General features: G+C 73.8%; 190 protein-coding genes and 1 pseudogene (1 of these 191 cut by a window edge). 85 read left to right on the top strand and 106 right to left on the bottom strand.

Going from position 1 to position 205,024, the window contains the following annotated elements; all coding sequences use genetic code 11:
• Positions 1 to 127: 127 nt before the first annotated feature.
• The 4 genes from ACIQOE_RS22080 to ACIQOE_RS22065 all read right to left on the bottom strand — a co-directional run bounded on the left by ACIQOE_RS22080 (position 128) and on the right by ACIQOE_RS22065 (position 7,191).
• Positions 128 to 1,429, bottom strand: coding sequence for a helix-turn-helix domain-containing protein (locus tag ACIQOE_RS22080; protein ID WP_401413132.1), 1,302 nt, complete (start codon positions 1,427 to 1,429; stop codon positions 128 to 130).
• A gap of 210 nt (positions 1,430 to 1,639) precedes the next feature.
• Positions 1,640 to 1,816: a hypothetical protein gene (locus ACIQOE_RS22075; protein WP_401413130.1), complete on the bottom strand. Its 177-nt coding sequence runs from the start codon at positions 1,814 to 1,816 to the stop codon at positions 1,640 to 1,642.
• 135 nt (positions 1,817 to 1,951) lie between these two features.
• Positions 1,952 to 4,063: an AAA family ATPase gene (locus tag ACIQOE_RS22070; RefSeq protein ID WP_401413128.1), complete on the bottom strand. Its 2,112-nt coding sequence runs from the start codon at positions 4,061 to 4,063 to the stop codon at positions 1,952 to 1,954.
• A gap of 62 nt (positions 4,064 to 4,125) precedes the next feature.
• Entirely contained in the window at positions 4,126 to 7,191 is a 3,066-nt protein-coding gene (locus ACIQOE_RS22065) for a BTAD domain-containing putative transcriptional regulator (protein WP_401413126.1), read from the bottom strand.
• Positions 7,192 to 7,548: 357 nt separating this feature from the next.
• On the opposite strand from ACIQOE_RS22065, the gene ACIQOE_RS22060 reads away from it, so the two are divergent.
• The 3 genes from ACIQOE_RS22060 to ACIQOE_RS22050 all read left to right on the top strand — a co-directional run bounded on the left by ACIQOE_RS22060 (position 7,549) and on the right by ACIQOE_RS22050 (position 11,227).
• The gene (locus ACIQOE_RS22060) at positions 7,549 to 7,995 is read left to right on the top strand and encodes a nuclear transport factor 2 family protein (protein WP_399010899.1); all 447 of its coding nucleotides are present in this window, start codon (positions 7,549 to 7,551) and stop codon (positions 7,993 to 7,995) included.
• A 1,303-nt stretch (positions 7,996 to 9,298) separates the two neighbouring features.
• Positions 9,299 to 10,330, top strand: a complete 1,032-nt coding sequence (locus ACIQOE_RS22055; protein WP_362642385.1) for a helix-turn-helix transcriptional regulator — start codon at positions 9,299 to 9,301, stop codon at positions 10,328 to 10,330.
• A gap of 375 nt (positions 10,331 to 10,705) precedes the next feature.
• On the top strand, positions 10,706 to 11,227 hold the full coding sequence (locus ACIQOE_RS22050) for a hypothetical protein (protein ID WP_351322823.1): 522 nt from the start codon (positions 10,706 to 10,708) through the stop codon (positions 11,225 to 11,227).
• On the opposite strand, the gene ACIQOE_RS22045 is transcribed toward ACIQOE_RS22050, so the two are convergent.
• The 5 genes from ACIQOE_RS22045 to ACIQOE_RS22025 form a co-directional block, all read right to left on the bottom strand.
• Positions 11,149 to 14,187 (bottom strand): lantibiotic dehydratase, encoded by a 3,039-nt coding sequence (locus tag ACIQOE_RS22045; RefSeq protein WP_401413123.1) that lies wholly within the window; start codon positions 14,185 to 14,187, stop codon positions 11,149 to 11,151. The genes ACIQOE_RS22050 and ACIQOE_RS22045 overlap by 79 nt on opposite strands.
• A 125-nt stretch (positions 14,188 to 14,312) precedes the next feature.
• Positions 14,313 to 17,552 (bottom strand): amino acid adenylation domain-containing protein, encoded by a 3,240-nt coding sequence (locus ACIQOE_RS22040; RefSeq protein ID WP_401413121.1) that lies wholly within the window; start codon positions 17,550 to 17,552, stop codon positions 14,313 to 14,315.
• A complete protein-coding gene (locus ACIQOE_RS22035) occupies positions 17,549 to 20,809 on the bottom strand; it encodes an AMP-binding protein (RefSeq protein WP_401413119.1) in 3,261 nt (1,086 codons plus the stop codon). The genes ACIQOE_RS22040 and ACIQOE_RS22035 overlap by 4 nt, the downstream gene beginning before the upstream one ends.
• 13 nt (positions 20,810 to 20,822) lie before the next feature.
• Positions 20,823 to 22,094: an MFS transporter gene (locus tag ACIQOE_RS22030; RefSeq protein ID WP_365554438.1), complete on the bottom strand. Its 1,272-nt coding sequence runs from the start codon at positions 22,092 to 22,094 to the stop codon at positions 20,823 to 20,825.
• 81 nt (positions 22,095 to 22,175) lie between these two features.
• The gene (locus tag ACIQOE_RS22025; protein ID WP_401413117.1) at positions 22,176 to 23,885 is read right to left on the bottom strand and encodes a carbamoyltransferase; all 1,710 of its coding nucleotides are present in this window, start codon (positions 23,883 to 23,885) and stop codon (positions 22,176 to 22,178) included.
• 267 nt (positions 23,886 to 24,152) lie between these two features.
• Here ACIQOE_RS22025 and ACIQOE_RS22020 point away from each other — a divergent pair, with 267 nt between their 5' ends.
• Entirely contained in the window at positions 24,153 to 25,028 is an 876-nt protein-coding gene (locus tag ACIQOE_RS22020; RefSeq protein ID WP_401413115.1) for a GNAT family N-acetyltransferase, read from the top strand.
• Between the two features lie 12 nt (positions 25,029 to 25,040).
• Positions 25,041 to 26,747, top strand: a complete 1,707-nt coding sequence (locus ACIQOE_RS22015; RefSeq protein WP_365554429.1) for a CocE/NonD family hydrolase — start codon at positions 25,041 to 25,043, stop codon at positions 26,745 to 26,747.
• On the opposite strand, the gene ACIQOE_RS22010 is transcribed toward ACIQOE_RS22015, so the two are convergent.
• From ACIQOE_RS22010 to ACIQOE_RS21995, 4 genes are read right to left on the bottom strand one after another with little or no spacing between them, the layout of a single operon-like run.
• Positions 26,732 to 27,802, bottom strand: a complete 1,071-nt coding sequence (locus ACIQOE_RS22010) for a glycosyltransferase family A protein (RefSeq protein WP_365554426.1) — start codon at positions 27,800 to 27,802, stop codon at positions 26,732 to 26,734. The genes ACIQOE_RS22015 and ACIQOE_RS22010 overlap by 16 nt on opposite strands.
• Entirely contained in the window at positions 27,799 to 28,563 is a 765-nt protein-coding gene (locus ACIQOE_RS22005; RefSeq protein WP_401413112.1) for a class I SAM-dependent DNA methyltransferase, read from the bottom strand. The genes ACIQOE_RS22010 and ACIQOE_RS22005 overlap by 4 nt, the downstream gene beginning before the upstream one ends.
• A 31-nt stretch (positions 28,564 to 28,594) precedes the next feature.
• A complete protein-coding gene (locus ACIQOE_RS22000) occupies positions 28,595 to 29,845 on the bottom strand; it encodes an ATP-grasp domain-containing protein (RefSeq protein ID WP_401413110.1) in 1,251 nt (416 codons plus the stop codon).
• A complete protein-coding gene (locus ACIQOE_RS21995) occupies positions 29,842 to 30,519 on the bottom strand; it encodes a class I SAM-dependent methyltransferase (protein ID WP_365571718.1) in 678 nt (225 codons plus the stop codon). The genes ACIQOE_RS22000 and ACIQOE_RS21995 overlap by 4 nt, the downstream gene beginning before the upstream one ends.
• A 172-nt stretch (positions 30,520 to 30,691) precedes the next feature.
• Between ACIQOE_RS21995 and ACIQOE_RS21990 the strand changes: the two genes are divergently transcribed.
• Complete coding sequence (locus tag ACIQOE_RS21990; RefSeq protein ID WP_401413108.1) at positions 30,692 to 32,068, top strand: condensation domain-containing protein; 1,377 nt, start codon at positions 30,692 to 30,694, stop codon at positions 32,066 to 32,068.
• Between the two features lie 55 nt (positions 32,069 to 32,123).
• Here the strand turns inward: ACIQOE_RS21990 and ACIQOE_RS21985 are convergent, their stop codons facing one another.
• The 7 genes from ACIQOE_RS21985 to vioD are packed head-to-tail and all read right to left on the bottom strand — an operon-like array spanning position 32,124 to position 39,812.
• Positions 32,124 to 32,789 (bottom strand): PIG-L deacetylase family protein, encoded by a 666-nt coding sequence (locus ACIQOE_RS21985; RefSeq protein WP_189701420.1) that lies wholly within the window; start codon positions 32,787 to 32,789, stop codon positions 32,124 to 32,126.
• A complete protein-coding gene (locus tag ACIQOE_RS21980) occupies positions 32,786 to 33,760 on the bottom strand; it encodes an NAD-dependent epimerase/dehydratase family protein (RefSeq protein ID WP_362642401.1) in 975 nt (324 codons plus the stop codon). Before ACIQOE_RS21980 ends, ACIQOE_RS21985 begins: the two co-directional genes overlap by 4 nt.
• Complete coding sequence (locus tag ACIQOE_RS21975) at positions 33,757 to 34,815, bottom strand: Gfo/Idh/MocA family oxidoreductase (protein WP_351322809.1); 1,059 nt, start codon at positions 34,813 to 34,815, stop codon at positions 33,757 to 33,759. The genes ACIQOE_RS21980 and ACIQOE_RS21975 overlap by 4 nt, the downstream gene beginning before the upstream one ends.
• 56 nt (positions 34,816 to 34,871) lie before the next feature.
• Positions 34,872 to 35,618: a GNAT family N-acetyltransferase gene (locus ACIQOE_RS21970; protein ID WP_362642403.1), complete on the bottom strand. Its 747-nt coding sequence runs from the start codon at positions 35,616 to 35,618 to the stop codon at positions 34,872 to 34,874.
• 7 nt (positions 35,619 to 35,625) lie between these two features.
• Complete coding sequence (gene vioC / locus ACIQOE_RS21965; protein ID WP_351322806.1) at positions 35,626 to 36,654, bottom strand: arginine beta-hydroxylase, Fe(II)/alpha-ketoglutarate-dependent; 1,029 nt, start codon at positions 36,652 to 36,654, stop codon at positions 35,626 to 35,628.
• Between the two features lie 6 nt (positions 36,655 to 36,660).
• The gene (locus ACIQOE_RS21960) at positions 36,661 to 38,661 is read right to left on the bottom strand and encodes an amino acid adenylation domain-containing protein (protein ID WP_401413104.1); all 2,001 of its coding nucleotides are present in this window, start codon (positions 38,659 to 38,661) and stop codon (positions 36,661 to 36,663) included.
• The gene (vioD, locus tag ACIQOE_RS21955; protein ID WP_401413102.1) at positions 38,661 to 39,812 is read right to left on the bottom strand and encodes a capreomycidine synthase; all 1,152 of its coding nucleotides are present in this window, start codon (positions 39,810 to 39,812) and stop codon (positions 38,661 to 38,663) included. Before vioD ends, ACIQOE_RS21960 begins: the two co-directional genes overlap by 1 nt.
• 355 nt (positions 39,813 to 40,167) lie before the next feature.
• Between vioD and ACIQOE_RS21950 the strand changes: the two genes are divergently transcribed.
• From ACIQOE_RS21950 to ACIQOE_RS21940, 3 genes are read left to right on the top strand one after another with little or no spacing between them, the layout of a single operon-like run.
• Positions 40,168 to 41,529: an MFS transporter gene (locus tag ACIQOE_RS21950; RefSeq protein WP_365554406.1), complete on the top strand. Its 1,362-nt coding sequence runs from the start codon at positions 40,168 to 40,170 to the stop codon at positions 41,527 to 41,529.
• A complete protein-coding gene (locus ACIQOE_RS21945; RefSeq protein WP_362642407.1) occupies positions 41,526 to 42,515 on the top strand; it encodes a phosphotransferase in 990 nt (329 codons plus the stop codon). The genes ACIQOE_RS21950 and ACIQOE_RS21945 overlap by 4 nt, the downstream gene beginning before the upstream one ends.
• Before the next feature lie 46 nt (positions 42,516 to 42,561).
• On the top strand, positions 42,562 to 42,966 hold the full coding sequence (locus tag ACIQOE_RS21940) for an acyl carrier protein (RefSeq protein ID WP_365554403.1): 405 nt from the start codon (positions 42,562 to 42,564) through the stop codon (positions 42,964 to 42,966).
• 15 nt (positions 42,967 to 42,981) lie between these two features.
• On the opposite strand, the gene ACIQOE_RS21935 is transcribed toward ACIQOE_RS21940, so the two are convergent.
• Positions 42,982 to 43,779 (bottom strand): alpha/beta hydrolase, encoded by a 798-nt coding sequence (locus ACIQOE_RS21935; RefSeq protein ID WP_365554400.1) that lies wholly within the window; start codon positions 43,777 to 43,779, stop codon positions 42,982 to 42,984.
• A 372-nt stretch (positions 43,780 to 44,151) separates the two neighbouring features.
• On the opposite strand from ACIQOE_RS21935, the gene ACIQOE_RS21930 reads away from it, so the two are divergent.
• The 6 genes from ACIQOE_RS21930 to ACIQOE_RS21905 all read left to right on the top strand — a co-directional run bounded on the left by ACIQOE_RS21930 (position 44,152) and on the right by ACIQOE_RS21905 (position 48,725).
• Complete coding sequence (locus ACIQOE_RS21930; protein ID WP_351939507.1) at positions 44,152 to 44,406, top strand: helix-turn-helix transcriptional regulator; 255 nt, start codon at positions 44,152 to 44,154, stop codon at positions 44,404 to 44,406.
• A gap of 56 nt (positions 44,407 to 44,462) precedes the next feature.
• On the top strand, positions 44,463 to 44,636 hold the full coding sequence (locus tag ACIQOE_RS21925) for a hypothetical protein (protein WP_351322796.1): 174 nt from the start codon (positions 44,463 to 44,465) through the stop codon (positions 44,634 to 44,636).
• 394 nt (positions 44,637 to 45,030) lie between these two features.
• Positions 45,031 to 46,023: a dihydroxyacetone kinase subunit DhaK gene (gene dhaK, locus ACIQOE_RS21920; protein WP_351322795.1), complete on the top strand. Its 993-nt coding sequence runs from the start codon at positions 45,031 to 45,033 to the stop codon at positions 46,021 to 46,023.
• A 47-nt stretch (positions 46,024 to 46,070) separates the two neighbouring features.
• Positions 46,071 to 46,670 (top strand): dihydroxyacetone kinase subunit DhaL, encoded by a 600-nt coding sequence (gene dhaL / locus ACIQOE_RS21915; RefSeq protein WP_351939512.1) that lies wholly within the window; start codon positions 46,071 to 46,073, stop codon positions 46,668 to 46,670.
• Positions 46,663 to 47,073: a PTS fructose transporter subunit IIA gene (locus tag ACIQOE_RS21910; protein ID WP_362642413.1), complete on the top strand. Its 411-nt coding sequence runs from the start codon at positions 46,663 to 46,665 to the stop codon at positions 47,071 to 47,073. The genes dhaL and ACIQOE_RS21910 overlap by 8 nt, the downstream gene beginning before the upstream one ends.
• 740 nt (positions 47,074 to 47,813) lie before the next feature.
• Positions 47,814 to 48,725 (top strand): YceI family protein, encoded by a 912-nt coding sequence (locus ACIQOE_RS21905; protein ID WP_365554392.1) that lies wholly within the window; start codon positions 47,814 to 47,816, stop codon positions 48,723 to 48,725.
• Here ACIQOE_RS21905 and ACIQOE_RS21900 read toward each other — a convergent pair.
• Positions 48,722 to 49,369 (bottom strand): TetR family transcriptional regulator, encoded by a 648-nt coding sequence (locus ACIQOE_RS21900; RefSeq protein WP_351322791.1) that lies wholly within the window; start codon positions 49,367 to 49,369, stop codon positions 48,722 to 48,724. The two genes, ACIQOE_RS21905 and ACIQOE_RS21900, sit on opposite strands and share 4 nt — an antisense overlap.
• A 283-nt stretch (positions 49,370 to 49,652) precedes the next feature.
• Positions 49,653 to 50,339: a glycoside hydrolase family 75 protein gene (locus ACIQOE_RS21895; protein WP_351322789.1), complete on the bottom strand. Its 687-nt coding sequence runs from the start codon at positions 50,337 to 50,339 to the stop codon at positions 49,653 to 49,655.
• A 381-nt stretch (positions 50,340 to 50,720) separates the two neighbouring features.
• Between ACIQOE_RS21895 and ACIQOE_RS21890 the strand changes: the two genes are divergently transcribed.
• Complete coding sequence (locus ACIQOE_RS21890) at positions 50,721 to 51,683, top strand: fibronectin type III domain-containing protein (RefSeq protein ID WP_399009988.1); 963 nt, start codon at positions 50,721 to 50,723, stop codon at positions 51,681 to 51,683.
• Positions 51,684 to 51,852: 169 nt separating this feature from the next.
• Positions 51,853 to 52,425, top strand: coding sequence for a hypothetical protein (locus ACIQOE_RS21885; protein ID WP_365571699.1), 573 nt, complete (start codon positions 51,853 to 51,855; stop codon positions 52,423 to 52,425).
• Positions 52,426 to 52,432: 7 nt separating this feature from the next.
• Here the strand turns inward: ACIQOE_RS21885 and ACIQOE_RS21880 are convergent, their stop codons facing one another.
• The 4 genes from ACIQOE_RS21880 to ACIQOE_RS21865 form a co-directional block, all read right to left on the bottom strand.
• Positions 52,433 to 52,975, bottom strand: a complete 543-nt coding sequence (locus ACIQOE_RS21880; RefSeq protein WP_351322783.1) for a PadR family transcriptional regulator — start codon at positions 52,973 to 52,975, stop codon at positions 52,433 to 52,435.
• A 21-nt stretch (positions 52,976 to 52,996) separates the two neighbouring features.
• Positions 52,997 to 55,012, bottom strand: coding sequence for an FAD-dependent oxidoreductase (locus tag ACIQOE_RS21875; protein WP_401413095.1), 2,016 nt, complete (start codon positions 55,010 to 55,012; stop codon positions 52,997 to 52,999).
• A gap of 105 nt (positions 55,013 to 55,117) precedes the next feature.
• Positions 55,118 to 55,486 carry a hypothetical protein gene (locus ACIQOE_RS21870; RefSeq protein ID WP_351942256.1) on the bottom strand — a complete coding sequence of 123 codons (369 nt, stop codon included), beginning with the start codon at positions 55,484 to 55,486 and terminating at the stop codon, positions 55,118 to 55,120.
• Positions 55,487 to 55,621: 135 nt separating this feature from the next.
• The gene (locus tag ACIQOE_RS21865; protein WP_401413093.1) at positions 55,622 to 56,491 is read right to left on the bottom strand and encodes a hypothetical protein; all 870 of its coding nucleotides are present in this window, start codon (positions 56,489 to 56,491) and stop codon (positions 55,622 to 55,624) included.
• 271 nt (positions 56,492 to 56,762) lie between these two features.
• Between ACIQOE_RS21865 and ACIQOE_RS21860 the strand changes: the two genes are divergently transcribed.
• Positions 56,763 to 58,841, top strand: coding sequence for a SpoIIE family protein phosphatase (locus ACIQOE_RS21860; RefSeq protein WP_399009982.1), 2,079 nt, complete (start codon positions 56,763 to 56,765; stop codon positions 58,839 to 58,841).
• A 112-nt stretch (positions 58,842 to 58,953) separates the two neighbouring features.
• The gene (locus ACIQOE_RS21855; RefSeq protein WP_401413091.1) at positions 58,954 to 59,679 is read left to right on the top strand and encodes a hypothetical protein; all 726 of its coding nucleotides are present in this window, start codon (positions 58,954 to 58,956) and stop codon (positions 59,677 to 59,679) included.
• Between the two features lie 49 nt (positions 59,680 to 59,728).
• On the opposite strand, the gene ACIQOE_RS21850 is transcribed toward ACIQOE_RS21855, so the two are convergent.
• From ACIQOE_RS21850 to ACIQOE_RS21835, 4 genes are all read right to left on the bottom strand, one after another.
• Positions 59,729 to 60,016 carry a hypothetical protein gene (locus ACIQOE_RS21850; RefSeq protein WP_401413089.1) on the bottom strand — a complete coding sequence of 96 codons (288 nt, stop codon included), beginning with the start codon at positions 60,014 to 60,016 and terminating at the stop codon, positions 59,729 to 59,731.
• A 104-nt stretch (positions 60,017 to 60,120) separates the two neighbouring features.
• Complete coding sequence (locus ACIQOE_RS21845; protein WP_365554367.1) at positions 60,121 to 60,576, bottom strand: hypothetical protein; 456 nt, start codon at positions 60,574 to 60,576, stop codon at positions 60,121 to 60,123.
• A complete protein-coding gene (locus ACIQOE_RS21840) occupies positions 60,573 to 61,601 on the bottom strand; it encodes a metallophosphoesterase (RefSeq protein ID WP_351322767.1) in 1,029 nt (342 codons plus the stop codon). Before ACIQOE_RS21840 ends, ACIQOE_RS21845 begins: the two co-directional genes overlap by 4 nt.
• Positions 61,598 to 62,149 (bottom strand): cupredoxin family copper-binding protein, encoded by a 552-nt coding sequence (locus ACIQOE_RS21835; protein ID WP_401413086.1) that lies wholly within the window; start codon positions 62,147 to 62,149, stop codon positions 61,598 to 61,600. The genes ACIQOE_RS21840 and ACIQOE_RS21835 overlap by 4 nt, the downstream gene beginning before the upstream one ends.
• A 365-nt stretch (positions 62,150 to 62,514) precedes the next feature.
• Between ACIQOE_RS21835 and ACIQOE_RS21830 the strand changes: the two genes are divergently transcribed.
• The 5 genes from ACIQOE_RS21830 (at position 62,515) to ACIQOE_RS21810 (ending at position 65,272) form a co-directional block, all read left to right on the top strand.
• Complete coding sequence (locus tag ACIQOE_RS21830; RefSeq protein ID WP_401413083.1) at positions 62,515 to 63,117, top strand: sigma-70 family RNA polymerase sigma factor; 603 nt, start codon at positions 62,515 to 62,517, stop codon at positions 63,115 to 63,117.
• Positions 63,118 to 63,142: 25 nt separating this feature from the next.
• A complete protein-coding gene (locus ACIQOE_RS21825) occupies positions 63,143 to 63,931 on the top strand; it encodes an anti-sigma factor family protein (RefSeq protein WP_401413080.1) in 789 nt (262 codons plus the stop codon).
• A gap of 266 nt (positions 63,932 to 64,197) precedes the next feature.
• Entirely contained in the window at positions 64,198 to 64,626 is a 429-nt protein-coding gene (locus ACIQOE_RS21820; RefSeq protein ID WP_351322759.1) for an ATP-binding protein, read from the top strand.
• On the top strand, positions 64,623 to 64,853 hold the full coding sequence (locus ACIQOE_RS21815; protein WP_401413078.1) for a hypothetical protein: 231 nt from the start codon (positions 64,623 to 64,625) through the stop codon (positions 64,851 to 64,853). Before ACIQOE_RS21820 ends, ACIQOE_RS21815 begins: the two co-directional genes overlap by 4 nt.
• Positions 64,850 to 65,272 (top strand): hypothetical protein, encoded by a 423-nt coding sequence (locus tag ACIQOE_RS21810; RefSeq protein ID WP_399009970.1) that lies wholly within the window; start codon positions 64,850 to 64,852, stop codon positions 65,270 to 65,272. The genes ACIQOE_RS21815 and ACIQOE_RS21810 overlap by 4 nt, the downstream gene beginning before the upstream one ends.
• Before the next feature lie 43 nt (positions 65,273 to 65,315).
• Here ACIQOE_RS21810 and ACIQOE_RS21805 read toward each other — a convergent pair whose 3' ends face one another.
• Both ACIQOE_RS21805 and ACIQOE_RS21800 read right to left on the bottom strand, forming a co-directional pair.
• On the bottom strand, positions 65,316 to 66,122 hold the full coding sequence (locus tag ACIQOE_RS21805) for a putative protein N(5)-glutamine methyltransferase (RefSeq protein ID WP_365554347.1): 807 nt from the start codon (positions 66,120 to 66,122) through the stop codon (positions 65,316 to 65,318).
• A 33-nt stretch (positions 66,123 to 66,155) separates the two neighbouring features.
• The gene (locus ACIQOE_RS21800) at positions 66,156 to 67,220 is read right to left on the bottom strand and encodes a hypothetical protein (RefSeq protein ID WP_401413076.1); all 1,065 of its coding nucleotides are present in this window, start codon (positions 67,218 to 67,220) and stop codon (positions 66,156 to 66,158) included.
• A 138-nt stretch (positions 67,221 to 67,358) separates the two neighbouring features.
• Here ACIQOE_RS21800 and ACIQOE_RS21795 point away from each other — a divergent pair, with 138 nt between their 5' ends.
• Positions 67,359 to 67,802, top strand: a complete 444-nt coding sequence (locus ACIQOE_RS21795) for a MarR family winged helix-turn-helix transcriptional regulator (protein ID WP_362642433.1) — start codon at positions 67,359 to 67,361, stop codon at positions 67,800 to 67,802.
• Here ACIQOE_RS21795 and ACIQOE_RS21790 read toward each other — a convergent pair.
• Together ACIQOE_RS21790 and ACIQOE_RS21785 are read right to left on the bottom strand one after the other, a co-directional pair.
• Positions 67,763 to 68,512 (bottom strand): GNAT family N-acetyltransferase, encoded by a 750-nt coding sequence (locus ACIQOE_RS21790; RefSeq protein WP_351322747.1) that lies wholly within the window; start codon positions 68,510 to 68,512, stop codon positions 67,763 to 67,765. The two genes, ACIQOE_RS21795 and ACIQOE_RS21790, sit on opposite strands and share 40 nt — an antisense overlap.
• A complete protein-coding gene (locus tag ACIQOE_RS21785; RefSeq protein ID WP_365554340.1) occupies positions 68,509 to 69,432 on the bottom strand; it encodes an NADP-dependent oxidoreductase in 924 nt (307 codons plus the stop codon). Before ACIQOE_RS21785 ends, ACIQOE_RS21790 begins: the two co-directional genes overlap by 4 nt.
• A 474-nt stretch (positions 69,433 to 69,906) precedes the next feature.
• Between ACIQOE_RS21785 and ACIQOE_RS21780 the strand changes: the two genes are divergently transcribed.
• Positions 69,907 to 70,494, top strand: a complete 588-nt coding sequence (locus tag ACIQOE_RS21780) for a hypothetical protein (RefSeq protein ID WP_401413073.1) — start codon at positions 69,907 to 69,909, stop codon at positions 70,492 to 70,494.
• A 128-nt stretch (positions 70,495 to 70,622) separates the two neighbouring features.
• Positions 70,623 to 71,591 carry an acetylxylan esterase gene (locus ACIQOE_RS21775; RefSeq protein WP_401413071.1) on the top strand — a complete coding sequence of 323 codons (969 nt, stop codon included), beginning with the start codon at positions 70,623 to 70,625 and terminating at the stop codon, positions 71,589 to 71,591.
• A gap of 117 nt (positions 71,592 to 71,708) precedes the next feature.
• Here ACIQOE_RS21775 and ACIQOE_RS21770 read toward each other — a convergent pair whose 3' ends face one another.
• The 5 genes from ACIQOE_RS21770 to ACIQOE_RS21750 form a co-directional block, all read right to left on the bottom strand.
• Entirely contained in the window at positions 71,709 to 72,845 is a 1,137-nt protein-coding gene (locus ACIQOE_RS21770) for a peptidase C39 family protein (protein WP_401413069.1), read from the bottom strand.
• 26 nt (positions 72,846 to 72,871) lie between these two features.
• Positions 72,872 to 75,016, bottom strand: coding sequence for an iron ABC transporter permease (locus tag ACIQOE_RS21765; protein WP_401413067.1), 2,145 nt, complete (start codon positions 75,014 to 75,016; stop codon positions 72,872 to 72,874).
• Positions 75,013 to 76,077, bottom strand: a complete 1,065-nt coding sequence (locus ACIQOE_RS21760) for an ABC transporter substrate-binding protein (protein WP_401413065.1) — start codon at positions 76,075 to 76,077, stop codon at positions 75,013 to 75,015. Before ACIQOE_RS21760 ends, ACIQOE_RS21765 begins: the two co-directional genes overlap by 4 nt.
• Before the next feature lie 47 nt (positions 76,078 to 76,124).
• Positions 76,125 to 76,994 (bottom strand): ABC transporter ATP-binding protein, encoded by an 870-nt coding sequence (locus tag ACIQOE_RS21755; protein WP_401413063.1) that lies wholly within the window; start codon positions 76,992 to 76,994, stop codon positions 76,125 to 76,127.
• A gap of 218 nt (positions 76,995 to 77,212) precedes the next feature.
• Entirely contained in the window at positions 77,213 to 78,055 is an 843-nt protein-coding gene (locus ACIQOE_RS21750; protein ID WP_399009961.1) for an AraC family transcriptional regulator, read from the bottom strand.
• 235 nt (positions 78,056 to 78,290) lie between these two features.
• On the opposite strand from ACIQOE_RS21750, the gene ACIQOE_RS21745 reads away from it, so the two are divergent.
• Together ACIQOE_RS21745 and ACIQOE_RS21740 are read left to right on the top strand one after the other, a co-directional pair.
• Entirely contained in the window at positions 78,291 to 79,211 is a 921-nt protein-coding gene (locus tag ACIQOE_RS21745) for a CDP-diacylglycerol diphosphatase (protein ID WP_401413060.1), read from the top strand.
• Positions 79,212 to 79,419: 208 nt separating this feature from the next.
• A complete protein-coding gene (locus tag ACIQOE_RS21740) occupies positions 79,420 to 80,856 on the top strand; it encodes an aldehyde dehydrogenase (RefSeq protein WP_401413058.1) in 1,437 nt (478 codons plus the stop codon).
• A gap of 92 nt (positions 80,857 to 80,948) precedes the next feature.
• Here ACIQOE_RS21740 and ACIQOE_RS21735 read toward each other — a convergent pair whose 3' ends face one another.
• Both ACIQOE_RS21735 and ACIQOE_RS21730 read right to left on the bottom strand, forming a co-directional pair.
• Positions 80,949 to 82,505: a GMC family oxidoreductase gene (locus tag ACIQOE_RS21735; protein WP_401413056.1), complete on the bottom strand. Its 1,557-nt coding sequence runs from the start codon at positions 82,503 to 82,505 to the stop codon at positions 80,949 to 80,951.
• 22 nt (positions 82,506 to 82,527) lie between these two features.
• Complete coding sequence (locus tag ACIQOE_RS21730; protein ID WP_365554316.1) at positions 82,528 to 83,151, bottom strand: TetR/AcrR family transcriptional regulator; 624 nt, start codon at positions 83,149 to 83,151, stop codon at positions 82,528 to 82,530.
• A gap of 226 nt (positions 83,152 to 83,377) precedes the next feature.
• On the opposite strand from ACIQOE_RS21730, the gene ACIQOE_RS21725 reads away from it, so the two are divergent.
• Entirely contained in the window at positions 83,378 to 84,544 is a 1,167-nt protein-coding gene (locus ACIQOE_RS21725; protein WP_365554313.1) for a serine hydrolase domain-containing protein, read from the top strand.
• Positions 84,545 to 84,664: 120 nt separating this feature from the next.
• Complete coding sequence (locus ACIQOE_RS21720) at positions 84,665 to 85,408, top strand: GntR family transcriptional regulator (RefSeq protein ID WP_351322719.1); 744 nt, start codon at positions 84,665 to 84,667, stop codon at positions 85,406 to 85,408.
• Here ACIQOE_RS21720 and ACIQOE_RS21715 read toward each other — a convergent pair.
• The 3 genes from ACIQOE_RS21715 to ACIQOE_RS21705 all read right to left on the bottom strand — a co-directional run bounded on the left by ACIQOE_RS21715 (position 85,378) and on the right by ACIQOE_RS21705 (position 88,463).
• Complete coding sequence (locus ACIQOE_RS21715; protein ID WP_351322717.1) at positions 85,378 to 86,136, bottom strand: class I SAM-dependent methyltransferase; 759 nt, start codon at positions 86,134 to 86,136, stop codon at positions 85,378 to 85,380. The genes ACIQOE_RS21720 and ACIQOE_RS21715 overlap by 31 nt on opposite strands.
• A 56-nt stretch (positions 86,137 to 86,192) precedes the next feature.
• A complete protein-coding gene (locus tag ACIQOE_RS21710) occupies positions 86,193 to 87,098 on the bottom strand; it encodes a hypothetical protein (protein WP_401413053.1) in 906 nt (301 codons plus the stop codon).
• A 117-nt stretch (positions 87,099 to 87,215) separates the two neighbouring features.
• Positions 87,216 to 88,463, bottom strand: coding sequence for a cytochrome P450 (locus ACIQOE_RS21705; RefSeq protein WP_401413051.1), 1,248 nt, complete (start codon positions 88,461 to 88,463; stop codon positions 87,216 to 87,218).
• A gap of 395 nt (positions 88,464 to 88,858) precedes the next feature.
• On the opposite strand from ACIQOE_RS21705, the gene rho reads away from it, so the two are divergent.
• Together rho and ACIQOE_RS21695 are read left to right on the top strand one after the other, a co-directional pair.
• Complete coding sequence (gene rho / locus ACIQOE_RS21700) at positions 88,859 to 90,007, top strand: transcription termination factor Rho (protein ID WP_362642443.1); 1,149 nt, start codon at positions 88,859 to 88,861, stop codon at positions 90,005 to 90,007.
• 94 nt (positions 90,008 to 90,101) lie between these two features.
• Positions 90,102 to 90,998: pseudogene (locus ACIQOE_RS21695) on the top strand (D-alanyl-D-alanine carboxypeptidase family protein); the annotation flags it as partial.
• 41 nt (positions 90,999 to 91,039) lie between these two features.
• Here ACIQOE_RS21695 and ACIQOE_RS21690 read toward each other — a convergent pair.
• The 12 genes from ACIQOE_RS21690 to ACIQOE_RS21635 form a co-directional block, all read right to left on the bottom strand.
• Positions 91,040 to 92,383 (bottom strand): glycosyltransferase 87 family protein, encoded by a 1,344-nt coding sequence (locus ACIQOE_RS21690; protein WP_401413049.1) that lies wholly within the window; start codon positions 92,381 to 92,383, stop codon positions 91,040 to 91,042.
• A complete protein-coding gene (gene mptB, locus ACIQOE_RS21685) occupies positions 92,380 to 93,774 on the bottom strand; it encodes a polyprenol phosphomannose-dependent alpha 1,6 mannosyltransferase MptB (RefSeq protein WP_351322706.1) in 1,395 nt (464 codons plus the stop codon). Before mptB ends, ACIQOE_RS21690 begins: the two co-directional genes overlap by 4 nt.
• Positions 93,775 to 93,876: 102 nt before the next feature.
• Positions 93,877 to 94,815 carry a glutaminase gene (locus ACIQOE_RS21680; RefSeq protein WP_351322703.1) on the bottom strand — a complete coding sequence of 313 codons (939 nt, stop codon included), beginning with the start codon at positions 94,813 to 94,815 and terminating at the stop codon, positions 93,877 to 93,879.
• Positions 94,816 to 94,851: 36 nt separating this feature from the next.
• Positions 94,852 to 96,255: an aspartate ammonia-lyase gene (gene aspA, locus ACIQOE_RS21675; protein ID WP_351322701.1), complete on the bottom strand. Its 1,404-nt coding sequence runs from the start codon at positions 96,253 to 96,255 to the stop codon at positions 94,852 to 94,854.
• A gap of 56 nt (positions 96,256 to 96,311) precedes the next feature.
• A complete protein-coding gene (locus tag ACIQOE_RS21670; protein WP_365571631.1) occupies positions 96,312 to 97,328 on the bottom strand; it encodes an asparaginase in 1,017 nt (338 codons plus the stop codon).
• Positions 97,329 to 97,371: 43 nt separating this feature from the next.
• Complete coding sequence (locus ACIQOE_RS21665; protein WP_351322852.1) at positions 97,372 to 98,037, bottom strand: FadR/GntR family transcriptional regulator; 666 nt, start codon at positions 98,035 to 98,037, stop codon at positions 97,372 to 97,374.
• Between the two features lie 170 nt (positions 98,038 to 98,207).
• Complete coding sequence (locus tag ACIQOE_RS21660; protein WP_362174022.1) at positions 98,208 to 99,044, bottom strand: undecaprenyl-diphosphate phosphatase; 837 nt, start codon at positions 99,042 to 99,044, stop codon at positions 98,208 to 98,210.
• Between the two features lie 72 nt (positions 99,045 to 99,116).
• On the bottom strand, positions 99,117 to 99,491 hold the full coding sequence (gene crcB, locus ACIQOE_RS21655; protein WP_401413045.1) for a fluoride efflux transporter CrcB: 375 nt from the start codon (positions 99,489 to 99,491) through the stop codon (positions 99,117 to 99,119).
• Positions 99,488 to 99,868: a DUF190 domain-containing protein gene (locus tag ACIQOE_RS21650; protein WP_351322693.1), complete on the bottom strand. Its 381-nt coding sequence runs from the start codon at positions 99,866 to 99,868 to the stop codon at positions 99,488 to 99,490. The genes crcB (ACIQOE_RS21655) and ACIQOE_RS21650 overlap by 4 nt, the downstream gene beginning before the upstream one ends.
• Entirely contained in the window at positions 99,865 to 100,326 is a 462-nt protein-coding gene (gene crcB / locus ACIQOE_RS21645; protein ID WP_351322691.1) for a fluoride efflux transporter CrcB, read from the bottom strand. Before crcB (ACIQOE_RS21645) ends, ACIQOE_RS21650 begins: the two co-directional genes overlap by 4 nt.
• 67 nt (positions 100,327 to 100,393) lie before the next feature.
• The gene (locus ACIQOE_RS21640) at positions 100,394 to 101,347 is read right to left on the bottom strand and encodes an SMP-30/gluconolactonase/LRE family protein (protein WP_365554293.1); all 954 of its coding nucleotides are present in this window, start codon (positions 101,345 to 101,347) and stop codon (positions 100,394 to 100,396) included.
• A 29-nt stretch (positions 101,348 to 101,376) separates the two neighbouring features.
• Positions 101,377 to 101,664, bottom strand: a complete 288-nt coding sequence (locus ACIQOE_RS21635) for a helix-turn-helix domain-containing protein (RefSeq protein ID WP_365554291.1) — start codon at positions 101,662 to 101,664, stop codon at positions 101,377 to 101,379.
• Positions 101,665 to 101,923: 259 nt separating this feature from the next.
• On the opposite strand from ACIQOE_RS21635, the gene ACIQOE_RS21630 reads away from it, so the two are divergent.
• Complete coding sequence (locus ACIQOE_RS21630) at positions 101,924 to 102,274, top strand: VOC family protein (RefSeq protein ID WP_351322685.1); 351 nt, start codon at positions 101,924 to 101,926, stop codon at positions 102,272 to 102,274.
• 96 nt (positions 102,275 to 102,370) lie between these two features.
• Positions 102,371 to 102,769 (top strand): MarR family transcriptional regulator, encoded by a 399-nt coding sequence (locus tag ACIQOE_RS21625; protein WP_351322683.1) that lies wholly within the window; start codon positions 102,371 to 102,373, stop codon positions 102,767 to 102,769.
• Here ACIQOE_RS21625 and pqqB read toward each other — a convergent pair.
• The 4 genes from pqqB to ACIQOE_RS21605 all read right to left on the bottom strand — a co-directional run bounded on the left by pqqB (position 102,766) and on the right by ACIQOE_RS21605 (position 106,496).
• A complete protein-coding gene (gene pqqB, locus ACIQOE_RS21620) occupies positions 102,766 to 103,650 on the bottom strand; it encodes a pyrroloquinoline quinone biosynthesis protein PqqB (protein ID WP_401413041.1) in 885 nt (294 codons plus the stop codon). The two genes, ACIQOE_RS21625 and pqqB, sit on opposite strands and share 4 nt — an antisense overlap.
• A gap of 62 nt (positions 103,651 to 103,712) precedes the next feature.
• Positions 103,713 to 104,825 carry a hypothetical protein gene (locus ACIQOE_RS21615; protein ID WP_401413039.1) on the bottom strand — a complete coding sequence of 371 codons (1,113 nt, stop codon included), beginning with the start codon at positions 104,823 to 104,825 and terminating at the stop codon, positions 103,713 to 103,715.
• 51 nt (positions 104,826 to 104,876) lie between these two features.
• Positions 104,877 to 105,278: an SseB family protein gene (locus tag ACIQOE_RS21610; RefSeq protein WP_351322677.1), complete on the bottom strand. Its 402-nt coding sequence runs from the start codon at positions 105,276 to 105,278 to the stop codon at positions 104,877 to 104,879.
• A gap of 249 nt (positions 105,279 to 105,527) precedes the next feature.
• Positions 105,528 to 106,496: a threo-3-hydroxy-L-aspartate ammonia-lyase gene (locus ACIQOE_RS21605; RefSeq protein ID WP_351322675.1), complete on the bottom strand. Its 969-nt coding sequence runs from the start codon at positions 106,494 to 106,496 to the stop codon at positions 105,528 to 105,530.
• A gap of 147 nt (positions 106,497 to 106,643) precedes the next feature.
• On the opposite strand from ACIQOE_RS21605, the gene ACIQOE_RS21600 reads away from it, so the two are divergent.
• Complete coding sequence (locus ACIQOE_RS21600) at positions 106,644 to 107,324, top strand: PAS domain-containing protein (protein ID WP_365571619.1); 681 nt, start codon at positions 106,644 to 106,646, stop codon at positions 107,322 to 107,324.
• Between the two features lie 15 nt (positions 107,325 to 107,339).
• Here ACIQOE_RS21600 and ACIQOE_RS21595 read toward each other — a convergent pair whose 3' ends face one another.
• The 3 genes from ACIQOE_RS21595 to ACIQOE_RS21585 form a co-directional block, all read right to left on the bottom strand.
• Positions 107,340 to 108,581, bottom strand: coding sequence for a DUF2201 family putative metallopeptidase (locus ACIQOE_RS21595; RefSeq protein WP_365571616.1), 1,242 nt, complete (start codon positions 108,579 to 108,581; stop codon positions 107,340 to 107,342).
• Positions 108,578 to 109,795: an AAA family ATPase gene (locus ACIQOE_RS21590; RefSeq protein WP_401413036.1), complete on the bottom strand. Its 1,218-nt coding sequence runs from the start codon at positions 109,793 to 109,795 to the stop codon at positions 108,578 to 108,580. Before ACIQOE_RS21590 ends, ACIQOE_RS21595 begins: the two co-directional genes overlap by 4 nt.
• 69 nt (positions 109,796 to 109,864) lie before the next feature.
• Entirely contained in the window at positions 109,865 to 111,250 is a 1,386-nt protein-coding gene (locus ACIQOE_RS21585; RefSeq protein ID WP_401413034.1) for a hypothetical protein, read from the bottom strand.
• 203 nt (positions 111,251 to 111,453) lie between these two features.
• Here ACIQOE_RS21585 and ACIQOE_RS21580 point away from each other — a divergent pair, with 203 nt between their 5' ends.
• From ACIQOE_RS21580 to ACIQOE_RS21565, 4 genes are all read left to right on the top strand, one after another.
• The gene (locus ACIQOE_RS21580; protein WP_351322665.1) at positions 111,454 to 111,975 is read left to right on the top strand and encodes a SigE family RNA polymerase sigma factor; all 522 of its coding nucleotides are present in this window, start codon (positions 111,454 to 111,456) and stop codon (positions 111,973 to 111,975) included.
• A 10-nt stretch (positions 111,976 to 111,985) separates the two neighbouring features.
• Positions 111,986 to 112,492, top strand: a complete 507-nt coding sequence (locus tag ACIQOE_RS21575; protein WP_399009938.1) for a hypothetical protein — start codon at positions 111,986 to 111,988, stop codon at positions 112,490 to 112,492.
• Between the two features lie 87 nt (positions 112,493 to 112,579).
• Positions 112,580 to 113,713: a dolichyl-phosphate beta-glucosyltransferase gene (locus ACIQOE_RS21570; RefSeq protein ID WP_401413031.1), complete on the top strand. Its 1,134-nt coding sequence runs from the start codon at positions 112,580 to 112,582 to the stop codon at positions 113,711 to 113,713.
• On the top strand, positions 113,710 to 114,963 hold the full coding sequence (locus tag ACIQOE_RS21565; protein WP_401413029.1) for a hypothetical protein: 1,254 nt from the start codon (positions 113,710 to 113,712) through the stop codon (positions 114,961 to 114,963). The genes ACIQOE_RS21570 and ACIQOE_RS21565 overlap by 4 nt, the downstream gene beginning before the upstream one ends.
• A 37-nt stretch (positions 114,964 to 115,000) precedes the next feature.
• Here ACIQOE_RS21565 and ACIQOE_RS21560 read toward each other — a convergent pair whose 3' ends face one another.
• The gene (locus ACIQOE_RS21560) at positions 115,001 to 115,798 is read right to left on the bottom strand and encodes an SAM-dependent methyltransferase (protein ID WP_401413027.1); all 798 of its coding nucleotides are present in this window, start codon (positions 115,796 to 115,798) and stop codon (positions 115,001 to 115,003) included.
• A gap of 206 nt (positions 115,799 to 116,004) precedes the next feature.
• Between ACIQOE_RS21560 and ACIQOE_RS21555 the strand changes: the two genes are divergently transcribed.
• From ACIQOE_RS21555 to ACIQOE_RS21535, 5 genes are all read left to right on the top strand, one after another.
• Entirely contained in the window at positions 116,005 to 116,394 is a 390-nt protein-coding gene (locus ACIQOE_RS21555) for a cold shock domain-containing protein (RefSeq protein ID WP_351932477.1), read from the top strand.
• Positions 116,395 to 116,631: 237 nt separating this feature from the next.
• The gene (locus tag ACIQOE_RS21550) at positions 116,632 to 117,219 is read left to right on the top strand and encodes a hypothetical protein (RefSeq protein ID WP_401413025.1); all 588 of its coding nucleotides are present in this window, start codon (positions 116,632 to 116,634) and stop codon (positions 117,217 to 117,219) included.
• A gap of 121 nt (positions 117,220 to 117,340) precedes the next feature.
• Positions 117,341 to 118,702 (top strand): carotenoid oxygenase family protein, encoded by a 1,362-nt coding sequence (locus ACIQOE_RS21545; protein WP_401413023.1) that lies wholly within the window; start codon positions 117,341 to 117,343, stop codon positions 118,700 to 118,702.
• A 100-nt stretch (positions 118,703 to 118,802) separates the two neighbouring features.
• Positions 118,803 to 119,744 carry an RNA polymerase sigma factor gene (locus tag ACIQOE_RS21540; protein ID WP_401413021.1) on the top strand — a complete coding sequence of 314 codons (942 nt, stop codon included), beginning with the start codon at positions 118,803 to 118,805 and terminating at the stop codon, positions 119,742 to 119,744.
• On the top strand, positions 119,741 to 120,712 hold the full coding sequence (locus ACIQOE_RS21535; RefSeq protein ID WP_401413019.1) for an RNA polymerase sigma factor: 972 nt from the start codon (positions 119,741 to 119,743) through the stop codon (positions 120,710 to 120,712). The genes ACIQOE_RS21540 and ACIQOE_RS21535 overlap by 4 nt, the downstream gene beginning before the upstream one ends.
• 138 nt (positions 120,713 to 120,850) lie before the next feature.
• Here the strand turns inward: ACIQOE_RS21535 and ACIQOE_RS21530 are convergent, their stop codons facing one another.
• From ACIQOE_RS21530 to ACIQOE_RS21510, 5 genes are all read right to left on the bottom strand, one after another.
• Complete coding sequence (locus ACIQOE_RS21530) at positions 120,851 to 121,993, bottom strand: LLM class flavin-dependent oxidoreductase (RefSeq protein WP_401413017.1); 1,143 nt, start codon at positions 121,991 to 121,993, stop codon at positions 120,851 to 120,853.
• A 32-nt stretch (positions 121,994 to 122,025) separates the two neighbouring features.
• A complete protein-coding gene (locus tag ACIQOE_RS21525; RefSeq protein WP_401413015.1) occupies positions 122,026 to 123,210 on the bottom strand; it encodes an SfnB family sulfur acquisition oxidoreductase in 1,185 nt (394 codons plus the stop codon).
• Positions 123,211 to 123,214: 4 nt separating this feature from the next.
• Positions 123,215 to 123,769 (bottom strand): NADPH-dependent FMN reductase, encoded by a 555-nt coding sequence (ssuE, locus tag ACIQOE_RS21520; RefSeq protein ID WP_351322651.1) that lies wholly within the window; start codon positions 123,767 to 123,769, stop codon positions 123,215 to 123,217.
• 59 nt (positions 123,770 to 123,828) lie between these two features.
• The gene (gene sfnG, locus ACIQOE_RS21515; protein ID WP_365554244.1) at positions 123,829 to 124,950 is read right to left on the bottom strand and encodes a dimethylsulfone monooxygenase SfnG; all 1,122 of its coding nucleotides are present in this window, start codon (positions 124,948 to 124,950) and stop codon (positions 123,829 to 123,831) included.
• A gap of 117 nt (positions 124,951 to 125,067) precedes the next feature.
• On the bottom strand, positions 125,068 to 125,145 hold the full coding sequence (locus tag ACIQOE_RS21510; RefSeq protein ID WP_351322850.1) for a putative leader peptide: 78 nt from the start codon (positions 125,143 to 125,145) through the stop codon (positions 125,068 to 125,070).
• Between the two features lie 143 nt (positions 125,146 to 125,288).
• Here ACIQOE_RS21510 and ACIQOE_RS21505 point away from each other — a divergent pair, with 143 nt between their 5' ends.
• A complete protein-coding gene (locus tag ACIQOE_RS21505; protein WP_365554508.1) occupies positions 125,289 to 126,209 on the top strand; it encodes a LysR family transcriptional regulator in 921 nt (306 codons plus the stop codon).
• Positions 126,210 to 126,243: 34 nt separating this feature from the next.
• Here ACIQOE_RS21505 and ACIQOE_RS21500 read toward each other — a convergent pair whose 3' ends face one another.
• Positions 126,244 to 127,455 (bottom strand): acyl-CoA dehydrogenase family protein, encoded by a 1,212-nt coding sequence (locus tag ACIQOE_RS21500; RefSeq protein WP_365571582.1) that lies wholly within the window; start codon positions 127,453 to 127,455, stop codon positions 126,244 to 126,246.
• Positions 127,456 to 127,715: 260 nt separating this feature from the next.
• Between ACIQOE_RS21500 and ACIQOE_RS21495 the strand changes: the two genes are divergently transcribed.
• From ACIQOE_RS21495 to ACIQOE_RS21480, 4 genes are all read left to right on the top strand, one after another.
• Entirely contained in the window at positions 127,716 to 127,892 is a 177-nt protein-coding gene (locus tag ACIQOE_RS21495; protein ID WP_362174262.1) for a CsbD family protein, read from the top strand.
• A 186-nt stretch (positions 127,893 to 128,078) separates the two neighbouring features.
• Entirely contained in the window at positions 128,079 to 129,797 is a 1,719-nt protein-coding gene (locus ACIQOE_RS21490; protein ID WP_401413011.1) for a diacylglycerol kinase family protein, read from the top strand.
• 1 nt (position 129,798) lies between these two features.
• Positions 129,799 to 130,752: a YihY/virulence factor BrkB family protein gene (locus ACIQOE_RS21485; RefSeq protein WP_401413009.1), complete on the top strand. Its 954-nt coding sequence runs from the start codon at positions 129,799 to 129,801 to the stop codon at positions 130,750 to 130,752.
• Complete coding sequence (locus ACIQOE_RS21480; protein ID WP_401413007.1) at positions 130,752 to 131,534, top strand: phosphatase PAP2 family protein; 783 nt, start codon at positions 130,752 to 130,754, stop codon at positions 131,532 to 131,534. Before ACIQOE_RS21485 ends, ACIQOE_RS21480 begins: the two co-directional genes overlap by 1 nt.
• 13 nt (positions 131,535 to 131,547) lie before the next feature.
• Here ACIQOE_RS21480 and ACIQOE_RS21475 read toward each other — a convergent pair whose 3' ends face one another.
• The 6 genes from ACIQOE_RS21475 to lnt form a co-directional block, all read right to left on the bottom strand.
• Positions 131,548 to 131,973, bottom strand: coding sequence for a DUF6003 family protein (locus ACIQOE_RS21475; protein ID WP_362173955.1), 426 nt, complete (start codon positions 131,971 to 131,973; stop codon positions 131,548 to 131,550).
• Between the two features lie 156 nt (positions 131,974 to 132,129).
• Positions 132,130 to 134,169, bottom strand: a complete 2,040-nt coding sequence (locus ACIQOE_RS21470; RefSeq protein WP_401413005.1) for a PQQ-binding-like beta-propeller repeat protein — start codon at positions 134,167 to 134,169, stop codon at positions 132,130 to 132,132.
• A gap of 199 nt (positions 134,170 to 134,368) precedes the next feature.
• Complete coding sequence (locus ACIQOE_RS21465; RefSeq protein WP_401413003.1) at positions 134,369 to 136,342, bottom strand: WD40 repeat domain-containing protein; 1,974 nt, start codon at positions 136,340 to 136,342, stop codon at positions 134,369 to 134,371.
• Between the two features lie 386 nt (positions 136,343 to 136,728).
• Positions 136,729 to 137,541, bottom strand: a complete 813-nt coding sequence (locus ACIQOE_RS21460) for a 3-hydroxybutyrate dehydrogenase (protein WP_401413001.1) — start codon at positions 137,539 to 137,541, stop codon at positions 136,729 to 136,731.
• A 52-nt stretch (positions 137,542 to 137,593) separates the two neighbouring features.
• Positions 137,594 to 138,073 carry an NUDIX domain-containing protein gene (locus ACIQOE_RS21455; protein WP_351322627.1) on the bottom strand — a complete coding sequence of 160 codons (480 nt, stop codon included), beginning with the start codon at positions 138,071 to 138,073 and terminating at the stop codon, positions 137,594 to 137,596.
• 67 nt (positions 138,074 to 138,140) lie between these two features.
• Positions 138,141 to 139,754 carry an apolipoprotein N-acyltransferase gene (lnt, locus tag ACIQOE_RS21450; RefSeq protein WP_365571568.1) on the bottom strand — a complete coding sequence of 538 codons (1,614 nt, stop codon included), beginning with the start codon at positions 139,752 to 139,754 and terminating at the stop codon, positions 138,141 to 138,143.
• 183 nt (positions 139,755 to 139,937) lie between these two features.
• On the opposite strand from lnt, the gene ACIQOE_RS21445 reads away from it, so the two are divergent.
• Positions 139,938 to 140,966, top strand: a complete 1,029-nt coding sequence (locus ACIQOE_RS21445) for an O-antigen ligase family protein (protein ID WP_401412999.1) — start codon at positions 139,938 to 139,940, stop codon at positions 140,964 to 140,966.
• 89 nt (positions 140,967 to 141,055) lie between these two features.
• Here ACIQOE_RS21445 and ACIQOE_RS21440 read toward each other — a convergent pair whose 3' ends face one another.
• Together ACIQOE_RS21440 and ACIQOE_RS21435 are read right to left on the bottom strand one after the other, a co-directional pair.
• Positions 141,056 to 141,613 carry a hypothetical protein gene (locus tag ACIQOE_RS21440; protein WP_351322621.1) on the bottom strand — a complete coding sequence of 186 codons (558 nt, stop codon included), beginning with the start codon at positions 141,611 to 141,613 and terminating at the stop codon, positions 141,056 to 141,058.
• An 89-nt stretch (positions 141,614 to 141,702) separates the two neighbouring features.
• Entirely contained in the window at positions 141,703 to 142,494 is a 792-nt protein-coding gene (locus ACIQOE_RS21435) for an aspartate/glutamate racemase family protein (protein WP_351322619.1), read from the bottom strand.
• A 39-nt stretch (positions 142,495 to 142,533) separates the two neighbouring features.
• Here ACIQOE_RS21435 and ACIQOE_RS21430 point away from each other — a divergent pair, with 39 nt between their 5' ends.
• Complete coding sequence (locus tag ACIQOE_RS21430; RefSeq protein ID WP_401412996.1) at positions 142,534 to 143,727, top strand: glycosyltransferase; 1,194 nt, start codon at positions 142,534 to 142,536, stop codon at positions 143,725 to 143,727.
• A gap of 15 nt (positions 143,728 to 143,742) precedes the next feature.
• Here the strand turns inward: ACIQOE_RS21430 and ACIQOE_RS21425 are convergent, their stop codons facing one another.
• Positions 143,743 to 145,095, bottom strand: coding sequence for a TerD family protein (locus tag ACIQOE_RS21425; RefSeq protein WP_401413405.1), 1,353 nt, complete (start codon positions 145,093 to 145,095; stop codon positions 143,743 to 143,745).
• Between the two features lie 296 nt (positions 145,096 to 145,391).
• Between ACIQOE_RS21425 and ACIQOE_RS21420 the strand changes: the two genes are divergently transcribed.
• From ACIQOE_RS21420 to ACIQOE_RS21405, 4 genes are all read left to right on the top strand, one after another.
• Positions 145,392 to 145,847 (top strand): DUF6643 family protein, encoded by a 456-nt coding sequence (locus tag ACIQOE_RS21420; RefSeq protein ID WP_351322615.1) that lies wholly within the window; start codon positions 145,392 to 145,394, stop codon positions 145,845 to 145,847.
• 54 nt (positions 145,848 to 145,901) lie between these two features.
• A complete protein-coding gene (locus tag ACIQOE_RS21415; RefSeq protein ID WP_401412994.1) occupies positions 145,902 to 146,543 on the top strand; it encodes an MOSC N-terminal beta barrel domain-containing protein in 642 nt (213 codons plus the stop codon).
• Between the two features lie 47 nt (positions 146,544 to 146,590).
• On the top strand, positions 146,591 to 147,196 hold the full coding sequence (locus ACIQOE_RS21410) for a hypothetical protein (RefSeq protein WP_365554210.1): 606 nt from the start codon (positions 146,591 to 146,593) through the stop codon (positions 147,194 to 147,196).
• 175 nt (positions 147,197 to 147,371) lie between these two features.
• On the top strand, positions 147,372 to 149,810 hold the full coding sequence (locus ACIQOE_RS21405; RefSeq protein WP_351322609.1) for a right-handed parallel beta-helix repeat-containing protein: 2,439 nt from the start codon (positions 147,372 to 147,374) through the stop codon (positions 149,808 to 149,810).
• On the opposite strand, the gene ACIQOE_RS21400 is transcribed toward ACIQOE_RS21405, so the two are convergent.
• The gene (locus ACIQOE_RS21400; RefSeq protein WP_401412991.1) at positions 149,811 to 152,213 is read right to left on the bottom strand and encodes a hypothetical protein; all 2,403 of its coding nucleotides are present in this window, start codon (positions 152,211 to 152,213) and stop codon (positions 149,811 to 149,813) included.
• Between the two features lie 293 nt (positions 152,214 to 152,506).
• Here ACIQOE_RS21400 and ACIQOE_RS21395 point away from each other — a divergent pair, with 293 nt between their 5' ends.
• Positions 152,507 to 153,322, top strand: a complete 816-nt coding sequence (locus ACIQOE_RS21395) for a DeoR/GlpR family DNA-binding transcription regulator (protein WP_351322607.1) — start codon at positions 152,507 to 152,509, stop codon at positions 153,320 to 153,322.
• A gap of 67 nt (positions 153,323 to 153,389) precedes the next feature.
• Positions 153,390 to 153,848: an SRPBCC family protein gene (locus tag ACIQOE_RS21390; protein ID WP_351322605.1), complete on the top strand. Its 459-nt coding sequence runs from the start codon at positions 153,390 to 153,392 to the stop codon at positions 153,846 to 153,848.
• A 76-nt stretch (positions 153,849 to 153,924) separates the two neighbouring features.
• Here the strand turns inward: ACIQOE_RS21390 and ACIQOE_RS21385 are convergent, their stop codons facing one another.
• Positions 153,925 to 155,049 (bottom strand): PLP-dependent cysteine synthase family protein, encoded by a 1,125-nt coding sequence (locus ACIQOE_RS21385; protein WP_399009901.1) that lies wholly within the window; start codon positions 155,047 to 155,049, stop codon positions 153,925 to 153,927.
• Positions 155,050 to 155,406: 357 nt separating this feature from the next.
• Between ACIQOE_RS21385 and ACIQOE_RS21380 the strand changes: the two genes are divergently transcribed.
• Both ACIQOE_RS21380 and ACIQOE_RS21375 read left to right on the top strand, forming a co-directional pair.
• The gene (locus ACIQOE_RS21380; protein WP_351322601.1) at positions 155,407 to 155,730 is read left to right on the top strand and encodes a hypothetical protein; all 324 of its coding nucleotides are present in this window, start codon (positions 155,407 to 155,409) and stop codon (positions 155,728 to 155,730) included.
• Between the two features lie 183 nt (positions 155,731 to 155,913).
• On the top strand, positions 155,914 to 156,579 hold the full coding sequence (locus tag ACIQOE_RS21375; protein WP_401412988.1) for an ATP-binding protein: 666 nt from the start codon (positions 155,914 to 155,916) through the stop codon (positions 156,577 to 156,579).
• Positions 156,580 to 156,712: 133 nt separating this feature from the next.
• On the opposite strand, the gene ACIQOE_RS21370 is transcribed toward ACIQOE_RS21375, so the two are convergent.
• A complete protein-coding gene (locus ACIQOE_RS21370) occupies positions 156,713 to 157,003 on the bottom strand; it encodes an SHOCT domain-containing protein (protein ID WP_365554199.1) in 291 nt (96 codons plus the stop codon).
• Between the two features lie 165 nt (positions 157,004 to 157,168).
• Here ACIQOE_RS21370 and ACIQOE_RS21365 point away from each other — a divergent pair, with 165 nt between their 5' ends.
• The 3 genes from ACIQOE_RS21365 to ACIQOE_RS21355 all read left to right on the top strand — a co-directional run bounded on the left by ACIQOE_RS21365 (position 157,169) and on the right by ACIQOE_RS21355 (position 159,302).
• Positions 157,169 to 157,738, top strand: a complete 570-nt coding sequence (locus ACIQOE_RS21365) for a TetR/AcrR family transcriptional regulator (protein ID WP_363016608.1) — start codon at positions 157,169 to 157,171, stop codon at positions 157,736 to 157,738.
• A 62-nt stretch (positions 157,739 to 157,800) separates the two neighbouring features.
• Positions 157,801 to 158,385 carry a DUF4865 family protein gene (locus ACIQOE_RS21360; protein WP_362642488.1) on the top strand — a complete coding sequence of 195 codons (585 nt, stop codon included), beginning with the start codon at positions 157,801 to 157,803 and terminating at the stop codon, positions 158,383 to 158,385.
• Positions 158,379 to 159,302 carry a phosphotriesterase gene (locus tag ACIQOE_RS21355; RefSeq protein WP_401412985.1) on the top strand — a complete coding sequence of 308 codons (924 nt, stop codon included), beginning with the start codon at positions 158,379 to 158,381 and terminating at the stop codon, positions 159,300 to 159,302. The genes ACIQOE_RS21360 and ACIQOE_RS21355 overlap by 7 nt, the downstream gene beginning before the upstream one ends.
• Before the next feature lie 18 nt (positions 159,303 to 159,320).
• Here the strand turns inward: ACIQOE_RS21355 and ACIQOE_RS21350 are convergent, their stop codons facing one another.
• Together ACIQOE_RS21350 and ACIQOE_RS21345 are read right to left on the bottom strand one after the other, a co-directional pair.
• Positions 159,321 to 160,556, bottom strand: a complete 1,236-nt coding sequence (locus ACIQOE_RS21350; RefSeq protein ID WP_401412983.1) for an ROK family protein — start codon at positions 160,554 to 160,556, stop codon at positions 159,321 to 159,323.
• Positions 160,557 to 160,686: 130 nt separating this feature from the next.
• On the bottom strand, positions 160,687 to 161,337 hold the full coding sequence (locus ACIQOE_RS21345) for an alpha-ketoglutarate-dependent dioxygenase AlkB family protein (protein WP_401412981.1): 651 nt from the start codon (positions 161,335 to 161,337) through the stop codon (positions 160,687 to 160,689).
• A 67-nt stretch (positions 161,338 to 161,404) separates the two neighbouring features.
• Here ACIQOE_RS21345 and ACIQOE_RS21340 point away from each other — a divergent pair, with 67 nt between their 5' ends.
• Together ACIQOE_RS21340 and ACIQOE_RS21335 are read left to right on the top strand one after the other, a co-directional pair.
• Positions 161,405 to 162,535: a methyltransferase gene (locus tag ACIQOE_RS21340; protein ID WP_351322585.1), complete on the top strand. Its 1,131-nt coding sequence runs from the start codon at positions 161,405 to 161,407 to the stop codon at positions 162,533 to 162,535.
• A 183-nt stretch (positions 162,536 to 162,718) separates the two neighbouring features.
• Positions 162,719 to 163,498: a DeoR/GlpR family DNA-binding transcription regulator gene (locus ACIQOE_RS21335; protein WP_351322583.1), complete on the top strand. Its 780-nt coding sequence runs from the start codon at positions 162,719 to 162,721 to the stop codon at positions 163,496 to 163,498.
• A 45-nt stretch (positions 163,499 to 163,543) separates the two neighbouring features.
• Here ACIQOE_RS21335 and ACIQOE_RS21330 read toward each other — a convergent pair whose 3' ends face one another.
• Positions 163,544 to 163,939, bottom strand: a complete 396-nt coding sequence (locus ACIQOE_RS21330; protein ID WP_351322581.1) for a luciferase family protein — start codon at positions 163,937 to 163,939, stop codon at positions 163,544 to 163,546.
• An 820-nt stretch (positions 163,940 to 164,759) separates the two neighbouring features.
• Between ACIQOE_RS21330 and ACIQOE_RS21325 the strand changes: the two genes are divergently transcribed.
• Positions 164,760 to 165,911 carry an MFS transporter gene (locus ACIQOE_RS21325; protein WP_365554180.1) on the top strand — a complete coding sequence of 384 codons (1,152 nt, stop codon included), beginning with the start codon at positions 164,760 to 164,762 and terminating at the stop codon, positions 165,909 to 165,911.
• Between the two features lie 63 nt (positions 165,912 to 165,974).
• On the opposite strand, the gene ACIQOE_RS21320 is transcribed toward ACIQOE_RS21325, so the two are convergent.
• Positions 165,975 to 167,672, bottom strand: coding sequence for an alpha/beta hydrolase (locus ACIQOE_RS21320; RefSeq protein WP_401412978.1), 1,698 nt, complete (start codon positions 167,670 to 167,672; stop codon positions 165,975 to 165,977).
• Positions 167,673 to 167,843: 171 nt separating this feature from the next.
• Here ACIQOE_RS21320 and ACIQOE_RS21315 point away from each other — a divergent pair, with 171 nt between their 5' ends.
• The 4 genes from ACIQOE_RS21315 to ACIQOE_RS21300 all read left to right on the top strand — a co-directional run bounded on the left by ACIQOE_RS21315 (position 167,844) and on the right by ACIQOE_RS21300 (position 172,229).
• Positions 167,844 to 169,274 (top strand): basic amino acid/polyamine antiporter, encoded by a 1,431-nt coding sequence (locus ACIQOE_RS21315; RefSeq protein WP_351322575.1) that lies wholly within the window; start codon positions 167,844 to 167,846, stop codon positions 169,272 to 169,274.
• 19 nt (positions 169,275 to 169,293) lie between these two features.
• On the top strand, positions 169,294 to 170,556 hold the full coding sequence (locus ACIQOE_RS21310) for an arginine deiminase (protein ID WP_351322573.1): 1,263 nt from the start codon (positions 169,294 to 169,296) through the stop codon (positions 170,554 to 170,556).
• Between the two features lie 53 nt (positions 170,557 to 170,609).
• Entirely contained in the window at positions 170,610 to 171,278 is a 669-nt protein-coding gene (locus ACIQOE_RS21305; RefSeq protein WP_401412975.1) for a lysostaphin resistance A-like protein, read from the top strand.
• A gap of 216 nt (positions 171,279 to 171,494) precedes the next feature.
• Positions 171,495 to 172,229: a maleylpyruvate isomerase family mycothiol-dependent enzyme gene (locus ACIQOE_RS21300; RefSeq protein ID WP_365554172.1), complete on the top strand. Its 735-nt coding sequence runs from the start codon at positions 171,495 to 171,497 to the stop codon at positions 172,227 to 172,229.
• 15 nt (positions 172,230 to 172,244) lie between these two features.
• Here the strand turns inward: ACIQOE_RS21300 and ACIQOE_RS21295 are convergent, their stop codons facing one another.
• Positions 172,245 to 172,637: a MarR family transcriptional regulator gene (locus ACIQOE_RS21295; RefSeq protein WP_351322567.1), complete on the bottom strand. Its 393-nt coding sequence runs from the start codon at positions 172,635 to 172,637 to the stop codon at positions 172,245 to 172,247.
• An 86-nt stretch (positions 172,638 to 172,723) separates the two neighbouring features.
• Here ACIQOE_RS21295 and ACIQOE_RS21290 point away from each other — a divergent pair, with 86 nt between their 5' ends.
• Both ACIQOE_RS21290 and ACIQOE_RS21285 read left to right on the top strand, forming a co-directional pair.
• Positions 172,724 to 174,199 (top strand): MFS transporter, encoded by a 1,476-nt coding sequence (locus ACIQOE_RS21290; protein WP_351322565.1) that lies wholly within the window; start codon positions 172,724 to 172,726, stop codon positions 174,197 to 174,199.
• Positions 174,200 to 174,278: 79 nt separating this feature from the next.
• On the top strand, positions 174,279 to 174,560 hold the full coding sequence (locus tag ACIQOE_RS21285; RefSeq protein WP_365554168.1) for a DUF6332 family protein: 282 nt from the start codon (positions 174,279 to 174,281) through the stop codon (positions 174,558 to 174,560).
• Here ACIQOE_RS21285 and ACIQOE_RS21280 read toward each other — a convergent pair.
• The 3 genes from ACIQOE_RS21280 to ACIQOE_RS21270 form a co-directional block, all read right to left on the bottom strand.
• A complete protein-coding gene (locus ACIQOE_RS21280; protein ID WP_365554165.1) occupies positions 174,521 to 175,186 on the bottom strand; it encodes a response regulator transcription factor in 666 nt (221 codons plus the stop codon). The two genes, ACIQOE_RS21285 and ACIQOE_RS21280, sit on opposite strands and share 40 nt — an antisense overlap.
• Positions 175,183 to 176,478 carry a sensor histidine kinase gene (locus ACIQOE_RS21275; protein WP_401412971.1) on the bottom strand — a complete coding sequence of 432 codons (1,296 nt, stop codon included), beginning with the start codon at positions 176,476 to 176,478 and terminating at the stop codon, positions 175,183 to 175,185. Before ACIQOE_RS21275 ends, ACIQOE_RS21280 begins: the two co-directional genes overlap by 4 nt.
• A 230-nt stretch (positions 176,479 to 176,708) precedes the next feature.
• Positions 176,709 to 177,359, bottom strand: coding sequence for a TetR/AcrR family transcriptional regulator (locus tag ACIQOE_RS21270; protein WP_401412969.1), 651 nt, complete (start codon positions 177,357 to 177,359; stop codon positions 176,709 to 176,711).
• A 267-nt stretch (positions 177,360 to 177,626) separates the two neighbouring features.
• Here ACIQOE_RS21270 and ACIQOE_RS21265 point away from each other — a divergent pair, with 267 nt between their 5' ends.
• Positions 177,627 to 178,742, top strand: a complete 1,116-nt coding sequence (locus ACIQOE_RS21265) for a medium chain dehydrogenase/reductase family protein (RefSeq protein ID WP_401412967.1) — start codon at positions 177,627 to 177,629, stop codon at positions 178,740 to 178,742.
• Between the two features lie 8 nt (positions 178,743 to 178,750).
• Here the strand turns inward: ACIQOE_RS21265 and ACIQOE_RS21260 are convergent, their stop codons facing one another.
• Positions 178,751 to 179,443, bottom strand: a complete 693-nt coding sequence (locus ACIQOE_RS21260) for a TetR/AcrR family transcriptional regulator (protein ID WP_401412965.1) — start codon at positions 179,441 to 179,443, stop codon at positions 178,751 to 178,753.
• A gap of 266 nt (positions 179,444 to 179,709) precedes the next feature.
• Between ACIQOE_RS21260 and ACIQOE_RS21255 the strand changes: the two genes are divergently transcribed.
• Positions 179,710 to 180,159, top strand: a complete 450-nt coding sequence (locus ACIQOE_RS21255; protein ID WP_351322551.1) for a nitroreductase family deazaflavin-dependent oxidoreductase — start codon at positions 179,710 to 179,712, stop codon at positions 180,157 to 180,159.
• Here the strand turns inward: ACIQOE_RS21255 and ACIQOE_RS21250 are convergent.
• Positions 180,149 to 181,453, bottom strand: a complete 1,305-nt coding sequence (locus ACIQOE_RS21250; protein ID WP_351322549.1) for a geranylgeranyl reductase family protein — start codon at positions 181,451 to 181,453, stop codon at positions 180,149 to 180,151. The genes ACIQOE_RS21255 and ACIQOE_RS21250 overlap by 11 nt on opposite strands.
• Before the next feature lie 222 nt (positions 181,454 to 181,675).
• On the opposite strand from ACIQOE_RS21250, the gene ACIQOE_RS21245 reads away from it, so the two are divergent.
• The 4 genes from ACIQOE_RS21245 to ACIQOE_RS21230 all read left to right on the top strand — a co-directional run bounded on the left by ACIQOE_RS21245 (position 181,676) and on the right by ACIQOE_RS21230 (position 185,662).
• Positions 181,676 to 183,031 carry a dipeptidase gene (locus tag ACIQOE_RS21245; protein ID WP_399009879.1) on the top strand — a complete coding sequence of 452 codons (1,356 nt, stop codon included), beginning with the start codon at positions 181,676 to 181,678 and terminating at the stop codon, positions 183,029 to 183,031.
• 180 nt (positions 183,032 to 183,211) lie between these two features.
• Positions 183,212 to 183,784, top strand: a complete 573-nt coding sequence (locus ACIQOE_RS21240) for a TetR/AcrR family transcriptional regulator (RefSeq protein ID WP_351322545.1) — start codon at positions 183,212 to 183,214, stop codon at positions 183,782 to 183,784.
• Between the two features lie 82 nt (positions 183,785 to 183,866).
• Positions 183,867 to 184,850 carry a zinc-dependent alcohol dehydrogenase family protein gene (locus tag ACIQOE_RS21235; RefSeq protein ID WP_401412962.1) on the top strand — a complete coding sequence of 328 codons (984 nt, stop codon included), beginning with the start codon at positions 183,867 to 183,869 and terminating at the stop codon, positions 184,848 to 184,850.
• A gap of 89 nt (positions 184,851 to 184,939) precedes the next feature.
• Positions 184,940 to 185,662 (top strand): MBL fold metallo-hydrolase, encoded by a 723-nt coding sequence (locus tag ACIQOE_RS21230; protein ID WP_401412960.1) that lies wholly within the window; start codon positions 184,940 to 184,942, stop codon positions 185,660 to 185,662.
• A 130-nt stretch (positions 185,663 to 185,792) separates the two neighbouring features.
• Here ACIQOE_RS21230 and ACIQOE_RS21225 read toward each other — a convergent pair whose 3' ends face one another.
• Together ACIQOE_RS21225 and ACIQOE_RS21220 are read right to left on the bottom strand one after the other, a co-directional pair.
• Positions 185,793 to 186,833, bottom strand: coding sequence for an NUDIX domain-containing protein (locus ACIQOE_RS21225; protein ID WP_351322538.1), 1,041 nt, complete (start codon positions 186,831 to 186,833; stop codon positions 185,793 to 185,795).
• A 145-nt stretch (positions 186,834 to 186,978) separates the two neighbouring features.
• Complete coding sequence (locus tag ACIQOE_RS21220) at positions 186,979 to 187,170, bottom strand: hypothetical protein (protein ID WP_351322536.1); 192 nt, start codon at positions 187,168 to 187,170, stop codon at positions 186,979 to 186,981.
• Positions 187,171 to 187,618: 448 nt separating this feature from the next.
• Between ACIQOE_RS21220 and ACIQOE_RS21215 the strand changes: the two genes are divergently transcribed.
• Entirely contained in the window at positions 187,619 to 189,634 is a 2,016-nt protein-coding gene (locus tag ACIQOE_RS21215; protein ID WP_401412957.1) for an NPCBM/NEW2 domain-containing protein, read from the top strand.
• Between the two features lie 107 nt (positions 189,635 to 189,741).
• On the opposite strand, the gene ACIQOE_RS21210 is transcribed toward ACIQOE_RS21215, so the two are convergent.
• Positions 189,742 to 190,698, bottom strand: coding sequence for an ROK family protein (locus ACIQOE_RS21210; RefSeq protein WP_362642518.1), 957 nt, complete (start codon positions 190,696 to 190,698; stop codon positions 189,742 to 189,744).
• Between the two features lie 222 nt (positions 190,699 to 190,920).
• Between ACIQOE_RS21210 and ACIQOE_RS21205 the strand changes: the two genes are divergently transcribed.
• Both ACIQOE_RS21205 and ACIQOE_RS21200 read left to right on the top strand, forming a co-directional pair.
• Positions 190,921 to 191,970: a LacI family DNA-binding transcriptional regulator gene (locus ACIQOE_RS21205; RefSeq protein WP_362642655.1), complete on the top strand. Its 1,050-nt coding sequence runs from the start codon at positions 190,921 to 190,923 to the stop codon at positions 191,968 to 191,970.
• 7 nt (positions 191,971 to 191,977) lie between these two features.
• On the top strand, positions 191,978 to 192,721 hold the full coding sequence (locus ACIQOE_RS21200; protein WP_401412955.1) for a hypothetical protein: 744 nt from the start codon (positions 191,978 to 191,980) through the stop codon (positions 192,719 to 192,721).
• 111 nt (positions 192,722 to 192,832) lie between these two features.
• Here ACIQOE_RS21200 and ACIQOE_RS21195 read toward each other — a convergent pair whose 3' ends face one another.
• A complete protein-coding gene (locus tag ACIQOE_RS21195; RefSeq protein WP_401412953.1) occupies positions 192,833 to 194,137 on the bottom strand; it encodes a DUF6986 family protein in 1,305 nt (434 codons plus the stop codon).
• 210 nt (positions 194,138 to 194,347) lie between these two features.
• On the opposite strand from ACIQOE_RS21195, the gene ACIQOE_RS21190 reads away from it, so the two are divergent.
• On the top strand, positions 194,348 to 195,292 hold the full coding sequence (locus ACIQOE_RS21190) for an endonuclease/exonuclease/phosphatase family protein (RefSeq protein ID WP_401412951.1): 945 nt from the start codon (positions 194,348 to 194,350) through the stop codon (positions 195,290 to 195,292).
• A gap of 59 nt (positions 195,293 to 195,351) precedes the next feature.
• On the opposite strand, the gene ACIQOE_RS21185 is transcribed toward ACIQOE_RS21190, so the two are convergent.
• The 4 genes from ACIQOE_RS21185 to ACIQOE_RS21170 all read right to left on the bottom strand — a co-directional run bounded on the left by ACIQOE_RS21185 (position 195,352) and on the right by ACIQOE_RS21170 (position 198,520).
• On the bottom strand, positions 195,352 to 196,314 hold the full coding sequence (locus tag ACIQOE_RS21185; protein WP_351322523.1) for an electron transfer flavoprotein subunit alpha/FixB family protein: 963 nt from the start codon (positions 196,312 to 196,314) through the stop codon (positions 195,352 to 195,354).
• Positions 196,315 to 196,367: 53 nt separating this feature from the next.
• Entirely contained in the window at positions 196,368 to 197,156 is a 789-nt protein-coding gene (locus ACIQOE_RS21180) for an electron transfer flavoprotein subunit beta/FixA family protein (protein ID WP_362642528.1), read from the bottom strand.
• Positions 197,157 to 197,373: 217 nt separating this feature from the next.
• Positions 197,374 to 197,883 carry a flavin reductase family protein gene (locus tag ACIQOE_RS21175; RefSeq protein WP_351322519.1) on the bottom strand — a complete coding sequence of 170 codons (510 nt, stop codon included), beginning with the start codon at positions 197,881 to 197,883 and terminating at the stop codon, positions 197,374 to 197,376.
• 199 nt (positions 197,884 to 198,082) lie between these two features.
• On the bottom strand, positions 198,083 to 198,520 hold the full coding sequence (locus ACIQOE_RS21170; RefSeq protein ID WP_351322846.1) for a thioredoxin family protein: 438 nt from the start codon (positions 198,518 to 198,520) through the stop codon (positions 198,083 to 198,085).
• A 91-nt stretch (positions 198,521 to 198,611) separates the two neighbouring features.
• Between ACIQOE_RS21170 and ACIQOE_RS21165 the strand changes: the two genes are divergently transcribed.
• Both ACIQOE_RS21165 and ACIQOE_RS21160 read left to right on the top strand, forming a co-directional pair.
• Positions 198,612 to 199,028 carry a DUF4395 domain-containing protein gene (locus ACIQOE_RS21165; protein WP_351322517.1) on the top strand — a complete coding sequence of 139 codons (417 nt, stop codon included), beginning with the start codon at positions 198,612 to 198,614 and terminating at the stop codon, positions 199,026 to 199,028.
• 186 nt (positions 199,029 to 199,214) lie between these two features.
• Positions 199,215 to 199,943 (top strand): lysophospholipid acyltransferase family protein, encoded by a 729-nt coding sequence (locus ACIQOE_RS21160; protein WP_365554128.1) that lies wholly within the window; start codon positions 199,215 to 199,217, stop codon positions 199,941 to 199,943.
• 3 nt (positions 199,944 to 199,946) lie between these two features.
• Here the strand turns inward: ACIQOE_RS21160 and ACIQOE_RS21155 are convergent, their stop codons facing one another.
• The 5 genes from ACIQOE_RS21155 to ACIQOE_RS21135 form a co-directional block, all read right to left on the bottom strand.
• Positions 199,947 to 200,648, bottom strand: coding sequence for a phenylalanine--tRNA ligase beta subunit-related protein (locus tag ACIQOE_RS21155; protein ID WP_365571502.1), 702 nt, complete (start codon positions 200,646 to 200,648; stop codon positions 199,947 to 199,949).
• A gap of 10 nt (positions 200,649 to 200,658) precedes the next feature.
• Positions 200,659 to 201,252: a transglutaminase domain-containing protein gene (locus ACIQOE_RS21150; RefSeq protein WP_365554122.1), complete on the bottom strand. Its 594-nt coding sequence runs from the start codon at positions 201,250 to 201,252 to the stop codon at positions 200,659 to 200,661.
• 83 nt (positions 201,253 to 201,335) lie between these two features.
• A complete protein-coding gene (locus ACIQOE_RS21145) occupies positions 201,336 to 202,406 on the bottom strand; it encodes a low specificity L-threonine aldolase (protein ID WP_351322509.1) in 1,071 nt (356 codons plus the stop codon).
• Positions 202,403 to 203,152 (bottom strand): SDR family oxidoreductase, encoded by a 750-nt coding sequence (locus ACIQOE_RS21140; RefSeq protein WP_365554119.1) that lies wholly within the window; start codon positions 203,150 to 203,152, stop codon positions 202,403 to 202,405. Before ACIQOE_RS21140 ends, ACIQOE_RS21145 begins: the two co-directional genes overlap by 4 nt.
• A 38-nt stretch (positions 203,153 to 203,190) precedes the next feature.
• Entirely contained in the window at positions 203,191 to 204,588 is a 1,398-nt protein-coding gene (locus ACIQOE_RS21135) for a DUF6421 family protein (protein WP_365554116.1), read from the bottom strand.
• Between the two features lie 413 nt (positions 204,589 to 205,001).
• Here ACIQOE_RS21135 and ACIQOE_RS21130 point away from each other — a divergent pair, with 413 nt between their 5' ends.
• On the top strand, positions 205,002 to 205,024 hold the beginning of the coding sequence (locus tag ACIQOE_RS21130) for a glycerophosphodiester phosphodiesterase family protein (protein WP_351322503.1). Its footprint extends 661 nt past the window's final position; only the first 23 of its 684 coding nucleotides appear in the window; it begins with the start codon at positions 205,002 to 205,004; its stop codon lies beyond the right edge, outside the window.

Here is a 205,024-nt window from a genome sequence, read left to right as displayed (position 1 = left end):
GCCGAGGCGCACCGGCCCGGCCCGTCCTCGGGTTCGGGCCTCCCCCGGGCCTCCCGCGGTGCCGTGCCGGGGCCCGGGCCCGCCCCCCGCGGGGGGCCGCCGGCGGGTCGCGGTCCGTGGCCGCTGGTCAGCTCTCGCCCACCGCCACCTTGCGGCCGCGGTCCTCGGGCCCGGTGCGGTGCATCACCGTCGTACCCCAGCGGCGGGGTTCGCGGCGCGCGTCGGCGTACAGATGGCGGACGTGGTTGAGCACCGAGAAGCGCGGTTCGTCACCGCCGAGGCCTTCCGGCCGTACCAGGCCGTAGGTCACCAGGGTGAAGACGATGACGGCGGCGTCGGCGCCGGAGGTCCCGACGACGGTCGCCGCCTCGGCCACCGACCAGCTGCGGTGGTCGCGGGCGACGGCGGCGATGAAGGACACCCCGGCCGGGCTGAGCCGGCCCAGGGTGCGGCGCAGCCGGACCATCAGGTCGCGCGAGGAGTCGGCGGTCATGGGCGGCGCGGTCAGGCCGAACGGGCTGCGTTCCACCTCGGACAGCAGCTCGGGCAGGGCGCGGACGAGGGTCCAGCGGCCGGCGAACTCCAGCGCCCGGGGCAGTCCGTCGAGGCGCCGGCAGAGTTCGGCGACGACCGCGGCGTCGGTGTCGTCCAGCCGGAACAGGGGGTTGCCGGCGCGGATGTGCGCGCACAGCAGCCGCACGGACGGCACCTGGGCCAGCAGCTCCGGGTCCGACTCGGTGCCGGGGGCGGGCACCGGCAGCGGTGCGAGGCGCAGGATCTGCTCACCCGGCACGCCGCACGGCGCGCAGGCGGTGACCAGGACGCGCAGCCGCGGATGGGCGCGCATCAGCGCGACGAGCCGGCCGGCGCCGTCCGCGGTCTCGGCGTCGTCCAGCACCAGGACGGTCGTCTCCCCCGGTGCGCGGTCGGAGAGTTCGGCGACGGGGATCTCCTCGCCGCGGGCCCGCCACAGCACCCGGGTGCCGTCGGCCGCGACCCGTCGCACGGCCTCGGCGGCCAGGTGCGACTTGCCGACCCCTCCTATGCCGACGACCGACACCAGCCGCCCGTTCGGCTGCGCCAACAGGGCGGTGAGGGCGGCGACTTCGGTGTCCCGGCCGATCAGCGGGCTCCGGACGAGCCACGGCGTGGGGCCGCAGCCGCCTTCCCCGGAGTGGTCGGCGCTGCCGGGCCGGTGCCGGGCCGCCTCCAGCAGCGTCTCGCGCTGGGCGGAGCCGAGCCGCAGTCCGTCCGCGAGCAGCCGGATCGTGTCCAGCCGGGGGGAGTGGACCTTGCCCTGCTCCAGGTTGCGTATGGCGCGCACGCTCACGGTGGTGAGGTCCGCGAGGTGCCGCTGGGTGAGTCCGGCGCGCCGGCGGTGGTCTCTCAGCAGGACGCCGAGGTCCTGCCGGTTGCGGATGTCGTTCATGACTTGCTCCGGTGGGCCGTTCCGAGGTGCTGGTGGAACCGGTGGGCGGGACGCCTCCGAGGGGGTCCGCCCGCTGCCGCTGCGCGGTGCTGTCGCGGGACATCGCCGGTGGCTGCCGGGTGCCCGCCGAACGCCGACGCGGCGGGGCCGGGCACCTGCGGCGGCCTCCCGGCCCTGCCGCGTCGGAGCCCGGCCCCCGCCGGCGCGTCGTCAGCTCCAGGGATTGGTGTTGTCCGTGGAGGGGCCGTCGTCGGCCTGTACGGTCGCCGTCCGCTGCGGGTGCGGCGCGGTCTCGGCCGCCACCGCGCCCAGGAGGGCGGCGGCCGCGGTGATGGCGACGACGGCGGCCCTCATGGGCTTCAGGACCGCTGCGAGGTTGCTGTTCATGGTGGCTTCCTTCCTGTCCCTCGGCCCGCTGCCGGGCCTCTGGAAAGAAAGCTAGGAGTCGCTGCAATCACGTCACTTTGACGCCGCTATCCCTCCCGGATAGCCGTCGTGGCCTGCGGATTCTCCCGTGCGCGGCTACCCGGCGGAGGCTCCTCGCGAGGCCGTGAAAGAGGGGAGGGCGGCCTGCGCGGCGTAGGTCACCTCCTGCTCCCACAGGTGCCAGCAGACGTGCTCGAGACCGCGTTTGAGATAGCGCCGGTAGGTGCTGAAGGACAGCGCGAGTTCCCGTGCCACCGCCTGCTGGGTGCTGCCTCCCTTGACGTAGGTCGCCCACACCGCCGCGCGCTGTCCCTTCGCCCGGGGGTCCTGGTCGATGGACTCGATGGCCCGTACGACGAGCCGGCGCAGGTTCTCCTCCGGGTCCCCGGAGCGCCGGGCGACGGACGCGGCGTGCAGGAGCGGGTTGCCGGCCAGCCGCTCGCGCTGGTGCCAGTCGCGCAGCACGTCGTGGACGGCCCGGTCGAAGGCCGCCCGGGACAGGACGGCCGTGCGCGGCGGCCCGGTGATGCCCGGTGCGCGCAGTCCGAACAGCACACGGTCGTCGAGCAGATCGCACCATTCGCTCATTCCAGTGGTCCCCCAGTCGTGTCCGAAGAGCGTGACTCTCTGTGCGGCGAGTTGCGGCTCGCTGGGCAGTCGACGGAAGTCGGCGTACTCCAGCAGGTGGTCGGGGCCGTCGCCGCCGCGGGCGTGGAAGGTCCAGGCCAGCCGGTCCTGTACGTGCAGCTCGCGGGTGACGCGGGCGAGCATGCCGGCGGAGGCGGCCACGAGGTCGTGCGGGCGGCGGCGCAGCAGGGTGAACCGCACCAGGTTGACCCGTTCCCCGGGGCGCAGTTCGCGGTGCGACTCGACGTGCTCGCGGACGACGGCGACCACCGGGTCGATGGCGGTCTCCACCGCGTCCCACCGGTCGAAGTTCAGCAGGCCCAGTACGCCGACGAGTTCGCCGGTGCGGGCGCTGCGGTAGAGCCGGAAGCCGCGTGGCCTGCGGTGCAGCCAGAAGTCGACGGCGGCCACGCCCTGCGGGCCGAGGCGTTCGTGGGCGAGGTCGCGGACGGCGGGCAGGTCCTCGGCGTCGCAGGTGGTCTCGTACACCGGCTCGGCCCCGGACCCGGTCCGCTCGTCGCGGCCGGGCCCGGTCAGGCGCCGGCCGCGGGCCTGGATGTGGTTGAAGGCCCGCGCTCCGCAGAGCGAGACGGGCTCGGGGCGGGTGCGGATCAGTGTCTGGAGGTGGGCGCGCAGCGCCTTGTGCAGGGAGAGGTAGGCGTCGGGTGCGCGCCAGCCGAGGTCGCGGTCCAGGGCCTCGGCGACCACGGGCAGCAGCCGCAGTCCGGAGCGGGCGGTGGTGACGTAGGGCCGGCGGCGCAGCCAGTCGAAGACCTCGTGGGCCTGTTCCGGCAGGAAGGCCCGCAGCAGGTCCTCGGTGGTCTCGGGGACGTGCGCGCAGATCTCCAGGGCCTGGCGGTGCGGGGCGGAGGGGACGGGGCCGACCACCCGGTCCAGCAGTTCGGCGACGGCCTCGGGCGCGGGCTGCCAGTCGTCCCCGTGCGGCGTGTCCGGGTCCAGGGCGGCGAGCCGCAGGGCGAGGGGGTGGCCGGCGGCGAAGGCCAGCCGGGCGGTGCGGGCGGTGACGCGGCCGGGCACGGCGTCCTGGAGCAGGCGCCCCGACTCGGCGCGGGACAGGCGGTCCAGGCGTCCGACGCTCAGGGTGTCGGCCCAGGCCGGGTCGGTGCGCCAGCGCAGTCCGGGCGGCTCGCGGCCGGCGAGCACGATCAGCGAGCCGGGCGGCAGGCCGATGAGATAGCGGTCCCGGAACCAGTCCTCCAGCGGGCCGAGCCGGTCGGCGCCGTCCACGAGGAGTACCGGCCGTCCGGTGCGCGGGACGTCCGCGGCGGCGGTGAACGCCTCCTCGGTGGGGTCGGTGCGTGCCGCGTCCACCTCGACGACGTGCCGTCCCCGCCGCCGGGCCTCGACGGCGAACCGGCGCAGCAGCTGGGTCTTGCCGATGCCGCCGGGGCCGTGCAGGGCCAGTACGGGGACGGTGCCGGGGGGCCGGTCCAGCGCGGCGCGGAACCGGGCCAGTTCGCTCTCCCGGCCGACGAAGCGGCGCAGAAACGTCTCTTCTCTGTCCCGTGCGGGGGCGTCGGGGGCCTGCCGCCGGGGCGCCGGAGCGCTGTGCGGGTTCATGTGGGGACTGCTACCTCTGGTCGGGTGCGCTCCTCGGCACGTGCACGGTCGCGGTGTCGGCGTCACCGGCCCTCGGCGGCGTCACCGGCGGCCACCCGGGCGAGCAGTCCGGTGGCCCGCTCCTCCTCCTCGGCCATGCCGAGCCGGCCGAAGACCTCCAGGGCGTCGGTGAGCAGCCCGCCGGCCTTCGCGGTGTCCTCGCCGCGCAGGCTCAGGTCGGCGAGGTCGACGCGGACCGAGGCGGCGCCGGCCTGGTCGAGGATGCCCTCGCGGACGGCCAGCGCGCGGTTGAAGTACGAGACGGCCTGGGTGAGTTCGCCGAGACGGGCGTGGACCCGGCCGAGGTCGTGCAGGAGGTATCCCTCACCGATGACGTCGCCGTCGTCACGGACCATGCTGAGGCTCTCGGTGAACACCTTGCGGGCGTCGCCGGGCTGCCCGCGGTGCAGGTGCAGCTGGCCCGCGCGCTGGAGCACCCGGGCCTGCCCGCCGAGATAGCCGAGGTCGCGCCAGATCTCCAGCGCCTCGTCGAGTTCGGCCTCCACCCGGCCCACGTCGCCCCGCCTCAGCAGGATGACCGCGCGCTGGACTAGGACGGAGGCGCGGGCCCAGGGGTCGTCGTCGCCGAAGTGCCGCTCGGCCTGCTCGAACAGGTCCATCGCGGCGGTGTCGTGGCCGGCCAGCCGTTCCAGCAGGCCGAGATCGCGGCGGCACAGCCCGAGCCCCTTGGTGTGGCCGAGCTCCTCGAAGAGGCCGACGGCGGTGGTCAGCGACAGCCGGGCCTCGGGCAGGTTGCGGCGGTTGAGGTGCAGCGAACCCAGCGAGGCCTGCAGGGCGGCCTGGCCGAGCAGGTTGCCGCTGCGGCGTACCGCGGTCAGCGCCTTGCGGTGGGTGCGGGCCCAGTGGTCGAGATAGCCTCGGGTCTCGAAGAACGGGGCGAGGTTGACGGCCAGTTCCCAGGCGTAGCCGTCCTCGCCCTCCTGGGCGAGGCTCTCCACGGTCAGGCTGAGGTTCTCGCGTTCGGTGTCGAGCCATTCCAGGGGGCGGCCGAGGACGGTGCCGACGTGGTCGGCGGGCGGGCTCCAGCGGACGGCGGGCCCGTCGAAGTAGCGGGTGCCGAGGACCCGCAGCTGCGCCTCGCAGACCAGCGCGAGCCAGGCACCGCCCACCCGGCGGATCGCGGCCCGCCGTTCGGTCTCGTCCGACTCGGCGGCCAGCCGGTCCCGGGCGAACAGCCGGATGATGTCGTGGAAGCCGTAGCGCAGCTCCCCGGTGGCGTCGACGCCGGCGACGTCCAGCATCTGCACGTCGACGAGGGGTTCCATGAGGTCGGACGGGTACGGGTAGGCGTCCGGGGCGTCGAGCAGGGGGCCGCCGATCCAGCTGGGGAAGGTGGAGCCCTTGGTGAGGCTGAGCAGGCGCAGCAGGGTGCGGTCCCTCTCGGCCAGTCCGTCGTAGGTGAGGGCCAGGCTGGCCCGGACGGTCATCTCGCCGTGGGTCAGTTCGTCCAGGCGGCGGCGTTCGTCGGCGAGCCGCTGCACCATCGAGGCGAGCGGCCAGTGCGGGCGGGCGGCCAGCCGGGCGGCGATGATGCGCAGGGCGAGCGGCAGTCCGCCGACGGCGGCGGCCAGCGCCCTGGCGGCTTCGGGTTCGCCGCCGACGCGGTCGGCGCCGACGACGTTGCCGATGAGTTCCAGCGAACCCCGCTCGTCCAGGATGTCGAGCGTGACCCGGTGGGCGCCGGGGAGCGCGGTGAGCCGGGCCCTGCTGGTGACGAGCACCCCGCAGGAGCGGCCGCCGGGCAGCAGCGGGAAGATCTGCTCCTCGCCGACGGCGTCGTCGAGGACGACCAGGATGCGGCGGGCGGCGAGCATGCTGCGGTAGATCTCGCCCCGCTCCTCCAGGGAGTCCGGGATGGCGGGACCGGGCAGCCCGAGGGCGCGCAGGAACCGGCCGAGGACCTCGCGGGGGTCGACGGGATCGGCCCGGCCGCCGCGCAGCTGGCAGTAGAGCTGGCCGTCGGGGAAGTGGGACTCGGCGAGCCGGTGCGCGACCCGGGCCGCGAAGGTGCTCTTGCCGATGCCGGAGCGGCCGGTGACGACGACGATGCCCGGCGCCCGGTCCGGCGAGGTGTTCGTGAGGACGCCCTCGGCCTCGGCGACGAGCTGCCCGTGACCGACGAAGTCTGCTGTGTCGACGGGGAGTTGGCGGGGGACGGCGGCGCGGGCCAGGGTGTGGCCGTCCTCGTCGGGGACCGCGTCGGGCCCGAGGTCCGGTGCGGGCGCGCCGAGCGGCTGCCCGGTGCCGCGCAGGTCGGCGGCGGGCGTGCGCTCCAGCCGCAGGGAGGGGTCCTCGGTCAGGACGGCCTGCTCCAGCCGGCGCAGGTCCTCGCCGGGCTGGAGGCCCAGTTCGTCCATGAGCAGGGCGCGGCCCTCCCGGTAGGACTCCAGGGCCTCGGCCTGCCGGCCGGAGCGGTACAGGGCGAGCATCAGCTGTCCGCGGAACCGTTCCCGTAAGGGGTTGTCGCCCACCAGCCGGGCTATCTCGGCGGTCAGCTGATGATGGCGGCCGAGCGAGAGTTCCAGCTCGATGAACGACTCGGTGGCCGCGAGGCGTTCCTCGTCGATGTGCTCGGCGACCCGGGCGAGCGCGTCGCTGGGGATGCCGTTCAGGCAGGGGCCGCGCCACATGCCGACGGCCGCGCGCAGCAGGGCGGCGGCCTCGGCGGTGCGGCCCCCGCCGCCGAGCGCGGCCGCCTCGGCCACGGTGCGCCGGAAGACGTTCAGGTCGAGCGCCTCGTCGTCGATCTGGAGGACGTAGCCGGGCGGCCGGGTCTCGATGGCGGCCTCGACGGCGGCGGCCGCCAGGGTCTTGCGCATCCGGGACACGCAGATCTGCACCTGGGTGCGGGCGGTCTCCGGGGGGTCCTCGGCCCAGAGCAGCCGGATGAGGTGGTCGCAGTTCTGGAGCCGTCCGCTCTCCAGGAGCAGGGCGGCGAGGACGACCTGCTGCCTGCCCGCCGTGACCGGCACCGTGCCCTGGCCGCGGTCGAACACCTTCAGCTCGCCCAGCACTTGAAAGGTGAATCCCACTGCCCGGTCACGCGACTCGAGGTGCACTCCGGCCATGAATCCTCCCCATCACACACAGCAGGCCACAGCGCGCCTGGCCGCAAAGTCTACGGCCCAAACCCGGCTGCCCATCGGCCTGAGCAGTAGCTGAACAGCGCTGACCAGGAGGTGGATCAGGGCTCCCGTCAGGGCGGTGACGTGACCGGCCCGCCGCACCCCGGGCCGCCGCCGGGGTGCTCCCCCCTCCCCCGGGTGGCCAGTGGTGACCAGCATCCGAGCAGCGGGTGACCAGGCCACCGGGACGGGAAACCGCGGTGATAGCGGAAGGACAGCGGACGGCCGGACGATCGCCCGGTGGGAGCCGTCGGCGCCGCCACGCCCGTCCACCGAGAGCGAGAGGTCGGTCATCCAGTCATGAACAGCGACAACTTCCCTGTACCCGCAGCCGGTTCGAAGGTGACGGCAGCCGGGGTGAAGCATGTGATGCTCACCTACCACTACCTGGACATCGGGGACATCGACGGGTACGCCTCCCTGACGGAGCAGGACGTCACGCTGGACCACCCCGGCGCGCCGCCGCACCGGGGCCGGGACGCGGTGCTCAGCGCGCACGCCGCGCAGGCGACGCTGCTGCGGCGGCACGAGCTGGACACGGTCGTGGCCGACGAGGGCCGGGTGGTGGTGCTCGGCCGGGTGGTGGACCAGGAACCGGGCGCGGCCCGGCGGGCGGCGTACGGCCTGGACTTCGCGGACGTGTTCACCCTCTCCGGGCAGACCCTGATCCGGGCGTGCAGGCGCTACTACTACGCGCCCCCGCCGGGCGCCCTGCCGGCGCACCCGCAGGACCCCGAGGCACGGTGATCCACCGACCGGCGCTCCTCGGCCGGTGGATCCGGCGACCGCCGCCGCGCACGGGCGTGAAGAGGTACGGGGCGCGGCGGCCGGTTTGCTGATGGCGTTACGGTACGAGCGGTGCCGTTCCCGAGTCGGGTCCGCCCGCAGGGCGGCAGGGAAGAAGAAGTCGTTTTCCCCTTCGGGCGGGAAATGGGTGCCCTTTCGGGGGACTTCACCGCCGTTTTCCTGAATCGTCATCGGAGACCGGTGCCCCGGCGGGGAACCGCTCCCCCGCCCGGTCGGCCGGAGAGCCGCGGGAGCGTACGGGGAAGCCGGCGGAACGCCGCCGCGGGGGCGCGTGCGCCGGGTTGGCCGGGCGCCCGGGACCGGGCCGTGCAGGAGTCCGCCGTCCGCGCCGTACGGCGGAGGACTCCCCATGCCGCGCCCCTCCGTGAGTCCTGTTTTCCGCTCCGGCCGCGAGTGTTCGCCGCCCGCGGCCTTCTGTATTTCTCAGTATGGGGTCGAATCCGGCCAGATGACAGTCACGCGATCGCGTTACACGCGGGCAATGGAGGAGGCCCGCGGGGACCGGACCCGCGCGCGGCGCGACGAGGTGAATCGGCAGGTGGGAGCAGTCGCGGAGAGAAGAGCCGGGCGGCGCGCGGGCGGTGCCGGAGCGCGGTGCGGCGGAATTCCGTCCGGCGAAAGCGATTTCGGCCGGGGGCGGTGTCCGGCACGGCCCGCACCGGGCCCTTCAGGGGGAAAATGAATTCCCCCGGTGCCGGACCCGGCGAGCGCGGAGCAGAGGATCACCGTAGGGAAAAACCCGGACCGCGCCCGGCGGAACGACACCCTCCGGATCCATTGACCCGGCCCGGTGCCGCCGCCGCTTTTTCGGCCGACCCCTCCGGCCGCGGTCCCGTTCACCGCGGATCTTCCGATTTCATGCCCCATGCGCCCCGTACGCGCCTCGGGAGGGCGCGCGGGAAGCCCCGGCCGCATGCCGGGGCGGAGGCATTCAAGAACTCGCGCGAGGGACATCGGCACCGCGCAGGGCGACCGCCGGCGGCCGTCGAGGCTGCATTCGACCAATTCTTTTCCAGGCCGACATGACCGTTGGCCGATTCGCGATCGGCAACGCTCGGACCGGCCGCCCGGGGAACGCCTCCGGCCGGACGATCCACGCCGGGAGGGCACGGTCGCGGGAGACCTTCTCACGACAACGATGCCACTACGCGCATAGAGCCGTGTGCGGAAGGTCACGTGACGTTGGAGAAAACCATGCCCGATCTACTCCGGATTCTTCATCAACTGTGCAAATACTGAACGAATGAACGAGCAGATGCCGTCACCGGGCTCACCTTTCATCGACGAGGACGACATCCTCGTCTACGGATGGATCGTCGACGGGGGCAGCGGGCGGGCCGACCAGGCGGCCGCAGAGCTCGGACTCCCGCAGGAGAGAGCCGCCGCCGCGCTGAAGCGGCTGGCCTCCCTCGGTCTCGTGCGATCCGTGCGGGACGCTCCGGACGAGGTCGTGGTCGTGGACCCCGACGCCGTGACCGCCGCACTGACCGCGCCGCTGCGGGCCTCCATCCGCCACCAGGAAGAGCAACTCGACCTCGTCCACGGGAAGATAGACCGCCTGCGGGACCACTTCTTCGCCGGCCGCACCGGCAACCGCGACTTCACCGTCGAGGTGATCCCCACGATGGAGGAGGTCAGGGCCGCCCTGAACCGGGCGTCGGCCGAGTGCCAGGAGGAAGTGGTCAGCAGCCAGCCCGGCGGCAGCGGGCGGGTCCCGGAGGCGATGGAGGAGGCCCTGGGCCGCGACCACGCCCTGCTCTCCCGGAACGTGCGCATGCGCACCCTCTACCACCACACGGCCCGCTTCAACGGCCCCAGCCAGGCGTACGTGGCGGCGGCGACGGCGCTCGGCGCCGAGTACCGGACCTCGCACGAACTCTTCGGGCGCGTCATCATCTACGACAAGAGCCTCGCCTTCCTGCCCGAACGGACCGGAAGCTGGGGCGGGGTCGCGGTGCGCGAACCCACCATCGTGGGCTATCTCCACGACATCTTCGAGCAGTACTGGATCCGGGCCACCCCGTTCTCCGACGCCGCCCAGGACGGCCTGGAACAGGTGGCCAAGGAGATCCACCAGACCATCGTGGCCCTGCTCGCCGCGGGGCTGAAGGACGAGTCGATAGCCCGCCGTCTCGGCATGTCGCTGCGCACCGCCCGCCGGCACATCGCCGACATCATGGAGGCGCTCGGCGCGGACAGCCGCTTCCAGGCCGGCGTGCTCGCCGCCCGCGCCCGGCTGACGGACCCTCAGCAGGCCGGGAACGGCAAGGAATAAGTGACTTGCGCGGGCCGACCCGGTAGTCCATAGTCACGATCATCGCGGGTGTCGGCGCCGACTCGACGGCACCTGCAGGACGGTCGCCGCCGGATCCCGCGTCGCGTGCCGCCGGTCCGTCCACGCCCTCCACCGCTCGTGCCCAGGGACCGCCGGGGCCGAGCGTCGGCCTCCCGTCCACGCAGTCGTCGCCCGCGCGTCCCCGGCGGTGGCGACAGGGCGGTGCGGTCCCGTAGTTCCTCCGCGTCACGGCCGCGGACACACCACGGATCACGAGCGCTCACCGGATCCGGCCCCCACCGCGTCGGCGGAGCGCTGCCCCCCGCCGGGGGATCCCCCGCAGTGCCTCCGCGCGCCCCGGATCAGGAGATGTGCATGGACGCAGCAGCGGCCTTCCGGGCCGACCTGGAGACCTTCGTCGCCGACATGGCGTTGACGTTCACCACCCACGGCGGCCGCAGCGCGGCGGTGGTCTGGCCGCGCGGCGAGGACACCGTCGTCCTCGCCCTGGCCGCGGCCCACGGGCGGCCCGGCGCGGCCGGGCGGCACCCGGCGCTCGACTTCGCCGAACGCCTCGGCACGCTCGTCGGCCGCGGGACCCGCGCCGCCTACACCACGGTCGCGGCCGGGGACGGCGTCGAGGAGACCCCGGTCGCCGCCGACACCTTCCTTCTTCAGCTGCGCGGGGCGGTCGAGGCGCGCCTCACCCCGCTCGGGACGGACTGGCCCGCCGGGGTCGGCCCGCTGCGGCACCGGCTCCGGGCGGGCGAGGTCCTCTACCTCCCGGCCGGGTTCAACCGGGCGCTGTCCGCGCGGAGTCAGGCGCTCGTGCTGGAGCTGACCCTCTCGCCGCGGGAGCCGGACCGGGTGGCGACGAACCGCAGTTCGCTGGTGTAGCGGGCGCCGGAGGCGTCCGGCAGCCACAGCCGGTCCGGTCCGGGATGCATCTCCGTCAGGGTGACGGCGGCGCCCGGTCCCTCCGGCACCGCGCGGAGCGTCCTGGCCATCAGGTCGACCAGCGCGAGACTGCCGAAGTCCCCTGCCATCGGCTTGAGTTCCTGCGGCACCCGGTAGAACACCCGCTCCGGCAGTCCCCGTTCAGACCGCCACCGGCGGGCGGCGGCGAACCGGGCGGCCTCGTCGGTCTCGTGGACCCATTCCAGCCCGGCCATCGGCACCGACCAGGACTCCCGGGCCACCACCAGCCGGCCGACGGTCACCCGGGGCCGGTGCGGTGCCGGCGCGAACGGGCTGAACGCGCCGGCCACCGCCGCGCTCAGGAACTCGCCGAGCGCCTCCGCCAGCGCGATGCGCGTGCCGTCGCCGACGCGTACCACCAGCCCCTCGCCCTCCCGGTGGACCAGCAGCCCGCCCGCGGGCAGCGGTGTCCCCGGCACCTCGGCCGAGTCCTGCCCCTCCGCCCACGACCAGTAGCGGTACTCCGGCGACAGCAGCGCTGACGGCGGCGCCAGCCGGGAGCTGACGAACAGCGAGTCCTTCGGCGGCACGGCGTACACCCGGCGGCCCGCGTGATCGGCCTCCGCCGCCCGCAGCAGCCGCTCCGGTTCGGGGTGCCGGTCGACGAAGGCGCGGCCCTCCACGGTGTTGGTGGCCACGTGCAGTTCGCCGAGGACGCCCTCCCAGTCGCCGGCCGCGACCGCCTCGGGTCCCGTCGCCGCGATCATCAGGTCGGGGCAGTGGTGCGTCGCGGCCGCCCAGGGCAGCGGTCCGGCCGGGAACTCCCGCGCCACGGCCGCGGCGAGCGAGGCGGCGTCCACCGTGCAGCGGGGAGCGTCGGGCAGCGGCAGCACCCGGCGCCACCGCTCCTGGAACTCCGCCACGGCCCGCTCGACGGGCGGGGGCACGCTGCGGTGGCCGGTGGACAGCCGGTCGGCCGCCAGCGCCACCAGCCAGGCCAGCGGGACGCCCGTCCTGCCGGTGCGCCGGGTCTCGCGGTCGTACAGCGCCTCGAACAGCTGCCGGTAGCCGTCGGCGACCCGTCGTACGAGCCAGTCGGCGCTGTCCAGGAGCAGGCCGAGCGGTGCGGCCAGCTCCGACAGCAGCGAGGGGCCGAGGCCGACCTCGACGTCGCGGGCGGTGTCCTCGTAGACCAGGGTGCGGCCGGCGTAGTCGGCGCCCGCGCGGCGGGTCGCGTCCCGGGTGGTGATCTCCTCGAACGCACCGCGCAGCGCGGTCAGCGCCGAGTCCAGCCGGTCCGGGTCGCCGGCCGCCGCGGCGACGTCCTCCCGGAGCCGCTCCAGCCGGTCCACCGGTGCGAGGACGCGGGCCCGCACCTCCGGGTCGCCGATCCGGGCCAGCGTGCGGCGCAGGGTGCGCTCCGGGCGGGCCTCGACGGGGCCGGTGAGGTCGAGGCGGAGGACGCCCTCGTCGTGCAGTCGTACCAGGACCGGAAGGGCGGCCCGGGGTCCGCCGGGGGCGGCGGCGGAGACCTCGGCGGTGGTGCGCCGGCCGTCGCACAGGTCCAGCAGGGCCAGTTCGGCGTCGGTGAGTTCGCGCGGCGGGCGGCGCGGGCGCAGCAGGGTGCGTCCCTGCCGGGCGTGCGAGGTGACCGGGCGCGGCACCAGCCAGGGCAGCACGCCGGGCGTGCGGGCCACGGCGGCGGCCAGGGCGTCCACGGCCCAGTTCTCGAAGAAGGTGTGCCGCTCGGAGGTGAGCGCCGGGCCCGGACGGACCGTCAGCGGTTCGCCGCCTTCGGTGCAGCGGGCCCAGCCGACGGGCCCGAACCAGCCGATGGTGTCGTTCTTCAGGGTGTAGCGCTGGAGGTAGGAGGCGACCACACGTTCGTCGCGGCGGCCCCGCGCGTTGCGCGGCCCGCCCTTGGCCGCCCTGTCCAGATGGTGGTGGACCACGGCCTGGTTCTGCCAGAGCACGGCCTCCCGGAAGCCGGGCGACCCGGCCGTGCGGGCCACCCCGGCGCGCAGGTCGTCGACGGCCAGGTCGTAGGCGTGCCGGTAGCCGGCCGCGGCCGTGGGGTCGCCGCCGGCCGCGAGATCGGCCGCGGCGGCGAGGGCGGGACTGGCGAGGGCCGCGAGATCGGAGGCGGGGAAACCGGCGCCGCGCAGCATCACGTCGCGCCACACGGACCAGCCGGTCGAGCCCAGCGGGGCGAGGTGCCCGGGGTGCGCGGGCGGGGGTTCCCCGGCCCGGGAGGCCAGCTCGGTGCGTTCCCGTCCGGTGGCGGCCGACCGCAGCCGGGCCTCGAACACCCAGTCCGTGACGGGGTTGCCGCGGCTCCACAGCAGCCGCCCGCCGGCCAGGGCGTCGCCGCGCCCGGCCAGTCCGGCGTGCCAGGCGCGGAACTCCGGGGACCGCCACAGGGCGAGCGGGACGTGCCGGTCGGCGCCCTCGCGGCGGTCGCCGGGGCCGGCCAGGTCCAGGGCCGCCGCGACGGCGCCGGGCAGGTCGTGGGCGACCGGGACGGAGAGCAGCTCCGCGAAGTGCAGCAGGTACTCGTTGCGCTGGGCGTCGGGCGGCGAGCCGAGCACCGCCCGCCCGCGGTCGTGCCAGGCACCCCACTTCACGTTGGTGACCAGGCCGGGCAGGGTGGCCAGGTCGCGGGGGACGTAGAAGAGGATGGCGTCGGCCGCGTGCATCGCCGCCTCCTCCCAGGCGACCTGCTGCGGATACGGCGGTTCGGACCCGCCCTCGGGAGCCTCGGGCAGGAAGACGGCGAGCCGGCCGTCGCCGGTCCAGTGCTCGTGCAGCAGGCGTTCGGCGCGGGGTCGCCAGGACTCCAGGGCGGGGTCCCGGGGCGTGGGCCCGCACAGGTAGAGGGACACGGACCAGTGCTCGGGCCAGGGCTCGCCTACGTGGACCACGGTGACGTCGCCGGACACGGGGGCTCCTCTCGGAAGAGCGGAAGACGGGAAGCGGGACGGGGGCGGGGCGGAACGGGGAGGAAGCGGGGAGGTGATCGAGCCGGGGTCCCGGGCGGCGCGGTGCGGGCGCCGCCCGGGACCGCTCAGTCCCGGCCGCCCGCGGCGGGGGTGGCCTGGTCGGCGAGGGCCCGCATGTCGGGCAGGTCGAAGACGTCCTCCACCTCCAGATGAAAGCCCTCGGCACGCACGAGTGCGGTCAGCCGGAGCGCGGTGAGGGAGTTGCCGCCCAGGTCGAAGAAGTTCTCCTGGCCGCCGACCGCCCGGTGGAAGATCTTCTCGGCCGCGGCGAGCACCGCGCCCAGCGCCGGGTCGGGCGCCCCGCCCGTGGCCCCGGCGCCGCGCACGTCCGCCGTGCCGGGGTCGTCGTCGGAGGCGGTGGCGGTGGCGGCACCCGGACCGGGGTCGGGCACCGGCCCGCCGGCCGGTCCGTGCGTCCCGGCGGCCGCGGCCTCGCAGGCGGTCCGCACGGCGAGCCGGTCGGTCTTGCCGTTGGTCAGCCGCGGCAGGGCGTCCAGGACGACGAGTTCGGCGGGCAGCATCGCCTCCGGGACCTCGGCCTCCAGTCCGCGCCGGGCGTCCGCCGGGTCGAAGGAGGCGGACCCGGCCACCGTGACGGCGGCGGCCAGCCGTACCCGCTCGGGATCGTCGGCGTCCAGCACCACGGCGACGGCCTCGCGGACGCCGGGCAGGGCCAGCAGCCGCTGCTCCAGTTCGCCGGGTTCCACGCGGTGGCCGCGGATCTTCACCTGGTCGTCGTCGCGTCCCCGGAAGTACAGGCGCCCGTCCGGGCCCGAGCACACCAGGTCACCGGTGCGGTAGGCGCGCGCCCCGCCGGCCGTGGCCGCGGGGACGAACCGCCGCCGGGTCGCCTCGGGGCGGTTCAGGTAGCCGGCCGCCACCGAGTCGCCGATGACGAGCAGTTCGCCGACGACGCCCTCGGGGACGTCGTTCCCGTGCGGGTCGGTCACCAGCACCCCGCTGTTGGGCAGCGGCCGGCCCAGGGGCACGTCCTCGCCCTCGTCGCCGCGGACCACGTGGTAGGTGGCCCACACGGTCGCCTCGGTGGGGCCGTACATGTTGACGAAGACGGTGTCCGGGTAGGCCGCGCGCAGCCGTCGCAGGAGCAGGCCGGGCAGCCGTTCGCCGCCGAGCAGCCAGTAGCGCGGCGCGACGTCCCAGCGGCCCAGCGAGTGGCCCAGCTCCCGCGCGGTCAGCAGTTGGCCGGCGCGGGCGGGCGTGCACTGGCGGTGCTCGAACGGGCGCCGGTCGGCGGGGTTCTCGCGCGCGTCGGGCGAGCGGAGCTGGACGTGCCGGCCGTGCGTCAGCGGCCAGAACATCTCGACGTAGGAGATGTCGAACGACGGCGAGGTCTCGGCCAGCCAGTCCCCCTGCGCCGCGCCGGGCAGGGCCAGTGTCATCGCCCGCAGGAACCCGGCCAGGTTGTGGTGGGTGACGGTCACGCCCTTGGGGCGGCCCGTGGTGCCCGAGGTGTACATCAGATAGGCGGGCTCGTCCGGTCCGGGACGGCCGCCGGGGGTCGCGGTACCGCCGTCCGGCCGCGGGGGCAGCGCGTCGGTGGTGAGGACGTCCCGTTCGGGCGTCCCGGCCAGGAAGGGGGCGCCGGCCGTGCCGGGGCCGCACACCACCAGCGCGGACGCCGAGTCGGCGAGCACGAACCGGTTGCGTTCGGCGGGGCCCCGTGGGTCCACCGGCACGTAGCACAGGCCTTCCTGCCAGAGCGCCAGCGCGGTCGCCACCTGCCAGACGTCGTGGCCGCAGGCGGCGGCGACCCGGGCGCCACGGGGCAGCTCCCGGGACCGCAGCGCGGCCCGCACCCGGACCACGGCGTCCGTCAACTCGTCGTAGCTCCAGGCGTGTTCGCCGTCGCTGACGGCCGGGGCGCCGGGTGCGAGGGCGGCGGCGCGCTCGACGAGTTCGACGACGGAGGGCGCCGGTGCGCCGGCCGTCGGCGGGTGGCCGCCGAGGCGCCGCCGCACCTCGGCGGTGGTCGCGGTGTCCAGCAGCGCGAAGTCCCCCACCCGCAGCTCGGGCCGCGCGGGCAGCTCGGTCAGGGCCTGCACGACGGCCGAGGCGAGCTGCGGGGCGGGCGGCCAGGGGACGAGCCCGCTGCGCCAGTCGAAGAGGATCAGTCCGTCCTCGGGGCCGAGCACCACCTCGACGTTGAGCGGGGCGCCGGGCTCCGCGGACCGCCGGGCGGCCGTCGCGCGCTCGTCGGTGCCGGGCGGCAGGGACCCGTCCCGGAAGGCGAGCACCAGGTCGGCGTAGGCACGGTTGCCGGGCCGTCCGGGGCGGGCGACGCCGTCCGCCGCCGCGAGGTCGCCGACGGACGCGAACTTCCGGCCGTGCAGGGCCAGCGACTCGGCGCGGACCCGTTCGACGAGGTCGCCGAAGGTGTCGGCGGCCGAGCAGGGGACCGTGGTGGGCACGACGTTGAGGTAGAGGCCGACGGCGTCGAAGCCGACCGCCCGCAGATCGCGCAGGGTCATCGGCACGCCGACGACGGGGGTGCGGTCCGGCGCCAGCCGGTGCAGCGCGGCCAGGACGGCCGCGTGCGCCACCGAGACCGCGGAGGCGCGGGCCCGCCGGGCGGTCCGCCGCAGCGCGGCGACCGTCCCGGGTGCCAGCCGCACCGCGTGGTGCGCGCGCTGACGGGGGTCCCCGCCGGGACGGCTCAGCAGGGGCGCGTCCGCCGCGTCGGAGCCGGCCGGCCGGGGCGGCTCCGGGTCGTGCGGGCGCGGCGGCAGTTCCCTGCGGGACGCGTCCAGCAGCGCCTCCTGGGCGCGCCGGTAGTGGTCCTGGTCGTCCTCGGGGACGGCGTCGGGGTGGGCGAGGAAGCGGCGCAGCGCCCGGCCGACGAGCAGCACGGAGTGCTCGTCGACGAGGGCGTGGTGAACGCGCAGGGCCAGCACCGGGACGCTGCCGCGCAGGTCCAGACGGGCCGTCAGCAGGACGGGACCGAACGGTTCGAGGCCGTCGGCGTCCGCGTCCTCGTCGCCGAGGGTGACCCGGACGGTCTCCTCGGGCAGGTCGTCGTAGCCGCGCAGCTCCTGCACCAGCCGCTCGGGGGTGTCGTGGAAGCGGACGCGCAGGGCCGCGGCCGAGCGCAGCAGGGCGGTCCAGGCCCGCTGGACCTCGGCGAGGCCGGCCACGGCCGCCGCTGCGTCGGTCCCCTCGCCGTCCAGCGGGATGCGGACGGGCAGGGTGCCGACGCGGTGCCGGTCGGAGAGCAGCGAGGCGATCAGCTGGGCCGCCTGGTGCGGGGTCGCCTCCAGCGTGGGTGCCGGCCGCGGGGCGGAGTTCATCGGGTCTCCTCGCCGGCCGCCGTGCCGCCGAGCACGGAGCCGATCAGTCGGTGGGCCAGGTCCAGCCGCTCTCCGCGGGACAGCGGCGCGAGCGCGGGCCACAGCAGGTCCAGGGCACCGCTCCGGCCGGGGCCGCCGGAGAAGGGCTCGGTGGCGGCGGGCGCGGGCTCGGTGGCGGCGGGCGCGGCGGCCGGGTCCGCGGTCGCGGTGGACTCCGGCGCGGGTGCCGTGCCCCGTCCCCGCTCGGCCAGTTCCGTCAGGCGGCGCTGGTCGACCTTGCCGCTGGCGTTGTACGGGAGAGCGTCCAGGTGGTGGATCGTCAGGTGCCGCAGCTGTGCCGGCAGGGCCGCGCGGATCGCGTCGCCGGTCGGGTCCGGTGCCGTGCCCGGGGCGAGGGTGACGAACAGGTGCAGCCGGGGCCCGGCGGCCGAGCCGGCCGTGAGCGCCACCGCCTGCTCGACGCCGGGCCTGCGCAGGGCGACCGCCTCGGCCTCGCCGAGTTCGAAGCGCACCCCGGCCAGCTTGAACTGCCGGTCCCGGCGCCCCGAGTAGTGCAGCCGGCCGGCGCTGTCGAGATGGACGACGTCCCCGGTGCGGTACACGACCGCGCCGTCCTCGGCGTGCGGGTCGGCGACGAAGCGGGCGGCGGTCTGCCGGGGCGCGTGCGCGTAGCCGGCGGCCACACCGTCCCCGCCGACCCACAGTTCGCCCTGCTCGCCCGGTGCGGCGAGGGCGCCGTCGAGGGTGACCACACGGGTGTAGCCGTACGGCAGGGCGCGGCCGATCGGGGGCAGCCCGGTGCCGCCGGGGTCGACCCAGCCGGCCGTGGCCACCACCGTCGTCTCGGTCGGCCCGTACATGTTGAGCACCTCGAACGGCACGTCCTCGGGGAGCGCGTGCAGCCGGTCACCGCCGGTGGAGATGCGGTCGAGCCGGCTGCCGGCCGGCTTCGGCACCCGGGCGAGGAGTTCGGCGATGGGGGTGGAGACGAAGGCGTACTCGACTCCGGTCTCGGCGAACCAGCCCGCGAGGCGCTGCGGGTCGGCGCGGATCCCGGCGGGCGCGAACCGGAGGCGCGCGCCGGCGTACAGCCCGGACCACACCTCGAACGCGGAGGCGTCGAAGGCCGCGTTGGCGAGCTGGCCGACCACCGTGTCGGGGCCGAGCCGCAGTTCGCGCACGGCCCAGTCGGCGAGCCGGTCCAGGGCGGGCCGTGGCACCATCACGCCCTTGGGCTCGCCGGTGCTTCCGGAGGTGAACATGACGTAGGCGGGGGCCGCGCTGCCGGTGTCCGGCGGGGTGTCCGGTTCGGCGGGGGCCGCGGGCCACTCGTCGACGAGGCCGGCCCAGTCCACCAGGCGGGGCGCGGTGTCGGACCCGTCGAGGGCGGCGGCGCGCTCGGCGGGGACGCCGGGCAGCCGGACGACGGTGGTGCAACGGGCCTGGGCGACCATGGAGGCGAGGCGTTCGTCGGGCTGTCCCGCCTCCAGGGGGACGTAGGTGCCGCCGGCGTGCAGGACGGCATAGGCGCAGGCGAAGAAGTCCGGGGAGGCCGTCCCGAGGAGGCCGACGACCTCGCCGGGCCGTTCCAGGAGCCTGCGGGCGGCCTCGCCCCAGGCCGCGAGGAGGCCGTAGGTGATCCGGCGTTCGCCGTCGTCGAGGGCGACCGCGTCCGGGTCGGCGGCGGCACGCGCGGTCACCCGGGCGACGAGCGCCGGGGCCGGCTCGGTCCGCCGTTCGGGCAGCAACTGCACCCAGGTGCGCAGCCATTCCAGGGTCCCGGTCCACAGCGCCCACAGGTCGTCGCGGCCGACCGCGCCGTCCTGGGCCTCCATCAGCAGTTCGACGCGGGTGTCGTCGCCGGTGCCGGAGGTCACGGCCACCACGTTGACGGGGAACTTGGCGGCGCCGTTGAAGACGCCGAGCTGGACGCGGGCGGTGGCGCCGGCCAGTTCGACCTCGCGCTCGACCTGCTGGTGCATGCTGAACGCGGCCCGCACCACGGCTCCGTCGCCGCGGCCGTCGGTGCCGCCGACGGCCTGGACGACGTCGGCGAGGGGCACGGCGGAGCGGTCCATCGCCTCGCGCAGGGCGCCGCGGGTGCGGCGCAGGGTGGCCTCGGGCAGCTCGCCGGGGCGCCGTTCGACGACCACGGGGACCGTGGACACGAACATGCCGACGGTGTCCTCGTGGCCGGGCGGGCGGTTCTCGACGGCGCTGCCGAGGACGGCGGCGCCGACCCCCTCGTACTGGGTGAGTGCCTGGGAGAACGCCGTGAACAGGGCGGTGAACAGGGAGACCGACGCCTTGCGGGCGCCCTCCCTGACCTCGCGCAGCAGGGCGGGCGGCACCGGCAGCCGCAGGAAGGTGTCCCGGCCGGTGGTGGGGTGGCCGCCGTCCAGGATGCGGCCGGCGGCCTTCGCGGCGCGCTCGGCGACCTGGCGGACGTCGGCGGGGTCGGCGGGGGTCTGGGCCGCGGCGTAGCCGAAGTAGCGGGTGTCGGGTGTCCCGGTGTCCTCGTGGAGGCCGGTGATGAGGGCGACGAAGGACTTGCCGTCGTGGATCAGGTGGTGCTCGGTGTGCACCAGCACCGCGCGGCCGTCGGGGAAACGGGCCAGCACCCAGCGCAGCAGCGGGCCGGTCCGCAGGTCGAAGGGGCGGTCGGCGCCGCTGAGGCGGACGAGTTCCTCCGGGGAGATGTCCGCGTCCGGGAGGTCCACGACGGTGAGGTCGGTCTCGGCGTCGGTGACGTCGGCGGCGGGCACCACCTGCCAGGGTTCGCCGTCGTCGAAGACCAGCCGGGTGCGCAGCACCGGGTGGCGGCGCAGCAGGCCGCGCAGCAGCCCGCGCAGGGCGGCGGGGCGGGGCACCTCGGTGAAGTGGAACAGGGCGTGGAAGACGTAGCGGGAGGAGTCCGGGTCGAGCAGCGACTGGTACCAGATCACCCGCTGCTGCCAGGTGAGCGGTGCCCGGTCGGCGGGGGCGGCCTCGGCGGGGCCCGCGGCCGGGTCGGTGCGGGGGCGGTCGGCGAGGTCGTCCAGGAGGTGCCGCACGCTGGAGGCGTTGAGCAGTTCGTGGGCCCCGACGTCCAGGCCGTGGGCGCGGCGCATCCGCACGGTGAGCTGGGCGGCGTCCAGGGAGCTGCCGCCCATGGCCGCGAACGAGGTGTCGAGCGGTTCCCCGGGGGCGAGGCCGAGGGCCTGCCGTACGTCGTCGGCCAGGCTCTCCACGACGGCGTCGGCCGTGTTCGTTGTCATGCGTCGCTCTCCTTCATGAGTGTCGTTCGACGGCGCCGGTCCGTGCCGGAGGCGGGGGCTCGTCGGGCTGCGGTGGTGGGACGTGGTGCGCGGGGTCCGGTCGCAGGGCCAGCCGGACGGCCAGCAGCAGCACCGGTACGGCGGTGAGGGCGACCAGCACGGCCGCGGAGGCCCAGCGGGCCGCGAGGCCGAGGGTCAGGAAGACGGCGAGGGCGACGGCCTGGGCGCCGAGTCCGGCGACCGAGGTGACCGTGGCCCGCGCGGGTCCGGAGATGGCGTGCTGGAGCCGGGTGTCGGCGACGATCTGGGCGAGCCGGAGCACCCAGTAGAAGGCTGCAATGCCGAGGAACCCGGCCGGGCGGCCGGTGAGCGCTCCGGCGGCGAGGGCCGCGCCGCCCGCGCCGAGCAGCACCGCCAGCAGCCGGTCGCCGGCGCCGGCCATGCGTCCGCCGGCGAAGCCGCCCGCCGCCATCGCCGCCCAGGGCAGCAGCAGGAGCAGCGGTACGGCCGCGGCGGGCGTGCCGGCCTCGCGGGCGAGCACCGGAAGGTACTCGTCCACCACGCCGAGGCCGGTGAGGGCCGCGGCCAGCAGGACGGCGGAGCGCACCCGCGGGGTGCCGCGGGCCTCGGCGAGTCCGGCGCGCAGCACGGCGGCGTAGCCCTGCGGTACCGGCTCCGGCTCCGGTTCCGGCACGGGGGCCGGTACCGGGCCGGGGGCCCGGCGGCCCAGGCCCAGGGCGGTGGGGACGGCGAGCAGGGTGAGCAGGACGGACACCCAGCCGGTGGCGGGGTAGCCGCCGAGCAGGACCAGCGGGGTGGCGGCCAGGGAGCTGGCCGCCACCGAGCACGCCTGGACGGCGGCCACCCGGCTGCTGACCCGGGCGTACTGCCCGGCCCGGCCCTCGGCGGCGAGGCCGTCGTAGAGCAGCGACTGGAGCGTCCCGGAGGTGAGGGCGGTGCCCGCGCCCCACAGGACGAATCCGGCCGCGAACGCGCCGAGCGAGGGCAGCGCGGTCCACAGGGCGAACCCGGTGCACTGCGCGAGCGCCGCGGCGGCCAGCACGCGGTGGCGGGGGAAGCGGTCGGCCAGGGCCCCGGAGGGCACCTCGCAGACGAAGGTGGTCACCGTCCACACCGCGAAGAGAACCGACAGTTCTCCCGTGGAGACCCCGTGCGAGGTCATCAGCAGGGCGTAGACGGCGTGCAGCGGGAGGAGTTCGGTCAGGCCGGTGTACAGGTACACGAGGCCGACGCGGAAGGGGCCAAAGGACGGCGGCTGGGGCATGCGGACCTAATAAGGCATGGAAGGACGCTAGCACGAAGGCGTCCGGCGGACAGGGCGGTCGGGTGCGGGCGGCGCCGGGGTTCAGTCGGTGCGGCGGATCAGGAACGGGCCGAGGGCCAGCGCGTCCAGCGGGCTGCGGGCGAAGGTGGCGAGGGCGTCGGAGGGGGTCCACACGACCGGCTCGTCGCGGCCGTTGAACGAGGTGTTGAGCACGACGGCGTGTCCGGTGTGCTCGGCGACCCGGCCCAGCAGCCGGTGGTAGAGCGGGTCGTCCTCGGCGGTGACGGTCTGCGGGCGGGTGGTGCCGTCGACGTGGATGACGGCGGGCATCGCGTCCCGTCCGGCGTCGGGCACCGGGGTGGTGACGATCATGTAGGGCAGCGGTGTGCCGTCGCCGAGCAGCGTGGGGGCCTCCTCCAGCCGCATGCTGGGCGCGAACGGCCGCCACCACTCGCGGTCCTTGACCGTGAGGTTGATGCGGTCGCGTTTGGCCACCGGGAACGGCGCGGTCACGATGGAGCGGTGGCCCAGGGCCCGGGGGCCGCCCTCGCCGCGTCCCTGGTGCCAGCCGACGATCTGGCCCCGGCCGAGCAGTCCGGCCACCGCGTCGGCTACGTCCTCGTGCTCGGTGTGGCGGACGCCCTGCTTGTGCAGCACCCGGCGGACGGCGTCGGCGTCCCACTGCTCGCCCCAGGCGAGGGTGCCGGTCATCGGCGTGATGGTCTCGCCGTGCTGGGCGGCCACCCAGCCGGCCGCGCCGAGGCTGACGCCCTGGTCGCCGGCGAGCGGCTGCACGAACAGGTCGCGCACCTCGGGCAGCCGGGCGAGCTTGCCGTTGAGGGTGGCGTTGAAGCCGACGCCGCCGGCCACCAGCAGGGTGTCCTGGCCGGTCTCGCGCAGCAGCCGGCGGGCCATGGCGACGACCGAGCGCTCCAGGGCCTCCTGGGCGGTGGCCGCGAGGTCCCGGTAGTCGTAGGGGTCGCGTTCGGTGCGCCGGACGTAGCGGCCGCGCTCCCGGTCGTAGGAGCGGCTGGTGCGGTTGGGCGGCAGCGCGCTGGTCTTCTCCAGGTGGGCGAGCCACAGCCGCAGGGTGTCCGACTCCTCGTCGGTGCTGCCGGTGGACAGCAGGGTGCGGGGCACCGGTCCGACGGCGTAGCCGTCGTCGAGGAAGCTGAGGCCGCCGCCGAAGGTCAGGTCGCCGGGGGTGCCGTAGGGGGCGAGGCCCATGGCCTTGCCGGCGGCGTCGGCGCCGAGGCCCGCGTACGCGCAGACGGCGGCGTAGAAGTAGCCGAGGGACCAGCCGGGCGGGACGGACTCCAGGACCTTCAGTTCGCCGCCGACGGCCGAGGCGAGCGTGGCGCTCTCGCACTCGCCCTGGCCGTCGAGGACCAGGACGGCGCCCTGGTCGCGGCCGGAGAAATAGTAGGCGCTGGCCGCGTGGGCGGTGTGGTGCGGGACGAAGACCAGCTCGGGGTCGCGGCCGCGGGGGAAGTACTCGCGGGGGAAGAGGAAGTCCAGGGCCCGCGCGCTGTCGGGGAACCAGTCCAGGCCGCGCCGGGTGAGCAGCGAGGGCATGTCCCAGCCGTGGGCGACGACGTCGATGTCCTCCAGGGCGAGGCCGCCCTCCTGGAGGCAGAAGGCGGCGGCGTGCAGCGGGGCCTCGCCGTAGCCGTGCTTGTGCCGGGTGAAGCGTTCCTCCTCGGCGAACGCCACCACCTTCCCGTCGACCAGGAGGCAGGCGGACCCGTCGTGGCTCGCGCCCGGCCAGCCATTCACACCGAGAATTCGCATGGCAAGTCATTCCCTTCGAACGGGCCGTGGGCCCGGTAATTGACGGACGACGACCGGTGCGCTAGAAATTAGCAGCGATACCGCGCCGAAGAAATAGGCGCCGGACTCTTTCCTTCGCCGAGACCGCACCGGGCGTAAAACCGCCGGTCAGCCCGGTCGACTCTTCACAGTCTCCCGTTTTTCTGCATGCCTCGAAAACCGCTGGACACATTCCGATCTCCACGCGCGAGAAACCAGAAGAAAGGGCACGCCGTGCTTCGTCTGATCATGCATCCGGAAAGCACCGCCGACGTTCCCGACGAGCCGGACGTCCCGGCCGAGGACTTCCACCAGAGCGCCGGCCGGTTCCGGCTGCTGTCGGGGCGCGGCGATCCCGTACGCCTGCTGCGCGCGGGCCGTCCCGGCGGCCGGTGGGCCGCGGCGCTGCTGGAGGACGGCGGTCAGGACGGCTGGTTCATGTGGAAGGGACCGGCCGGACACCCGGACCCCGAAGTGCTGTCCGCCCTGCTCACGGGGGTTTCCCGGCTGGGCCCCGCCACCTTGGTGCTGCTTCCGGAGTGGGACTTCCCCGAGGTGCTTGCGGCAGCCGGGTACCGGCCCGCCCCGCGCTACGCCACCGGACTCGTGCCCACCGGCGGCGGGGACGAGGCGATCCTCGCCCGGATGCGCCCGAGCACCCGCAGCCGGGTGCGCCGGGCGCTGCGCAGCGGTCTGGAATTCGCCGACGACCCCGGCCGGATCGACGAGTTCTACGATTTCTACGTACCGGCGATGATGCGCGCGGACTCACCCGACCTCGCCCCCCTCGATCTGCTGCACGATCTGCTGGAACATCCGTCGGTCCACCTTTTCACCGCGCTGCACGAGGGCCGGGTGGCGGCCGGTTCCATATGCTTCCGGAACCGGAATTCGCTGGAGGCGCGTTTCGTGGCCACGCATCCGGAACACCGCGTCGACGGCTCGATGAACTTCGTGCATTTCGAGACCATCAGGCGGGCGGCGGCCGAGGGTCTTGAGTATTTCGACCTGAGCGGCATATCCACCGGCGAGGTGGACGGGAAGACGGCCGGGATCAACCGGTTCAAGCTCGGGTTCGGCGGCGAGGTCCTGCACTACCCCACCTACGCCCGGTCCGCGGACTGAGAGGAGACGCCCGTGCGACTCGTGATCGACCGGGACGTGCCGGTGCCCATGAGCGACGGCGTGGTGCTGCGGGCGGACGTGTACCGCCCGGACACCTCCCGCCCGCTGCCGGCCCTCCTCCAGCGGACCCCGTACGGCAAGGGGTCCTCGGCGGGGGGCCGCTCCCTGGACTGGCTGCGGCTGGTGGAGGCCGGGTACGGCCTCGTGGTGCAGGACGTGCGCGGCCGGTACGCGTCCGGCGGTGTCTTCCGGCCGTTCGCCGACGACGCCGCGGACGGCCGGGACACCGTCGAGTGGGCCGCGGGCCGGGAGTGGTGCGACGGGACCGTCGGCATGATCGGCCGGTCCTACGAGGGTGCCGCGCAGTGGCACGCGGCGGCCGCCGCGCCGCCCGCGCTGCGGGCCCTCGCCCCGCACGTCGCCGCCGCCGACCCCTACGAGGGCTGGACGTACCTGGGCGGCGCCTTCCAGCTCGGGTTCTGTCTGCACTGGGTGCTCGGCGACCTGCTGCACGGGCAGGTCGAGCGGGCCGGCGGCACCGCCGCGGACGTCCGCGCCGTGGCCGAGGCGCTGGACGGCATCGACGAGCTCTACCGGGCGCCCTGGCGGGCGCTGCCCCTGCTGGACCGGCTCGCTCCCTACTACCGCGAGTGGCTGGAGCACCCCGGCCCCGACGCCCACTGGCGCGGGCTGGCCGCCGCCCCGGACGGGCGACGGCCCCCGGCGCTGGTGGTCGGCGGCTGGTACGACATCTTCCTGCCGGGCACCCTGCGGACGCCGTCGCCCCGGCCGGGCGACCGCCTGCTGATCGGCCCCTGGTCGCACTGCGTGACCGGCGGTGTCTTCCCCGAGCGGCGCTACGGACTCGCCGCCGACGAGGCGGAGTTCGACATGACGGCCGCCCATCTCGCCTTCTTCGACCGGCACCTGAAGGGCGGGACGGAGCAAGCGGGGCCGCCGGTAGAGGTGTTCGCGAGCGGGACGGACCGCTGGACCGCCCCCGCCGGTCCGCCAGGCGCGGACAGCGTCCCGCTCGCGCTGCACCTGGACAGCGACGGCGACGCCCGTACCCGGCACGGCTCCGGCGTCCTGCACCACGCCCCGCCCCGCCGGGAGGTCACGGACGTCTACCGCTACGACCCCCGCGACCCCGTCCCGACCGCCGGCGGAGCCACCTGCATGACCGGCATGCTCGTCGGCGCCGACTGCGGCCCCCTGGACCAGCGCGCGGTGGAGGACCGCCCCGACGTGCTCTGCTACACCGGCCCCCGGCTGGAGGCGCCCCTGACGGTGTCCGGGCAGGTGGTCGCCGAGCTGTACGTCTCCTCGTCCGCGCCGGACACCGACTTCACCGCCAAGCTGGTCGACGTGCATCCGGACGGCCGCGCGGAGATCCTCTGCGACGGCGTCGTCAGGACCGGGCACCGGGCCCGGCTGGACGGGGTGCGTCCGCCGGTCCCGGACACGGTCCACGCGCTGCCGGTGGCGGCGGGGACCGTCGTGCACGTCTTCCGGCCCGGCCACCGGGTCCGGCTGGAGGTCTCCAGCAGCAACTTCCCGCGCTTCGACCCCAATCCGAACACCGGCGGCACCCCGCTGACGCTGGCGGACGCCCCGGTGGCCACGGCCGTCAACCGGGTCCACCACGGGCCGGGCCGGCCGTCGCGGCTGCTGCTCCCGGTCCGTCCCGGCCCGCCGGAGGCTCACGACGCGGCCTGAGGCGAGGGCTCGGGCCTCGGATCGCCGTCGCGCCGGAACACGGTGAGGTCGGCGAGCGGGACGATCCGCCGGCCGGCCCGCAGATGCGCCCGGCGCAGCCGCTCGCGCTGGGCGGCCGTCAGCTCGGTGCAGTGCTGCGGGATCGCGCGCAGCATCCGGGCGCGGGCGGCGGTCGCCGGGTAGCGGTGCCGCACGCCGTAGGGGTCGCGCACCAGGTGGTAGAGGGTGCCGGTGTGGAAGGCCGCCTTCAGCAGGGCGTAGTAGGCGGCGGCCCCGATCCCCTTGTGGCGGGCGCACCCGGCGAGCGTCCGGGACGCCTCGTACAGCCGCCACAGCACGGGCACGGCGGGGGTGGTGAAGACTCCGGTCTCCTGGGCGATGCCCTCGCCGACGCCGTAGCGGAAGTAGCTGCGCATGTTCTGGAGGCCGACCTGGGCGTCGTGGAAGATGCGGGCCTCGGGGACGTGCCGGACGGGGATGCCGGCCAGCTGGAGACGGAAGTCGAACTCCCGGTCCTCGCACCAGTGGATCAGGCCGTCGAAGTGGTAGCCGCCGATGTGCTCGACGATCGCCCGGTCGTAGACGAGCGGCGGGGACAGGGCGCTGACGTACTCGCCCTCGTCGTACTCGCGGACCCGGGCGGTGAGCCGGCTCATCAGGCTGCCGGACTCGCCGTACACCACCTGGCCCTTGACCACCGGGTCGGTGGCGACGGCCGCGGCCATCATGCGGACCACGCCGGGGGCGAAGGTGCAGTCGGAGTCCATCAGCAGCAGATAGCGCCCGCTCGCCGCCTCGGCGCCCGCGTTGTAGGCGGCGCCGAGGTTGCCCGCGTCGGGTATCTCGGTGACGGTCAGCGGCCTCGGGTGCTCGCGCAGCACCCGGCGGATCTCGTCGGTGGCGCCGTTGAGCGCCAGCACGATCTCCACGTCCTCGTCGACCGAGTCGATGCAGTCCAGGATGCGCAGGTCGTCGCGGAGCGCGATGACCACGCTGGTGCTCGCCAGCACCCGTTCGGTGCGCTCCTCGTCCGGGGCGGCCCCGGCGGCGGTCACGCCTGCTCCCCGGTGTTCGCGGCGGCGCCCTGCTCGTCCTTGCGCAGCACGTAGACGTGCGTGGTGTGACCGGGGGCGAAGCCGTCGCCGTCGATGTCGCGGACCCGGACCGTGCGCAGTCCGGCCGTCCGGCCGAGTTCCTCCATGGTGAACGGGTCGACGACGTACTGCACATGGGTCTCGCGCCAGAGCAGGCCGTCCGCCCCGTACAGGGAGAGCACCGACCGGCTGCGGGCGAGCACGGGGTCCCAGCGGTGGGTGCGGTGCAGCCGGACGCCGTCGCGGGTCTCCTCGTGCTCCAGGTTCCGCCAGTCCTCCTGGAGGACCTTGCGGGAGGAGTAGTCGAAGACGAGGTGGCCGCCGGGGCGCAGGGCGGCGGCCGCGTTGCCCAGGCACTCGGCGAGGTCGGCGGCGGTCAGGTAGTTGAGGGCGTCGAAGCCGGAGACCACGAAGTCGTAGGCGTCGGGCTCGGCGGTGAAGCGGGCCATGTCGCCGACGATGCGCAGCTCGGGCGGTATGCCGCCGTGCTCCAGCATGGCCGCCGAGCGGTCAAGCGAGGTGACCTCGCCCTGCGGGACCAGGTCGGCCAGCACCCGGCTGCCCATGCCGGTGCCGGCGCCGAGGTCGAGGATGCGGACGGGGCCGGGGGCGGCCAGCTTGGCCAGTTCGGCCCCGATGCCCAGGCGCCAGGTGTCCTCGGCCATGGCGCCCTCGAACAGTTCGTAGGTGTCGGACCAGTGGTCGTACGCGGTGGTGGTCATCGGCGTTCCCTTGTCGGAGGGTGGAGCGCGGTCAGGGCGTGGGGGCGGGTGCGGCGGGGCGGCCGGTGAGGCGCAGCGGGAGGCGGGACAGCACCCGGGTGGCGAGGGCTTCGGCGGCGGCGGTGTCCGGGCCGCTGGTGATCGCTCCGGCCAGCACGTCGTCACCGCCGCGGTAGGGCGGCAGGACGGTGCCGGGGGCGAGGTCCAGGCCCCAGAAGACGTCGTGGACGCCGGGGGTGCGGGCGAGTTCGGCCAGGTCGCCGACCCATTCGACGGTGCCGCCGTCCGCGGGCAGATAGCGCTGGACGACCGCGCGGTCGCGGGTGGGGCGCAGTTCCTCCTCGGCGAGCGGGCGGCCCAGGGCGAGGCGGACGGCGTTGGGCAGCGGGTCGACGCCGGTGGCCAGCGGCATGATCTCGGTGGCGATGCGGGCGCCGGTCAGCCGGCAGGTGATCTCCAGGAGGTACACCCGCCCGTCGGGGGTGCGCAGGATGTCGGTGTTGACGACGGCGGTGGTCAGCCCGAGCGCGTCGACGCCCCGCTGGACGGTGCGCACCACCTCGGCGCGCTGTGCCTCGTCCAGGACGGAGGGCAGGGTGTCGCCGCCCTCGAAGAAGTGCGGGAAGAAGCGCTCCTTCTCGCCGTACTCGCGGTCGGCGAACCCGGTGACGCGGAGCCTGCCGTCGACGGCGAACCCGGCCACGGTGTGCTCGGTGCCGGTCAGGTACTCCTCCACGACGACCTGTCCGCTCGGGCTCAGGGCGAGGGCCCGCTCGACGGGTTCCCGCGCGGTGCCGAGGGCGTCCAGCTTGGCGACGCCCAGGGAGCCGGTGCGGTCACTGGGCTTGACGACGGCGGGCAGCCCGATCCGGTCCAGCGCGGCGAGGGCGGCGTCGGCGGTGGCGGCGACGGCGAACCGGGGCACGGGCAGCCCGGCCCGGTCCAGGGCGGCGATCCGGCGGTCCTTCAGGGTGCACAGGTCGGCCACCTCGACGGGCACGCCGGGGCAGCCCAGCTCGGCGGCCAGCCGGGCCACGACCGGTGGATTGTCGTGTCCGAGGGTCATGACGCCGGATATTCTCCCCGGCCGCTCCGCGCGAATTACCGACAGGACACCCGAGAAATCGTCGGGGTCCGCCTCCAGATATATGTCGGCGCTTTTCCCGATGCGTTCGGTGATGCGGTCCGAGACGACCAGGACGCGCACTCCCATTTCTTTCACACGGGCGAGCGACCTGTCCATTCCGGAGCCGATCCCGCATATCAGGAGGGTGTCGGTCACCTGGCCACGTACCAGACGCGCCGGGTGTCCTCGCGCACCGGCTCGCGGTCGAGCCCGGCGTACGTGTCCACGCTGGTGAAACCGGCCGCGAGCAGGGCGCCGGTGATCGCGGCCGGGTCGTGGCCGCGCTGCGGATGGGTCTCGTGGACGCGGTGCCAGCCGCCCTCGGGCGTCCGGCGCACGACGGTGACCGTGGTGTCCACCCGGCCGGTCGCGGCGTCGTAGGGGTTCTCCCAGACCTCCAGGATGTCCTCGGTGTTCTGCTCCACGAACACCTGTCCTGCCCAGGCCCGTTCGACGAACCAGACGGGGTGCGCGTCGAGCACGGCGAGGCCGCCGTCCTCGGTGGCGGCCCGCAGGGTGCGGGCGGCGAGCTCCAGGTCGCCCGCGCCGGCCAGGTAGTTGACGGTGTTGTAGGTGCAGGTGACCACGGAGTGGCGCCGGTCGCCGCGGTAGTCGCGCAGGTCGCCGCGGACCAGGTCGACGTCCACCCCGGCCCGGCGGGCGGCCTCGGCGGCGTGCCGCAGCATGTCGGCCGACTGGTCGACGCCGGTGAGCCGGCCGAAGGAGTCGGCCAGCGCGATCAGCAGCGTGCCGGTGCCGCAGCCCAGGTCGAGCAGCGAGCCGCCGCCCGCACGGTAATGGGAAATCAGGTCGGGGAGTTTCTTCGACACTTCCTCCGTGAAATCACTGTACGGTGCCCCGGCATAAATATCGGCATACTCACCGAAGAAATCTTCGCGCGATTCATATTGCGTCACGACCGCCCCATTCAGTAGTCTCGATTTCCGTGCCGGGCGCTTCCAGGCCCGCCATTTCCTTTTCGTTTCCGGAGGGAGAATTCGCATGCGCACCGCGAACGAGGGAAGCCGTCCCGAAGGGCTTCCGCTGCTGTCCGACCAGATAGACCGCCTGGCGATCCAGGAGTGGGTCGAGAAGCATGACCTCGGGGTGGAGGTCCGCATGTTCGGCCGGGGCTTCCGGCTGACCGGCCCCCTCGACACGGACGCCCTGGACTCGGCGCTGACCGCGCTCGTCGCCCGTCACGAGGCACTGCGCGCGGCCTTCCCCGACCGGGGCAGGACCGGGCGGCAGGAGATCCGCGCGGCCCGCCCCTTCACGCCCGAGCGCGTGGACCTGACCGCGCTGCCCGAGGACGAGCGCGCGGACGAGGCGCTGCGCCTGGCCGGTGCCTTCCTGAGCCGGAACCTGGACCTGGACGGCGGCCTGCTCATGAGCGGCGTCGTCTACCGCCTGGGCGAGCGGGACCACCTGCTGGGCCTCGCCGTCGACCATCTGGTGGTGGACGGGCAGTCGTTCGAGATCCTGGTGAACGAGCTGTGGGAGCTGTACGCCGCGGCCGTCGAGGGCCGCGAGGCCAAGCTGCCCGAACAGCGCTTCACCTACGCGGACTTCGTCCGCTGGGAGGCGGAGTGGCTGGGCCGCGACCCGAGCCCCCGGCAGAAGATCGCCCGCTTCGCGGAGCTGCTGGACGGCATCGGCACCAACGCGCCGGTGTACCTGCCCGGGATGCTGCGCGAGACCAACGACCGTTACGCGGTCGGCACGTTCGACGGCTCGCTGCCGCCTCAGACCTGCGCGCTGCTCACCGAGTACTGCCGGTCGGCCCGCACCACCCCGTTCGTGGTGCTGTTCACCGCCTACCTCTGCGCGCTGCACGCCCGCGGCGGGCGCAGCGACCTCGCGGCGCTGATCCCGGTGACCCGGCGCACCGAGGAGCACCTGCTGGACCTGGTGGCCTTCCTCTCCACCTACGCGACGGTCCGGGTGCGGATCAACCCGTCCCTGACCTTCAAGGAGCTGAGCCGCACGGTCCGTTCGGCGGTACTGGAGACGCAGCGGCTGGGCCAGGTGCCGGCCCCCGAGGTGACCTCCTCCCTCGCCCCCAACCACCTGGGCCGGCTGCTGGAACGGCCGTGCACCTTCTTCGACGTGGCCCCCGGCGGCTGGAGCGGCGGGGACCGAGAGGCCGCCGGCCTCTCGGTGGCGCCGACCGAGGTGCCCGGCGACCAGCACCAGATCGAGAGCCTGGAGGTGTTCGCCTCGGTCGACGACAGCGGGGTCGACTTCACGGTGCTCTTCCCGGCGGACGTCTTCGGCGAGGAGAGCGTTCGGGAGCTCGCTCATGAGTTCACCTCCTTGGTGCACAGGTTCCTGACTGCTCCGGACACGGCGATCGGGGACGTGCTGCGGGCGGACTGAGCCGCCCGGCGGGAAGGGACCGGGGGCCGCACGGCCGGCCCCCGGTCCGGCTCGTTCAGGGCCGGGCGCCGGCCATCCGGATCACCTCGAAGGCCTCGCTGTGGCCATGGCCCGCGCTCGTGACGGCCCGGTAGGACGCGAGCCCGCGCACCGCCTCGTCCCAGGCGGCGTGCCGCAGCTGGGAGCGGTAGCAGCGCATGGCCTCGACCTTCAGCTCGATCTGGTCGGTGACGTCCTCGGTGTACTGGGCCTCGCCGAGCGGGGCCCACACCTCGTAGCCGAGGACCAGGGACGGCGGCGGCGCGGGCGGCCCGGCCTCCTCGAAGAAGTCGGACTCCGCCATCCACAGCGACTCCAGGCCGAGCCGGTGCACGGCCCGGTGCTCCACGTCCCCGTCGTCGCGGTGCGGCAGGTACACCCGGTCCGGGCGGACCTCGCGCAGCACCTTGACGACGGCGAGGTGCAGCCGCCGGTCGGCGGCGAAGTCACGGGACGGCTCGTCCAGCGTGATGCACCGCTTGACGCCGAGCACCCGGCAGGCGTCGGTGGTCTCCGCCGCGAACTCCTCGTCCCCGACCTCCCGGTCGGCGAGCCCGCGTTCGCGGCGGATGACGATGACCACCGTGACCTCGGCGCCGGACTGGGCCAGCTTGGCGATGGAGCCGCCGCAGCCGATGACCTCGTCGTCGGGGTGCGGGGCGATCACCAGGACCCGGGTCACCGGCCGGTCCCGCCCGGTGCCCCGTACCCGGCCCAGCGCGCCCACTCCGCCGTGCGCGTCATGCCCTCGTCCAGGGTGGTCCGGGGCGCGGCCAGCAGGCGTGCGGCGAGCGCGGCGTCCACGCGGGCGGGGCTGGCGTACAGCGCCTGCTCCCAGTCGGGCACGGCCCCGCCTGCCGGGGCGCCGGCCGGGGCGGGCAGGCCGCGGATGCCGCGCAGCCGGTCGAAGAACTCGCCCCAGCCGGGCTCGTCGGGCCCGCCCACGAGGAACTTCCGCCCGGCCGCGGCGGGTTCGGCGAGCGCGGCCAGCACGGCGTCCACGACGTCGTCCACGTACACCGCGTTGCAGGCGCCGCCCGCACCGGTCACCGGCAGCTCCTCGAACTCCTCGGCCGGGCGGGTCAGCTGGGCGACGGTCCACTGTCCGCCCCAGGGGCCGTAGACCACGCCGGGCTGGAGCACGACGGTCTCGGGGCCGTCGCCGTGCGCGGCGAGCACCAGCCGCTCGGCGGCGGCCTTCTGCTGCTCGTACTCGCGGTCCTCGGCGTCCTCGCCGAGCGCCGGGGCGCTCTCGTCGAAGCGCGTCAGGCCGGAGGTGTCGTACACGTCGACGGTGCTGAGGTGCACCAGCCGCCCGACGCCGGCGAGTTTGGCCGCGTCGAGCAGGTTCGCGGTCCCCTCGACGGTGGTGCGCCAGCGGTCGTCGACCTCGCCCTGCGACCCGAACGCGCAGTGCACGACCAGGTCGCAGCCCTCCAGGGCCCTGCGCAGGCTCTGCGGGGCGTCCAGGTCGACGGTCCGGAAGGCCAGCCGCTCCTGCGGCAGCACGGAGAGCCGGGCGGCCCGGCCGTAGCCGCGCACCAGGGCACGGACCTCGGCCCCGGTGCCCAGCACCAGCCGCTCCACCACCCGGCCGCCGATGAACCCGCTGGCGCCGGTGACCGCGACGCGCCTGCCCGCGAAGTCGTTCATGCCACGCTCCTCGACGTCGTCCCGGTCAGCCAGGGCTGGGCCAGCGGGCGTCGCGCCGGCCCCGTGTAGCACTGCTCGATCAGCCGGGCGACCCGCAGGCCGTCCTCGGCGGTGGCGTGCGGCGGCACGTCCGCGCCGGAGCACACGTCGGCGAAGTTGCGCAGCTGCTCGACGAAGAGGTCGTCCCATTCGTCCTGGGCCGGCGGCACGGCGCTCACGTCGCCCCGGTGCAGTTCCTCGCCCGAGGCGGTGATCAGGGTGCACTCGCCGGCCGGGAAGTCGGTGCCGACGCTCACCTCGGCGGCGGTACCGGTGACGACGCAGCTGATGCCGAGGGCGCGGACCCGGCTGAACTCCAGCACGGTCTCCACTCCCCCGATGCGCAGGGTGGCGACGGCGTCGGCCTCGACCCCGCCGAGGCTGTCGTCGACGTAGTCGACCACCTCGACGTCCGGGCCGAGCCACCACAGCAGGATGTCGAAGACGTGGGAGGCCGTGTCGGTGAGGACGCCGCCGCCTGCGAGGGTCCGGTCGAACATCGACCAGGAGACCGGCTCCCAGCTGTAGGGGTGGCCCTCGGTCCAGCGGACCCGGGTGACGGTGCCCAGGTCGCCGTTCCTGATCAGCTCCCGCACCCAGGCGTTGGCGGGGAACAGCCGCCGGGGGTGGGCCATCAGCAGGCGGGTGTCCGGGGCGGCGGCCGCGGCGGCGGCGAGGGCCTCGGCGTCCGCTGCGGAGGTCGCCATCGGCTTCTCCAGCAGCACGTGCCTGCCCCGGGCCAGCAGGTCGCCGGCGACGGCGGCGTGCGCGGTGTGCGGTACGGCGACCACGGCGGCGTCGAAGGCGTCGGCGGCCTCCTCCACCGTGCGGGCGATCAGCACGTCCTCGGCGGTGCCGCCCTGGTCCGTGTACCACTTGAGGGCGGCACGGGCCTGCTCGGGGTCCGGGTCGATCAGGGCGGTGAGCCGGATCTGCGGGACGTGCGGCAGCGCGGTCAGGTGACAGGACCGGGCGGCGGCTCCGCAGCCGACGACGGCCAGTCGCAGCGGTGGCATGGGCGACTCCTCGGGTGTGGTCGTTCCTCGGGTGTGCTCGGGGGTGGTGCGGCGGGTCAGGTGGCCGGGTGGAACACCCAGTGGTTGGGCTCCGCGTAGACGCCCTCGCCGTCCGCGGAGACCTCCAGCGGGGCGAGGGCACCCGGTACGAGGTGGCGGGCGGGGCCGGGCAGCGGGTGTCCGGCGATCTCCTCCCAGCGGGCGGCGGGCTGGCTGATCACCAGCGAGCGGTCGCAGGGGGCGAGCAGTTCGGCGCCCAGCGCGGCGTGGGTGGCCAGCCAGGGATCGAACGGTGTGCCGTCCGGCCGCCGCCAGCGGGCGTAGTCGGCCATCGGGACGAGGGGGTACCGGGCCTTGCGGGTGGGGCGGACCGGGATGACGACGCCGCGCAGGCCCGCGGCCCCGGCCTCGTCCCTGGCCCGGGTCAGCAGCCGCTCGGCGAGGCCGCTGCCGCGCAGCCGGGCGCAGACGCTCACCGAGAGCATGCACAGCGCGTCCGGGCGGGCGGCGGGTCCGTCGAAGGCGGAGACCAGCACGTCGTCGGAGCCTCCCGGGAGCCCGTCGACCGTGCCGTCCCAGGGGACCGGCAGGCCGTTGGCGGCGGCCACCAGCCGGCCTTCCTCGTCCAGGACGCAGAGCTGGTGGGCGGGGTAGGTGTCGTAGAGCCGGTGCCAGCGCCAGTTGCCGGGCGACTCCCAGCTCATGAACGCGGGCAGGTTGCCGGTGATCAGCCGGTCGACGGCCGGTTCCAGCTCCGGTGCCCGCTCCAGGCTGGTGACCGTGAGGGCCGGCAGGTCCGCCACGGCCGCCTCAGCCGATCAGGCGGTTGCCGGCGCTCGCCCGCATGGTGCGGGAGCGGCGCAGGTCATGGGTGACGTTGATGCGCTTGAGCCAGCGGTCGGTGCCGTCGTAGCGAGCGGTGAAGGGCACCCGGCCGTGGACCACGCGGTGGTTGTTGACGACCAGGCAGTCGCCCTGCTCCAGAGCGACCTCGCGCAACCCGGAGTCGACGACCTCGATCAGCCTGTCGAGGGCGCGGCGGGCCTCCGGGTCGTCCTCGGGGACCTCCATGAAGTACGGGTCGAGGCGCAGGTACGGCTCCTGGCGCGGGCCGAACAGGGCGGCCACCGGGCGGCGTTCGTGGATCAGCTGCTCGATGGTGGCGAACCGCTCGGCGTCGCCGTCGGAGCGGGCGGAGTTGTTCTTGGGCAGGTGCGACTCGTCGGGGGCGATGTGGAAGCGCTCCTCGAACAGCACCTCCAGGTCGTCGTCGGACAGCGCTCCGCCGGCGTACGAGCCCACGGTGGTGGCGACCTTGTCGGGGTTGCGCAGGGAGGCCAGCACCAGGTAGTCGCCGCGGTGCGGGTGGAAGGCGTCCTCGGTGTGCCAGGTCAGCAGCTCCTTGCTGCCGAGGCCGAGCTGGTCGTTCTCGTGGCTGCGGACGGGGAAGATGTCGTGCACCAGCCGGCCGTCCTGCTGGGTGGTCCAGCCGAACGGCTCGCCGAGCAGCGCCGCGTACAGCAGGACGAGCACCTCTTCGGGGAACTCCCGGTTGCGGCGCGGGCGGCCCCGCCAGTGCTCCGGGGTGGGGCCGATGCGGTCCTGGTCGAAGAGGTGCCCGCTGACCACGCAGTAGCCGGTGGGCTCGTCGATGGCGAAGGTGCGCAGGAAGCGCTGGGTGCGCACCGGGAGGTCCGCGGCGATCCGGGGCAGGTCGAGCAGGAGGGCCGGGTCGTCGTCGCCGGTGTAGCGCTCCGCGGCGCGGATCGTGAGCTCGGCCGTCCGCCGGGCCTCGTCCGGGGTCAGCAGCAGGACGTGATCCTCGGAAGGTGTGTCCATGACAGTTCAGTCCTTACGTACGGCCGGTGGAAACGGTGCCGGCACCGCACGGGGGCGGGTGGGTGCCGAGGAGAGCCACTCGGCGAGCCGGCGGGGTGTCGGATGGTCGAAGACGGTCGTGGCCCGCAGTCCGACGGTCCCGGGGAAGTCGGCGCGGAGTTCGGTGACCAGGCGCATGGCGAGGATCGACTGGCCGCCACTGGCGAAGAAGTCGGCGTCGGGCTCCAGGCCGGGGTCGGCCAGCAGCGCCCGGAAGTGCCGCAGTACGGCGTCGAGCGTCTCCGGCCCGCCGGGGTCCGTGCCGGGGACGCCGGCGCCACCGTCCGGCAGGCCGGCCGTGAGGTCCGGGTCGGCGGTCGCGACCGCCCCGGCCGTGGCGGTCCCCTCGGCGGCAGTCGTCGCCTGCGCGGTCAGGAGGGTCGCGGCGAGCGCGCGGCGGTCCACCTTGCCGTGGTCGTTCTTCGGCAGGGCCCCGGTCCAGAACAGCTGCTGGGGCGCGGCCCAGCCGGGCAGTTCGGCGGTGACCCTGGCGAGCAGCCGGGCGCGCTGCCCGGCGGTGACCGGCAGCACGCCGTCCGCCGGTGCGGCCGGGGCCGCCGGGACCAGACAGGCCAGCAGGGAACTGCGGGTCCGGGCGTCCAGCAGGACGACGGCCTGGGCGACCGCGGGGTCGGCGGTCAGCAGCCGTTCCACCGAGGCGGGTTCGAGCCGGTGACCACGGATCTTGAGCTGGTCGTCCGCCCGGCCGTGGAACTCCACGGCGCCGTCGGGCAGGATCCGCCCGAGGTCGCCGGTGGCGTACAGCCGCCCGCCGCCCGGCTCCGGGCCGGTCACGAACCGCCGGGCGGTCTGCTCCGGATCGCCGAGGTAGCCGGGGGCCAGTGACGGCCCGCCGATGTGGATCTCCCCGACGGTGCCGGGCGGTACCGGCCGCCGGGCGGGGTCGCGCACGGTGACCTCGGCGTTGGCGAGGGGGGTGCCGATCGGCACCTCGGGGGCGTCGTCCGGCAGCGGCCCCTCGTACATGGTGGAGGTGACCGTGCACTCCGTCAGCCCGTAGACGTGCACGAGCCGGGCGCGCCCGGCGCGCTCCCAGCGCCGCCAGTCGTCGGGGTCCATGCGTTCGCCGCCGACCAGCACCCTGCGCAGCGGGGCGGGGGTGTTCTCGCCCCGGACGTCGAGCCAGTGCGCGTACTCGCGCCAGTACTGGGTGGACAGTTCCACGGTGGTCACGCCGAGGGCGTCGAGCATGCCGTGCAGTTCCTCCGGGTCCGGTACGCCGGTGCCGGGCCGGCAGACGACGGTCCCGCCGCGCGCGAGGACGGGGAACACCTCCTCCACGACCACGTCGAAGCCGAGGGAGGCCAGTTGGAGCCACCGGTCCTCTGGGCCGAGTCCCAGCCGGGCGGCGGCGGCCAGCGCGAAGCCGTGCAGCGCCTCCCGCCCGATGCCGACGGCCTTCGGCTCACCGGTGGACCCGGAGGTGAACATGGCGTACGCGGGCCGGTCGGACATCACTCCGCCGCCCCGGACCGTGGAGGGCGGGCCGGCGGCCGGAGCGCCGTCTTCGTCGGGGGTGGACGCCGACTCGGGTGCCGTGCCGTCCAGTTGTGGGCCCAGATCGACCCAGGGCGGGGTGGCACTCCCGTGGGGCGCGGAGCCGCGGCCGGCGAGCAGGACCGCGTCGACGCGGGCGCAGCGGGCGGCGCGGGCGGCGTCGGGAAGGCCCTCCTCCAGGACGGCGAAGGCGGCGCCCGCGGCCAGCGTCCCCAGCATGGCCACGACGGCGTCCATCGGGGCCAGCCCGTGGAGCACCACGTACCGGCCGGGTCCGGCCCCGGCGGCGGTCAGCCGGCCGGCCACGGCTCGTGCGGCCGCGTCGACCTGACGGTACGTCAGGGTGCGTTGTCCGTCGGTCAGCGCGGGGCGGCCGCCGTGCGCGGCCCGCACCTCGCGCCAGAGCCGGGACAGGGCGTCGGCCCCGCCCGCCGTGCCGGAGGCCGCCATCACCGGCCGCCCCGGGCGTGCAGGAACGCGGAGAGCGTGTCCAGGCCGTCGGTGAACTCGCCTTGGTCACCGCCGAATCCCAGCCGTACGGCGCCCTCGCGGCCGAAGGCGGTGCCCGGGACCAGCAAGGTGCCGTACTCCTCCAGGAGTTCGACGCAGAACCGCTCGGAGTCGGTGACACCGGGCAGCTCCAGCAGACAGCAGACCCCTCCGCCCGGCGGCGTCCAGGCGACCAGGCCCTGGTGGTCGGCGACCCACTTCTCCAGCACGGCCAGATTGGCGCGGGCCTCGGCCCGGCGGGGGGCGATCAGCGCGTCCGCGGAGCGCATCGCGGCGGTGGCCACCGCCTCCACCAGCGGCGAGAGGAAGAGGGTGGTGCGGTCGCGCACGGTGAAGCTGCGTTCGATCAGCTCCTCGGGCGCCGCGCACCACCCGACGCGCAGACCGGGCAGGCCGAACGCCTTGGAGAAGGTGCCGTAGCTGACGGTCAGCGGATGGCGGGTGCCGGGGTCGGGCAGCGGCGGCCCGTCCCAGCTCATCTCGGCCGTCGCCGCGTCCCAGACCAGGACCGCGCCGATCTGCTCGACCCGGTCGAGCAGCCTGCGGTACGCGGTGTCGGTGAGGGTGACGCCCGTCGGGTTGTGCGGGAAGTTGACGATCACGGCCCGGGTGTCCGCGGGGATCGCCCGCTCCAGGGCCCGCGGGTCGGTGTCGGCGGCGGTGAACGCGTCCAGCGGCACGGGGTGCAGGACACAGCCGGCCGCCCGCGGGTAGTGGGCGAGCGAGTGGTAGAGCATGTCCGGCAGCACCACCCGGTCACCGGGCCCGAGCAGCGACTCCAGCGTCAGGGCGATCGCCTCGCTGGAGCCGTGGGTGACCATGACGCGGTCGGCTCCGCCGGGCAGGTAGCGGTCGGCGATGGCCCGGCGCAGCTCGGGCGAGCCCTGCGAGGTGCTGTCGTCGACGAGGACGCCGTCGAGGTCGGTCGCCTGGAGTCCGGTCAGCCGACGCAGTTCGGCGTAGGTGTAGGGGTGCACTCCGCTGGAGCTGATGTCCCGCTCGGCCCGGTCGAGCCTGCGCCGGTACCACTCCTCCAGTACCGGAGGCTCCGCAGGGCGCGATGCGTTGAATTCAATTCGAGTCCGTGACACGAAGAAAACCTCATGGGATAAGGGCTCGTGGAAATCGGTGAACGGCGAGTCCGGGCAGCTGCAATGCGCCTCGGATCGGCGGGGGGTAAATCGGTGGCGACTGCCCCAATTACATCAACAAGTACGTGGCAGTCACAAGTAACGCGAGTACGTGACAGGGCCGCCCCCTGCCCCCGGCCATCGGCACCCACCGGCCAAGGCACCCGTTCCAGCACGTGGTTGCGGTGTTCTCGGCAGTCCGGCGGGCCTCCCGGACCGGCGGCGGCCGCCCGGCCCGCCCGGGGCCGGCCGCTTTCGCGCTCCTCGCACCGACGCACTAGTGACCTGTCGAGTTTCCCATGGCACTATTACCGCCATGCGCCCAAAAATTCCGGCCGACAGCATTCTGCGGCTGGGCGATTTCCGTCAGATCTTTCTCGCGGACAGCATCAGTCAATTCGGCACGCAGATCCTGACGCTGGCCCTGCCGCTGGTGGCGGTGGTCAGTCTGGACGCCTCCCCGCTGGAGGTGGGGGCCCTGTCGGCCGCCGAGTCGCTGCCCTACCTGCTGGCGAGCGTCCCGGCCGGCGTGTGGGCGGACCGGGTGCGCAAGCGCCCGCTGCTGCTGGCCACGGACGTCGCCCGTGCCGCACTGCTGCTGTGGATCCCGATCGCCTGGTGGACCGGCCTGCTCACGGCCGCCCAACTGATAGGCGTGGCCTTCGTGTTCGGCCTGCTCACCGTCTTCTTCGAGGTGGGGTACGCGAGTTACGTACCCTCGCTGGTGCCCCGGGAGCGGCTGATCGACGCGAACACCCGGCTCCAGGTGGTCCAGTCGGTGGCGCAGGCCGCCGGGCCGGGGCTCGGCGGCGCCCTGGTGCAGGCGCTGGCGGCGCCGGTGGCCGTCCTGGTGTCGGTCGGCGGCTATCTGTGGTCGGCGGTCTGCGTGCTGCTGGTACGGGGGCGGGAGCCGCTGCCCGGTCGCGCCGACGGGGAGCCCGTCTCGTGGCGGAAGGACGCCGCCGAGGGACTGCGCGCGGTCCTGGGCGACGTCCTGTTGCGGCGCACCTCCCTCAGCACCGCCTGCTTCAACCTCTTCTGGGCCGTGGGCACTCCGATGATCCCGGTCCTGCTCGCCCGTGACCTGGGCCTGAGCGCGGGCGCCATCGGCCTGCTGCTGACCTTCGAGGGCATCGGCGGCCTGCTCGGCGGGGTGCTGGCGGCCAGGGCGGCGCGCCGGCTGGGACACGGGCCGGCGATCTGGACGGCCACCCTGGTGGCGGGCGCGGGCTTCACGATGGTGCCGCTGGTGGACACCGGGTGGCGGCTCTCCCTGGTCAGCGTGGGCCTGTTCGTCTCCTCGGCGGGCATGGTCGTCTACAACGTCATCGTCGTCACCTTCCGCCAGTCCATCACCCCGGACCGGCTGCTCGGCAGGGTCAGCGCCTTCAACCGGCTGCTGGTGTGGAGCACCCTGCCGCTGGGCGCGGTCCTCGGCGGACTCCTCGGCCAGCTCCTGGGCGCCCGGACCACCTTGTGGATCGCGGGCCTCGCGACGACCCTGTCGTTCCTGTGGATCTACTGCTCGCCGCTGCGCACCCTGCGCGACATCCCCGAGGACTACGTCCTGGGCGGCTCGCTGACCGGCACCGCGCCGCGGGACGCGGACGGCTCCGGCGCGAGCACGTCCGTCCCGGTCTCCGGTGGCGCGGGCGACGACCGGACGGCCTCCGCGTGACGGCCGCCGACCCGCGCGAGGTGCTCGCCGCCGCCCTGGAGTCGGCCGCCTCCCGCGGACTGTCGCTGCGCCCGGGAACGGCGGTCCTCAACGACGCGGGCTGGGACTTCCGGGTGGTCGAGGTCGAGGACACCGAGGGCGCGGACTGGATCCTGCGGCTGCCCCGCCGCAGCCGCAGCGCCGACCGGATCGCCGTGGAGGCGGCCGTCCTCGCGGCGGTCGGGCCCGCGCTGCCGGTGGCCGTGCCGCGCTGGGAGCACGCCGACCGCGCGTTCATCGCCTACCGCCGGCTCGCGGGTGCCCCCGCCGGGTTCGAGGACCCGGCCGCCCTGCGCTACGAGTGGCACCCCGCGGCGGGCGGCGGGCGGCCCGGCACCGGGTACGTGACCTCGCTCGCGGCGACCCTCGCCGCCCTGCACCGGGTGCCCGTGGAGGAGGCCGTGGACGCGGGCGTCCCGCCGCGCGAACCGGGCCTGGTGCGGGAGGACCTGGCCCGGACGCTCACGGACGCCCGGACCGCGGTGCCGCTTCCCGAACGCTGGTACGCGCACTGGCGGTCCTGGCTGGACGACGACCGGCACTGGACCCACCGGGCCCGGCTCACGCACGGCGACATGCATCCGGGGCACACCCTCGTCGGCCCCGGCTCGGACGCGGTGACCGGGGTCCTGGACTGGACGAACGCCGCCTTCGACGATCCGGCGGCGGACTTCGTCGACCCGTACCTGGCGGGCGGCCGCCCGTTGCTCGACCGGCTGCTGTCGGCGTACCGGCGCGGCGGCGGCACCGTCCAGCCGGGCCTGCGCGAACGTGTCCTGCTGCGGGCGTCGTTCCGCTGGGCCCACGTGGGGCTGCTGGGCGTGCGGACCGGCCGTCCGGCGTTCACCGCCGTGGCCGGGGAACGGCTCGCCGCGCCGCCCCCGGACTCCGGCACCCCGCCGGACCCGGCGATCCACCCCGCCCCGGACACCCCCGCCCTGCCCTGACCGCCCTGTACCCCGGTTCCACCCGACCGAGAAGGAGAACGACGCGATGACCCCGACGGACGACGTGCACGCCCAGGCCCTGAAGCTGGCCCGCACCTACCTTGGCCAGGAGGACCTGGACGGCGGCTGGTTCGAACTCGGCGGATCCTCACTGGACGCGGCCCGCCTGGTCAGCTCCCTGGAGCACGACCACGGCTGGGAGATCGCCCTCCAGGACCTGCTGACCGCCCCGTCGGTCGCCGGCCTGCTCACCGCCCCGGCCGCGGCCGGCGCCCCCGAGGCCCCCGCCGCCCCGTCGCCCGCGCCGGTCGCCGCGGCGACCGGCGGCGCGTCCACGGGCGGCGCGGACGTCCTGTGGCCGGCGCTGGCGCGGCTGTCCGCGAGCGAGCGGCTGGCGCTGGCCCACCGGCTGCTCGGGGACGTGCTGCGCGAGTCCGGCGAGCCGCGCTGAGCGGTACGGCCCCGGTCAGGGCGCGCCGGTGAGGAACTCCAGCAGCGCGCCGTTCACCTCCGCGGGCCGTTCCAGGTACCCGTAGTGCCCGCAGTCCGCGATCTCGGCGTAGCGCGCCGAGGGCAGGGCCGCGGCGACCTCGCGGCACAGCCACGGGGGCACGATCAGGTCGTGCTCGAAGCCGAGCACGAGGACCGGGACGGCCACCCGGCCGAGCGCGGCGAGCCGGTCCGCCGGCTCGCCGTCGGCCGGGACCGGCACCGGAGCCGTCCCGGCGCGCTCGGCCGCCTCGAACAGGTCGAGCCAGTCGAGCAGTTCGTCCTCGCGCCGCCAGGTGGCGGGCGACAGGTTGAGTACCGCGCGCTGCCATGCCGCGTAGCGCGGCGGCAGCCGTACCCCGGCGGCCGCCAGCTCCCGTTCGGCGTCGGCCATCGCCCTGCCGGACGGGTCGCCGCGGCCACGCGTGGCCATCAGCACCGCCCCGGTCACCAGGCCGGGGCGGGCGAGCAGCAGCTCCTGCACCACCTCGGCCCCGGACGAGACACCGACGGCCCGGCATCGGTCGAGGTCCAACTCCGCGAGGACATCGAGCAGTTCGACGGCGACCGCGCGCGGATCCGGCGCCGCCCGCGCACTCGGGAGCGGCCTCCGGTCGAAGGTGAGCACCCGGAATCCGGCCGCGCGCAGCGCGGGCACCTGGTGCAGGTCCCAGACCCGCCCGGAGGCCCCGCCGCCCGCCACGAGCAGCACGGCGTCCCCCTCGCCCTCGTCCCGTACGTCGAACTCGGCGCCCGCCACCCGCACTGTGCGCACGTGCCCTCCTCGCAGTCGCTCCCGGCGCGGGACGCCCGGAGCGGCCCGCCGCACGGCGGCCATGCTAGGGCCGCCCAGGTCAGCGGTCGGGTGACGAGGTCCGCATGGATCACCGCTTCGCACGTTTGTCCCATTTTGCTCAGTCCTCCTCTTCTTGCACGACAGCTTGATGACCCGCCCGCACACCCCGCTGGACCCCGCTCCCGGGCAAGGATTTCCTCCCGGAGGGCCTGGCCCGGCGGGTACGGCTCTCCGGGCATCGCTCGGGATCCCCTCTCCCGACCCGCCCGCACCGGACCGTGCACCACCCCTGCGCGGTCCGGGGATTTCGGAGTCGGCTACCCGCCTCACGACCAGGAGGGCTGCAAGCGAATGGACCACGCTGTCACCGCCCCGGCCGCGCCACTGAGCCGACGGGAGCGACAGGTGCTGGTGCACATGGCGGACGGGCTGACGTACGACGCGATAGCCCAGCGCATGGCACTGAGCCGCCACACCGTGGACACCTACATCCGCCGCATCCGGGCGAAGACCGGCGCGCGCAACCGCATGCAGTTGCTGCTGTGTGCCCTGCCCCTGATGGCAGGCTCGCTCACCGCGGAATCCGAGCCGGCCCGCCGCGACTGAACAGCGCACGAAGCACGACGAACGGGCAACGAAGCACAAGTACAGGAGATTTGCTGATGAAGCGTCTGATCTGCGCACGGCGCGTCCGGTTCTGTGCGGCGGTCACCGCCCTGGTGGCATTCGGATTCGTGGGGGTCGCCCAGCACACGACGCCCGCGCGGGCGTCGTCCGTGACGACGGCCGACTGCCTGCCGCAGTTCCGCTGCGACGACACGTCCTGGGGCGGCTGAGCCCCGCAGGAACAGCACACCGGCCCGGTCACGCCGCGGACTCCCCCGCCGCGGCGCGACCGGGCCTTCGCCGTTTCCGGACCGGCCACGGACGGACCGGCCGCGGACACCGCGGACGGCCGTGTCCGCCACCGCCCGCATCCGGGGCCGCTCGCCACATGACCTTCGCTGCCACAAGGTCGATACTGAGGGACGGAACGCCCGCCCCGTCGTCAGAGAGCCGGTCACGAGGACTGATGGATCATCAGCCAGGTCAGCAATGGGTCAGCGTCAAGGCCGCCCAAGCCCGCCTTCCAGCGCCCGCGACCGTCAGGGTCAGCAACCTGCCGTATCCGGCTTGAGCGGGAAAAATGCCAGTCAGGGACCTAACTGTTAGCCTGTGAGGGAGAGAGCCGTGAAGATGTTGATCAACGTTCCGGAAACCGTGGTGGCGGATGCGCTGCGGGGCATGGCGGCCGCCCATCCGGAGCTCACCGTCGACGTCGAGAACCGGGTGATCGTACGGCGGGACGCGCCCGTGGCCGGGCAGGTCGCACTCGTTTCGGGCGGCGGTTCCGGGCACGAGCCGCTGCACGGCGGATTCGTGGGCCCCGGCATGCTGTCGGCGGCGTGCCCCGGTGAGGTGTTCACCTCTCCCGTCCCGGACCAGATGGCCCGTGCCGCCGCGGCCGTGGACAGCGGCGCCGGCGTCCTGTTCATCGTGAAGAACTACACGGGCGACGTGCTGAACTTCGACATGGCCGCCGAACTCGCCGAGGACGAGGGCATCCAGGTCGGCAAGGTGCTGGTCAACGACGACGTGGCCGTCACCGACAGCCTGTACACCGCCGGCCGACGTGGCACCGGTGCCACCCTGTTCGTGGAGAAGATCGCCGGCGCGGCCGCGGCGGAGGGCCGGCCGCTGGAGCGGGTGGAGGCCATCGGCCGCCAGGTGAACGAGAACTCCCGCAGCTTCGGCGTGGCGCTCAGCGCCTGCACCACCCCGGCCAAGGGCACCCCGACCTTCGATCTCCCGCCGGGCGAGCTGGAGTTGGGCATCGGCATCCACGGCGAGCCGGGCCGGGAACGACGGCCCATGATGACGTCCGGCGAGATCGCCGAGTTCGCGGTCGACGCCGTCCTTGAGGACATGCCGCCGCGCAACCCGGTGCTCGTCCTGGTCAACGGCATGGGCGCGACCCCGCTCCTGGAGCTGTACGGCTTCAACGCCGAGGTCCAGCGCGTGCTCGCCGAGCGCGGCGTCACCGTCGCCCGCACCCTGGTCGGCAACTACGTCACCTCCCTGGACATGGCCGGCGCCTCGGTCACCCTCTGCCAGGTCGACGAGGAACTGCTGCGGCTGTGGGACGCCCCGGTCAAGACGCCGGCCCTGCGCTGGGGCATGTGAGCGAGACCGCAGCCACCCGCGCCCGTACCGCACAGCAAGGAGACCCCGTGCTAGACGCCGACTTCTTCCGCCGCTGGATGGCGGCGACCGCTTCCTCCGTGGACCGCGAGGCGGAGCGGCTCACCGCCCTCGACTCCCCCATCGGGGACGCCGACCACGGCAGCAACCTCCAGCGCGGTTTCAAGGCGGTGGTGGCCACGCTGGAGAAGGACGCCCCCGACACTCCGGGCGCCGTACTGAGACTCGCCGGGAGCCGGCTGATATCCACGGTCGGCGGCGCGTCGGGGCCGCTGTACGGCACGCTGCTGCGCAGCACCGGCAAGGCGCTCGGCGACGCGGCCGAGGTCAGCGAGGCCGAGTTCGCCCAGGCGCTGCGGGCCGGCGTGGACAAGGTCATGGCGCTCGGCGGAGCGGCGCCCGGCGACAAGACCATGATCGACGCCCTGGTTCCCGCGGTGGACGCGCTCGGCGACGGTTTCGCCGCGGCGCGGGCCGCCGCCGAGGAGGGCGCCCTGGCGACCACCCCGCTGCAGGCCCGCAAGGGCCGGGCCAGCTACCTCGGGGAGCGCAGCATCGGTCACCAGGATCCCGGCGCCACCTCGTCGGCGCTGCTCGTCGCGGGACTGGAGGAGGCAGCCGGTGAGTGACGACAAGCTGGTCGGAATCGTGCTGGTGTCGCACAGCGCGGAGGTCGCGGCCTCCGTCGCGGACCTGGCCAGGGGCCTGGCGGGCGGCGGCACGGCGGTACCGCTCGCCGCGGCCGGCGGCACCGAGGGCGGCGGGCTCGGCACCAGCGCCGAACTGATCGCGGGGGCCGCCGCGTCCGTGGACCGCGGCGCGGGCGTCGCCGTTCTCACCGACCTCGGCAGCGCGGTGCTCACGGTGAAGGCGCTGCTCGCCGAGGGCGACGAACTCCCCGAGGGTACGCGCCTGGTGGACGCCCCGTTCGTCGAGGGCGCGGTCGCCGCGGTCGTGACGGCGGCCACCGGAGCGGACCTGGACGCGGTGACGGCGGCGGCCGCGGACGCGTACTCCTACCGGAAGGTCTGAACATCCCGGCGCCGGCCGGGCGGTGCGACCGACTCCCGACCGCACCGCCGGGCCGGCCCACCACCGCTGCCGCCGGGCGTCAGTACGCGTTTCGCGCCGGGAATTCGCCTTCCTCCACCGGGAGTCGGCGGCCACCGAACCCAGGGACCGCGTCCCAGGCCGAACCCAGCTCCATGCCCCGAGCGAAGCTCCGCACGGCATCGCGCAGCGCCAGCGCGGTCCTCCCGGCAGCGGCCCCGCGGACGTGTGCGGCCGGGTCCGGCCTTCCGCTGTGATCGCTGTCCATTCTCATACCTCGTCCTCACACAGACCGGGCCGGGCGCAGAACCGCATGACCGTTCGCCAGTCTGGACGTGATATCGGCCGGGTTGCGTCACTCGTCACCCGAGTCTGTGCCTGCCGGGCATGAATCACGGTCGAAGAGGCAGCCGTCGGCGCCGTCCGCATCGGAGTCCCGACGCACCCGGTCCGCTGATGTGCCGGTCGCCGACAACCCCTGTGGGCAGGGAGAACTGCCCGAAAGGACAGTGAAAACCCGCATTCATGGGACACACGCCCCCACATGCCTCGCCCCGCGTACACGCGGTGAACGCCGTCCGTGAAAGGCGGACGCGGAGGCGTGAGAGTCTTGGCGGGCCCCGCTCGACCTGGAGACCCGACACGCATTCCCTGGCCTTCCGCGCAGGGATGCCCCCGGGTGCAGGAGAGTTGACGGCATCCCCCCACGAAAGGCGATTTCCATGGCACTTGCGTTGCTGCAACGATGGCGCCCGAGGAACGGCGGTGGAGCAGCGGAGAGTTTCTCGTTGCCCCTTCCGCCCGGCGCGGGCGGCATTCTGCGTGAGGTGCTCGATCCGGCCGGTTCGCCCGTCGCGGCGGCGGACGTCACCGTCACCGCCCTCGACACCCATCGTGTGGCGGCCCGTGGAACGACCGACCCGTTCGGCTTCTTCCTCGCGACCCTGCCTCCAGGCCGGTACAGCCTGCAGATCTCCGCGGACGGCCTGCGGCACCACGCCGAGACCCTCGACGTACAGGCGGGAGCGGCGGCCGGTGAGCGCGTCTGGCTGCACACGGCCGAGGCCCGCCAACTGCCCACTCCCGGAACCTGGCTGTTCGATCCGCCGCACACGGCGATACGTTTCATCGCCAAGCATGTCGGCATGGGTCACGTCCACGGCCGCTTCGAACGCTTCGAGGGCGGCATCCGGATCGCCGACGACATGACCCGGTCCAGTGTCCACGTCCGTATCGACGCGGCGAGCATCAACACCGGCAACAACACGAGGGACGACCATCTGCGGTCGTCGGACTTCCTGTGGGTCGACGAATTCCCGTACATCGACTTCACCAGCAGCCGTTTCGCGTTCCGCGGCGGAAGCAAATGGGTTGTCCAGGGTTCCCTGACGATGCACGGGGTGAGCCGCTCGATGTCCTTGGACACCACCTATCTGGGAACCGTCAACGGCGGCTACGCGCAGGAACTGCGGTGCGCCGCGCTGGCGAAGGGGGAACTGCACCGCGAGGACTACACCCTGAACTGGCGGTCGATGCTCGCCCGCGGAATCGCGGTGGTGGGTCCCACCGTGCAGCTGGAACTCGACGTCCAGGCCATGCACCGCACCGACGGCACGCCCACTCCGCCCGACTAGGGGCTGTCCCGCAGCCCCTCCGCCACGACCGTGAGGGCCGCGCGCAAGGTCGCCGCGAGTTCGGCCTCCGCCGTGGCCGGGTCCGTCGTCTCCTCGGTGACGCGCCAGGCGTAGTGCTCCACGGCCGCGCGCAGCGCCGCGTTGAACATGGCGGCCTGGATGGTGGGCCGCAGGTCCTCGGCGGGCAGTCCGGCGCGCTCGGCGAGGGCGCGGGCGAAGGCGGGTTCGGCCTCGTCGTAGGTCTGCAGCCATTCCGCGCGCAGGCCCGGTTCGGTGCGGGTCAGCCGCACCAGGGCGCCGATGGTGGTGCGGTCGGGGCCCCGGACCAGCCGGCTGTCGGTCGGCACGGCGGCCTCGAAGGCCTCCTCCAGCGGGCGGCCCGGCCGCCAGGCCCGCAGGCAGTCGGCGACGACCTCGATGCCGGCCGCGAACAGCGGCCGTACGCAGGCCTCCTTGCCAGGGAAGTAGCGCCACACCGTGCGCGCCGACACCCCGACGGCCCGGCCGATCTGCTCGCCCGTGGTCGCCGCCACCCCTTGCGCGACGAACAGGTCCACCGCGGCACGGGCGATCTCCAGTCTGGTCTCGGCCTTGCGCTGCTCCGTCAGGGGCGGCCGTCCCGTGCGTGAGGCTGCTGCGGTCATCTGGTCCTCCCGTGCCGCTGAGTGCTGCACGGAATTCTCCTGGAAGCCCGGGGCACTTCCCGCCACGACTCCATGCCGCTCGAAGACGTCGAGTCGCGGGGTGTGACCGCGCCCGGACACCGGACGCCTCGGCCCCACCTGACGGGAGCCCGCATGGCCGGCCGCGATCGTCTTCCCGGCCTCGGACACGGCCCGCGCCGTGAGCGGCGCGGTCCTGCCGGCGGACAACGGCTGGGCGGCCGTCCGACCCCGGCGAGGCCCGCGCCCCCGACGGCGCGGCCGGTCAGCCGCCCGCGGTGAACAGCGCGGCCAGGCGCTCCCCCTCCGACTCCGCCGCGTCCTGGTCCTCGATGGGCTTGACCACGGTGTCCTTGAAGACGATGTAGGTGACGCCGGACGGCACCCCGCCGACGCGCGGGTCGGGGTTCACGCCCAGCCCCTTCGCCGTGGCGTACGAGGCCTCGCCGATGATGTCGGCCGGTCCGGTGTCGCCGACGACGGCGTACTGCACCCGGTCCTTGTAGATCACCGCGGCGACCGCGCCGCCCCGGATGCCGGACGCCCGGTAGTCCCAGCGGCTGCTGGGCCCCGGCACGACGACGTAGGGCAGCTTCTCGGCATTGAGGTGGCGGCCGTCGGACTGCTGGAAGGCGGTGGCGGCGGAGAACGCCGGGTCGGCGGCGCGGTTGCAGTGGGCGGTGACCTGGCCGTCGCAGTCGATGTCGAGGTCGGCCTCCCAGAAGACGGCCTGGTCGGTGCCGCACACGGGGACGGTGGCGGCGGTTCCGGCGTCGCTGCGGTAGCGGCCCTTGGAGATCTGTGCACAGTCCCGTACCCGGGCCAGCAGGTCGGTGGCGGCGATCCGGTGCCGTGCTCCGGGGGCGGTGAGCGAGGCGGCGGGGGTGGGCAGGGTGGTCGGGGCGAGCAGGGCGGCGCCGGCGGTGGCCAGCGTCAGCGTCTGGAGACGCACGATGAGGGACCCTCTCCGTGGGGGACATGGAGTCAACCGGTCCAATGTGGTGGGGGCGGGGCGGCCGGGCCAGGAAGAGGGGGCCCTACAGGGCCGATCGGAGCAACGAACTGACACCCCGTGAGATTCCGTCAGGGGCCGGGGCGGCGGGCCGGTGCCGGCCGGCCGCCCCGGCCGCCCGCGTCGGCGCGGGATCAGCGACGACAGCGTTCCGCGCCACGGGCGCGAACTGCCCCTGTGACTCGGGCAGTTCGGCCGTAGAGCCCTCAGCATACGTAACTCTCCCCCGCTGTCGGCAATACGGCCCTCTTGATGTCCGCATCCAGGCGGGTCATATTGGTCCGGACCTTTGTCGTGCTGCCGTCACCGGGAGGCGGAACCGTGCGCCGAGTTGTCGTCCTGGTCTGCGCACTGCTGTTCCTCACGTCCTGCGGCTGGGGCGGGACCGCCGACGGCGACAGCGGCCGGCTGCCCGGCGCCCCGACCGGGGTCACCGCGGCGGCGGGGAGCGCGACGAGCGTGCACGTGATGTGGAACGCGTTGCCGGCCGGCTCCGGGATCCGCGGCTACGAGGTGTACCGCGGCACCACGAAGGTCGCCGACGTGCCGGACTCGGAGCACATGGTGGACGTCACCAGGCTCAGGCCGTCCACCGGGTACGCGTTCACGGTCCGGGCGCGGGGCGAGGACGGCAGCCTCGGCCCGCGCAGCCGTGCGGTGCGGGCGACGACGCCGGCGATGACCGCGGCGGACCGCTCGGCCCCGACCCGGCCGGGGCACCCGCGCGGCCGGGCGGTGGGCAGCCGTGCGGTGCAGCTGTCCTGGGACGCGGCGAAGGACGACCGGGCGGTGGTGTCGTACGACGTCTTCCAGGGCGGTGCGAAGATCCACAGTGTGGGCGGCAACCAGACCGCGACGGTCGTCACGGGGCTGCGGCCCGGCACGCGCTACGTGTTCACCGTCCGCGCCCGGGACGCGGCCGACAACCTCTCGCCGGCCGCCGCGGCGGTGCGCCTGACCACTCCGGGCAGCGACGACGGCCGCGACACCGCGCCGACCGGCTTCACGGCCGGGTGCCACGAGGAGGGCGGGGCGTACTACCTCGACCTGGCCTGGGATCCGCCGCGCGCGGACGGGGTGATCACGGAGTACCAGATCCGGCTCGACGGCGGTACGACGACCTCTCTGGTCTGGGGCGGCACCCCGCCGACGGGCCACTCGACCTACAGCTTCTACGTGGGGCGGGACCGTGGTGTGAGGCACCAGGTGCGGCTGCGGGCGCGGCTGCCGGACGGGACGTGGGGCGGCTGGTCGGCCGAGCGGGCCATGACGACCGGTGGGTGAACCGCATTCCGGGCTGGGCCGGTAGCGGGATTCCGTCACCTGGACAGCCGCCCCCGGGTGCGGCGCGGCCCGCCGCCGCTTTGGCTGAACTCCGAGGCAGCACGGGAGTCTCCCGATCCTCGGCGGCGCAAGGGACGTTCCGCCTACCGTGCCGCCGGAGGGCAGCCACATGCGCAACTCACGACTTCTCCTCCGCTCCGGCCTGACCCTGGCGGCCGCCGCCGCGCTCCCGACCTGGCTCGCCGGCCCGTCCGCGGCGGTCACGGGCATCTCGGTGAGCACCACCGGCACCACGGTCTCGGTGGTCACCAGCGCCTGCACGCAGAGCGGCGGCAGCTGGGGCAACGCCTCGCTGCTCAACAGCGGCCAGACCGCCTTCGCGCAGGGGCGGCAGGCGGCTCTCGCGGGCACCACGGTGAGCCAGTCCGCCGCCTGGTCGGGCGTGTCGCCGGGCACCTACACGGTGGTCGTCGTCTGCTCCAACGGCGGTACGGCGGGCACCCAGTCGGTGATCGTCTCGTCCGCCCCTTCCGTGCCCGCGCCGCCGACGACCTCGAACACGAACACGAACCCGAACACGACCAGGACGGCGGCGCCCGCGCGGGGCGTGGCGGGCGGTCTGGGCGGTGCCGCCCGCGACTACGGCCCGCTCACGCTGGGCGTCGGCGCGGCCCTGGTCGGCACGGGCGTCATCGCCACCGGCTGGTACCTGCGCAAGCGGTCCAAGCCGCACCGGCTCTGAACATCCTTCAGCGCTCGGGCAGTTCGCCGAGCTCCCGCACGGCCTGGTCGAGCCACCGCGTCCAGAAGGACTCCAGGTCGATGCCGGCCCGCAGCACCAGGTGCCGCAGCCGGTCCTCGGGCGCGTCCTTGCCGGGCGGGAAGTCGCGCCGCTCGATCTCCTCGTACTCGGCCAACTGTGCTCGGTGCAGCTCCAGATGGCGGCGCAGATCGGTTTCGAGTCCGTCGGTGCCGACCACCGCGGCCGCCCGCAGCCGCAGCAGCATAGTGTCCCGCTGCGGCTTGGGGTCCTGGGCGGCGGCCGTCCAGCGGGCCAGTTCGGCGCGGCCCGCGGGCAACACCTCGTAGCTCTTGCGCTGCCCGCGGGCCGGCTGCTCGGCCGGCAGGGTGCGGATGTGGCCCTCCGCCTCCAGCCTGCCCAGTTCGCGGTAGATCTGCTGGTGCGTGGCCGACCAGAAGTAGCCGATCGACCGGTCGAACCTGCGGGTCAGCTCCAGCCCCGACGACGGCTTTTCCAGCAGGGCGGTGAGGATCGCGTGCGGGAGTGACATGCGCTCATCCTAGGGACGGCCCTACAGGGCGGCCGCCAGCTCGGTGCCCTGCTTGATGGCCCGCTTGGCGTCCAGTTCGGCGGCGACGTCGGCTCCCCCGATGACGTGCGCGCTGCGTCCGGCGGCGACCAGCTCCTCGTACAGGCCGCGGCGCGGCTCCTGTCCGGTGCACAGCACGACGGTGTCGACCTCCAGGACCGTGCTCTGCCCGTCGACGGTGACGTGCAGTCCGGCGTCGTCGATCAGGTCGTAGCGCACGCCCGGGACCATGGTGACGCCCCGGTGCTTGAGTTCGGCGCGGTGGATCCAGCCGGTGGTCTTGCCGAGGCCCGCGCCGACCTTGCCGGTCCGGCGCTGGAGCAGGTGCACGGTGCGCGGGGGCGCGGGGCGCTCGGGGGCGGCGAGGCCGCCGGGGGTCCGGTACTCCGTGTCGACGCCCCAGTGCCTGAAGTACGTCGCCGGGTCCTCGCTCGCCTTGTCGCCGCCGTCGGTGAGGAACTCGGCGACGTCGAAGCCGATGCCGCCGGCACCGAGGATGGCGACGCGGTCGCCGACGGGGGCGTCGTCGCGCAGCACGTCGAGGTAGCCGAGGACGCGCGGGTGGTCGACGCCGGGGATGTCGGGGGTGCGCGGGGTGACGCCGGTGGCGACCACGACCTCGTCGTAGCCGGTGACGTCCTCGGGTCCGACCGTCGTGTTCAGGCGTACGTCCACGCCGTGGGCGTCGAGCTGGTGGCGGAAGTAGCGCAGGGTCTCGTCGAACTCCTGCTTGCCGGGGACCTTGCGGGCCACGTTGAGCTGGCCGCCGATCTCCGCCGCGGCGTCGAACAGGGTGACCTGGTGGCCGCGTTCGGCGGCGGAGACCGCGCAGGCGAGGCCGGCCGGACCCGCGCCGACGACCGCGACCCGCTTGCGCCGCCGGGTCGGGGCGAGGACCAGTTCGGTCTCGTGGCAGGCGCGCGGGTTGACCAGGCAGGAGGTGATCTTGCCGCCGAAGGTGTGGTCGAGGCAGGCCTGGTTGCAGCCGATGCAGGTGTTGATGGCCTCCGGCGTGCCGGCCGCGGCCTTCGCGACGAAGTCGGGGTCGGCGAGCATCGGGCGGGCCACGGAGACCATGTCGGCGGTGCCGTCGGCGAGCAGTTCCTCGGCGAGTTCCGGGGTGTTGATGCGGTTGGTGGTGACCAGCGGGACGGAGACCTCGCCCATCAGCCGCTTGGTGACCCAGGTGTAGGCGCCGCGCGGCACCGAGGTGGCGATGGTGGGGATGCGGGCCTCGTGCCAGCCGATGCCGGTGTTGATGAGGGTCGCACCGGCGGCCTCGACGGCCTTGGCGAGGGTGATCACCTCGTCCAGGGAGGAACCGCCCGGGACCAGGTCCAGCATGGAGAGCCGGTAGACGATGATGAAGTCCGCGCCGACGGCCTCGCGCACCCGCCGGACGATCTCGACGGGGAACCGCATGCGGTTCTCGTACGGCCCTCCCCAGCGGTCGGTGCGGTGGTTGGTCCGGGCCGCGACGAACTCGTTGACGAGGTAGCCCTCGGAGCCCATGATCTCGACGCCGTCGTAGCCCGCCAGGCGGGCCAGGCGGGCGGTGCGGACGTAGTCGTCGATGGTCCGCTCGACGTCCTCGTCGGTGAGTTCGCGGGGCGCGTAGGGGCTGATCGGGGCCTGGAGCGGGCTGGGCGCGACGAGGTCCTGGTGGTAGGCGTAGCGGCCGAAGTGCAGGATCTGCAGCGCGATCCGGCCGCCCTCGCGGTGCACGGCGTCGGTGACGGTCCGGTGCTGCGCGGCCTCGTCCTCGGTGGTGAGCCTGGCGCCGCCCTCGTAGGGCCGGCCCTCGTCGTTGGGCGCGATGCCGCCGGTCACGATGAGGCCCACTCCGCCGCGGGCCCGGGCCGCGTAGAACTCCGCCATCCGCTCGAAGCCGCGCTCGGCCTCCTCCAGGCCCACGTGCATGGAGCCCATGAGCACGCGGTTGGGCAGGGTGGTGAAGCCCAGGTCGAGGGGTTTCAGCAGATGCGGGTAACGGCTCATCGGAACCTCCGTGCGCGGTGTCTTCACAGCAGTTCTAGAGGACCGCGCACGGATTATGCAACTAGTTGCACAAAGGCTCCGGGGGGACGTGTCTCAGATCACCGGTCACCGGCTTTCGAGCAGGACGTGCAGCTCCCTCTCCTGGTCGCCCGAGGCGGAGGAGAGGTTGCGCACCGTGAACAGGGAGTCGAGGGTCGTACGGAGCCGGTCGATGGCCCAGTAGCCGCCCTGCGCGTCGGCCTCCACGGAGGCCGCGAGCCGGGGCGGCGGCGTGCACTCGCGGGCGTCGGTGACCTCGAACGTGCCGAGCCACACCATGGGGCGGCTCTCGTGGAGCTGCTGGGGCACGTCCTCGGCCTCGCGGTCGGACTCGAAGCACTGGCACAGCGCGTCGAACACGATCCGGGCGTCTTCCTTGCTGCATCCGCTGATCTCAAGCGAGACGGGTTCCTCGTGCAGTCGCTCAGGACCCATGGCGATCGCTCCTCTCATGGCGACGGCGCGGTCACCCGGGTTCCCCCGCGAACCGCGCCATGCCAACAGAAAAGCACCGATTTCCGGGCGGTGCATCACCCGGCGCACCGCCCGGCGCGCCGGGCGGCCGGGAGGTCAGCCGCGCGTGAACTTGTACGTCTTGCTGTCCGTGAGGACGCAGAACCCGGGCGACATCACGATGACGCGCAGGGTGCCGGTGCGCCGGTCGTAGTCGATGCCCTCGGCCTCGAAGGTGCCCGAGCAGGAGCTGCGCAGCGGCAGTTGGCGCAGCGCGGTGACATGACCGGTGACGTCGGCGGTGCCGGGCCGGGCGGCCAGGTCGATCTGCAGGAGCGGCTTGGTGAGGCCGAAGAGGCTGCCGTCCGGGTCGTCCGAGGAGCACAGCAGCGTGGTCGGGCCAAAGAAGTCGCAGCCCTGGACGTCGCGCACGGCGTGGTCGAGGGTGACGACGGAGGCCAGCGGGAGGTTCGCGGACGGCGAGGTGCTCTTGTTGACGCCCGGCGTGGGGAGGACCAGGAACCGGGTCATCGTGCCGTACTCGCCGGAGAGCATGTACTGGCCGTCGGGCGAGATCGCGTCCCAGGAGTTGTTGAGTGCCTCGCCCGCGGCGAGCGTGTGCACGTACTCGGACCAGGCACCGCCGGGGGCCTGCACCCGGTACATCTTGGCGGTGCCGGAGTCGGCCTGGTACGGCTCGACGTAGTAGCCGTCGTAGGACTCGTCGGGGTCGCCGACATGGTTCCAGCCGCGGCTGGAGACGCCGAGCGGGATGGTGCCGATGCCGGTGTAGCGGTTGGCGCTGCCCGCGGGAACCTCGACGGAGGTCAGGCCCTGGCTCTCGGTGAGCGGGTCGGCGCGGTCGGAGCCGGTCTCGGTCCAGGTGTCGGCCGCGGAGGCCGGGCCGGCCGAGAGGGCGAGGGCCGCGGCGAGGGCGGTCAGGACGGTCAGGCCTGCGTGACAACGTTGCCGGGGGGACGCGGGCATGGGTGCCTACTCCTCGGTCGGTGGGCGGGTGGCCGGTACGGCGGCCAGTCTGGCGTGCACCACCTGACAGGCCCGTACAGACCGGCTGCGGAACGCGAAGGTGAACTCACGCCCGGCCGCTCCGGCGGACCCTTCGCCGTACGGATACCGCCGTGGTGCGAGATGGTGGAGGAGTCGGCGGCGTCGGAGAGTCGGGTGTGAGCGCGCGAGAGCAGGGAGAGTCGGCACAGGGGCCGGCGTACCGTGCGCGGGTTCGGAGGCGGTGCGTGGGATGAGTCCAGCCGAGTCGTCGCAGGCCGGCGGCGTGGAGCCGGTGCGCGGGCCGGTGCGCCCGGGCGGCCTGCTCGACGTGCTCGGCATGGCCTCGGTCGTCCTGGACGCCAAGGGACGCATCGTGCTGTGGAGCCCGCAGGCCGAGGAGCTGTTCGGCTACTCGGCCCGTGAGGCGCTCGGGCAGTACGCGGCGCGGCTGATGGTGGACGAACGCCACATCGAACTGGTCGGCAAGCTGTTCGCCGACGTCATGCGGACCGGGCGGAGCTGGGCGGGCGGTTTCCCGATCCTCCACAAGGACGGCACCACCCATGTGGTGGAGTTCCGCAACATGCGGCTCACGGACGACAACGGCGACGTGTTCGCGCTCGGCCTGGCCGCCGACCAGTCGACGGTGCGCCGGCTGGAGCAGGACGTGGCGCTGTCCGAACGGATCGTGAAGCAGTCGCCGATCGGGCTGGCCGTCCTCGACACGCGGCTGCGGTTCGTCTCGGTCAACCCGGCGCTGGAGCGGCTCAACGGGGTTCCGGCCGAGGAGCACCTGGGGCGGACACTGCGCGAGGTCCTGCCGCACCTGGACGCGGACGCCCTGGAGTCGGCGTACCTGCGGGTGCTGCGGACCGGTGAGCCGGTGATCGACCGGTCCGTGGTGGGCAGGACACCGGCCGCCCCCGACGAGGAGCACATCTGGTCGCTGTCGGTCTACCGGCTGGAGGACGCGCTGGACAACGTCCTGGGCGTGGCGACCTCGGTCGTGGACATCACCGAGCCCTACCGGGCCGGCGTCGAGGCCGAGAACGCGCGCCGCCGCCTGGCCGTGATCGCGGACGCCTCGGCCCGGATCGGCACCACCCTCGACCTGGAGCGCACCGCGGCGGAGCTGGCCGACGTCGCCGTGCCGGAGCTGGCCGACGTGGCGGCCGTGGACCTGCTGGACAGGGTGGTCGAGGGCCGGCGCAGCACGCTCGGTCCGGCCGAACCCGCCGTGCTGCGCGCGCTGGCGGTGCGCGCGGAGCGGGAGGCGTACGCGGTGCAGGCGGCCGACACGCCGGGCACGGTCGCCCGGTACGCCCCGGACCGGCTGGTCACCGAGTGCGTACGGACCGGTGAGGCGGTGCTGGTGCGGCAGGTCGGGGACGCGGACCTGCCGCGGATCGCCCGCTCCCCCGAGGCCGCCGCGCTGCTGCGGCGGGCCGGGCTGCACTCGTACCTGGCCGTGCCGCTGATCGCGCGCGGCGAGGTGCTGGGCGCCCTCGACCTCAAGCGGACCCGCAATCCGGCGCCCTTCGACGACGACGATCTGCTGCTGGCCCGGGAACTGGCCTCCCGCGCCGCCGTGCAGATCGACAACGCCCGCTGGTACCAGAACGCCCGCACCAACGCGCTGACCCTGCAGCGCAGCATGCTGCCCGCGCACGACCGGGTCACCAACGGCCTGGAGGTGGCCTCCCGCTATCAGCCGGCCGGTGCCACCGTCGAGGTGGGCGGCGACTGGTTCGACGTCATCCCGCTGGACGGCGACCGCACCGCCCTGGTGGTCGGCGACGTGATGGGCAGCGGGATCAACGCGGCGGCGACGATGGGCCGGCTGCGCACCGCGACCAACACGCTGGCCTCCCTCGGCCTGGACCCGGCCGTCCTCCTCGACCACCTGGAGAAGACCACCTCGGGCCTCGACCAGTCCATCGCGACCTGCGTGTACGCCGTGCACGACCCGCTGCTGCGGCAGTTCCGGATCGCCAACGCCGGCCATCTGCCGCCGGTCCGGGTCCGCCCCGGCCGGCCGCCCGAACTGCTCGACCTGCCCACCGGGGTCCCGCTGGGCGTGGGCGGGATCCCGTTCTCCACCACCACCGTGGACTTCGAGCCCGGTGACGAGCTGGTGCTGTACACCGACGGCCTGGTGGAGACCCGCAGCCACTCGCTGGACGAGCGGCTGGACGCGCTGCTGGCCCTCCTGGACGGCCCCGCCCGCCCGCTGGAGGAGGTCTGCGACCTGCTGCTGCGGGAGCTGCACCACCCCGACAACCACGACGACGTGGCCGTGCTCATCGCCCGCGCCCGGGAACAGTCGTAGCGCGCACCGGCTCACAGGAACCGATTACCGGCTCCTTATCACCCAACTCGGACAATTCACTCAAAGAGGCATGCAGACAAGGCCGCGTGCCGTCCGCCGATGGGAGCGAGCCGTGACGCACGAACCCGAGCAGGAACACCGCCGTGACCGCGACGGCACCGAGCCGTCGATCCCGCCGATGCCGGACCGTCCCCCGCACGCCGGCGCGGCGCCGGAGGCATGGGCCGGGCCGGACCGTGGCCGGGAGAGGCCGGCGCGCGTCCCGTGGCGCCGGCGGCCGGCCCGCGCGCGTGCCGTGACCGTGGCCCTCCTGGCGGGCGCGCTGGCCCTGGGCGGCACGGTGGCGTTCGCCGCCGGGTCCGGCCAGAACGGCTCCGGCACGCCTTCCGGCTCCGGCACGCCGTCGGCCTCCTCGGGCCCGGACGGGCACGGCCCCGGGCGGGGCTGGTTCGGCAGGGGCGGCCTCGGGGTGCACGGCGAGGCGACCGTCAAGGACCCGGACACCGGCAAGTACGTGGTCCGGGTCTGGCAGCGGGGCACGGTCGACAAGACGGACGGCGACCGGGTGACGGTGAAGAGCGACGACGGTACGTCGTGGACGTGGACCGTGGGCTCGAACGTCACCGTGCGCGGCGACTCCGGATCGCTCAAGAAGGACGCGAAGGCGTTCCTGGTCGGCACCCGCGCCGACGACGGCAAGCTGACCGCCGCGGCCGCCTTCTCGGGCGACCTCAAGGGCATGGGCCGGGGCGGCGGGCACGACCACGGCGGCCCGTGGCGCCACCACGGCGACCGTTCGCCGTCCCCGAGCCCGTCGGGCAGCGGGGCGACCACCTAGGGCGGGTCGCGGACGTCCCGGCCGCCACGCGACGCCCCGGCCGTACCGGTCACGCCGGATCCCGGCCCGGCCCGCGGCGCGGGAGTACGGCCCGCAGGTCGTCGTCGGTGATCCGGTCCGTGGGGCCGCGCAGCGTCCAGCGTTCGGTGCCGCCGTCCATGGACAGCACCGCGACGACGGTCTCCAGCCGGGGACGGCCGGCCACGGTGCGGAGCAGCTGGCGGATGACGACGGCCGTGTCCTCGTCGAGGCCCAGCAGGGTGCGTACGGCGTCCCGCAGTGCGGGCAGGTGCCGCGGGCTCGGTCCGGCGAGCTCGGGGCGCGGTGTCCGGTGCATGGTGGGGCTCCTTGTGCTCGGAGGTGAGAGGTGGGGGGAAGGTCGGGGCGGGAGGCCGCCGGCGGCGCGTGCGCCCGCGCCGCCGGCGGCTCGGCGCCGGTGGTTCAGCGCGGCGGGATGCGGGTGCCGGCCCGGTCCCGGACGGGTGCCGCGCGCGGCGACGGGACCGTACGGGGGCGGGACGGCACGGTGATCTGCCAGAGCGCGAGCAGCACCAGCGTGCCGGTTTCCGCGACGAGGCTGAGCGCGGCCTGCGGCGCGGGCTGCAGGCCGTGCTCGGTGAACCCGAAGACGCCGACCGTGCGCGAGGCCGCGAAGCCGCCGAGGGCGCCGGCCGCGGCCCCGGCGACGGCGACCCTCAGCAGGAGCGGCGGCGTGCCGACCAGCAGCAGGGCGGCGAGGGCGAAGGAGGCGCTCGCCTGGAGCAGGAACAGCGGGCCGACGACGTGGACGAAGCGGTACTCGTCGACGTAGAGCACGGCGTGGATGTAGCCGGCGGCGGCGAGGGTGACGGCGGTCGCCGACCGCAGGACGAGGGACAGGAGTCGTCGGTTGCTCATGCCAGCCTCTCGTCCTTGACGGCCAGTTCGCGGTCGCCCTGACGGAAGCCGACGGTGCGGATGCCCAGTGCGTCCTTGAGCTGCCGGGCGGGGACCACCTGCGGGGTGGGGGCCGGGGCGCGGCCCGGTCGGGGCAGCGGGTAGGCGGTGGTGGTCGCGGAGTGGAAGGTGATGTTGCCCTCCCGCTTGCTGAACAGCTGATGGACGTGTCCGTTGAGACAGGTCACGGAGGAGAAGCGGCGCAGCAGGGCGATGACCTTCAGCGCGTCGTCCGTGCTCCAGCCCCACTGCGGGTACATGGCGAACAGCGGGATGTGGCTGAAGACCACGACGGGGGTGTCCGACGGCAGTCCCGCGAGGTCCTTGCGGACGAAGTCGATCTGCTCGTTGCCCAGGTGGCCGAGTTTCTCCAGGCTCAGGGTGTTGACCAGGGCGATGAAGTGCACGCCGTGGGTGTCGAAGCTGTACCAGCCGTCACCGAGCGTGCCCCGGCCGAAGGTCTTCCGGTAGGTGCGGCCCGCGTCGCCTATGGAGTCGTGCTCGCCGGGCACGGTGAAGACGCGGTCCGTCCGCATCCCGGTCATCATCTGCTTGACCTGGTCGAACTGCCCGGCCGTCGACAGGTGGGTCAGGTCGCCGCTGTGCATCACGAAGTCGGGCCGGAACCCCAGCGAGTTGACCTGGCCGATGGCTTCGGTGAAGGAGCCGACGACGTCCGTGTTGGCCGGGCCCTGGAACCCGATGTGGCTGTCGGAGACCTGCACGAACCGCAGGGCGCCGCGTTCCGTGGCGGCGGCGTCCACGGCCCCGGCGGCGGTCCCGGCCGAGGCTCCGGCGGAGGTGTCCCGGGAGTCGGCGACATGGCTGACCACCTCTCCCGCGGCCACGGTGAGCACCACGGCCCCTCCGAACCACCCCGCGTGACGCAGGAGTTGGCGTCGGCTCATGCCGTGCTCCGGGTCGGGGCCCGACGGTACGGCGTCGTCGGCCGGTACACCGCCGGGACGGTCGCTGTATTCGGTCATGGGGTCACCTCCACGGTGGCGGTCATGAACGGGTGGATGGTGCAGAGGTAGGCGTAGGTGCCGGGCTTGGTGAACGTGTAGCGGTAGGTGGCGCGGGTGTTGAGGGCGGCCGAGCGCAACGGGCCGCCCGATCCGGAGCTGGTGACGGTGTGGGCGTCGGTGTCCTGGTTGGTCCAGGTCACCGTCGTGCCCGCTTTGACCTTGAGGGCGGCCGGGGCGAACGCGAAGTTCTTGATCGCCACGGCGGTCCCGGCCACCGGCGCCTTCGGCGCGGCCGGGGCATCCTTGGGCATGCTCATGTTCGGCATGCTCATGCTGGGCATGGGCGAGGCGCCGTGAGCCGGGTCCGCCGGCGCCGGCCCGGTGCCGCCGGGCATCCCGGCCAGCCGGTGCTCGCCCGGTCCGGGCGCGAGGGCCCCGACGACGGCGGACGAGGCGTGCGGCGCGTGACCGCACGCGCCGAGCAGGCCCAGCGCTCCGGCGGCGGCAACGGCCAGTCCGGCCGTGGCGCGTGCTCGCCGTGACGGCCCGCGAAGATTCAGGTACATGGTGTCCGTTCCTCACGATCAGGTGGAGACGGGGGCGGCGGAGCCCGTGCTCACGTCCGGGCGCGTTCGGGAATCCGAACCCGGCGGGGCCGGAGAGGGCCGCCCGCCCGGCGTGGCCCGCGCCGCGCATCCGCGCCCGGGCCGCGAAGCGGCGGACCGCACAGGGCAGTTCCGCCTCGCAGGGGTTCTTGCCGGGCTTCACGGACGGCGGGGGTTCCACGGTTCGGCGTACGAGGAACTTTTGTCAGTTTTCTCTTCAGAGAGCAGCGATCCACCCGATAAGGCGCGATGCTTCTCACAGCACGCCACTCGCATCGGACTCTGCGTTACAGGACAAAGCGGTCTGTCTGCGCAATGATCGGCTCATGCCCTGGAGTTCCCGAAAACGTGGCACCCGGACCGATCCGGATCGGTCCGCGCACCGTGTCTCTGGTAAAGGGACCCTTTCGACCGCGGACGAGGAACTGCTGCGCACCCTGTACGCGGAGCACGCGAAGCCCCTGTTCCACTACGTGCTGCGACTGACCTCAGGAGACTGGCAATGGGCGGAGGACGTCGTACAGGAGACCCTGCTGCGGGCATGGCAGCACCCCGAAGCGTTCGAGCCGTCCCGCGGCCCGGCCCGGGCCTGGCTGTGCACGGTCGCCCGGCGCCTGGTCATCGATGCCCACCGGGCCCGGCAGGCCAGGCCGGCCGAGGCGGGCGGCGAGGCGCTGGAGCGGGCCGCCGAGCGGACGCCGGGCGGGGACGAGATCGAGCAGGCGCTGCAGAGCTGGGCGGTCGCCGACGCCATCCGGATGCTCTCCCCGGACCACCGCGCGGTCCTGCTGGAGACCTACTACCGGGGCCGGACCATGACGGAGGCCGCCCAGGTGCTGGGCATTCCGGTGGGCACGGTGAAGTCCCGGACGTACTACGCGCTGCACGCCCTGCGGCTCGCACTGCAGGAACGGGGAATCGAGCCATGACCGCGGCACGCAGGAGGTGGCGACCATGACCACGGAGCACGATCCGCTCCGGACGGCCCTGGGAGGGTACGTCCTCGGCACGCTGCCCGAGGCCGAGCGGGAACAGGTCCGCGCGCATCTCGCGGAGTGCGCCGAGTGCCGGGCCGAACACGCCCGGCTGGCGGGACTGCCCGCCCTGATGGCGACGGTCACCGCGGCCGAGGCCGCCGGCGAGACGGTCCCGGCGTCCGACGCCGAACTGGCCGACCGCCTGGTGGCACGCGCGGCCGGGAGCGCGCCGGCCGCCGTGCCCGCCCGCGCGCCCGAGCCAGAGCCGCGGCAGGCGCCGCGGACGGGCGTGCTGGACCGGCTGCTGCAGCAGGCCGCGGCCCGGCGCCGCAGGACCTGGCGGCTCCAGCTGGCCGGCGCCGCCGCCTCCCTGATGTTCCTCGCGGCGGCGGTCGGCGGCACCTGGCTGGCGGCCGTGGGCACGGTGGGCGGCACCGTGGCACAGCCCGCGCCGACCGTGCCCGCCGCTTCGCGCACCTTCGCCGGAAGCGACGCGGCCACCGGCGTGACCGCCTCGGTGAAGGTCTCCCCCTCCGACTGGGGCAGCGTGCTGCAGGTCTCCGCCCGGGGCGCGCCCGCCGGCATCACCTGTCGGCTGCAGGCGGTCGGGCCGAACGGGACCAGGGTGGACGGCGCCAGCTGGCGGGCGGGCAGCTACCCGGCGGGGAGCACGATCCAGGGGACGGTCGCGATGTCCCCGGAGGCCATCGACCACTTCGAGATCCTCGCGGGCAGCGGGCAGAAGCTGGTCTCGATCCGAGCCTGAGACGTACCGAGGCCGCCCGGCACCGCGCCGGGCGGCTTCGGCATGCGCGGTCACCGGCAGGAGCCTTCTCCGAAAGGAAGCAGAGGCCCTTCCGGGAAAAGAAGTTGGGCAAAAGGTGCGAACAGCTCGAACCTTTCGGCATGCGCCGTCCGTATAACTGAGTGAGCGCGTCCACGCGGAGGATCCGGCCAGGCGCCCGGCCCTCGAAACCCTGGACGGCGCCCCTTCTTCCAGCTTCCGCACCTCCACAGAAGAGCCAGAAGACCATGTCTGTGACCGATTCTTCCCAGCCGAGGGCACTCCTGCGCGGGCCGTACCGCCACGAGGCACTGCTCACCCTGCCCGCGCAGGAGGCGCACGTCTCCGCCGCCCGGCACTTCGCGGCCGATCTGCTGGAGACCTGGAGCGTGCCCGCGAGCGAGCGGGACTCCGCCGTCCTCATCGTGGACGAACTCGCCTCCAACGCCGCCCAGTACGGCCGTGAGCGCATGAGCGTGCTGCTCGTCCTCGACCACGGCACCCTGCACATCGTGGTCAGCGACTCCGGCATGGCGGTGGACCGCCGCCGCCCCGACATCGCTCCCGACGAGCACGGCCGCGGCACCGGCATCGTCCAGTGCCTGGCCCAGTCGACCGAGGTCCGGCAGTCGCACGGCGGCCGCGAGGTCCGTGCCTGTCTGAGGTGTTCGGCATGACCGGCCCGGGCGTCTGGCGGCGCCGGCCGTCCCGGCGCGCCCTCCTGGAGGGGGCCGTGGCCTCGCACAAGCCGTGTCCCGTCGACGACTGCCCCGGCAGGCCCCGGCCGCCCGAGCGGTCCGCGGCGGCCCCGGCGGCCTTCGGCCACGGCGGCACCGGACCCGGCCGCGACACCGCGCCGTGCGCCCGCTGCGGCGCCGGCCCCTGCGCACCGGCGGAGGCATGACCGTGGACACCAGCCCCTGCGGCGTCGAGGACATCGGCGCCCCGACCCCGCACGAGGCGTACCTGCACGCCCCCGACCTGCACCGCGAGATGCACCGGGTCCTCGCGCTCGGGGCCGAGCGCGACGGCCGCCAGGCCGGTCCCGCCGCCCCGCCGCCGGCCGACCCGGTGGCCGCCGAGCGCGCCTGGCTGCTGCGGCGCGCCGCGCTCATGGACCGGATGGCCCTGGACGAATCGGACCCCGGCCCGGTCGGTGCCGCCGCGCGGACCGCCGGACAGCTCCTGCGGTACGACCGCCGCCACCCGGGCCTCGCGGCAGGCCCGCACCACCCGGGCGCGGACCCGCCCGCCGCGACCCGCCGCCGCTACGTCCGCCAGGAGTACGCCGCCTGGACGGCCGCCGGACGCCCCGGCGCCTGAGCCGCGGGCAGGCGGACGGGAGGAAGGACCGGGCCGGGGCCGGCTATGCGCGCGGGCCGCCGGCCGGCTCGCGGCCGAGCACGCCGATCACGACGTTGGCGTACAGCTCCTCCGAGACGGCGAGCCGGACGGTCAGGCCGGCGGCGGCGAAGGCCCGCACGGCCGCGTCGGCCTGGCGTTCGCTGGTCTCGACGAGGACGCAGCCGCCGGGCGCGAGCCACTCGGGCGCACCGGCGGCGACCCTGCGCAGCACGTCCAGGCCGTCGCCGCCGCCGTCCAGGGCGGCCAGCGGCTCGTGGTCGCGGGCCTCGGCGGGCAGCAGGGCCACCTCGCCGCTGGGGACGTAGGGCACGTTGGCCGCGAGGATGCCGACCCGGCCGCGCAGCGCGGCGGGCAGGGCGTCGAAGAGGTCGCCGAGGTGGGCGCTGCCGCCGTAGGGGGCGAGGTTGCGCCGGGCGCAGTCGACCGCGGCCGGTTCGATGTCGGCCGCGTGCAGTTCGGGGTCGGCGAGGGCGGCGGCGAGGGCCGCGCCCACCGCGCCGGAGCCGCAGCACAGGTCCACGACGACGGTCGCGTCCGGAGCCTGGGCCAGGGCCTGGTCGACGAGGAACTCGGTACGGCGGCGGGGCACGAACACGCCCGGTTCCACGAGGACCCGCAGCCCGTGGAAGCCGGCCCAGCCGAGGACGTGTTCGAGGGGGTGGCCGGCGGACCGCCGGTCCACCATCCCGGCCAGTTCGCCCGGGGTTTGGGCGGTGGCGAGGATCAGGTCCGCCTCGTCCTCGGCGAAGACGCAGCCCGCGGCGCGCAGTGCGGAGACGACGGCGGCGGTGTCGGGGAGTGGGAGCATCCCGGAGAGCCTATCCGGCCGCGGATGACGCGGTCACACGCCGACCGTCTCCTCGGCCTCCGTCTCGGCCTCGGCCTCGGCCGCCGTCTCGGCGGCCGGTGCCTGCGCGGTGCGAGCGGCGGACGGGCCCGGTACGGCCGTCCGGCCGACCCGCTCGTACACCGCGGCCAGCGCGGTGAGCGCGAGACCGGCCAGCAGCCACGCCGCGAGGGTCCACACGTCGCGGTGCAGTCCGTCGCCGCCGAAGTACAGCAGGCTGCGCACGCCCTCGACGAAGCCGGCGCCGTTCCAGAAGGCGTGCAGGGTGCCGAAGAAGCCGTTCTGCAGGTCGGGGCGGAACAGCCCGCCGGAGCTGGTGAAGTTGAGCATCACGAACAGCACCATCATGGCGAGGGTGGTCCACCGCTTCAGGAAGGGGTGCAGGCCGACGCCGACGAACAGGATGCCCGCCGAGTAGAGCCAGGCCATGCCCCAGACGCCGGCCAGGTCGTGCCGGGCCAGGTGGAACACCGGCCCGGCGAGGAAGGCGCCGATGCCGCTGACGACGGCACCGACGCCGACCGCGAGCAGGGCACGGATCCGCAGGGGCAGCGCGGCGCCCGCCGCTCCGAGGGCGGCGACGGACGCGTAGGAGCCGATGCTCACGGCGATGAGCAGGAAGAACAGCCCCTGGCCCGTGGGGTCGTCGCTGACCGGCCTGGCCACGTCGGTGACCTTGAGCGGGGCGCCCTCGTCGGCGGCGACCGGCGTGAAGACCTTCTCGACGACGGTGGCGTCCGTGTCGGAGGCGGCACTCGCGACGATCAGCTCGGGCGCCTCGGTGCTCGGCACGTAGACGCCGGTGACCCTGCGGGACGTCAGCAGGTGGACGCCGGCGCCGCGGGTCGGGACGGTACGGACGTCGAGCCGGTCACCCGCGGTGTCCTTGACGGTCTGCGCGAACACCTTCGCCTTCGGGCCTGCGCCGACCACCGCGACGGGCATGTGACGGGGTTCGGGGTGGACGAACGCGCCCATGTACGCCAGCCCCATGCCCAGGCACATCAACAGCGGGGTGATCAGGTGCGTGAGCAGGTGGCGCAGCGCCGGTGACCTCATCGGGGACGACCTCCAGACCTTCCGGCCAAACTGGTTGGCTTATACAACTCATGATGAAGTTGTACTCTACAACTAGAACGTCGGAGGAGGAATTCGCGTGAGGATGTCGCTGGCGCAGAGGGCGCCGAGGGTCCGGCCGTGACGGCGGCCGAGGTGGCCGTGGAGACGATCCAGCGCGAGATGACGGCCTTCGCGCGCCGGGCCCGCGCGTCCGCCGGGCGCATGCATCCCGAGCTGTCGCTGGTGTCGTACACGCTCCTCGGGCACCTGGAGGAGCGCGGCGGCTGCCGGTCGACCGACCTGGCCGCGCACTACGCGCTGGACAAGTCGACGGTCAGCCGGCAGGTCGCGACGCTGGAGCGGGCGGGGCTGATCGAGCGGTGCCTGGACCCGGAGGACCACCGGGTCCAGGTACTGGGTCTCACGGCGGCCGGGCGGGAGATCCTGGCCCAGGTCACGCGCAGCCGCCGCGCCGCGTTCCGGGAACGGCTGGCCGACTGGCCGGAGCAGGACCTGGTCCGGTTCGCCGCGTACCTGGAGCGCTACAACGCGGGCACGTCCGCGGGGACCGGCGAGGACTGACCGAGCGGCTGCGGCACCCGGGCGGCGAGGAAGGCGGTACGGCGGCGCAGCCGGAAGCCCAGGGACTCGTACAGCCGGATCGCGCCGGTGTTCCCGGCGCCGGTGTGCAGGAACGGAGTCTCGCCGCGGGCCCGGATGCCGTGTCCGACCGCCCGGATCAGCCGGGTCGCCAGGCCCTCGCCCCGGTGGGCGGGGTCGGTGCAGACCGCGCTGATCTCGGTCCAGCCCGGCGGGTGCAGCCGCTCCCCCGCCATCGCGATCAGCCTGCCGTCCCGGCGGATGCCGAGGTAGGTGCCGAGTTCGACGGTGCGGGGCAGGAAGGGGCCCGGCCGGGTCCGCTCGACGAGGTCGAGGATGTCGGGCACGTCGGCGGGCCCGAGCCGGACCGCCTGCGGTTCCGGGGCGACGTCCATGCCGTCGTCGACCAGCTGCACGCCCGGGATGTTCATGGTGAGTTCCCAGCCGTCCGGGACGTCGCCGCGGTAGCCGGGCAGCCCGACCTCCGTGCCGGGCCCGGACAGGGCGGCGAGGTCGGCCCAGTCGTCCGCGCCGATGTCGTCGGGCAGGGCCAGCCACGGGGAGACGTCGACCGGGTAGCGCAGGATGCGGCCGCGCCGTTCGGCGAAGCGGGCGTGCGGGCCGGTGAGCGAGGCGCGGGCGGGGTTGTCCAGGACGTGCGGCGCGTCCTCGCGGGGACCGGGGACGCTCATGCGGAGACCTCGATCACGATCTTGCCGCGGGCGTGCCCGTCCTCGACGGCGCGCAGCGCCTGGCCCGCCTCGTCGAGCGGGAAGGTGCGCGAGACGAACGGGTCCAGCTCACCGCCCACCACCAGTTCGGCCACCTCGTCGAGGACGGCCGCGGTACGGGCCCGTTCGACCCGGCTGCCGCCCAGCGCGGCCACGGTGTCCGGCGCCGCCCCCGCGGTGATCAGTCTGGTGCGGTCCGCGAGCAGGCCGGCGGCCTCGGCGAGCACCTCGCCGCCGACCAGGTCGTACACCGCGTCCACGCCCTCGGGCGCGGCGGCCCGTACCCGCTCCGCGAGGCCGGGCCCCGACGGCACGTGCACGGCGCCGAGCGACTCCACGAAGTCCTTCTTCGCCTCGCTCGCCACGCCGACCACCCGCAGTCCCCAGGCGCGGGCGATCTGCAGGGCGGCCGCGCCGACCCCGCCGCCCGCGCCGGTCACCAGCAGGGTCGCGCCCTCGGGCAGGTCGAGCTGGCGCACCCCGTCGTAGGCGGTGGCCGCGGCGACCGGCAGGGTGGCCGCGTCGGTGAAGGACAGCGCGGCGGGCTTGTGCGCCGTCACGGACGCCGTGAGCAGGGCGTACTGCGCGAACGCGCCGCCGGAGGTGTTGCCGAAGACCGCGTCGCCGGGTGCGAACCCGCTGACGCCCTCGCCGACCTCCTCGACCACTCCGGCGGCCTCGCTGCCGAGCACCTCGGGGAAACGTGCCTCGCCCTCGCCGGGGCGGCGGAAACCGCCGCGCAGCTTCCAGTCGACGGGGTTGACCCCCGCCGCGCGCACCGCGACCAGCAGCTCACCAGGGCCGGGAACGGGCCGGTCCACGTCGGCGAAGGCCTCGGTCTCCGGTCCGCCGTGCCTGGTGTAGACGTACGCCTTGGGCATCGTTCTTCCTCGCTCTCGGATGCTGTCTCCGGTCTCCCGGAACCGGCACTCTGGGCCAAGGACGATCGCCCGGACGCTATTCCCCCACCCCTGAATCGTTCATACGGCCGCAATGATCGACGGCCTGACCAAGGCCTGACCTGGGCCGAAGCACCGCGCACCGGCACCGGCCCGCCGCCCCGGGGCCCGTAGGCCGGTTCCGGTGCCGTCGGGCCCAGTCCTTCCCCGGCCCGTCCCGGCGAGGATCACAGCCGCGGCCCTCGGACCCGCGCACCCGGTTCGCCCGCTTCCATGATGAGCAGGGCCGTCCCGGCTCGCCTCCGGGCCGGGACCCGGGCGGACGCTCCCGGTCGCACCGCCGTGGACCGGACGGGGTGAAGGACCTGTGTGGACGCCCGCGTGCGAGGGGGGCACGCTGGGAGCTGCGGACCGGCTGTCCGGCCCTACGGCTCCCGTGGCGGCGAGGAGGTCGACATGCGTACCCGAGTACGTGGCTGGCGCTGGCGGCACAACTCGCTGCGGCGCAGGTCCGACCTGGTGGAGGCGTGGACCGCGCTGGCCGTCGCGATCCTGCTGTGCCTGGGCGCGCCCCTGGCGGGAGCGGTGGCGGGACTGTGGGCCCACGAGCGGGCGCGGGCGGTGGCGACCGTCCAGCGGGCCGAGCGGCACATGGTGCGGGCGGTGGTCCTCGGGGACGCGCCGGAGCAGCTGCCGTCGGTGGAGGGCACCGACCAGGAACACGCCTACCGGACGGACGTCCGCTGGACCGAACCCGGCAAGGGGACGCGGACGGCCCTGGCCCGGGTGCCGGCCGGCACCCGGGCCGGCGACCGGGTCGACGTCTGGTTCGACCGGCACGGGCGCGGCGTGCCTCCGCCGCCCGACGAGGTCGACGTCTGGCAGCACACCGTCACCGTGGGGCTGTGCGGGGCGGCCGGTGCGGCGGGGGCCGTGCTGCTCTGCCACGGCGTCGTGCGCCGGGTCGCGCTGCGGCACCGGCTGGCCGAGTGGGAACAGGAGTGGGCCCGCACCGGACCGGACTGGACCCGGGGCCGCGCCTGAGGTCCCGCGGCTCCCCCGGCCCTGGTGACGGGGCCCGCGGTGCCGCCGCCCGCGGGCCTGGCGACGCGTCGGCCCGTCCGCGTACGGTGTGATCATCCGCAGGTTCCCTTCGTCAAAGGCGGTTGCCGATGGCTTTGTTCGACCTTCCCGTCGACGAACTCCGTGAGCACCGCAGCGCGTCGGTGGAACCCGAGGACTTCGACGCCTTCTGGTCCAAGACGCTCCAGGAGGCCCGCGGACACGATCTCGACGCCCGCTTCGAGCCGGTCGACACCGGGCTGTCCACGGTCGACGTGTACGACGTGACGTTCGCCGGGTTCGGCGGCCACCCGGTGAAGGGCTGGCTGCGGCTGCCGGCCGGGGCCGCCGAACCGCTGCCGCTGATCGTGGAGTTCATCGGCTACGGCGGCGGGCGCGGACTGGCGCACGAGAACCTGCTGTGGGCGTCGACCGGGCGGGCGCACTTCGTGATGGACACCCGCGGCCAGGGCAGCGCCTGGGGCGGCGGGGGCGGCACCGCCGACCCGGTGGGCGGCGCGCCGGCCTTCCCCGGGTTCATGACGCGGGGCGTGGACGCGCCCGAGAACTACTACTACCGCCGGGTCTTTACGGACGCGGTCCGGGCGGTCGAGGCGGCGCGCTCGCATCCGCTGACCGACGCAGCGCGGACCGTGGCGCTGGGCGCCAGCCAGGGCGGCGGGATCACGATCGCGGTCGGCGGCCTGGTCCCCGACCTGGCCGCGGTGGCGCCCGACGTGCCGTTCCTGTGCGACTTCCCACGCGCCGTCACCCTGACCGACCGCCACCCCTACCGTGAGATCGCCCTGTTCCTGAAGACGCACCGCGGCCGCTCGGCGGACGTCCAGCGCACCCTGTCCTATTTCGACGGCGTGCACTTCGCGGCGCGCGGCCGGGCCCCGGCGCTGTTCTCGGCGGCGCTGGAGGACCAGACCTGCCCGCCGTCCACGGTGTTCTCGGCCTTCAACGCCTGGGCCCACGCGGACAAGGAGATCGAGGTGTACGACTTCAACGACCACGAGGGCGGCGGCCCGTACCACGAGGCGGCGAAGCTCGGCTGGCTGCGCGACCGCGCATGAGCCGTGCTCGGCGCCCGCGTCGGCGGTGACCGGCGGCCGGCGCGGAGTCACCGGGCGTGAGCGGGCCGGTCCTCCAGGTCGCTTGCGCCGTGCCCGTGGCCGCCGCCGGCCGGTCCCTCAGAGGGTCCCGCCGTGGTGACGGGTGGCGGAAGCCGCCGTCTCCGCGTCCGTGAGGGCTCCCTCCGGGCGGCCGATCGTCACCGCGCCGCGGAAGCCGTCCGGCGCGAGGACGGACATGGTGTCCAGGGCCGCGTCGGGCACCGGCAGCAGGTGGGCGTCGACCCAGGTGTCACCGGCGGCCGCGTCGGTCCACGGATCCTCGATGACGACGCCGCCGGGGACCGCCGCGTGGCACAGCACCCAGTGCGGGACGTCGTACCCGTGCATGGCGTCGAGCGAGACGAGGAGGAGCACCTGGTCCCGCCGGTCGAGCGCGGTCCGGATCCGTGCCAGGGAGAGACGGTCCGGGTCGACCGGGACGCCGGTGCGCCGGGCGTCCGTCCGCGACGCGCGCTGCAGCACGGCGCGCCACTCCTGTTCGGGCTCCGGGTGGTGGCCGAGCAGGACGGGCCGGTCCGTGTCCAGGTGGACCGCCACCTGGCAGGAGGGCCAGGTCCGGCGTACGGCGACGCCGAGCCCGACGGGTTCGCACGCGGGGAAGTTGGTCGCGCCGCGCCACAGCGTCAGCTCGGTGCTCCGGTCCAGTTCCTGCCGCGCCAGGGCGCCCGCATGGGCCTGGGCGACCAGGGCGGTGACCGCGCCGCAGGTGAAGTGGGTGGTCTGGCCGTAGTACGGCGGTTCGGCGGCCGGCGCCGCGCACAGCCAGCGCACATGGCCGCCACCGGGCCCGCCGGCCGCCTCCGCGGGAGTGAGCGGAGGGCGCAGCGGGGCGAAGCCCTCGGCGGCGGCCACCTCGGGATCCGCCGTCCACCCTTCCCACTTGACCTGTGCGAGTCCCCGGCCGTGTGCGTGGGCGAGGACCGCGCGGACGGCCGCCGGCACGTCGCCGACGGCGTCGACGATCTTCAGGTAGGAGGTGTGCGGGCGGGCCGTGACCAGGGCGGCTCCGGTCCATCGGGGGTCGTCGCCGTCCGTGACGGCCACGATGTGCGGGGCGTAGCGGGAGCGGTCGGGCGTCCGCCAGCGTTCCGTCACCGGCGCGGGTGCGAGCCCCCGCAGTCCGGGCGGCGGCCGGCCGGGATCGTACGGGAGGACGACGGTGCGGTGCGCGGCGGTCCGCTGGCGCGGGGGCATGCCGGGTCTCCTTGAGATGGTGGGCGTCAGGCGCGGGAACGGCGGAGCACCCAGAGGAAGTACGGGGCTCCGACCAGGGCGATCACGAGGCCGGCGGGCAGCTGGAACGGGGCGATGAGGGTGCGGCCGAGCGCGTCGGCGACACACACCAGCAGCGCGCCGAGCAGCATCGACACCGGGATCGCGCGGCCGTGCCGGGCACCCACCAGCGACCGGGCGAGGTGCGGGGCGACGAGCCCCACGAAACCGACGACACCGACGGCGATCACGCTGAGCGCGGCGAGGACCGCGGCGATCGTCAGCGCGGCGAACCTGGTGCGTGCCGGGCGGACGCCGACGACGCGCGGGGTGTCCTCGTCGACGGCGAGCAGGTCCAGCCGGTCCCGCAGGACGAGCAGGACGGGCAGTGCGGCCGCCAGGGCGACCGCGACCGGTACGGCGTCGGAGAACGTCCGCCCGTAGGTCGTACCGGAGAGCCAGGTGAAGATCCGGGGCGTGTCCCACGGATCGGCGCGCAGCAGGAGGAAGGTGGTGACGGAGTTCAGCCCGTACCCGAAGCCGATGCCGACCAGGACGAACCGGTCGGGCAGGAAGCCGCCGCGCCAGGACAGCAGGGCGATCAGCGCGAACGTGACGAGTCCCGTCGCCACCGCGGCCGCGACGAGGAGCGGCCGGCTGCCGGACAGGCCGGACGTGGCGACGCTCGCGGCGCCGAGCCCCGCGCCCGCCGTGATGCCGAGCACGCCCGGTTCCGCGAGCGGGTTGCGCACCGCGCCCTGCACGACGCAGCCGGCGAGACCGAGCGCCGCGCCGGCGAGGACCGCGGCCGTCGTCCGCGGCACCCGGTCGTCGAGCGCCTGGCCGATCAGGTCCGGGGCGGCGCCCCGCAGCCACAGCGCGAGGTCGCCGGTGCGCAGCCAGAGGCTGCCCGCGAGGACCGACACGAGAACGGCGACGGCCAGCAGCGCGGTCACCGCGCAGACGACGAGGACGAACGCGCGCCGCGACCGGACGGCGACCCGCGCGTGCGGGGGGCGGTGGAGCTGCCCGGTGTCGCGCAGGCGGAGCGCGAGGACCACGATCACGACGGAGCCGAGCAGCGCGGTGGGCACGCCGGTGGGGATGGCGGCGGCGCCGTCCGCGCCCTGCACGGCGCGCAGCGACGCGTCCGCGAGCAGGACGAGCAGCGCGCCGAGCAGTCCGGCGGCGGGCACCAGGAGCAGGTGGCGGTGCAGGGCCGGTACGCGTCCCGCGAGCAGCCGGGCCAGCACGGGGGCACCGAGGCCGACGAAGCCGATCGGACCCGCGAGGGTCACGGCCGTGCCGGTCAGGAGCACCGCGCAGACCACGGCGGCGACCCGGGTGGAGCGGACCGGCACGCCGAGGGTCGCCGCGGTGTCGTCGCCGAGGCCCAGCACGTCCAGGCGCCGGGAGAGCGCGAGGGCGGCGCACAGCACGACGGCGATGAGGGGCAGGGCGCGCTCGGAGGCGTCGATGTTCAGCTGGGCCAGCGAGCCGCTCCCCCACGCGTAGAGGCCGGTCGTGTTCTGGCTGAACAGGATGAGGAGCATCGAGGTGCCCGCGTCGAGGGCCATCGCCGTCGCCGATCCGGCGAGGATCAGGCGGGTGCCGGTGGTGCCGGCGGCGCGGCCCGCGAGCAGCAGGACGAGGGCGGCGGCCGTCAGACCGCCCGCGAACGCCACGGCGCCCGACGCCCACAGCGGGACGGTGAGGCCGGTGGCCGCCACGAGGGACAGCGTGAAGTAGGAACCGGCCGTGACGGCGAGGGTGTCCGGGGAGGCGAGCGCGTTGCGCGTGACGGACTGCAGGAGCGCTCCGGCGGCGCCGAGGGCGAAGCCCACCGCCACGCCCGCGAGCAGGCGTGGCAGCCGGGAGCCGGTGAGGATCTCGCCGACCGGGGCGCCGTTCTCGTCCCGGTGCCCGCTGAGGTGCCGCAGCAGGTCGCCGACGCCGACGCCCGACGTCCCCTGGGTCAGGTGCCACAGCCCGACCGCCACGGTGGCGGCGAGCAGGGCCGCGAGGACGGCCGCGCCGGCCGGGCCGCCGCCGGGCCCGCGCGACGGCGTACCCGGTGGCGTGTCCGGTGGTGTGGTCGTCGGCGTGTCCGGCGGTGTGCTCGCCGGGGACGCCGTCGGGTGCCGGGTGCTCACTTCGTGTCGAGCACGTCGACGTACGCGTCGATGGCCTGCTCGCAGGAGCGCGGGCCGCCGGCGCCCCACACCCGGGCCGGGAAGGCGTGCGCGCGGCCTTCCTTCACGGCCGGGATCGTCTTCCAGATCGGGTTCTTCTCCAGCGCCGCCACGTAGCCGCCGGCGCCGTCGTCGTTGGCGTAGAAGAGGTTGGCGTCGCCGACCGCGGTGAGTCCTTCGACGTCGGTCTGCGCGAGGCCGTAGGCGGGGTCGACACCGCCGTCGCCGTGGGCCTTGTTGACGGCGTCGGTCCAGGCGGGCCGCATGCCGAGCCGCTCGCCTATCGCGGTGAACAGGGCGCCCTTGCCGTAGGGCCGGACGGTGAGGTTGCCGCCCTCCAGCCAGCCGTCGAAGAACAGGAAGTCCTTGGTGGGCAGACCGGCGTCGGCGACCTTCCGCTCGGCCTCGGCGAGGTGGCCGTCGAACTCCTTGAGCACCTGGCCGGCCCGCTCGGTGCGGCCGGTGGCCTTGCCGATCATGCTGAACACGTTCCGCATGTTGCCGATGGGGTCCTTGGGGTCCGCGCCCTTGGTGGCCATGACGGGGACGCCCCGCTTCTCCAGCTTCTTGATCATCTCGTCGTCGGCCTTGAACGCCTCCACGACGACGAGGTCCGGCTTCGCGGCGTACAGGGTGTCGAGGTCGGGTTCCTCGCGGGTGCCGATGTCGGTCACCCCGGCGGGCAGCTTCTCGGCGCTGGTCCAGGTGCGGTACCCCTTCGCGTCGGAGACGGCGGCGGGGGTGACGCACAGCGTCAGCGCGTCCTCGACCTGCTGCCACTCCAGGACGGCGATCCGGCGGGCGGGCTGGTCGAGCCGCACGGTGCGGCCGACGCCGTCCTTGAGGGTGACCGGCCCGGTGGAGGTGGTCGTGGTGTCCTGGGCGCAGCTCCTGGACGCGGGGGCCGCGGCTGCGGTGCCGTCGGCGGCGGCCTCGTCGACGTCGGTCGTGCCGCAGGCCGTCGCGGCGAGGGCGAAGAGCCCCGCGGTGGCCGTCGCCGCCAGGCGATGGGCGCGGTTCATGGAAGTTCCTCTTTCCTGTGGTGCGGTGCGGCGGTGGTGGTGCCGCGTCAGGGGCGGTGGCGCCCGAGGGGGTCGATGTGGAGGCGGCCGGTGCGCGGGTCGACGGCGACCTCGACCCGGATGTCGTAGACCTCGCCGATGTTCCGCGCGGTGAGGACGTCGGCGGGTGCGCCCGCCGCGTGGACGCGGCCGGAGCGCATGAGGACCAGGGTGTCCGCGACGCGGGACGCGTGGTCGAGGTCGTGCAGCACGATGCCGACCGCGATGCCGTGCCGCTCCACGAGGTCGCGCACCAGGTCGAGGGTCTCGAACTGGTACCGCAGGTCCAGGTGGTTGGTCGGTTCGTCCAGCAGGACGACACGGGTGTCCTGGGCCAGGCAGGCGGCGAGCCACACGCGCTGCATCTCGCCGCCGGAGAGTTCCCCGACCGGCCGGGCCGCCATGTCCCCTACGCCGGTGAGGCCCATGGCGTGCTCGACGGCGGCGCGGTCCTCGGCGGTCGGTCCGGCGAGGCCGCGCCGGTACGGGTGGCGGCCGAAGGCCACGACCTCCGCCACCGTCAGTCCCTGCGGCGCGGGCCTGGACTGGGAGAACAGCGTGACCTCGCGGGCGAACCGGCGGGCGCTGAGCAGGGCCGCGTCGCGCTCCGGACCGCCGTCCGCGGCCCCGAGCGTCACCCGGCCGCCGTCCAGGCGGTGGAGCCGGCACAGCGCGCGCAGGACCGTGGACTTGCCGCTGCCGTTCGGTCCCACCAGGGCGGTGGCACGGCCGGGTTCCAGGGCCAGCGAGACGCCGTGGACGACCGGGACGGCGCCGTAACGGAGCACGAGGTCGTGTCCGTTGAGGGCGGCGGCCGGGGTGGCCGGATCGGGGCCGGCCACGGGGCGGCCGGCGTGCGGGGAGTGGTCGGTGAACATCGGCGGGTCCGGACGGTCGGAGGGGCAGGGGCTGCGGCACCCTCCGTCCGGCCGTCTCCGGCCGGGCAGCGCAATGTCCCCCGCACGGGCCGAGCCGTGCGCGGCGAGCAACAACTAAGGGTTACCTAACTCCGTGCAGGCTATAGCCCGCCCGCCATGTCGACAATCAGGAGTTCGGGACACCCGGTACGGGATTCCGGACACGCACGCAGGCCGTTTCAGGCCGTGCCGGCCTCGGCGCCTGCGTCGAAGAACGCCCCCGGCGTGGTGCCCATGACCCGCCGGAACGCGGCGATGAAGGTGCTGGGCTGCGCGTAGCCGAGGGTCTCGGAGACGGTGGTCACGTCGTGCCCCTCGGACAGCAGCGTCAACGCGCGGTGCACGCGCAGCACCTGCCGCCACCGCGCGAAGGAGAGGCCGGTCACCTGGCGGAACGCGCGCGTGACGGTGCGGTCGCTGACGCCGAGGCAGCGCGCCCAGTCCTCCAGCGAGCGGCCGTCGGCCGGGTCGTCGAGCAGCGCCTTCGCGATCGTGTCGATCCGGGGGTCGCCGGGCACCCGCAACGCGAACTCCCGCTCGGAGGGCCGCAGGACGTCGAACACGACCGATTCGGCCCGCGTCCTGGCTCCCGCGTCGAGATCCGTGCGGGAAAGGTGGGCGAGCAGCGACTCCAGCAGGGGTGTCATCGTGATGGCCCGCGGCTCGTCGAACGCGATCGGCGTGCGGTCGGGGGCGAAGAGGGCGTCGTGGAACTCGGCGCCGGCCGTCGCCCGGCCCGCGTGCACGGTTCCGGCGGGCATCCACAGTCCGTGCCCCTCGCACACGGTGAAGATGCGGTCCGCCACCCGGGACGTCAGCGTTCCGCCGCGCACCCAGACGAGTTCGTGCTGGAGGTGCGCGTGCGGCGGCCATTCGGTGGGAACGGCGGGCACGTGCAGCCCGGCCCTGATGGCGAAGGGTGCGGACGCCTGCGCCGGAAGCTCGACGGCCCGGCGCACGACGGTGCCCTTCTCGCGCCGCCACATTCCGGGGCTCGTTTCACCACCGGACGAACGGACCATGCGCGGAAGTCTATCGGGGCGCGCGGACACGGCCGCGTGACGTCCGTCCACGGCGGTCGCACGGAGAATTGCGGACGCCTTCGCCGGTCGAATGACAACCACCCTTTCGGTTGAGCGGAAAAGGGGTCACGACTGCTTACTGTGGGGAGGAATCAGCGGCCGGCCGGAACGGGTCGAATTCCCGTGTTCACGCGTCGGCGAATCCAGGCTGCGGCCGTCACTCTCGGAGCCATCCATGAATGAGGAAAAGAAGCCGGCCGAGATGCCCCGGCGTCGATTCGTCACATTCTCGGGCGCCATGGGCGCCGCCGCGTTCCTGGCCGGTACGGCGGCGGCCGGCAGCGCCGCCGCGGCGGCGGGCCCGGTGCCCACCGACCCCGATTACGGTTCGTGCTCCACGCCGCCGCCGGGAGGTGCCGCCCCCTGCCCGCCCGCGCAGATGCAGTCGCTGTGCGGCAGTCCCGCCGACAAGGACCCGCTGTGGCAGGACGTCCAGTACTGCGCGAACGGCACGGTCCCGCCGCCGCCGCAGCCCAAGCCCGAGTGCCTCAGGACGACCGCGAACTACGTCGTGCTGCACGGGAAGCCGGAGAACCACCACAACTATCTGCTGCTTCCGACCTGCCGGATCACGGGTATCGAGTGTCCGTTCATCGAGACTTCCGCGGCGCCGAACTACTGGAACGAGGCGTGGCAGACGGCGAGAAGCGGCGGCAGCGTCCCGGTGCAGTACGGCGATATCGGCCTGGGCATCAATGCGCAGGGCGCCCGGCGTTACAACCAGCTCCATATTCACATGGCCGGTATCAGGCCGAGTACCCAGCGGCGGCTGCAGGAGCTCGAATCCATGGGCCGCATGGCCACCCAGCCCTCGCACTGGGCGGATCCGGCCAACCAGGCGGCCGTCTCGGGTCCTTCCGGTGCCGGTGACCGCACGTACCGCATCCTCAGGCTGCCGAATCTCACGCAGAACCTCTTCACCCTGCTGTACCAGAACGTGGTGCGGCCGCAGGGGCTGAACATGGCCAACCAGACGCTGATCGTCGTTCCGAAGATGACCGCCGCCGGTTTCGCCCAGGAGTTCTACGTCCTCAACAGCGACACGTCACTGCACGACGGGACGAGCACCTGCGACTACCTGCTCGTCTACACCTGATCCGCCAGGGCTACGCCCCGGGAATCACATATGCCCCTCTTACGCCATCTGATGACAATTGCCCTCAGATGGCGTAATCTGGTCCTCGATCAAGTCCTTGATCCGTGACGCACCCGGATCGAGCCGGGTCGGCCGCCGCGCGCCACAGCGGCGCGCGCACTGACCGGCGGCCGCTCGCCGAGACCCGGACGAGAGATGTGGACCTGCCATGGACGTGCATCATCTGTTCATCGGGGGCACGTGGACACCGCCGGCCGGTACCGGCACCCTCACGGCGACGTCCGCCAGCACCGGGGACCGGCTGGGGACGGTGCCGGAGGCGGTCGACGCGGACGTCGACGCCGCCGTCCGCGCGGCCCGTACCGCGTTCGACGCACCCGGCGGCTGGCCGGAGTGGGAGCCCGGGCGCCGCGCCGCGGCCATGACCCGGCTCGCCGACGAACTCGACTCCCTCAGCGGCAAGATCGCGGCTCTCTCCAGCGCGCAGAGCGGCTGCCCGATCTCCGTCAACCAGTTCTTCGACGGCATGGCACCGGCCGCGCTGCTGCGCTACTACGCCGCCCAGGCGGGCGCCGTCGCGGCGGAGGAGCGCCGCGCGGGAGTCCCCGGCGGCAGCACGCTGGTGAGGCGGGTGCCCCGCGGCGTCGTCGCGGCCGTCGTGCCCTGGAACTTCCCGCAGACCATCGCCTTCTTCAAGATCGCCCCGGCCCTGGCGGCCGGTTGCACGATCGTCCTGAAACCCGCCCCGCAGACCGTGCTGGACTCGGCCCTTCTCGCCGAGGCTCTGCAGACGGCGGACTTCCCGCCCGGGGTGATCAACATCGTGCCCGGCGGATCCGGGCCGGGGGCCCGCCTGGTCGCCCACCCGGGCGTGGACATGGTGTCCTTCACCGGGTCGACCGCCGCGGGCCGGACCGTCGCCGAGGTCTGCGCGGGGCTGATGCGGCCCGTGACGCTGGAGCTGGGCGGCAAGTCGGCGGCGGTCGTCCTCGACGACGCCGACCTCGCCGCCCACGCCGAACAGCTCTTCCTGTCCTGCCTGGTGAACAACGGGCAGGCCTGCTACGCGAGCACCCGGATCCTGGCCCCGGCCCGCAGGTACGCCGAAGTGGTCGAGTTCTTCTCGGAGATGGCGAGGACCGCCGTGATCGGTGACGCCCTGTGCGCCGCCACCCGGATCGGGCCGCTGGTCAGCGCCGGGCAACGGGACCGGGTCGAGGGGTTCATCGGCAGGGCGTCCGCCGAGGGGGCCCGGCTCACCGCCGGCGGCGGACGGCCGCCGGGGTTCGACCGGGGCTGGTTCGTCGAGCCGACAGTCTTCGCGGACGTGGAGCCGTCGCACACCATCTGGCGGGAGGAGATCTTCGGGCCGGTGCTGTCCGTGACGCCCTACGACGGCGAGAACGAGGCGGTGGCCCTCGCCAACGACTCCCCGTACGGACTGGCCGGCACCGTGTGGACCGCGGACACGGACCGCGGCGACCGGATCGCGCGCCGGATGCGGACCGGAACGGTGGGCGTCAACGGCTACCAGCCGGACGTGGCCTCCCCGTTCGGAGGCTGGAAGGCGAGCGGCCTCGGCACCGAACTGGGCCCCGAGGCGATCGGGCACCACCAGCGGCTCCAGTCGGTCTACCACCCCTGAGCCCTGCCCTGGGGTTCCGAACAGCAGCCGCCCCGCGCACACCGGCTCCCCGGCCCGCCGCGCCCCGCGCCGGCCCCCGTCGACGACAGCGGTCAGCGCGGTCCGGCCTTGAGCAGGTCGGCCGCCCGCTCCGCGATCATGATGGTGGCCGCGTTGATGTTCCCGCTGGGGATCGCGGGCATCACCGAGGCGTCCACGACCCGGAGTCCGGCCACACCGTGCACGCGAAGGCAAGGGTCGACCACCGCACCGATCGCACAGGTGCCGACCCCGTGGTACGACGACTGCCCCCGCCGCCGGGCGTGCGCGCGCAGCGCCTCGGTGTCGGTGGCACCGGCGGGCAGGGCGAGGCCCTTCACGTACCGGGCGAACGGCTCCCGCGCGGCGATCTCCAGGGACGCCCGCAGCCCGGCCACGGTCATGTCCAGGTCCGACCGCTCCGTGAAGTAGCCGGGATCGAGGTGCGGCGGGGCCGACGGGTCGGCCGAACGCAGCCGCAGCCGGCCACGGGCGGCCGGGCGGGTGACGACGGTCTGCATGCTGAAGTTCGGCAACGGCAGGGAGAACCGGCCGTGGTCGACGAAGGCCGTGGGGCCGCCCATGAACTGCACGTCCGCCGTCCCGCCGCCGGTGACGGAGAGGAACCCGCCGACCTCGGCGCCGTTGGAGGCGAACGGTCCGCCCAGACCCCGGCGCCACCGCTCCATGTTGTGCGGACTCGCCAGCTCCAGAAGGTCGGTGGAACCGCGCGTGGCCCACACCAGCGGCACCATCACGTGGTCGTGCAGGTTCTCGCCGACACCCGGCAGGTCGGCGACGACACCGATGCCGAGGTCACGCAGGTGCCCGCCCGGTCCTACGCCGGAGAGCATCAGCAGCTTCGGCGAGTTGACCACGCCGCCGCTGAGCAGGACCTCCCGTTCGGCGCGGACCGTGTGCACAGCTCCGTCGGCGCGGAACTCGACGCCGACGGCGCGTCCGCCCTCGACGAGAACGCGGGTGGCCTCGGCGTCCGTCCTGACGGTGAGCCCCGGACGGTCCAGGGCGGGCCGCAGGTAGGCGTCGGCCGCGGACCGGCGCACGCCGCGGCAGCAGGTCACCTGGTACCTGCCCGACCCGAGCTGGGAGGCGCCGTTGAAGTCTTCGGTGGGATCCAGGCCCCAGTCCGCCGCGGCCTCGGTCCAGGCCTTCGACAGCTCATGGGTGAACATCCGGTCCTCGACGTGCAGCGGGCCGGCCGTCCCGTGCGGCGGACCGGTGAACCGGCTGTTGCGCTCGGCCCTGACGAAGTACGGGAGCACGGAGGCGAAATCCCATCCGGTGGCCCCGCCCGCCGCCCAGCCGTCGAAGTCCTCGCGGCTCCCCCGGATGTAGATCATGAGGTTGATGGCCGAGGACCCGCCGAGGGTGCGCCCGCGGGGGAAGTACGCCGAACCCTGGTAAGAAGGCTGCGGATCCAGCTCGTACCCCCAGTCCACGTCCGACCCGAACAGCGTGCCGAAGAGGGCAGGCACCCGGATGGCGTCCGCGTCGTCGGCCGGGCCCGCCTCCAGGAGGAGCACCCGCGCCTCGGGATCCTCGGTCAGCCGGTGGGCGAGCGTACAGCCGGCACTTCCCGCACCGACGATCACATAGTGGAACGACATCATGTGACGGTCCTTTCGGCGACGGTCACGCCCGGCTTCCGGCCCCCGGGCCGATGTGGTTCGCGACCGCCTCGAAGAGGAAGGCGCCCTCGTCGACCAGGGCCTCCTGGGGCAGGTCGAGCGTGCCGTCGATGGTGTTGCGCAGCAGCTGGCTCACGCCGCCCACCACGGCGACGGACTTCGCCCGGATGTCGGTCCGCGGGTCGACCGGGCCCTCGTGCAGCAGCGAGCGCACGATCTCGTCCATCCGTCTCAGGCCCCGCTGCCGGGCGCGGGCGGTGGCGGGGCCCGCGACCAGTGCCTCGATCAGCTGGAGCCTGCCCTTGCGCGGGTCCGACATCATGTTGTCGACGAGGACCCGCAGCACGTCCCTGGCCTGCTCGTCGCGCGGACGGCCGGTGCCGACGCAGGCCGCGATCCTGGGCAGCTGCTCGTCCCACATGGCCTCGACGACGGCCGCCATCAGCTCGTCCAGCGAGGCGAAACTCTCGGCGAAGTACCGGTCCTGGAGCCCGGAACGGCGCAGCACCGCCCTGATGCTCGTGCGGGCGAAGCCCTGGGTGGAGAACAGCTCGAAGGCACTGTCCATCAGGCGCCGGCGCCGCAGCGCGACCCGCTCCTCCGCGGTCAGACCGCCGTAGGTCCTCATGACAGGCACCCTCCCGGGCCGGAACTCCAGCGGCGGCAGGCACGCCGGCCGCTTCGCTCCCACTGCACACATTTTACTCATTTGATGACATATGCCTCCACATGCGGCGCGACGTCCGCGGGCCCGTCGCCGCGCCGGACTTCCCTCCAGTCCGACCAGTCGGTATGTTCTGGATGCCCGGACCGCAGTGCCGCGGTCCGGGATTCCGGCGTACGACGGAGGGCGCATGTCCGAGCACGAGCCGCGGGTCCACGGTCACTGCGAGCCGCGTTTCGCGGCGGTACGGGAAGCCTTCGAGGAGAACTTCCGGGACCGGGGAGAGCTGGGCGCCGCCGTGGCGGTGACGGTCGGCGGCGAGACGGTCGTGGACCTGTGGGGCGGCTGGGCGGACCCGGATCACAGCCGGCCCTGGGAGCGGGACACCCTGGTGAACGTCTGGTCCACGACCAAGGGCCCGGTCGCCCTGTGCGCGCACATCCTGGCCGACCGGCGGCTGCTGGACCTCGACGCGCCGGTGGCCGACTACTGGCCGGAGTTCGCGGCGGCCGGCAAGGAGCGGGTCCTGGTCCGCCATCTGCTGTCGCACCGCGCCGGACTGTCGGGACTGCGCGAGCCGCACTCCCTCCGGCAGCTGTACGACTGGGAGTTGACGACGGCGCGGCTGGCGGCGACGGAGCCGTGGTGGGAGCCGGGCACCCGGTCCGGGTACCACGCCCTCACCTACGGGTTCCTGGTCGGCGAGGTGGTACGCCGGGTGTCGGGGCTGCTGCCGGGGGCTTTTTTGGAGCGGGAGGTGACCGGTCCGCTCGGCATCGACTTCACCGTCGGACTGCCCGAGAAGGAGGCCGGCCGGGCGGCCGTGCTGGATCATCCGCGGGTCACCTCCGCCAGCGAACAGGCCGCGATCTTCAGCCAGTTGGCACCGGCGGCGGTGGCGGCCCTGGCCAACCCCGGAGTGGGCGCCGCCGCGGCCAACACGGCGGAGTGGCGGGCGGCGGAGATCCCGGCGGCCAACGGTCACGGCACGGCCAGGGCGGTCGCGGCGCTGTACGGCGTGTTCGCGGGCCGGGGCGAGTTCGGCGGCCTGCGGCTGCTGTCGCCGGAGGCCGCCGAGCGGGTGCGCGAGGGCCAGGGCAGCTGCCGTGACCTGGTGCTGGGGGCCGGTTTCGCGCACGAGACCGAGGTGGCGCTCGGCCTGTGGCTCAGCGGGCGGAACGGCTCCTACGGGCCGAACCCGCGCGCGTTCGGGCACGACGGGTTCGGCGGTTCGTGCGGGCTGGCCGACCCGGAGGCGGGGGTTTCGCTGGGTTACGTGATGAACCGGATGGGGCCGGCGATCGCGGACGATCCGCGGAAGACGGCCCTGGTGACCGCCCTCTACGCGTGCCTGTGAGGCCGGTCCGGTTTCGGCCGAACCTGCCGGCCGCCCTTCCCTGATGGTTTAGACCAATGCTAGATGTGGTCGCGCAATGAGCCCGCACGGCTACGTCTTGTCACCAACAGGAGGCGCGGCATGGCCCGCACCACCCACCACGACCACTCCGAGAACGAAGGGCAGCCCCTGTACGGGCAGATCGCGACACAGCTGCTCGGCGAGCTGCGCGCCGGCACCATCCCGCCCGGCGAACGGCTGCCCGGGGAGAGACAGCTGGCCCAGCACTTCGGGGTCAGCCGGGAGACCGTCCGGCAGGCGCTGGACGTGCTGCGGCACAGCGGCCTGGTCGCCACCGACCGGCGGGGCAGCCACGCCACCCTGCACGGCCGGCCGGTGGAGAGCCCGGTCTCCCTGGCGTTCCCGGTGGGCGCCGGCACCACGGAGCACGGCGCCGTCGACCGCGCCACGGTGACCTGGGAGGAGCCGCCGCCGGAACACGCGGCGGCCCTTGGGCTCGCGCCGCACCGGCCGACCCTGGTCCACCGCTACGAGTCCGCCGCTCCCGACGGCCGCGCCCTGCGCACGGCGGTGACCTCCTTCTCGACCGTCGCCCTGGCCGAGGTGGAGGAGCTGGGCCGCTACCGGGACCGCGCCGACGGCGCGGCCGCCGCCCAGCTGCGCCGGGCCTACGACTGGATGCGCAAGGCCGGCCTCACCCTGCACCACCGGGACTCGATCAGCCACGTCGCGGACGCGGCCTCGGTCCTGGTGACACGCCGGGTGCACGACCAGTACGCCCGCCCGCTGGAGATCACCGACCTCGTGGTCGACGCCGAGCAGGACACCCTGGTCTACGAGTTCACGGTGCCGGCGGCGGGCTGACCCGTACCGGCCGTCCTGGCCACGACGAGCCGGGCGCGCGGGCTGCCGTCGGCCCGCCGCCCGAACCCGGGCAGCGCGCGCAGCTCCACCGCGAACCCGGCCCGCTCCAGCTCCCGCAGCACGGTGGAGAGCCTGAAGGCCCGGTAGTACATGACGAACGGCGGCCGCCACAGGGCGTTGCGCACCCGCATCACGGCGTCGAAGCCGAGCAGGGCCCAGAACCCGGGCCCTGAGGGGCGGGGCGGTGCCGGCACCGGGAAGGCGAAGGCGCCGTCCGGCCGCAGGACCGAGTGGACCTGCCGGAAGAGGCCGGGCAGTTCACCGGGCAGGAAGTGCCCGAACGCCCCGAAGCTGACGACCAGGTCGAAGGCGGGCCCGAACGGCAGGGCCCGGGCGTCCGCACGCACCCAGCGGACGTCCGGCCCGTCGGGCGGGGGCAGCCGCCGGGCGACGTCGAGCATGCCCGCGCTGAAGTCGACGCCGGTGACGCTGTTCCCGCACACCTGGGCCAGTACGTCCAGTCCCGCGCCGGTGCCGCAGCACAGGTCCAGGCCGTCCGTGAACGGACCGAGCGGGGCGAGCGCCTTGGCGACGGACTCCAGGATCGGGTCCGGGGTCCGGAAGGGCGTGTGGTCGAACTTCGGGGCCAGCAGGTCGTAGCCGCGCTCGACCGAGGACAGGGCCTGGACGGTGAGCTCGCGAAGACTCGGGCCATCGGGGCTGAACATCCGGCCAGCCTACGGGAGCCGCCCGCGCCCGGCACCGCGAAGGCGCGGGCTGGGCGTCAGTTCCTGAGCTGCTCCAGGGTGGACTTGGTGTCCGTCTTCAGCCAGCCGGTCACCTCGTCGAGGGTGGGCGGGTCGGTGTCGCTGCCGTACGACGAGAAGTAGGCGCTGTAGCTCATCGTGTACGTCATCCAGCCGTCCCGTACCGCGAGGGTGGCGTACCGCGAACCGCTGGTGGTGGAGCCGCTGCTGGTGTCCTCGGTGACCAGGTAGGCCTCGTCGCCGATGCCCTGCACCGGGCTCACGTCGTAGTCGGTGTGGCTGTCGCCGTAGTTCTTCCAGGCGGCCGTGAACTCCGGTCCCGGATCGGTCTTCTTGTGCAGGTCCACCTGGAGGGCGAGGTAGGCGTCCGTGTAGCTGGATCCGGTCTTCTTGAGGCTGACGCTGCAGGAACTCTCGTCCAGGGCCGGGTCCTTCAGCGCGTTCTTCGTCGGCGCCGAGTCGTCGTCGGGATACTCGTCCTTGAACGAGGAGTAGTCGGCGCCGGAGCAGAGGTTCGCGGGCGCGCGGTAGCCGCGCAGGTCCGCGCCGTCGCCGAGACCGCCGGTGAGGAAGAGGGCGGCCGCCCAGCCCGCGGAGGCCACCACCGCGCCGACGACCGCCCACAGCACCGCTCTGCCGGCCGCGTTCCCGCCGGCCGGCGGAGGTGCGACCGGCGGCGGATAGCCGTAACCGGGCGGCACGGCATAGGGGTTGTCCTGCTGCGGGGGCGGCGCGGGCTGGTTGACCACGGTCGGCTGGGCGTAGGGGTTCTGCGGCGGCGACTGCGGGTTCGGGTACGGGTAGGCGGTCGGCCGGGGCGGGTTCGCCGGCGGCTGCTCCGGCGGCTGTGGAGGCGGCGAGGGCTGCTCGGGGATCGGCGGCGGCTGCTGCGGGGAGGACGGCGGCTGCGGTGGCGTGGACATGTCGTGAAGATAAGGCATTACCCGACATCGCGTCCCCGTCCCGGCCGCGACCGTTATCGATTGCGGACATCCGTCGCCGCGCCATGACCTGTCTGCCGTAAGGAAGTTGATGGCACATCAGGCGGACAGGGAGGTCCCCAGGCGCACCGGAAGGGTGTGGACGCTGTTGCCGACGAAGCTGGCTTCGCGGGCGAGGTCCTCCTCGGGTACGGCCAGGTCGAGGTCGGGGAAGCGGTCGAAGAGCCGCTCCAGGGCCACGGTGGCCTCCAGCCGGGCCAGCGGGGCACCCAGGCAGTAGTGGGCGCCGTGTCCGAGGGAGAGGCTGCGCACGGCGTCGGGGCGGGCGGGCCGGGTGACGTCGAACCGGTCGGCGTCCGGGCCGTGCGCGGCCGGGTCGCGGCCGGCGGCGGAGTAGCCGGCCAGGACCGGAGTGCCGGCCGGGATGACGGTGCCGCCGAGGTCCAGGTCCCGCACGGGGTAGCGGAACGGGAAGTAGCTGACCGGCGCGTCCCAGCGCAGCGTCTCCTCCACCACGTCCGCCCAGCTCGCCGCGGAGCCGCGGACCAGGTCGAGCTGGTCGCGGTGGCCGCACAGGGCGCGCACGGCGTTGGTGATCAGGTTGAGGGTGGTCTCGTGCCCGGCGATGATCATGAGCACCAGGGTGCCGATCAGCTCCTCCTGGCCGAGCCGGTCGCCCTCCTCGTCGCGGGCGGCGATCAGGGCGCTGGTGAGGTCGTCGCCGGGCCGTTCGGCACGGGACGCGGCGACGGCGGCGAGGACGGCGACCAGTTCCCGGTTGGCGGCGACGGCCTGGGCCGGTTCGATGCCGGTGGCCACGACCTGGCTGGTCAGCTGGTGCAGCCGGAGCTGGAACTCCTCGTCCACGCCCAGGAGTTCACTGATCACGCCCATCGGCAGCGGCAGCGCGAAGTGCCGGCGCAGGTCGGCCACGCCGTCCACCGCGGCCCGCTCCAGGCCGTCGAGCAGGGTCGCGGTCAACTCCTCCACCCGGGGCCGCAGTTCCTCGACCCGGCGGGGTGTGAAGGCCCGGGAGACCAGTCCGCGCAGCCTGCGGTGGTCCTCGCCGTCCGCGGTGGTCATGCCCCGTACGGTGGCGAAGGTCAGCAGCGGCCAGCCGGCCGGGATGCGGCCCTCCCGCAGCTCGGTGAAGTGCCGGGCGTCCTTGGCGACTTCGGGATGCTGAAGGAACTCCCTGAGCTCGTCGTGGCCGAGGACGGCCATGCCCTCGACCCCGCCGGGCAGGACGACGGGCGTCACGGCTCCGCGCGCCAGCAGCCTGGCGTTGTCGGCGTGCGGGCAGCCGCCCGCGGGGTCCGGACGGTGCGGCTCGGGCGAGGTCTCCACCGGGACTCCTGACGGGGCACGGGACGCGGGCACCGCCGATCGTAGGCGCACCGGGGCCGCCGTGACCCGGGGTTCCCGGCCACTCGGGTCCGGGATCCGGCCCGGGAATACCGGCGGCCGGTGCCATGTTGACCGGCATGGAACTCCGGGTATAGTGCGAACAGCACCTGTGATCGCCCCGTTGCCGGGCGCCGGTGCCGGATTCCTCTCCTCCAGCCGCTTCGGCCCGCTCTCGATCGGCCCGTCGGCTTCTTCGCACCACCTCGCGACCAGGGCTTTCCCTGCCGTTCCCGAGGTGCCGTTCCCGCCGCACGGAGGCCTGTGCGCACGCCTCTCCCCCGCGGCCCCTCCCCCTCTCTCTCGCTCGTCTCCCGTCCTCGAAAGGACCACCTCCCATGACCACCACACTCGAACCTCCCGTACGGCAGCAGGCCGGCGACGCCGTCCGGCCCGTCACCGGCGTCCTCGACATCGACGCGGCAGGGAAGGGGCACCTGCGGGCCCCGACCTGCCTGCCCTCCCCGGCCGACCCGCAGGTCCCCGCCGCGCTGATCCGCCGTCACGGCCTGCGCCGGGGCGATCTCGTCGACGGCGTCCGGGGCGGCCGGGCCGCCCTGACCGAGGTCACGCGCGTCAACGGCCGTGCGCCCGAGGCGCTGCGCGGCCGCCGTCACTTCCGCGACCTGACCCCGCTGCACCCGCACGAGCGGATCCGTCTCGAACACCCCGCCGCCGGGCTCGCCGGACGGCTCACCGACCTGTTCGCCCCCGTCGGCAAGGGCCAGCGCGGGCTGATCGTGGCCCCGCCGAAGACCGGCAAGACCGTGCTGCTCCAGCAGTACGCGGCCGCCGTCGCCGGCAACCACCCGGAGTGCCACCTCATGGTGCTGCTGCTCGACGAGCGCCCCGAGGAAGTAACCGACATGCGACGCTCGGTCCGCGGCGAGGTGTACGCCTCCACCTTCGACCGGCCCGCCAAGGAACACATCGCCCTCGCCGAACTCGTCGTCGAGCGGGCCAAGCGGCTCGTCGAGGACGGCCGGGACGTCGTCATCCTGCTCGACTCGCTGACCCGGCTGTGCCGGGCCCACAACAACGCGGCCGCCTCGAACGGCCGTACCCTCAGCGGCGGCGTCGACGCCGGCGCGCTGATCGGACCCAAGCGGTTCTTCGGGGCCGCCCGCAAGGCCGAGGAGGGCGGCTCGCTCACCATCCTCGCCACCGCCTTGGTGGACACCGGCTCCCGCGCCGACGGCTACTTCTTCGAGGAGCTGAAGAGCACCGGCAACATGGAGCTGCGGCTGGACCGCGACGTGGCCTCCCGCCGGGTCTTCCCGGCCGTGGACCTCGGCCCCTCCGGCACCCGCCGCGAGGAACTCCTGCTCACCCCTGCCGAGTTGACCGCCGTACACGGACTGCGCCGGGCCCTGCGGAGCCGGGAGGGCGGCCCCCTCGGCCTGGAGACCCTTCTGGAGCGGCTGCGCGAGACGCCGGACAACGCCGCCTTCCTGCGCCGCGTCCGGCCGACCCTGCCGGCGGGCTGACACCGGAGCCGGACGTCAGTCGTCCGGGTTGCTCGACGCGTCCGTCCGGCCCAGGCTGCGCGCCGGACACGCACTCCCTTCCTACGTTGACCGTATGACGATCGGATTCTCTGCCCGTGGTGCCCGCCGCCGAGCCGCGGTGTCGACCTGCGCCCTGTGTGTGACGGGTGTGCTGGCACTGGCGTCCGGCACGGCCGCAGCCGGCCCCGCGGCACTCGACCCGGCGCCGCCCCGGAGTGCGGCGGTGCCCGGCCCGTCCCTGCTCTTCCACTCCGGCGTCCAGGTCCGGCCGCACTCCGGGGTGCCCGAGGTCCCGGACGTCTCCGCGCTCTCCTGGGTGATCGCCGACGCGGCCAGCGGCCAGGTCCTGGCGGCGAACGAGGCCCATCGCGCGCTGCCCCCGGCCAGCACGCTCAAGACGCTGTTCGCGCTGACCGTGCTGCCGGTGCTGCCGGCCGGTCTGCAGCACCGGGTGACACCGCAGGAACTGGCGGACGTCGAGGAGGGCAGCAGCCTGGTCGGCGTCCAGGAGGGCCACACCTACCGGGTGGCCGACCTGTGGCGCGGGGTCTTCCTCAGCTCAGGAAACGACGCCGTGCACGTCCTGGCCGCGCTCGACGGGGGCTGGGACCGCACCGTCTCCCTGATGCAGGCCAAGGCACGCACCCTCGGCGCCCTCGACACCCACGTCGAGTCCCCCGACGGCTACGACGCGCCGGGACAGGTCTCCTCCGCGTTCGACCTGGCGGTGTTCGGCCGGGCCGGGCTGCGCAATGCGGACTTCGCACGGTACTGCTCGACCGCCTCGGCCCAGTTCCCGACCGGCGACGGCTGGACGTTCGGCATCCAGAACACCAACCGGCTGCTGACCGGCGAGGACGGAACGCCGCGCTACCCCGGCATGATCGGGATCAAGAACGGCTACACCACCAACGCCGGCAACACCCTGGTCGCCGCCGCCCGGCGGGACGGGCGCACCTTGATCGTGACGCTGATGAACCCCCAGGACGGCGGCGTGTACGACGAGGCCCGTCAACTGCTCGACTGGGGTTTCGAGGCGGCCGGGCGGGTCGACCCGGTGGGTTCGCTGGACGCCCTGCGGGCCAAGCCCCGGCCCCGGCCGGGACCGAGCACCGTACCGGTGGCGGCAGCCGCCACGCCGGACGACGGCTCCGACTGGTCCGGCACCGCCATCGCGGCGGGCGTCGCGGTGCTCGGCGCGGGCGCGGTGAGCCTCGCGATCCGGCTCAGGGGCGCGCGCTCCGGGCGGGCCTGACCGGTCGGCAGGCCGAGCAGCAGCCCCAGCGTGATCCAGGTGTAGAGGTTGCTGCCGAGGAAGCCGTCGACGCCCGAGGCGTCGTCGAACCACAGCCACACCACGCTGGTGCACATCACCGCGTAGAGGGCGCCCGCGATCCGCGGGTGTCCCGCCCGCGCCAGCAGCACGAACGCGGGCAGCGTCCACACCAGGTGGTGCACCCAGGTGATCGGGCTGACCAGGCAGGCGGCGAGCCCGGTGAGCGCGAAGGCGGCCGTCCAGTCCTCGGCCGCCACCGCCCTGCGGGTCCGCCACGCCCACACGGCGAGGGTGATCAGCACGGCGGACGCCCACAGCGGCTTGTCGGGGTGGCCGAGCCGGGCCAGGACGCCCTGCAGCGACTGGTTGGACACGTAGTCGAGCCGTCCGACCCGGCTGGTGTCCCACAGCGCCCGCGTCCAGTAGAAGCGGGAGGCGCGCGGGTCGGCCCAGGCGGCGAGTCCGGTGGCGGCGAGCGCCACCGCCGTGGCGGTCGCCGCCGCCCGCCACCGGCGGGCGAGCAGCAGCATGCCGATGAAGAGCGCCGGGGTGAGCTTGACGGCGGCGGCGAGTCCGATCCCGGCGCCCGCCCAGCGCCCGCGTCCGCTGCGCAGCAGACAGCAGTCGCCGAGGACCAGGGCGAGCAGCACGAGGTTCACCTGGCCGAAGCTGAAGGTGTCCCGCAGTGGCTCGAACAGCGCCAGCCCGCACAGGGCCAGCGCCCACCGGTACCAGCCCCAGCGCCGCCAGCCGGGCCCGGCCATGATGCGCAGCACGAAGGCCAGCGCCGCCAGGTTGACCAGCAGCGAGGCCGCGATGGCCAGGTGCAGGCCGACCAGCGCCATGGGCAGCATGCCGACGGCGGCGAACGGCGGATAGGTGAAGCCGTACTCCGTGCCGGGCACCCGGTAGTCGTAGATCCGGCCGCCGTGGTGCACCCAGGTGTGCACGGTGCCGTAGTAGACGCGCAGGTCGAACCAGTCGCGCAGCAGCGGCACGGTGGCGGTGAACACGGTCACGGCGGTGACGAGGACCAGGACGAGCAGCAGTCTCCCCCGGTCGGTGCGCGGTCCTCTCATGCCGTGCGTCCCACGGCCGGGGCCTGCGCGGCCTGGTGGGCCTGCCACAGCACGACCACGCCGAGCACCCCGCCGGAGACGGCGAGGACCAGCTGGCCGACGTCGGCCGGGCCGCCGCTGGGCAGCACCGCGAGCGCGAGCACCCCGGTGACGGCGGCCACCCGGTGCCGTACCGAGGTGCTGGGCGCGGCCGCCGCTATCAGGAACAGGCCCCAGATGGCGTACCAGGGGCGGATCGCCGGTCCGAAGGCGGCGACCGCGGCGAGGCTCAGGCCGAGCGCGTAGACCGGGCGCGGCCGCAGCCGGACCCATATCAGCAGCACAGTCACCGCCGTGAGCGCCAGCCCCAGCAGATGCCAGGCCGGGACGGCCAGCGGCGCCAGGTCGCTGCCGAGGTGTGCGAGGAGCGCGCCGGTGGCCCGGCCGAGCAGGCTGCTGAGCGCCCAGTTGTGGGCGGAGACGGGCGTGTCGAGCGCTCCTATCCAGCCGTAGCCGGTTCCCGCCACCGCGGTCGCGGCCACCGTCGTGGCGCCGGCCGCTGCGGCCGTCAGCAGGGACGCGGCGACCGGGCTGCGGCCCCTGCGCGCCTGGACGACGACGATCGCCAGCAGGCCGAGTGCGGCCGGTGCCTTCACCAGCGCCGCGAGCGTGACGAGCACGGCGCCGAGGACCGGCCAGCGGCCGAGCGCCGCGACCAGGCCGAGGCCCAGCAGACCGAGCATGATCGCGTCGTTGTGGGCGCCGGCGACCAGGTGCAGCAGCACCAGCGGGTTGAGGGCGCCGAGCCAGAGCGCGGCGGCCGGATCGGCGCCGCTGTGCCGGGCCAGCCGGGGCAGCGCGGCCGCCATCAGGCCGACGCCGAGCAGGGCGACCAGCCGCATGCCGAACAGCCCGGCGGGCAGTTCGCCCCGGGTGAGTCCGGACAGCAGCGAGGCGACGCCCATGAAGGCGGGGCCGTACGGGGCGGCGGTGTTCTGCCAGACCGGGGCGACCTCGTCGGCCAGCGGTCCGCCGAGCTGCGCGGGTCCCGCCGTGTAGACGTCCATGTGCGCGTCGACCATCGCGCCCTGCGCGAGGTAGCTGTACACGTCCCGGCTGAACAGCGGGGGCGCGAGCAGCAGCGGGGCCGCCCAGACGGCGAGGACCAGCAACAGCTGGCGCGGGGTGGGTGGTTCGCCGCCGCGGACCAGGCGGCCCAGCAGCAGCCAGGCCGCGATGAGCAGCACCACGCCGAAGTAGACGCCGACGAGCCCGAACGCCGCCTGCACGGAGCTGGGCGCGAGCAGGTCCTGAACGGGGAGGGCGCCGGCTGTCTCACCTCCCAGGGCGAGGAACGCGGTACCGGCCAGGCCCAGGACCTGGCAGCGGCGGAGATCGACGGGGAAAGCCATGGCCAACACTGGGTCAGCGTGTCAAGGACGGGTGGCCAGAAAGCGACGGGGCGTTTTCCTGGGGGCGGCCTGCTTGTTACCTGTGTACGGTGCGCCCGGAACCTAGAACACCGACAGGCCGGTCAGCGTGGTGAACCTGTCCAGCGCGGCCACGCCCGCGACCGAGTTGCCGCGCTCGTCCAGCCCCGGGCTCCACACGCAGATCGCGCAACGGCCCGGCACCACCGCGATGATGCCGCCGCCCACCCCGCTCTTGCCGGGCAGTCCCACCCGGTACGCGAAGTCGCCGGCCGCGTCGTACGTGCCGCAGGTCAGCATGACCGCGTTGACCTGCTTGGCCTGGCTGCGGGTGAGCAGCCGGCTGCCGTCGGCCCGGATGCCGTGGCGGGCCAGGAACGTGGTCGCCAGGGCGAGGTCGGCGCAGGACGCGGCGACGGAGCACTGGCGGAAGTACTGGTCGAGCAGGACCGGTACGTCGTTGTCGATGTTGCCGTAGGAGGCCATGAAGTGGGCCAGGGCGGCGTTGCGGTCGCCGTGCTGGGACTCGGAGGCGGCCACGCCCTTGTCGAAGTCCAGGCCGGTGTTGCCGCTCTCGGCGCGCAGGAAGGCGAGGAGTTCGCCGGCCGCGTCCCCGCTGCGGGTCTGCAGCCGGTCGGTGACGACGAGGGCGCCCGCGTTGATGAACGGGTTGCGCGGGATGCCGTTCTCGTACTCCAGCTGGACCAGGGAGTTGAAGGGGTTGCCGGAGGGTTCGCGGCCGACGTGCTCCCAGAGTTCGTCGCCCTCGCGGCCCAGGTCGAGGGCGAGGGTGAAGACCTTGGTGATGGACTGCGTGGAGAACGGCTGCCGCCAGTCGCCCACGCCGTGGACGGTGCCGTCCAGCTCGGCCACGGCCATGCCGAAGCTGCGCGGGTCGCAGGCGGCGAGCGCCGGTATGTAGTCGGCGGGCCGCCCGCGGCCGGGCGTCCGCTCGATCTCGTCCGCGATCCGCTCCAGGACCGGCAGGAAGGCCGGTGACGACGACATCGACATGATCACCATTGTGCCCCCGTGCCGGTCCCGGCGCGTGCCCGCGGCTCAGACGAGGGGCTGGGCGCTGCCGGCGACGACCTCGGGCCGCAGCAGGGCGGCCAGCCGTTCGGCCGGCAACAGGCCCTTCTCCAGGACGAGTTCCGCCACGCCCCGGCCGGTGGCGAGCGCCTCCTTGGCGATGTCGGTGGCCGCGGTGTACCCGATGTACGGGTTGAGGGCGGTGACCAGGCCGATGGAGTTCTCGACCGTGGCGCGCAGCACCTCGGTGTTGGCGGTGATGCCGTCGACGCACCGCTCGGCCAGGGTCAGGCAGGCGTTGCGCAGGTGCGTGATGCTCTCCGACAGGGAGTGCAGGATGATCGGCTCGAACGCGTTGAGCTGGAGCTGTCCGGCCTCGGCGGCCATGGTGATGGCGACGTCGTTGCCGATGACCTCGAAGGCGACCTGGTTGACGACCTCGGGGATCACCGGGTTGACCTTGCCGGGCATGATCGAGGAACCGGCCTGTACGGGCGGCAGGTTGATCTCGCCGAGTCCGGCGCGGGGGCCGGAGGAGAGCAGCCGCAGGTCGTTGCAGCTCTTGGAGAGCTTGACGGCGATCCGCTTCAGCACACCGGACATCTGCACGAACGCGCCGCAGTCCTGGGTGGCCTCCACCAGGTTCGCGGCGGTGACCAGGGGCAGTCCGGTGATCTCGGCGAGGTGGCGGCGGGCCGACTCGGCGTATCCGGCGGGCGCGTTGAGGCCGGTGCCGATGGCGGTGGCGCCGAGGTTGATCTCGTGGATCAGCTCGACGGCCTCGCCGAGACGGGAACGGTCCTCGTCGATCATGACGGCGAAGGTGGAGAACTCCTGGCCGAGCGTCATGGGCACCGCGTCCTGCAACTGGGTGCGGCCCATCTTCAGCACGTCACGGAACTCGACGGCCTTGCGGCCGAAGGCGTCCTGGAGCACGGCCATCGCCCGGAGCAGTCCGCGGACCGCGAAGACCGTCGCGATCTTGACGGCGGTCGGGTAGACGTCGTTGGTGGACTGGCCGAGGTTGACGTCCTCGTTGGGGTGCAGGTGCCCGTACTCCCCCTTGCGGTGTCCCATCAGTTCCAGCGCCCGGTTGGCGACGACCTCGTTGGCGTTCATGTTCGTCGACGTCCCCGCGCCGCCCTGGATGACGTCGACGACGAACTGGTCGTGCAGCTTGCCGGAGCGGATCTCCCGGCAGGCGGCGACGATCGCGGCGGCCTTCGCGGGCGCCAGCAGCCCCAGCTCCTCGTTGGCGAGGGCGGCGGCCTCCTTGACGGCGGCCAGCGCGTCGATCAGATGCGGGTAGGCGGAGATCGGCGTGCCGGTGATGGGGAAGTTCTCGGTGGCGCGCAGGGTGTGCACACCCCAGTAGGCGTCGGCGGGCACGTCACGGTCGCCGAGCAGGTCGTGCTCGCTGCGAAAAGTCATGGAAAAACGATTCCTCTTCGGGATCTTCGGAAGGACGGCAGGAGAGCCGGGAGTGCCTAGGCGCAGGCCGGTATCGCGACCGGGTCCAGCGAGCGGACGGGTCGTACGCAGCCGACCGCGCGACCGCCGCCGAGCAGCGCCTCGCCCTGGAAGCCGCTCAGCAGCTCCGGATCGACCCCGGCACGCTCCAGCGCCGCGGCCGCCACCGGGATCCGCGCCCGGTTCGCCCCGTCGGCGATCTTCACGGCGACGGCCCGGCCGTCCGGCAGCGCGGCGACCTGCACGCCTTCGAACCCGTCCTTCGCGAGCAGCCCCGGCACGGCCGCCATCAGCGCCGCCACGTCGCGTCCGGCGCCGGACGCCATCTCCGGGTACGCCCGCATCGCGTCGGCGACCCGGGCCTGCGGCGTGCCCGGCGCGCCGGTCACGATCCGGGACACCGCCCGCGCGAGGCCGTGCAGGGAGACCGAGAACAGCGGTGCTCCGCAGCCGTCGACGGTCGTCCGGGCGATGTGCTGGCCGGTGAGGTCCTCCACCGCCTCGGCCACCGCCTGCTGCAGCGGGTGGGCCGGGTCGAGGCAGTCGTCCAGGGTCCAGCCGTTCAGCTTCGCGGTCCACAGCATCGCCGCGTGCTTGCCGGAGCAGTTCTGGGCCAGCCGGGACGGCTGCCGGCCCTCCCGGATCCAGCGCTCGCGGACCTCGGTGCCGTACGGCATGTCGGGCACGTTGCGCAGGTCCGCCTCGGTCAGTCCGGCGAGGGCGAGGATCCGCCGGGCGCCGTCCAGGTGGCGTTCCTCGCCGGAGTGGCTGGCGGCGGCCAGGGAGAGCAGCTCGCCGTCGAGCGGCAGTCCGGCCCGCACCATGGCCACGGCCTGGACGGGCTTGAGGGCCGAGCGCGGGTAGAACGCGGCCTCGATGTCGCCGAGCTGGAACTGGACCTCGCCGTCGGCTCCGAGGACGACGACGGAGCCGTAGTGGACGCCCTCGACGACCCCGCCGCGTATGAGGTGGGCGACGGGGGCGTGCAGGGGTTCGCGGACGACGGGCGCGGGCGCGGGGAAGCTGCTGTACATCACTGCCTGGTCTCGGGTGGGTCGGTACGGACCGGTGCGCGGTTCACGCGCCGGCTCCGGCGGGCGGGTGCGTGGAGCGCACGATGCGGGTGAGGGTCGTCCGGACGCGGTCCAGGTGGTGGCTCATCGCGTCCACGGCGTCGGACTCGGAGCCGTCGACCAGCGCCTCCACGATGGCGCGGTGCTCGCGGTTGGACTGCTCGCGCCGGTCGCCGAGTTCGTTGAGGAAGGCCGACTGGCGCGCGAGCGCGTCCCGGATCTCCTCGATGACCCGGCGGAAGACCGGGTTCTGGGCGGCCTCGGCCACCGCGAGGTGGAAGAGGGTGTCCATCGCGACCCACGCGGTGGTGTCCGTCTCCCGCTCCATGCGGTCGAGCAGGTGGGCCAGGTGGTCCAGGTTCTCCGGGGTGCGGCGCAGCGCGGCGTATCCGGCGACCGGGATCTCGATGTGCCGGCGCACCTCCAGCAGGTCGCTGGCCGCGTAGTCGCCGAAGGTCGGGTCCTCGACGGCACCGGCGACGACGAAGGTGCCCTTGCCGGTCTTGGAGACGGTCAGCCCCATCGTCTGCAGGGCCCGCAGCGCCTCGCGCAGGACGGGCCTGCTGACCTCCAGGGTGCGGCACAGCTCCGCCTCCGAGGGGAGCTTGTCGCCGATCGCGTACTCGCCGCGCTCGATCGCGCCGCGCAGGTGCGCCAGGACCGCCTCCATGGCGCTCACGCGTCGCGGAGGCTGTCCGGCTGTCCGGCTGTCTGACAGGTTCACGAGTGGAATGGTCCGGCTTGCGGGGCGCGGCTGTCAAGCGGCCTGAAGAGAAAAATTCACGGGGTGCGGCACCTGAAGGGACAGGTGCCGCACCCCGTGCGGGTGCGCCGAACGTGTCAGGCGCTGAGCGTGTCGGTGGCGAGCAGGCCGAACAGGGCCAGGCCGACGACGATCCGGTAGATCACGAAGGCGTTGAAGGAGTGCTTGGCGACGAACTTCAGCAGCCACGCGATGGAGCCGTAGGCCACCACGAAGGAGACCACCGTGCCGACGACCAGCGGCGCGGCGCCGACGCCCGCGCCCAGGGCGTCCTTCAGCTCGTAGATCCCGGCGCCGGTCAGCGCCGGGATGCCGAGGAAGAAGGACAGGCGCGTCGCGGCGACCCGGTCGAGGTCCCGGATGAGCGCGGTGGACATGGTGGCGCCGGAGCGGGAGAAGCCGGGGAAGAGCAGGGCGAGGATCTGGGAGGAGCCGACCCACATGGCGTCCGCGAAGGAGGTGTCGTCCTCGCCGCGCTTGTGGCGCCCCATCTGGTCCGCCGCCCACATCACGCCGGAGCCGAGGATCAGCGAGCCGGCCACCACCCAGAGCGAGGCGAGCGGGCCGTCGATCAGCGGCTTGGCGGCGAGGCCCACCAGGACGATCGGGACGGTCGCGGCGATCACCCACCAGGCGAACTTGTAGTCGTGGTGGTAGCGCTCCTCCTTGTCGACCAGCCCACGGCCCCAGGCGGAGACGATCCGGCGGATGTCCTTGAAGAAGTACACCAGCACGGCCGCGATGGCGCCGACCTGGATGACGGCCGAGAACCCGACGACGGACGGGTCGTCGACGGGGATGTTCATGAGCCCCTCGGTGATCTTGAGGTGGCCCGTGGAGGAGACGGGGAGGAACTCCGTCACCCCCTCGACGACACCGAGGACGGCGGCCTGACCGACGGAGATGGCGCTCATGGGATCCAGTTCTGCAGAGTTAGGTCGACAGTGCTGTAGACAGTCTTACAACGCGTGGGTGTGAAGCAAGTCCTAGCCCCACACCGATCCGGCGATCGCCACCCCGGCGAAGGCCGCACCGAGCCCCGCCGCCACGCTCGCGACGACGTTGGCCGCAGCGTAGAGCCCCGCGCCGGTCTCGGTCAGCCGCAGGGTCTCGTAGGAGAACGTCGAGTACGTCGTCAGGGCCCCGCACAGCCCGGTGCCCAGCAGCAGCTGCAGGTGCGCGCTCGCCGCGCCCGCCGAGGCCGCGCCGGTCAGCAGGCCGAGGATCAGGCAGCCGGTCACGTTGACCACGAAGGTGCCCCAGGGGAAGACGGAGTCGTGCCGGGCCTGGACGGTGCGGTCGGTGAGGTAACGCAGCGGGGCACCGACGACGGCGCCCGCCACGACCAGCAGCCAGTTCACAACGAGTTCTTACCCTTCGCGTCCGTTTTGCCGGATTCCTTGTCCCGGCCGACGTACCTGATGACCTCGCAGTCGTCCAGGGTGACGAGCCCTTCGGTCACCAGTTCGTCGAGCTGCGGCAGGAACTCCCGGATCCGCTCCTCCGTGTCCACGAGGACGACCGCCACCGGCAGGTCCTCGCTCAGCGACAGCAGCCGCGCGGTGTGGATGCGGGAGGTGGCGCCGAAGCCCTCGATGCCCTTGAAGACGCTGGCGCCCGCGAGCCCGGCCGCGTGCGCGCGGTGCACGATCTCCGTGTACAGGGGCTTGTGGTGCCAGATGTCGTCCTCGCCGATGTAGACCGTCAGGCGCAGGGCGCGGCCGGTGAGTCTCGTCATCGCTGCCTCCGGGTGAGGACACGGCGGGTCACGGTCGCCGCGCACCACACGGCCGCGAGGGCCGCGCACAGGGTCGCGGCGAGGTAGGCCAGGCCGGTGCCCGGCCGGCCGTGGTCGACCAGTTTCTGGATGTCGACGGTGTACGTGGAGAAGGTGGTGAAGCCGCCGAGGACGCCGGTGCCGAAGAACGGGCGGACCAGGCGGTGCGCGGAGAGTCCTTCGGTGATCAGGACCAGGAAGGCGCCGATCACCGCGCAGCCGATCACGTTCGTCCAGAAGGTCGCCCAGGGGAATCCCCCGGTGGCCGTGGGCAGCGCGAGGGCGAGGGCGTAGCGGGCCACGGCTCCGATCGCGCCTCCGGCCGCGACCACCGCGACGACCGGCGCCTGGCTGCGCCACTCGGACCGGCGCCGCGTGCTCGGCTCGACACGGAGGCTCTCGGCTTCCGGCGCTGTCATGGTCGTACGTCTCCTGTTCGAACACCACCGGCGGGTGCACCAGGGTACCGCCGGGTCTACCGGGCGGTCACGTCGCGGCGGGGGCCGCGCAGACCGCGACGCCGGGCTCCCGGACGCTGCCGAGGACCAGGTGGCGGCCGCTCACGCAGACGCTGGTGGCCATGCGGAAGCCGCAGTGGTGGCGGGCCAGGTGGTGGACGACCCGGCCGTGGTCGTCCAGGGCCACGACGGCGAGGGTGCCGGCCGGGCGGTAGGGGGCGTGCACGGCGGCTCGGGCGGCGGCGCGGCGGACGGCGGGCGGAGTGCGGTGGAAGAGGTCCAGCGGCGCGTTGCGCGGGCCGGCCAGCGCCACCCAGGTCAGCTCGCCGTCGCGCCACATGTTGTCCGGCATGCCGGGGAGTTCGGCGAAGAACTCGGCGCGGCCGGCCCGCGGTCCGGTCAGCCAGAAGCGGGTCAGCCGGTACGCGCCGGTCTCCGCGACGATCAGGAAGGTGCCGTCGCCGCTCACGGCCAGTCCGTTGGCGAACTGGAGGCCGTCGCAGACCACTTCGGGCGCGCTCGCGCCGGGCGCGAGGCGCAGCAGGCGGCCGGTGGCGCTGTGTTCGACGATGTCGCCGATCCAGTGGTCCAGCGGGAAGCGGCGGCTGGAGGCGGTGAAGTACACGGTGCCGTCGGGCAGGGCGACGACGTTGCTGGCGAACCGCAGCGGCTCGCCCTCGGCCGAGTCGGCGAGGACCCGGACGGCGCCGTCGGCGAGGCCGACGCGCAGCAGGCCGCGCTCCGCGTCGCACACCAACAGGTCGCCGTCGGTGAGGAGTTCGAGGCCCAGCGGGCGGCCGCCGGTGCGTGCGAGCTCCCGGACCCGGGCGGTGTCCGGGTCGCCGAGGCCGTCCAGGCGCAGGATGCGGCCGTCCTCGACGCCGGTGAGCACGCCGCCGTCCGGGGCCGTCACCACGTCCTCCGGGCCGCGGCCGCCGATGGCGACGTAGTGGAGGGGGACGAGGCGCGCGGGTCGGTCCATGAGACCCATACTGGCAGCGGTAACCGCTCTCACCAGCCCTTCTCGAACATCCGGGCCACCTCGGCGATGCGGATCTCGTCGCGCCGGTAGTAGGTGCGGTGCCGGATGCGCCGGGTGCGCAGCAGGCCGAGCCGGGTCAGCACGTCCAGATGGGCGCCGGCGACCCTGCGCGAGACGCCGAGTTTCACGGCGACGGCCCGGACGGTGACACCGTCCTCGGCGAGGTCCGCGTGCCGCTGGCGCGGGAAGTGGGCCGGCGGATCCTTGAGCCAGTCCAGAATGTCCAGGCGACTCGCGTTCGTGGACTTCCTCAGCATCCGACCGGCCTCCGTCCCCTGCCTCCCCGTAGTGCGTTTTTCCCACTGTCGCGCAGCCGAAGCCGCCTCGTCCGGGAGTCGGCGAGCGTTGTCCGAGACCGGACGGCCGCCCGTGTGCGGCCGGAACCGGTCCGTGGCGGCGGGCGGGCCGTCCGGCAGCCGGTCAGTTTTCGAGAAGCCGTGGCGCCCGTCCTGCTCCTAGCGTGGGGACCACCGGACGGACCGCGCCGGGCAGCCAGGTACGAGGAGCGAGAAGACCATGACCGCAGGCATCCAGACGATCATCTACCCCGTGAAGGACGCGGAGCGGGCCAAGGCCCTGTTCGGTGCGCTGCTCGGCGTCGAGCCGTACGCCGACGAGCCGTATTACATCGGTTTCAAGGCAGCGGGCCAGGACGTCGGCCTGGACCCCAACGGCCACGCCCAGGGCCTGACAGGACCGACGCCGTTCTGGCACGTCACCGATCTGCGGGAGCGGCTCGCGGCGCTGCTGGCGGCCGGTGCGGAGCTGGTCCAGGACGCCCGGGACGTCGGCAACGGCCGGCTCGTGGCCTCGGTGAAGGACGCCGACGGGAACATGGTGGGCCTGCTCCAGGACCCGGTGGCCTGACGGCCGTGCAGCCGCGCCGCACGGCCCGCCGACTCCGCTTGCGCCCGCACTAGTTGCACACTCAACGATTGGCCGGATCGGTGCTACGGTGCGGGTATGGCAGTCACAGCATCCGAGTCCCGGCTGGAGGAACGCTGGCGGGACATCCTGTCGGTGCACGCGCGCACGATGTGTGAGATCGACCGGGTGCTGCACCCGCACGGGCTGGGGGCGAGCGACTTCGAGGTGCTCGACCGGCTGGCCGCCGAGACGCCCGTCGAGGGCGACCACTGCCGGGTGCAGAACCTGGTGGGGCAGGTCCATCTCAGCCAGAGCGCGCTGTCCCGGCTGATCGGGCGGCTGGAGAAGGACGGCCTGGTGGAGCGGTCGGTGTGCGTCGAGGACCGGCGGGGCGTGTGGGTCGCGCTGACGCCCAGGGGCCGCGCCCTGCACGCCGAGGTACGGCCGCTGCAGCGGGCCGCACTGCAGCGGATGCTCGACGCCCCGGCGGACTAGAGAGCCAACTCGACACCGTCCGGGAGGACTTCGACGCCCTCCTCGGCCACCGGGGCGCGGGCCCGGGAGGCCGGGTCGACCAGGGGGTTCGTGTGGTCGAGGTGGGTGTAGATCCGGCGGGCGCGGGGATGCGCGGCCAGCGCGGCGAGGCTGCCGTGCGGGCCGGAGACCGGGAGGTGGCCGAGGGCGGCCCGGCCGGGCCGGACGGCGGTGTCCCTCTCGTCGGCGGTGAAGAACGTGCCGTCCAGCAGGACGCAGTCGGCCTGTGCGCACAGGTCGTCCAGGGTGTCGCTCCACGCGCCGACGCAGGGCGCGTAGACCAGGACTCCCCCGGTGGCCAGGTCCTCGACGCGGTACGCCGTGACCCAGCGGCCGTCGGTCCCGGAGAGCGCGGCCGGCACGTACGACGGAGCCTTGGCGCTCACCGGGTGCGCGGTCACGACCAGCCCGCCGGACAGCACGAATCCGCCGTCGGCCAGGCTGTCGGCCCACTGCCAGGGGGCGTAGCGGTCGAGGCCGCCGCGGGCCGGGGCCAGCACCGTCAGCACGGGCGGCGCCGCGTACACCTTCAGGTCAGGTGTTCCGCGCAGCTCGCTCAGGCCGGTGATGTGCTCGGCCTCGGCGTCGGTGAGCAGCACGCCGCGCACCGGGGTCTCCCCCGGTCCCGGGCCCGGCCACAGCACCGCGGTGGCGGTGAGCTGGGCGCGGATGTCCGGGGAGGCGTTGAGCAGCCACCAGTCACGGCCGTTGCCGCTCAGGGCGGCACACTCCTGGGTGCGGGACGGCAGTTTGCCGTCCCGGGCGGCCGCGCACAGCGCGCAGGCGCAGTTCCACCGCGGGAATCCGCCGCCGGCGGCGGTGCCCAGCAGGACGACCCTCACGACGATCCGCCCCTTCCGCTCTCCCCGGCCCCTGGTGGGATCTTCCCTCAGGACGGGGGCCGCTACCCGTGGCCGGGCGGAACTTCCGGCCCTCCTCCGTCGGGCCGGCGGTCCACCGGGCGCATCGGCGGGATCGGTTCCGACGGGAAGTCGCGCCCCCCGGTCCACAGCGCCGGTACGGCGTCGCACCGGCGGCACAGCTCGTAGGCCACGGCCTCGTAGTTGACGCGCCAGCCGTGGAAGTGCGGCCAGGCCTCCTCGGTGCCGCGTTCCGCGCGGAAACCGGTCTTCTCCAGCATGGCCACGGCCGCCTCGAACTCGCCGTACGTCAGGTCGATCGGCGCGTCGGGCGGCGGGTCCGCGTCGAAGGTCGCCCGTACCGAGACGGCGATGTCGCGCAGCGCGGTGAACCCGGCGCGCAGCACCAGGCGGGCCTCCGCCGGGGCGGTGCTCGGCGCGAGCGCGAGCTGGAGGGCGGCGGCGTCCATGACGGCGATCAGGCCGACCAGCCAGCTCCGGTAGGGGCGCGGCGAGCGGAACGCCAGCAGCACCGGGTAGGTGGCGTGGCTCTCGCCCATGTCGGCGGCCAGCCGCTCCCAGTCCCGGTAGAGCTGGGGCAGGGCGACCTCGGTGTCCACCAGCCACTGGCGGGCCAGGATCTCCGGGCCCCAGGCGGGTTCGCCGGCCCGGGACTGCAGGAGGGTGACCTCCAGTTCACGGCGGTTGTAGGCGGCGTACAGCGTGGGGAGGTAGGCGATCTGCAGGGCGATGACCACGGGGCCGGTGGCGGCGGCGACGAAGTCGAGCGCGGACAGCCGCAGCCGGGCGCCGCTGGCGAACCCGAGGGTGAACAGGCTGGAGCCCGCCTCCCGGAACGCGGTGTCCCAGGACAGCGGGGACAGGGCGTACAGCAGCATGCCGAAGCCGAGGAACGCCCCGCCGAGCCAGGCGGCGAGCATGCCGATCAGCATCAGCGGGGCGAGCCAGGTCTCCGCGCGGTCGATCGCACGGTAGTCGCCGCCGCGCGCGGTGAGGCACAGCAGCTTCCGCAGCGTCGACCACAGCCGGTACACCAGCACGGAGTACAGGCCCCGGGGCACCACGAGGGTGCGCAGGATGCTGCGCAGGACCAGGATCAGCACCAGTCCCCCGGCCACCCCGGAGATCCATTCCATGGGGCCATTCTGGCCCGCGCCGGGATCTCGCGGTGACCGGGAGAGGCGGCGTCAGCCCGCCGGCCGGGCCAGCAGGGTGCGCACGCCCTCGGAGGTGAGGGTCAGCGCGTGCGTCGAACTGCCGTCGATGGCGAGCGACAGGTTGTCCTCCGGCCACTGCTGGGCCAGCGCGCCGAGCGGCACCAGGCGGTAGCGGGAGACGGTCGGCAGCAGGCCGGTCAGCTCCCCCTCCGAGGTGAACACGGGGACGACGGGATCGCCGTCGGGCCGTTCCAGGACGGGCAGCGCGATCATCGCGGGGTCGGCCGCCTCGGCGGCGTCGTCGGGCACCGGGACCAGCACGTCGCTGTGCGCGAGTGTGTCCAGCGCGTCACGGTCGTCGGCGTTCACGGCCAGCGTGTCGAGTGCCCGCTGGGCCGGCGTCGGAATGTCGTCGTGTGCGGGTGTCTCCATGACAGATCCCCAGATAGTGGTGGTACCGGCCGCAGGGACCGGTGAGTACCGGGCGGCCACGGCACGCGTACCCGATCGGCGACGGGGCATGCGTCCGGGGTTCCCGGCACGACGTGCCGGCCGGCCGGACCGGCACAAGCCCGCGCGGACGGAGCCGGAGCCGCCCGGCCCCGGTTCCGCTTCCGCCTCCGGCTTTGCTGCAAGCTCTGGTTCCGTCGTCCGCTCCGGTTCCGTTTCCGGCGGTGCGGCTCAGCCGGCGATGATCTCGGCGAACCGCTCGGCGCCGACGTTCCCGCCGGAGAGGACGACCCCGATCCGGCGCGGCAGCGGCGCCACCCGCCCGGCGAGCAGCGCGGCCAGTCCGCTGGCGCCGCTCGGCTCCACCACGGTCTTCAGCCGCTCGAAGGCGAACCGCATCGCGTCCCGGATCTGGTCGTCGCTCACCAGCGAGATGTCGTCCACCAGGCGCCGGTTGACGGAGAAGGTCAGCTCGCCGGGGATGTCGGCCGCCTGGCCGTCGGCGATGGTCCGCGGCACCGGGACGGACACCCGGTGCCCGGCCTCCAGGGAGCGCCTGGTGTCGTCCCCGGCCTCGGGCTCGACCCCGACGACCCGGATCCCGGGCAGCAGGCCCTTGGCCGCGGTGGCGCTGCCCGCGATCAGCCCGCCGCCGCCGACCGGCACCACCAGGGCGTCCAGTTCGCCCACCTCCTCGATGAGTTCGAGGGCGGCCGTGCCCTGTCCCGCGATCACGTGCGGATGCTCGTACGGCGGGACCAGGGCGAGTCCGCGTTCGGCGGCCAGGGCCTCGCCGATGGCGACGCGGTCTCCGGTGTAGCGGTCGTACGTCACGATCTCGGCGCCGTACCCGGCGGTCGCCTCCAGCTTGGCGCGCGGGGTGTCCTCGGGCATCACGATGACGGCGGTGGTGCCGAGTTCGCGGGCGGCCAGGGCGACGGCCTGGGCGTGGTTGCCCGAGGAGTACGCGGCGACGCCCTTGGCCAGCTGTTCGGCGGGGAGCCGGGACACCGCGTTGTAGGCACCGCGGAACTTGAAGGCGCCGATGCGCTGGAGGTTCTCGCACTTGAGGAAGACCTCGGCGCCGACCCGTTCGTCCAGGGTGCGCGAGCGCAGCACCGGGGTGCGGTGGGCCACTCCCCGGATCCGCGCGGCCGCGTCCCGTACGTCCTGGAGGGTCACGGGCGGGGTGTCGGGCATGGTCGTCCTCCGTTCGGGTCGGCGGCGCCGGATGGGCTTCGGGCACATCCGTTCGACGCCGACAGCATGGAATTATTGTCTATCATCTGGACGGGAAGTCCAGACCCGGTCGGGGCGGGGCTCCGGCGGGGACACGGAGGTGGGCGGATGGCAGAGGATCCGGCGGGCGCGGCGGGCGAGCCGGCGGCACGCGCCGAACAGGACGCGATCATCGCGGCGCTGGCCCCGGTCGTCGACGGCATCGTGGCGACCTTCGGCGCCTTCTGCGAGGCCGTCGTGCACGACTTCCGCCGCCCGGAGCGCTCCGTGGTGGCCATCGCCGGGTCGGTCACCGGCCGCGGGGTCGGCGGGTCGATGAGCGAGATCGGCATGAAGCTGCTGGCGGCCGGCGACGCGGCGGCCGACGAGCTGAACTACCTCACCCGCACCCGGGACGGAAAGCTGGTCAAGTCCTCCACGATGGTGCTGCGGGACTCGGCCGGCACGGCGTTCGGGGCGCTGTGCGTGAACCTCGACGTCACGGCCGTGGCCCAGGTCCACACGCTGGTCGGCGACCTGGCCGGCGTCGCGGCCCTGCCCGGTCCGCCGCCGACCACGACGTTCGGCGACGACATCACCGCCGTACTGGACTCCCTGGTCGACGCCCGCCAGCTGCGGGAGGCCAGGCCCTGGCCGCAGCTCACCCGTGCGGAGCGGCTGGACCTCTTCCGCGACCTCGACCGGCAGGGCGTCTTCGCGGTGCGCGGCGCCGTCCAGCAGGTCGCCGCCCGCCTCGGCATCTCCCGCGCCTCCGCCTACAGCTACCTGGCGGCGACGCGGGCCGGGTAGCCGCCCGGTGCGGTGTCATCCGATGGGGACGACCCGGGCCCAGACCGGCGGTTCGTCGGGGACGTAGTCGGGGTCGTCCTCGTCGTACGGCGTACCGGAGTGCGAGCGCGGGAAGAGCCCGACCACCGTCCGGCAGGGCGGCCTGGTCGCGGGCCAGGGGGTCTGGCCGTCGGTCAGGGCCACCACGACGTCCGGGGCGGGTCGGGACCGCAGGGCCCGGTCGAAGCCCTCCCGCAGATCCGTGCCGCCGCCGCCCACCAGCTCGATGCCCTCCGCACGGCACAGCGGGTGCACGGTCCGGGCGGCCGCGTCGCAGGAGACCACGCGGACCAGGTCGCGGCGGCCGCCCACGGCACGGGCGATGGCGGCCACCTCCAGCAGCGCGCCGCCCAGTTCGGCGTCGCTGACCGAACCGGAGGTGTCGATGACGACGCACACCCGGGGCGGGCGGCGGCGCAGGCGGGGAAGCACCACCCCGGGCAGGCTCGCCGCACGGCGCGAGGGACGGCCGTAGTCGTAGTCGTCACCCGCGCCCGCGGCGGAGGCCGCCGAGCGGACCGCCGCACCGAGCAGTTCCCGCCACGGCTGCGGCGGGTGGAAGGCCTCCTCCGCCCAGCGCCGCCAGCCCTCCGGGGTGCTGCCGGGACGCCCGGTGATGGCCTCGGCCACCCGGAACCTGATCCCGTCGCGCTCCTGCTCGCCGAGTCCGTGGGCGCCGCCCGGCCCCAGGTCCCACGCGCGGTCCCGCCCGTCGGCGCCGCTGCCGCAGTCCAGCCAGCCGAGGTCCTGGGTGAGGGGTCCCAGCCGGAACCGCCGCAGGTAGTCCTCCATCAGCAGGCCCTCGTCCAGCCTCAGGTGGCGGGGCCGGACCGCGCCCAGGGGCTCGACGAGTCCGTCGCCGTAGGCGTCGTCGTTGATCTCCAGGTCCGCCGCGATGTTCATCCGCAGCCGCTCGCCCGCTCCGGTCAGCCCGCGCTGGACGGCGACGCGGTCGCTGCGCGCGTGATGGTCGCGCAGCAGGTGCGACACCTCGTGCACCCAGACCGCGGCCAGGTCCTGCACCGGCATCCGGTCCACGAACGCCGGCGAGACGTAGCACCGCCAGTACGGATCGACGGCCATGGTCGGCACCTGCCGCGACTCCACCACGTGCAGGGCGAACAGGGCACTGGCGAGGTACGGCCGGGCCCGGGCGGCCTGCAGCCGGGCCGCGTACAGCTTCTCCCGGTCCAGCGTGCCCGCCGGTGCGGCGGTCATCGTCCCGCCGTCGCGGCGACGTGCCGGGCGGCCCGGTCGGCCCGCCGGGACACGGAGAGGGCCCCGGCGAGGCGTTCCACGGCCTCGGGCACGTCCCAGTCCTCGCGGCGGAGCGCGGCCAGGGTGGTGGCGGGCACCACCACCAGGTCGGGGGCTCCGGTGTCCAGCGCGCGGACCAGGACCGCCCAGGCCGCGTCCCAGCGGGCCCGGTCGGGCCGCTCGCGTACGGCGGCGACCACCCCGTCGAGCACGGCCTGCCGCAGGTCGCCCCGGTCCGGGAGGTCGGCCGCGTCCGGGTCGGCGAGCAGGGTCTCGGGGTCCGGGAGTTCCATCCGGTCCACGCTCGCGAGGAGTTCGAGCCCCGGACCGTCCCCGACCATGCCGCGCACCAGGAGCGAGAGGACGTCCCGGGAGGACCCGGCGGCGTGGGCGAAGGCGACCAGCCGCAGCGTCATCTCCCAGCTGCGCGGCGAGGGCCAGGCGCCGCCCCGGCGCGTCTCGCCGCTGGGCAGCCGGTGGACGAGCGTGGGCCGGGTGGCGAGCAGCCCGCACACCGCGCGGCGCGCGAAGTCCACGGCCGCCGGGAGCCGTTGCGGGTCGAGCCGGGGCAGGGTCGCCCGCGGCCAGGTGCCGCCGAGGCCACGGACCACGACCTCGTGCTCGTGGGCCCACTGGAGGTGCACGAACCGGTTGGCCAGCGGCGGGCTCAGTTCCCAGCCGTCGGCCGCCGAGGACCGCGGGTTGGCGGCCGCCACGATCCGCACGCCGGGCGGCAGCCGCAGGGCGCCGACCCGTCGTTCCAGGACGAGCCGGAGCAGCGCGGCCTGCACGGCGGGCGGCGCGGTGGACAGTTCGTCGAGGAAGAGCAGGCCCCGCCCGGCCCGCACCAGCCGCACCGCCCAGTCCGGCGGGGCCATCGGGATGCCCTGGACGGCGGGATCGTCCCCCACGACGGGCAGCCCCGAGAAGTCGGACGGCTCGTGCACGCTGGCGATCACCGTGGTCAGGGGCAGGTCGAGGGAGTGGGCGAGCTGGGTCAGGGCGGCGGTCTTGCCGATGCCGGGCTCGCCCCACAGCAGGACGGGCAGGTCGGCGGCGACGGCGAGGGTGAGCGCCTCCAGCTGGGTGTCGGGACGGGGTTCGGTGGAAGAGTCGCCGAGCAGCTTCAGCAGCTCGTCGGCGACGTGGAGTTGAGCGGGAACGTGCGGGGGCATGGGTGATCACCTCGGGGTGTGGGTCGGGCGGGTGGGTGGGTGGGTGTGGGGCGGGCAGGCAGATGCAGGTCAGCGGTGGGCGGCGGGGCGGGGCCCCTGGCGCGGGTCGCGGGAACGCGGTCGGCTCCGTTCCCGGGTGCGGACAGGACCGGTGCCCGGTCCGGCGAGGCCCGCCCGGTAGAGGCCGTAGGCGATCCGGCGGCGCGCGGCGGCCTCCAGTTCGTCCTTCAACGGGCCGTCGCGCAGCACCGCTTGCGGTCCCAGCAGCGCTTCGACGACAGCGAGCGCGCCGGCCACGTCCCCGTGGTCGAGGCGTTCACGGACACCGGTGAGGCACTCCGGGCTGCGATGGGCCTCGTCGATGATCCGCAGACAGGGCAGCGGCGGGCCGCCGAGCGCCACCAGCATTTCCTCGCGGCGCAGTTCGTCCGGTGCGTGGTCCAGCGCGGACAGCACCCCGTCGACCAGGCCGATGCGGTGGCGGGCGCCGCGGCACTCCACCAGGCGTGGCCGCCCGGCCGGTTCGGGGTGCGGGATCCCGGCGGCGGGCTCGTGTCCGGGGACGAGGGCGTCCGCGACCAGCGGATGCAGCTGCCCGGCGCCGATCAGCCCGGCGTCCAGCAGCTCCAGGTCGGGCAGGGTCCAGGTGGCCGCGTCCGGCAGCAGGGGCAGCGCCCCGATGTCCCGGACGGCACGCGTGGTCGCCGTACCGTCGGCCGCGAGGTGCAGCGCGAGCCGCTGCCGGCCCCGCAGGTGCACGGCGACGGTCCCGCCGTCTGGGCCCTCGGCGTCCAGCACGATCCGGGCCTCGTCCGCCCACCGGTGCGTGGCGCACCACCCCGGTGCCGGACCGGTGCCGCGCCGGGCGCCCGGCGCGTCGGCGTGGTCGGCGGGCGCGCCGCGGGACCGGGTCCGCAGCTCGTCCGCGCGGTCCGCGTCCCACAGATGCCGGTGCAGGTCGAAGCGGAACCGGCGGCTGGGACGCGGATGCGGATGGCCGCGGGCGGCCGGCTCGCGCAGGCCGCCGTCCCAGAGCGCGAGACCGATCCGCTGTCCCGCGTCCGCCCAGGCCGGCGGGGTCCTGGCCACCAGCCAGGCGGAGTCCGCCCCGGTGCCGTAGCGGGCGAGCGGCATGGTCAGGCCGGGCCGCAGCAGCCCGTCCGGCGCGATCCTCGGCAGGTGCCAGCGCAGCAGGTCGGGAGCGAGCCGCCGCAGATCGGCACGGACCTCGTGCATGAGGTGCCGGCCGCGGGTGCGGGCCAGGGCCCGCAGGTCGATGTGGACGTCGAGACCGGCGGCGGCACACGCGCCCGCCCAGTCCCCGGCCGCACGCCGGAGGGTCGCGGTCTCGATCATGGCGGGCGGTACGGCGAACTCGCGTACCCGCCGCCACAGGAGGAGCCGGGTGTCCTCGTCCAGGGGGTGAGTGGTCTCGTCCGGGGGGTGAGTGGTCATCAGCACTCACCAAGTGCGGACGGGACCCCCGATCTGTGAGCGGAGTGAGTGGTCATCGCCGGAAGCGTACGGCGGCTCCGCTGGGGGCCGCCACACAATTACCCGGTGCCGCGCACGTGACGGGGATCACCCGCGGCGAGTGCAGCGTTCCGCCGCGTCCAGGGCCTTTTCCCAGGTGTAGACAGCCGGGGAGAGCGGGGACCGTGGGATTCGAGGGAACGGAGCAGGCTCGGGCCGGTGAGTACGACGCGTTCGTGGCGGCCCGCTGGTCGGGGCTGTTCCATCTGGCCCGTCTGCTCACCGGCGGCGATCGGCATCGGGCCGAGGACCTGTTGCAGGAGTCGCTGGTCAGACTGTGGTTCGTCTGGCCTAGGGTCGCCGACGAGGCGCCGGAGGCGTACGTCCGCAAGGTGCTGGCCCGCGCCGCGGCGCGCTCGGCGCGGCGCCGCTGGTGGGGCGAGCGCCCCGTCGAGGAGCTGCCCGAGGTCGCGGCGGCCGGTGACCTGTCGGCGGCCGTCGCCGAGCGGTCCCGTCTGGAGGCGGCGCTCGCCCTGCTGACCCCGCGCCAGCGGGCCGCGGTCGTCCTGCGCTACTACCAGGACCTGCCCGACCGGCAGGTGGCAGAGGTGCTGGGGTGCCCGGTGGGCACGGCCAGGTCGCACGCGGCTCGCGGTGTGGCCCGGCTGCGCCGGCTGCTGGCCGACGTCATCGAGCCGGTGGGGTGAGGGAGAAGCCATGGATCAGTTCGAGCGGCGGCTGACGCAGTTGATGCACGGCGAACGGGAGCCGACGGCGTTCGAGCCGCGGCACCGCGAGCGGCTGCGGTCCGGTGTGCGGGCCCGCCGGCGCGTCCGCGCGGCCCGGCGGGCGGCCGGCACCGTCCTCACGGCCGCGGGGCTCTGCCTCGGCCTCTTCCTGTGGCCCCACACCGGTGCGCGCGGCGAGCCCTCCGCGCCGCCTCCGTGGCCCGCGACCAGCCCGGCGCCGAGCACGGGCACGGCGCCGGGGCCGAGCCCCTCCCCCACCGCCCCGGCCTCCGGCAGCACCACCTCGGCCCCGCCGCCCACCGGCACCTCGACGCCCACGGACACCTCCACGCCCTCGGCGCCCTCGACGACCGTGTCGGCCACCGGCGGTCCGCCGTCCTCGTCGACGCCGTCCGGGACGCCCGGCACGTCTCCCCCGTCGGCGCCCACGACCGAGGGTGCCGACCCGTCGACCTCCACCGGCTCGGCCGGCTAGCGGGCAGCCCTCCCTCCGCTCCTCACCCACCCCGCCGGGTGTGCCTTCGGCACGCCCCCAGAACGAGAACGAATGCGAAAAACCACCATGAAACGCTCACAGTCCGTGCCGTCCGCCGTCAGTTCGCCGACCCCCGCTCCCCCGCCCTCCGCGCACCCCGGCGAGCCGGTCCTGGACCTCGCCGTACCGGTGTTCAACGAGGAGACCGACCTGGAGCCGAGCGTGCGGCGGCTCCACGCCCACCTGCGCGAGACGTTCCCGTACCCCTTCCGCATCACCGTCGCCGACAACGCCAGCACGGACGCCACCCCGCTGATCGCCGCCCGGCTCGCGGGTGAACTGCCCGAGGTGGAGTGGCTGCGGCTCGCCGAGAAGGGGCGCGGCCGGGCGCTGCGGGCCGCCTGGTCGCGGTCGCGGGCACCCGTCCTCGCCTATCTCGACGTGGACCTCTCGACGGGGCTCGCGGCCCTGCTGCCGCTCGTCGCCCCCCTGCTGTCGGGCCACTCCGACCTGGCCATCGGCACCCGGCTGACGCCCGGGTCCCGAGTGGTGCGCGGCCCCCGGCGGGAGTTCGTCTCGCGCTGCTACAACGTCCTGCTGCGCTGCACCCTCTCGGTGCGGTTCTCGGACGCGCAGTGCGGTTTCAAGGCGGTCCGCCGGGACGCCGCCGAGCGGCTGCTGCCGCTGGTGCGGGACACCGGCTGGTTCTTCGACACCGAGCTGCTGGTCGTCGCCGAACGGTCCGGGCTGCGGATCCACGAGGTGCCCGTCGACTGGGTGGACGACCCGGACAGCCGGGTCGCGCTGCTGTCCACCGCCCTCGCCGACCTGCGCGGTGTGGCGCGGGTGGGGTGGGCGCTGGCCCGCGGCACCTTGCCGACGGGCCGGCGGCCACGGCGGTCCAGGACTCCGGCGGCCCTGACGGCGCTGGCGCACCTCCCGCTGTACGCGGCCGTGCGTCAGGCCGCCCCGGCGCAGACGGCCAACTCCCTTGCGCTGCTGTCCTGCTGGACGCTCGCGCAGACCACTCTCGGCGCGCTGCCGCCGCCCGCCCTCGCCGCACGGCTGGCCGTCACCGCGGGCGCGCTCGCCGCCGTGCGGCACGCCGCGCCCACCGCCGGGCTCCGCGCCGAGCTGGCCGCCCTCGCCGCGGCCCATCTGACCCTCGTACCGGGGCTGTTGCCGCTCCGGCGGCACCGGACGGAGTCCAGCACCTCATGACCGCGCCCGTGACCGCCACGCCCCCGGCCCGGCCCCGCGGCCCCTCGCCCGCCACGCCCGGACTCCCGCTGACGCGCCGCTGGTTGCGCCGGTACGGTCCGGTCCTCGCGATGTACGGGGTGCTGAAGCTGATCGGCTTCGGCTCGTTCATGTACCTGCTCGACTCGGCCGGGGACTTCCGCCGGAAGAATCCGCGGTTCGGCGGCGGCGCGCACACCTGGGACGTGCTGGGCACCTGGGACGGCTGGTGGTACCAGCAGATCGCCCTGCACGGCTACCATCCCGCCCTGGTGCCGGTGCCCGGCGCCACCGGCCTGATCACCCTCCAGGGCAACTCCGCCGCGTTCTTCCCGCTCTATCCCGCGCTCATGAGACCGGCGATGGAGATCACCGGCCTGGGCCCGTTCGGTGCCGGGCTGCTGGTGTCGGTGGTCGCCTCGTTCGCGGCGGCCCTCGGCATCCATGCCGTCGCCGCGCGGTTCGGCGGGCGCCGGGCGGGACTCACGGCGGCCGGACTCTGGGCCGTGTGGCCGGGCTCCGGCGTGGAGTGGGCGGTCTACTCGGACTCGCTGTACGTGGCCCTCGCCGCCTGGACCCTGTACGCGGTACTGACCCGCCGCTGGCTCACCGCCGGGGTGCTGGCGTTCGCGGCCGGACTCAACCGGCCGACCGCCGCCGCCCTGATCGCCGCCCTCGCCCTGGCCGCGCTCCTCGCGCTGCGCCGCCGCGAGGACGGTGTCGCACGCCCGCTGACCGCGATGCTCGTGGCCCCGCTCGGCCTGCTCGGCTACCTCGGCTGGGTGGGCCACCGGATGGGCGACTACGGCGGCTACTTCCGCCTCCAGTCGCAGGCGTGGGGGCACGAGTTCGACTTCGGCAGGCAGACCCTGGACGTCCTGACGTCGGTGGCCGTCGGCCACTTCGGCTACCTCTTCGCGCTGCCGTTCGCGGACGTCATCGGGGTCGGCGTCGTACTCCTCGACCTCGCGCTGCTGCCGTTGCTGTTCCGGCTGCGGCCGCCGGCGGTGCTGGTCGTGCACACGGTGCTCACCCTGGCGCTGGTGCTCGGCAGCCAGCAGTACTTCGCGAACGTGTCGCGGTATCTGCTGCCCGCCTTCCCGCTGTTCGTGCCGCTCGCGGTCGCGCTGCGCCGGGTCTCGCTGCCCTGCCTGTGCGTCGTGCTGGGACTGGCGGCCCTGGCCTCCGGCTCGTACGCGGGGTACGCGCTGTTCGAACTCGGGGTGCCCTGAGGGGTGTCCGGCGGACCGCCGGACACCCCCGCGCGGCTCAGGCCTTCTTGACGCCGACCGCGCCGTAGAAGCCGATCTGCGCGGAGCCCTCCGGCGGGGTGCCGTCCGGACGCCAGAACGGCACCTGGACCAGGCCGGGTTCGACGAGCTCGAAGCCCTCGAAGAACCGCTCGATCCGGGCGCGGGGCCGCAGGTTCATGCTGGCGGTCGCGTTGTTGTAGATCGCCTGGGCCGCGCTGCGTTCGGCGAAGTCGTCGGTGGCGTGCGAGAGCACCAGGAAGCTGCCGGCCGGGAGCGCGTCACGCAGGGTGGCCACGATCCGCTCGGGCTCCTCCGCGTCGCGGATGAAGTGCAGGATGGCGACCAGGAACAGGGCCACGGGCTGGTCGAAGTCGATGATCCGGCGGACCTCGGGGTGCTCCACGACGGACTTCGGGTCGCGCAGGTCGGCCAGCACGATGCTGGTGGTGCCCGCCCGGTTCAGCAGCGCGTCGGCGTGCGCCTTCACGATGGGGTCGTTGTCGACGTAGGCGACGCGGACGTCCGCCTCGGCCTCCTGCGCGATCTCGTGCACGTTCGGCGAGGTGGGCAGCCCGGTGCCGACGTCCAGGATCTGCCGGACGCCGCTGTTGATGACGTGGCGCACGGCGCGCTGCAGGAAGCCGCGGTTGGCCCGTACCGAGATCCACACCTCGGGCGCGACGGCGGCGAGCTGGTCGCCGGCCTGGCGGTCGACCTCGTAGTTGTCCTTGCCGCCCAGCAGGTAGTCGTAGATCCGCGCGGGATGCGGCTTGCTGGTGTCGATCTCCACGGGGCGAGTACCGTCCTGCGTCACGTGTGCTCCTCTCGATGACCGCCCCGGCCCCCCTTGGCGCACCGACGGCTGGCGACAGCTTTCCACATCAACTTCGGTGCCCGTGAACCGAGTTCCGGCTGGCGACGGGCCCGCGGCCGGTGCGGACGGTCGCCCGGCGGGACCCGCCTGACTACCATCTGGCCCAGGTGTCCGGGCAGGTGGCCCGGTGTGGTTGGGGGTTTCTCATGGTCAGCGGTCGTGTGGTGCGCTTCGACAGCACGCGCGGGTACGGATTCATCGCTCCGGACGGCGGCGGCGAGGACGTCTTCCTGCATGTGAACGACATGCAGATGCCGGAGTCCTACGTCCGCCCGGGGGTGGCCGTGGAGTTCGAGATCGAGAGCGGGGAGCGCGGCCCGAAGGCCTCCGCCGTCCGGCTCGCCCGCGGAGCCGACGTCCGTACCCTCGGCCCGGACGACGACTCGCTGTGCGACCTGCTGAGCGCCGAGGAGTTCACCCGTGAGGTCACCGAGACCCTGCTGGCGTCGGCGCCCACCCTCACCGCCGAGCAGATCGTCCGGGTCCGCGGCGCGCTGGCCCAGTTCGCCAAGAACCACGGCTGGATCGAGGGCTGAACCCGCGGCGGCGACGCCGGGGCCGGACAGCTCGGCCCCGGCGGAGTGCCGCCGGGCGACTCCGCGATCACGCCCCGCGCCCGCCTCCGCCACCCCACCCTCCTTGCGATGTGACCAGGGTCACACCCCGCGGCTCGAACTTCGGCTCCCGCTCCGCATCCAGTACGCGTCGGTCCACCGAGCGGCCGCGGAGCAACCCCCTCCGCGCCGCCCCGTCCCTGCGGCAAGGAACACTCAATGGGTTTTACGGCTTATCTGCGCGGCTTCGTCCCCTGGATCGTCGCCGGTGTCGTCTCGGGCGTCGCCGACTGGCGCTGGGGGGCGCTCGGCGGTCTCGTCTCGGGGCTGCTGCTCCTCCTCCAGGACCTGCACCGAGGGGTCGACCTCGGCGCGCTGATCCTGGAGGCCAGCACCGTCGGGTACTTCGTCGTCGTCGGCGCCGTCTCCGTCACGCACCCGGACTCGTCGCTGCGGGACCACTCCGACGTCCTCTCGTTCGTCTGGCTCGGCGCCACCGCGTGGGGCTCGCTGGCGATCCGCCACCCCTTCACGCTGGGCATCGCCAAGCGCCAGACGCCCCGCGAGTACTGGGAGATGCCGGCGTTCCTCCAGGTCAACAACCGCATCTCCGGCGCCTGGGGAGCCGGCTTCACGTTCATCGCGGTGAGCCTGGCCGTCGGCAGCGCGGTGGACGCCCCGGCGTGGGTGGGCGTCACCGCCCATGTCGTCGGCCTGGCCGGCCCGATCGCCTTCACGAAGGTGTACCCCGAACGGGCCCAGCGGCGCCTGCTGGAGGCCCAGGGCGCGGCCGCCGTCCCGCGGTGACCCGCCCCGGCCACCGCCCGACCGCACCCGCACGGACGGCCGGGGCGTCCCCGGCCGCGGCGGACCGGCCCGACACGCAACGCGATCGGCGGGACACCGCCGGACCCGACGAGGAAGCAGCATGACCGAAGAGACCACCCTCCCCCTCTACCTGCGGGGCCGCTTCGCCCCCGTGGCCGAGGAGCGCACCGCCCGCGACCTGACCGTGCGCGGCACCCTGCCGCCCGAGCTGGACGGCCGCTACCTGCGCAACGGCCCCAACCCGCTGCCCGGCGAGGACAAGGGCCACTGGTTCACCGGCCCCGGCATGCTGCACGGCATCCGGCTGCGCGACGGCCGTGCCGAGTGGTACCGCAACCGATGGATCCGCACCCGGGAGCTGGACGGGCATCCCTTCGTCCGCGAGGACGGCAGCGTCGACCTGGCCGCGACACCCGGCAACACCCACGTCGTCCGGCACGCGGACAGGGTGCTGGCCCTGTGCGAGGTCGGCCTGCCCCACTGGGTCACCCCGTCCCTGGAGACGGTCGGCCCCTACGACTTCGGCGGCCGCCTGACCACCTCGATGACCGCGCATCCGAAGGAGGATCCGGTCACCGGTGAACTGCACCTGTTCGGCACCGGGTTCGCGCCGCCCTTCCTCACCTACCACCGGGTCACCGCGGCGGGAGAACTGCTCGACAGCCGCCCGGTGGCGGTGCCGAGCCCGACGATGATGCACGACTTCGCGATCACCGAGCACCACATCGTCTGGATGGACCTGCCCGTCGTCTTCGACCCGCGGCTCGCCGGCCGCGGCGGCATGCCCTACCGGTGGGACGACGGCCACGGCGCCCGGCTCGGCGTCATGTCCCGCGCGCCCGGAAGCACAGGCGTGCGCTGGTTCGACATCGACCCCTGCTACGTCTTCCACGTCGGCAACGCCCACGAGGACGAGCGCGGACGGATCGTCCTGGACGCGGTGCGCTACGACCGTGCGGGCTTCGGCCGGGCCTGGGGCGACATCGGCGGGTCGACGGGGCCGGCCGGCACACCGGAACCGGGCCGCGCGAGGGCGACGGCCGTGCTCTACCGCTGGACGCTGGACCCGGCGACCGGACGGGTCACCGAATCCCTCCTGGACGACCGGGACGCCGAGTTCCCCACCCACGACGAGACCCTCACCGGACGCGCGAACCGCTACCTGTACACCGTCTCCGCCGACGGCATCGCCAAGCACGACCTGACCGGTGGGGGCAGCGGCCTGCACGCGACGCCGGGCCCGCGCCACGCCGGCGAGGCGGTGTTCGTACCGGCCGCGGACGGCGGCGCCGAGGACGAGGGCTGGCTGCTGTCACTGGTCTCGGACGACGACGGTGCGGCGGGCGAGCTGCTCGTCCTGGACGCCCGGGAACTCTCCGTCCAGGCGGTGGTGGAGCTGCCGTACGCCGTCCCGGCCGGATTCCACGGAAGCTGGCTGCCGGAGCCCGCCGAAGGACCCTAGGTCGTGTGGCACCGGGTGCGCCGGGTCTGTGCCCGCCGCACCCGGCTGTGCGACAGTCCCCACACCGGCAGTGACACGACCACATGGAGGAAGGCGCTTCATGGTGTTTCTCGATCCCCCCGCGGATGAGGAACTCACCCGCAGGGCCCAGTCCGGGGAGACCGCGGCCCTCGGGCTGCTGCTGGCCCGCCACCAGGCGCCGATGCGCGCGGTGGCGCTGAGCCTGCTCGGCCACGGCCCCGACGCGGAGGACGCGGTGCAGGACGCCGTGGTCACCGCGCTCCGCCGGATCGGCGACGTGCGCGATCCGGCGGCCGTCGGTCCATGGCTGCGCGCGATCGTGCGCAACGCCTCCCGCATGCGGCTGCGCGACGGCCGCGAGACACCGGGGCTCGACGGCCTCGACCGGCCGGGCCCGCGCGCCGGCGAGCCCTCGGACCCGGAGCGGGTCGTCGACCGGCACGCCCAGCGGGACTGGATCTGGGACGCGATGGCCGAACTGCCGCAGCGGCTGCGGCTGGTGCTCATGCTGCGGCACTTCAGCGGCATCACCTCCTACCAGGAGATCGCCGACGCCTGCGGGATACCGGTCGGCACGGTCCGCAGCCGGCTCAGCCAGGCCCGGGGAAAGCTCGCCGAGGTGCTGCTGAGGACGGCCGCCGAGGCCCATGACGACGCGGCCCGTGTCGTCGAGGACAGCCGCCAGGAGGCCGAGCTGACCCTGGACGGCGCGGCCCGCGGCCGGCAGCACAGGGAGATCCTGGAGCTGTGGCCGGCCGAGACCGAACTGGTGGGCGTACTCAGCACGCCGGGGGAACGCTGCCACCCGTTCCCCGCCATGGAGCGCGCCCGGAGCAAGGGGGTCGTCCAGCGGCTGCGGCACGTGGTGGCGAGCCCCGACGTGACCATCTGGGAGATGACGGCCGTCAACCCCGCCGGGATCCCGGACCCCTGCCCGGCGGACCTCGCCTGGCTCATGATCCGCAGGCCCGACCGCAGGGTGCGGAGTCTGCGCGTGGTCTTCCCCGGGCGGCCCGCGTGATCCGGGAGACCGCCGAGGCCGCGGCCGCCGAGGACACGGCGCTCACCCTCGCCGCGCAGGCCGGCGAAGTGACCGCCCTCGGCCTGCTGCTGGAACGCCACCGCGCGGGCATGCGCGCGGTGGCGCTGAGCATCCTCGGGCCGGGGCCGGACGCCGAGGACGTCCTCCAGGAGGCGGCCCTGACCGCGGTGCGGCGGATCGGCGACGTCCGTGATCCGGCGGCGGCCGGCGCGTGGCTGCGGATGATCGTCCGCAACGGCGCCCGGTCCCTGCTGCGGTCCTCGGTCCCCGTCCGCCCGGTGGACGAGGACCTGCGCCTGCCGGCCACGGAGCCAGGACCCGAGCAGTGGCTCGAACGGAGCGCGCTGCGGGACTGGGTCTGGGAGGCGCTGGAGGAGCTGACGCCGGTGCTGCGCCTGCCGTTGGTGCTGCGCCACTTCAGCACCGCGGTCACCTCCTACGAACAGATCGCCCGGGCCTGCGGGGTCCCGGTGGGCACCGTCCGCAGCCGGCTCGGCCAGGGCCGGGCCAAGCTGGCGGCGGCCCTGGCCGCCACGGCGGACACCGCGCACGGCGACGCCGGGCGGCGCACCCGCGAGACCCGCGTCCAGGCCCGGGAGACGCTGGCCGCCGCCGAGAGCGGGGGCTTCGCCCGGCTTCTCACCGAGCGCTGGTCCCCCGAGATCGCCCTGCTCAGGGGCAACGACCGGGTCGGCGGCGGCGACCTGCTGGTCCGGGCGATGGCCGGCGACATCGAGGCGGGGGTGCGGCAGCGGCTCGCGCATGCCGTCGCCGGACGGACGCTGGCCGTCTGGGAGATGGACATCGTCAATCCGTCCGACGCCCCCGAGCACTGCCCGCCGTCGGTGGCCTGGCTGCTCACACTGGACGAGGCCGGACGGGTGCACCGGCTGCGGCTCTTCCACCCGAGACCGCTGCCGGGCATGGAGCGGCTCCCGGTGCTGTGAGCCGCCGGGGACCGGCTCACGGGCGGCGCCGGGGCCACTCCCCGCCGGATCCGGCGGACGGCCGGTGGGCCTCCGGGTCCCCGCCGGGCCACCTCGCGGAGGTCGTCGGCCTCGTCCGAGCCGCCCGCCCCGGGTGTGTCAGGACGCGAACGGCACCTGGGCCTGCGGGGTCTCGGCCGGGCCGGCGGGATGCCGCCACAGTCCCTCGGCGGCCAGCCGGGGCAGCACTCCCTCCCCGAACCAGTACGCCTCCTCCAGATGCGGGTATCCGGAGAGCACGAACTCGTCGATCCCGAGGGCCGCGTACTCCTTGATGCGGGCCGCGACCTCCTCGTGCGAGCCGACCAGGGCGGTGCCCGCGCCGCCGCGGACCAGGCCGATGCCCGCCCACAGGTTGGGATGGATCTCCAGCGCGTCCCGCCGCCCGCCGTGCAGCGCCAGCATCCGCTGCTGTCCCGCGGACTCGCTGCGGGCGAGCCCGGTCTGCACCGACCGCACGGTCTCCGGGTCGAACCCGTCGAGCAGCCGGTTCGCCTCGGCCCAGGCCTGCTCCGAGGTGTCGCGGGTGATGACGTGCAGCCGGATCCCGAACCGCAGGGTGCGTCCCTGCTCCGCCGCCAGCCCGCGGATCCAGGCGATCTTCTCGGCGACCTGGGCGGGCGGCTCGCCCCAGGTGAGGTACACGTCCACGGAGCGGGCGGCGACCCGTCCGGCGGCCGGTGAGGATCCGCCGAAGTACACCTCGGGGACCGGCTCCGGCACCCGGGCCAGCTTCGCGTCCTCGACCCGAAGGTGCTCGCCCTCCAGGTCGACGGTCTTCCCCTCCCACAACTGCCTGACGATGTCGAGGAATTCGCCGGTGCGGCGGTACCGGGCGTCCTTGTCGAGGAAGTCGCCGTAGGCCCGCTGCTCGTGGCTCTCGCCTCCGGTCACCACGTTGAGCAGCAGCCGTCCCCCGGACTGCCGCTGGAACGTGGACGCCATCTGGGCGGCGAGCGTGGGCGAGACGAAACCGGGCCGGAAGGCGACCAGGAACTTCAGCCGTTCGGTGTGCCGGCTCACCATGGCCGTGGTCAGCCAGGCGTCCTCGCACCACGCGCCCGTGGGCGTGAGCGCCCCCACGAAGCCGAGGTCCTCGGCGGCCTTGGCGATCTGGCTCAGGTAGGCGACCGTCGGCGGCCGGTCCCGGCCGGACGCGGTCGCCGGGGTGCCGTGGCCGCCGCCGACGACGTGGCGGCTGTCCCCGTTGGTGGGCAGGAACCAGTGAAAGGTGAGGGACACGAGGGGTTTCTCCGATCGGGAGGGGCCGGGCGTCACAGCAGGCCGTGGCGGGGCGGCAGGGTGCCGTTGAGCACGTACCGGCCGATGTGCTGGATCTTCCAGCGTGTCGGATCGTGCAGGGTGTGGGTGCGGGCGTCCCGCCAGTACCGGTGCAGGTTGAGTGAGTTGAGCGCGGAACGGGTGCCGGCGACCTCGAACAGCGCCCCGGCGACGGCCACGGCCGCCTCGGCGGCGAGCACCTTCGCGGCTGCCACCGCGACGGAGGCCTCGGCGGCCGACTCGTCGGTGAGCCGGGCGCCCGCCGCGTCGACGGCGCGGGCTCCCTCCCGCAGCAGCGCCTCGGCCGCCCGTGTCTGCACGGCGAGTTCGCCGAACCGCTGGACCAGCAACGGGTCCTCGGCGGCGGTCTCCGCGCCGCTCTCGAACCACGGCCGGCTCCTGGTCCGCACGAACCGCGCCGCCTCGGCCAGCGCTGCCCCGGCGATCCCCACGTCGATGGCGGCGTGCAGCAGTTGTGCCACCGCTCCGTGCACCTGGGGTCCCCGGAAGGTCAGATGGTGGGGCAGCACCCGGTCGGCGGGGACCGGCACGCCGTCCAGCCGGACCGTTCCGCTGGCCGTCGTCCGCTGCCCCATGCCGTCCCAGTCGTCGACGACGGTCAGGCCGGGCGCGTCCGCGGGAACGTACGCGACGTGCAGGTCGTCGTCCTCGGCGCGGGCGAGGACCGGGATCCAGTCGGCGAAGAGGGCCCCGGTGGAGTAGTGCTTGACACCGCGCAGCACGTACGAGCCGTCCGCCGCGGGCTCCAGGCGGGTCCGGATGTCCTGGACGTGCCGGGTCCCGGCCTCCGACTGGGCGTTGCCGAGCCGGCGGCCGGCGAGCAGTTCCGCGAAGAAGAACTTTTGCTGCTCCTCGGTCCCCTGGCGGCGTATCACGTTGACGTACACGAAGTGGCTCTGCGGGATCTGGGCGAGGCTGCCGTCGGCCGAGCCGAGCAGCCGGAAGATCTCGGCGAGGGTCTGCGCGCCGACGTCCGCCCCTCCGTGTCCGGCGGGCACGGTCACGGCCAGCAGGCCCGAGGCCGACAGCCGGTCCAGCTCGGCGCGGGGCAGCCGGCGTTCGGCGTCCCGCTCGGCGGCTCCGGCCCGGAACTCCGCGGCGAGGGCCGCGGCCACGGCGAGCGCCTCCGCCTCGTCCCTGATGACGTGTGCGGTCATCGGATCAGCCCGCCGCGGCGAGCACGGGCCGCCGGCCGAGGGCGGCCGAGAACCGGTCGACGATCGGGTGGAGCGCCTCGGTGACGGCGGGCGCGAGGGCGAGCGTGCCGTCCTCCCGGACGGTGATGTCCTGGTCGAGGGTGAACCAGCCCTGGACTATGTGGGCGGCGCCCATGGAGCTGAGCACCGGACGCAGGGCGTAGTCGATGGCGAGGACGTGCGCGGTGGAACCGCCGGTGGCCAGGGGCAGCACGGTCTTGCCGGTGAGCGCGTACTGCGGGAGCAGGTCGAGCAGGGCCTTGAGCACACCGGAGTACGCCGCCTTGTAGACCGGGGTGCCGACCACGATCCCGTCGGCGCGGGCGAACAGCTCGGTCGCCTCGACGATCGCCGGGTGCCGGAAGTCCGCGCCGAGCAGGGCCTCGGCGGGGACGGTGCGGATGTCGAGCGGGATCACCTCGTGTCCGTGGGCGGTCAGCCGCTGGTCGAGATGGCGCAGCAGCCGGGCGGTGCGGGAGGAGGCGGAGGGGCTGCCGGAGACGGACAGGACGGTGGCCATGGGTGCCTCTTTCTGGGAGCCCGGACGTCCGTGCGGGACGGGCGCCCGGCCGGGGTCGGTCAGGCGTGGGCCGGGGCGGGTGCGGGCGTGCGGTCGGGGAGCCCCGCCTCCAGTTCGCGGACCAGGGGCAGGACGCGCTTGCCGAAGTACTCGACCTCCTCGTGGTAGTGCAGGAAGCCGAGCAGCAGGAGGTCCACGCCGAGCTGCCGGTAGGCGACGACGCGTTCGGCGATCTGCTCGGGGGTGCCGATCAGTCCGGTGCGGAAGCCGTCGTTGTACTGGACCAGGTCCTCGAAGGTGGAGTCCTGCCACATGCCCTTGCCGTCGGCGGTGGACCGGCCCGCCTGTGCCACGGCCGCGCCGAAGCCGGCCACGGCCTCGGTGTCGGCCTTGGCGATGATCTCGCGCAGGGTGTCGCGGGCCTCGGCCTCGGTGTCGCGGGCGATGAGGAAGCCGTTGAGGCCGAACCTCGGCGGCGTGCGGCCGGCGCGGGCGGCGGACGCGCGGACGTCCTCGATCTGCTCGGTCACCCCGGCGAAGTCCTTGCCGTTGGAGAAGTACCAGTCGGAGACCCGGCCGGCCATGGCGCGTGCGGCGGTGGAGTTGCCGCCCTGGAAGATCTCCGGATGCGGGCGCCCGGCGACGTCGAGCGGCTTGGGCTTGAGGGTGAAGTCCCGCAACCGGTAGAAGTCACCGGCGAGTTCGGTGTGGTCCTCGGTCCAGATCTGGCGCAGGGCGCGGATGAACTCCTCGGCCCTGCGGTAGCGCTCGTCGTGCTCCAGCCAGGGTTCGCCGAGTGCGGTGAACTCTCCCTTGAACCAGCCCGACACGACGTTCACGGCGAACCGGCCGCCCGAGAGGTGGTCCGCGGTGGCGCCGAACTTGGCGAGGACGCCCGGATGCCACAGGCCGGGGTGGACGGCGGCGATCACCTTCAGGCGCTCGGTGGCGAGCAGCAGGGCGAGGCTGAAGCCGGTCGACTCGTGCTGGTACTCGGCGCCGTAGCCGGCCATGTAGCGGACCTGGCTGAGCGCGTACTCGAAGCCGTTGTTCTCCGCGAGCACGGCGAGTTCGCGGTTGTAGTCGTATCCCCAGTCGGTGCGCTGCTCGATGGTGCTGGTGACGAGTCCCCCGCTGACGTTGGGGACCCAGTAGGCGAATTTCACGGGCGCGGCGGGCATGCGGAACTCCTGTCGCTGAATGCCTTTTCGGACACGCCGAATTACGCCGGGATGAATTCCGGCGAATTTCAGACGGAGGGGAGGGGGCGCGGCGGATCACTGCCGGGAAGGGACGGGTCAGGCCGCGCGGCGACAGGCGGCGCTGGAGACGCGCGCGAGGTCGACGTGGCGTCGCCGCGTGAGGTCCAGTCGCATCGTCATGCCGTCGATGGTGGCAGCCGCCGTCGCGGGCCGTCAAGGAAAACCCGACCGTTCCCGTATCGCGGACCATTGGATTTCACGAACGTGTGACAGGGAAACCCTTGAACACACGCCGAATGGCGGCGCATTCTGCCGGGGTGCGGACCGAACAGCTGGAATACATTGCGGCGGTGACCCGGCTCGGCTCGCTGCGCCGGGCCGCCGACGAACTGCGCCTGTCGCAGCCCGCGTTGAGCGAGACCGTCCGCAACCTGGAGCGGGAGCTGGGCGTCGACCTGCTGGAGCGCAAGCGCACCGGGGCGACCATGAGCGCGGCCGGTCAGGAGCTGATGCCGCGGATCGTCGAGGTGCTGGAGGCGGTGGACCGGCTGCGGGTGGCGGCGGGCGAGCAGCACCGCATCAGCCGCATGGTGCGCGTCGGCACGGTCAACGCGGCGACGGTGCCGCTGCTCGTCCCGGTGCTGCGGGACTTCCGGGCCTCGCACCCGGTCACCCAGGTCGAGGTGGTGGGCGCGCAGCAGACGGAGATCCACCGGCGCCTCGCCGAGGGCGGTTTCGACCTGGGGCTGGTGAACCATCTCGACGGTGACGACGTGCCCGCCGGTCTCGAGTCCACCGAGCTGCTGCGCGGGCGGCCGGTGGTGTGCGTACGGCCGGACAGCCCGCTGGCCCGCCGGACCGAGGTACCGGCCGACGCCCTGCTCTCCGTGCCGCTGATCGGTATGCGCACGGGCTATGTGATGCACCGCTACGTGCACCGGCTGCTGGCGGACCGCACCCCGGTCTTCTCCTACTCCACCGACGGCGCGGAGATGGGCAAGCTGATGGTCGCCGAGGGGCTGGGCGCGACGGTGCTGCCGGACTACAGCGTCCTCGGCGATCCGCTGGAGCGTGCGGGGACGATCGTGTGCCGGCCCCTGTCCGGCGACGCCACCGACGTGGTGCTGACGCTGCGGCGCCGGCGGGCCGAGGCGGTGCCCCAGGCCGCCCAGGACCTGCTGGAGACGTTCGTGCGCCGGGCCCGCGCACTCGGCGGAACCGTCACGGGGCGGCTCTGACCCGCTTCCGGCGGGGACGGGTGGCCGCCCGTGGTCACCCCACGAAGGCGCTGTGGCCGGTGATGGACTTGCCGACGATGAGCGTCTGCATCTGGTGGGTGCCCTCGTAGGAGTACAGGGCCTCGGCGTCGGAGAAGAACCGGGCGACGTCGTAGTCGACGAGGATGCCGTTGCCGCCGAAGATCTCGCGGGCCCAGCCGACCACCTCGCGCATGCGGGCCGCCACGTAGTCCTTGGCGAGCGCGGACTGTTCGTCGCGGAAGATGCCCTGGTCCTGGAGGCGGGCGAGCTGCACCAGCATGCCCCAGCAGGCGGTGATGTTGCCGACACTCTTGACCAGGAGGTCCTGGACCAGCTGGAACTGGGCGATCGGACGGCCGAAGGCGACGCGCTCCTTGGCGTAGTCCAGGGCGAGTTCGTAGGCGCCGATCATGACGCCCAGCGCCTGCCAGGCGACCCCGCCGCGGGTCTGGCGCAGGATCTCGGCGACGTCCCGGAACCCCTTCATGTTCTGCAGCCGGTTCGCCTCCGGCACGCGGACGCCGGTCAGCGTGATCTCGGCGTTCTGCACGATCCGCAGCGCGATCTTGCCTTCGATCTTCACCGGTTCGAAGCCGGGGGTGCCCTTCTCGACGACGAACGCCTTCACCTCGTCGTCGTCCACGTCCCGCGCGAAGACCACCACGTAGTCGGCGAAGGTGGCGTTGCCGATCCACTTCTTGGCGCCGTCGAGGATCCAGGTGTCGCCCTCGCGCCGGGCGGTGGTGCGCATGCCGCCGGAGACGTCGGATCCGCCGTCGGGTTCGGTCAGGGCGAACGCGCCGATCTTGTCCATCGTGGCCATGGCGGGCAGGAACCTGTCGCGCTGTTCCTGGTCGCCGCCGTAGAAGACGGAGTAGAAGCCGAGTCCGTTGTGGACCCCGAAGAAGGTGGCGCACGAGGCGTCGACGCGGCCGAGTTCCATGGCGAGCATCCCGCTGAGCAGGTTGCTGACGGCCGGCCGGTGCTCGCCGTAGCCCTCGTAGGCGAGCGCGGACAGTCCGCTGTCGCGGAACTTGTCGATCAGTTCCCGGGGCAGTTCGGCCTTGCTCCAGGCCTCGTTGACCAGCGGCGCGACCTCGTCGCGCAGGAAGGCACGGGCCTTGAGGAGTATCTTGCGTTCCTCGTCCGGCAGCAGCGACTCGTACAGGTAGAAGTCGGCGTCGAGCTGGTCGTCCAGATGGGCGACGGGTGCGGTGGTGGTCATCTCGGTACTCCCTCGCGTCAAAGTCCTCGTGCCGGTGCCCGTCGGCGCTCGGCGAGGCCGTGATGCCCTCGCGTGCGTCGGCCGAGATCATCAACGTGCCCACCGCTTTGCGCTGTATGTCGAATGCGTTCAGCGTGGTGGCAAGTCCCGCCGGAATCGGACTTCTTCCCGCCCGGAGGTCTTCTCCTCGTTTGGAAACGCCGCCGGGGGTCACTCGGAGGTCGTACGTGGACGTCGAACGAGGACAGGAGTGAGCGGCTGTGGCTGCGGACGAGAAGGCTCAGGCGAAGGGTGAGCAGGCCGAGGGCAAGGTCAAGAAGCTTGCCGGTGACGCGGTCGGCAACGAGCGCCTGAAGGCCGAGGGCAGGGCCGAGGAGTCCAAGGGCGACCTGCGCGCGGCCAAGGAGAAGGCCAAGGACGCGTTCAAGTCCAAGTAGGCCGCACCACTTCGGATCCCGGGCGCCGGTGGGCGCCCGGGATCCGTGCTGTCCGCACCCCTGCGGCCCCCGGGCGGGCCGTCCCTTCATCCGTTCCGTCTGCTCCGCGCCTGTCGGGGCACCAGTGCGATGGGGCGGACCTGTGGGTGCGGCCCCGCCTGCCGACCGCCGACCCAGGGAGTAGCGATGCCGACCGCCGTACCGGAGAGATCTGTGGACCTGCCCGAGGACAGCCCTCGCCCCGCCACCGCCGGGGCGAGGGCCGCCGGGCGGGGCCGCCGGACGCCTCGCGGACTGGTGCGGGCCGCCGCGTCCATCGGCGCGGGGGCCGCCTGCCAGGCCGCCCTGATGATCGGGCTCGGCCTGCTGATCACCGGCCCCGCCCGGCACCTGTGGCCGATCACCGCGGAGGACGGCGTCGACCGGGGCCTGGAGCGGCTGCGTACGTCCACCCTGACCACGCTCTCCTTCGTCGGGTCCGAGATGGGCAACACGCTCACCGTCGTCGTCGTGACGCTGGCGGCGTGCCTGGCGCTGATCCTGGTGCCCCGTCTGCCGCGGTGGCGCCAGGCGTCGTTCCTGGCGCTCGCGGTCTCGCTGCAGTCGCTGGTCTTCCTGGTCGTGACCATCGCGGTGGAGCGGCAGCGACCGGATGTGCACCGGCTCGACGGCTCCCTGCCGACCTCCAGCTACACGTCCGGTCACACCGGTGCGGCCACCGCCCTCTACGGCGGTCTCGCCGTCCTCGCGCTGACCCGCCTCCGGGGACCGTGGCGGCGCGTGGTGGCCGCGGTGCTGCTCCTGCTGCCGCTCGTGGTCGGGGTGTCCCGCCTGTACCGGGGCATGCACCATCCGACCGACGTGCTGGGCGGCCTGATCAACGGCGGCCTGTCCCTGCTGGTGGTGGGCCACGCCCTGCTCCGCGACGCCCGCGTGTCGGCGCCGGCCGCAAGCACCGGAACCGGCCGCGCGGGACGTGCGGGCCGGCCGGGCCGGGCCGCCGTGGTCGTCAACCCCCTCGCGGTCGACGAGGGCACGCGTGCAGCGCTGCGCGAGGTCCTCGCCCGGCACGGTCACCGGGAACCGGTGTTCCTGGAGACGACGGCCGCCGATCCGGGCGGCGGCCAGACCGCGCGGGCCCTCGGCGACGGGGCGGAGCTGGTCGTGGTCTGCGGCGGCGACGGCACCGTGCGCACGGCCGCCGACCGGCTGGCGGGCAGCGGCGTCCCGCTCGCCGTCGTGCCGTGCGGCACCGGCAATCTCCTCGCCCGCAACCTCGGCCTCCCGCTGGCTCCGGCCGAGGCGCTGGACGCCGCCCTCGGCGGCACGACCCGCGCCCTCGACCTCGCCCGCGTCGAGGGCGACGGCCTCCCCGCCACCCACTTCGCGGTGATGTCCGGCGTCGGCCTGGACGCCGCGCTGATGGAGTACGCGCAGCAGCACGACCGGGCCAAGGCCGTACTGGGCTGGCCCGCCTACGTCCTGGCCGCCCCGAAGGCGATGCGCGGCCCCCGGATGCGGCTGAGCATCCGGCTGGACGACGCCGAACCCCTGCGCGGTACGGCCCGCATGGTGCTCGTCGGCAACACCGGCGCCCTCCAGGGCGGCCTGCGCCTGATACCCGACGCCCGCCCGGACGACGGGCTGCTCGACCTGCTGATCCTCGACCCGCGGGGCCCCGGCGGCTGGCTGCGCACCGTGGGCGCGCTGCTGCCGCACCGCGGGCGCAACGGCCGCAAGGGCGGCGGGCAGCCGGAGTTCCACACCTTCCGGCGGGCTGAGTTCACCTTCGAGTCCCCGCAGCCCCGCGAGATCGACGGCGATCCGGTCGGCTCAGGCCGCCGGCTGTCCGTCGAGGTCGTACCGGGCGCGCTGACGGTGCTGGTCCCGGACCTGGAGGGCTGACGTGGGCAGCGCCACCAAGGTCCCGGAGACCCGGGACATGAGCGGGGACGAACTCTCCGCCGACGAGGCGTGGGTGACGCTGCGCCGCTACGGCGGCTGGCCGCTGCTGCGCGACGCGTTCCTCCGCTTCCGCTACGCCGACGGGTTCAGCCACTCCCGCGCGCTCGCCCTGCAGACGGTGCTGGCGGTGATCCCGCTGGCGCTTGCCTTCGTCGGCCTCTCCACCAGCCTGCACACCGAGGACATCGGCAGGATGGCCGAGTTGACCATCCACCGGATCGCCGAGGGGCCCAGCGCGGAGGTGGTCGACGACGCGCTGGACCGCAGCAGGCGCAGGGCGGGCGACGACGGCCAGCTCGCCCTCTGGCTCGGCGCGGTCTTCTCGGTCGTCAACGTCACCACGGCGATGTGCCAGATCGAGCGCGGCGCCAACCGCATCTACGGCAACGAACGCGACCGGCCCTTCCACCTCAAGTACACGCGCGGGCTGGTCATGGCGCTGTGCGCGGGGATCCCGCTCGGCCTGGGCTTCGTCGTCATGGTCGCCGGCGACGATCTGGCCTCGGCCGCCGGCTCGGTCTACGGGTTCGGCCCGACCGCGCAGACGACGTGGAACGTGGTGCGCTGGCCGTTCGGGCTGCTGCTCGCCCTGATCTCCGCCAGCGCCATCTTCCGGCGCTCCCCGCGCCGCAGCCAACCCGGTTACACCTGGCTGGCGTTCGGCGCGGCCCTCTACCTGGTGCTCTGGATGACCCTGACCTGGCTGCTCACCCTCTACCTCGATGTGAGCGGCTCCTTCGACACGGTCTACGGCCCCCTCAGCGCCTTCATGTCCCTGCTGCTGTGGGCCTACCTGACCTCGATCGCCCTGTTCCTCGGGCTCTCCTTCGCCGCGCAGCTGGAGGCGGTGCGGGGGCGCAGGCCCGAACCGATCCAACCCGACCCGGGAGTCTGATGCCGACGCAATCCGAGACACCGCGTTCTCCCGGCCGCCGGGGCGGCGCCGACCGCCGGTTCGGTGTCCGGCTGCTGGCGGCGGCCGCCGTCGCCGCGGCCGCCTCGGTGCCGTTCGCCCTGGTGCTGGTCCTCGTGGAGGGCCGGTGGCGGCCGCTGCGCGACCTCGACCGCGGCGCGGCCGAGGGTCTGCACGGGATCGCGCTGGACCACCCGGCCTGGACGCGCACGCTGCGCGTGCTCTCCGACCACGTCTGGGACCCGTTCACCCTGCGCGTGGGCGTGGCGCTGCTGACCGGCTGGCTGCTGTGGCGCGGTGCCCGGCGGCTGGCCGCGTGGGCGGCGGTCACCGCGGTCTCGGGCGGTCTGATCGGGCTGGGGGTCAAGACGCTGGTCGAGCGGGCGCGGCCGGCGCTGGAGGATCCCGTGGCGCACGCGCCGGGCTATTCCTTCCCGTCCGGGCACGCGATGACCGCCACCACCTCGTTCGCGGTGTTCCTGCTGGTCCTGCTGCCCATGGTGCCGCGCCGGGCTCGTGTCGCGTGCTGGGCCGTGGCGGTCCTGTCGGTGCTCGGGGTCGGCTTCACCCGGGTCGCGCTCGGCGTGCACTGGTTCAGCGACGTGCTCGGCGGCTGGCTGCTCGGGCTCGCCGTCGTCGTACTGACCGCCCGTGCCTTCGAGGCGTGGCGGGCCGACGCGGGCCGGCGGCCCGCGCCGGTCGGTGCGGGGCTGGAGCCGGAACTCACCGGCCCGCACCCCGAACCGGACGCCGTCTCCCGCTGAGGGCGGTCCGGCGTCACACGCCGGTCAGACGGCCGATCTCCTGCGGGTCGAGTCCGGTCAGCCGGGCGATGCGCGGGGCCGGGATGCCCGCGGTCAGCGCCCGGTGCACCAAGGTCTCCCAGCCCTGCGTGGTGTCCCGGAAGTCCAGCAGTTCGCGCTCCATGTCGGTGACGGTCTGGGGCGCGCACTCCTGCTGGACCCGGACCTCCTCCTCCGCGGTCAGCGGGATCGGCAGCCGCTCGGCCTCCTCGGGGATGAGGACCTCCGAACCGGCGGGAAGGATCCTCAACTGCTCGGAGGAGGGGGCCACACCGTGGGCGGAGATCCAGCCCCGCACGGCCGGAGTCTGGTCGCATTCCAGCGGCGCGACGGCCGCCATGGCGGCGCCGAGGCTCGGGTGACGGTCGGGAAGCAGGAAGAGGTAGGCCTCGTCAGCCATCGGGCGGTTCCGCCTTGTCGGTGTCGATATGAGTGCGGACACAGATGCTACTGCCGCCGCGCCGCAGCGGGGCGACGAAACCGGACCGACTCACTCCGTGGCGTGGGTGAACCCGCGCGGGACTCCGGTGAGTAAAGGGACCCGGGACACGGGGAGTCAGGTGTGGATCGCGTACAGGAATTCGTCCTCGCTGCCGACATAGACGGTCCCGTCCGCCACGACGGGTGTCGCGTGCACCTCCCCGCCGGTCCGCAGGCGCCAGCGTTCTTCCCCGGTGGCCGCGTCGACCGCCCAGAGCGACCGGTCCTCGCTGCCGATGTACACCGTGCCGTCCGCCACCGCGGCCGACGACTGATGGGCGGCCCCGGTCTCCTGCTTCCAGCGTTCCTCCCCGGTGGCCGCGTCCACGGCCCGCAGGTACCAGCCGTTGCTGCCCATGTACACGGTCCCGTCGACGACCGCGGGCGTGGACCACGTCGGATCGCCGAAGGGGCGCTCCCAGCGTTGCCGACCGCTGACGGCGTCCAGCGCGACCAGGCCGTGGTGGCGGCCGGCGTAGACGGTGCCGTCGGCCACCGCCGGTGCGGTGTGGGGTGAGGCGTCGGTCCTCACCTGCCAGAGTCTGCTTCCCGTGGCGGCGTCCAACGCCCACAGGGAGTCACGGGGGTGAGTGACGTAGACCCGGCCGTCGGCCACCGCGGGTGACGTGAACTCCTCGTAGGAGCGCGGGAAACGGGGCCTGAGCCGCTGCTTCCACCGCGTGCGGCCCGTTTCCGCGTCCAGGGCCCGGATTCCGTCGCCCACGGCCAGGTACACGGTGCCGTCGGCCACCACCACCCGGCTGTCCCCCAGGTAGTCGGCGGTCCGCTTCCACCTCAGGTGGCCGGTGCCCGTGTCCACGGCCCACAGGTGTTTGCCGTTGCGGACGTAGACGGTGGCGTCGGCCACCACGGGGGACGAGTGGAACGGGACGGCGGACGTCAGTCGCCACCGTTCCCGGCCGGTGGCGGCGTCCAGCGCCAGCAGGTCGCGGTGGGCGGGCCGGTACACGACGCCGTCGGCGACGGCCACCGTGAAGTCCCGTGCGCCCGGGACCCGCACGCGCCAGCGCACGGTGCCGCCGACCGGAGCGGGGCGGGACTTCCCGGGTGCGTTCACGGGTGCCGGACGGGCCGCTGCGGGGCGGTGGTCCTCGGCGGCTGCTTCGCCCCGCCGATGGGCCCGTACCGCGTAGAGGTGCTCGTCGAGGCTGTCGACGTACACCGTGCCGCCGTCGACCAACGGGGTCGAGTGCACCGGCTCGGTGGTCCTGACCTTCCAGTGGGGCACGCCGGTGGCCGCGTCCACCGCCCACAGGCGCCCGTCGTGGCTGCCCGCGTACACCGTGCCGTCGGCGATCGCCGGCGTCGCGTGGATCTCACCGCGGGTCCTCAGTCGCCACAACTCCCGGCCGGTCTCGGTGTCCACCGCGATCAGACACCAGCCGCCGACACCGGCGACGGCGACGCCCTCGGCCACGGCGGGGCTCGCCCACACCGTTCCTCCGGGGGACATCCGCCAGCGTTCCCGGCCCGTCACGGCGTCGAGGGCGACCAGACCTTCACGGTTGCCCACGTACACGCTGCCGCCGGTCACCGTCGGCGTCCCGGGAACGCCTCCCGAGGGACGTACGTCCCAGCGCACGCTCCCGGTGGCGGTGTCCAGGGCCAGCAGGCGCCCCCCGGCGGCCGTGTACAGGAACCCCTGGGACACCGCGGGCGACGGGCTGTCGGACCTGCCACGGTCCGCCACCGTGACGTTCCACACCGGTCGGCCGGTGAGCCCGTCCACCGCCCACATCCTGCCGTCGTGTGCGACGGAGTACACGATGTGGTCGGCCACCGCCGGCTTCGACATCTTCGACCGTCCCGCCCTCCACTTCCACCGCACCTCGCCGGTCGCGGCGTCCACCGCCGTCAGACAGCCGACGGTGTCGGCGAAGTACACGACGCCGCCGTCGGCCACCGGCGACGTTCCGATCCCGGCGTCGACGCGCAGGGTCCAGCGCCGCTGTCCGGTCTCCGCGTCGATCGCCGCCAGGCCGAAGAGGTCGTCAAGGACGTAGACGGATCCGTCGGCCATCGCGGGCGTGCGGTAGAGCACGCCCCCGCCGGGCACTCTCCACAGCGTTCTGTCGCTCACCTCGACACCGGTCATCGCTTCCCCTCCCCGCACAGCACCGTCCGCCCTTCGGCGTCCGGTTTTCGCGGTGCGGTGACCGCACCGCGAAAGCCGACAATGCATCGAACTCTGACATGTCGCCCGTGCGGAGTGCCATCGTGAATTCCGCTGCCCCCGGCGGACGTCGACCGCGTCGGGGCTCGGATCGCGGTGGCGGCGTCGCGGCCGAACGCGTTCACTGTCCGCCGAGCGGGAGGCCGAGGACACCGCGGTCGTGTCCGACGATCAGGTCCGCGCCCACGGCGGCCAGGCAGGTGGGCGACACGTCCAGGGCGATCCGCCGCACCGCGCCGGTCTCCGGTTCCCACACCCGCAGCCGGCGACCGTGCCGGGCGCCGACGACCAGCACCGTGCGGCCGCCGCGCGAGGTGGTGGCGGTGACGAGAGGCGGGCCGGCGGTGCCCGTGGAACGGGGCAGACCGTCGCCGACCGGGGCACCGGTGGCCGGATCCCACAGCATGACGGCGCCGAGCTGGTCCGCCGTGGCCAGCACGGTTCGCCCGGCCAGGGGGACAGCCGCCACGGCCGCCACCCGGTGATCGGCGTCGGCGAGCGCGCGTTCGCTCGGCCGGACGGCCGCGCCGCGGTCCCAGGGGTCCTCCACGGCCGGATCCCACACGTGGACCCGGCCCGCGGTGTCCGAGGCCGCGATCAGCGCGTGGCCGGCGGAGATCGGGACGGCGGTGAGCGACCGGACGGGACTGCCGTAGGGGTTGAGGCGGCCGACGCATTCACCGCCCTCCGGTTCCCACAGACGGACGACGCCTCGGGGGGTGCCGGTGACGAGCAGGGTGCGACCGTCCGGTACGGCGGCGGCGCACATCGCCGTCACTCCGCCGGGCCGGTCACCGGCAGGTTCGCGGACCGGTCGGCCGGTGAGGGGATCCCACACGGCGATCGTCCCGCCGTCGCCTCCGCTCGCCACCAGGACGCGTCCGTCGGGCAGGGGCAGGGCCGTCATCGAGCGGACGGCGTCAGGATGTCCTGGCAGCGGATCGCGAACGAGCCGGCCGTCGGTCGCGTCCCACAGGCACACCACGCCCGTGTCACCGCCGCCGGCCACGAGGGGCGGCCGACCAGGGCGGGCCACCACCGCGAGGGCGTCGACGCTCCCGGGCGAACCGGGCACGGATGCGAAGAACACCGTCCTCCGCATCCGGGGCGTGCCGTCGGCCGGCCCGTCCGGGTCCGTCCGCGCCGGAGCCGTAGCCGTAGCCGGAGCCGGAGCCGGAGGATGCTGGAGGGTCACACCGTCCGGGGTCTCCGCCAGGCCGTCCGCGATCGGCCACGTCCGCTCGCAGTCCCAGCAGCGGAAGTGCCCCGTGAGCGACATCAGTCTGCGGGCCAGTTCCCCCGCGGTCGGTTGCGGGACGCCCCTGACCGCGACCATCCCGGCGACCAGGCACAGGACGGCCTGTCCTGGTGTGCCGGGAGACACCCCTCCGGCCGCGAGATCGCGCGCCACCCGCAGGAAGGCCTCCCACCCCTCCCCCAGCGCCTCCTCCCGCAAGACCCCTGCGGCCTCGCCCCAGGGATGCCCCTCTCGGCGGGTGCGGGGAGGGCCGGGCAGTAGTGGCGTCTCGGGGGGCGAAGGCGCCGGAGCCGCGAAGAAGTCGGGCATCTCCGTGTCGCTCCCGCACCCGGGACAGGACAACGACAGGCCGCCGTCCCGGAGATCCGGGAGCTGCCACAGCACCACGCCCATGGGATGACCGGCCAAGGCCACGCAGGACAGCGCGAGTTGGGCACACACCGGCCCGGAGGTGCCGACGGTGAGCAGGCTTCGGACGGCCGCGCGCTCGGCCAGCCGCAGTGCGGCGGCGTACCCCGCCTCGAGGCCGGCCGGGACCGGGGGCCGGTAATCGGCGGTGACGATGAATCCGAGGTCCACCCAGAAGTCCACGGTCCGCCCCGGAGGCAGGGCCGCCGCCGCCTCGACGAGATGGGGCAGCGCCGCGTAGGCCCCGTCGGCGACGACTCCGTCGTCCATCAGGCCGCCCGACAGGTCCGTCCAGGTGTCCCGCCACGCATCGCCGCCCTCCCCGTCGGCCGCGGCGGCCAACTGCCGCAGGAGGACCCGCATCTCCTCGGCCTCGACGCCGTCGAAGTCACGCCAAAGAGGGCTCTCCAGAGGCAGCTTCGCAATCATGGAGGGAGTCTCGCAGGCAGCACTGACAATCAGGATCCGGCCTGGAGCAGGGCAGGCTCTCGCCCCTCTCGTCGGGCGGTCGACGACGGCGGCATGGCTACCATGCCGACCATGTCCCGTGAACTCCCCGGCAACGGTCCGGACCGTGAAGTCGCTTCGGTCGACGGCCGGTTGGCCGGTCCTGAGTGGCTGGTGCACGGCGCCCCGGAGCTGATCCTCGCGAGCCTGGACGACGCGGCCGGACAGCGGGAACCGGGAGCTGGCGGCGGACACCGGCCGGGTCGCGTTCCGCCAGGAGGCGGACGACCACGGGCGGCCGACTCGGCGACGCCGTCTCCGCATGGCCGGTTTCGGTGCGGACATGGCGGTCCTGGCGTCCCAATCCCTCAGTGAGCCGTCCAGCCGCCGTCGAGCACCAGGGAGGTGCCCGTGACGAAGGACGCCTGCGGGCCGCAGAGGTAGGCCACGGCCTCGGCGACCTCCTCCGGTTCGAGGAGCCGTTTCACCGCGGTGTCGGACAGGAACACCTCGGACAGCACACGGTCCTCGGGGATGCCGTGCGCGCGGGCCTGGTCGGCGAGCTGTCGCTCGACCAGTGGTGTGCGCACATAGCCGGGGTTCACGCAGTTGGAGGTGACGCCGTGGGGTGCGCCTTCCAGGGCGGCCGTCTTGGAGAGTCCCTCCAGACCGTGCTTGGCGGCCACGTAGGCGGACTTGAAGGCGGAGGCGCGCAGTCCGTGGGCGGAGGACATGTTGACGATCCGTCCCCAGCCCTGCGCGTACATGTGCGGGAGGGCTCCCCTGATGAGCCGGAACGGGGCCTCCAGCATCACCGTGAGCACCGTGTGGAAGACGTCCGGCGGGAACTCCTCGATGGGGCGGACCCGCTGGATGCCGGCGTTGTTGACGAGGACGTCGGTGCCGGCGGCGGCGCGTTCGGCGGCGTCGAGGTCGGTGAGGTCGAGGAGCACCGGTTCGACGTCACCGCCCGCCGGTCCCGCGACCGGTCCGGCCGCCTCCGTCAGTTCGGCCAGCCCGGCCGCGTCCCGGTCCACGGCTCGCACGCGGGCACCGGCGGCGGCGAGGCGCAGCGCGCAGGCGCGGCCGATGCCGCCGGCGGCGCCGGTCACGAGAGCGGTGCGGCCGCGCAGGTCGAGGACGGACGCACGGGGGCCGTCAGGGGTAGTGGACGAGATCATGATCCGACCCTAGGCGGCCCTCCCCCGGGAGCGCGCGGGGGCAGCGCGCACCTCAGCCGAACGCCGCGGGGTCGAACCATGTGGGCGCGTCGGACAGGGCCTGCTTGATCCGGTGCACGCCGAACTCGTTCAGCTCCGGCAGGGCGTCCACCTCGAACCAGGCCACCTCCAGCGACTCGTCGTCGTTGACGCGGGCCTCGCCGCCGACGGCCCGGCAGCGGAAGGTGATGTCCATGAACTGGCAGACGTCGCCGTTCGGATAGGTGACGGGGCTCAGCGCCTGGACGAGGACCACCCGCTCGGCGACGCAGCGCACCGCCGTCTCCTCGTAGACCTCCCGCACCGCACAGGCCGCGGGCTGCTCCCCGGGATCCGGGATGCCGCCGATGACCGACCACTTGCGGGTGTCGGTGCGGCGGCCCAGGAGCACCCTGCCCTCGTCGTCGAAGACGATGGCGGTGATCCCGGGCAGCCACAGCAGCTGGTGGCCCGCGGAGGCCCGGATCGCGTGGATGAAGTCAGGAGTGGCCATGCGCCGACCCTAACCGCCCGGTTCGCCCGTCAGGCCCGGAGCCATGGGGCGTACAGCGGGTGTACGGCTACGCGTCACCGGCGCGCCGGGAGCGCAGCCCCGAGCCGATCGCCCAGCCGACCCCGCCCGCCGCGACCAGCACCAACGCGATCTCGGGCAGGATGCCCAGCCGGGTCGCGGGGGTCTCGGAGGTGCGCAGCGGCACCTTCTGGACCAGGTAGGCGGGCACGAACATGCCGGTCTTCTGGGTGATCCTCCCGTCCGGCATGATGACCGCGCTGACGCCGCTGGTCACCGGCACGGTGACGGTACGGCTGTGCTCGACCGCGCGGATCCGGGACATGGCGAGCTGCTGGTAGGTCATCTCGCTGCGGTCGAACGTGGCGTTGTTGCTCGGCACGGAGATCATCTCGGCGCCGTGCGTGACGGTGTCCCGCACGTCCCAGTCGAAGGCGGCCTCGTAGCAGGTGGCGAGGCCGACCTTGGTGCCGTCGATGTCGAACACGCCGGGCTTCGTGCCCCGGCTGAAGTCCTGCCGGACCATGCTGGTCCAGTCCTTGTTGATGGCACCGACCAGACCGCGCAGGGGGAGGTACTCGCCGAAGGGCTGGATCTGCCGCTTGTCGTAGGTCGCCGTCGGGCCCTTGACCGGGTCCCAGAGGATCTGTTCGTTCAGGAGCTTGCCGTCCCGTTCGACGACTCCGCCGACCGAGATGGGCACGCCCATCGCCGTGGCGGCCTCGTTGATCACGTCGGCCGCGCCGGAGTCGGCGAAGGGGTCGACGTCGGAGGAGTTCTCCGGCCACAGCACGAAGTCCGGCCTGGCGACCTTGCCCGCCTTGACGTCGGCCGCGAGCTTGAGCGTCTCCTTGACGTGGTAGTCGAGCACGGCCTGCCGCTGGGACGCGAAGTCGAGGCCGGCGCGCGGCACGTTGCCCTGGATGACCGCGACGGTGACCGAGCCGTCCTCCGCCTTGTCGCTCACCAGCGTCCGCGCGGCGAACGCGCCCGCCACGGGGACGGCCACGCTCAGCAGGGCCGCGGCGGCGGCGCCGCGGCGGATCTCCCGCGTGCGGCGGCCCTCGACGGCCAGGCGCGCCACCTCGAGAAGACCGAATCCGCACAGGACGACCGCGAAACCGAGCACAGGGGTGCCGCCCACCGCGGCGAGGGGCAGGAAGACGCCCTCGGCCTGGCCGAACGCGATCTTGCCCCAGGGGAAGCCGCTGAAGGGCACGCGCGCGCGGACGGCCTCACCGGCGATCCAGACGGCGGCGGCCCACACCGGCCAGGCGGGCAGCCTGGACACCGCGGCGACACCGACTCCGACCAGGGCGACGAAGATCGCCTCGATCGCGACGAGCGCGAGCCACGGCCCGGGGCCGACCTCGACGCCGGTCCACACGAGCAGGGGCAGCAGGAAGCCGAGACCGAAGAGGTAGCCGAGGCCGAGCGCCGCCTTCCAGGTGCGGCCGCGCAGTACCCACCCGAATCCGGCGAAGGCGGGCAGGGCCAGCCACCACAGCGTGCGCGGCGGGAAGCTGACGTACAGCAGCACGCCGCTGAGGGCTGCGGCGGCGGCCGGGACCAGGCGGAGCAGCAGGCGCAGACCGCGCGCCCGGGGCGCGGGGCGCGGTGTGAGCTGGTCCGACTGGCCGACGGAAGTTGCGGTGGCGGTCACTCCGGGAGTGTACGGCGGCTGTCTGAGAGGCGGCAGCGCGGTCCCGGCGGGCAGGAATCACACCGTTCCCGCTCAAGTCATCCACAAAGCGGGCATCACCGGTTACCGTGAGCCGAGGCGGGCGGCGGGGCCCGCCGCGGGTCGGGGGACCGGGTACGGGGGGCGACGGTGGGGTCGACCGGGATGACGTCCGCTGCCGGAGCGGATGCGGACAGCGACAGACGAAACGTTTCTGACGCGGTGGGCGTCGTGGTGCTGGCGGCGTGCGCCGGGTGGGCGCTGCTCACCGCGGCCGGACGGGACGGACGGCCCGAGGGCGTGCTGCTGGCGGTGCTGGCCGTGGCCGCGGGCTGTGCGGCGGGCCGGATGTCGGGGTCGTTGTGGCCGGTGGCCGCGCCCTGTGCCGCCGCGGTGGCCGGGCCGGCGGCGGCGCTGGCGATGCCGCGGGGGGCCATGGGCTCCGGGTTCGCGACACCGCTCGGTCCTGCCGGTGCCGTGGCCGCGCAGCTGGTCCTCGCGACGGGCGGTCTGTGCTGCGCCGCCTGGGCGACACCGGTCCCCGCGTTGCGGTTCGGGCTGCGGGCGCTGGCAGCCGGTGTCGCGGTGGCCGGAGCCGTGGCGGGCTCGGCGGTGGGATGTGCCGCCGCTGCCGCCGTGCTCCTGTGCTCGGCGGCGGCCGGCCGGATGCGGCACCGGGGCGCGGGCGTCGCCGGGCTGGCCCTGGTGGCCACGGTGGTGACCGGCGCGGTCTGGGCGCTCGCCGCGGACGTCCTGCCCGCCGGACTCACCGCCGCGACGACCGGGCCCCTCACCGAGCGCCGCGTCCTGCTGTGGCGGGACGCACTGCACCTCGCCCGTCGCGACAGCGCGCTGGGCGTGGGCCCCGGGCGGTTCGGCGGGCTGAACGGCACCGCGTCCGGGACCCTGCCGCCCGACGGCAGACCGCACTCCGCCCCGCTCCAGCTGGCCGCCGAACAGGGACTGGTCGGCGTCCTGCTGCTGGCCGCCGTGTTCTGCTGGATGCTCTACACCCTGTGGCGCTCGCCGCGCCCCACGCCGGTCGTGCTCACCGCGGGTGCGGCGCTCACGGCGGTGGCCGCGGTCGCGGCGGTCGGAAACGCCCTGAGTTTCACGGCGGTGTCGGCGGGCGCGGGCCTGCTGGCGGGCCTGGCGACGGCCCGCCCCTGGATGGCGGGCTCCCCGCGGAGCTGAGACCGGCCGCTCAGGACGGGCACATCAGGACAGGGACGGCATCAGGACCAGGGTGGGATCAGGACCAGGGCGCCCGGGCGACCCGTGCCTCAGTGCGCGGTGCCGGGTGCGCTCGTGCGCAGGCGCTCCCTGATGACCCGGACCGCCGTCTCGGCGTTGTCCACGGTGATCGTGAAGGTGTGGCCGTCCCACAGGCGCAGCACGATGCCCTCGCCGCGCCGGACGACGACGGCCGTGCCCTTCTCGGGCCGCCAGCGGTAGCCCCAGCCGCCCCAGTGACGCGGAGTAATCTGCGGGCTGAAGTCGGCGCCGACCACGTGGGAGAGCGGAATGCGCCGGCGCGGTACCCCTATGTGGCCGCACCGGACCTCCAGGCACTCCTTGTCGAGCTTCAGGTCGACGTGCACGAAGGCGAGAGTGCCGAAGAGAACGAGCAGCCCGGCGGCGATGCAGCCGACGACGGACATCACCAGCGGCGTGATCCCCGAGGTCCAGGCCGAGTCCACGGCGAGTTCGACGCCGAGTGCCATGCAGGCGGCGCCGACCAGGGCCATCAGCCACTGGACCCGGTTGGTGGCGCGCCCCGTCCAGACATCGGGGTGCGGGGCGTCCTCGTCCGGGGAGCGGTCGTGGGGGTGGTCCCTCATGTCTACGAGATTACTCAGGTTTCGCTGCGCGGGTACCGCGTCGCGGAGGGTGACTGCTCACATCGGGGGTATCGGAGTCCCCCGGGCGTTCACTGGGAGGCGGCGGGGCTCGCCGTCCGCAGCAGGCGGGCCTCGGCGTAGCCCAGCGCGGCTTCCGGGAGTCCGCCCTCGCGGCCGTTGAGCAGCACCGTCACGGTGCCGGTGGCCGGTGCGTCGGGGGCGGGCCGGGCGCCGACGCGGCGCAGCGCCTGGGCGGCCACCGCTCCGGCCGAGCCGTACAGGGCGACGGGTGCGGCGCCGGCGGGCTGCACGGCGGCGCGGATACGTTCCGCCAGGAGTTCGTAGTGGGTGCAGCCCAGGACCACGGCCGTCACGTCGTCGGGTGTGAGGGCGGCCGCCGCGCTCACGGCGGCGTCGACGGCCGCGTGGTCGGCGTGCTCCACGGCCTCGGCCAGGCCCCAGCAGGGCACCTCGGTGACCGGCACGCCGTCGGCGAAGGACGTGATGAGACCCCGCTGGTAGGCGCTGCCGGTGGTCGCGGGGGTGGCCCAGATCGCGACCCGGCCGCCGCCGGCCGCGGCCGGCTTGATCGCAGGGACCGTGCCGATGACGGGGATGCCGGGTTCCAGACGGGCGCGCAGCGCGGGCAGGGAGTGCACGGTCGCCGTGTTGCAGCCGATGATCAGCGCGTCGGGGCGGCGGGCCGCGGCGGCCTCGGCGACGGCCAGAGCGCGCTCGGTGACGCCCTCGGGCGTGCGCGGACCCCAGGGCATGCCCTCGGGGTCGAAGGAGAGGACGAGATCCGCGTCGGGGCGCAGCCGTCGTACCGCCGCGGAGGCCGCCAGCAGGCCGATGCCGGAGTCGATGAGCGCGATCTTCACCCGGCCACGATAGACGATGGGCCGTTGGAGGCAGGTCTCGTGGGGCAGACTGCGCGGGTGAGCGCCATCGTGTGGACCGCCGCCGTATCCCTCGCCGCCTGGCTGTGGCTGCTGCTCTGCCAGGGGTTCTTCTGGCGGACCGACGTACGGCTGCCGCCGCAGGGCGATCCCGGCCGCTGGCCGGACGTGTGCGTGGTCGTGCCGGCCCGGGACGAGGCGGCGGTGCTGCCGCTGAGTCTGCCGTCGCTGCTCGCCCAGGACTACCCGGGGCGGGCGGAGGTGTTCCTGGTGGACGACGGCAGTACGGACGGCACCGGCGAGCTGGCCCGGGACCTGGCCGCGCGCCACGGCGGGCTGCCGCTGACCGTGGCCTCGCCCGGCGAGCCGCCGGCGGGCTGGACGGGCAAGCTGTGGGCGGTACGGCACGGCATCGCGCTGGCGCGCGCGCGTGACCCCGAGTACCTGCTGCTGACGGACGCGGACATCGCGCACGAGCCGGACAGCCTGCGCCTGCTGGTGGCGGCCGCCCGCACCGGGGGCTTCGACCTGGTCTCGCAGATGGCCCGGCTGCGGGTGGAAAGCCTGTGGGAGCGGCTCGTGGTCCCCGCCTTCGTCTACTTCTTCGCCCAGCTGTACCCGTTCCGCCGGATCGGCAGGAAGGGGTCGCGCACGGCCGCGGCGGCGGGCGGGTGCGTGCTGCTGCGCGCCGACGCGGCGGAGCGTGCGCGCGTCCCGGACGCGATCCGGCACGCCGTGATCGACGACGTGGCGCTCGCGCGGGCCGTGAAGGGGTCCGGGGGACACATCTGGCTCGGGCTCGCGGACCGGGTGGACAGCGTGCGGCCGTATCCCCGACTGCACGACCTGTGGCGGATGGTCTCCCGGAGCGCGTACGCGCAGCTGCGGCACAACCCGCTGCTGCTGCTCGGTACGGTCGCCGGTCTGGCGCTGGTCTACCTGGTGCCCCCGGCGGCGGTGCTGGCGGGAGCGGCCGGCGGCGACCCGGCGGCCGTGCTCGCCGGCGCGGCGGCCTGGCTGGTGATGACCGCGACGTACGTGCCGATGCTCCGCTACTACCGTCAGCCGCTGTGGCCGGCGCCCCTGCTGCCGTTCACCGCGTTCCTCTACCTCCTGATGACGGTCGACTCGGCGGTGCAGCACTACCGGGGGCGCGGGGCGGCCTGGAAGGGCCGCACCTACGCGCGGCCGGACGCCGTGACCGACGAGGGCTGACCGGCCGCGCCGGGGTCACTTGCGGCCGGGCGTCCAGTTCATGCCCCAGCCGTAGGCGCGGTCGACGGTCCGCTGCGGGCTCACTCCGCGGTCCGGGACCAGGTAGCGGGCCTCGCGCTGGACGATCAGGTCGCCGCCGGTGTTGGTGAGCAGGGCGAGCGCGCACACCGTCGAGGGGACCGTGCACTCGTCGAGGGAGAAGTCGACCGGGGCGCCGTGCTGGGGCTGGAGGGTGACGGTGGCGTGCAGGTCGGCGAAGGAGCTGGCGCCCTGGTAGATGGTGACGAAGACCAGGATGCGGCGGAAGTCGCGCGTGTGGTCGAGGTTGACGGTGAGGTTCTCGCCGCTCGCCACGGCTCCGGTGCGGTCGTCGCCGTCGAGATGGATGTACGGCGGCCTGCCGAGCGAGCCGAAGGCGTTGCCGAGCGCCTGGACGACGCCCTTGCGGCCGTCGGCCAGCTCGTACAGGGCGCACAGGTCGAGATCGAGGTCGGATCCGCCGCGCCGCCCGCCGCGGTTTCCCGGGAACTCCTTGCGGACCTGCCAGTTGAGGTTGACGCGGAGCGAGCCCGAGGTGGCGCCCTGCTTGGCCAGGGAGACGGAGGGCGCGGCCTTGGTGAGGGTCACCTTCGACAGGCGCACGGGCGGGGGCGGGGGCACGGGCAGACCGCCGGAGGCGGACGGCGGCGGGGACTGGGGGAAGGGCAGGCCGCCGGAGGGGGGCGGCGGGGTCTGCGGGAGGGGCCGGGTGCCGGACGGCGGGGTCGCCGGGGCGGCGGGCGGTGCGGTGAGCGTAGGGGCGGGCGCTGCGGGGGCGGGCGGGGCCGCGGGCTGCGGGGACGGGTGCTGGGGTTCGTCCACGGTGATCCCGAAGTCGGTGGCGAGGCCTTCGAGTCCGCTGCTGTAGCCCTGTCCCACGGCACGGAATTTCCAGCCGCCCTGGCGCCGGTACAGTTCACCGAGGACGAAGGCGGTCTCCACGGTGGCTCCGGTGCTGTCGAACCGGGCGACCACCGTCCCGTCCGCCGCGTCGCGGACCTCGATGTAGAGGCCGGGCACCCGGCCGAAGGTCCCGCCGTCGGCGGAGGCCGCCAGGACGATCCGCTCGACCGGTGCCTCCACGCGCGCGAGATCGACGGAAAGGGTGTCGGTGACCTGACCGCCGGAGTGCCGTTTGCCCTCGTGGCGGACCGCGCCGGAGGCGTGCGCGGGCTGGTTGTAGAAGACGAAGTCACCGTCGGAGCGCACTTTTCCGGCGACCAGCAGCAGCGCCGAGGCGTCCGCGTCGGGGACGCCGGGACCGGAGTGCCAGCCCAATTCGACACGCAGTGCCGTGGCCGGCACCGGTGTATTGGATCCTTTCGACATTGTCATGTCCGCCCCCATCGCGTGTCGGCGTGCCGGGCGCGCCCGGCGGTCCCAGGTCATCCCTACCCGCACAACCTATTCCCGGGCACAGGCAGGCCTCATGAGCAGCATAGGAAGATCCCGGTCCAACTGCCGGTAACCCGCGCGGAACTCGGCCTTTACACGATCAGTACGTTGATTGCCGTCCTTTTTTGCCGAGTTCGCTCGGATTGGGGATCCGGCATCACTGCCGACACGGAAAACAACCCTCTTATCGGTCTCCCCAACCAGCACATCGTGGGCTTAACTTATGTGCCATGACCTCCCCCCGCTCCACCTATGGCGGCGGCTACTACTCCGCCTCCTTCCCGGACACCCCGATCTACGACTCCCTCGTGGCCGAGCGTGGCACCCCGCAGATCGCCCCGATCCGAGTCCCCCCCGCCTACGACGCGCCCAGCGGCCTGAACCTGCCCGCGCTCCCGTCGGCACTGCCCGCCCTCCCCGCGGGCCCCTCCCAGCCCGCCGCCGGCTACGGCTACCCGCAGATGCAGCAGCCCGTGCCGATGCAGCAGGCCCCCACCGCCTACATCCCGCAGCAGGCGACCGCGCCGCGTGGCTACCCCGGCCAGCAGCAGCCCCAGCCCCCGCGCCCGATGATGGGCGGCACCGGGTACGAGGCGATGCGCCCGGCGGCTCCGCGCCCCGCGCCCACGACCCCGTACCAGGACCCGTACAACAACCAGCAACAGCAGCAGTACCGCGGCTACTGACCGACACCCCCGGACGCCGGTGCCGCGTAGCACGCCGTCCTGGGGATCGCCGGAGTGCGGCCGACGCACCTTCACCCGGTCAAGGCGCTCCGGGGCCTCGCGCCCCGGCCGGCCGTCGTACGGCCCGGGAGGCCGGCCGGTGACCGACGCCGGGCTCTGATCGACGACGGGGGAAAGGTCGTCACCCGGCGCGTCCGCCCGCGCCCCGCGCCGTCCGCCGCCGTGCAGCCGTCCGGTGGTGGCTTCCGGCTGTCCGCGCCCGGCGGGCGCCGGCCGACGCAGCCGGTCCCGGAACCCCTGGTCACGGTCCGGTGGACGCCCATGGTGCGCGGCGCGCGTCGAAGGGGGAGGCCGTCCACGGTCCGTGGCGACGCGTGCCCGGTGCGCGGGGTTCCGCGCACCGGCACCGGCGGTTCGGCGCACCGACACCATCTGTTCGGCCAACCGGCGGTCCCCGCACCGCGGCTCACCTCCCCGGCCGCATCCCGCACCCTCCGCTCCCCCCACCTCACGTACGGCCACGCCACCGCGTACCCCTGCCCACCGGAATCATGCGCATCGGGCCCCGGCTGCCGCCCGGGTGATCTCCGCCTCCGCGGGAACCTCGGCCCGCGGCCCGGTCGTTGGGGTCGTGGGACGTTCCCGGGAGCCCGTGCCGGGCGTGATCTCGCTCTCTTCGGGCGGGCTCGCGGGTGAACGGGCCGGGCGGGGGCCATGACGGAGCGGAAGGGGGGTGGTGGACGGTGCGAGCGATCCGTGGTCTGTGGCGCTGGCGGCGCAATCCGCTGCGCCGGAGAACCGACCTGGCCGAGGCCTGGGTGGCCCTGGTGACACTGCTGCTGATCGTGGTGGCCGCGCCCGTGCTCGGCTCGCTCGTCGGCGCCGCCGCCCAGAACGCCCTGCAGCGGTCCGTCCGCCAGCAGCACCACGACCGGCATCCGGTCACGGCCACCGTCGTCCGGAGACTGGGCGGCTCCCTGGTGGAGCCGGACCCCGACGCCACCAGTGCCCACGACACCCGCAGCCGCGTCCTCGCCGACTGGACCGCCCCGGACGGCACCCGGCGGCACGGCACGGTCCTGACGATCCTCAAGTCCCCGCACAAGGGCGACCGCTTCGGCATCTGGACGGACCGGCACGGCCTCCTGGCCGCCCGCCCGCTGGACTCCACCACCGCCACGACCCACGCCGTGCTGGCCGGGTTCGGCGCCACCCTGCTCGCCGCGGGCCTGACGGAGACCGTCCGGCGCATGATCGTCTGGCGTATGGTCCGTCGCAGGTACGCGCGTTGGGACCGGGCCTGGGAGCGGGCGGGCCCGGACTGGGGCAAGGCCGGCACCGGCAGCTGAGGGCCTTTTTCCCTCTGGTCGGTGCACCACCTCGGCGCACGCTACGGTGGACCGGCCGAAGCGCATTCGGCATCGACCCGCGCGCGAGCGGACCGCACGGGCCGGACACCCTCCAGGTGGCCGTCCCGAAGGCGAGCGAGCGATCTGTACGACGAGGTGGGGGCTCAGCAACGCCATGGCACAGGGCACGGTCCAGGTGACGCACACCGGCACATCGAGGTGGCGGCGCCGCACTGGTGAGTACGCGTCGCTCGCCGCCGCCCTGGAGGCCGCCGCGGACGGCGACGTCCTGACGGTCGCGCCCGGCACCTACCGGGAGAACCTCGTCGTCCAGCGCGCGGTGACGCTGCGCGGCCCCGAGGGCTCGCCCGGTTCGGTGCGCATCGCGCCCGCGGACGGGGTGCCGCTGACCGTGCGTGCCTCGGCGGTCGTGCAGGACCTGCACGTCGAGGGCCAGGACGCGGCGGCGCCCGCGCTGCTGGTCGAGGAGGGCACACCCGAGCTGCTGGACCTGCGGATCGTCACCCGCTCCGCCGCCGGGATAGAGGTGCGCGGCGGCGCACGGCCGACCGTGCGGCGCTGCACCGTCGACAACCCGGCGGGCATCGGCATCGCCGTGCTCGACGGCGGCGGCGGCGTGTTCGAGGAGTGCGAGGTCGTGGCGGCCGGTCAGGCGGGCGTGGCGGTGCGCGGCGGCGGCCACCCGCGCCTTGAGCGCTGCCGTGTCCACCATGCCTCGGGCACCGGCATGACGGCGACCGGCGAGAACTCCGCGCTGGAGGCCGTCGGATGCGAGATCTACGAGGTGCGCGGCTCCGGCGTGCAGGTCACCGCACGGGCCACGGCGCACCTCACCGACTGCGACGTGCACCGCACCACCGCCGACGGCGTCACGCTCGACACCGACGCGGTGCTCACCCTCGCCGACTGCCGCATCCACGACATCCCGGAGAACGCGGTCGACCTGCGCTCGCGCTCCGTGCTGACGCTGACCCGCACGACCGTGCGCCAGTTCGGCCGCAACGGCCTGTCGGTGTGGGACCCGGGCACCCGCGTGGACGCCAACCAGTGCGAGATCTTCGACAGCACCGGCGACTACCCGGCGGTGTGGGTGAGCGACGGCGCCACCGCCGTCCTGGACTCGTGCCGGGTGCACGACGTGCCGGACGCGCTGTTCGTGCTGGACCGCGGCTCCCGCGCGGACGTCGTCGACAGCGACCTCTCCCAGGTGCGCAACACGGCGGTGTCGGTGAGCGACGGGGCCACCGCGCAGCTGGACGACTGCCGGATCCGGGACGCGGCCACCGGAGCCTGGTTCCGGGACCACGGCAGCGGCGGCACCCTCAACAACTGCACGGTGGACGGCACCCAGACGGGCGTGATCGTCACCAAGGGCGCCGACCCCACGATCGAACGCTGCACCGTGGACTCCCCCGCCGAGGCGGGCTTCTACGTGTCGGCGGGCGGCCGCGGCACCTTCCAGAACTGCCGGGTCACCGGCAGCGGCGGCTACGGCTTCCACGTCATCGACGGCTGCCGCACGACGCTGCGCAAGTGCCGTACGGAGCGGTGCGCGCGCGGCGGTTACGAGTTCGCCGACGCGGGCCCGGACACGGGCTCGGGCACCGGCCCGGTGGTGGAGGACTGCACCAGCGACGAGAGCGGCAGCCTGCGGCCGTCCGCCGCGCCCGAGCCGGTCGTGCAGACGGCCCACCAGACGCCCGGCCTGCTGGGCGCCATCCCCGGCCAGCGCAGCGCCGAGCAGGAGCCGCTCCTGGCTCCCGCCGAACCGCCGGAGCCGGCCCGCACCTCGCAGGCCGTGCTCGGTGAACTCGACGCGCTGGTCGGCCTGGAGAGCGTCAAGCGCGAGGTCCGTGCGCTGACCGACATGATCGAGGTCGGCCGGCGCCGTCAGCAGGCCGGCCTGAAGGCCGCTTCGGTCAAGCGGCACCTGGTCTTCACGGGCTCCCCCGGCACCGGCAAGACGACGGTCGCCCGGCTCTACGGCGAGATCCTCGCCTCCCTCGGGGTGCTGGAGAAGGGCCATCTGGTCGAGGTGTCCCGGGTCGACCTGGTCGGCGAGCACATCGGCTCCACGGCGATCCGCACCCAGGAGGCGTTCCAGCGGGCGCACGGCGGGGTGCTGTTCATCGACGAGGCGTACGCGCTGTCGCCGGAGGACGCCGGCCGGGACTTCGGCAAGGAGGCCATCGACACCCTGGTGAAGCTGATGGAGGACCACCGGGACTCCGTCGTGGTGATCGTCGCGGGCTACACGGCGGAGATGGAGCGCTTCCTCTCGGTCAACCCCGGTGTGGCGTCCCGGTTCTCCCGGACCATCACCTTCAGCGACTACGGCCCCGACGAACTGCTGCGGATCGTGGAACAGCAGGCCGACGAGCACGAGTACCGGCTGGCACCGGGTGCCTTCGAGGCGCTGCGGACGTACTTCACGGCGCTCCCCAAGGGCCCCGCGTTCGGCAACGGCCGTACCGCGCGGCAGACGTTCGAGGCGATGGTGGAGCGGCACGCGAGCCGGGTCGCCCAGCTCGCCGACCCGAGCACCGACGACCTCACCCTGCTGTACGCGGAGGACCTTCCCGAACTCGCCTGATCAGCCCTCCGGTTGCGGCCGCTGTCCGGGCAGTTCCGGCCGCAGCCGGGCCAGCAGCCGTTTCCGTTCCTCGGCGAAGGCCGGGTCCGCCTGGTAGTCGGAGTGGCCCAGGATCGGTGCGGGCAGCGGATGGCCGGGGCTGCGTCCGTAGGCCAGCGGGTCCTTGAGCGGGGTGTGGTCGACCGCCGGGCCGTCGCCGGCGGCGATCCGCACCGGGCCGCCGATGGGGTCGGTACGGCGGTAGAGGTTGCGCCAGCAGGCCACCTCGCGGTGCAGGGAGGCGAGTTCGGCGGGCCCGAAGTGGGCCGGGAACCAGCGGCCGTACAGGCGCTCCAGCGGGGAGCCGTAGGTGAGCAGGGCGACCCGGCGGCGGACCGACGGGGTCAGCTGCCAGGCCGCCGCGGCCGCGAGGACACTGCCCTGGGAGTGGCCGGAGAGGACCAGCCGGCCGCCGGTGCGGCGGATCCAGGTGTCCATGCGCCAGGTCAGGTCCGGCACCGCGCGCTCGGCGTAGCAGGGCGGGGCGAAGGGGTGGGCGGCGCGCGGCCAGAAGGTACCGACGTCCCAGAGGATGCCGATGGTCCGCCGGGCGGAGGCGTCCTTGTAGGCGCGCCGGCCCCAGGTGACGAACAGTATGAAGCCGAGCCCGACCAGCCAGGAGCCGAGCGCCTGGGAGGCCTGGGCCGCGCCGTGCACCAGGGCGAAGGTCCGGTCGGCGGCCGCGTCCGGGGTCCGCCCGGTGGCGAACGCCCCGGCCAGCGCCCCGGCTCCCAGCACCAGCGTGGCGGCGCACAGGACGGTGACGACGAACGGCGCCCGGTCGGTGAGGGCCGCCATGGCACGGACCCGGGCGATACGGCGGGTGCGGGCCGTGTCCTCCGGTTCGCCGACGTGGTCGAGGGCCACGTCGGCACGTTCGGCGCGGCCGAGCCGCGAGGTGCGCCGGGCGAGAAAGGCTGCCGCGGCGAGCAGCACCGCGAGGACGGGCGGGATCACCGACGCCTGCCAGGTCAGCAGTACTGGTGGTCCGGCGAGGGAGGAGCCGGTGCCGTCCAGCCAGTCGGAGACCCGCTGGGCGACCCCGCCCGACATCACGCCGCCCAGCGCGCAGGCGAGCAGCGCGACCGCGGGGCCGCCGAGGCCGCGCATCGCGGCCCGCGGATCGGGCAGCCTGCGGTGCAGGTCGTGGGCGACGGCCGCCAGGGCGATCACCAGCACACCCTGGGCCAGGACCAGGCTGCCGAAGGCCGGGTCGCCGGCGAGCCGTCCCGCGGAGTGCCAGCCCGGCCGGGACCAGCCGGCGTAGAGGGCGACGAGGACCAGCAGGGCGAGCGCGCCGAGCGGCAGGCGTCGTACCAGGTGCCGGTCGAGTTCCTGGTCGAGGAGGTTCTCGGTGCGGCCCCGGCGGCAGACCACCCCCACCGCGGCGACGGCGAGGACCGCCAGGGCGCAGGACAGCAGCCGGCCGGCCGCGTCGAGCAGAGCCGGTCCGCCGGGCCGGCGGTCGAAGGCGGCCGCGGGCGCGAGGACCGCGGCGGCCACGGTGAGCAGGCCCGCCGCGGTGTGGGCGGCGCGCAGCCGGGCCACCAGGCGGCGCCCGTACCAGAAGCCGGGGCTGCCGAGGGAGGTGTGTCCGGGTTCCGCGTCGTGGGCGAGGGGCCGGGTGGACTCGTAGGCGCTCCAGGTGCGGTGCGAGAGGTACCAGAGCAGGCCGGTCAGCGCGGCGGGCACCAGGGCGGCCAGGGCGAGGCGGCGGCCGGGGGCGCTCCACCAGCCGCCGGTGGCGCCCGTGGGTGAGAGGAAGCCGAGCCAGGTGTGCCGGCGGGCGCAGGCGGCGGTGCCCGCGCACTGCCAGGCGGCGAGGTCGAGGGCGACCTCGCAGGCGGCGGCGACCAGCAGCACCGTCAGGGTGAGTCCGGCGAGGCGGACGAGCAGGCCGTACAGGCGGACGGTGCGCGGCCGGTCCTGGGCGGCGGGGCGCATCCAGTGGGCGAGGTTGACCACCATGAACGGCAGGAGCAGCAGCCACAGGGCGCGGGAGGCGTTGCCCGAGGTGAGGTTGCACCAGACGTACGCCTCGCGGACCGGGCGGCCGCGGTAGTCGCCGGGCCGGGTCTCGGCGTCGGCGTCCCCGGTGCGCCGGAAGACGGCCGCCGTGTCGTCGCCGGTGATCCGCACCGTGCGCGGATCACCGAGCATCTTCTCGGGCGTGCTGCCGCCGACCCCGTGCACGAGCAGTTCGAGGTCGATCTCCGGTACGGCGGCGCCGGCGGCGGGCCGGCGGGAGGTGTCCGGCTGTCGCGCGAGGTGGTCGGGCGGACCGCCCGGCGGCAGGACGGATCCGGTGGGGAGGGCTCCCGGCCGCTGCGCGGGGCCGTCGGTGTGTTCCTGCGCGCGTTCCACTGTTCTCGCACTTCCCCCGTGCCGCGCCGATGGTGTGTCTCCGTGCGGGTTTCAGGATCTCCGATTCCGGTGTGACGTACACCACTCGGCACGGAATCTCCCCGTTGTGGGTGTCACCTGAGGGAACACGCGGTGACCGGGATGCGGGTGCGGGCCGGCACAGGGAGTGGCGCAACCGGTGCGGTCCCGTGAAAGGATGGGGCGCCCACGCACCGGAGCCGAGCGGAATGTCCTGGTCGGAGCCGGTACGCAGGGCGTGTCGGACGGCTTTAGGCGAGAGGACCGGAGCGTACGTGAGCGAGAACCAGAACCTCCTCGCGGAGCAGCGCCGCGCCCTGATCCTGGACGAGGTCCGGCGCCGGGGCGGCGTCCGGGTCAACGAACTGACCCGGAAACTCGGCGTGTCGGACATGACCGTACGCCGGGATCTGGACGCGCTGGCCCGGCAGGGCGTGCTGGAGAAGGTGCACGGCGGTGCGGTGCCGGTGGTCGAGGCGAGCACCCACGAGCCCGGGTTCGAGGCCAAGTCGGGCCTGGAGCTGACCGCCAAGGAGGACATCGCCCGCGCCGCCGCGGAACTGGTCGTGCCGGGCACGGCGATCGCGCTGTCCGGCGGGACGACGACGTACGCGCTGGCCCATCAGCTCCTGGAGGTGCCGGACCTGACCGTGGTGACGAACTCGGTGCGGGTCGCGGACGTCTTCCACGCCGCCCAGCGGGTCTCCGGGCAGCGGCAGGGCGCGGCCACCGTCGTCCTGACCGGCGGGGTCCGCACGCCGTCGGACTCGCTGGTCGGTCCGGTGGCCGACCAGGCGATCGGCGCGCTCCACTTCGACCTGCTGTTCCTCGGCGTGCACGGCATATCGCTGGAGGCCGGCCTCTCCACCCCGAACCTCGCGGAGGCGGAGACCAACCGCCGCCTGGTGCAGTCGGCCCGCCGTGTCGTGGTGGTCGCGGACCACACCAAGTGGGGGACGGTGGGCCTGAGCTCGTTCGCCAAGCTGGAGCAGGTCGACACGCTGGTCACGGACGCCGGGCTGCCCGCCGCGGCCCGCGCGGAGATCTCCGAGCACCTGCGCCGCCTGGTGGTGGCGGGCGAAACGGACTGAGGGTACAGACAGTTGACGGGCCGTCAGCTACCTTTTCGGGACAGCGTCTCCCAGGGAGGTCGGCCCGGTGGCTCACCAACTGCGCCCGGTGGGGCTCGACTTCGTCGAGACCGCACCCGTACGGCTCGTGTTCGGACGCGAGACGAGGGCCGCGCCGGAGACGGTCTTCCGGGCTCTCGCGGAGGACGTGGCCGGCTGGTCGCGGTGGATGACGGGGGTGCGGTCGGCCCGTCCCACGGAGGGCGGCCGCGAGGTGCGGCTCCGGGGCGGCGTCCGCTTCGCGGAGACGGTGATCGCGTCGACGGCCCCCGAGGTGTACGCCTACCGCGTGGACACGGCGAACGTGCCGGGTGCGCGGGCCTGGCTGGAGGAGTGGCACCTCACCCCGTACGGCACCGGCACCCGGGTCCGGATGACGTTCGCGATGGACGGCACGGCGCCGTTCCGCGCGGTGTGCCGGCTGGCGGCACCGGGCATGGGCCGGGCGATCCGCGAGGGGATCCGCGCCCTGGACGCCGGGCTGTGAACTCCGCGCGCAGTACCGCCCCTTCAGGAATCCGGAGCACCGCCGACGCGGCGACGGGCGGCCCGCTCCCGGGGCCCTACCGCGGCCAGACCCCCGTGGCCAGCAGGGACTCGATGGCCGCCGTGTAGGGAGAGATGTCCAGACCCTGCTCCTCCAGCCAGGAGTCCGAGTAGTACTTGTCGAGGTACCGGTCACCCGGATCGCACAGCAGCGTCACCACACTGCCCGTGCGCCCCGCCGCCACCATCTCGGACACGATCTTCAGCGCACTCCACAGGCCGGTCCCGGTCGAACCGCCCGCCTTGCGCCCGATCGCCCGCTCCAGCGCCCGTACCGCCGCCACGCTCGCCGCGTCCGGCACCTTCATCATCCGGTCGATGGCCCCGGGCACGAAGCTCGGCTCCATCCGCGGCCGGCCGATGCCCTCGATCCGCGAACCGCAGTCGCGGGTGACGTCCGGGTCGTCGGTGGTCCAGCCCTCGAAGAAGCAGGAGTTCTCGGGGTCGGCGACGCAGATCCGGGTGTCGCGCAGGGTGTAGTGGACGTAGCGCGCGAGGGTCGCGGACGTGCCGCCGGTGCCCGCCGTGGCGACGATCCACGCCGGTTCCGGGAACCGCTCCAGCTCCAGCTGGCGGAAGATGGACTCGGCGATGTTGTTGTTGCCCCGCCAGTCCGTGGCGCGTTCGGCGTAGGTGAACTGGTCCATGTAGTGGCCGCCGGTCTCCACCGCCAGGCGCGCGGACTCCTCGTACACCTTCCGGGGGTCGTCCACGAAGTGGCACCGTCCGCCGTGGAACTCGATGAGCCGGCACTTCTCGGAGCTGGTCGTGCGGGGCATGACGGCGACGAAGGGGACGCCGATCAGCTTGGCGAAGTAGGCCTCGGAGACGGCCGTCGAGCCGCTGGACGCCTCGATCACGGGCCGGTCCGGCCGGATCCAGCCGTTGCACAGGCCGTAGAGGAAGAGCGAGCGGGCCAGCCGGTGCTTGAGGCTTCCTGTGGGATGGGTCGACTCGTCCTTGAGGTAGAGATCGATGCCCCAGGCCTCCGGCAGCGGGAAACGCAGCAGGTGGGTGTCGGCCGAGCGGTTCGCGTCCGCCTGGACTTTCCGGACGGCCTCTTTGAGCCAGTCGCGGTAGTCGCCGTCACTGCGGTCGACGTCGAGGGTGGCGCCGGTGCGGATCTGCGGGGTGGTGCTCACGGCGGGCTCCTTACGCTGAGCGCCGACGGCGTCCGAACACGGCCGGCGCACCGATCATAAGCACCTTTCACAGCGCTTCTCACCTGCATAAACGCATCTTTGGGCGCCTCAAAGGCCTCCTGCGGAACAGTGGCTCGATTCCGCGGGGGGCGCGTTGCCGCGAGTGCTCCGAGCGCCCCCCGCCCGGCGCCCCGTGCGTACTGGTGCTCCTCGTCGCGGGCGGGCAGACTGCCACCGGACGGGACGAACGTCCCGAACGGGGGCGCACACTGGATCACCACACGAGCCGGAGTGCGCCGGTCGGGGCCACAAGCCCGCGGGCCGGTGGCCGAGGCAGTCGAAAAGGGGCGGGGCAGGATGGCGGAGCCGGAGTTCACGGCGAAGGGCGTGCGGATCGACAAGCGGCTGCGTTCGCTCACCCGGGCCGGGCAGGTCCGGATAAGCGAGGGCAGGCTGCAGCTGCTGACCAGCTACGGCAGCGAGATCGACAGCGCGCCCGTGCAGGCGGTACGGGCCTCCAAGCCGTGGTTCGCGTCGGAGGACCGCGCCTTGGCCGACCTCAACGGCCAGCGGTACTCGCTCACTCTGGGTGAGCACGATCCGGCACCGGGCGAGCCCGGGCCGCCCGCGGCGCGCCGCTTCATCGAGGCGGTACGGCGGGCCGCCGGGCGCGACCACTGAGTCACGGCGAGTTGCGGGACCGTACACACTGGGTCACGCTTGTCTCACGTCACTCTGGGTTTACCGGCGATAACGCTGCGAACCAGCCCGCCGGCCACGACAGCAGGCGGCCCCATGGACGGCGGCACCCTGCTGGATCCGTTCTCCGTGTTCTTCCGGACCTCACGTCGGGGAGTCGCAGTCGTGATCGAACACCCAAGCAGACACTGCTCGGTGGAGCTCCAGGCCCTTCCCTCGCGGATCGGCCAAGTCCGCAGAATCGTATCTGCGCAGTTGCGCTACTGGCGCCTTGATCCGTTGATCGACCGGGCCGCGCTCGGTGTGACGGAGCTGCTGACCAACGTCCACCGCCACGCCCAGCCCGACAAGAACTGCACCGTGGAGATCGAGCTCCAGCTCGACCGGCTCACGGTGTCCGTCCGCGACCACGATCCCCGGCTCCCGGTCGCCGAGGACGGGACCGACGTCGCGCCCATGGCCACCTGCGGACGGGGCCTGGCGATGGTGGCCGCGGTCAGCGAGAGCTGGGGAGTGCGGCCGCACGACGACGGCAAGGTCGTGTGGTTCACCCTGCCCGCGCCGGCCGCCGCGGCCCAGCCCGCCCGGCCGCACCGCCTGACGCCCGAACCGACGCCCCAGCGTGTCGTGACGGCGGGAGCCGGGGCGCCCACGGGCGGACACCCGGCCGCCGCCACCGCGCAGGTCGGCGCCGGTGCCCCGGCCGCCGCGCAGTTGGCCACCGGCGGCGCCGCCGTGCCCGCGACCGCGGGTCCTCCGGCCGCCGTACCGGCGACCTCCGGTGCTCCCGACACCGCACATGCTCCCGCCCGCTCGGCTGTCCCCAGTTGAGCGGGCGGTGAGACACCCTCCCGGACGCCTCCGCACGCCGGCCGGGCAGCCGGGGCGAGCTCGCCCGGCCGTGCCGTCGCCGCCGCACGTGCGCACGGCGCCGTCGGCGGGGCCCGCACCACCGGCGTCGCGGTCAGGCCGGGCCGCCCTTGCCGATACGGCCGAAGTGCTCCTCCAGGACCGACGACCGCCGCCAGTACTCGTCCTCGTCGATCTCGCCCGCGGCGAACCGGCGGCCGAGGACGGCGAGCGGTGAGTCGGCGGCCGGACGGCCGGTGTCCGTCGGGCGCCACGGGCCGCCGCGCCCGCGCCACGCGGTGCGCCGCAGCACGGTGACGGCGCCGATCACCACGGCCGCCCAGATCAGCGGGAAGAACAGGATCCACGGGCCGGGCCCGCCGTCCCAGTTCGCGAGGGTCTCCATCTCAGCTCAACTCCTTTGCCGGAACGTCTCGGTGTGTCATGTCGAGACTGGCCCCGCCAAGGGGTCCGGGTCGTCGTGCGCCCGGCGGCGGTCGCCGTACCTCCCGGGGAGTACACGGCGCGGACCGGACTGCTTCCTCCGGTCGCCGATTCTGTAACTACTAGTATGTACACTGCTTCCATGAGCACGTCGGAGCGTCTGATCGAGTCCACCCGCGAGCTGCTCTGGGAGCGCGGGTACGTCGGCACGAGCCCGAAGGCGATCCTGGAACGCGCCGGGGCCGGCCAGGGCAGCATGTACCACCACTTCACGGGCAAGCAGGACCTGGCCCTGGCCGCGATCCGCCGTACCGCGGACGAGTTGCTGGCCGGCGCGGAGGCCGTGCTCACCGGCCCGGGAACGCCGTACGAGCGGATCGAGGCGTACCTGCGGCGCGAGCGGGACGTGCTGCGCGGCTGCCCGGTCGGCCGGCTGACCATGGACCCGGACGTCGTCGCGAGCGACGCGCTGCGGGCCCCCGTAGACGAGACCCTCGACCGGATCCGGGAGCTGATCGCCGGGATCGTCGAGGAGGGCAAGGAACAGGGGCAGTTCGGGCCGCGGGTGGACGGCGAGGAGATCGCCGCGACGGTCCTGGCGACCGTGCAGGGAGGGTACGTCCTCGCCCGCGCCTCCGGGTCACCCGCCGCGTTCGACGCCGGGGTGCGCGGACTGCTGTCGCTGCTGAGGAACTGACGTACACGGGCGCCCGCCCCGCCGCCATCACTGCCCTAGAGCCCCAGAGAGAGGCTTCCGCCATGCACGCCCTGCAGTACGAACTGACCCTGCCCGCCGACTACGACATGGGAATCGTGCGGGACCGCGTGGCCCGCGTCGGGCATCTGCTCGACGACTGGGACGGGCTCGGGTTCAAGGCGTACCTGGTCCGCGAGCGCGGTGCGCACGGCTCGCCGGTCAACCAGTACGCGCCCTTCTACCTGTGGAACACCGTGGAGGGCATGAACCGCTTCCTGTGGGGCGGCGCCTTCCAGGGGCTCGTGGACGACTTCGGGCGGCCCGAGGCCCGGCAGTGGTCGGGGCTGGCCTTCGAGGAGGGCGGCGCGGCGGGCGCGCGGGCGGACTTCGCGGTCCGGCGCCGGGAGCCGGTACCGGACGGGGCCGAACTGTCCGGCCTGATGGCGGACGCGGTGCGCGAGACGCGGCGGACGGCGGCCGGGGACGACGTGGTGCTGGCCGCGGCCGCCGTCGACACCGCCCGCTGGGAACTGGTCCACTTCTCGCTCCGTGCGCACGCCGCCCCGCGGGACGAGGGGGACGTCTTCGAGGTCCTGCACATGTCGGCGCCGGGCCGGGACCGGCTGCCGCGCGGGCGGCAGTGGTGAGCGGCACCGTCCGTACGGTCCTCGGCGACCTGGCACCCGGGGAGTTCGGCGTGTGCGACGCGCACGACCACCTCTTCCTGCGCAGTCCGCGGCTGCCGGGCCAGGAGCTGGACGACGTGGATGCGGCGCGGGCGGAGCTGGCGGCGTTCCGCGCGGCGGGCGGGGCGAGCGTCGTGCAGTGGACGCCGTACGGGATGGGCCGCCGGGCCGCCGACCTGGCGCGGCTGTCCCGTGCCACCGGGGTGCACGTGGTCTGCGCGACGGGTCTGCACCAAGCGGCCCACTGTCCGCCGGAGTTGCCGGACCGGCTGGCCGGGCGGCTCGCCGAGGTCTTCGTGGCCGAGCTGACCGAGGGCATCGGCACGTCGGGGGTGCGCGCGGGGCTGATCAAGGTGGCGGGCGGTTTCCACGGCCTGGACGCGCACGCCCGCCGGACGATGACGGCCGCGGCCGAGGCGCACCACGCGACGGGGGCGCCGATCGCCGTGCACCTGGAGCTGGGCACCGCCGCGCTCGACGTACTGGACCTGCTGTGCGGCGAGTCGGGCGTCTCCGGCGACCGGGTGATCCTCGGTCATCTCAACCGGTCCCCCGACCTGGTCGTCCAGCGGCAGGCCGCCGACTCCGGCTGCTGGCTGGCCTTCGACGGGCCGTCCCGCGCGAACCACGCCACCGACTGGCGGATGCCCGAGGCCGTCCGGGCGCTCGCCGAGGCGGGTTTCGGGGACCGGCTGCTGCTCGGCGGGGACACGGTGGTGGCGCAGGCCCGGTCGGTCGACGGCGGCCCCGGCATGCCCCACCTGCTGCGCCGCACCCGGCCGCGGCTGGTGGCGGAGGTCGGTGCGGAGCAGGTGCGGCGGATCCTCGTCGACAACCCGGCCCGGGCCTTCGCCGCCGACTGGCGTCAGGCCGGATAGCGCTCCGGCGACGGGCCGTCAGCGCAGCGCGCCCAGCGGATCGTCCAGTACCGGCTGCCACGCCAACTCGGCGGCGCCCACCAGGCTGTTGTGGCTCAGCGTGCACGGCAGGATCGGCACGCCACCGCTCTGGCCCCACAGACTGCGGTCGGCGACGACGGCACGCAGCCGCTCGGGATCGGCGTCCAGCAGGGTGCGGTGCAGGCCGCCGAGGATGATGCGGTCCGGGTTCAGGATGTTGACCAGGCCGGCCAGGCCGAGGCCCAGACGGTCGATCAGGGCCTCGGCGGCCCGGCGCACGGTCGGGTCCGCGTAGTGGTCGCGGACCAGGTCCTCGGCCTGCCGGAGCAGCGACACCTCCGGGCCGGGCTCGCGCCCCGCCTCGATCAGCAGCGCCAGCGGATCGGCCTCGACGTCCAGGCAGCCCCGGCTGCCGCAGTGGCAGGGGCGGCCCTCGGGGTTGACGGTGAGGTGGCCGACCTCCAGGGCCAGTCCTGAACTCCCCGTGTGCAGACGGCCGTCGAGGACCAGCGCGCCGCCGACGCCGCGGTGCCCGGTGGCCACGCACAGCAGATCGCGGGCGCCCCGGCCGGCGCCGTGCCGGTGTTCGGCGAGCGCGGCCAGGTTCACGTCGTTGCCCGCGAAGGCCGGGCTGCTGATCCCGGCGGCGCGCACGCACTCCGCGAAGATCTGCCGCACCGGCGCGCCCACGGGCCAGGCCAGGTGCAGGGGGTTGAGGGCGAGGCCCTCCGGTTCGGCGACCGCGGACGGCACGGCGAGACCGGCGCCGACACAGCGCAGGCCGGTGGCGCGGAGCAGGCCGGCGCCGGCCTCCACCACCGAGCCGAGCACCTTGGCCGGGTCGGCGTCGACGGGCTCGCAGCCGGGTGCGGTGGCGACGATGCGGCCGCCGAGGCCGACCAGCGCGGCGCGGAAGCCGTCGGCGTGGACCTGCGCGGCGAGCGCGACGGGGCCGTGCTCGGCGACCTCCAGGCGGTGCGAGGGGCGGCCCTGCGAGCCGGCCGCCGCGCCGGGGTGGGCGTCGACCCTGATCAGGCCGAGCGCCTCCAGTTCGGCGGCGACGGCGCCCGCCGTGGCCCGGGTGACGCCGAGTTCGGCGGTGAGCACGGCGCGGGTGGGGGCGCGGCCGGTGTGCACGAGTTCCAGCGCGGGGCCCAGTGCACCGCGCCCTCGGTCCAGTCTCGTCCTCGAGTTCCCTTGCCCCGTCGGGCGGGGGGCCGCCTTGCCGCTCATGAAGGGGAGTCTGCCATGATCCGTAGTCACGGACGGTGCCGGTCCGTTGTGGCTGGTCGCGCGCATGCGGCGGCGCCCGCGCACCCGTCGCGGCGCGCCTCCTGCGGCAGAACGCCCGAGCCGGGGCGGGTCACCGTCCGCTGACCCTGAGCGTGATGTTCAGACGGCCGGTCAGCCCCAGTTCCGCCGGTCCCGTCCCCGGGCGCACCCGCGGCACCCCGTGGTAGGCGAGCCGGCTGGCGCCCCCGAACACGAACAGGTCGCCCGAGCGCAGCTCCACGTCCGTGTAGGGCTTCGTCCTGGTCTCGGTGTTGCCGAAGCGGAACACGCAGGTGTCGCCGAGGCTCAGTGACACCACCGGCGCGTCCGAGCGCTCGTCGGCGTCCCGGTGCATGCCCATCCTGGCGTCGGCGTCGTAGAAGTTGATCAGGGCGATGTCGTACGACAATCCGCTCGCGGCCTCGGGGCCGAGCGTGTCGGTCACCGCGCTCCGGCCGAGTTCGCCGAGCCAGGCGGGGAACGGCTTGACGGGGCTGTGGTCGCCGTCGACGACGGTGCGGGCGTACGCGTACGGGTACCAGTGCCAGCCCAGGCAGACCTGGCGGGCGGTCATGGTGCCGCCCTGCGGCGTGCGGACCGTGCGCAGCCCGGCGGGCGGCCGGGCCCACTGACGGCAGGCGTCCAGCAGCTGGCGCTGGCGCGGCGCGCTCAGCCAGCCGGGGACGTGCACGGCGCCCGGCGCGACCTGGGCGCACGCCCTCGGGAACAGTTCGTCCTCCATGCCCCCATCCTGCCCGACCGGGTCTGAGCTGGGGCTCCGCTAGCCTGGACGCACGATGAGCGACCGTATGACGACTGCGTGGGGCGAGTACGAGCTGTCCCGTTTCCCCGAGGATCCGGGCGACCGGCTGCGCGCCTGGGACGCCTCCGACGCGTACCTGCTGAGGCATCTGGCCGCGGAGGGGACCGGGCTCTCGGGCTCGGTCGTGGTCCTCGGCGACCGCTGGGGAGCGCTGGCCACCGCGCTGGCCGGGCACCGGCCGACACAGATCACCGACTCGTACCTGAGCCAGGAGGCGACCCGGGCGAACCTGGCGCGGGCGGGTGTCGAGCCGGGTGCGGTGCGCCTGCTGACCACCCAGGATCCGCCGCCGGAGCGGGTGGACGTGCTGCTGGTGCGGGTGCCGAAGAGCCTGGCGCTGCTGGAGGACCAGTTGCTCAGGCTGGCGCCCGCCGTGCACGCCGACACGGTGGTGATCGGCACCGGCATGGTGAAGGAGATCCACACGTCGACGCTGCGGCTGTTCGAGCGGATCCTCGGCCCGACCCGCACCTCCCTGGCCGAGCAGAAGGCCCGGCTGATCCACTGCTCCCCGGACCCGTCGCTGCGGCGGCCGGTCAACCCGTGGCCGTACAGCTACGACCTGCCGGAGGGGATCGGCGCGGTCTCCGGGCACACGGTCGTCAACCACGCGGGGGTGTTCTGCGCGGACCGGCTCGACGTCGGCACCCGGTTCTTCCTCGGCCATCTGCCCTCGGGCGGGCGCCGGGTGGTGGACCTGGGGTGCGGCAACGGGGTGGTCGGCACGGCGGTGGCGCTGGCGGATCCGACGGCCGAAGTGCTGTTCGTGGACGAGTCGTTCCAGGCGGTGGCCTCGGCGGAGGCCACCTACAAGGCCAACGGGGTTCCCGGGCACGCCGAGTTCCGGGTCGGGGACGGGCTGGCCGGGGTCGCGGCCGGCAGCGTGGACGTGGTGCTGAACAACCCGCCGTTCCACTCCCACCAGGCGACCACCGACGCGACGGCGTGGCGGATGTTCACCGGGGCGGCGCGGGCGCTGCGGCCGGGCGGCGAGCTGTGGGTGGTGGGCAACCGGCACCTCGGCTACCACGTGAAACTGCGCAGGCTGTTCGGCAACAGCCTGCTGGTGGCGAGCGATCCGAAGTTCGTGGTGCTCAAGGCGGTCAAGCGCGGCTAGTCCCGAGGACGCCGGTGATCCGCGCGGCCTCCCCGGCGGTCGTTCGCCGGCCTCGTACGGCACCCACTCCGCCGCGCGCTGCTTGTTCCTGCGCGGTGACGCCGGTCTGCGAGCATGATCGAGCAGTCGGGCGGTGGCGGGGTGGGTTAGGGTCGCCGGGAGGCCGAGGAACGGAGGCGGCGGATGTCGCGCGACGCCCGCTGGAAGGCGCTGCTTGAACTGCTCGTCGAGCGCGGCCGCCTGGACGTCGAGGACGCGGCGGCGGAGCTGGCGGTCTCCGCGGCGACGATCCGCCGGGACCTCGACCAGCTCGCCGAGCAGCAGATGCTGGTGCGCACCCGTGGCGGGGCGGTGGTGCACGGGGTGTCGTACGAACTGCCGTTGCGCTACAAGACCGCGCGGCAGGCCACGGAGAAGGAGCGGATCGCGCGGGCGGTCGCCGAACTCGTCGCGCCGGGCGAGGCGGTGGGGCTGACCGGGGGGACGACGACCACGGAGGTGGCCCGCGCCCTGGCCGTGCGGGCCGACCTCGCCACCGGTTCACCGGCGCTGACCGTCGTCACCAACGCGCTGAACATCGCCAACGAGCTGGCCGTGCGGCCCCAGTTCAAGATCGTGGTGACGGGCGGGGTGGCGCGCCCGCAGTCGTACGAGCTCGTGGGGCCGCTCGCGGACGGGGTGCTCGGCCAGATCACCCTGGACGTGGCGGTGCTCGGGGTGGTCGCCTTCGACGCACGGCACGGGGCCGCGGCCCATGACGAGGCGGAGGCCGCGATCAACCGGCTGCTGTGCGAGCGTGCCGCCCGCGTGGTCGTCGCGGCCGACTCCAGCAAGCTGGGCGGCCGGGCGTTCGCCCGGATCTGCGCGGCGGAGCTGGTGGACACGCTCGTCACGGACGCGGCCGCGGAGCCGGAGGCGGTGCGCGCGTTCGAGGAGGCGGGGGTCCGGGTCATGACCGTGTGACCGGACCGCGAACCCGGTGGACACCGCGGGTGTCCGCTCCCCCGGTCACATACCGCTGGTGTCCGCGCTGACGAAGCCCGCGCCCCGCTGGTCGTTGCAGCCGAACAGGGGCCGGTCGACGGGGTCGGGCCAGCTCTGGTGGGCCTGGAGGGCGACGCTCACCAGGGTGAGCAGCAGATCGACGTCGCTGGCGGCGTCGAGCCGGATGGTCACCCACTGCGAACCCGGGACGATGCGGATGGCGCCCGTGCTCTTGAGGTTCTTGGCGAAGTGCCGGATGGCATGGGTGGTGAGACGCAGGTCCACGTCGCGCTCCGAGTGGAAGTGCGCGATCTCGCCGTGCGTCGAACTCACTGCCTGACCCAGGCCGCAGCTCGGTACCGCCCGGGTCAGGTCGGGCCAGGTCGCCAGTTGCGCCAGAGCGCGCGAGGCCAACGTCATGGGGCCATCATGGACCGCTCACTCTCCGGTAACCAACCGGCGAGCAGTTATTAACCGAGCTGTTGCCGGACTTCGCGCGCACCCGGGCACCCGAGGTGAGTGAATTCCCGCAGGATTACAGCGGTTCGGGGGACGGAAGGTGCGTCTCGGACGTCTGGGACGGGAGTGGCGAACGTCACGTTCTACGCGCGTCTGGCATGCCGGGCGGTTCCTCGCAAGGCCGTCGGCCCATGTCTCCCGGCGCGGCACGGGAGGCCAGGCGCGATCCCGGACCCGGCCCAACTCCGTTCCGACGGCACGGAGATGACCGCTCACGGCGGTTGCGTCCAGGACACCTGCGCCAAGGGTGACGTCCCCGCCTGGCCGTTCGCGGGCGGGCCGGCCAGCGACCGGCGCTCCAGAGGGCGGCCAACCCGCCGGTGTCGGCCCGGAGTTCAGCGGGCTCGCGGGCACGGGCGACGGGCGACGGGCGACGGGCGACGGGCGACGGGCGACGGGCGACGGGCGACGGGCGACGGGCGACGGGCGACGGGCGACGGGCGACGGGCGACCGTAGCCGCAGGGACGGGCGTGGGCCGGGTTCGGGGACCGGTCGCAGCGGTCCGTCGCGACCGGCTCGCGGGCCGGTCGCGCGATCCGCCTCGCGCGCCGCCTCGGAGACCGTCCGTCTCCGCCCGGCCCGCGAGCAGGTCGAGCGGGAGGCGCGGCGGCAGCCCCCCTGCCGGACCTCGCCCTCCCCCGGCGGCCTTGCACCCGGCGCGGTACCCGGCCTAGCCTGGAGTTTGTGCCGCAAATAAACAAACCCCGAACGCACAACGACGTGCCGGGCACCGACGACCGTCTGCGCCGCCTCCGGATCACCCTCACCGTCTTCTTCGCCCTCGACGGCTTCGTCTTCGCGGGCTGGGTCGTCCGTATCCCCGCCATCAAGCACCAGACCGGCGCCTCCGCCGGCACCCTCGGCCTGGCCCTGCTCGGCGTCTCCGCCGGGGCCGTCGTCACGATGATGCTCACCGGACGCCTCTGCCGCCGCTACGGCAGCCACCCGGTGACCGTGGTGTGCAGCGTGCTGCTGTCGCTGAGCGTCGCCCTGCCGCCGCTCACCCACTCCGCCCTGACCCTGGGCCTGGTCCTGCTCCTCTTCGGCGCGGCCTACGGAGGCCTGAACGTGGCCTTCAACAGCGCGGCGGTCGACCTCATCGCCGCCCTGCGCCGCCCGATCATGCCGAGCTTCCACGCGGCCTTCAGCCTGGGCGGCATGACCGGCGCGGGCCTGGGCGGCCTGGTCGCGGGAAGCCTCTCGCCCACCCGGCACCTCCTCGGTCTCACCCTGATCGGCCTGCTGGTCACCGCCGTCGCGGGCCGTGCCCTGCTGCGCTGCGAGGTGCCGGTCCCGGCCGCCGCCCAGCCCTCCGAGACCGCGCCGCGCCGGCTGGACGCGCGCACGCGCCGCCTGGTCGTCGTCTTCGGCCTGATCGCGCTGTGCACGGCCTACGGCGAGGGCGCGATGGCCGACTGGGGCGCGCTGCATCTGCGCCAGGACCTGGACGCCTCGCCGGGTGTCGCGGCGGCCGGTTACACGTGTTTCGCCCTGGCCATGACGGCGGGCCGGGCGAGCGGGACACGGCTGCTGGAACGCCTCGGCCGGTCCCGGACGGTGGTCTTCGGCGGCGGCACGGCGGCGACCGGCATGCTCCTCGGCTCGCTCGCGCCCTCGGTGTGGGCAACGCTGATCGGCTTCGCCGTCACGGGGCTGGGCCTGGCCAACCTCTTCCCCGTCGCCGTGGACCGGGCGGGCGCGCTGGCGGGTCCGTCCGGCGTGGCCACGGCGTCCACGTTCGGTTACGGCGGCATGCTGCTGGGCCCGCCGGCGATCGGCTTCCTGGCGGAGTGGACGTCGCTGCCGACGGCCCTGACGAGTGTCGCGGTCCTGGCCGCCGCGGCCACCGTCATAGGCGCCACGACGAGGTGACGGACGCGCGGCGGCGCGCGGCCGGGGCTGGGGCCGGGTCCGGGGCCTTGAGCGACGCCTTCGTCAGTCCAGCAGCCCCGGTTCGCGCACCGATTCCAGCAGTGAGGCCAGCCGGGCCGTGTCGGCCGCCGTCCAGTCCGGCGGCCGGGTGATCTCGGCCCACGCGCTCGTCGGCATCGTGCCGTACCGGTGGCCGAACCCGTCCGGCACGCTGTCCGCGCCGGCCAGGTCGCAGGCCACCTGCCAGAACGTCAGCAGCGGGTACCAGCGCATCGCCGGGGAGACGTCCCGGGCGCGCGGTCGCTCCAGCCAGTCAGGCTCGTGGAGGGCGAGGGACGGTGACCACCAGACGACGGGGTCGGAGCCGTTCTGGAGGTAGACCGCGCGGGGCTCGCCCCAGGGTGCGGGCGGGATGGCGTAGTCCGCCGGTACCTGCGCGAAGCGCACCTGAGCGCCGTCGCCGACCACCGGACGCCACTCGGGGCTGCCCGGCTGCCGCTGAGCGGTGATTCTCTTCCACAGCGGGTTGTCGTAGGTCGGTCCGACGAACAGCGCGCCTTCGGTCTCCGAGGTGAGCCGGGCCAGGGAGCCGTCGACGGCGGACTCCATGGAGAAGGAGCCGAGGCTCTCCCCGTAGACGACGAGCCGGGGCCGCGAGTCGGCCGGGAGGGTGCGCCACTTGTCGCGGACGGCGGTGAAGAGGGCGCGTCCGGTGGCGGCGGCCTCGTCCTCGGTGAGCGCGGAGACCCAGCTGGGCAGGTAGGAGTACTGCATGGCGACCTCGGCGGTGTCACCGCCCCACATGTACTCCAGGGGTTTGCTGCCCTGGCCGTTGATCCAGCCGGTGCCGGTGGTGCCCATCACGGCGAGGACCTTCCGGGAGAAGCCGCCGGTGCGTTCGAGTTCGCGTACGGCGAGGTCGGCGCGTTCGCCGACGGTACCGGCGGTGCGCAGACCGACGTAGACGCGCACCGGGTCCCGGGCCGGGCGGCCGGTGAAGGCGGTGATGTCGGCGCGGGTGGTGGCCGTACCGACGAAGTCGCGGCCCTGGGCGCCGAGGGTGTCCCAGGGCGCGGCGGACCGCGGGCTCCCGGAGAGGGTCGGCAGGTCGGGCTGGTGGACGCCCGCGGCGGTGCCCTGGTCGGCCAGCGAGGCCGCGCTCTCGATCGCGTCCAGCGCCCCGCGCAGCAGGAAGCCCTGGACGACGCCGACGATCACGAACGCGGCGAGGGCGACGCCGACGGCACAGGCGACCGCGCGCGGGATCTGCGCGCCGAGCGGGCGGGCGACGAGGCGCGTACCGAGCCGTACCGCACGGCCGAGCAGGAGCAGCAGCGCGGCGACGACGGCGGCGACGACCGGGACCAGCGCCCACTGCCACCAGACCACCTGGGGAGGCAGGGTCACCGCGCGGCGGACCTCGCCCTCCCAGCGGACGCTCCAGGCGGTGACGGTGACGACCGCCGCCGCCCCGAGCAACCCGAGGGCCGCCCAAAGGATCCTGCGGACCCGCGGACGGATCCGGAACCCGGCCCAGCGCAGCATGAGCCGGACGAGCGTCTCCAGGACGGCGCCGACCGCGTAGCCGACGACCGCCGACACACCGGCGACGAGCCCCTGGAGCCACCAGGCGCGCGGCAGCAGGGAGGGCGTCAGGGACAGGCAGTAGCACAGGACCGCCACGGCGGCCCCGCACCAGCACGGCCGCCGCCGGACCACCCGGCCGGAGCCCGCCGCGTGGCGGCGCACCCACTCCGTCACCCGACGGGGCCAGTCCCTCGTACGATTCAGAGCCTTGCCCGCAACACCCACTTGGCCACCTCGGGACCACGATCGGCCACCGTGCGCGCGACCGCATCCGGAGGGCGCCCGGCCCCCCGCCGCGGACGGCACGAGGTGCGGGGGGATACGGGATGTCCCATCGTGGTGGGCATGGCCCAGGCCCAGACGACCGAGAGTCCGCGTTCCTCGCCGCCTGCGGCCAAGCTGACGCTGCCCACGCTGACCGCGATGGTGGTCGGTTCGATGGTCGGCGCCGGCGTGTTCTCGCTGCCGCGCCGGTTCGCGGAGGAGACCGGTGTCGCGGGCGCGCTGATCGCCTGGGTGATCGCGGGCGCGGGCATGCTGATGCTCGCGCTGGTCTTCCAGACGCTGGCGGTGCGCAGGGCGGACCTGGACGCGGGTGTGTACGCCTACGCGAAGGCGGGCTTCGGCGAGTACCTGGGGTTCTTCTCCGCGTTCGGCTACTGGGCGAGCGCCTGCGTCGGGAACGTCACCTACTGGGTGCTGATCATGTCCACGGTGGGCGCGGTGTGGCCGGCGCTCGGCGAGGGCGACACCGTGACGGCGGCCGCCCTGTCGACGGTCGGACTGTGGGGGTTCTTCCTGCTGATTAGGCGCGGGGTGAAGGAGGCCGCGACGGTCAACAGGATCGTCACGGTCGCGAAGGTCGTCCCGATCCTGGTCTTCGTGGTCCTGGCGCTGTGCTACTTCAAGGCGGACGTCTTCGCCGCCAACTTCCACGGCGCCGACTACGCGGGCTCCCTCTTCGACCAGGTCCGCGGGACCATGCTGGCCACGGTGTTCGTCTTCCTCGGGGTGGAGGGCGCGAGCGTCTACTCACGGCACGCGGAGCGGCGCGCGGACGTCGGCCGGGCCACTCTGCTGGGCTTCCTGAGCGTCTTCTGCGTCTTCGCGTCCGTGACGATCGTGTCGTACGGCCTGCTGCCGATGAGCGAGATCGCCGGGCTGCGGCAGCCGTCGATGGCCGGGGTGCTGGAGCACGCGGTCGGCACCTGGGGGCAGGTCTTCGTCAGCGTGGGGCTGATCGTCTCGGTGCTCGGCGCCTATCTGGCGTGGACGCTGATGGCCGCCGAGGTGCTGTTCGTGGCCGCGAAGGACGACGACATGCCGCGGTTCCTGCGCCGGGCGACCGCCGCGGACGTGCCCGAGCCGGCGCTGCTGATGACCACCCTGCTGTCCCAGGTGGTGCTGGTGGTCACGCTGTTCTCGGACGACGCCTTCGACTTCGCCCTGGACCTGACCAGCGCGCTGTCGCTGATCCCGTACCTGCTGGCAGCCGCCTTCGCCGCGCGGATCGCCTGGCCCGCGCGGCGCCGGGGCGAGCTGGTCGTCGGCCTGCTCGCCACGCTCTACACCGCGTTCCTGGTGTACGCGGCCGGGCCGAAGTACCTCCTGGTCTCCTTCATCGTCTACGCCCCGGCGACCGTCCTGTTCGTGATGGCCCGCCGGGAACAGGGCCGGCGGCTGTTCTCACCGCGCGAACTGGCCGTCCTCGCGGTCTCGGTCGCCGGAGCGGTGGCCGGCGTCCTCGCCCTGGCGCTCGGCTGGATCAGTCTCTGAGTCCTCTGGAAGGTGCACCGTGAGCAGTCAAGTCCCGACGAACCGGGCCGCGTTCGGCGTCCACTCCGAGGTCGGCAGGCTGCGCAGGGTGCTGGTCTGCGCGCCGGGGCTCGCGCACCGGAGGCTCACTCCGACCAACTCCGGCGACCTGCTCTTCGACGACGTGATGTGGGTGGAGAACGCCCAGCGCGACCACGCCGACTTCGTCAACAAACTGCGCGAACGGGACGTGGACGTCGTCGAGTTGCACGACCTGCTCGCGCAGACCATGACGATCCCGGCGGCCCGCGACTGGCTGCTCGACCGCAAGATCGTCGCCAACCGGGTGGGGCTCGGCCTGGTCGACACCACCCGCGCCTACCTGGAGACCCTCGAACCCGCCCAGCTGGCCCGGTACCTGATCGGCGGCCTGGCCACGATCGACCTGCCCGACGAGTACCGCACGGACGCCCTCGCGCTGGTCCGGGAGTCCACCGGGGCCGGCGAGTACCTGATGCCGCCGCTGCCCAACACCCTGTACACCCGCGACACCACGTGCTGGCTCTACGGCGGGCTCACCCTCAACCCGCTGTACTGGCCGGCCCGGCACGACGAGACCCTCCTGATGAAGGCCGTCTACACCTTCCACCCCGGTTACAAGGACGCCACCGTGTGGTGGGGCGATCCCGAGACCGACTGGGGGCAGGCGACGTTCGAGGGCGGTGACGTGATGCCGGTCGGCAACGGCGTCGTCCTGATGGGCATGAGCGAGCGCACCTCGCGGCAGGCGATCACCCAGGTCGCCAGGGCGCTCTTCGACCAGGGCGCGGCCCGGCACGTGATCGTCGCCGGGATGCCGCGGCTGCGGTCCGCGATGCACCTCGACACGGTGTTCACCTTCGCCGACCGGGACCTGGTAACCCTCTACCCGGCCATCGTCGACGGGGTGCACGCCTTCTCGCTGCGGCCCGCCGACCGGCCGCCCGGCATCGAGCTGACCGACGAGGGCACCGGCACGTTCGTCGACGTGGTGGCGAAGGCGCTGGGCCTGCCGGAGCTGCGTGTGGTCGAGACCGGCGGTGACGTCTACGCCTCGGAGCGGCAGCAGTGGGACAGCGGCAACAACGCGGTCGCCCTGGAGCCGGGCGTGGTCGTCACCTACGACCGCAACACCCAGACCAACACGCTGCTGCGCAAGGCGGGCGTCGAGGTCATCACCATCGTCGGCGCCGAACTGGGCCGGGGGCGCGGCGGCGGGCACTGCATGACCTGCCCGCTGCTGCGCGACCCGGTCGAGTTCTGACGCCGCCGGGGTCGGCGGTGCCGGGGCCGCGGCTCCCCACCCGAGTCGCCCTGGTGGCGGTGGTGGCCGTGCTGGTGGCGGTCAACCTGCTGGACAACCGCTTCGCCAGGTCCTGGATCCTGCTAACCGCCGTCGTCGCCTCGGCGGCCCTGGTGGCGCTGCTGTTCTGGGCCGGCGGCGACCGGGCGGAGCTGGGACTCGGCCGGAACACCCTTGCGGACGGGCTGCGTTGGGCGGTCGCGCTGACCGGGATCGTCGCGGCGGTCTATCTCTGCGGGGCTCTGCTGCCGGTCACCCGCGGGCTGTTCGCGGACCAGCGGACCGACGCGCTGAGCGGACCGCAGGTCGCCTTCAAGGCGCTGGTCGCGGTGCCGGTGGGGACCGTGCTGCTGGAGGAGATCGCCTTCCGCGGAGTGCTGTTCGCGCTGCTGCGGCGGCTGCGTACGGCGACGACGGCCGCCGTCCTGTCCTCCGTGCTGTTCGGCCTGTGGCACATCCTGCCCTCACTCGACCTCGACGAGGACAAGCCGACGCTGGGTGCGGTCTTCGGGCACTCGGTCACGGGGGCCGTCCTGGTGGACGTGGGGGCGGTCCTGTTCACCGCCGTCGCGGGCTGCCTGCTGTGCTGGCTGCGCGACCGCAGCGGCTCCCTGCTGGCACCGATGGCCCTGCACTGGGCGGTCAACGCCCTGGGCTACACGGTGGGATTCCTGCTGCGCTAGACCCGGCCTGCGGAACCGGGGCGCGGGTGCCGGCGCGGGTACGGGCGCGAGCGTGGGTAGGGGCGCGGGTACGGATGCGGGTGCGGTGCGGAGACCGTCGCGCGGGTCGTGGCGCGGGCGCCGGTGCGGGGCCGGCGGCACGGGCGCGCCGCGGACGCTCAGGCCGGCGCGCGGGCCGGGCGGCCGGGCGGGGGCCGTATCGGGCAGACTCGCCGCATGGAGACTGCCGAGTATCTTCAGATCCTTGACCGGGAGGGCCGGTCGCTGGTCGCCGCCGCCGAGGCGGCCGGCCTCGACGCCAAGGTGCCGACCTGCCCGGAGTGGCGGGTGCGCGACCTGCTGCGGCACACCGGGACCATCCACCGGTGGGCCACGGGTTTCGTCGCCGACGCCGAGTCCGGACCCCGGCCGATCCCGGATCCGCCGGACCTGGACGGTACCGACCTGACCACCTGGTTCCGGGACGGCCACCGCATTCTCGTCGAGACCCTGGCCGGTGCGCCGCGGGACGTGACGTGCTGGACCTTCCACCCGGCCCCCGTCCCCTCGTCCCTCGTCTTCTGGCTGCGCCGCCAGGCCCACGAGACGACCGTGCACCGGTACGACGCCGAGGCCGCCCGGGGCGGGCCGGTCTCCCCCGTCGCCACGGATTTCGCGGTCGACGGTATCGACGAACTGCTCCGCGGCTTCCACGGCCGCCCCCGCAGCCGCGTCCGATCCGAGTACCCGCGGGTGCTCCAGGTGCGCGCCGCCGACCGGGACGCCGCCTGGACGGTACGGCTGTCGACGGAACCGCCGGTCACGGAGGCCGGCGCGCTCCCCGGCGCGATGACCGAACTCTCCGGCCCCGCCGACGAGTTGTACCTCGCGCTGTGGAACCGGGTACCGGTGCCGAAGGTGACGGGCGACCCGGAACTGGCCGACCTGTGGCGGACCAGGTCCGGCATCTGACCGCCGCCGTACTCCTCAGCCCGCCAGCATCCGGGTGAGCACCGCGCGCTGCACCGGCAGGACCTCGCCGTGCAGCGCGCGCCCCTTCCCGGTGAGCGCCACCCGCACGCCCCGCCGGTCCTCCGGGCACATGGCCCGCTCGACCAGGCCGTCCTTCTCCAGCCGGGCGACCAGCCGGGACAGCGCGCTCTGGCTCAGGTGCACCCGCTCGGCGATCTCCTGGACGCGGTAGCTGCAGCCGCCGTCCTCCGCCGCGCCGTCGGAGAGCAGGTCGAGGACCTCGAAGTCGCTGGCGCACAGGCCGTGGCCGTGCAGGGCGCGGTCGAGTTCGCACTGGGTGCGGGCGTGCAGGGCGAGGATGTCCCGCCACTGCTCCGCGAGTGCCCGCTCGGGCTTCTTCGCCGACATCCCGGCACCGTAGCAGAGAAGCGCAAATGTTGCACCGGAATTAAATGCCCTTGCATTCGATGCATATGCATGTAGTGTCTGTGGGCATGACCTCTCCGCTCACCGCCCCTGCCTCCGAGGGACGCTGGACTCCCCGCCTGTGGGGCACCCTGCTGGTGCTCTGCGCCGCCATGTTCCTGGACGCCCTGGACGTCTCGATGGTCGGCGTCGCCCTTCCCTCGATCGGCTCCGACCTGCAGCTGTCGACCTCCACGCTGCAGTGGATCGTCAGCGGCTACATCCTCGGCTACGGCGGTCTTCTGCTCCTCGGCGGCCGGACCGCCGACCTGCTCGGCCGCCGTCAGGTGTTCCTCGTGGCCCTCGGCGTCTTCGCCCTCGCGTCGCTGCTCGGCGGCCTCGTCGACTCCGGCCCGCTGCTCATCGCCAGCCGCTTCATCAAGGGACTGAGCGCGGCCTTCACCGCCCCGGCCGGCCTCTCGATCATCACGACCACGTTCCCCGAGGGCCCGCTGCGCAACCGCGCCCTCGCCATCTACACCACCTGCGCCGCCACCGGCTTCTCCATGGGCCTGGTGCTGTCCGGCCTGCTCACCGAGGCCAGCTGGCGCCTCACCATGCTGCTGCCCGCCCCCATCGCCCTGATCGCGCTGGTCGCCGGCCTGCGGCTGCTGCCGCGCAGCACACGCGAACGCGACCACAACGGCTACGACATCCCCGGCGCGATCCTCGGCACCGCCTCCATGCTGCTGATGGTGTTCACCGTGGTGGAGGCCCCGCAGGTGGGCTGGGCATCGGCCCGCACCCTGCTGTCCTTCCTCGCGGTCGCCGTCCTGCTGACCGTCTTCGTCCGCGTCGAACGCCGCTCCCCCGGCCCCCTCATCCGGCTCGGCGTGCTCCGCTCGGGCAGCCAGGTCCGCGCCCAGCTCGGCGCCGTCGCCTTCTTCGGCTCCTACGTCGGCTTCCAGTTCCTGACCACGCTGTACATGCAGTCACTGCTCGGCTGGTCGGCCCTGCACACCGCCCTGGCCTTCCTGCCCGCGGGCGCGCTCGTGGCGGTGTCCTCGACCAAGGTCGGTGCGATCGTGGACCGCTTCGGCACCCCGCGGCTGATCGCGGCGGGCTTCACGTTCATGGTCATCGGCTACGCCCTGTTCCTGCGCGTCGACCTCGACCCGGCCTACGCGGCGGTGATCCTGCCGTCGATGCTGCTGATCGGCGCGGCCTGCGCGCTGGTCTTCCCCTCGCTCAACATCCAGGCCACCAACGGGGTCGACGACCACGAGCAGGGCATGGTCTCCGGGCTCCTCAACACCTCCGTGCAGGTGGGCGGCGCGATCTTCCTGGCGGTCGTGACGGCCGTCGTCACCGCGGGCGCCCCGGCGCACGCGACGCCGCAGGCCGTGCTCGACAGCTACCGCCCCGGCTTCATGGTGGTCGCCGGCGTGGCCCTCGCCGGGCTCCTGATCACCCTGACCGGGCTGCGCACCAGGCGCTCCGGGCAGAGCGTGGTGATCGCCAGGTCCACCTCCCTGGAGGCGGAGCGCGTGTCCGTGCGCGACTGACACGCGACTGAGGGGACGCCCCCCGTGTGCCCGGCGGAGCCGATTGCTCCGCCGGGCACACGGCTGGGACACTGCGGAGATGACGACCCACGGGGGACGGCGCGGTCAGGCCGAGCGGGACGCGATCACCGTCGAGATCGGATACGCGCTGTGCAGTGCGGTGTTCGCGGCGGTCGTGGTCCTCGGGGCGGTGGCCGGACCGGCCCTCCTCTTCGATCTGCCGCGACTCCTGGAACGTGCACTGCCGGCGACGGGCGCGGCGCTGGCCACACTGGTGTTCTTCGCCCGGGTCGTCGCCGTGCTGGTCCGCTTCCAGCGGTCTCAGCCCAGCCAGCCCGGCCGGACCAAGCCCGACTCGTAGGCCAGCACGACCAGTTGGGCCCGGTCCCGGGCGCCCAGCTTGACCATGGCACGGCTCACGTGCGTCTTGGCGGTGAGCGGGCTGACCACCAGGCGCCGGGCGATCTCCTCGTTGGACAGGCCGATGCCGACCAAGGCCATCACCTCCCTCTCGCGTTCGGTGAGCCGGGCGAGGGCGTCGGCGGCGGCCGGCTCCTTGGAACGGGCCGCGAACTCGGCGATCAGCCGCCGCGTCACCCCCGGCGACAGCAGCGCGTCGCCGCCCACCACCGCCCGGACCGCGCGCACGAGTTCCTCCGGCTCGGTGTCCTTCACCAGGAACCCGGAGGCGCCGGAGCGGATCGCCTCGAAGACGTACTCGTCCAGTTCGAACGTCGTCAGCATCACCACCCTGACGTCCCGGAGTTCCTCCGCGCCGGTGATCCGGCGGGTCGCGGCCAGGCCGTCGAGCCGCGGCATGCGGATGTCCATCAGGACGACGTCGGGACGGAGTTCGCGCACCTTGCGCAACGCCTCCTCGCCGTCGGCCGCCTCTCCGGCGACCTCGACGTCCGGCTGGGCGTCGAGCAGCGCGCGGAAGCCGGCCCGCACCAGCGACTGGTCGTCGGCGAGCAGTACCCGGATCATCGTTCCTCCCGGTCGGTCGGCGTCGGATCGGTACCGTGCGGGGTCCTTCCGGGCCGGGACACGGGGGGTTCCGGTCCGGTCAGGGGCAGGACGGCGAGCACCCGGAAGCCGCCGTCGGCGCGCGGGCCCGCCTCGATCGTGCCGCCCAGCGCCGCCGCCCGTTCCCGCATCCCGGCCAGCCCGTTCCCGCTGCCGCCCGCGTCCGCGCCGGTCGCCGGACCGTCGTCGTCGATCCGCAACCGCAGCTCCCCGCCGCCGTGTTCGAGCCGTACGCGGGCCTGCCGGGAACCCGAGTGCCGTACGACATTGGTGAGCGCCTCCTGGACGATCCGGAAGGCCGCCAGGTCGGCTCCCGGCGGCAGCCGCGGCGGCGCTCCCGCCACGGTCACCGTCAGTCCCGCGCCCGCCGCCTGCTCGACCAACTCGGGTAACCGCCCGAGGCCGGGAGCGGGAGCGCGCGGCACGTCGCCCGGGGTGCGCAGGGTGTCGAGGACCTGACGTACCTCACCGAGCGCCTCCTTGCTCGCGGCCTTGATGGTGGTGAGCGCGGTCCTGGCCTGCTCGGGGTCCGCGTCCAGGAGCGCCAGGCCCACCCCCGCCTGGACGTTGATCACGGAGATGCTGTGCGCGAGCACGTCGTGCAGTTCGCGGGCGATGCGCAGCCGTTCGGCGTCCGCCCGCCGCCGGGCCGCCTGCGCCCGGTCGGCCCGCTCCCGCGCCCACTGCTCCCGGCGCAGCCGGACCAGCTCGGCCACGGAGACGATGATCAGCACCCAGGTGGCGGCGATCAGCTCCTGTCCCGCGTTCGCCCCCGAGTCGCCCTGCGGAGGCAGCACGCGGTACAGCCAGAGCGAGATCAGCAGGTGGCCGCCCCACAGCATCCCCACAGCCGTCCACGCGGCCCGGCGGCGCCCCGCGACGACCGCGCCGAAGCAGGCCACCGCGACGGCCGCGAAGACCGGACCGTACGGGTAGCCGGCCGCGAGGTAGCCGAGGGCGAGCGCCGACGTGCCGAACACGACCGGCACCGGGTAGCGGTGCCGCCACAGCAGCAGCGCGCAGGCGGCCAGGAGCAGCAGGCGGCCGTACACGTCCAGCGGCTCGCGGTGCGGCTGCGCGTGCGCGGCGAAGTTCGAGCCCGCCAGCACCAGCACGGTGAGGGCGACGGTGGTGCGCCACGGCAGCCGCCCGCGCGTCGGCCCGTCCGCACCTTCGTCGTCGCGGTACGGCCACGGCGGACCGTACCGCCACCACCGCGCGGGGCCGCGCTCCCGTTCCCGCTGCTCGTCCATGTCCGCCACGCTAGACGGCACCGGGCCGCGGGAGCGTCGGCCCGGCGAGGTGATCACACGTACTCCCCGCGGAGTAGGCCGCCGGGCGGAGCGGGGTGGCCGCCGGGCGGGGTGGAGCGGGCCGCCGGGCGGGGTGGAGCGGGGTGCGTCCGAGGCGACGTGGAGTGTGGCCGCGGTGGAGCGGGGTGCGGCCACGGGGGTGCGGTCGCGGGGGCGGGGGGTGCGGCCGGTCAGCGGCCGGAGGCCAGTTCGGCGACCTCGGCGTCGAAGAGCCGCTCCGGGTCGAAGCCCATGCCCGTGAACTGTCCGGCGAGTTCGAGGGAGAGCACGCCGTGCATCCGGGTCCAGAACGCCAGCGCCCGGCGCAGGACATCGGGCGAGGCGGGGTGGTCGCCGGCCCACTCGCGGTGCTGGGCGAGGTGCGCGGTGAAGCCCGCGGAGGCCGGCGCCTCGGGCTCGGCCGTCGCGCACACGTCGAGCAGCGCGCCCATGATCTCCTGGGCGATGGCGGTGATGTCGTCGGGCGCGTGATACCCGGGCACCGGGGTCCCGTAGACGAGGAAGTACCGCTGGGGGTCGTCGAGCGCCCAGCGGCGCAGGGCCCGCGCGAGGCCTTCGACACCGGCCCGCGCGTCGGCGGCGGTGCGGAAGGTGTCGGCCAGGCCTCGGTAGGCGTCCCGGATCAGCTCGGTGATCAACTCGTCCCGGCTGCCGAAGTAGCGGTAGAGGGCCGGACCGCTCATGCCCAGTTCCTTGGCGATCGCGTTGAGGGACAGGCCCGACGCGCCGGACTTGGCGATCTGCGCCCAGGCACGCTCCTTGATGTCGGCCCGCACCTGGCTCCGGTACCGCTCGCGGGGGGTCACTGCTTCTGCGGCCATGCCCTGCACGCTCCTTTCGCTTGCGCGGCTGCCGCCTGACTCGTTGCGGCTCATAGGGGCTATTCCACCCGTTTCAACCTATCACTTCCGGGATGGCTTCTAACCGTTGTTCGGCCACCCCACGACGCTACCGCTTGACACCATCGCTAGTAGCCGTCATTTTAGTTATAGCTTCTAACGCAAGCGAATGCCCCTCCAGTCCGCGACTGCATCTACGCGGTTGCACCTACAAGCTGCACCTACAAGGAGACCGCCATGGAGGTCGTCATGAATTCCGCAGAGAACCCCGCGCCCCAGGCCCCCGCCCCCGGCCGCGCCACCGGCACCCGGCTCGTCGAGGTGGTCCTGCCGGGTGTCGTGGAACCCGAGGGTCTGCAGATCCGGCACGGGGAGGTCCCGACCCCGGGCGCCGGTCAGATCGTCGTACGCATGGAGGCCACCGGGGTCTCCTTCGCGGAGCAGCAGATGCGCCGCGGCCGGTACTACGACCAGCCGCCGTTCCCCTTCGTCCCCGGCTACGACCTGGTCGGCACGGTGCTCACGGCCGGCGAGGGCGTCACGCCCGGACTCGTCGGCAGGCGGGTGGCGTCCCTGGTCAAGGTGGGCGGCTGGGCCAGTCACGTCGTGCTCGACGCGGCCGACGCCGTGGAGGTGCCGGCCGGGATAGGCGCGGCGGAGGCCGAGACGCTGGTCGTCAACGGGATCACGGCCTGGCAGATGCTGCACCGCAAGGCGAGGGTGCGGCCCGGCGGCACGATCCTGGTGCACGGCGCCAACGGCGGGGTGGGCACGGTCCTCGTCCAGCTCGCGCGCGCCGCCGACCTGCGCGTCATCGGCACGGCCTCGGCCCGCCACCACGAGGCGCTGCGCGAGATGGGCGTCACCCCGGTCGACTACCGCGCCGAGGACGTCCCGACCCGCGTCCGCGAACTGGCTCCCGGCGGCGTCGACGCCGTCTTCGACCACCTCGGCGGACGCAGCGTGGTCGACTCCTGGAACCTGCTAGCCCCTGGCGGCACGCTCGTCGCCTACGGGAGTGCCACCACCCGGGACGACTCGGGCTCCAAGCAGCTGCCCGTACTGAAGATCCTCGGCCGGGTGTGGCTGTGGAACGCGCTGCCCAACGGCCGGCACGCATACTTCTTCAACGTCTGGGAGGGCCGCGCCCTCGGCAAGGACCGCTTCCGGGCGCGACTGAACGCCGACCTGACCCAGGTGTTCGAGTCCTTCCGGCGCGGTGAGGTCACCGCCCGCATCGCCGCCCGGCTGCCCCTCACCCGGGCCGCGGAGGCCCTGCGGCTCGCCGAGTCCGGGACGGTCGCGGGCAAGATCGTGCTCGTCCCGGAGGACGGCGCCGGCACGACGGCCACCCCGGCGCCGTGACCTCCTCGCTACGGGAAGACCAGACCCACTCCGTGGGCGAGCTGTGCGGCCGCGTGCCGGAAGAACCGGTCACGCTCCTCCACGACTCCCTTGAACTGGCCGAACAGCTCGAACCCGACCAGCCCGAACAGCTGCGCCCAGGCCGCGGCCATGGCGACGGCCACCTCCGGCGGCAGGCCCGGCATCAGCTCGTCGGCCATCCGGCGGGCCTCGGGCGCCAGTTCGGCCGGCACGGGGGTACGGGCCAGACCGCGCCGCTCGAACGCGTCCTGCAGGATGCCGATCAGCACCAGGGCGACCCGGGCGGCCGGCTGGATGGTGGTGTCCGGGGCCGAATAGCCGGGCACCGGCGAGCCGTAGATCAGCGCGTACTCGTGCGGGTGCGCCAGCGCCCAGCGGCGCACCGCCTCGCACACGGTGACCCAGCGCTGGGCCGGCGCGGTACCGGCGTCGGCGGCGTGCGCGGTCTCGGCGGCCTCGCCGAGGGAGTCGTAGGCGTCGATGATCAGCGCGGTGAGCAGGTCGTCCCGGCTCGGGAAGTAGCGGTAGAGCGCCGAGGAGACCATGCCCAGTTCACGCGCGACGGCACGCAGCGACAGCTTGGGAGCACCTTCGGCGGCGAGCTGTTTGCGCGCCTCGTCCTTGATGGCCGCGGTGACTTCCATCCTGGCTCGCGCGCGGGCGCCCTGTGTGGTGGTCATGCGAAGCAGTCTGCCACGCATGCAGAGCGGTGCACACGTTCCGGAGCGCTGCACGCGTTCTGGAGCGATGCACTGATTGCGGAGCGGTGCACGCGGACTGGAGCACTGCACTCGCTCCCCGGCGAGCCCACCGCCCGAAACGAGTGCACCGCACACAAACAAGTACACCGCACAAAAAAGAGAGCACCGCTCTTGCTTTGGAGCGTCGATCTCCCCCACACTGAAGTCAACCGAGAGCACCGCTCTCTCAAACCGTGGGGGTCACCGTGTCGACACACGTCCAGAAGCCCGGCTGGTTCACCGTCAAGATCTTCAACCAGGCCGTGGGCTGGCTCACCGGGCGCGGCATCAGCATCTGGGGCTCCCGCGTCCTCGCCGTCCGCGGACGCAAGAGCGGGGAGTGGCGGACCACCCCCGTGAACCTGCTGACCGTGAACGGGGAGCAGTACCTGCTCGCGCCGCGCGGCCACGTCCAGTGGACCCACAACATGCGCGCCGCCGGCGGCGGCGAACTGCGGCTCGGCAAGAACGTGGACGTCTTCACCGCCACCGAGGTCGCCGACGACGACAAGGTCGAGCTGCTGCGGGCCTACCTGAAGCGCTGGAAGGCCGAGGTCGGGGTCTTCTTCAAGGGGGTCGGTCCCGATTCTCCCGATGCCGACCTGCGCCGTATCGCCCCCGACCACCCGGTCTTCCGGATCGCCGTCACGAAGTGACCGGGCCCTCCGAGTCCGTCTCGTCGCGCTCGTCCCTGTCGTCCCGCTCGTCCGCGTCGGCCTCGTCGGGCTTCGCCGGGGCCGCGGGCTCCGGGGCGAAGGTGGTGAGGGCGCGCTGGGCAAGCGGGTGGGAACGGACGAGTTCGCCGAGCGTGGTCCGGCCCTGGGTGATCTCCTTGAACGCGCGCCAGGCGGGGCGGAAGCCGGTCAGGGCCGCGTGGAACAGGCCGGGCCTGCGCTCGAACACCGCGAGCATCCGCTTGCCGACGCTCATCTCGACGCCGAGGCCCGCCTTGACGGCGAAGGCGTAGTTCAGCGCCTGACGGCGGGTGTCCACGGCGTCGTGGGCCTCGGCGATCCGCACCGCCCACTCTCCCGCGAGCCGTCCCGAGCGCAGCGCGAAGGAGATGCCCTCGCGGGTCCACGGCTCCAGGAGGCCCGCCGCGTCACCGCAGACGAGCACCCGGCCCCGCGACAGCGGCGAGTCGTCGGCGCGGCAGCGGGTCAAGTGGCCGGAGGAGATGCTCGGTTCGAAGCCGGCGAGGCCGAGCCGGGCGATGAAGTCCTCCAGGTACCGCTTGGTGGCGGCGCCTTCACCGCGCGCCGAGATCACGCCGACGGTCAGCGTGTCGCCCTTGGGGAAGACCCAGCCGTAACTGCCGGGCATCGGGCCCCAGTCGATGAGCACCCGCCCCTTCCAGTCCTCGGCGACCGTCTCGGGCACCGGGATCTCCGCCTCCAGGCCGAGGTCCACCTGGTCGACCTTGACCCCGACGTGGGCGCCTATCCGGCTGGCACTGCCGTCGGCGCCGACCACCGCGCGGGCCAGCAGGGTCTCGCCGCCCTGGAGGACCACCGCGACCGTGCGCCGGTCCGGGACGGCGGAGCCGTGCTGCTCGACGCGCGTGACGGTGGCGCCGGTGCGCAGTTCGGCGCCCGCCTTCTGGGCGTGCTCGACCAGCTGCTGGTCGAACTCGGGCCGGTTGATCAGCCCGAACATCATCTGCTTGGAACGGCGGGTGCGGGTGAAGCGGCCGTTGTTGGAGAAGGTGACCGCGTGCACCCGGTCCTTGAGGGGAAGCTCGAAGCCGGGCGGGAGCGCGTCGCGCGAAGGCCCGATGATGCCGCCGCCGCACGTCTTGTAGCGGGGCAGCTCGGCTTTCTCCAGCAGCAGCACGCGCCGTCCCGCGACCGCCGCCGCGTAGGCCGCCGACGCACCCGCGGGCCCCGCGCCCACCACGACGACGTCCCACACCCGCTGCATGTCGTCCGCCGAAGAATTCTCACCGCTCACGATGGTCCGCTGCTCCGATCAAGCCGTAGAAGCCGTAAGTGCCGTATGCCCTATCAAGCCATAGGTGCCGTACGACCCGTGGGTCGGGGTCAGGCCCTGTCCGTCCGTAGCCGGGCACCTACCACCTGTCCCCCCGCATCCTACGGCGGAGATCACCGCAGGCCGCTGTGGGAGGATCGGTCGACTCACCAGTTCAACGTCGCACCCACGAGGAGCGTGCCCATGTCGTCCAATCCGGTCGCCGAGACCGTCGCCGCCCTGCTGCCCAGGGCCAAGGCGGAGCTCGCCGAGCTGGTGGCCTTCAAGTCGGTGGCGGACTTCGCCCAGTTCCCGAGGAGCGAGAGCGAGGGCGCCGCGAACTGGGTCGCCGACGCGCTGCGCGCCGAGGACTTCGTGGACGTCGCCGTGCTGGACACCCCGGACGGCACGCAGTCGGTGTACGGCTACCTGCCGGGCCCCGAGGGTGCCAAAACGGTCCTGCTGTACGCGCACTACGACGTGCAGCCGCCGCTGGACGAGGCCGCCTGGACCAGCCCGCCGTTCGAGCTGACCGAGCGGGACGGCCGCTGGTACGGCCGCGGCGCCGCGGACTGCAAGGGCGGTGTGATCATGCACCTGCTGGCGCTGCGCGCGCTGAAGGCGAACGGCGGCGTCCCGGTCCACGTCAAGGTGATCGCCGAGGGCTCGGAGGAGATGGGCACCGGCGGTCTGGAGCAGTACGCCGAGCAGCACCCCGACCTGCTGACGGCGGACACGATCGTCATCGGCGACACCGGCAACTTCCGCGTCGGCCTGCCGACGGTGACCACGACCCTGCGCGGCATGACCATGCTCCGGGTCCAGATCGACACCCTCCAGGGCAATCTGCACTCCGGGCAGTTCGGCGGTGCCGCCCCGGACGCGCTGGCCGCGCTGATCCGCGTGCTGGACTCGCTGCGCGCCGAGGACGGTTCGACGACCGTCGACGGGCTCGCCCCGGAGTCGGACTGGGAGGGGCTGGAGTACGGCGAGGAGCAGTTCCGCAAGGACTCGAAGGTGCTGGACGGCGTCGGTCTGATCGGCGGCGGCTCGGTCGCCGACCGCATCTGGGCGCGTCCGGCGGTCACGGTGCTCGGCATCGACTGCCCGCCCGTGATCGGCGCCACGCCGTCGGTGCAGGCGAGCGCCCGCGCCCTGGTCAGCCTGCGGGTACCGCCGGGCGTGGACGCGGCCGAGGCGGGCAAGCTGCTCCAGGCCCACCTGGAGGCGCACACGCCGTGGGGGGCCCGGGTGCGGACCGAGGCGGTCGGTCAGGGCCAGCCGTTCCGTGCCGACACCACCAGCCCGGCGTACCAGGCGATGGCCGACGCGATGACCGTCGCCTACCCCGGCGAGACGATGCAGTACGCGGGTCAGGGCGGTTCCATCCCGCTGTGCAACACGCTGGCGAGCCTCTACCCGGACGCCGAGATCCTGCTGATCGGGCTGAGCGAGCCGGAGGCGCAGATCCACGCGGTCGACGAGAGCGTGTCGCCGCAGGAGCTGGAGCGGCTGTCGGTGGCGGAGGCGCTGTTCCTGCGGAACTACGCGGCGGGCTGACCTCCTTCTCAGCGGTACGGCCGCCCGGTGGGGCGGATTCTCATGCAGGGCTTGTGACGGGCTCCGGCGACCGGCCGGGGCCCGTCCGTCGTTTCCGGCGGCCTGTGCGGTGGGCGTTTCGGTCGCGCCTTGCGAGGCTTAATCGAACGAACTAGTCTGTTCGATTAAGGAGGCGGAACGATGGCGACGCAGTTCAGGAAGACGAAGTCCGAGGAGCGGATCCTCACCGCGGCGGCCGAGCTGTTCTACGCGAACGGGCTCCGCGGCGTGGGCGTGGATCAGGTCATCGCGGCCTCGGGCGTCTCGAAGTCGACGCTCTACGCGCACTTCCGCACCAAGGAGGAGCTGGTCGCGGCGTACCTGCGGCGGACCGACGACTCCTGGACGGCGCAGTTGCGGGCCGCGGCGGAACGCGCGGGCGACGATCCCGCGGAGCGGCTCGTCGGGCTGTTCGACGCGCTGACGGACGCCTTCGACCGGCACGGCTTCTTCGGGTGCCCGTTCGTCAGCGCGGCGGTCGAGGCCGAACTGGACTCGGAGGCACGGGCCGTCACCGTGCGGCACACCCGGCGCCGCCAGGAGTGGCTGGCCGAGCTGAGCCGGCAGGCCGGAGCCGGTGATCCGGACGGGCTGGCCCGCGGGATCGGGCTCCTCGTCGACGGTGCTCTGGCCTCGGGCCGCCTCCTCCAGGACCGCGCCGTCGTGAGCGCGGCGAAGTCGGCGGCGCGCGTGCTCGTGGCCGGTCACGTCTGACCGCCTCCGCCGCCCCGCCGGACCGGCCCGCCCCGCGCCGGTCCCCCGCATCCGTCCCGCACAGCAGGAAAGAGGCGCAGTCATGCGCGCAGCAGTTCTGGAGGAGTTCGGCTCCCCGCTGGTCCTCACCGACATCGAGAAGCCCGTGGCGGGCCCGGGCCAGGTACTGGTCAGGGTGAGGGCCAGCGGTGTGAACCCGCTGGACACCAAGATCCGGGCCGGGCGAGCCGATCACGCCCGGCGCACCCTGCCGGCCATCCTCGGCCTGGACCTGGCCGGAGTGGTCGAGGAGACCGGCGCCGGGGTCGACGGCCTCGCACCGGGTGACGAGGTCTTCGGCATGACGGGCGGCGTCGGTGACGTGCCGGGCTCGCTCGCCGAGTACGCGGCGGTCGACGCCCGGCTGCTCGCCCGCAAGCCGTCCTCGCTCTCCCCGCGTGAGGCCGCGGCCCTGCCCCTGGTCTTCATCACGGCCTGGGAAGGCCTGGTCGACCGGGCACGGGTCCGCGCGGGACAGCGGGTCCTCGTCCACGGCGGAGCGGGCGGGATCGGTCACGTGGCCGTGCAGATCGCCCGTGCCCGCGGCGCCGAGGTCTTCGCCACCGCGTCCACCCCGCGGCTGGACGTCGTCGGCCGCCTGGGCGCCACGGCCATCGACCGCACCACCACGACCGTGGACGAGTACGTCGCCGAGCACACCGGCGGCGAGGGCTTCGACGTCGTCTTCGACACCGTCGGCGGTGCGGTGCTCGACGCCTCCTTCACCGCGGTCCGCACCGGTACGGGGCACGTGGTGAGCGCCCTGGGGTGGGGCACCCACAGTCTCGCGCCGCTCAGTTTCCGCGGGGCGAGCTATTCCGGGATCTTCACCCTGCTGCCGCTGCTGACCGGGCGCGGGCGGGAGCACCACGGGGAGATCATGCGTGAGGCCGCGGCACTCGCCGACGCGGGGGCGCTGCGGCCGCTGCTCGACCCCCGCCGCTTCACGCTCGCCGACGTCGCCGACGCGCACGCCGCCGTGGAGAGCGGCACCGCCCAGGGCAAGATCGTGATCGACGTCGGCTGACACGGCCTTCCGGGGCCGCGCCGACGCGGTTCTCTGCTGTCGGCAGACACCCCTCGCCCGGGGGCGCGGCCGCTGCCTACCTTCGGGGCATGGACGTCGTCGAACTCCTCCCGCGGCTGCACCTGCTGCGCTTCCCGGTGGGCCAGGCCTACCTCTGGCACGACCCGGACACCGGAGACTGCACGCTGGTCGACACCGGCCCGCCCGGTTCGGGCCGGCCGATCGCCGACGCGCTCACGGCACTGGGCCGTGCGCCGTCGGCGGTAGGGCGGATCGTCCTCACCCACTTCCACGAGGACCATGTCGGCGGAGCCGCCGAGTTCGCCGCGCTGAGCGGCGCCGAGGTACTGGCCCACCGGCTGGACGCTCCGGTGATCCGCGGCGAACTCCCGGGGCCGCCGCCGGTGTTCGAGGACTGGGAGCTGCCCGTCCACGCCGCGGCGGCCGCGTTGCTGCCCGCCGGCGGGCCGGTCGCTCCGGCCGAGGTGGCGGAGGTCTCCGACGGGGACGTGCTGGACTTCGGCGGCGGCGCCCGCGTCGTGCACGTCCCCGGGCACACCGATGGCAGCATCGCCCTCCATCTGCCCGCCCACGGCGTGCTGTTCACCGGGGACGCGGTGGCGGCGGCGCCGGGTACGGGCGCGGTGCTGCCCGGGGTGTTCAACCTCGACCGGGACCGGACGCTCGCATCCCTGCGGCGGCTGGCCGAACTGGACTCGGAAGTCGCCTGCTTCGGCCACGGCGATCCGGTGACCTCGCACGCGTCCCGGGCGCTGCGGGCCTGCGCGGACGGCCCGGAACCGCCGCGGTGACCAGGTGTCCTGACCGGGCACCCGCGCGATGCGGCACCGGCCGCACCGGTCTGCCGGCCCCTGCCCCGCCGGGCGACGGCGAGCCGGCCGGGCCGGTCGCGGCAGGCGGGTGCGGGCCGCCGGGCGGGTGTCAGCCCACCGGGACGCCGGCCTCCAGGTAGAGCGCCGCGCCGCGTTCGCGGGCCCGCAGGGCCCACCGCAGTCGTTCGTAGCGCACCGGGGGCAGCAGCTCGGCGGCCTCCTGCTCGGTGACGAAGCGCCAGCCGCGCAGTTCGGGCCCCGGCAGCACCAGCCGCCCGGCCTCGGCGGAGTCCAGCCTGCCCCCGTCGAAGAGCAGCCGCAGGCCGCCGTAGCGGGGTGGTACGGGCCGCTCCCAGTCGACGACGAGCAGCCCGGGTGCCGTCTCCAGCCGTATCCCGGTCTCCTCCGCCACCTCGCGCACGCCCGCCTGCGCGGGAGCCTCGCCGGGCTCGACGACGCCGCCGGGGAACTCCCAGCCGGCCTTGTAGGTGGGGTCGACGAGCAGGAATCGGTCCTCCTCGTCGAAGAGGAGCACCCCGGCCGCGAGGGTCTCCGCGGTGGGCTCCGGGGTCTGCACGATCTCGCAGACGGTCGCGGCACCGCTGCCGACGGCCTCGGCGATGTACACGGCCGTCTCGTACGGAGTGAGGGCGCTGGTGTCGACGAGATGGGCGTCGGCGGCGATCCAGGAGGCGAGGGCGGCGCGGTAGGGCTCGATGCGGTCGTAGGACCACTGGCGGACGCGCATCTCGCCGTCGGGCAGGTCGGGCGGGATCTCCCGCCCGGCTATTCGCTCGCGCAGGATCGTTTCGGCCGGGGTCAGGCACAGATGCCGGACGGCGATCCTGCGGGCGGCGAGCCCCCCGAAGATCTCGTCGCGGTACTCCTGGCGCAGCAGGGTCATGGGAACGACGAGGGTCCCGCCCAGTTCGGCCAGCATCGCGGCGGCCGTGTCGATCACCAGGCGCCGCCAGATCGGCAGGTCCTGGAAGTCGCCGGCCTCGGCGAGCTGTTTGGCCGGCAGCAGGTGTGTCAGTGCCCCGCCGATGACCTCGGGGTCGAAGAGCGTGCTGTTCGGGATCAGTTCGATCAGTTCACGTGCGGTGGCGCTCTTCCCCGCACCGAACGCACCGTTGACCCAGACGATCACGGACTCCCCCTCTTCTGTTGGCCCCCTGAGGCTTGCCCGCTCCACACTGCCACGGAAACCAGTTCCCGTTGAGGGCGCGCCGAACGCGGGGCCGGTGATCCCCGGGCGGAACACCGGTCCCGTCGTCCGCTTCCGTCCCGGCCGGTTACTCCTGGCCCAGGAAGTCCCGGTCGGTCTGGAAGCTGTCCTCGCCGACGAGGTGGCCGACGTGCTCCAGGGTGTCCGAGATGTGCAGGTCGTCGAGCGGACCGTCGGTGGCGGCGTGGGACGGGGTGACGGCGGCCACGACGAATCCGGTGGCCAGGCTGGCGATGGCGAGCATGCTGCGCTTCTTCATGCCTGTCTCAACTGCGCGGACGGCCGGGGGTCACGGGCCCACCCACGAGGGGAGCAACGCGCCGCGCGGGGCCGGGCGGCGGCACCGGCCGGGGCGCGGCCGGCAGCGGGAGGCGGCGTCCTGCGCGGGCACGGAACGCCGTACATCTCCGCCGTACACCCCGGCCGGACATCGGATGTCCCGCTCAGGCCTCTCACAGCTTCCGCCCGCGGGTCCCCCAGGGCGGACTCAGCCTCCGCACAGCGTCCCTCGATGCCGGCAATCAACACAACCCAACGGCCAGGAACGCCTCTTGCCCACGACCAGGACTCCCGACAGGCCTTCAGGACGACCGGAACAACCCCTACCGCTCCTCTTCCAACACAGCCGAACAGCTCCTACCATAAGCGCGCACCGACGACGCCCATCCGTCGTCATCCCACCTTTCGCGAGTCGGAGGAACGTAACGATGCGTCACCCTCACACCCGCACAACCCGCAGAAGAGTGGTCGGAGCACTGATCGCAGGGGTGCTGAGCACGGCCGGCCTCGCCGCACCCGCGGCCGCCGACGGTGCGACCGGCCCGGCCGCCCCCGCCGACGGCCTCGCCCTCACCCCGCCGATGGGCTTCAACAACTGGAACTCCACGCACTGCAGCGCGGACTTCGACGAGACCATGGTCGAGGGCATCGCGGACCTCTTCGTGGCGAAGGGCCTCAAGGACGCCGGCTACCGGTACGTCAACCTCGACGACTGCTGGGCCCTGCCGAGCCGGGACGCGGACGGCAAGCTGGTCCCGGACCCGGCCAGGTTCCCGCACGGCATCAAGGCGGTCGCCGACTACGTGCACGCCAAGGGCCTCAAGCTCGGCATCTACACCAGCGCGGGCACCAAGACCTGCAACGACGCGGGCTTCCCGGGCGCGCTGGGCCACGAGTACAGCGACGCGCAGCAGTTCGCGGACTGGGGCGTCGACTACCTCAAGTACGACAACTGCAACAACCAGGGCGTGGACGCCAAGCAGCGCTACCTGACGATGCGGGACGCGCTGCGGGCGACCGGGCGGCCCATCGTCTACAGCATCTGCGAATGGGGCGAGAACAAGCCCTGGGAGTGGGCGTCGGACGTCGGGCAACTGTGGCGGACCACCGGGGACATCAGTGACAGCTGGGGCTCGATGCTGTCGATCCTGAAGCAGAACCTGCCGCTCGCGCCGTACGCGGGCCCCGGGCACTGGAACGACCCGGACATGCTGGAGGTCGGCAACGGCGGCATGACCGACACCGAGTACCGCACGCACTTCTCGATGTGGTCGATGATGGCCGCCCCGCTGCTCATCGGCACCGACCTGCGCAAGGCCTCCCCGGCGACCTTCGACATCCTGGACAACAAGGAGGTCATCGCCGTCGACCAGGACCCGCTCGGCAAGCAGGGCACGGTGCTCTCCTCGGCGGGCGGACGCTGGGTCGTGACCAAGCAACTCAACGACGGCAGCCGCGCGGTGGCCCTCTTCAACGAGTCCGGCTCCCCGCAGCGCATCGCGACCACCGCACGCGCGGCCGGCCTCCCGGACGCGCCCGCCTACACCCTGCGCGACCTGTGGCGGCACCAGAGCTACAACACCGCGGGCACCCTCTCCGCGGTGGTCCCGGCGCACGGCACCGTCCTGTTCCGGGTCACCGCCGACCGGCACTGGGCGGCCCACCCGCCGGCCGTCGAACTCGGCCTGGACGGCGGCCGGTTCATCGAGCCGGGCGGTACGGCCGCGCTCACCACGTCGGTCACCGACCTCGGCCGCACGACCGCCCGCGAGGTCTCCGTGACGCTCACCGGCCCGCACGGCTGGACCGTCGCCCCGACCTCGAGGACCAGGACCCCGGCACTGCCCACCGGCCGTGCCCTGCACACCGGTTGGCGGGTGACGCCGCCGCCGGGAACGCCCAAGGGGTCGTACGACCTTGCTCTCACGGCGCGTTACCGGTCACCGTCCGGGGCGAGCGCCGTGAGCACGACGACGGTCACCACGACCGTCGCGGACCCGCCGCCCGCCGGCACTTCCTACCTCAGCGACCTGCCGTGGCTGTCGGCCGACAACGGCTGGGGTCCGGTGGAACGCGACACCAGCAACGGGGAGACCGCCGCGGGCGACGGGCATCCGATCACCATCGGCGGCGTCGTGTACGCCAAGGGACTCGGCACCCACGCCCCGAGCCAGGTCGACTACTACACCGGCAAGGCGTGCGAGAAGGTCACCGCCGAGGTCGGCGTGGACGACGAGGAGGGCGCCGCCGGCAGCGTCACCTTCGAGATCTGGGCGGACGGCACGAAGGTCGCCTCGACCGGCGTGCTGACCACGGACATGGCCGCGCAGCCGGTCACCGCCGACGTCACCGGCGCCGAGGTGGTCAGCCTGGTCGTCACCGACGGCGGCAACGGCGTCACCTCCGACCACGGCGACTGGGCGGACGCGCGGCTCACCTGCTGACGCCCGTCCGCGGCTCGGGGCGCCCGGTCGCCCCGAGCGCCCGGTCGGCCGGACCTGAACCCCGGCCGACCGGGCCTGAACGTTCCTGCCGGGCTGTCGCGGACGGCTCAGACGCCGGCCGCGGTCACGTCCGTGCCCGTCCGGGTCAGCGCGGCGGCCGCGGCGCCCACCAGGCCCGCGTCCGTGCCCATCTGGGCGGGCACGACCGTCAGGCGCTGCACGAAGGAGAGCGTCGCGTAGTCGGTGAGCGCCTTGCGCAGCGGCGTGAAGAGGATGTCGCCCGCCTTGCCCACGCCGCCGCCGATCACCGCGATGTCGATCTCGACCAGGGTCGCGGTGGCCGCGATCCCGGCCGCCAGCGCCTGCGCGGCCCGCTCGAAGGACGCGACCGCGACCGGGTCGCCGGCCCGGGCCGCGTCGGCGACCGCCGCCGCCGAGGTGTCGCCGTCGGGACCCGGCCGCCAGCCGCCCTCCAGCGCCCGCCGGGCGATGTTGGGGCCGCTCGCGATGCGTTCCACGCAGCCCCGCGACCCGCAGGGGCAGGGGTCACCGTCGAGGTCGACGCTGATGTGACCGATGTGGCCGGCGTTGCCGGTGGGCCCGGGGTGCAGCCTGCCGCCGAGCACCAGGCCGCCGCCGACGCCCGTCGACACCACCATGCACAGCGCGTTGTCGTGGCCGCGGGCCGCGCCCTGCCAGTGCTCGGCGGCCGTGATGGCGACGCCGTCGCCGATCAGCTCGACCGGCAGCCCGCCGGCGGCCTCCCGCACCCGTTCGACGAGCGGGAAGTCGCGCCAGCCCGGCACGTTGACCGGGCTCACGGTGCCGGCGGAGGCGTCCACCGGTCCCGCGCTGCCGATCCCGAGCGAGCCGGCCCTTCCCCACAGAGGTGAACCGGCGAGTTCGCCGACCACCTCCGCGACGGCACCCATGACCGTCTCGCCGTCCTGCTGGGCGGGCGTCGCGCGCTGGGCGCGCGCCTGGATCCGTCCGTGACCGTCCACCAGTGCGCCGGCGATCTTTGTGCCGCCGATGTCGAGGGCCGCCACGAGGTCGGTGTGCATCAGAGTCAGATCTCCCCGTCAACCATGAGTAGCCGAGTGAAAAGGCAGCCGTCCAGCGGTGGGGGCGCGGGCCGGAGATTGCGGTGGACAGTCTCCCTCGCATCTGACAACGTTGTCCAGGCTCTATGCTCGACGCCACATCCTCATACAAACCCATGGACCTGTGCATCCCCCGTGGACAACAGGAATCCCACCGTGGACGACAGGACAGGACGCCGCATCGTGCCCGACACCTCCCGCCGCGCAGACCGTTCTCCCGGCTCCCGTTACGGGACCCGGCCCACGATGAAGGACGTGGCTGCGCGCGCCGGTGTCGGCCTGAAGACGGTGAGCCGGGTGGTCAACGGGGAGCCCGGGGTGACGCCGGACACCGAACGCCGGGTGCAGGAGGCGATCGACGCGCTCGGCTTCCGCCGCAACGACAGCGCGCGGGTGCTGCGCAAGGGCCGTACCGCGAGCATCGGCCTCGTCCTGGAGGACCTCGCCGACCCGTTCTACGGCCCGCTCAGCCGTGCCGTCGAGGAGGTGGCCCGGGCCCACGGCGCGCTGCTGATCAACGGTTCCAGCGCCGAGGACCCCGAGCGCGAGCAGGAGTTGGCGCTCGCGCTGTGCGCGCGGCGGGTGGACGGGCTGGTGGTGATCCCGGCCGGTGACGACCACCGATACCTGGAGCCGGAGATCAGAGCGGGCGTGGCGACGGTGTTCGTGGACCGTCCGGCCGGGAAGATCGACGCCGACGTGGTGCTGTCCGACAGCTACGGCGGGGCCCGGGACGGGGTCGCCCACCTGATCGGGCACGGGCACCGCCGGATCGGCTTCATCGGCGACATGCCCCGGATCCACACGGCCGCCGAGCGGTTGCGCGGCTACCGGGCCGCGATGGAGGACGCCGGTATATCCGTGGAGCCGGCGTGGACCTCGCTCGGCGTGACGGACCCGGAGCGGGTGCGCCGGGCCGCCGAGGAGATGCTGTCCGGGCCCGCTCCGGTCACCGCGATCTTCGCGGGCAACAACCGGGTGACGGTCACCGTGATCCGGGTCCTGGCCGAGTTCTCCCGCCCGGTCGCGCTCGTCGGCTTCGACGACATCGAACTGGCCGATCTGCTGCATCCGGGGCTGACGGTCGTCGCCCAGGACGCGGCCCTGCTCGGCCGCACGGCCGCGGAACGGCTCTTCCGTCAGCTGGACGGCACGCTCCTGGCGCCGGAGCGCATCGAACTCCCGACCCGGCTGGTCACCCGCGGCTCGGGCGAGCTGCCGCCCTCGGAGTGAACGGCGCGTGACCGGCCGTACGCTCGCGGAGCTGGGCCTCGACCGGGCGCCGCGCGACCATCCGCTGACCTATCCCGGGACCTGGCCCGCCGACTCCGGACTCCTCGACGGGGACCGCCTGTTGCCGCTGGAGCGGCTGGTGCCCGACGACGGGCGGGTGCCGGTGCTCGCGGTCGGTTCCAACGCCTCCCCGGCCCAACTCCAGCACAAGATGGCCGAGTCCGGGGTGGCCGGCCCGATCCCGATGGTGCGCACCCGGGTCACCGGCGTCGATGTGGGCGTCTCCGCGCACGTCAGCCGCCTCGGGTATGTCTCGGCGGCGCCGCTCCGGTCCCCCGCCGCGGTACGGGAGTTGTTCGTCGTCTGGCTGGACGGGCCGCAGCTGGAGGTGATCGACGCGAGCGAGGGCGTACCGCTGCCCGGCGGCAACTTCGGCCGGGCCTGGCTGCCCGCCCCGCAGGTGCGCGTCGCGCTCGCGGACGGCACCGAACTGCCGGGCGTGCACGCCTACGTGAACCGGCACGGCGTCCTGCACGACGGCACCGGCACGCCCCGCCGCCATCCCGGCCAGCGCACCCTCCTCGCCGGACTCCTCGCGGGGTCGGCGGAGTTGAGGGAGCTGTTCGGTGACACGCCCGAGGAGTTCTGCGCGCGGGCCCGGGCCGACTCCGCGCTGTGCCGGCGGGGCACCCGGCTCTTCGCCGAGCGGCGGTGGGCGGTTCCGTCGGGGCTGGAGGCGTACCTGCAGTGAGGACGGGCGTCCCGGCGTCCCTGGTGCGGGATGCCGGGCAGGACCCGCGGCCGGTGCGTCCGTGAGCTCGGTGACGGCACCGGCCGTCGCGCGTCAGGGTGCCGGAGACCGTCAGGTGCCGGAGACCGTCAGGTCGCCGCGCCGGGGTGCGGCGAAGGCCTCCAGGTCGGCGCGGGTGAGTCCGCTCAGCCGTGCCACCTCGGCGATGTCGAGGGCGCCGCAGTCCAGGCCGCGCAGCAGGTAGCCGCTGAGGGCCTTGGCGGTGGCGGGCTCGTCCATGACGTCACCGCCGGCGCGGTTGGCGTACCGGGTGAGCCGGGCGGCGGCCTGCTCGAAGCCTTCGCGGTAGAAGGCGAACACGGCCGCGTAGCGGGTCGGGATGTGTCCGGGGTGCATGTCCCAGCCCTGGTAGTAGGCGCGGGCCAGGGCGCGCCGGGTGAGGCCGTAGTGCAGCCGCCAGGCGTCGTGGACCTTCGCGGTGGGGCCGACCGGCAGCACGTTGGTGGAACCGTCCGACACGCGTACCCCGGTGCCGGCGGCGGCGACCTGCATGACCGCCTTGGCGTGGTCGGCGGCCGGGTGGTCGCTGGCCTGGTAGGCGGCGGAGACGCCGAGGCAGGCGGAGTAGTCGAAGGTGCCGTAGTGCAGTCCGGTGGCGCGGCCCTCGGCGGCCTGGATCATCCGGGCGACGGTGGCGGTGCCGTCGGTGGCGAGGATGGACTGGCTGGTCTCGATCTGGATCTCGAAGCCGATGCGGCCCGGTTCCAGGCCGTGCGTCTTCTCGAAGGCCTCGAGGAGCCGGACCATCGCGATGACCTGTTCGGGGTAGGTCACCTTGGGCAGGGTCAGCACCAGGCCGGCGGGCAGTCCGCCGGCCGCCATCAGGCCGGTGAGGAAGACGTCCAGGGTGCGGATGCCCCGGTCGCGCACCGCGGCCTCCATGCACTTCATCCGGATGCCCATGTAGGGCGCCGCCGTGCCCTCGGCGTAGGCCTCGGCGATCAGCCGGGCCGCGCGGGCCGCCGCCTCGTCCTCCTCGGCGTCGGGACGCGGGCCGTAGCCGTCCTCGAAGTCGACGCGCAGGTCCTCGATCGGTTCGCGCTCCAGCTTGGCGCGGACCCGGGAGTGGACGGGCTCGGCGAGTTCCTCGGACAGGCCGAGGACGGCGGCGAACGAGGCGGCGTCGGGGGCGTGTTCGTCCAGGGCCGCGAGGGCCCGGTCGCCCCAGGAGCGGACGGTGCCGGCGGTGAACGCGTCGCCGGGGACGTAGACGGTGTGCACGGGCTGGCGGGTGCCGGGGTCGCCCGGGTAGCGGCGCTCCAGTTCGGCGTCGACCGGCGCGAGGGAGGCGCTGATCTCCTCGCTGACGGCACCCGCGAGACTCGTCGCCACCTGCTCCTGCTGGCCCTGGCCCATCCCACACCCTCCTGTTTTCCACTGTACGGAATCAACAATCCGTTGAATGAAGTTATCCGGGCACCTTCCGGATGGTCAACACCATGTCCACGGTGCGACACGCCCCCATCTGGACATGTTCACGCTCGACTCACTCCTGGGTAGCACACTCCTTGCGCAGGACTCGCCTCACGCACGCCTCGTCCGGCCGTCGCCACCGAAGGAGCCCCCGTGCCGCACCAGCGCCGGGTCACCCGCCGTCTCGGCCTGCAGATCCTGTTGGCCGCCGCGGTCACCGTGCCCCTCTCCAGCGCCGCGATCTCCGCCTCGTCCGCCTCCTCCGGGCCGTCCCGGCGCTCCGGGCGGACGACTCCGCCGGGTCCGCCGCGGCGCGCGCCGCGGCTCGACGTCATGACCTTCAACCTGCGGTACGCGAGCACCGCCGAACCCCACAGCTGGGCGGAGCGCCGGCCCGTCATGCGCGAACTGCTGCTCCGCGCGAACCCCCAGGTCATCGGCACCCAGGAAGGCCTCTACCAGCAACTGCGCGACATCGAAGCCGACCTCGGACCGCACTACGACTGGATCGGCACCGGCCGCGAGGGCGGCAGCCGGGACGAGTCCACGGCGATCTACTACGACGTCCGGCGGCTGGCCCCGGTGGAGCACTACACCTTCTGGCTCTCCGACACTCCGGAGGTCATCGGCTCCAACACCTGGAACGCCGCGTTCCCGCGCATCGTCACCTGGGTCCGCTTCCGCGATCTCGCCGACGGGGGCCGCGAGTTCTACGTCGCCAACACCCACTTCGACCAGAAGAGCCAGGAAGCCCGCGAGCGCAGCGCGGCCCTGCTCAGCCGGCGCATCGCGGAGTTCGACCCCGCGCTGCCGGTCGTGGTGACCGGCGACTTCAACGCCGCCGCGCACGGCAACCGGGCCTACGACACGCTGGTGGGCTCCGGGCTCGTGGACACCTGGGACGCGGCGGAGCGGCGCGGCACTCCGTACGGCACCTTCCACGGCTACCGCCGGCTCCGGCAGGACGGCGACCGCATCGACTGGATCCTCACCTCGCCCGGCGTGACCACGCACGAGGCGGTCATGGACACCTTCTCCCGGCAGGGCCGGTTCCCCAGTGACCATCTGCCGGTTCAGGTCTCGCTGAGCCTGCGCTGACACGACGAGGCCCCCGTGACCGGATCCGGTCACGGGGGCCTCGGGCAGCCTGGCGGCGATCAGCCCTTGCGGGTCTTGATCTCCTCGGTGAGCTGGGGCACGACGTCGAAGAGGTCACCGACCACGCCGAAGTCGACGAGCTCGAAGATCGGGGCCTCGGCGTCCTTGTTGACGGCCACGATCGTCTTCGAGGTCTGCATGCCGGCGCGGTGCTGGATGGCGCCCGAGATGCCGTTGGCGATGTACAGCTGCGGCGACACGGACTTGCCGGTCTGGCCGACCTGGTTGGTGTGCGGGTACCAGCCCGCGTCCACCGCGGCGCGCGAGGCACCGACGGCCGCGCCGAGGGAGTCGGCGAGGGCCTCGATGACCGTGAAGTTCTCGGCGCCGTTGACGCCACGGCCGCCGGAGACGACGATCGCGGCCTCGGTCAGCTCCGGGCGGCCCGTGGACTCGCGCGGGGTCCGGCCGGTGACCTTGGTGCCGGTCGCCTGGTCCGAGAAGGTGACGGCCAGGGCCTCGACGGCACCGGCGGCCGGGGCGGCCTCGACGGCGGCGCTGTTGGGCTTGACGGTGATGACCGGGGTGCCCTTGCTGACGCGGGACTTGGTGGAGAAGGAGGCGGCGAACACCGACTGGGTCGCGACCGGACCCTCGTCACCGGCCTCCAGGTCCACCGCGTCGGTGATGATGCCCGACCCGATGCGCAGCGCCAGACGCGCGGCGATCTCCTTGCCCTCCGCGGAGGACGGGACCAGGACGGCGGCCGGGGAGACGGCCTCGACGGCCGCCTGCAGCGCGTCGACCTTGGGGACGACCAGGTAGTCGGCGTACTCGGACGCCTCGTGGGTGAGGACCTTCACCGCGCCGTGCTCGGCCAGCGTGGCGGCGGTGCCGGCGGCGCCCGCGCCGAGCGCGACGGCGACGGGCTCGCCGACGCGGCGGGCCAGGGTCAGAAGTTCCAGGGTGGGCTTGCGGACGGCACCGTCCACGTGGTCGACGTAGACGAGGACTTCAGCCATGGGAATGCTCTCCTGCGTGCGAAAAGTTGAGGGGCGGTCGGCGACTGCGGGGCTCAGATGAACTTCTGGCCCGCGAGGAACTCGGCGAGCTGCTTGCCGCCCTCGCCCTCGTCCTTGACGATCGTGCCCGCGGTGCGGGCCGGACGCGCGGTCGCGGTCTGCACCGCGCTCCAGGAACCCTCCAGACCGACGTCGCCGGCCTCGATGTCCAGGTCGGACAGGTCCCAGGACTCCACCGGCTTCTTCTTCGCCGCCATGATGCCCTTGAACGACGGGTAACGCGCCTCGCCCGACTGGTCGGTCACCGAGACCACGGCCGGCAGGGAGGCCTCCAACTGCTCGCTGGCGGCGTCGCCGTCACGGCGGCCCTTGACGGTGCCGTCCTCGACGGAGACCTCGGACAGCAGGGTGACCTGCGGGACGCCCAGACGCTCGGCCAGCAGCGCCGGGACGATGCCCGCCGTGCCGTCGGTGGAGGCCATGCCGGAGACGACCAGGTCGAAGCCGGCCTTCTCGATCGCCTTCGCCAGCACCAGCGAGGTGCCGATGGCGTCGGTGCCGTGCAGGTCGTCGTCCTCGACGTGGATCGCCTTGTCCGCACCCATCGACAGCGCCTTGCGCAGCGCGTCCTTCGCGTCCTCGGGACCCACCGTCAGGACGGTGACCTCGACGTCGTCGTCGGAGTTCTCCGAGATCTGCAGCGCCTGCTCGACCGCGTACTCGTCCAGCTCGGACAGCAGACCGTCCACGTCGTCACGGTCCACGGTCAGGTCATCGGCGAAATGCCGGTCGCCCGTGGCGTCGGGCACGTACTTCACAGTGACAACGATCCTCAGGCTCACGCCGGCTCTCCTACCGCATCGTCTTTTCTTGGCTGCCTCTTGAAGGCAGCATAGGCGCCTCAAGCGGCTCATCCCGGTCGGGGCGGCCGCGCGCTCCGAACGAAATATTACTCGCCAGTACACCCAGTTCGTTCCCGCTAAGCAAGCGCTTTGAACTGTGACGTTCGCAACGCAGCGTAACCGGAACCCGACGCCTGCGCAGAACGAGGGCGCGTGATCAATCGCGCAGTCCGCTGAAGCCGCCCTGGTGGTAGAGGAGCGGCCGGCCCGCCCGCGAGGGGTCCCCCACGACCACCTCGGCCAGCACGATCCGGTGGTCGCCGGCCGGTATCCGCGCGACGACCCGGCACACCAGCCAGACCAGCACGTCGTCGAGGACCGGAACACCGGCGTGGCCCTCGCTCCAGCCGGTCGGCGGCCCGAACCGGTCGGCGCCGCTGCGCGCGAAGGTGGCCGCCAGCTCCGCCTGGTGCTCGCCGAGGACGTGCACGCCGATGTGCTCGGCGGTGGATATCGCGGGCCAGCTGGAGGCGCCCGTGCCCACGCCGAAGGAGAGCATCGGCGGCTCGGCGGAGACGGAGGTGAGCGAGGTGGCGGTGAAGCCGACCGGGCCGCCGGCGCCGCGCGCGGTGATCACCGCGACTCCGGCCGCGTGCCGCCGGAAGGCGGAGCGGAGCAGGTCGGGCGAGGCGAGCCGGGGAGTACCGAGGTCGGGCGTGGCCGTCATGCAGTTGTCCTTCTGGGAGAGGCGGTGTTCGGGTCCGGGGGTGTTCAGCGGCCCGGACAGCGCGCACTCGCGGTGCGGGCCAGGTCGACGTGGACCCGTCCGAAGAGAAGGAGTTCATGAGACATACAGTCAGGCTGACGATAGGTGGTACATCCAGTCAAGTACGTACCGGGATATGGGAGCTGCCTCACCGTCATCGTCACCCGGCCCGGACCGCTTCTCCCAGTGCGGCGATGACGTCCGCCTTCCTGGGCTGTCCGGTGGCCCGGCGGACCACCCGGCCGTCGGCGTCGAGCACCAGGACGGTGGGCGTCTTGAGGATCTCCAGCTCGCGCACCAGGTCCAGCCGGTCCTCCGCGTCGATCTCGACGTGGGCGACCCCGGGAACCATGCCGGCGACCTCGCCGAGCACCCGCCGGGTGGCCCGGCAGGGCGCGCAGAAGGCGCTGGAGAACTGCACCAGCGTGGCCCGGCCGCCCAGTTCACCGCCGAGCTCGGCCGCCCCGATCCGCTTTCCCTCGTCCCGCCCGCGCACTCGTACCCTCCCGCTCCGCCGCTTGTGCAGCACTCCGTAGACACTCGCCGCGACGAGCACCGCCACGCACACCACCAGTCCGGTCGTCACGGACCTCAGCATCCACGACCCGGCCCGCCGTTCCTGCCAGCGTTCACGAGACTGCAAAGATTCCCGGCTCCCCTGCCGGGCTTCGGGGCGGAATCCTTGGTTCATGGACATCGACGCACGTGGGCCCCGTTTCGCGGCGGCCGTGACGACGGTCGTGCTGGCCGCCGCGCTCATCACCCGCAGTCCCTGGATACTCGCCTGGCAGACGGTGGCGTTCGCGCTCGGCGCGGCCGCCGGCGTGAGCCGTTCGCCGTACGGCTGGGCCTTCCGGACGGCCGTACGACCCCGGCTCGCTCCCGCTACGGAGTTCGAACCACCCGAACCGCCGCGATTCGCCCAGGCGGTGGGACTCGTGTTCGCGGGACTCGGCCTGGTCGGCTTCGCGTTGGGCCCCGGCTGGCTGGGACTCGCGGCCACCGGGGTCGCGCTCGCGGCCGCGTTCCTGAACGCGGCGTTCGGGTACTGCCTGGGGTGCGAGATGTTCCTGCTCGTCCGCCGGTTCGCGGTACGCGCGGAGTAAAGGCAGGTTAAAAATCCGAGGTGGATCATAGGCCGACGTGACGAGGATCTCGCCACTCCGGGGCACCAGGGCTGGCTCCCCGACCGTTCTTCGGGCACGATCTGCGAAAGCCGTAAACCTACGGCTGCGTAACTTTCCCGCCGGGAGCCCCTTTCCCAGGCAGAGCAGAAAGGGTCCGTCCCGCCCATGGCAGAGCTGGTCTACCGTCCCGTCATCGGTTTCGCCAAGACGCTGTTCAAGGTCTGGGACCTGAAGATCGACTGCCAGGGTTCGGAGAACATCCCGCGCTCGGGCGGGGCCGTCCTGGTGAGCAATCACATCAGCTACCTGGACTTCGTCTTCGACGGCCTGGCCGCCCTTCCGCAGAAGCGCCTGGTGCGTTTCATGGCGAAGGAGTCGGTCTTCCGGCACCGGATCTCCGGCCCGCTGATGCGCGGGATGAAGCACATCCCGGTCGACCGCGAGCAGGGCGAGACGGCGTACCAGCACGCGCTGGACTCGCTCAGGTCCGGTGAGATCGTGGGCGTCTTCCCCGAGGCCACCATCTCCCAGTCGTTCACGCTGAAGAGCTTCAAGTCCGGCGCGGCGCGCCTGGCCCAGGAGGCCGGCGTCCCGCTGATCCCGATGGCGCTGTGGGGCACGCAGCGGCTGTGGACCAAGGGCCAGCCGCGCAACTTCAAGCGCAACCACCTGCCCGTCACCGTCCGGGTGGGCGAGCCGGTCGAGGCCCCGCGCGACCAGTACGCGGGCGCCATCACCCGCCGCCTGCGCGAGCGCGTCCAGGACCTGCTGGACGCGGCCCAGCGCGCCTACCCGTCCCGCCCGAAGGACCCGGCCGACACCTGGTGGCTGCCGAGTCACCTCGGCGGCACCGCGCCCACGCAGGAGCAGCTGAAGGCGGCCGAGGCGGTCTGAGCCTCAGGCCACCGACTCGGGCGCCCGTACCTCCACATCCGCCCCCGGGCTGAACTTCTGCAGCAGCTCGGCGAGTTCGGCGCCCGCCGACGCCAGTTCGGCGACCGGCAGCGGGGCGAGTCCCTCCAGGAGGAAGACGGCCGACGCGGTCCGCTCGGTCAGGCGGGTGCGGGGCCCCTGGCGCCAGTTCCAGCGCCGGCAGGTGACGCCCGCCGCGTCGCACCACACGACCTCGCCGGCGTCCGGGTGCTCGACGCTCTCCTCGCCGCCCGCGACCGTCACGAAGTCCTCCTCGCCGGTGGCGCGCACCAGGCGCATCCCGCCGCGGACGAGATCGAGGTCCTCACCGCCCACCGGGATCAGGTGGGCGACGCTGACGGCGTTGTAGAGGTCCACCAGCAGGTTGATGCGCGGCAGGCCGCCGTCCGCGAGGGCGCGTCTGGCCAGCGCCTCCGCGGAGTTCCGGGTGCGGGACGGCTTGGAGCCGAACGCCGTGTAGACCGCGCGCCAGGCCGCCAGGTGCGGATCCTCGTGCGGGGCACGCCCGTCCAGGCGGGCGGCGAGCCGCCGGGCCGCGTCGTCGAGGAGCGCCGAACTCGCCTCGGTGCTGGGCCCGTTGACCAGACCGTGGGCCTCGACGGCGAGGTGCGTGAAGCCGGGCGCGAGCGCACGCACCTCGTCGGACACGGTGAGCGTGAGAGTCATCTGCTGGGCCTCAGAGTGCGGTGGGGAGCGTCTTCCACAGGGACGGACGGTCGGGCGCCGCTTTCAACGCGCCGAGCACGGCCGGATGGGGTTCAGCGTACAGGACCGGATAGTCCATCTCACTGGACTCCGGATCGGGGATCCAGGCCAGCCGTTCGCCGTCCAGGGAGAACCGGGCGTCGACGCCGGGCTTGTTGCCTCGCGGATCCTGCCGGTGCCAGGCGCCGTTGAAGCGGACCGCGACCAGTCCGTGCACGAGGTGGCCGGCGCCGTCGTCGTCCGCCAGCCGCTGGTAGCACAGGGCCGTGGGGATGTCCTCGGCGCGCAGCAGGGCGGCGAGCGCGTGGGCCTTGGCGTGGCAGATGCCGGTGCGCCGCTCCAGCACGTCCGACGCCCGCCAGGTGACCCGCGGATCGCCGGCGTCGGCGGAGTGCGGGATGCGGTCGCGCACGAATTCATAGGCGGCCCGCGCATAGGCATACGAGTCCTCGGCGCCGGACGCCAGCCGTGCCGCCGCCTCCCGGACCACCGGGTGATCGTGATCGATGACCTCGTCGGCGGCCAAGTACGCGGACAGGTCGGCGGTGTTCTGGATCAGCTGCATGGGCGCAGAGCATAGGAACGCGATCACCCGAGCGTCAATGACTTTTCAGGTGACCGCATATCTATGCAGCGTGCTCGGTCCGGCTAGCGGGCCATCTCCTCCTTGAGCGCCGCCACGAACGCGTCCACGTCCTCCTCGGTCGTGTCGAACGCGCACATCCAGCGCACGTCCCCGGCCGCCTCGTCCCAGAAGTAGAACCGGAACCGCTTCTGCAGGCGCAGGCTCACGTCGTGCGGGAGCCGCGCGAAGACACCGTTGGCCTGCACCGGATAGAGGATCTCCACGCCGTGCACGGCCCGCACGCCCTCGGCGAGCCGCTGGGCCATCTCGTTGGCGTGCCGGGCGTTGCGCAGCCACAGGTCCTTCGCCAGCAGTGCCTCCAGCTGCACCGACACGAAGCGCATCTTGGAGGCCAGCTGCATGGAGAGCTTGCGCAGGTGCTTCATGTGGCTGACGGCGTCCTGGTTGATCACCACGACCGCCTCGCCGAACACGGCACCGTTCTTGGTGCCGCCCAGCGAGAGGATGTCGACGCCGACGGCGTTGGTGAACGTGCGCATCGGCACGTCCAGGGAGGCCGCCGCGTTGGCTATCCGGGAACCGTCCAGGTGCACCTTCATGCCGTGCGCGTGGGCGTGCTCGCAGATCGCGCGGATCTCCTCCGGCGTGTACAGCGTGCCCAGCTCGGTGCTCTGGGTGATCGAGACGACCTGCGGCATCGCCCGGTGCTCGTCGTCCCAGCCGTACGCCTGCCGGTCGATCAGCTCCGGCGTGAGCTTGCCGTCGGGCGTGGGCACGGTGAGCAGCTTGAGGCCGCCCATGCGCTCCGGGGCGCCGCCCTCGTCCACGTTGATGTGCGCGCTCTCGGCGCAGATCACCGCGCCCCAGCGGTCGGTGACCGCCTGGAGCGCGACCACGTTCGCCCCGGTGCCGTTGAAGACCGGGAAGGCCTCGGCGGTCGGGCCGAAGTGGCCGCGGACGATCCGCTGGAGGTTCTCGGTGTACTCGTCCTCGCCGTAGGCGACCTGGTGGCCGCCGTTGGCGAGAGCCAGTGCGGCCAGGATCTCGGGGTGGGTCCCCGCGTAGTTGTCACTGGCGAAACCGCGGACCTCCGGGTCGTGATGGCGACGCGCGTCGGTCTTCGGAGGGTTCACGGCTGCTCGGTCAGCCACAGACGGTTTCCGTTCACTTCGGAGGCGGACTTGCTCCAGACGCCCTCGACGGCCTCGGCGAGGTCCGTGACGTCCGTGAAGCCCGCGAACTTCGCGTTGGGCCGCTCGGCGCGCATCGCGTCGTGCACCAACGCCTTCACCACCAGGATGGCAGCAGCGGAGGCCGGGCCCGCCTCGCCCCCGGCCTTGCGGAAGCCGTCGGCCATGGCGAGCGTCCAGGCCTCGGCGGCGGCCTTGGCCGCGGAGTACGCGGCGTTGCCGGCGGTGGGCTTCGACGCACCGGCGGCGCTGATCAGCACGTACCGCCCCCGGTCGCTGCGCTGCAGGCCGTCGTAGAAGGCCAGGGAGGTGTGCTGGACCGTGCGGATCAGCAGCTTCTCCAGCAGGTCCCAGTCGGCCAGGTCGGTCTCGGCGAAGTTCGCGCTGCCGCGCCAGCCGCCGACCAGGTGGACCAGGCCGTCGACCCGGCCGTGGTCCTTCTCGATGCGGTCGGCCCAGGCCCGGGTCGACTCCAGGTCGAGCAGGTCGACCGTCTCACCGGTGACCACGGCGCCGCCGCCCGCGTAGCGGGCCGCGTCCACGGCCTCGGCCAGGCGCTCGGGACTGTTGTCGGCGCCGACCACGGTCGCGCCCGCCTCCGCGAGCCTGACCAGCGTCGCATGCCCGGCCGGTCCGCCCGCCCCGGCCACCGCGATCACCGCACCGCTGAGAGACCCGTTGCCCGCCATGTGCTTCCCCTCTTGAGCAGTGTTCCGAAGGCCGTCGCTCACGCGGCGACCGGTCCGGCGCTGTCCGCCGTGATGCCCTTGGTCTCGGCGATCACATTCTTCAGCTTCTTGGACAGGGCCTCGTAGAACATGCTCAGCGGAAACTCGTCCGGAAGCACGTCGTCCACGAGCTTGCGCGGCGGCAGGCTCAGGTCCAGGGCGTCGGGGCCCTTGGCCCACTTGGAGCCCGGGTGCGGAGCGAGGTAGCCGGCGACCAGTTCGTAGCCGGCGAACCAGTGCACGAGCTTCGGCCGGTCGATGCCGTCCTTGTACAGCTTCTCGATCTCGGCGCACAGCTGGTTGGTGACCTGCGGGGCCCGCTCCCAGTCGATGGAGAGCTTGTTGTCGGTCCAGCGGACCACGTCGTGCCTGTGCAGGTAGGCGAAGAGCAGCTGGCCGCCGAGGCCGTCGTAGTTGCGGACCCGGTCGCCGGTGACCGGGAAGCGGAACATCCGGTCGAAGAGCACCGCGTACTGCACGTCACGGGCCTGCGGGACGCCGTCGGCCGCCAGCTTCACGGCCTCCCTGAAGGCGGTGAGGTCGCAGCGCAGCTCCTCCAGGCCGTACATCCAGAACGGCTGGCGCTGCTTGATCATGAACGGGTCGAACGGCAGGTCGCCGTGGCTGTGGGTGCGGTCGTGGACCATGTCCCACAGCACGAAGGCCTCCTCGCAGCGCTTCTGGTCGTGGACCATGGCCGCGATGTCCTCGGGAAGGTCGAGGCCGAGCAGGTCCACCGCCGCGTCGGTGACCCGGCGGAAGCGGGCGGCCTCGCGGTCGCAGAAGATGCCGCCCCAGGAGAATCGTTCCGGCGCCTGGCGCACGGCGATGGTCTCGGGGAAGAGGACGGCGGAGTTGGTGTCGTAGCCGGCCGTGAAGTCCTCGAAGGTGATGCCGCAGAACAGCGGGTTGTCGTACCGGGTGCGCTCCAGCTCGGCCAGCCAGTCGGGCCAGACCATGCGCAGCACGACCGCCTCCAGGTTGCGGTCCGGGTTGCCGTTCTGGGTGTACATCGGGAAGACGACCAGGTGCTGGAGCCCGTGGGCGCGGTCCGCGGCGGGCTGGAAGGCGAGCAGCGAGTCGAGGAAGTCGGGCACCTGGAAGCCGCCGACGGCCCACCGGCGCAGATCGGTGACCAGGGCGCGGTGGTATTCGGCGTCGTGCGGGAGCAGCGGGGACAGCTCCTCGACGGCGGCGATCACCGTGTCCACGGCGCGCTCGGCGTCGGCGCGGGCGGGGGCGCCCTCGGCGTCGAAGTCGATCGACCCGTCCTTGGACTGCCATGGCCGGATCCGTTCCACACCATCCTTGAGCACGGGCCACGCCGGGTGCTCGACCACCCTGGTCACGGGAGGAACCCGCTCCTCCGAACCCACCTGCACAAGAATTTCCGTCATGACCCATCCTCCACGGGTGTACCTCGCGTAAGGACACCGTATGCATACGAGCTTTCTCCCAGCAAGGGGGCCTTCGGGAAATTATCCTGCGGCGCCGCATCTTCACCGCGCTTTTTCCTGTGCGAAACCGTGAAGGCGCTCACATTCACTTCGATCAATGACGGGTCGTCAGCTTCCGGGGAGCGCATGGTTCCGGCCGGTCAATACGCCGCGGGACGCGCCCACCCCCGGGTGACGGCCGACCGGGGCACGAGCCAGGCGCCACGCGCCCGGCGCACCAATCCCCGGCGTACGCAGGGGGTTCATCGCGACGGGCGGCCATTAGGCTGCGCCCAGCCGCGTGGACAGCGACGTCCCGTCGTACGGTCCGCGCGCGTGCATCCCCGCCGCCGTCGACGGAAGCGAGTTGAATCTTGAACTTCCTTACCATCGGTCA

This window comes from Streptomyces sp. NPDC091282 (assembly GCF_044757385.1).
In the GTDB taxonomy this organism is placed as follows: domain Bacteria; phylum Actinomycetota; class Actinomycetes; order Streptomycetales; family Streptomycetaceae; genus Streptomyces; species Streptomyces gramineus.
This window is presented reverse-complemented; position numbering and strand designations above follow the sequence as displayed.

Excerpts from the sequence above, each read along its gene's own strand:
- ACIQOE_RS21445 (WP_401412999.1), top strand. The coding sequence starts at position 139,938 with ATGACGTCCGCTGCCGGAGCGGATGCGGACAGCGACAGACGAAACGTT.
- ACIQOE_RS21455 (WP_351322627.1), bottom strand. The coding sequence starts at position 138,073 with ATGGCCACTCCTGACTTCATCCACGCGATCCGGGCCTCCGCGGGCCAC.
- ACIQOE_RS21600 (WP_365571619.1), top strand. The coding sequence starts at position 106,644 with ATGGCAGAGGATCCGGCGGGCGCGGCGGGCGAGCCGGCGGCACGCGCC.
- ACIQOE_RS21140 (WP_365554119.1), bottom strand. The coding sequence starts at position 203,152 with ATGGCGGGCAACGGGTCTCTCAGCGGTGCGGTGATCGCGGTGGCCGGG.
- ACIQOE_RS21815 (WP_401413078.1), top strand. The coding sequence starts at position 64,623 with ATGACCGGCCCGGGCGTCTGGCGGCGCCGGCCGTCCCGGCGCGCCCTC.
- ACIQOE_RS22070 (WP_401413128.1), bottom strand. The coding sequence starts at position 4,063 with ATGAACCCGCACAGCGCTCCGGCGCCCCGGCGGCAGGCCCCCGACGCC.
- ACIQOE_RS21820 (WP_351322759.1), top strand. The coding sequence starts at position 64,198 with ATGTCTGTGACCGATTCTTCCCAGCCGAGGGCACTCCTGCGCGGGCCG.
- ACIQOE_RS21625 (WP_351322683.1), top strand. The coding sequence starts at position 102,371 with ATGGCAGTCACAGCATCCGAGTCCCGGCTGGAGGAACGCTGGCGGGAC.
- ACIQOE_RS21980 (WP_362642401.1), bottom strand. The coding sequence starts at position 33,760 with ATGAACGACTTCGCGGGCAGGCGCGTCGCGGTCACCGGCGCCAGCGGG.
- ACIQOE_RS21605 (WP_351322675.1), bottom strand. The coding sequence starts at position 106,496 with ATGCCCGACACCCCGCCCGTGACCCTCCAGGACGTACGGGACGCGGCC.
- ACIQOE_RS21900 (WP_351322791.1), bottom strand. The coding sequence starts at position 49,369 with ATGACCGCAGCAGCCTCACGCACGGGACGGCCGCCCCTGACGGAGCAG.
- ACIQOE_RS21245 (WP_399009879.1), top strand. The coding sequence starts at position 181,676 with ATGTCGTCCAATCCGGTCGCCGAGACCGTCGCCGCCCTGCTGCCCAGG.
- ACIQOE_RS21835 (WP_401413086.1), bottom strand. The coding sequence starts at position 62,149 with ATGTACCTGAATCTTCGCGGGCCGTCACGGCGAGCACGCGCCACGGCC.
- ACIQOE_RS21210 (WP_362642518.1), bottom strand. The coding sequence starts at position 190,698 with ATGCACACCGACCTCGTGGCGGCCCTCGACATCGGCGGCACAAAGATC.
- ACIQOE_RS21940 (WP_365554403.1), top strand. The coding sequence starts at position 42,562 with ATGACCCCGACGGACGACGTGCACGCCCAGGCCCTGAAGCTGGCCCGC.
- ACIQOE_RS21460 (WP_401413001.1), bottom strand. The coding sequence starts at position 137,541 with ATGATCTCGTCCACTACCCCTGACGGCCCCCGTGCGTCCGTCCTCGAC.
- ACIQOE_RS21220 (WP_351322536.1), bottom strand. The coding sequence starts at position 187,170 with ATGAAGAAGCGCAGCATGCTCGCCATCGCCAGCCTGGCCACCGGATTC.
- ACIQOE_RS21750 (WP_399009961.1), bottom strand. The coding sequence starts at position 78,055 with ATGGTCCGTTCGTCCGGTGGTGAAACGAGCCCCGGAATGTGGCGGCGC.
- ACIQOE_RS21770 (WP_401413069.1), bottom strand. The coding sequence starts at position 72,845 with ATGCCCCCGCGCCAGCGGACCGCCGCGCACCGCACCGTCGTCCTCCCG.
- ACIQOE_RS21780 (WP_401413073.1), top strand. The coding sequence starts at position 69,907 with ATGCGTACCCGAGTACGTGGCTGGCGCTGGCGGCACAACTCGCTGCGG.
- ACIQOE_RS21810 (WP_399009970.1), top strand. The coding sequence starts at position 64,850 with ATGACCGTGGACACCAGCCCCTGCGGCGTCGAGGACATCGGCGCCCCG.
- ACIQOE_RS21335 (WP_351322583.1), top strand. The coding sequence starts at position 162,719 with ATGTCGCGCGACGCCCGCTGGAAGGCGCTGCTTGAACTGCTCGTCGAG.
- ACIQOE_RS21670 (WP_365571631.1), bottom strand. The coding sequence starts at position 97,328 with ATGTACAGCAGCTTCCCCGCGCCCGCGCCCGTCGTCCGCGAACCCCTG.
- ACIQOE_RS21710 (WP_401413053.1), bottom strand. The coding sequence starts at position 87,098 with ATGTCCACGCCACCGCAGCCGCCGTCCTCCCCGCAGCAGCCGCCGCCG.
- ACIQOE_RS21725 (WP_365554313.1), top strand. The coding sequence starts at position 83,378 with ATGTCCGAGCACGAGCCGCGGGTCCACGGTCACTGCGAGCCGCGTTTC.
- ACIQOE_RS21735 (WP_401413056.1), bottom strand. The coding sequence starts at position 82,505 with ATGATGTCGTTCCACTATGTGATCGTCGGTGCGGGAAGTGCCGGCTGT.
- ACIQOE_RS21510 (WP_351322850.1), bottom strand. The coding sequence starts at position 125,145 with ATGCGACTGGACCTCACGCGGCGACGCCACGTCGACCTCGCGCGCGTC.
- ACIQOE_RS21240 (WP_351322545.1), top strand. The coding sequence starts at position 183,212 with ATGGCGACGCAGTTCAGGAAGACGAAGTCCGAGGAGCGGATCCTCACC.
- ACIQOE_RS21650 (WP_351322693.1), bottom strand. The coding sequence starts at position 99,868 with ATGACGAGACTCACCGGCCGCGCCCTGCGCCTGACGGTCTACATCGGC.
- sfnG (WP_365554244.1), bottom strand. The coding sequence starts at position 124,950 with ATGCCCGCCGCGCCCGTGAAATTCGCCTACTGGGTCCCCAACGTCAGC.
- ACIQOE_RS21330 (WP_351322581.1), bottom strand. The coding sequence starts at position 163,939 with ATGACGTTGGCCTCGCGCGCTCTGGCGCAACTGGCGACCTGGCCCGAC.
- ACIQOE_RS21715 (WP_351322717.1), bottom strand. The coding sequence starts at position 86,136 with ATGTTCAGCCCCGATGGCCCGAGTCTTCGCGAGCTCACCGTCCAGGCC.
- ACIQOE_RS21930 (WP_351939507.1), top strand. The coding sequence starts at position 44,152 with ATGGACCACGCTGTCACCGCCCCGGCCGCGCCACTGAGCCGACGGGAG.
- ACIQOE_RS22065 (WP_401413126.1), bottom strand. The coding sequence starts at position 7,191 with ATGGCCGGAGTGCACCTCGAGTCGCGTGACCGGGCAGTGGGATTCACC.
- ACIQOE_RS21405 (WP_351322609.1), top strand. The coding sequence starts at position 147,372 with ATGGCACAGGGCACGGTCCAGGTGACGCACACCGGCACATCGAGGTGG.
- ACIQOE_RS21500 (WP_365571582.1), bottom strand. The coding sequence starts at position 127,455 with ATGACCACCACCGCACCCGTCGCCCATCTGGACGACCAGCTCGACGCC.
- ACIQOE_RS21540 (WP_401413021.1), top strand. The coding sequence starts at position 118,803 with ATGGTGTTTCTCGATCCCCCCGCGGATGAGGAACTCACCCGCAGGGCC.
- ACIQOE_RS21830 (WP_401413083.1), top strand. The coding sequence starts at position 62,515 with ATGCCCTGGAGTTCCCGAAAACGTGGCACCCGGACCGATCCGGATCGG.
- ACIQOE_RS21260 (WP_401412965.1), bottom strand. The coding sequence starts at position 179,443 with ATGACCACCACACAGGGCGCCCGCGCGCGAGCCAGGATGGAAGTCACC.
- ACIQOE_RS21420 (WP_351322615.1), top strand. The coding sequence starts at position 145,392 with ATGACCTCCCCCCGCTCCACCTATGGCGGCGGCTACTACTCCGCCTCC.
- ACIQOE_RS21745 (WP_401413060.1), top strand. The coding sequence starts at position 78,291 with ATGAATGAGGAAAAGAAGCCGGCCGAGATGCCCCGGCGTCGATTCGTC.
- ACIQOE_RS21755 (WP_401413063.1), bottom strand. The coding sequence starts at position 76,994 with ATGTTCACCGACCACTCCCCGCACGCCGGCCGCCCCGTGGCCGGCCCC.
- ACIQOE_RS21615 (WP_401413039.1), bottom strand. The coding sequence starts at position 104,825 with ATGGAATGGATCTCCGGGGTGGCCGGGGGACTGGTGCTGATCCTGGTC.
- ACIQOE_RS21880 (WP_351322783.1), bottom strand. The coding sequence starts at position 52,975 with ATGTCACTCCCGCACGCGATCCTCACCGCCCTGCTGGAAAAGCCGTCG.
- ACIQOE_RS21285 (WP_365554168.1), top strand. The coding sequence starts at position 174,279 with ATGACGACCCACGGGGGACGGCGCGGTCAGGCCGAGCGGGACGCGATC.
- ACIQOE_RS21635 (WP_365554291.1), bottom strand. The coding sequence starts at position 101,664 with ATGCTGAGGAAGTCCACGAACGCGAGTCGCCTGGACATTCTGGACTGG.
- ACIQOE_RS21160 (WP_365554128.1), top strand. The coding sequence starts at position 199,215 with ATGGCAGAGCTGGTCTACCGTCCCGTCATCGGTTTCGCCAAGACGCTG.
- ACIQOE_RS21275 (WP_401412971.1), bottom strand. The coding sequence starts at position 176,478 with ATGGACGAGCAGCGGGAACGGGAGCGCGGCCCCGCGCGGTGGTGGCGG.
- ACIQOE_RS21865 (WP_401413093.1), bottom strand. The coding sequence starts at position 56,491 with ATGCCCGCGTCCCCCCGGCAACGTTGTCACGCAGGCCTGACCGTCCTG.
- vioC (WP_351322806.1), bottom strand. The coding sequence starts at position 36,654 with ATGGACACACCTTCCGAGGATCACGTCCTGCTGCTGACCCCGGACGAG.
- ACIQOE_RS21990 (WP_401413108.1), top strand. The coding sequence starts at position 30,692 with ATGCGCACCGCGAACGAGGGAAGCCGTCCCGAAGGGCTTCCGCTGCTG.
- ACIQOE_RS21960 (WP_401413104.1), bottom strand. The coding sequence starts at position 38,661 with ATGGCGGCCTCCGGCACGGCGGGCGGGGCCGACGCCCTGTCCCGGCTC.
- ACIQOE_RS21690 (WP_401413049.1), bottom strand. The coding sequence starts at position 92,383 with ATGAGAGGACCGCGCACCGACCGGGGGAGACTGCTGCTCGTCCTGGTC.
- ACIQOE_RS21550 (WP_401413025.1), top strand. The coding sequence starts at position 116,632 with ATGGGTTTTACGGCTTATCTGCGCGGCTTCGTCCCCTGGATCGTCGCC.
- ACIQOE_RS21525 (WP_401413015.1), bottom strand. The coding sequence starts at position 123,210 with ATGACCGCACACGTCATCAGGGACGAGGCGGAGGCGCTCGCCGTGGCC.
- ACIQOE_RS21905 (WP_365554392.1), top strand. The coding sequence starts at position 47,814 with ATGGCACTTGCGTTGCTGCAACGATGGCGCCCGAGGAACGGCGGTGGA.
- ACIQOE_RS21730 (WP_365554316.1), bottom strand. The coding sequence starts at position 83,151 with ATGAGGACCTACGGCGGTCTGACCGCGGAGGAGCGGGTCGCGCTGCGG.
- ACIQOE_RS21665 (WP_351322852.1), bottom strand. The coding sequence starts at position 98,037 with ATGGAGGCGGTCCTGGCGCACCTGCGCGGCGCGATCGAGCGCGGCGAG.
- ssuE (WP_351322651.1), bottom strand. The coding sequence starts at position 123,769 with ATGGCCACCGTCCTGTCCGTCTCCGGCAGCCCCTCCGCCTCCTCCCGC.
- ACIQOE_RS22030 (WP_365554438.1), bottom strand. The coding sequence starts at position 22,094 with ATGCCCCAGCCGCCGTCCTTTGGCCCCTTCCGCGTCGGCCTCGTGTAC.
- ACIQOE_RS22055 (WP_362642385.1), top strand. The coding sequence starts at position 9,299 with ATGAACGAGCAGATGCCGTCACCGGGCTCACCTTTCATCGACGAGGAC.
- ACIQOE_RS21660 (WP_362174022.1), bottom strand. The coding sequence starts at position 99,044 with ATGAGCGCCATCTCCGTCGGTCAGGCCGCCGTCCTCGGTGTCGTCGAG.
- ACIQOE_RS21570 (WP_401413031.1), top strand. The coding sequence starts at position 112,580 with ATGAAACGCTCACAGTCCGTGCCGTCCGCCGTCAGTTCGCCGACCCCC.
- ACIQOE_RS21775 (WP_401413071.1), top strand. The coding sequence starts at position 70,623 with ATGGCTTTGTTCGACCTTCCCGTCGACGAACTCCGTGAGCACCGCAGC.
- ACIQOE_RS21785 (WP_365554340.1), bottom strand. The coding sequence starts at position 69,432 with ATGCCCAAGGCGTACGTCTACACCAGGCACGGCGGACCGGAGACCGAG.
- ACIQOE_RS21840 (WP_351322767.1), bottom strand. The coding sequence starts at position 61,601 with ATGACCGAATACAGCGACCGTCCCGGCGGTGTACCGGCCGACGACGCC.
- ACIQOE_RS21975 (WP_351322809.1), bottom strand. The coding sequence starts at position 34,815 with ATGCCACCGCTGCGACTGGCCGTCGTCGGCTGCGGAGCCGCCGCCCGG.
- ACIQOE_RS21135 (WP_365554116.1), bottom strand. The coding sequence starts at position 204,588 with ATGACGGAAATTCTTGTGCAGGTGGGTTCGGAGGAGCGGGTTCCTCCC.
- ACIQOE_RS21575 (WP_399009938.1), top strand. The coding sequence starts at position 111,986 with ATGGATCAGTTCGAGCGGCGGCTGACGCAGTTGATGCACGGCGAACGG.
- ACIQOE_RS21800 (WP_401413076.1), bottom strand. The coding sequence starts at position 67,220 with ATGAGGTCACCGGCGCTGCGCCACCTGCTCACGCACCTGATCACCCCG.
- ACIQOE_RS21545 (WP_401413023.1), top strand. The coding sequence starts at position 117,341 with ATGACCGAAGAGACCACCCTCCCCCTCTACCTGCGGGGCCGCTTCGCC.
- ACIQOE_RS21475 (WP_362173955.1), bottom strand. The coding sequence starts at position 131,973 with ATGGCTGACGAGGCCTACCTCTTCCTGCTTCCCGACCGTCACCCGAGC.
- ACIQOE_RS21885 (WP_365571699.1), top strand. The coding sequence starts at position 51,853 with ATGCGCAACTCACGACTTCTCCTCCGCTCCGGCCTGACCCTGGCGGCC.
- mptB (WP_351322706.1), bottom strand. The coding sequence starts at position 93,774 with ATGGCTTTCCCCGTCGATCTCCGCCGCTGCCAGGTCCTGGGCCTGGCC.
- ACIQOE_RS21585 (WP_401413034.1), bottom strand. The coding sequence starts at position 111,250 with ATGACCACTCACCCCCCGGACGAGACCACTCACCCCCTGGACGAGGAC.
- ACIQOE_RS21425 (WP_401413405.1), bottom strand. The coding sequence starts at position 145,095 with ATGTCGAAAGGATCCAATACACCGGTGCCGGCCACGGCACTGCGTGTC.
- ACIQOE_RS21860 (WP_399009982.1), top strand. The coding sequence starts at position 56,763 with ATGAGTCCAGCCGAGTCGTCGCAGGCCGGCGGCGTGGAGCCGGTGCGC.
- ACIQOE_RS22050 (WP_351322823.1), top strand. The coding sequence starts at position 10,706 with ATGGACGCAGCAGCGGCCTTCCGGGCCGACCTGGAGACCTTCGTCGCC.
- ACIQOE_RS22005 (WP_401413112.1), bottom strand. The coding sequence starts at position 28,563 with ATGACCACCACCGCGTACGACCACTGGTCCGACACCTACGAACTGTTC.
- ACIQOE_RS21170 (WP_351322846.1), bottom strand. The coding sequence starts at position 198,520 with ATGCTGAGGTCCGTGACGACCGGACTGGTGGTGTGCGTGGCGGTGCTC.
- ACIQOE_RS22060 (WP_399010899.1), top strand. The coding sequence starts at position 7,549 with ATGAACAGCGACAACTTCCCTGTACCCGCAGCCGGTTCGAAGGTGACG.
- ACIQOE_RS21870 (WP_351942256.1), bottom strand. The coding sequence starts at position 55,486 with ATGGGTCCTGAGCGACTGCACGAGGAACCCGTCTCGCTTGAGATCAGC.
- ACIQOE_RS21150 (WP_365554122.1), bottom strand. The coding sequence starts at position 201,252 with ATGCAGCTGATCCAGAACACCGCCGACCTGTCCGCGTACTTGGCCGCC.
- ACIQOE_RS21595 (WP_365571616.1), bottom strand. The coding sequence starts at position 108,581 with ATGACCGCCGCACCGGCGGGCACGCTGGACCGGGAGAAGCTGTACGCG.
- ACIQOE_RS21555 (WP_351932477.1), top strand. The coding sequence starts at position 116,005 with ATGGTCAGCGGTCGTGTGGTGCGCTTCGACAGCACGCGCGGGTACGGA.
- ACIQOE_RS21165 (WP_351322517.1), top strand. The coding sequence starts at position 198,612 with ATGGACATCGACGCACGTGGGCCCCGTTTCGCGGCGGCCGTGACGACG.
- ACIQOE_RS21805 (WP_365554347.1), bottom strand. The coding sequence starts at position 66,122 with ATGCTCCCACTCCCCGACACCGCCGCCGTCGTCTCCGCACTGCGCGCC.
- ACIQOE_RS21265 (WP_401412967.1), top strand. The coding sequence starts at position 177,627 with ATGAATTCCGCAGAGAACCCCGCGCCCCAGGCCCCCGCCCCCGGCCGC.
- ACIQOE_RS21235 (WP_401412962.1), top strand. The coding sequence starts at position 183,867 with ATGCGCGCAGCAGTTCTGGAGGAGTTCGGCTCCCCGCTGGTCCTCACC.
- ACIQOE_RS21845 (WP_365554367.1), bottom strand. The coding sequence starts at position 60,576 with ATGAGCAACCGACGACTCCTGTCCCTCGTCCTGCGGTCGGCGACCGCC.
- ACIQOE_RS21215 (WP_401412957.1), top strand. The coding sequence starts at position 187,619 with ATGCGTCACCCTCACACCCGCACAACCCGCAGAAGAGTGGTCGGAGCA.
- ACIQOE_RS21340 (WP_351322585.1), top strand. The coding sequence starts at position 161,405 with ATGACGACTGCGTGGGGCGAGTACGAGCTGTCCCGTTTCCCCGAGGAT.
- ACIQOE_RS21365 (WP_363016608.1), top strand. The coding sequence starts at position 157,169 with ATGTACACTGCTTCCATGAGCACGTCGGAGCGTCTGATCGAGTCCACC.
- ACIQOE_RS21565 (WP_401413029.1), top strand. The coding sequence starts at position 113,710 with ATGACCGCGCCCGTGACCGCCACGCCCCCGGCCCGGCCCCGCGGCCCC.
- ACIQOE_RS21465 (WP_401413003.1), bottom strand. The coding sequence starts at position 136,342 with ATGATTGCGAAGCTGCCTCTGGAGAGCCCTCTTTGGCGTGACTTCGAC.
- ACIQOE_RS21480 (WP_401413007.1), top strand. The coding sequence starts at position 130,752 with ATGCCGACGCAATCCGAGACACCGCGTTCTCCCGGCCGCCGGGGCGGC.
- ACIQOE_RS22040 (WP_401413121.1), bottom strand. The coding sequence starts at position 17,552 with ATGAACTCCGCCCCGCGGCCGGCACCCACGCTGGAGGCGACCCCGCAC.
- ACIQOE_RS22035 (WP_401413119.1), bottom strand. The coding sequence starts at position 20,809 with ATGACAACGAACACGGCCGACGCCGTCGTGGAGAGCCTGGCCGACGAC.
- ACIQOE_RS21470 (WP_401413005.1), bottom strand. The coding sequence starts at position 134,169 with ATGACCGGTGTCGAGGTGAGCGACAGAACGCTGTGGAGAGTGCCCGGC.
- crcB (WP_351322691.1), bottom strand. The coding sequence starts at position 100,326 with ATGACAGCGCCGGAAGCCGAGAGCCTCCGTGTCGAGCCGAGCACGCGG.
- ACIQOE_RS21790 (WP_351322747.1), bottom strand. The coding sequence starts at position 68,512 with ATGAGCGTCCCCGGTCCCCGCGAGGACGCGCCGCACGTCCTGGACAAC.
- ACIQOE_RS22080 (WP_401413132.1), bottom strand. The coding sequence starts at position 1,429 with ATGAACGACATCCGCAACCGGCAGGACCTCGGCGTCCTGCTGAGAGAC.
- ACIQOE_RS21850 (WP_401413089.1), bottom strand. The coding sequence starts at position 60,016 with ATGCACCGGACACCGCGCCCCGAGCTCGCCGGACCGAGCCCGCGGCAC.
- ACIQOE_RS21590 (WP_401413036.1), bottom strand. The coding sequence starts at position 109,795 with ATGCCCCCGCACGTTCCCGCTCAACTCCACGTCGCCGACGAGCTGCTG.
- ACIQOE_RS21185 (WP_351322523.1), bottom strand. The coding sequence starts at position 196,314 with ATGGCTGAAGTCCTCGTCTACGTCGACCACGTGGACGGTGCCGTCCGC.
- ACIQOE_RS21360 (WP_362642488.1), top strand. The coding sequence starts at position 157,801 with ATGCACGCCCTGCAGTACGAACTGACCCTGCCCGCCGACTACGACATG.
- aspA (WP_351322701.1), bottom strand. The coding sequence starts at position 96,255 with ATGACTTTTCGCAGCGAGCACGACCTGCTCGGCGACCGTGACGTGCCC.
- ACIQOE_RS21295 (WP_351322567.1), bottom strand. The coding sequence starts at position 172,637 with ATGTCGGCGAAGAAGCCCGAGCGGGCACTCGCGGAGCAGTGGCGGGAC.
- ACIQOE_RS22025 (WP_401413117.1), bottom strand. The coding sequence starts at position 23,885 with ATGCGAATTCTCGGTGTGAATGGCTGGCCGGGCGCGAGCCACGACGGG.
- ACIQOE_RS21345 (WP_401412981.1), bottom strand. The coding sequence starts at position 161,337 with ATGGAGGACGAACTGTTCCCGAGGGCGTGCGCCCAGGTCGCGCCGGGC.
- ACIQOE_RS21175 (WP_351322519.1), bottom strand. The coding sequence starts at position 197,883 with ATGACGGCCACGCCCGACCTCGGTACTCCCCGGCTCGCCTCGCCCGAC.
- ACIQOE_RS21315 (WP_351322575.1), top strand. The coding sequence starts at position 167,844 with ATGGCCCAGGCCCAGACGACCGAGAGTCCGCGTTCCTCGCCGCCTGCG.
- ACIQOE_RS21155 (WP_365571502.1), bottom strand. The coding sequence starts at position 200,648 with ATGACTCTCACGCTCACCGTGTCCGACGAGGTGCGTGCGCTCGCGCCC.
- rho (WP_362642443.1), top strand. The coding sequence starts at position 88,859 with ATGACCACCACACTCGAACCTCCCGTACGGCAGCAGGCCGGCGACGCC.
- ACIQOE_RS21740 (WP_401413058.1), top strand. The coding sequence starts at position 79,420 with ATGGACGTGCATCATCTGTTCATCGGGGGCACGTGGACACCGCCGGCC.
- ACIQOE_RS21490 (WP_401413011.1), top strand. The coding sequence starts at position 128,079 with ATGCCGACCGCCGTACCGGAGAGATCTGTGGACCTGCCCGAGGACAGC.
- ACIQOE_RS21875 (WP_401413095.1), bottom strand. The coding sequence starts at position 55,012 with ATGAGCCGTTACCCGCATCTGCTGAAACCCCTCGACCTGGGCTTCACC.
- ACIQOE_RS21440 (WP_351322621.1), bottom strand. The coding sequence starts at position 141,613 with ATGAGGGACCACCCCCACGACCGCTCCCCGGACGAGGACGCCCCGCAC.
- ACIQOE_RS21290 (WP_351322565.1), top strand. The coding sequence starts at position 172,724 with ATGACCTCTCCGCTCACCGCCCCTGCCTCCGAGGGACGCTGGACTCCC.
- ACIQOE_RS21350 (WP_401412983.1), bottom strand. The coding sequence starts at position 160,556 with ATGAGCGGCAAGGCGGCCCCCCGCCCGACGGGGCAAGGGAACTCGAGG.
- ACIQOE_RS21640 (WP_365554293.1), bottom strand. The coding sequence starts at position 101,347 with ATGGACCGACCCGCGCGCCTCGTCCCCCTCCACTACGTCGCCATCGGC.
- ACIQOE_RS21760 (WP_401413065.1), bottom strand. The coding sequence starts at position 76,077 with ATGAACCGCGCCCATCGCCTGGCGGCGACGGCCACCGCGGGGCTCTTC.
- ACIQOE_RS21680 (WP_351322703.1), bottom strand. The coding sequence starts at position 94,815 with ATGGTGATCATGTCGATGTCGTCGTCACCGGCCTTCCTGCCGGTCCTG.
- ACIQOE_RS21630 (WP_351322685.1), top strand. The coding sequence starts at position 101,924 with ATGACCGCAGGCATCCAGACGATCATCTACCCCGTGAAGGACGCGGAG.
- ACIQOE_RS21280 (WP_365554165.1), bottom strand. The coding sequence starts at position 175,186 with ATGATCCGGGTACTGCTCGCCGACGACCAGTCGCTGGTGCGGGCCGGC.
- ACIQOE_RS22075 (WP_401413130.1), bottom strand. The coding sequence starts at position 1,816 with ATGAACAGCAACCTCGCAGCGGTCCTGAAGCCCATGAGGGCCGCCGTC.
- ACIQOE_RS21950 (WP_365554406.1), top strand. The coding sequence starts at position 40,168 with ATGCGCCCAAAAATTCCGGCCGACAGCATTCTGCGGCTGGGCGATTTC.
- ACIQOE_RS21380 (WP_351322601.1), top strand. The coding sequence starts at position 155,407 with ATGGCGGAGCCGGAGTTCACGGCGAAGGGCGTGCGGATCGACAAGCGG.
- ACIQOE_RS21720 (WP_351322719.1), top strand. The coding sequence starts at position 84,665 with ATGGCCCGCACCACCCACCACGACCACTCCGAGAACGAAGGGCAGCCC.
- ACIQOE_RS21270 (WP_401412969.1), bottom strand. The coding sequence starts at position 177,359 with ATGGCCGCAGAAGCAGTGACCCCCCGCGAGCGGTACCGGAGCCAGGTG.
- ACIQOE_RS21610 (WP_351322677.1), bottom strand. The coding sequence starts at position 105,278 with ATGGAGACACCCGCACACGACGACATTCCGACGCCGGCCCAGCGGGCA.
- ACIQOE_RS21925 (WP_351322796.1), top strand. The coding sequence starts at position 44,463 with ATGAAGCGTCTGATCTGCGCACGGCGCGTCCGGTTCTGTGCGGCGGTC.
- ACIQOE_RS22020 (WP_401413115.1), top strand. The coding sequence starts at position 24,153 with ATGCATCCGGAAAGCACCGCCGACGTTCCCGACGAGCCGGACGTCCCG.
- ACIQOE_RS21370 (WP_365554199.1), bottom strand. The coding sequence starts at position 157,003 with ATGGAGACCCTCGCGAACTGGGACGGCGGGCCCGGCCCGTGGATCCTG.
- ACIQOE_RS21230 (WP_401412960.1), top strand. The coding sequence starts at position 184,940 with ATGGACGTCGTCGAACTCCTCCCGCGGCTGCACCTGCTGCGCTTCCCG.
- ACIQOE_RS21300 (WP_365554172.1), top strand. The coding sequence starts at position 171,495 with ATGGAGACTGCCGAGTATCTTCAGATCCTTGACCGGGAGGGCCGGTCG.
- ACIQOE_RS21195 (WP_401412953.1), bottom strand. The coding sequence starts at position 194,137 with ATGGGCCAGGGCCAGCAGGAGCAGGTGGCGACGAGTCTCGCGGGTGCC.
- ACIQOE_RS21825 (WP_401413080.1), top strand. The coding sequence starts at position 63,143 with ATGACCACGGAGCACGATCCGCTCCGGACGGCCCTGGGAGGGTACGTC.